The organism is Motiliproteus coralliicola, assembly GCF_003345655.1.
GTDB lineage: Bacteria > Pseudomonadota > Gammaproteobacteria > Pseudomonadales > Balneatricaceae > Motiliproteus > Motiliproteus coralliicola.
The window spans coordinates 1-230,686 of sequence record NZ_QQOH01000002.1 but is presented as its reverse complement, the minus strand read 5'-3'; the positions used below and the strand labels follow the sequence as shown (position 1 = coordinate 230,686).

Annotated in this window: 188 protein-coding genes, 4 tRNA genes and 1 rRNA gene (1 of these 193 cut by a window edge); 59 read left to right on the top strand and 134 right to left on the bottom strand. The window is 56.9% G+C overall.

All coding sequences use genetic code 11. The annotated features are described in order from the left end of the window. The 5 genes from DV711_RS07875 to DV711_RS07855 form a co-directional block, all read right to left on the bottom strand. Positions 1-1,693 carry the 5' portion of a protein kinase domain-containing protein gene (locus DV711_RS07875; RefSeq protein ID WP_114695135.1) on the bottom strand. It extends 185 nt beyond the left edge of the window, so the window shows 1,693 of its 1,878 coding nt (coding positions 1-1,693); its start codon is at positions 1,691-1,693; its stop codon lies beyond the left edge, outside the window. 156 nt (positions 1,694-1,849) lie between these two features. Next, positions 1,850-3,487, bottom strand: coding sequence for a dihydrolipoyllysine-residue acetyltransferase (locus DV711_RS07870; protein ID WP_114695134.1), 1,638 nt, complete (start codon positions 3,485-3,487; stop codon positions 1,850-1,852). 13 nt (positions 3,488-3,500) lie between these two features. After that, positions 3,501-4,478, bottom strand: coding sequence for an alpha-ketoacid dehydrogenase subunit beta (locus DV711_RS07865; RefSeq protein WP_114695133.1), 978 nt, complete (start codon positions 4,476-4,478; stop codon positions 3,501-3,503). A 1-nt stretch (position 4,479) separates the two neighbouring features. Beyond that, positions 4,480-5,670: a thiamine pyrophosphate-dependent dehydrogenase E1 component subunit alpha gene (locus DV711_RS07860; RefSeq protein WP_114695132.1), complete on the bottom strand. Its 1,191-nt coding sequence runs from the start codon at positions 5,668-5,670 to the stop codon at positions 4,480-4,482. Between the two features lie 346 nt (positions 5,671-6,016). Then, positions 6,017-6,610 carry a LysE family translocator gene (locus DV711_RS07855; RefSeq protein ID WP_114695131.1) on the bottom strand — a complete coding sequence of 198 codons (594 nt, stop codon included), beginning with the start codon at positions 6,608-6,610 and terminating at the stop codon, positions 6,017-6,019. A 109-nt stretch (positions 6,611-6,719) separates the two neighbouring features. Here DV711_RS07855 and DV711_RS07850 point away from each other — a divergent pair, with 109 nt between their 5' ends. Further along, complete coding sequence (locus DV711_RS07850) at positions 6,720-7,160, top strand: Lrp/AsnC family transcriptional regulator (RefSeq protein ID WP_114695130.1); 441 nt, start codon at positions 6,720-6,722, stop codon at positions 7,158-7,160. Between the two features lie 20 nt (positions 7,161-7,180). Here the strand turns inward: DV711_RS07850 and DV711_RS07845 are convergent, their stop codons facing one another. Together DV711_RS07845 and DV711_RS07840 are read right to left on the bottom strand one after the other, a co-directional pair. Next, positions 7,181-9,013: a GGDEF domain-containing protein gene (locus DV711_RS07845; RefSeq protein ID WP_114695129.1), complete on the bottom strand. Its 1,833-nt coding sequence runs from the start codon at positions 9,011-9,013 to the stop codon at positions 7,181-7,183. Positions 9,014-9,016: 3 nt separating this feature from the next. After that, a complete protein-coding gene (locus DV711_RS07840) occupies positions 9,017-10,177 on the bottom strand; it encodes a substrate-binding protein (protein WP_207802576.1) in 1,161 nt (386 codons plus the stop codon). 267 nt (positions 10,178-10,444) lie between these two features. Between DV711_RS07840 and olsF the strand changes: the two genes are divergently transcribed. Then, a complete protein-coding gene (gene olsF / locus DV711_RS07835) occupies positions 10,445-12,196 on the top strand; it encodes a bifunctional ornithine lipid synthase OlsF (protein ID WP_243633765.1) in 1,752 nt (583 codons plus the stop codon). A 62-nt stretch (positions 12,197-12,258) separates the two neighbouring features. On the opposite strand, the gene DV711_RS07830 is transcribed toward olsF, so the two are convergent. Then, positions 12,259-12,540: a hypothetical protein gene (locus DV711_RS07830; protein ID WP_114695127.1), complete on the bottom strand. Its 282-nt coding sequence runs from the start codon at positions 12,538-12,540 to the stop codon at positions 12,259-12,261. 102 nt (positions 12,541-12,642) lie between these two features. Here DV711_RS07830 and DV711_RS07825 point away from each other — a divergent pair, with 102 nt between their 5' ends. From DV711_RS07825 to DV711_RS07805, 5 genes are all read left to right on the top strand, one after another. Further along, on the top strand, positions 12,643-13,503 hold the full coding sequence (locus tag DV711_RS07825) for a hypothetical protein (protein WP_133297417.1): 861 nt from the start codon (positions 12,643-12,645) through the stop codon (positions 13,501-13,503). A gap of 81 nt (positions 13,504-13,584) precedes the next feature. Then, the gene (locus tag DV711_RS07820) at positions 13,585-13,917 is read left to right on the top strand and encodes an immunity protein Imm33 domain-containing protein (protein ID WP_114695663.1); all 333 of its coding nucleotides are present in this window, start codon (positions 13,585-13,587) and stop codon (positions 13,915-13,917) included. 99 nt (positions 13,918-14,016) lie between these two features. Beyond that, positions 14,017-14,511, top strand: a complete 495-nt coding sequence (locus tag DV711_RS07815; RefSeq protein WP_114695125.1) for a DUF4240 domain-containing protein — start codon at positions 14,017-14,019, stop codon at positions 14,509-14,511. 73 nt (positions 14,512-14,584) lie between these two features. Then, positions 14,585-15,466, top strand: a complete 882-nt coding sequence (locus DV711_RS07810; protein ID WP_114695124.1) for a YwqG family protein — start codon at positions 14,585-14,587, stop codon at positions 15,464-15,466. A 60-nt stretch (positions 15,467-15,526) separates the two neighbouring features. Beyond that, positions 15,527-16,201 carry a penicillin-insensitive murein endopeptidase gene (locus DV711_RS07805; protein ID WP_114695123.1) on the top strand — a complete coding sequence of 225 codons (675 nt, stop codon included), beginning with the start codon at positions 15,527-15,529 and terminating at the stop codon, positions 16,199-16,201. Positions 16,202-16,437: 236 nt separating this feature from the next. Here the strand turns inward: DV711_RS07805 and DV711_RS07800 are convergent, their stop codons facing one another. Then, complete coding sequence (locus tag DV711_RS07800; protein WP_114695122.1) at positions 16,438-16,824, bottom strand: hypothetical protein; 387 nt, start codon at positions 16,822-16,824, stop codon at positions 16,438-16,440. Between the two features lie 226 nt (positions 16,825-17,050). Here DV711_RS07800 and DV711_RS19790 point away from each other — a divergent pair, with 226 nt between their 5' ends. From DV711_RS19790 to DV711_RS07790, 3 genes are all read left to right on the top strand, one after another. Continuing rightward, positions 17,051-17,302 (top strand): DUF5329 family protein, encoded by a 252-nt coding sequence (locus tag DV711_RS19790; protein ID WP_165840081.1) that lies wholly within the window; start codon positions 17,051-17,053, stop codon positions 17,300-17,302. Positions 17,303-17,477: 175 nt separating this feature from the next. Then, entirely contained in the window at positions 17,478-18,092 is a 615-nt protein-coding gene (locus DV711_RS07795) for a LysE family translocator (RefSeq protein WP_114695121.1), read from the top strand. Positions 18,093-18,138: 46 nt separating this feature from the next. Beyond that, positions 18,139-18,783, top strand: a complete 645-nt coding sequence (locus tag DV711_RS07790) for an arylesterase (RefSeq protein WP_243633764.1) — start codon at positions 18,139-18,141, stop codon at positions 18,781-18,783. On the opposite strand, the gene DV711_RS07785 is transcribed toward DV711_RS07790, so the two are convergent. Continuing rightward, a complete protein-coding gene (locus tag DV711_RS07785; RefSeq protein ID WP_114695662.1) occupies positions 18,780-19,817 on the bottom strand; it encodes a glycosyltransferase family 4 protein in 1,038 nt (345 codons plus the stop codon). The two genes, DV711_RS07790 and DV711_RS07785, sit on opposite strands and share 4 nt — an antisense overlap. Continuing rightward, complete coding sequence (locus DV711_RS07780; protein WP_114695119.1) at positions 19,814-20,668, bottom strand: UDP-2,3-diacylglucosamine diphosphatase; 855 nt, start codon at positions 20,666-20,668, stop codon at positions 19,814-19,816. Before DV711_RS07780 ends, DV711_RS07785 begins: the two co-directional genes overlap by 4 nt. Positions 20,669-20,851: 183 nt before the next feature. Here DV711_RS07780 and ppx point away from each other — a divergent pair, with 183 nt between their 5' ends. The 3 genes from ppx (at position 20,852) to mnmL (ending at position 24,164) form a co-directional block, all read left to right on the top strand. Then, on the top strand, positions 20,852-22,396 hold the full coding sequence (gene ppx / locus DV711_RS07775; RefSeq protein ID WP_114695118.1) for an exopolyphosphatase: 1,545 nt from the start codon (positions 20,852-20,854) through the stop codon (positions 22,394-22,396). 43 nt (positions 22,397-22,439) lie between these two features. Next, positions 22,440-23,078, top strand: a complete 639-nt coding sequence (locus DV711_RS07770; RefSeq protein WP_114695117.1) for an SGNH/GDSL hydrolase family protein — start codon at positions 22,440-22,442, stop codon at positions 23,076-23,078. Positions 23,079-23,237: 159 nt separating this feature from the next. Beyond that, complete coding sequence (gene mnmL / locus DV711_RS07765) at positions 23,238-24,164, top strand: tRNA modification radical SAM protein MnmL/YtqA (protein ID WP_114695116.1); 927 nt, start codon at positions 23,238-23,240, stop codon at positions 24,162-24,164. Between the two features lie 33 nt (positions 24,165-24,197). Here mnmL and DV711_RS07760 read toward each other — a convergent pair whose 3' ends face one another. Next, positions 24,198-25,397, bottom strand: a complete 1,200-nt coding sequence (locus DV711_RS07760) for an adenylate/guanylate cyclase domain-containing protein (RefSeq protein ID WP_114695115.1) — start codon at positions 25,395-25,397, stop codon at positions 24,198-24,200. 386 nt (positions 25,398-25,783) lie between these two features. Here DV711_RS07760 and DV711_RS07755 point away from each other — a divergent pair, with 386 nt between their 5' ends. Continuing rightward, positions 25,784-25,990, top strand: coding sequence for a hypothetical protein (locus DV711_RS07755; RefSeq protein WP_114695114.1), 207 nt, complete (start codon positions 25,784-25,786; stop codon positions 25,988-25,990). A gap of 81 nt (positions 25,991-26,071) precedes the next feature. Here the strand turns inward: DV711_RS07755 and DV711_RS07750 are convergent, their stop codons facing one another. Next, positions 26,072-27,226, bottom strand: a complete 1,155-nt coding sequence (locus DV711_RS07750) for a benzoate/H(+) symporter BenE family transporter (protein ID WP_114695113.1) — start codon at positions 27,224-27,226, stop codon at positions 26,072-26,074. Positions 27,227-27,381: 155 nt separating this feature from the next. Between DV711_RS07750 and DV711_RS07745 the strand changes: the two genes are divergently transcribed. Together DV711_RS07745 and phnX are read left to right on the top strand one after the other, a co-directional pair. After that, on the top strand, positions 27,382-27,954 hold the full coding sequence (locus tag DV711_RS07745) for a helix-turn-helix domain-containing protein (protein ID WP_114695112.1): 573 nt from the start codon (positions 27,382-27,384) through the stop codon (positions 27,952-27,954). Between the two features lie 74 nt (positions 27,955-28,028). Further along, positions 28,029-28,862, top strand: coding sequence for a phosphonoacetaldehyde hydrolase (gene phnX / locus DV711_RS07740; protein WP_114695111.1), 834 nt, complete (start codon positions 28,029-28,031; stop codon positions 28,860-28,862). Positions 28,863-28,900: 38 nt separating this feature from the next. Here the strand turns inward: phnX and DV711_RS07735 are convergent, their stop codons facing one another. The 6 genes from DV711_RS07735 to DV711_RS07710 all read right to left on the bottom strand — a co-directional run bounded on the left by DV711_RS07735 (position 28,901) and on the right by DV711_RS07710 (position 34,592). Next, positions 28,901-29,200: a cytochrome C oxidase subunit IV family protein gene (locus DV711_RS07735; protein WP_114695110.1), complete on the bottom strand. Its 300-nt coding sequence runs from the start codon at positions 29,198-29,200 to the stop codon at positions 28,901-28,903. A gap of 14 nt (positions 29,201-29,214) precedes the next feature. Then, positions 29,215-29,823, bottom strand: coding sequence for a cytochrome c oxidase subunit 3 family protein (locus DV711_RS07730; protein ID WP_207802575.1), 609 nt, complete (start codon positions 29,821-29,823; stop codon positions 29,215-29,217). 13 nt (positions 29,824-29,836) lie between these two features. Next, positions 29,837-30,616 carry a CbbQ/NirQ/NorQ/GpvN family protein gene (locus DV711_RS07725; RefSeq protein WP_114695109.1) on the bottom strand — a complete coding sequence of 260 codons (780 nt, stop codon included), beginning with the start codon at positions 30,614-30,616 and terminating at the stop codon, positions 29,837-29,839. A gap of 20 nt (positions 30,617-30,636) precedes the next feature. Then, positions 30,637-32,475: a nitric oxide reductase activation protein NorD gene (locus DV711_RS07720; RefSeq protein WP_114695108.1), complete on the bottom strand. Its 1,839-nt coding sequence runs from the start codon at positions 32,473-32,475 to the stop codon at positions 30,637-30,639. Positions 32,476-32,711: 236 nt separating this feature from the next. Further along, entirely contained in the window at positions 32,712-34,133 is a 1,422-nt protein-coding gene (locus DV711_RS07715; protein WP_114695107.1) for a cbb3-type cytochrome c oxidase subunit I, read from the bottom strand. 12 nt (positions 34,134-34,145) lie between these two features. Continuing rightward, a complete protein-coding gene (locus tag DV711_RS07710; protein ID WP_114695106.1) occupies positions 34,146-34,592 on the bottom strand; it encodes a c-type cytochrome in 447 nt (148 codons plus the stop codon). Positions 34,593-34,809: 217 nt separating this feature from the next. Between DV711_RS07710 and norR the strand changes: the two genes are divergently transcribed. Beyond that, entirely contained in the window at positions 34,810-36,390 is a 1,581-nt protein-coding gene (gene norR, locus DV711_RS07705; protein ID WP_114695660.1) for a nitric oxide reductase transcriptional regulator NorR, read from the top strand. A 294-nt stretch (positions 36,391-36,684) separates the two neighbouring features. On the opposite strand, the gene ppk1 is transcribed toward norR, so the two are convergent. Next, complete coding sequence (gene ppk1, locus DV711_RS07700; protein ID WP_424398987.1) at positions 36,685-38,880, bottom strand: polyphosphate kinase 1; 2,196 nt, start codon at positions 38,878-38,880, stop codon at positions 36,685-36,687. 335 nt (positions 38,881-39,215) lie between these two features. On the opposite strand from ppk1, the gene DV711_RS07695 reads away from it, so the two are divergent. Continuing rightward, positions 39,216-39,725: a SixA phosphatase family protein gene (locus DV711_RS07695; RefSeq protein ID WP_114695105.1), complete on the top strand. Its 510-nt coding sequence runs from the start codon at positions 39,216-39,218 to the stop codon at positions 39,723-39,725. A gap of 24 nt (positions 39,726-39,749) precedes the next feature. Here DV711_RS07695 and DV711_RS07690 read toward each other — a convergent pair whose 3' ends face one another. Together DV711_RS07690 and DV711_RS07685 are read right to left on the bottom strand one after the other, a co-directional pair. Beyond that, on the bottom strand, positions 39,750-40,004 hold the full coding sequence (locus DV711_RS07690) for a hypothetical protein (RefSeq protein WP_114695104.1): 255 nt from the start codon (positions 40,002-40,004) through the stop codon (positions 39,750-39,752). Then, a complete protein-coding gene (locus DV711_RS07685) occupies positions 40,001-41,818 on the bottom strand; it encodes a Na/Pi cotransporter family protein (protein ID WP_114695103.1) in 1,818 nt (605 codons plus the stop codon). The genes DV711_RS07690 and DV711_RS07685 overlap by 4 nt, the downstream gene beginning before the upstream one ends. A 449-nt stretch (positions 41,819-42,267) precedes the next feature. On the opposite strand from DV711_RS07685, the gene yidD (DV711_RS07680) reads away from it, so the two are divergent. The 8 genes from yidD (DV711_RS07680) to DV711_RS07645 all read left to right on the top strand — a co-directional run bounded on the left by yidD (DV711_RS07680) (position 42,268) and on the right by DV711_RS07645 (position 51,275). Then, positions 42,268-42,522 carry a membrane protein insertion efficiency factor YidD gene (gene yidD / locus DV711_RS07680; RefSeq protein ID WP_114695102.1) on the top strand — a complete coding sequence of 85 codons (255 nt, stop codon included), beginning with the start codon at positions 42,268-42,270 and terminating at the stop codon, positions 42,520-42,522. Positions 42,523-42,626: 104 nt separating this feature from the next. Further along, the gene (locus DV711_RS07675) at positions 42,627-44,813 is read left to right on the top strand and encodes a sodium:solute symporter family protein (protein WP_114695101.1); all 2,187 of its coding nucleotides are present in this window, start codon (positions 42,627-42,629) and stop codon (positions 44,811-44,813) included. Positions 44,814-44,938: 125 nt separating this feature from the next. Beyond that, complete coding sequence (gene cysK, locus DV711_RS07670) at positions 44,939-45,907, top strand: cysteine synthase A (protein ID WP_114695100.1); 969 nt, start codon at positions 44,939-44,941, stop codon at positions 45,905-45,907. 178 nt (positions 45,908-46,085) lie between these two features. Next, positions 46,086-47,984, top strand: coding sequence for a putative bifunctional diguanylate cyclase/phosphodiesterase (locus tag DV711_RS07665; protein WP_114695099.1), 1,899 nt, complete (start codon positions 46,086-46,088; stop codon positions 47,982-47,984). A gap of 93 nt (positions 47,985-48,077) precedes the next feature. Beyond that, positions 48,078-48,722, top strand: a complete 645-nt coding sequence (locus tag DV711_RS07660; RefSeq protein WP_114695098.1) for a DUF2796 domain-containing protein — start codon at positions 48,078-48,080, stop codon at positions 48,720-48,722. A 7-nt stretch (positions 48,723-48,729) separates the two neighbouring features. Beyond that, a complete protein-coding gene (locus DV711_RS07655; RefSeq protein WP_207802573.1) occupies positions 48,730-49,467 on the top strand; it encodes an ABC transporter ATP-binding protein in 738 nt (245 codons plus the stop codon). Next, complete coding sequence (locus DV711_RS07650; RefSeq protein ID WP_114695096.1) at positions 49,461-50,717, top strand: ABC transporter permease; 1,257 nt, start codon at positions 49,461-49,463, stop codon at positions 50,715-50,717. Before DV711_RS07655 ends, DV711_RS07650 begins: the two co-directional genes overlap by 7 nt. Positions 50,718-50,729: 12 nt before the next feature. After that, positions 50,730-51,275: a DUF3299 domain-containing protein gene (locus DV711_RS07645; protein WP_114695095.1), complete on the top strand. Its 546-nt coding sequence runs from the start codon at positions 50,730-50,732 to the stop codon at positions 51,273-51,275. 21 nt (positions 51,276-51,296) lie between these two features. Here DV711_RS07645 and cuyB read toward each other — a convergent pair whose 3' ends face one another. Further along, a complete protein-coding gene (gene cuyB, locus DV711_RS07640) occupies positions 51,297-52,007 on the bottom strand; it encodes a cysteate racemase (RefSeq protein WP_114695094.1) in 711 nt (236 codons plus the stop codon). 265 nt (positions 52,008-52,272) lie between these two features. Between cuyB and DV711_RS07635 the strand changes: the two genes are divergently transcribed. The 7 genes from DV711_RS07635 to DV711_RS07605 all read left to right on the top strand — a co-directional run bounded on the left by DV711_RS07635 (position 52,273) and on the right by DV711_RS07605 (position 60,993). After that, positions 52,273-53,190: a LysR substrate-binding domain-containing protein gene (locus DV711_RS07635; RefSeq protein WP_114695093.1), complete on the top strand. Its 918-nt coding sequence runs from the start codon at positions 52,273-52,275 to the stop codon at positions 53,188-53,190. A 1-nt stretch (position 53,191) separates the two neighbouring features. Further along, complete coding sequence (locus DV711_RS07630; RefSeq protein WP_114695092.1) at positions 53,192-54,874, top strand: transporter substrate-binding domain-containing protein; 1,683 nt, start codon at positions 53,192-53,194, stop codon at positions 54,872-54,874. Further along, a complete protein-coding gene (locus tag DV711_RS07625; protein WP_114695091.1) occupies positions 54,871-56,295 on the top strand; it encodes a sigma-54-dependent transcriptional regulator in 1,425 nt (474 codons plus the stop codon). The genes DV711_RS07630 and DV711_RS07625 overlap by 4 nt, the downstream gene beginning before the upstream one ends. Next, the gene (locus DV711_RS07620; protein ID WP_114695090.1) at positions 56,288-57,079 is read left to right on the top strand and encodes a substrate-binding periplasmic protein; all 792 of its coding nucleotides are present in this window, start codon (positions 56,288-56,290) and stop codon (positions 57,077-57,079) included. The genes DV711_RS07625 and DV711_RS07620 overlap by 8 nt, the downstream gene beginning before the upstream one ends. Positions 57,080-57,374: 295 nt before the next feature. Beyond that, positions 57,375-58,808 (top strand): aspartate ammonia-lyase, encoded by a 1,434-nt coding sequence (locus tag DV711_RS07615; RefSeq protein ID WP_114695089.1) that lies wholly within the window; start codon positions 57,375-57,377, stop codon positions 58,806-58,808. 66 nt (positions 58,809-58,874) lie between these two features. Beyond that, positions 58,875-60,146: a dicarboxylate/amino acid:cation symporter gene (locus DV711_RS07610; RefSeq protein WP_114695088.1), complete on the top strand. Its 1,272-nt coding sequence runs from the start codon at positions 58,875-58,877 to the stop codon at positions 60,144-60,146. A gap of 250 nt (positions 60,147-60,396) precedes the next feature. Further along, entirely contained in the window at positions 60,397-60,993 is a 597-nt protein-coding gene (locus DV711_RS07605) for a MarC family protein (RefSeq protein ID WP_114695087.1), read from the top strand. Between the two features lie 18 nt (positions 60,994-61,011). On the opposite strand, the gene DV711_RS07600 is transcribed toward DV711_RS07605, so the two are convergent. Beyond that, positions 61,012-64,020: an EAL domain-containing protein gene (locus DV711_RS07600; RefSeq protein ID WP_114695086.1), complete on the bottom strand. Its 3,009-nt coding sequence runs from the start codon at positions 64,018-64,020 to the stop codon at positions 61,012-61,014. Positions 64,021-64,181: 161 nt separating this feature from the next. Continuing rightward, positions 64,182-65,678: a DUF2235 domain-containing protein gene (locus DV711_RS07595; protein ID WP_165840037.1), complete on the bottom strand. Its 1,497-nt coding sequence runs from the start codon at positions 65,676-65,678 to the stop codon at positions 64,182-64,184. Between the two features lie 338 nt (positions 65,679-66,016). Here DV711_RS07595 and DV711_RS07590 point away from each other — a divergent pair, with 338 nt between their 5' ends. Next, positions 66,017-68,524 carry an EAL domain-containing protein gene (locus tag DV711_RS07590; protein ID WP_114695084.1) on the top strand — a complete coding sequence of 836 codons (2,508 nt, stop codon included), beginning with the start codon at positions 66,017-66,019 and terminating at the stop codon, positions 68,522-68,524. A gap of 13 nt (positions 68,525-68,537) precedes the next feature. On the opposite strand, the gene DV711_RS07585 is transcribed toward DV711_RS07590, so the two are convergent. Continuing rightward, entirely contained in the window at positions 68,538-69,449 is a 912-nt protein-coding gene (locus DV711_RS07585) for a LysR family transcriptional regulator (protein WP_114695083.1), read from the bottom strand. Positions 69,450-69,616: 167 nt separating this feature from the next. On the opposite strand from DV711_RS07585, the gene DV711_RS07580 reads away from it, so the two are divergent. The 5 genes from DV711_RS07580 to DV711_RS07560 all read left to right on the top strand — a co-directional run bounded on the left by DV711_RS07580 (position 69,617) and on the right by DV711_RS07560 (position 73,469). Beyond that, a complete protein-coding gene (locus DV711_RS07580; protein ID WP_114695082.1) occupies positions 69,617-70,339 on the top strand; it encodes an SDR family oxidoreductase in 723 nt (240 codons plus the stop codon). Between the two features lie 437 nt (positions 70,340-70,776). Then, on the top strand, positions 70,777-71,169 hold the full coding sequence (locus DV711_RS07575; protein WP_114695081.1) for an EAL domain-containing protein: 393 nt from the start codon (positions 70,777-70,779) through the stop codon (positions 71,167-71,169). Positions 71,170-71,177: 8 nt separating this feature from the next. Continuing rightward, positions 71,178-72,107, top strand: coding sequence for a LysR family transcriptional regulator (locus DV711_RS07570; RefSeq protein WP_114695080.1), 930 nt, complete (start codon positions 71,178-71,180; stop codon positions 72,105-72,107). 78 nt (positions 72,108-72,185) lie between these two features. After that, positions 72,186-72,794 carry a LysE family translocator gene (locus DV711_RS07565; protein ID WP_114695079.1) on the top strand — a complete coding sequence of 203 codons (609 nt, stop codon included), beginning with the start codon at positions 72,186-72,188 and terminating at the stop codon, positions 72,792-72,794. A gap of 465 nt (positions 72,795-73,259) precedes the next feature. Beyond that, positions 73,260-73,469: a cold-shock protein gene (locus tag DV711_RS07560; RefSeq protein WP_114695078.1), complete on the top strand. Its 210-nt coding sequence runs from the start codon at positions 73,260-73,262 to the stop codon at positions 73,467-73,469. A 682-nt stretch (positions 73,470-74,151) separates the two neighbouring features. Here the strand turns inward: DV711_RS07560 and gcvA are convergent. After that, on the bottom strand, positions 74,152-75,045 hold the full coding sequence (gene gcvA / locus DV711_RS07555) for a transcriptional regulator GcvA (RefSeq protein ID WP_114695077.1): 894 nt from the start codon (positions 75,043-75,045) through the stop codon (positions 74,152-74,154). 191 nt (positions 75,046-75,236) lie between these two features. On the opposite strand from gcvA, the gene DV711_RS07550 reads away from it, so the two are divergent. The 3 genes from DV711_RS07550 to DV711_RS07540 are packed head-to-tail and all read left to right on the top strand — an operon-like array spanning position 75,237 to position 79,261. Continuing rightward, entirely contained in the window at positions 75,237-76,484 is a 1,248-nt protein-coding gene (locus DV711_RS07550; protein ID WP_114695076.1) for a GGDEF domain-containing protein, read from the top strand. Next, positions 76,477-78,525: a bifunctional tRNA (5-methylaminomethyl-2-thiouridine)(34)-methyltransferase MnmC2/FAD-dependent 5-carboxymethylaminomethyl-2-thiouridine(34) oxidoreductase MnmC1 gene (mnmC, locus tag DV711_RS07545; RefSeq protein WP_114695075.1), complete on the top strand. Its 2,049-nt coding sequence runs from the start codon at positions 76,477-76,479 to the stop codon at positions 78,523-78,525. Before DV711_RS07550 ends, mnmC begins: the two co-directional genes overlap by 8 nt. A gap of 46 nt (positions 78,526-78,571) precedes the next feature. Continuing rightward, entirely contained in the window at positions 78,572-79,261 is a 690-nt protein-coding gene (locus DV711_RS07540; RefSeq protein ID WP_114695074.1) for a CBS domain-containing protein, read from the top strand. A gap of 79 nt (positions 79,262-79,340) precedes the next feature. On the opposite strand, the gene DV711_RS07535 is transcribed toward DV711_RS07540, so the two are convergent. The 9 genes from DV711_RS07535 to ccmA all read right to left on the bottom strand — a co-directional run bounded on the left by DV711_RS07535 (position 79,341) and on the right by ccmA (position 87,239). Further along, positions 79,341-80,066 (bottom strand): DUF4126 domain-containing protein, encoded by a 726-nt coding sequence (locus tag DV711_RS07535; RefSeq protein WP_114695073.1) that lies wholly within the window; start codon positions 80,064-80,066, stop codon positions 79,341-79,343. A gap of 122 nt (positions 80,067-80,188) precedes the next feature. Continuing rightward, positions 80,189-80,443, bottom strand: a complete 255-nt coding sequence (locus tag DV711_RS07530; protein WP_114695072.1) for a YheU family protein — start codon at positions 80,441-80,443, stop codon at positions 80,189-80,191. Further along, positions 80,443-82,488: an NAD-dependent DNA ligase LigA gene (gene ligA / locus DV711_RS07525; RefSeq protein ID WP_114695071.1), complete on the bottom strand. Its 2,046-nt coding sequence runs from the start codon at positions 82,486-82,488 to the stop codon at positions 80,443-80,445. The genes DV711_RS07530 and ligA overlap by 1 nt, the downstream gene beginning before the upstream one ends. A 39-nt stretch (positions 82,489-82,527) precedes the next feature. After that, positions 82,528-84,327: a cell division protein ZipA gene (zipA, locus tag DV711_RS07520; RefSeq protein ID WP_114695070.1), complete on the bottom strand. Its 1,800-nt coding sequence runs from the start codon at positions 84,325-84,327 to the stop codon at positions 82,528-82,530. Positions 84,328-84,366: 39 nt separating this feature from the next. Then, a complete protein-coding gene (locus tag DV711_RS07515) occupies positions 84,367-84,849 on the bottom strand; it encodes a cytochrome c-type biogenesis protein (protein WP_243633762.1) in 483 nt (160 codons plus the stop codon). Continuing rightward, on the bottom strand, positions 84,846-85,061 hold the full coding sequence (gene ccmD, locus DV711_RS07510) for a heme exporter protein CcmD (RefSeq protein WP_114695069.1): 216 nt from the start codon (positions 85,059-85,061) through the stop codon (positions 84,846-84,848). Before ccmD ends, DV711_RS07515 begins: the two co-directional genes overlap by 4 nt. Next, complete coding sequence (locus DV711_RS07505) at positions 85,061-85,816, bottom strand: heme ABC transporter permease (RefSeq protein WP_114695068.1); 756 nt, start codon at positions 85,814-85,816, stop codon at positions 85,061-85,063. Before DV711_RS07505 ends, ccmD begins: the two co-directional genes overlap by 1 nt. Positions 85,817-85,881: 65 nt before the next feature. After that, positions 85,882-86,583 (bottom strand): heme exporter protein CcmB, encoded by a 702-nt coding sequence (gene ccmB / locus DV711_RS07500; RefSeq protein WP_114695067.1) that lies wholly within the window; start codon positions 86,581-86,583, stop codon positions 85,882-85,884. After that, entirely contained in the window at positions 86,583-87,239 is a 657-nt protein-coding gene (ccmA, locus tag DV711_RS07495) for a cytochrome c biogenesis heme-transporting ATPase CcmA (protein WP_114695066.1), read from the bottom strand. Before ccmA ends, ccmB begins: the two co-directional genes overlap by 1 nt. 145 nt (positions 87,240-87,384) lie before the next feature. Here ccmA and DV711_RS07490 point away from each other — a divergent pair, with 145 nt between their 5' ends. Then, on the top strand, positions 87,385-89,403 hold the full coding sequence (locus tag DV711_RS07490; RefSeq protein WP_133297416.1) for a flagellar hook-length control protein FliK: 2,019 nt from the start codon (positions 87,385-87,387) through the stop codon (positions 89,401-89,403). Continuing rightward, a complete protein-coding gene (locus DV711_RS07485) occupies positions 89,400-89,732 on the top strand; it encodes an EscU/YscU/HrcU family type III secretion system export apparatus switch protein (protein WP_114695064.1) in 333 nt (110 codons plus the stop codon). The genes DV711_RS07490 and DV711_RS07485 overlap by 4 nt, the downstream gene beginning before the upstream one ends. 20 nt (positions 89,733-89,752) lie before the next feature. Here the strand turns inward: DV711_RS07485 and DV711_RS07480 are convergent, their stop codons facing one another. The 33 genes from DV711_RS07480 to DV711_RS07320 all read right to left on the bottom strand — a co-directional run bounded on the left by DV711_RS07480 (position 89,753) and on the right by DV711_RS07320 (position 122,467). After that, the gene (locus DV711_RS07480) at positions 89,753-90,166 is read right to left on the bottom strand and encodes a DUF2802 domain-containing protein (RefSeq protein ID WP_114695063.1); all 414 of its coding nucleotides are present in this window, start codon (positions 90,164-90,166) and stop codon (positions 89,753-89,755) included. A gap of 41 nt (positions 90,167-90,207) precedes the next feature. After that, entirely contained in the window at positions 90,208-90,687 is a 480-nt protein-coding gene (locus DV711_RS07475; protein ID WP_114695062.1) for a chemotaxis protein CheW, read from the bottom strand. Positions 90,688-90,717: 30 nt separating this feature from the next. After that, positions 90,718-91,533: a chemotaxis protein CheW gene (locus DV711_RS07470; RefSeq protein WP_114695061.1), complete on the bottom strand. Its 816-nt coding sequence runs from the start codon at positions 91,531-91,533 to the stop codon at positions 90,718-90,720. Next, positions 91,530-92,330 carry a ParA family protein gene (locus DV711_RS07465; RefSeq protein WP_114695060.1) on the bottom strand — a complete coding sequence of 267 codons (801 nt, stop codon included), beginning with the start codon at positions 92,328-92,330 and terminating at the stop codon, positions 91,530-91,532. The genes DV711_RS07470 and DV711_RS07465 overlap by 4 nt, the downstream gene beginning before the upstream one ends. A gap of 37 nt (positions 92,331-92,367) precedes the next feature. Then, positions 92,368-93,312, bottom strand: a complete 945-nt coding sequence (gene motD / locus DV711_RS07460) for a flagellar motor protein MotD (RefSeq protein WP_114695059.1) — start codon at positions 93,310-93,312, stop codon at positions 92,368-92,370. A gap of 10 nt (positions 93,313-93,322) precedes the next feature. Then, complete coding sequence (locus DV711_RS07455) at positions 93,323-94,063, bottom strand: flagellar motor protein (RefSeq protein WP_114695058.1); 741 nt, start codon at positions 94,061-94,063, stop codon at positions 93,323-93,325. Beyond that, entirely contained in the window at positions 94,063-95,211 is a 1,149-nt protein-coding gene (locus tag DV711_RS07450) for a protein-glutamate methylesterase/protein-glutamine glutaminase (protein ID WP_114695057.1), read from the bottom strand. Before DV711_RS07450 ends, DV711_RS07455 begins: the two co-directional genes overlap by 1 nt. Positions 95,212-95,260: 49 nt before the next feature. After that, the gene (locus tag DV711_RS07445; protein ID WP_114695056.1) at positions 95,261-97,384 is read right to left on the bottom strand and encodes a chemotaxis protein CheA; all 2,124 of its coding nucleotides are present in this window, start codon (positions 97,382-97,384) and stop codon (positions 95,261-95,263) included. Positions 97,385-97,396: 12 nt separating this feature from the next. Beyond that, positions 97,397-98,242 (bottom strand): protein phosphatase CheZ, encoded by an 846-nt coding sequence (locus DV711_RS07440; RefSeq protein WP_114695055.1) that lies wholly within the window; start codon positions 98,240-98,242, stop codon positions 97,397-97,399. A gap of 12 nt (positions 98,243-98,254) precedes the next feature. After that, on the bottom strand, positions 98,255-98,623 hold the full coding sequence (gene cheY / locus DV711_RS07435; RefSeq protein ID WP_481318818.1) for a chemotaxis response regulator CheY: 369 nt from the start codon (positions 98,621-98,623) through the stop codon (positions 98,255-98,257). Between the two features lie 129 nt (positions 98,624-98,752). Beyond that, a complete protein-coding gene (locus tag DV711_RS07430; RefSeq protein ID WP_114695053.1) occupies positions 98,753-99,463 on the bottom strand; it encodes an RNA polymerase sigma factor FliA in 711 nt (236 codons plus the stop codon). A gap of 16 nt (positions 99,464-99,479) precedes the next feature. Further along, positions 99,480-100,304: a MinD/ParA family protein gene (locus tag DV711_RS07425; RefSeq protein WP_114695052.1), complete on the bottom strand. Its 825-nt coding sequence runs from the start codon at positions 100,302-100,304 to the stop codon at positions 99,480-99,482. An 11-nt stretch (positions 100,305-100,315) separates the two neighbouring features. After that, a complete protein-coding gene (gene flhF / locus DV711_RS07420) occupies positions 100,316-101,737 on the bottom strand; it encodes a flagellar biosynthesis GTPase FlhF (RefSeq protein WP_114695051.1) in 1,422 nt (473 codons plus the stop codon). Between the two features lie 48 nt (positions 101,738-101,785). Beyond that, positions 101,786-103,879, bottom strand: a complete 2,094-nt coding sequence (flhA, locus tag DV711_RS07415) for a flagellar biosynthesis protein FlhA (protein ID WP_114695050.1) — start codon at positions 103,877-103,879, stop codon at positions 101,786-101,788. Positions 103,880-104,079: 200 nt separating this feature from the next. Then, entirely contained in the window at positions 104,080-105,216 is a 1,137-nt protein-coding gene (flhB, locus tag DV711_RS07410) for a flagellar biosynthesis protein FlhB (protein ID WP_114695049.1), read from the bottom strand. A gap of 268 nt (positions 105,217-105,484) precedes the next feature. Beyond that, the gene (gene fliR / locus DV711_RS07405; protein WP_114695048.1) at positions 105,485-106,261 is read right to left on the bottom strand and encodes a flagellar biosynthetic protein FliR; all 777 of its coding nucleotides are present in this window, start codon (positions 106,259-106,261) and stop codon (positions 105,485-105,487) included. A 14-nt stretch (positions 106,262-106,275) separates the two neighbouring features. Beyond that, complete coding sequence (gene fliQ / locus DV711_RS07400) at positions 106,276-106,545, bottom strand: flagellar biosynthesis protein FliQ (RefSeq protein WP_114695047.1); 270 nt, start codon at positions 106,543-106,545, stop codon at positions 106,276-106,278. A gap of 14 nt (positions 106,546-106,559) precedes the next feature. Beyond that, complete coding sequence (gene fliP, locus DV711_RS07395) at positions 106,560-107,348, bottom strand: flagellar type III secretion system pore protein FliP (protein WP_114695046.1); 789 nt, start codon at positions 107,346-107,348, stop codon at positions 106,560-106,562. After that, positions 107,314-107,832, bottom strand: a complete 519-nt coding sequence (gene fliO, locus DV711_RS07390; protein WP_243633761.1) for a flagellar biosynthetic protein FliO — start codon at positions 107,830-107,832, stop codon at positions 107,314-107,316. The genes fliP and fliO overlap by 35 nt, the downstream gene beginning before the upstream one ends. After that, complete coding sequence (gene fliN, locus DV711_RS07385) at positions 107,829-108,299, bottom strand: flagellar motor switch protein FliN (RefSeq protein WP_114695045.1); 471 nt, start codon at positions 108,297-108,299, stop codon at positions 107,829-107,831. The genes fliO and fliN overlap by 4 nt, the downstream gene beginning before the upstream one ends. 61 nt (positions 108,300-108,360) lie before the next feature. Next, positions 108,361-109,332, bottom strand: coding sequence for a flagellar motor switch protein FliM (fliM, locus tag DV711_RS07380; protein ID WP_114695044.1), 972 nt, complete (start codon positions 109,330-109,332; stop codon positions 108,361-108,363). An 11-nt stretch (positions 109,333-109,343) separates the two neighbouring features. Beyond that, a complete protein-coding gene (locus tag DV711_RS07375) occupies positions 109,344-109,859 on the bottom strand; it encodes a flagellar basal body-associated FliL family protein (protein WP_114695043.1) in 516 nt (171 codons plus the stop codon). A gap of 108 nt (positions 109,860-109,967) precedes the next feature. Further along, complete coding sequence (locus DV711_RS07370; protein WP_114695042.1) at positions 109,968-111,629, bottom strand: flagellar hook-length control protein FliK; 1,662 nt, start codon at positions 111,627-111,629, stop codon at positions 109,968-109,970. A 132-nt stretch (positions 111,630-111,761) separates the two neighbouring features. Beyond that, the gene (fliJ, locus tag DV711_RS07365) at positions 111,762-112,211 is read right to left on the bottom strand and encodes a flagellar export protein FliJ (protein ID WP_114695041.1); all 450 of its coding nucleotides are present in this window, start codon (positions 112,209-112,211) and stop codon (positions 111,762-111,764) included. A gap of 10 nt (positions 112,212-112,221) precedes the next feature. Next, positions 112,222-113,619: a flagellar protein export ATPase FliI gene (gene fliI, locus DV711_RS07360; protein WP_424398986.1), complete on the bottom strand. Its 1,398-nt coding sequence runs from the start codon at positions 113,617-113,619 to the stop codon at positions 112,222-112,224. Further along, a complete protein-coding gene (locus DV711_RS07355; protein WP_165840036.1) occupies positions 113,594-114,361 on the bottom strand; it encodes a flagellar assembly protein FliH in 768 nt (255 codons plus the stop codon). Before DV711_RS07355 ends, fliI begins: the two co-directional genes overlap by 26 nt. A gap of 100 nt (positions 114,362-114,461) precedes the next feature. After that, positions 114,462-115,466, bottom strand: a complete 1,005-nt coding sequence (fliG, locus tag DV711_RS07350; protein WP_114695038.1) for a flagellar motor switch protein FliG — start codon at positions 115,464-115,466, stop codon at positions 114,462-114,464. After that, positions 115,459-117,114 (bottom strand): flagellar basal-body MS-ring/collar protein FliF, encoded by a 1,656-nt coding sequence (fliF, locus tag DV711_RS07345; protein WP_114695037.1) that lies wholly within the window; start codon positions 117,112-117,114, stop codon positions 115,459-115,461. The genes fliG and fliF overlap by 8 nt, the downstream gene beginning before the upstream one ends. A gap of 16 nt (positions 117,115-117,130) precedes the next feature. Beyond that, a complete protein-coding gene (gene fliE / locus DV711_RS07340) occupies positions 117,131-117,448 on the bottom strand; it encodes a flagellar hook-basal body complex protein FliE (protein WP_481318820.1) in 318 nt (105 codons plus the stop codon). 289 nt (positions 117,449-117,737) lie between these two features. Continuing rightward, positions 117,738-118,355 (bottom strand): 3'-5' exonuclease, encoded by a 618-nt coding sequence (locus DV711_RS07335; protein ID WP_114695035.1) that lies wholly within the window; start codon positions 118,353-118,355, stop codon positions 117,738-117,740. A gap of 15 nt (positions 118,356-118,370) precedes the next feature. Further along, positions 118,371-120,188 carry a putative nucleotidyltransferase substrate binding domain-containing protein gene (locus DV711_RS07330; RefSeq protein WP_114695034.1) on the bottom strand — a complete coding sequence of 606 codons (1,818 nt, stop codon included), beginning with the start codon at positions 120,186-120,188 and terminating at the stop codon, positions 118,371-118,373. A 169-nt stretch (positions 120,189-120,357) separates the two neighbouring features. After that, positions 120,358-122,166: a sodium:solute symporter family protein gene (locus DV711_RS07325; RefSeq protein WP_114695033.1), complete on the bottom strand. Its 1,809-nt coding sequence runs from the start codon at positions 122,164-122,166 to the stop codon at positions 120,358-120,360. Between the two features lie 40 nt (positions 122,167-122,206). Further along, positions 122,207-122,467: a DUF4212 domain-containing protein gene (locus DV711_RS07320; RefSeq protein WP_207802571.1), complete on the bottom strand. Its 261-nt coding sequence runs from the start codon at positions 122,465-122,467 to the stop codon at positions 122,207-122,209. A 275-nt stretch (positions 122,468-122,742) separates the two neighbouring features. Between DV711_RS07320 and DV711_RS07315 the strand changes: the two genes are divergently transcribed. Beyond that, positions 122,743-126,687, top strand: coding sequence for a hybrid sensor histidine kinase/response regulator (locus tag DV711_RS07315; protein WP_114695032.1), 3,945 nt, complete (start codon positions 122,743-122,745; stop codon positions 126,685-126,687). Between the two features lie 63 nt (positions 126,688-126,750). Here DV711_RS07315 and DV711_RS07310 read toward each other — a convergent pair whose 3' ends face one another. Beyond that, the gene (locus DV711_RS07310; RefSeq protein WP_114695031.1) at positions 126,751-127,416 is read right to left on the bottom strand and encodes a response regulator transcription factor; all 666 of its coding nucleotides are present in this window, start codon (positions 127,414-127,416) and stop codon (positions 126,751-126,753) included. A 127-nt stretch (positions 127,417-127,543) separates the two neighbouring features. Further along, positions 127,544-129,496, bottom strand: coding sequence for an acetate--CoA ligase (gene acs, locus DV711_RS07305; protein ID WP_114695030.1), 1,953 nt, complete (start codon positions 129,494-129,496; stop codon positions 127,544-127,546). A gap of 273 nt (positions 129,497-129,769) precedes the next feature. Here acs and DV711_RS07300 point away from each other — a divergent pair, with 273 nt between their 5' ends. Further along, positions 129,770-130,210, top strand: coding sequence for a hypothetical protein (locus tag DV711_RS07300; RefSeq protein ID WP_114695029.1), 441 nt, complete (start codon positions 129,770-129,772; stop codon positions 130,208-130,210). 4 nt (positions 130,211-130,214) lie between these two features. On the opposite strand, the gene DV711_RS07295 is transcribed toward DV711_RS07300, so the two are convergent. The 3 genes from DV711_RS07295 to DV711_RS07285 are packed head-to-tail and all read right to left on the bottom strand — an operon-like array spanning position 130,215 to position 134,329. Continuing rightward, entirely contained in the window at positions 130,215-131,597 is a 1,383-nt protein-coding gene (locus tag DV711_RS07295; RefSeq protein ID WP_114695028.1) for a sigma-54-dependent transcriptional regulator, read from the bottom strand. Continuing rightward, positions 131,590-132,837, bottom strand: a complete 1,248-nt coding sequence (locus tag DV711_RS07290) for a sensor histidine kinase (protein WP_114695027.1) — start codon at positions 132,835-132,837, stop codon at positions 131,590-131,592. The genes DV711_RS07295 and DV711_RS07290 overlap by 8 nt, the downstream gene beginning before the upstream one ends. Before the next feature lie 40 nt (positions 132,838-132,877). Next, on the bottom strand, positions 132,878-134,329 hold the full coding sequence (locus DV711_RS07285; protein ID WP_114695026.1) for a sigma-54 dependent transcriptional regulator: 1,452 nt from the start codon (positions 134,327-134,329) through the stop codon (positions 132,878-132,880). A gap of 439 nt (positions 134,330-134,768) precedes the next feature. On the opposite strand from DV711_RS07285, the gene DV711_RS07280 reads away from it, so the two are divergent. The 5 genes from DV711_RS07280 to DV711_RS07260 all read left to right on the top strand — a co-directional run bounded on the left by DV711_RS07280 (position 134,769) and on the right by DV711_RS07260 (position 138,965). After that, positions 134,769-136,241 carry a flagellin gene (locus DV711_RS07280; protein ID WP_114695025.1) on the top strand — a complete coding sequence of 491 codons (1,473 nt, stop codon included), beginning with the start codon at positions 134,769-134,771 and terminating at the stop codon, positions 136,239-136,241. A gap of 67 nt (positions 136,242-136,308) precedes the next feature. After that, entirely contained in the window at positions 136,309-136,698 is a 390-nt protein-coding gene (locus DV711_RS07275) for a flagellar protein FlaG (protein ID WP_114695024.1), read from the top strand. Positions 136,699-136,736: 38 nt separating this feature from the next. Then, a complete protein-coding gene (gene fliD / locus DV711_RS07270) occupies positions 136,737-138,179 on the top strand; it encodes a flagellar filament capping protein FliD (RefSeq protein WP_114695023.1) in 1,443 nt (480 codons plus the stop codon). Between the two features lie 13 nt (positions 138,180-138,192). Beyond that, the gene (fliS, locus tag DV711_RS07265) at positions 138,193-138,612 is read left to right on the top strand and encodes a flagellar export chaperone FliS (RefSeq protein WP_114695022.1); all 420 of its coding nucleotides are present in this window, start codon (positions 138,193-138,195) and stop codon (positions 138,610-138,612) included. Between the two features lie 2 nt (positions 138,613-138,614). Next, positions 138,615-138,965: a hypothetical protein gene (locus tag DV711_RS07260; RefSeq protein WP_114695021.1), complete on the top strand. Its 351-nt coding sequence runs from the start codon at positions 138,615-138,617 to the stop codon at positions 138,963-138,965. Positions 138,966-139,067: 102 nt separating this feature from the next. Here the strand turns inward: DV711_RS07260 and flgL are convergent, their stop codons facing one another. The 13 genes from flgL to DV711_RS07195 all read right to left on the bottom strand — a co-directional run bounded on the left by flgL (position 139,068) and on the right by DV711_RS07195 (position 153,064). Further along, on the bottom strand, positions 139,068-140,321 hold the full coding sequence (flgL, locus tag DV711_RS07255; RefSeq protein ID WP_114695020.1) for a flagellar hook-associated protein FlgL: 1,254 nt from the start codon (positions 140,319-140,321) through the stop codon (positions 139,068-139,070). 2 nt (positions 140,322-140,323) lie between these two features. Beyond that, a complete protein-coding gene (gene flgK, locus DV711_RS07250; RefSeq protein WP_165840035.1) occupies positions 140,324-142,351 on the bottom strand; it encodes a flagellar hook-associated protein FlgK in 2,028 nt (675 codons plus the stop codon). 107 nt (positions 142,352-142,458) lie between these two features. Next, complete coding sequence (flgJ, locus tag DV711_RS07245) at positions 142,459-143,454, bottom strand: flagellar assembly peptidoglycan hydrolase FlgJ (RefSeq protein WP_114695018.1); 996 nt, start codon at positions 143,452-143,454, stop codon at positions 142,459-142,461. A gap of 164 nt (positions 143,455-143,618) precedes the next feature. Then, the gene (locus DV711_RS07240) at positions 143,619-144,719 is read right to left on the bottom strand and encodes a flagellar basal body P-ring protein FlgI (RefSeq protein ID WP_114695655.1); all 1,101 of its coding nucleotides are present in this window, start codon (positions 144,717-144,719) and stop codon (positions 143,619-143,621) included. Between the two features lie 44 nt (positions 144,720-144,763). Continuing rightward, positions 144,764-145,447, bottom strand: a complete 684-nt coding sequence (gene flgH, locus DV711_RS07235; protein WP_114695017.1) for a flagellar basal body L-ring protein FlgH — start codon at positions 145,445-145,447, stop codon at positions 144,764-144,766. 29 nt (positions 145,448-145,476) lie between these two features. Further along, positions 145,477-146,262, bottom strand: coding sequence for a flagellar basal-body rod protein FlgG (gene flgG / locus DV711_RS07230; protein ID WP_114695016.1), 786 nt, complete (start codon positions 146,260-146,262; stop codon positions 145,477-145,479). An 84-nt stretch (positions 146,263-146,346) separates the two neighbouring features. Next, on the bottom strand, positions 146,347-147,090 hold the full coding sequence (locus tag DV711_RS07225; protein ID WP_114695015.1) for a flagellar basal body rod protein FlgF: 744 nt from the start codon (positions 147,088-147,090) through the stop codon (positions 146,347-146,349). Between the two features lie 204 nt (positions 147,091-147,294). Then, positions 147,295-149,262, bottom strand: a complete 1,968-nt coding sequence (locus DV711_RS07220; protein WP_243633760.1) for a flagellar hook protein FlgE — start codon at positions 149,260-149,262, stop codon at positions 147,295-147,297. A gap of 2 nt (positions 149,263-149,264) precedes the next feature. Continuing rightward, positions 149,265-149,936, bottom strand: a complete 672-nt coding sequence (locus tag DV711_RS07215; protein WP_114695013.1) for a flagellar hook capping FlgD N-terminal domain-containing protein — start codon at positions 149,934-149,936, stop codon at positions 149,265-149,267. 115 nt (positions 149,937-150,051) lie between these two features. Continuing rightward, entirely contained in the window at positions 150,052-150,492 is a 441-nt protein-coding gene (gene flgC, locus DV711_RS07210; RefSeq protein ID WP_114695012.1) for a flagellar basal body rod protein FlgC, read from the bottom strand. Between the two features lie 31 nt (positions 150,493-150,523). After that, a complete protein-coding gene (gene flgB, locus DV711_RS07205) occupies positions 150,524-150,937 on the bottom strand; it encodes a flagellar basal body rod protein FlgB (protein WP_114695011.1) in 414 nt (137 codons plus the stop codon). Positions 150,938-151,208: 271 nt separating this feature from the next. Further along, entirely contained in the window at positions 151,209-152,051 is an 843-nt protein-coding gene (locus tag DV711_RS07200; RefSeq protein WP_114695010.1) for a CheR family methyltransferase, read from the bottom strand. Positions 152,052-152,125: 74 nt separating this feature from the next. Beyond that, entirely contained in the window at positions 152,126-153,064 is a 939-nt protein-coding gene (locus tag DV711_RS07195) for a chemotaxis protein CheV (protein WP_114695009.1), read from the bottom strand. 106 nt (positions 153,065-153,170) lie between these two features. Between DV711_RS07195 and flgA the strand changes: the two genes are divergently transcribed. The 5 genes from flgA to DV711_RS07170 all read left to right on the top strand — a co-directional run bounded on the left by flgA (position 153,171) and on the right by DV711_RS07170 (position 156,554). Beyond that, positions 153,171-153,869 carry a flagellar basal body P-ring formation chaperone FlgA gene (gene flgA, locus DV711_RS07190; RefSeq protein WP_114695008.1) on the top strand — a complete coding sequence of 233 codons (699 nt, stop codon included), beginning with the start codon at positions 153,171-153,173 and terminating at the stop codon, positions 153,867-153,869. A 163-nt stretch (positions 153,870-154,032) separates the two neighbouring features. Continuing rightward, positions 154,033-154,353, top strand: coding sequence for a flagellar biosynthesis anti-sigma factor FlgM (flgM, locus tag DV711_RS07185; protein WP_114695007.1), 321 nt, complete (start codon positions 154,033-154,035; stop codon positions 154,351-154,353). Position 154,354: 1 nt separating this feature from the next. Then, positions 154,355-154,846 (top strand): flagella synthesis protein FlgN, encoded by a 492-nt coding sequence (locus tag DV711_RS07180; RefSeq protein WP_114695006.1) that lies wholly within the window; start codon positions 154,355-154,357, stop codon positions 154,844-154,846. A gap of 58 nt (positions 154,847-154,904) precedes the next feature. Continuing rightward, a tRNA-Arg gene (locus DV711_RS07175) sits at positions 154,905-154,980 on the top strand. 29 nt (positions 154,981-155,009) lie between these two features. Continuing rightward, positions 155,010-156,554 carry an HDOD domain-containing protein gene (locus tag DV711_RS07170; RefSeq protein WP_114695005.1) on the top strand — a complete coding sequence of 515 codons (1,545 nt, stop codon included), beginning with the start codon at positions 155,010-155,012 and terminating at the stop codon, positions 156,552-156,554. Positions 156,555-156,563: 9 nt separating this feature from the next. Here the strand turns inward: DV711_RS07170 and DV711_RS07165 are convergent, their stop codons facing one another. Further along, positions 156,564-156,905 carry a PilZ domain-containing protein gene (locus tag DV711_RS07165; protein ID WP_114695004.1) on the bottom strand — a complete coding sequence of 114 codons (342 nt, stop codon included), beginning with the start codon at positions 156,903-156,905 and terminating at the stop codon, positions 156,564-156,566. 150 nt (positions 156,906-157,055) lie between these two features. Beyond that, the gene (locus tag DV711_RS07160) at positions 157,056-158,666 is read right to left on the bottom strand and encodes a tetratricopeptide repeat protein (protein WP_165840034.1); all 1,611 of its coding nucleotides are present in this window, start codon (positions 158,664-158,666) and stop codon (positions 157,056-157,058) included. A gap of 290 nt (positions 158,667-158,956) precedes the next feature. Between DV711_RS07160 and DV711_RS07155 the strand changes: the two genes are divergently transcribed. Further along, a complete protein-coding gene (locus DV711_RS07155; RefSeq protein WP_114695002.1) occupies positions 158,957-159,880 on the top strand; it encodes a histone deacetylase family protein in 924 nt (307 codons plus the stop codon). 39 nt (positions 159,881-159,919) lie between these two features. On the opposite strand, the gene thiI is transcribed toward DV711_RS07155, so the two are convergent. From thiI to DV711_RS07115, 8 genes are all read right to left on the bottom strand, one after another. Further along, on the bottom strand, positions 159,920-161,374 hold the full coding sequence (gene thiI, locus DV711_RS07150) for a tRNA uracil 4-sulfurtransferase ThiI (RefSeq protein ID WP_114695001.1): 1,455 nt from the start codon (positions 161,372-161,374) through the stop codon (positions 159,920-159,922). Positions 161,375-161,537: 163 nt separating this feature from the next. Continuing rightward, a tRNA-Arg gene (locus DV711_RS07145) sits at positions 161,538-161,614 on the bottom strand. Between the two features lie 88 nt (positions 161,615-161,702). After that, a tRNA-Arg gene (locus DV711_RS07140) sits at positions 161,703-161,779 on the bottom strand. Between the two features lie 14 nt (positions 161,780-161,793). Continuing rightward, a tRNA-Ser gene (locus tag DV711_RS07135) sits at positions 161,794-161,883 on the bottom strand. 55 nt (positions 161,884-161,938) lie between these two features. After that, entirely contained in the window at positions 161,939-162,121 is a 183-nt protein-coding gene (csrA, locus tag DV711_RS07130) for a carbon storage regulator CsrA (RefSeq protein WP_114695000.1), read from the bottom strand. 158 nt (positions 162,122-162,279) lie between these two features. Continuing rightward, a complete protein-coding gene (locus DV711_RS07125; RefSeq protein ID WP_114694999.1) occupies positions 162,280-163,518 on the bottom strand; it encodes an aspartate kinase in 1,239 nt (412 codons plus the stop codon). Positions 163,519-163,544: 26 nt separating this feature from the next. Continuing rightward, complete coding sequence (gene alaS / locus DV711_RS07120; protein ID WP_114695654.1) at positions 163,545-166,175, bottom strand: alanine--tRNA ligase; 2,631 nt, start codon at positions 166,173-166,175, stop codon at positions 163,545-163,547. Between the two features lie 216 nt (positions 166,176-166,391). Then, entirely contained in the window at positions 166,392-166,865 is a 474-nt protein-coding gene (locus DV711_RS07115) for a regulatory protein RecX (protein ID WP_243633759.1), read from the bottom strand. Between the two features lie 110 nt (positions 166,866-166,975). Between DV711_RS07115 and DV711_RS07110 the strand changes: the two genes are divergently transcribed. Beyond that, a complete protein-coding gene (locus tag DV711_RS07110) occupies positions 166,976-168,232 on the top strand; it encodes a valine--pyruvate transaminase (protein ID WP_114694998.1) in 1,257 nt (418 codons plus the stop codon). Positions 168,233-168,322: 90 nt separating this feature from the next. Here DV711_RS07110 and pssA read toward each other — a convergent pair whose 3' ends face one another. From pssA to DV711_RS06980, 24 genes are all read right to left on the bottom strand, one after another. Further along, complete coding sequence (gene pssA, locus DV711_RS07105; protein WP_114694997.1) at positions 168,323-169,105, bottom strand: CDP-diacylglycerol--serine O-phosphatidyltransferase; 783 nt, start codon at positions 169,103-169,105, stop codon at positions 168,323-168,325. A 162-nt stretch (positions 169,106-169,267) separates the two neighbouring features. Further along, positions 169,268-169,738, bottom strand: a complete 471-nt coding sequence (gene gspM, locus DV711_RS07100; protein WP_114694996.1) for a type II secretion system protein GspM — start codon at positions 169,736-169,738, stop codon at positions 169,268-169,270. Continuing rightward, positions 169,735-170,952: a type II secretion system protein GspL gene (gene gspL / locus DV711_RS07095; protein WP_114694995.1), complete on the bottom strand. Its 1,218-nt coding sequence runs from the start codon at positions 170,950-170,952 to the stop codon at positions 169,735-169,737. The genes gspM and gspL overlap by 4 nt, the downstream gene beginning before the upstream one ends. Next, positions 170,942-171,898 carry a type II secretion system minor pseudopilin GspK gene (gspK, locus tag DV711_RS07090; protein ID WP_114694994.1) on the bottom strand — a complete coding sequence of 319 codons (957 nt, stop codon included), beginning with the start codon at positions 171,896-171,898 and terminating at the stop codon, positions 170,942-170,944. The genes gspL and gspK overlap by 11 nt, the downstream gene beginning before the upstream one ends. A 16-nt stretch (positions 171,899-171,914) precedes the next feature. Next, entirely contained in the window at positions 171,915-172,559 is a 645-nt protein-coding gene (gene gspJ / locus DV711_RS07085; protein WP_114694993.1) for a type II secretion system minor pseudopilin GspJ, read from the bottom strand. Next, the gene (gene gspI / locus DV711_RS07080) at positions 172,559-172,954 is read right to left on the bottom strand and encodes a type II secretion system minor pseudopilin GspI (protein ID WP_165840032.1); all 396 of its coding nucleotides are present in this window, start codon (positions 172,952-172,954) and stop codon (positions 172,559-172,561) included. The genes gspJ and gspI overlap by 1 nt, the downstream gene beginning before the upstream one ends. Positions 172,955-172,961: 7 nt before the next feature. Then, on the bottom strand, positions 172,962-173,495 hold the full coding sequence (locus DV711_RS07075; protein ID WP_114694991.1) for a prepilin-type N-terminal cleavage/methylation domain-containing protein: 534 nt from the start codon (positions 173,493-173,495) through the stop codon (positions 172,962-172,964). 6 nt (positions 173,496-173,501) lie between these two features. Continuing rightward, positions 173,502-173,948 carry a type II secretion system major pseudopilin GspG gene (gene gspG / locus DV711_RS07070; protein WP_114694990.1) on the bottom strand — a complete coding sequence of 149 codons (447 nt, stop codon included), beginning with the start codon at positions 173,946-173,948 and terminating at the stop codon, positions 173,502-173,504. 33 nt (positions 173,949-173,981) lie between these two features. Then, the gene (gene gspF / locus DV711_RS07065) at positions 173,982-175,196 is read right to left on the bottom strand and encodes a type II secretion system inner membrane protein GspF (RefSeq protein ID WP_114694989.1); all 1,215 of its coding nucleotides are present in this window, start codon (positions 175,194-175,196) and stop codon (positions 173,982-173,984) included. A 1-nt stretch (position 175,197) separates the two neighbouring features. After that, the gene (gene gspE / locus DV711_RS07060; protein WP_114694988.1) at positions 175,198-176,685 is read right to left on the bottom strand and encodes a type II secretion system ATPase GspE; all 1,488 of its coding nucleotides are present in this window, start codon (positions 176,683-176,685) and stop codon (positions 175,198-175,200) included. Between the two features lie 3 nt (positions 176,686-176,688). Continuing rightward, the gene (gene gspD, locus DV711_RS07055) at positions 176,689-178,749 is read right to left on the bottom strand and encodes a type II secretion system secretin GspD (protein WP_114694987.1); all 2,061 of its coding nucleotides are present in this window, start codon (positions 178,747-178,749) and stop codon (positions 176,689-176,691) included. Positions 178,750-178,795: 46 nt separating this feature from the next. Next, the gene (locus DV711_RS07050; RefSeq protein ID WP_165840031.1) at positions 178,796-179,740 is read right to left on the bottom strand and encodes a type II secretion system protein N; all 945 of its coding nucleotides are present in this window, start codon (positions 179,738-179,740) and stop codon (positions 178,796-178,798) included. Positions 179,741-179,934: 194 nt separating this feature from the next. Beyond that, the gene (locus tag DV711_RS07045) at positions 179,935-180,750 is read right to left on the bottom strand and encodes a hypothetical protein (RefSeq protein WP_133297415.1); all 816 of its coding nucleotides are present in this window, start codon (positions 180,748-180,750) and stop codon (positions 179,935-179,937) included. A gap of 60 nt (positions 180,751-180,810) precedes the next feature. Then, positions 180,811-181,146, bottom strand: coding sequence for a membrane protein insertion efficiency factor YidD (gene yidD / locus DV711_RS07040; RefSeq protein WP_114694984.1), 336 nt, complete (start codon positions 181,144-181,146; stop codon positions 180,811-180,813). A gap of 44 nt (positions 181,147-181,190) precedes the next feature. Then, positions 181,191-185,360, bottom strand: coding sequence for an RHS repeat-associated core domain-containing protein (locus tag DV711_RS07035; protein WP_114694983.1), 4,170 nt, complete (start codon positions 185,358-185,360; stop codon positions 181,191-181,193). Positions 185,361-185,441: 81 nt separating this feature from the next. Continuing rightward, a complete protein-coding gene (locus DV711_RS07030) occupies positions 185,442-192,755 on the bottom strand; it encodes a putative Ig domain-containing protein (RefSeq protein ID WP_114694982.1) in 7,314 nt (2,437 codons plus the stop codon). Between the two features lie 100 nt (positions 192,756-192,855). After that, a complete protein-coding gene (locus DV711_RS07025; protein ID WP_114694981.1) occupies positions 192,856-193,554 on the bottom strand; it encodes a transposase in 699 nt (232 codons plus the stop codon). A gap of 113 nt (positions 193,555-193,667) precedes the next feature. Continuing rightward, on the bottom strand, positions 193,668-194,174 hold the full coding sequence (locus DV711_RS07020) for a hypothetical protein (RefSeq protein WP_133297413.1): 507 nt from the start codon (positions 194,172-194,174) through the stop codon (positions 193,668-193,670). Beyond that, positions 194,128-198,315 (bottom strand): RHS repeat-associated core domain-containing protein, encoded by a 4,188-nt coding sequence (locus tag DV711_RS07015; RefSeq protein ID WP_114694979.1) that lies wholly within the window; start codon positions 198,313-198,315, stop codon positions 194,128-194,130. Before DV711_RS07015 ends, DV711_RS07020 begins: the two co-directional genes overlap by 47 nt. Before the next feature lie 99 nt (positions 198,316-198,414). Further along, positions 198,415-205,674, bottom strand: a complete 7,260-nt coding sequence (locus DV711_RS07010) for an Ig-like domain-containing protein (RefSeq protein ID WP_114694978.1) — start codon at positions 205,672-205,674, stop codon at positions 198,415-198,417. A 2,991-nt stretch (positions 205,675-208,665) separates the two neighbouring features. Next, positions 208,666-209,508 (bottom strand): transglutaminase-like domain-containing protein, encoded by an 843-nt coding sequence (locus DV711_RS06995; RefSeq protein ID WP_165840030.1) that lies wholly within the window; start codon positions 209,506-209,508, stop codon positions 208,666-208,668. A gap of 55 nt (positions 209,509-209,563) precedes the next feature. Next, entirely contained in the window at positions 209,564-210,439 is an 876-nt protein-coding gene (locus DV711_RS06990) for a hypothetical protein (protein ID WP_114694974.1), read from the bottom strand. A gap of 262 nt (positions 210,440-210,701) precedes the next feature. Then, on the bottom strand, positions 210,702-211,742 hold the full coding sequence (gene recA / locus DV711_RS06985) for a recombinase RecA (RefSeq protein ID WP_114694973.1): 1,041 nt from the start codon (positions 211,740-211,742) through the stop codon (positions 210,702-210,704). A gap of 131 nt (positions 211,743-211,873) precedes the next feature. Further along, the gene (locus tag DV711_RS06980) at positions 211,874-212,353 is read right to left on the bottom strand and encodes a CinA family protein (RefSeq protein ID WP_114694972.1); all 480 of its coding nucleotides are present in this window, start codon (positions 212,351-212,353) and stop codon (positions 211,874-211,876) included. 174 nt (positions 212,354-212,527) lie between these two features. Between DV711_RS06980 and mutS the strand changes: the two genes are divergently transcribed. After that, complete coding sequence (gene mutS / locus DV711_RS06975) at positions 212,528-215,140, top strand: DNA mismatch repair protein MutS (protein WP_114694971.1); 2,613 nt, start codon at positions 212,528-212,530, stop codon at positions 215,138-215,140. A 65-nt stretch (positions 215,141-215,205) separates the two neighbouring features. Here mutS and rpoS read toward each other — a convergent pair whose 3' ends face one another. The 13 genes from rpoS to rrf form a co-directional block, all read right to left on the bottom strand. Next, positions 215,206-216,117, bottom strand: coding sequence for an RNA polymerase sigma factor RpoS (gene rpoS, locus DV711_RS06970; protein ID WP_114694970.1), 912 nt, complete (start codon positions 216,115-216,117; stop codon positions 215,206-215,208). Positions 216,118-216,223: 106 nt separating this feature from the next. Beyond that, the gene (locus tag DV711_RS06965) at positions 216,224-217,045 is read right to left on the bottom strand and encodes a peptidoglycan DD-metalloendopeptidase family protein (protein WP_243633758.1); all 822 of its coding nucleotides are present in this window, start codon (positions 217,043-217,045) and stop codon (positions 216,224-216,226) included. A gap of 72 nt (positions 217,046-217,117) precedes the next feature. After that, complete coding sequence (locus DV711_RS06960) at positions 217,118-218,050, bottom strand: polyprenyl-phosphate transporter (protein ID WP_207802570.1); 933 nt, start codon at positions 218,048-218,050, stop codon at positions 217,118-217,120. Between the two features lie 47 nt (positions 218,051-218,097). Further along, complete coding sequence (locus DV711_RS06955) at positions 218,098-218,733, bottom strand: protein-L-isoaspartate(D-aspartate) O-methyltransferase (RefSeq protein ID WP_207802603.1); 636 nt, start codon at positions 218,731-218,733, stop codon at positions 218,098-218,100. Between the two features lie 35 nt (positions 218,734-218,768). Further along, positions 218,769-219,509: a 5'/3'-nucleotidase SurE gene (gene surE, locus DV711_RS06950; protein WP_114694967.1), complete on the bottom strand. Its 741-nt coding sequence runs from the start codon at positions 219,507-219,509 to the stop codon at positions 218,769-218,771. Positions 219,510-219,514: 5 nt separating this feature from the next. Beyond that, on the bottom strand, positions 219,515-220,567 hold the full coding sequence (gene truD / locus DV711_RS06945) for a tRNA pseudouridine(13) synthase TruD (protein ID WP_207802569.1): 1,053 nt from the start codon (positions 220,565-220,567) through the stop codon (positions 219,515-219,517). A 54-nt stretch (positions 220,568-220,621) separates the two neighbouring features. Beyond that, on the bottom strand, positions 220,622-220,909 hold the full coding sequence (gene ftsB, locus DV711_RS06940) for a cell division protein FtsB (protein ID WP_114694965.1): 288 nt from the start codon (positions 220,907-220,909) through the stop codon (positions 220,622-220,624). Positions 220,910-221,048: 139 nt separating this feature from the next. Further along, on the bottom strand, positions 221,049-222,344 hold the full coding sequence (eno, locus tag DV711_RS06935) for a phosphopyruvate hydratase (protein WP_114694964.1): 1,296 nt from the start codon (positions 222,342-222,344) through the stop codon (positions 221,049-221,051). Positions 222,345-222,411: 67 nt separating this feature from the next. Further along, a complete protein-coding gene (locus DV711_RS06930) occupies positions 222,412-224,037 on the bottom strand; it encodes a CTP synthase (protein ID WP_114694963.1) in 1,626 nt (541 codons plus the stop codon). A 110-nt stretch (positions 224,038-224,147) separates the two neighbouring features. Further along, positions 224,148-225,506, bottom strand: a complete 1,359-nt coding sequence (gene tilS / locus DV711_RS06925; protein ID WP_114694962.1) for a tRNA lysidine(34) synthetase TilS — start codon at positions 225,504-225,506, stop codon at positions 224,148-224,150. 60 nt (positions 225,507-225,566) lie between these two features. Then, entirely contained in the window at positions 225,567-226,517 is a 951-nt protein-coding gene (accA, locus tag DV711_RS06920) for an acetyl-CoA carboxylase carboxyl transferase subunit alpha (protein WP_114694961.1), read from the bottom strand. Positions 226,518-226,614: 97 nt separating this feature from the next. Then, a complete protein-coding gene (gene dnaE, locus DV711_RS06915; protein WP_114694960.1) occupies positions 226,615-230,115 on the bottom strand; it encodes a DNA polymerase III subunit alpha in 3,501 nt (1,166 codons plus the stop codon). 452 nt (positions 230,116-230,567) lie between these two features. Then, a 5S ribosomal RNA gene (gene rrf / locus DV711_RS06910) occupies positions 230,568-230,683 on the bottom strand. Positions 230,684-230,686: the final 3 nt, after the last annotated feature.

Genomic DNA, 230,686 nt, shown 5'->3' with positions numbered 1-230,686 from the left:
CCGCCACCATCAATTGCTCCAGGCAGTCGACGAACTCCGACTCCTGATCCGGATTCAGCAGCTTGAAGTAGCTGTGAATCTTCAGGTGGGTTTCCAGACTTTCGAAGATGATCAGCCCGGTATGGTGTAGCTGGTTCAGGCGCTTGATCACCTCGATGATCGATCCCGGCAGCTCCAGGTTTTCCTCCGGGTCGCGGCCATCCTCGAAGTAGGAGTGCAAGCGGCTCTGATCCTCCAGATCCGGCACCGCGGCCACCTCATAAGGAATCTGTTGATCCGGCTCAGGCACAAACGGCAACTCGGCATGCTCGCGCTCCACATGCAGGGTGCAGCGGGCATCGAACAGACAGCTCTTGAAGATCCCCTGACGGTAGATTGAACGGGCCAGCGTCACCAGGTTGTTGACGGTGCTGACGAAGGCCTCGCGCAGGCTAGGGTCGTGCAGGTTCAGGCAGGAGTCGATATAGACCCCGTCGCTCTCCCACCGCACCGCCAGACCACCCACCACCGGGAACTTACCCAACCGGCTGACCGCGGCCAGGAACGCCTTCTCGGTCTCGCCCATGCCCTGCAGGAAGTTCTTGTAGTAGCGATCGAACTGAACGTCGTCGATATCCAGATAGTTGTCGTGAACCCCCTCCTCCTTCAGGAAGGCTTTGCGGGAACTGTAGACTACAGAGTCGATCGGGCGGCTCTGTTGGTGAATCCAAACCGGTACCTGCTGGGCGATCGGCTCGACCGGCAGATCCACCATCATCAGCCGCGCCATCGACGCCATATTGCGCAGCCAGTAGTCCCCAGCTTTCTGCCGCACCTCGGGCTCGGTCGACAACAATCCCTCCAACACCCGGGCGAATTCCTGCGGCAAGCCCAGCGAAGTAGGCGGAATCGCTAGATGGCCGAAGCGGCATGACTGCCCGGAAGCCAGCGCATACAGGGTTCCGGCCGCACCCTGCTCGTCAAAGCGCGGCGTCGACAGGCCGCCGTTGAGCTGCTCTTCACCGATAAAGTAGACGTCACCCAGCCGGGCGTTGCTGTTTTGCAGATCGTCCGACATCAGCTCCATCACGTTGGCACCGACATGCTGATACTGCTCGTCAAGCTGGGCAAACACCGCCGAGCCCCAATCGATCAAACCGATCGACTCGTCGCGAGGATCGAACATCACATTGGACGGTTTGATATCGCCATGAACCAGCGGTCGATTACTGCTAATCGCGGCACCGCGGAGCGACAACAGAATATCCGCCAACTGCGCGGCGATATGGATCACCAGACGGGGCGACAGCGGCCCTTCGCGCAACGACAGTTGTTCCAGGTCCATCCCCGGCGAGCGTTCCATCACCATGATCGCCTGGCGTTTGACCCGCTGGAACTCGATCAGCTTCGGTACCCGCCGATGCTCCACCTGCGACAGCATGTAGGCTTCCTCTTCGAGCCGATCCTGCACATGCTGCGGTAGGGTGATACGAGAGAACTTGAACACCAGCTGGCGCCCGAGCCGGTCGATACCGCCGAACACAAAGCCGAACGCGCCCTTGCCGATCATCTCGATATCGCTGTAGCCCAAGCGTTCGAGTTGGGTACGACACAGATTGACCCAGTTCTTCAGCTTGCGCGCATCATCCTGACTGAGCAGGTAGAACGACTGCTCCTCCGGAATATAGAACTGCTGTAGGTCGGATCTATCCATCAACGAGAATCCAAGCGCTTGAACCAAGTCAGCGTGTAACGAAGGGCATTGGCATAAGAAAAAGAGGCCCAAAAGCGCAGTTTACTGGAGTAAATGAGCATTTTGAGCCTCTTTTTAACGACGCTTTGTTAGCGACAAGACAGGGCTATCAGGCCGCTAGGAGAGATCCAACAGCATCGCCGACGGATCCTCCAGCAACGACTGCCACAGCAGACTGAAGCGGGCGATGGTGCCACCGTCGATAATCCGATGATCGCCGGACCAACTGATGTTCATGATCGAACGGGCTTCCACCTCGCCGGCGTCGTTGAAGCGCGGCAACGACTGGGTCTTGCCCAGTGCCACGATCGCCACCTCCGGCGGATTCACCACCGGTACCGCGTAGGTTCCACCCAGCGCACCGATATTGGAGATACTGATGGTACCGTCGGCCAGATCGGCCGGATCGACTCGGCCGGAACGGGCCGACTCGGTCAATCGGGCCACTTCCTGGGCGATCTCAAGAATGCTCAGGGTCTCAACCTTCTTGATGTTCGGTACGATCAGACCCATCTTCGAATCCACCGCCATACCGATATTGCAGTGCGGCTGGTAGTGAATCTCGGTGCAGTCGTCGTTGACCCGGCTATTAAGGATCGGATACTCGGCGATCGCCATCGCCAGCGCCTTCATAATGAACGGCATCAGGGTCAAGCGAATGCCCCGCTCTTCCGCCTTGGGCTTGAGCTTGGCACGCATCGCCAGCAAGCCACTGACGTCCACTTCATCACCGTAGGTGAAGTGCGGAATGGTCGACATCGACAGGCTCATCTGCCGTGCCATGGCGGCCTTGATCCCCTTGATCGGCTCAACCCGAACCTCGCCTTGAGGCGCGGCTACCGGCTGCACAACCGATTTTGCTGCGCTTTCGACATTAGCAGGCTGACTGGCACCACCACCCTGCTGGAAGCGAACGATATCTTCCTTCAACACCCGGCCGTTCTTGCCCGAACCCGGTACCTGGGCGATATCGATCTGGTATTCACGGGCGATTCGACGCACCGCCGGACTGGCCAGCGCTTTGCCGGAACGTACCGGCGCGGCAGTGGTCGTCGTTGCAACCGATACCGGAGCCGCCACAGGCGCGTTCACCGCCGCAGCAACCGGAGCCACCGTTTCAGCAGCCGCAGGCGCCGCCTCGGTCGCCACCGCACCCTCAGAAATCAACGCGAACAGCGGCGCATGGACCTTGGCGATCTCGCCCTGGGCATAATAGAGTTTGCCGATCACGCCGTTCTTGTGGGCCGGGATCTGCACCAGTGCCTTGTCGGTCATCACGTCGACGATCGGCTGATCTTCAACGATATGGTCGCCTTCGGCCACCAGCCACTCGACCACCTCGCACTCGACAATCCCCTCGCCGATATCTGGCAGAATAAAGTCTTCCACCGCACCGATCGGCCCGCTGGCCACCGGTGCAGCCGCAGCAGCAGCCTCGTTTTGTGCACTTTGGAACTGACTCGCTTCCGGTGCTGTGGGTTCGGCGGCAGCGGCTGATTCACCGCCTGATTCACCTCCCTCCAAGTTGATCTCAAACAGCGGCGAATGAACCTTGGCGATGTCGCCCTGCTGGTAATACAGCTTGGTCACCCGGCCGGCATAGGGCGCCGGAATCTGTACCAGCGCCTTATCGGTCATCACATCGGCAACCGGCTGATCCTCTTCGATCAGGTCGCCCTCGGCCACCAGCCATTCGACCAGCTCACATTCGACGATACCTTCGCCGATATCCGGCAAAATAAAATCTTTAATCATCACCCATACCCCCTTAGAAATTCACGCTGGCCTTAATCGCTTCGTAGATCTTCCACTGGTCCGGGATATATTCCTTTTCCAGTGCCAGCGGGTAAGGCACGTCGAGCCCGGCAACACGGGCAATGGGGGATTCCAGGTACAGGAAGCACTGATCCTGAATGGTGGTCGCGATCTCGCCGGCAAAGCCGCCGGTCAACGGGGCTTCATGGCTGATCAGCAGACGGCCGGTCTTCTTGACCGACTCGGCCACGGTATCCACATCCCAGGGCAGGATGGTGCGCAGATCGATCAGCTCGCAGGAGATGCCATCCTTGTCGGCCAGCTCGGCTGCCTTCTCGATGTACTCCATCTGCGCGCCCCAGGCCAGCAGGGTGATATCGCTGCCTTCGCGAACCACTTCGGCCTTGCCCAGCGGCAGTTGGTAATCCTCCTCCGGTACTTCACCGACCGAGGCGCGGTAAATCCGCTTCGGCTCGAAGAACACCACCGGGTTGGGATCACGGATCGAGGCCAACAGCAGGCCTTTAGCCTGGTGCGGATTACGCGGCACCACGATTTTCAGACCCGGCGTGTGGGCAAAGTAGGCTTCGGGAGACTGCGAGTGGTAGTGACCACCGGCGATACCGCCGCCGTAAGGGGTCCGGATCGTCAAGCCGCCCACATCGAACAGGTTACCGGAGCGGTAACGGAACTTGGCCGACTCGTTCACGATCTGATCGAACGCCGGGAAGATATAATCGGCGAACTGAATTTCGGCCACCGGCACCGAGCCTTGCGAGGCCAAGCCGTTGGCAAAGCCGATAATGCCCTGCTCCACCAGCGGGGTGTTGAAGCAGCGATCACGGCCGTATTTTTCCTGCAGGTGGCTGGTGGCACGGAACACGCCACCGAAGACGCCGACGTCCTCACCGAAGCAGATCACCCGCTCGTTGTCCTGCATCGCGATATCGAGGGCGTTGTTGACCGCCTGCAATAGGTTCATCTTGGCCATCTTATTCACCCTCCTTATAACCAAGTGCCGCCGCGGCCTTCGGATAGACCTCGGGGTAACGCTGGATATGCCCCTTGAGTTCAGCCAGCTGCTGCTCCAGGTGCGGGGTCGGGGTGTCATAGACGTCGGTGATCATCTCGTCGGGATGGGGCGCCGGCACTTTCTCGGCCTTCTTCATCGCTGCCATCACTAGCTGGCGTTCGGCTTCGAACAGCTCTTTATCCTGCTCTTCGCTCCACCAGTCCTGCTGGATCATCCAGTTTTTCATCCGCTCAAGCGGATCTTTATCGCGCCACTTGGCTTCCTCTTTCTTGCTGCGGTAACCGGACGGATCATCCGACGACGAGTGGGCCGCCAGTCGGTAGCTCATCGCCTCGATCAGTACCGGCTCGTTCTGCTCCACGGCGATCTTGCGCGCTTCGCGGGTCGCCTCGAGCACCGCCAGGATATCGTTACCATCGATGCGGATGGTGTGCATGCCGTAGCCTAACGCCCGCGGTGCGATACCATCACCGGCAAACTGCTCCGACGACGGGGTCGAGATCGCGTAGCCATTGTTCCGGCACAGGAAGATCACCGGCACCTTCAGCACCGACGCCATATTCAGCGCCGCATGGAAGTCACCTTCCGAGGCAGCCCCTTCGCCGAAGACCGCCACGGTGCAGTGGCCATCACCGGCCATTTTCTGGCCGTAGGCGTAACCGGTAGCTTGGGGAATCTGGGTCGCCAAGGGCGACGAGATGGTCATGTAGTGCAGCTCGGAGGAGCCATAATGGATCGGCATCTGCCGGCCCTTACCATGGTCCTTGGCGTTGCTGAACAACTGGTTCATGAACTCATCGAGAGTGAAGCCACGATAGACCAGTGCGCCCTGCTCGCGGTACTGGGCCATGATCATGTCCTGATCATCCAGTGCCGCAGCAAAACCGACGGTCACGGCTTCTTCACCGGTGCTCTGCATATAGAAGCTGAGTCGGCCCTGGCGCTGTGAAGCCAGTCCGCGCTCATCGAGCATACGGGTGCGGGCCATCGCCCGATAGATGCGTTGCGCCAATGCCTCATCGATGTCGGGCATCTGCGCGTTTTTGTATAGGTTTCCGTCCTGCTTCAACACCTTGTAGGTGGGAATTTGCAGGGCGTCACCACGGATAAACTGGGGCTTATGGATAGCCCGGTTAGCCTGGGTGCTCATAACGTCCTCATTGTTTTTGTTAGTTGAGGCATGTGGGGACAACCGCTGGGTAAGCCGCTGTCTATAACTATAGCCTCCGGCTGGGTAAGCGAGAGGGTCTGCCTTTGTATATCAAAAAAAACGCCTTGTAAAATATTTCAAACACTTCTTTAGTCCGATCTTTCCTCCCCTCGACCCCTGTCAGAGTTAGCTATCGCTGCGGCCAACGCGATCCGAATCCGGCCCATGGCTGCCGCCCAGATCGCAATCGGCTGTCGGCAATCTGAAGCTAATCGGTTGTTTTGATGAATGTTAGCCCACACGAGACGCGAGGCATCGAAACTAAGAATCCGTGCCTGGATGGCAGCTATAGTTCGACCATCGGCAGGGTAGATGCCAGCAGCAATCCGGCCATCAAATAATTAAACGCGGTCATCCTGGACGAGTTGTTCAACAAACTCTTCGATTGCTGCCCCGCCCAAGTCCACAGCGTGACCGAGGGGATATTCACCAACGCGAACACCCCGGCGATGATCAGCACCCCACTCCAGGACGCCGACACGTTGTAAACACTGATCGCCGCCAGCGCCATCGACCAGGCCTTGGGATTGATCCATTGGAAACCGGCCGCGGCCAGGAAGCTCATGGGCTTATAGTCCGAGCCCAGGCTACCGCCGGGGCGACTGCGGGCGATCTTGATCGCCAGGTAGATCAGATAGATCAGGCAGCCGATCTGGAGCGACTGCAGCACCAGGGGATAGACCGAGAAAACGCCCATGATGCCGGCGCCCACCAAGAACACCATCAGGCTGAATCCCAGCGTAATCCCCAGCATATGGGGAATCGTCCGAACAAAGCCGACATTGGCGCCGGATGTCATCAACATGATGTTATTCGGACCCGGCGTCGCGGTGGATGCGAAGGCGAAAGTCGCTAACGCAATAAGCTGCTGGTACTCCATGGAAAGACCTCTTCCGTCGTAATTTATTCTTTACATTTTATTGATTCGACGGGTAAATTTTTCACCTATATCGTCCCCAATCAGCCACCAACAACAACATCATTGCGTTATGGATAAATACAGCGAACGAATATTGCGCGAGCTAAAACTCGACGGCAGACAGTCAAATGTGGAGTTGGCTGACAAGATCGGTTTGTCCCCTTCGGCCACCTTGCGGCGGGTCCAAGAGCTGGAACGCAGCGGTGTTATCAAGGGCTACCGGGCGGTATTGGATATGAATCAGTTGGGAGTCGGTTTTGTCGCCTACGTCACCATCGGTCTCTCCAACCACAGCAAGCAGTCGCAACAGCAGTTCGAAGCCCATATTCAACGGGCTGCCGAGGTGACCGAGTGCCACAATGTCACTGGCTCCTGCGAGTTTCTATTACGGGTGGAAACAACCGACCTGGTCGCTTACAAGCGCTTTCATACCGACGTATTGGGAGAGATTCCCCAGGTGGATTCGATCATGACCCTGGTGGTGATGGACACCCCCAAGGATGCACGCTGAGGCAACGTCCGCCGCCGCCGTTAGAACGAGATGCGGTTACGCCCCATCGCCTTGGCCTGATACAGCTTTCCGTCTCCACGTCGCAGCGCCTGGTCGAAACTGTCGTCGGTTTTCCATTCGTAGGCGCCGATACTGACGGTGACCGTGATCGGCTGCTGATTCTCGTCGGCCAGATCCATCGCGGCAACCGAGCGTCGGATCCGCTCCGCGATAGCCAGACATTCCAACAGCCCCGAACCGGGGAACATGACGATAAACTCCTCACCGCCGAGGCGCCCGAACTTATCGTCGCTGCGCAGATTGGCCCGCACCTGATCGCAAAACGCCACCAGCACCTTATCCCCGACCGAATGGCCAAACTGATCGTTGATCCGCTTGAAGTGGTCCAGATCCATCAGGATCAAACTGAGGCGATCATCGGTCGCAATCGTTTTCTGGTGCAGGTGCTGCGCCACCTCGGTCAGCGCCCGCCGGGTCAGACAACCGGTCAGCGAGTCGGTACTGGCCTGGGTCAGTAACTGCTCACTCTTGTGGTGCAGCGCTTCGGCCATACAGTCAAACTCGCGGATCAACTGGCCGATCTCATCGCGCCGATAACTGTCCGACGAAGTTAATTTCTCCCCCCGGGCCAGGCGTTTGATGCTGCCGGTCAGATCGACCACCGGCTGGGCAATCTGTTTCGACAGCAGCGCGATCAGTACCAGCAACAAGCCGATCGAGAGTCCGCCCCAGGCCAGTGCCTGCGACAGCAGTCCCCGGTCACGCTGCTCGAACTCAGCGCGATGGATAAACACCATCAGCCGGAAGTTAGACTCCGCCTCCGCCAGCAACCGTCGCCCCGAGCCTTGGATCCCGACCATCGGCATCGCCTTGCGATAGCGATGCATCAACTGGCGCGGATCCGACACCGCGGCACTGCCGATAAAACCGAGCCGATCCAGCTGGCTGTCTTCGGCTTCCAGCATCACATCCAGCCCTCGCGGCTTGCCGGCGTCGGCCAGCGCACCGGCCTTGGTGATCCAGCGCGACATCGCAATATCGGCCAGCACCACATCGACATTATTGAAGCCCTGGGCCAACAGCGCCTGCTTGGTTCGGTAGAGGCTGTCCTCCACCCTAGTCCAATCCAGATAGGCGGTGATAAAGCCCGCCACCTGATCGTCGCAGTTCAGATAGGGCCGGATAAACAGGTAGGTATCGTCACGAAACGGCAACCCCAGTTGCTCCACCTCGCTGGCACCGGAGAACAGTACCGTCACCGGCAGCTGATAGATGGCCCCCTGCAGCATCGCGACCTGGGCCTGGACCTGTCGATAACGCTGGGAGTTGCGCTCACCGCGCTGGTTCATCAGCGCCTGCTCGTCCAGCAGCGCCTCGATCTGGCCGCGATAACTTTGACGCTGCTCTTGCCATTGCAGCAGCTGCTGCCGCAGCGACTTGAAGGTATCCCGGGTCAGGGTCGATGTTCCTTGAACCGAGCGGGGCAGGATATGGCGGTTACTGGCGACCGGCGACATCAGCAGCTGCTGCAGCTCGCCATCCAGATCCGACACCGCCAGCGCCGAGAACCCGTCGACCTGCCCCAACGCCAGGCCGAAGCGCTGCTCGCGATCCATCCCGGCACGCGGATTGGAACACTCATCGATCAGACGCCCGAGATACTTAAACTCCTGACTCCGCTGCTCCAGCAGCACATTCAGCTCGCGGCTACCGCTAACCAGCGCACTCTGCATCGTCTGCTGCAGCTGGTTCTCCAGCAGTTGCCGATTGGCCAGGTAATAACTGCCGATAAACCCCAGCACCGCCACAGCGAACGGCAACAACCACAGCGAAATGCGCCAGCGTAACCCCATCGATCAGAGCCTCTGATCCGCGGGGCTGATGGTTCCCAGCTCTTCGATCACCCGCAACTGCCCCTGATCGAAGCGTCCCAGGTACATCGGCAGATCAAAATGGTGATCGGCGCGCAGCCTGATCCCCTCCTCTCCCTGATATAGCTGCAACCCCGGCAGCGCATCCAGCATCGCTTCCCGGTCCACCTGTCCGGCCTGCTCCAGGGCCCGCTTGAGCAGGTAGATCTGGCTGTAATGGGCACGACTGGAATAGGTCGGCAGAGTCTGGTCGCCGAAACGCCGCTGATAGTCGTTGACGTAGTCGCGCACCAACGGCGAATCTTTATCGCTGATAAAGTGCAGCGCGCTCAACAGGCCCTGGCTTTGGTCCGGTTTAAGCGCTTCCAGGTAGGTCTCATCGGCGGCGAACGCCACCGTATTCAGGGTTCTGCCGAAGTCGAAGCGGTGCATCTGGCGGATAAAGTTGAAGCCGTCCTCACCGGGCAGGATCAGCATCAAATTCTGCGCTCCGGAGGCCTTGATCCGCGCCAGTACCGCAGAGAAATCGGTCACCCCGAACGGGGTAAATTCCACCCCGGCAACGCGGCCCTGGTAGCGTTCGACTTCGGTGCTGATGCGCTGACTCATCTGATGGGGCCAGACATAGTCATAACCGAAGATATAAAAGCTGTTATCGCTTTGGCTTTTTAGATAGGGGATCAGCGGATCGACGTAGTGTGCCGGTATCGTGCTGTAGCAGATCAGATAGCGGCTGAACTGACCGCCTTCGTAGTCGATACCGTAGAATTGCGGCACCTGATACTGCGCCGCCACTTCCTGCATGGCGCGACGGGCCGCGCTGCTGACCGGCCCGATCAGCGCAAATACATCATCGATCTGGATCAGCTCTCGGGTCAGGCGTACGGCTTCGGCGGGAAGGGTACGGTTATCACGGACCACCAGTTGCAGCGGACGCCCCAGCACACCGCCGGCCGCGTTGATCTGTTCGACCGCCAGGGTGGCACCGTTCAGTCCCTGCTGCCCGTAAGTTTGAAAGGCCCCGGTTAGCGGCAACACGACTCCCAGTCGGATGGGGTCTGAGGATTGCGATGGGGAACATCCCGCCAACAAGACCACCGGCAGCATCAGTGCCAACCAGCGCCCTACAACCGTTAAAGCAGCCATCATCCTTGCGTCCGCTTGAATCAACCGATGACAGGGGTAATGCCGTTTGGCAGCGAATATCGCCTCGGCATTTGCCCCTCTTGAGAAACCTTGCAGCTGCCGTGGGCAGCAAAACCGCGAATTCTGCGTCAAAACTGTTGATGGATCAATTATTAATCCATATTTTTTTCATGGTTAATAAAAACAAGCGGTCATCAGAGTGCCATCAAGTTGCGACCGAACTGTCATCTCGCCCCTTTAGGCTGACCCCGTCAATGATGTCGATGGATGCTCAATGTGATACAGGTCGAACAGCTGATCGCCGAAAAATCGCCCCAGTTTTTACAGCAGAACCCAATGATTCGTCGCCCGACGATCGGCCTGTTGCGATGGTTGTTCCATGAGTCCGAGGTCAACCGCTTCCTTGAGCAGCAGCAACAGCTTCGCGGCTTCGACTTTGTCGACCGGGTGCTGGATTACTTCGACTTCCGCTACCAGGTCAGCCAGTCCGATCGCAGCAACATCCCCGCCAGCGGCCGGACGCTGGTGGTCGCCAATCACCCTCTCGGTGCACTGGACGGCCTGGCGCTACTGCGCTTGATCGGTGAGATCCGCCAGGATGTCAAAATCATCGCCAACGACATGCTGATGAAGTTCGACCCGCTGCAGCGGCTACTGCTACCGGTGGACAACCTAGCCGGTGGATCGCCGCGACAACAGCTCAAACGGATCAAACAGAGCCTGCTGCGCGACGAAGCGGTGATCATCTTCCCGGCCGGAGAAGTATCGCGGATGTCACCCGGCGGGATTCGTGATGGCGCCTGGAGCTCCAGCTACCTGAAGCTGGCCAAGAAAACCAACTCGCCGCTGCTGCCGGTCCATGTCGGGGGCCGCAACTCCTGGCTGTTCTACCTCAGCTCGATGCTGTATCGCCCGCTGTCGTCGCTGCTACTGGCCCACGAGATGTTCCGCCAGCGTCGCCGTCAGATTCCAATCCGGGTCGGTCAGCCGATTCCGATTCAGGAGCTGGACCAGTTGCCGCTGGGCAACAGCGAAAAGAACAAGCTGGTCAAACGCCACCTGTACCGATTGGCCAAGGGCCGCAAGCCGCTGCTGAAAACCGAAAAGACCGTGGCCCACCCGCAGGACCGCAAAGCCCTGAAGCAGGAGCTGAAGCAGGCGGTCCACCTGGGCGCCACCGCCGACAATAAGCAAATCCTGCTATTCGACTACCGCGAAGACTCGGCAGTGATGCGCGAATTGGGACGACTGCGTGAGATCGCCTTCCGTCAGGTCGGTGAAGGCACCGGCCAGAAGCGCGATCTGGATCAGCACGATAGCAACTACCGCCACCTGATCCTGTGGGATGAAGAGGAGCTGGAACTGGTCGGCGCCTACCGGATCGGCGAAACCAACCGCTGGATCAACCGCTCCGACCGCGACAAGATCTACAGCACCGAGCTGTTCGACTACAGCGAAGAGATGGCGCCCTACTTCGCCCGCGGTATCGAGCTGGGCCGCAGCTTTGTGCAACCAAAATACTGGGGCAAACGCAGTCTGGACTACCTCTGGTACGGCATCGGCGCCTACCTGCGTCAGCATCCGGAGATCCGCTATATGTTCGGCCCGGTCAGCCTGTCCAACAGTTACCCGTCACTGGCCAAAGATATGCTGGTCTACTTCTACCGCCTCTACTTTGCCGACCCCCAGCAGCTGGCGATGGCCTACAGCCCCCACAGCATCGAAGAGGAGCACCTGGATCTGATCATCCCGCTGTTCAGCGGCGACAACTACGAGCAGGACTTCAAAGAGCTGAAACAGCAACTCAAGCACCTGGGCTGCACCGTCCCGACCCTGTACAAACAGTACAGCGAAGTCTGCGAAGAGGGCGGCGTGCGCTTCCTCGACTTCGGCGTCGACGCCGACTTCGGCTACTGTATCGACGGCCTGGTGCTGGTCGATCTGGAAAAACTCAAACCGACCAAGCGTAATCGCTATCTGGCTGAACAGGAATCAACGCAAACAACCGAGAACCTCTAAGCAAACTTCTCCAGCCACGCCGATGACTAATTGTCGAATTGGCGCAGCCTGGGAAGCGCCTTTCACAACCCCTCCAAGATACGACTCCAACCGATACGCTGCTGCCATGGCTGCCCATCGATTTTGACGTTGTAGCAATCAATTCGATCGCTGCGGTATAGTTCAATTCTGTGGGTTACGGGTGTACCGGTATCGAAATCGGTAATCTCAATAACTCTTCTTAGATCAGGGAGATCACAACGATCAGCAGGGACAGCTTCTTCCAGTCGTTTCCTTTCTTTGGTGGCCCTTGCATTCGCCAGCCGGGCAACCTGCGCCTGATATTTTTTGCTGCGTCGATACATGATATTTCCCTCCTTCCTTGGAAGGTAGACCAAGCTTGCAAGGTAGAGATACCTTGCAAGGGCCGATTATTAAAATGTTATGCAACAACATATTGAGCGTCATTGGATGAAATTGGCATGCCTACGGTTTATGTAGAGTTTTTGGATAAAGTGGCAAGCTCTGCATGGAGTGATGCAGCTATATGGTTCGCGGGGCTTTGGGCGATTTTGATGTTTATCCGAAAAGTATCAAAGGATGCAGATTCTGAGCTTGATCCTACAAAGAAAGAGCTTATTGCGAAGCGGCTGATGGGTGTTAATGAAAATAATATTAGTTCGTGGGTGCCTAATTTTGAATTTGTATTTGACCGTTTTTTTGGAAAGAAACATTTAGCTTGGAAATGTTTCTATAGATCATCCTTGATATCTATGGTATTAACGTCATTTCTCTTGGTTTATTCTAGTGTTTTCGACAACCGAGATGACCCAGTCTATTTATTATTTGTATTTGCTATTTTCATCTCTTTCTTTTTCAATGCTCTTATAGACTATGTTTCACTGCTTGAAACAAGAATAATTTTATCTCTCCATATTTCAACTTTTTTGAAAATAATAATAGATTCAATGCTAACGCTGATTTTATCAGTTGCATGGGTGTCTCTTTTGTGTTGGCTATTTGATTTTGGACCTGGTGAAAATTTTTCAGAAAAGATTGAGATGATTTTTAACAGTTTAATAGGAGATTCTAAATTTCAAGATGATATTGTAGGGATACGCATAATTATACTTACAAGTTATTCTACTTCGGTTTGGCTTTGGCTACATGGAGTCGCTCACATGTGTGTTCGTGGGCTTAGCTCAATATCAGTTATCATAAAGTGGCTAAATGTTTCGGAATCACCACTTCGGGCTATAGGCACAACTATCAACCTGATCTTATTCATATTCGGAGTTTTACTATTTCCGGTTTTTACAATTATATAAATTTGCATAACAAACGCGTCAATCAGGACGCTCGTAAACTTGCGCCTATTACGCGGGCGTTATATGCCCTAGGGAATCATGGTGCAAAAACAGAAAGAAACATGTACCAGATTTGGTACCGAGTTTGTTGAAAGCCTTCCTTTAGAGAAGCTAGGCATCGCCATCGACACCATCGGCCAAAAACCTATAAACGGGCTCCGACATAAAGCAGAGAACGGCACTTGCGGATGGTACATCTGGTGCGGAGAAGACCTGAAGCAAGAGGATGATTTCTTCAAGCCGCTTCATGTATCTCACATCCAAGAGTATTTGCCCGAAATTCATAAATACCTCGGCTTGCCGCCTGGGTATCGTTTCTTGGTAGCAGAGGGCTACGAGGATGTTTGGTATGACCCCGAGTTACTGGTCATATAACAAGGCCGTCAACTTGCCCAACTGTGTTGGGCTTGGAACTCCGCCGCTTTGCGGCTCCGTCCCGTTACGGCGGCATTAAAAGTAAAAGGAGATATGCACATGGAAAATCGTTTTTGGGAAGTAATCGAAAGTGTCAAAGAAAAGTCTGGAGAGGACTGGGAGTCACGTCCAGAGCTCCTGAAGGAAGCATTGTTGAAGATGACTCCTGATGAGGTCATAGCCTTCAACAATACTTATTTCAGTAAGCTGACAGAGTCTTATCGTTGGGATCTGTGGGGAGCGGCATACGTATTAAATGGTGGTTGCTCTGATGATATGTTTGATTATTGGAGGGCATTCTTGATCTCGGAAGGCAAGGCGATCTTCGAGAAGGCGTTATCTACACCTGACTCTTTGTCAGAACTGGACGATATTGAAGAAGCGGAGCTGGAGGAGTTTTCATATGCGATTGATGACGCTTATGAAACGTTGACGGGTAATGAGATTCCGAGTCCTGAGTCAAAGTATCCAGAATCACCGGTAGGTGATCGCTGGGAAGAAGATGATCTTCCTAATTTGCTCCCAAGACTCTGTGAAAAGTACGAATACGTATAACAAGCAAGGGCAACTGGCGCCTGTAGCGCAATTTCCTTAGGCGTCATACGTCATCTCAAAGTAAGGCAACCAATTGAACAGTTTTATTCTATTCGTTCTAGTTGCTATCACAATATTTGTGTTAGCTCGCATATTGAAGCCAAAACCGAAAACTGAAGAAGAACGTGCATTGATAGAAGAAGGTGTCCTATCGATTAAAGAAAAGCTGAGTGAGCATGTATTGGAAAGTATAAAAATATCCCCTTGCTCCAGCCCTCCAGCAAATCAATTCTCAAGTAAATTTGGTGGCTATCCAGCTTGGCCTTCTGGTCGTGATTATCCAAGAGACAAACGAGATATACCGTTAAAGCTTTTGGCACAAATAAATTTACAGGAGTTACCTGAAAACAACATCTTACCAAGCATCGGAATTCTTCAATTCTTTATAGCTGATAACTCTTCCTGGGGATTGGAATTTGAAAGTAAAAAACGGACTATCGACCAAATCATTGCTGACTCACTAGGCTATAGAGTAGTTTTTCATGCTGATATATTTGAAGAAGTGCTGGACATTGAGAACGAACTTGGAGCAATTGATTATTCCGGGTTTCCGTTTGAAGGTGAATGCTCTCTCGAGTTTGAATTAGAACATGTGCTTTGCAGTCCATGCGACTATCGGTTTGAAAAAATTATTGGAAACCTAGATAACTTTGATGACGACGTAATCGATGCTGCTTTCGAATTAGTTGATTCAGGTGATTGTCGAGTTGGTGGATACGCTACGTTTACGCAAGATGATCCACGTACTCTAAAGCCTGATGAAAAATGGCTACTATTATTTCAAATGGATTCAGTATCTAAAAACGGATTTGATATTATGTGGGGCGACGCTGGCGTAGCTAATTTTTTCATTCAGCCAGAGGATTTAGCCAAACTGGACTTCAGCAAGATTTGGTTTAACTGGGATTGCTGTTAAGTGAATCAGAGAAGAACGTCTGATGAGCCTGTGAGATACGCAAACATTAGCACTACCCAAATGAAGCTTATTATCCTCCTGATGTCATTAGTTACCCCGTTGGCCTACGCCAAAACAAGCACCTGTTTTGGTACTACTTCAAACGGCCGGTTAGAGCACGGAGTAGAGCTTCCTGCTGAGGGGAAAAATTATGTTGGGTACAGCTCAGTCGCTCGACTCATGGGGCGAACCTATGTTCATTCCGAGGTTCGGGAGATAATTCTCTCTGCCTACAAAGCTCTGGAGACAGAGCAACCTGACAAAGTCTACAAATACGCCGAAACCGGCTTCAAGACTGGTGGTAGATTCAAGCCTCACAAAACCCATCAAAACGGGCTGTCGGTCGACTTCATGACCCCCGTTATGGCCTCAAACGGAAAATCTGTACATCTGCCAACCCACCCTCTCAACAAGCTTGGCTACAACATAGAATTCGACCAGTCAGGCCAATATGAATACCTATCCATCGACTATGTAGCCTTGGCGGCCCACATCGTAGCACTACACAAGTCGGCTAAAGGCCGGGGTTACGACCTATGGCGGGTCATATTTGACCCCAAATTACAGCCGAACCTTCTTGAAACAAAGTACGGCAGCTATCTGAAACAAAACATACAGTTTTCAAGAAAGCGCTCTTGGGTGAGGCATGACGAACACTATCATGTTGATTTCGAAATCCCGTGTAGTCAGAAGTGATAAAAAGTCATTCACTACAGCCTAGTGGGACCAGATCTTAGCAATCTGCCTTCTCCGTCCCATTCTTGTTGCATAACGAGAACAACATGAAGAACACCATAGCCCTACTACTCTCAGCTATTTCATTGAATGCGTTAGCAATTAGTGATGAGACAAGGAACGAAATCCATTACTGACTTGACTATCGCCAAAGTACGGGCGTTTATTGATTTGCTGGCACAGCAGCTTCGGGCAGATCAATCGCTGAGGTAATACACCTTAACGGAGACGCCGGAAGGATGAAGATCTTGCGGTAGGTGTACCGTAAAGTAAGAGGCACGTTTTTTCTTAGGGTGAACATGCTGTGGTTTGTAACGTGTTTCCGCTGAATGGATCTGCTTGCCCCGCTCATCAAACAGCAGCGCCTTTACCTGCCCTTTAGGCACTTTAACGTCTCTATCCGAGCGGGTCAGGCGGCCACGTAACGCCCAATGTCCTTCAATCTGGCGCTGAAATCGTACGTTATACACCTTAGCCTGACCGTTATTGATTACCTCGATACGAGGCGCATACTCCCCCGCCCGCGCCAAAGCGACAGAGAAAACCAACAACATTAAGCCGACAATCCACTTAACCACAGACATCGCGATCACCCAATATTTTGAGAATCATTGCCCTGCTTTTGGTTAGGCTTTTTGGACAGAGAAAAGTTTCTAAGGAAGGAGGGAAATCAGGCCACCTGGGGAACATTCGGTGGCCTGATTTTGGGGCCGTCGACTTGGCCCCCACCGTCGATTCTGTTGTATTCGTTTTTGCTAAGGCTTGAAGGTTATTTCAGCGTGTTACCGTTAATGAACTGGCGATAGCGGAATAGCGACAACGGAATGCTCCTACGAAAGAAACGGGAAACGCTATTCAGGAATTGAGGCCGTTGAGCATATCAGTAAGAAATACGACTATTTCAAAGATGAAATAGCAACGGCGGAAGAGTTTATTGAGTACTCTGCTACTAAAAGCACCCTATCGGGCAGAAGCTACCTGATTCATTGTGAAGGCAAGCCCGCTGTTAAGAGTGGGGACTGGCTTCAGGAAGCGTTAGAAAAATATCGCGTCAATCAATAAAGCTACCAAGACCAACCGTGGGGCAGCACCTTGCTTCTGCTCGCTCACTATTGGTAGCGTTAAGCGGAACAGCTATTAGGAGTCGCCATGAAAATTCACTATTTAGAGATAGTTTCTCAGGATGTGGATGCCGTGTTTAAACCCTTGGTTTTCTCCCTGACAGATGGATATCAGCATGGTTAGTTTTGAGTTCTTAGTGACTTCTCTGGTTGTGGTTTTACTGCCGGGTACGGGGGTTCTCTTTACCGTGTCGACAGGGCTGACGATGGGAAAACGGGCCAGCATTTTTGCTGCCCTGGGTTGTACCGCTGGAATTATTCCGCATCTGGTGGCCAGTATTTTTGGACTTGCCGCAATCCTTCATGCCAGCAGCGTTGCCTTTGAAGTCCTCAGGTATATCGGTGTGGCGTACCTAGCCTACCTTGCCTGGGCCATGTGGAAGGAATCCGGTGTGATTGCCCTAGACAATGCCCCGAAAGCCACCGGGGCGAGCAAGATCTTTGTCAGGGCCTTCCTTATCAACATATTGAATCCGAAGCTATCCATCTTCTTTCTGGCGTTCATCCCTCAGTTTGTCCCGCCCGAGGCCAGCTCCGCTGTATTGACCATGTTGTTGCTCAGCGCCATCTTCATGGGCATGACCTTGGCGGTTTTCATCGTCTACGGTTTGTTCTCTGATTTTGTCCGCAGCTACTTGTCGGCATCGCCAACGCTGGTTCAGTGGATTCAACGAAGCTTCTCCGGGGTGTTTGTGGCAATGGGTGCGAAACTGGCCATGGTGGAGCGCTAATGCCCTCAATGAACGACCAATCCCGTGTAATCGCGGCTAACTTCCCATGATGCGGTCCCGCGTGCGTCCTCAGTTCCTGACCCTGCGCCTGCAGCCCCTAAGAATGCTGAGCCTGTTGCTAACCCTGCTGCTTAGCGGCTGCGGTGAATCCAAGCTGGAGCCACTGCCCGGTGACGCCACTATTCTGGCCTTTGGTGACAGCCTGACGGTGGGGGTCGGCACTCATTCGGCCAACAGCTACCCCAAGGTGCTGGAGCAGCTGAGCGGTGTCAGCGTGATCAATGCCGGTGTCTCTGGCGAGACCACCGACCGGGGGTTGGCGAGGTTGCCGCAGCTGCTGGATCAAAATCACCCGGAGCTATTAATCCTGATCGAGGGTGGCAACGATATTCTGCGTAATCACCCCCAGGCGCAGATCAAGGCCAACCTGAAAGCGATGATCGAGCTGGCCGATAATCGGGGAATCCCGACGGTGCTGATCGGGGTGCCGCAGAAATCACTGTTCTCCGATTCCGCCCCGCTCTACCGCGAGCTGGCCGAGGAGTATCAACTGGTGTTCGACGGCGAGATGATTGCGGACTTGCTGCGCAGCCCGTCGCTGAAATCGGATCCAATCCACCTCAACCGCGACGGTTATCGGCAGCTGGCTCAATCCATCTATGCCCTGTTGCAGGACGAGGGGGCGTTCTAGTCCGGCAGCACCGCCGTTGCCATCGACCGGCTGGCATCGACCGGTACCAGGGTCTCGAGGAAGATCTCGGCGCAACGCTGCCAGCTGTGGTTCTCGGCGTACTCCCGGCACTGCCCACGCGGCACCTTCAGGGCCCGTTTGACCGCCAACTCCAGATCATCGTCCAGCGCCCCGTTGACGCCCTCCTCGACCACATCGATCGGGCCACAGACCGGATAGGCTGCCACCGGCGTGCCGCAGGCCATCGCTTCGAGCATCACCAGCCCGAAGGTATCGGTCAGCGACGGAAACACGAACACATCGGCGCGACCGTACTCTTCCGCCAGCTCCTTGCCGTAACGGAAGCCGGTAAAGACCACGTCGGGGTACTCGCGCTGCAACGCCTTCATCGACGGGCCATCGCCAACCACGACCTTCTTGCCGAACAGCTGCAGGTCCAGAAAGGCGCGCAGATTCTTCTCCACCGCCACCCGGCCGACGTAAAGCAGCAACGGGTCATGGTAGGGATGTTCGCGATCCTGCAACGGCGCAAAGGCCTCAACATCGACGCCACGACCCCAGACCCGCATATTGCTGAATCCCTTGTCGGCCAGATCCTCCATACAGCTCTGGGTCGTGACCAGGGTGGTGCGGGCCGGTCGGTGGAACCAGCGCAGGAAACGGTAGCCCCAGCTCACCGGCATGATCGGCAGGCGCTCGTTGACGTACTCGGGGAAGCGGGTATGCAGCGAGGTGGTGAACGGAATCTTGCGCTTCAGCAGCCAGCGACGACCCCAGCAGCCGATGGTCCCTTCGGTGGCGATATGGACAAAGTCCGGGTTGATCTCACGATACAACCGACCAAACTTCCACGGGTTCCAGGCCATCCGAATCTCGGCGTAACCCGGCGTCGGCAAGGTCTTGAACAGACCGGGATGGATCACTTCGGTGCGGATACCCTGGGGCTCCAGCAGTTCGACGATACGGTTTAGTGTCGTCACCACCCCGTTGGTTTGGGGATACCAGGCGTCGGTAATGATCAGTAGCGTTTTCATCCCGCCTTGCGCCATGCTTTTGAACTCCGTTCTATGGATTGCCAGTCGATCAGTTGAATCTGTCCGTCTTCCAACTCGACCAGGGCCGAACAGGATTCCACCCAGTCGCCGCAGTTGAGGTATTCGATCTCGTCGATGGTGCGCATCTCCGGGTGGTGGATATGGCCGCAGACGACCCCGTGCAGCCCACGCCGACGGCATTCGTGGGCCAGAATCTCTTCGAAGTCGGTGATGTAGCTGACCGCCCGCTTGACCTTGTGCTTCAAAAACGCCGACAACGACCAGTACTCGTAACCCAGCAGCCGTCGCAGCTGGTTGTACCAGCGGTTCACCACCAGCAGGGTCTCGTAGGCCACATCGCCCAAGTGGGCCACCCACTTGTGACAGCGCACCACGGTGTCGAACTGATCGCCGTGGATCACCAGCAGCTCGCGGCCATCGGCGGTCTTATGGATCGCCTCGTTGGTCAGAGCGATATTGCCGAAGCTCTCCTCGTCGTAACGGCGCAGAAACTCGTCGTGGTTGCCGATCACGTAGGTGACCCGGGTACCACGCTTGGCCAGGGTCAGAATGCGTCGGATCACGTTGGTATGGGATTGAGGCCAGTAGCCGCCCTTACGCATCCGCCAGCCGTCGATGATGTCGCCGACCAGGTAGAGCTGATCGCAGCTATTCTTCTTCAGGAAACGGGCCAGTTTCTCCGCCTGGCACCCCTTGGTCCCCAGATGGGTATCGGAGATCCAGATGGTGCGGTAATGGGTGGCGGCGCGATGGTGGGAATGCTCGCTCTTCTCGGCCTCTGCTGCCAAGGAAGCGGGGGCCACCAACGATGATAGGATCGGATTCTGCATGGCTGCTCAGCCTAAGGCGCGCTTATGTCGCCGGGATGACTCCGCCATGACAACTTGATGACAGCCGCCAACGCCTCAACCACCGAGCGCTTTGCCGGCCAACAGGCCGACAGCTTTTGATACACTGGCCCGAAATTGGCCTGGAAAGCGCCCACAAATCAATCGCAGTGACAGCCCGAACCTATGACCGATCCGTCCCTTTCACGCAGTAACGGCGACACCGACAGCCATCATCCCGAACTCGATCATGATCAGCTCTCGACCCAATACGCGGCCATCGACCTGGGCTCCAACAGTTTCCACCTGATCGTGGCGCGACTGGTGCAGGACGAGCTGCAACCGATCGACCGGATGGGCGAGAAGGTTCAGTTGGCCGCCGGACTGGATAGCGACCGCCAGCTCAGCGAAGAGGCGCAACAGCGCGGTATCGCCTGCCTGGAGCTTTTTGCCCAGCGAGTCGCCGGTATCCCCCGCGAGCAGATCCGCATCGTCGGCACCAACACCCTGCGGGCGGCCCGCAACCGAATGGACTTTATCGAGCTGGCCGAGCAACTGTTCGACTGCCCGGTGGAGATCATCTCCGGTCGCGAAGAGGCCCGTCTGGTCTATCTGGGCGTGGCCCATTCGCTGGCCGATGACGACGAGCGCCGTCTGGTGATCGACATAGGCGGCGGCAGCACCGAGTTGATTATCGGCCAGCGCTTCTCACCGGTGGAGCTGGAGAGCCTGCACATGGGCTGCGTCTCCTACACCCGTCGCTTTTTTGCCAACGGCAAGCTCAGCAATAAGAACTTCAAGCGCGCCATCCACGCCGCCCACTTGGAGCTGCTGACCCTACGCAAGCGTTACCGCAAGCTTGGCTGGCAGGATGCGGTGGCCTCTTCCGGCACCGCCAAGGCGCTGCTGCGACTGTGCCAGTTCGACCCCACCGGCCCGCAGCACCTGACCCTGCTGAACCTGAAGAAGCTGCAGCAGATGTTGCAGGAGTTCGACAGCGTCGATGCGATCGAATTCGAGCAGTTGAAGCCGCAGCGGGCCCGGGTGCTACCCGGCGGCCTGGCGATCCTGATTGCGATCTTCGAAGCGTTGAAGATCAGCGAACTGCGCTACTCCGACGGCGCCCTGCGCGAAGGCCTGCTGTACGATCTGGTCGGCCGCCGCCGCCACGAAGATGTCCGCGAACGCACCATCAGCGCGATGATGCAGCGCTACCATATCGACGCCGACCATGCCGCCGCGGTGGAACAGACCGCCCTGGAGTGCCTGGCCCAGACCCCGTTCGATACCGATCGCTACCGCAGCCTGATCAGTTGGGCCGCGCGCCTTCACGAAGCGGGGCTGGCGATCTCCCACAGCCAGTTCCAGAAACATGGCGCCTACCTGGTCGAACACTCCGACCTGATGGGGTTCAGCCAGCGTGAACAGCTGCAACTGGCGCTGCTGGTTCGCGGCCACCGGCGCAAGCTGCCGCTACTGGAACTGGAGCGCTTCCGACCGATGCGACGCCAGGTGCTGCTGGCGTTGTGCACCATCCTGCGTCTGGCGGTGCTGCTGAATCAGACCCGGCTGCCGGAACAGGTACCCTCCGTTAAACTCAAGTTCCGGGAAGACCGGATGAAGCTGAAATTCCCGGAAGGCTGGCTCGATGAGCACCCGCTGACCCGGACCAATCTGGAGCAGGAAGCCGACTACCTGCAACAGATCGACTACCCGCTGCTGTTCAAATAATCGTTGACCGCCGCTGGGGACCGATTAACAAGGAGACGACTCGATGGAACAGATTCTGGTTTATTCCGACAGCCTGTCATGGGGCATCATCCCCGGCACCCGTGGCCGTCTCGCGTTTGAACATCGCTGGCCCGGCGTACTGGAGCGGAGCCTGATCAGTCAGGATCGCTCGGTTCGGGTTATCGAGAACTGCCTCAACGGTCGCCGCACCGCCTGGGATGATCCGTTCAAGCCCGGCCGTGACGGCTCCGAGGGCCTGGCCCAGGTGATCGAGATGCACTCGCCGTTGAGCCTGGTGATCCTGATGCTGGGCAATAACGATTTCCAGAGCACCCACAGCCTCGATGCGCTGATGTCGGTCCAGGGCAACGCCAAGCTGATCAACACGATCCGCCAGGCTCCGATCGAACCGGGGATGCCGGTGCCGCGAATCCTGCTGGTGGCACCGCCGGTGATCAGACAGCCGAAGGGCGCGATAGCGGATAAATTCGTCGGCGCTGCCGAGCGAAGTCGTGGCTTCAATCAGCAGCTGCAACAGCTGGCGCAGGAACAGGATTGCCTGTTCTTCGACAGCAACCCGCTGATTCATGCCAGCCCGATCGACGGCATTCATCTCGACCAATCCGAACACCAGAAGCTCGGCCTCGTCCTGGCGGATTTTGTCGCCAAGGCACTGGGCTGAGCGCCCCCGGCTCCGCCCGGGGCTGGGAGTCACGGCTGGATTTGACCTGCAACAATTGCGCTCGATTTAACCCTCGAGCGTCCCCCTAAACGGCTTCGTCCGTTGCTAGAATCGCCGCTCACAAAATAACCACGCGATAGGTTCGACAGGGAGCGGGCGATGCAGCCGGACAATCTGATCAATTCTCTCGGCCGGGACCTGAAACAGCGTTTCGGCCACAAGGTCCATAAGCTGACCATCGATGCCGACTTCACCTGCCCCAACCGCGACGGCAGCCTGGGCCTTGGCGGCTGCACCTTCTGCAACAACGCCTCGTTCAGCTCCAAAACCAACACCCAGCTGAGCATCCGCGATCAGCTCGAAACCAGCAAACCGGGAATGCGGGCCAAGAAGTACCTGGCCTACTTCCAGGCCTACACCAACACCTACGCCGAAGTGGCGGTGCTGAAGCAGATGTACGAGGAGGCGTTAGAGGTCACCGATATCGTCGGTCTGTGCGTCGGTACCCGGCCGGACTGTGTCCCGGACTCGGCGCTGCAACTACTGGCCGAATACCAGCAGCAAGGGGCCGAGGTGTGGCTGGAACTGGGGCTGCAGAGCGCCTTCGATTCGACCCTGGAACGGATCAACCGCGGCCACGGTTTTGCCGCCTACCAGGACGCGGTCCGTCGAGCCCATCAGTATGGGCTCAAGGTCTGCACCCACCTGATCATCGGTTTACCGGGGGAACTGCCGGAACAAAGCCTGATCACCCTGGAGCGGGTGCTGGAGGAAGGCTGCGAAGGACTGAAACTGCATCCGCTGCATATCGTGCGCGGCAGCCAGATGGCGCGACAATGGAAACAGGGTGAGATCCAGGCGCTGGAGATGGACGACTATATCCGCACCGCCGGCGAGATGATCCGCCGCACCCCCTGGGAGGTGGTGTTGCATCGGGTCACCGCCACCGCCCGTCGTCCTACCCTGCTGGCGCCGGACTGGTGCGATAACCGCTGGCCGTCGTACATGGGAATTCAGGACTATCTCCAGCAGCACGGCGGTCAGGCCAGTGCGTTGGGGCGCCCCAGCCTGATCCAGACTGCTTAAACCGGCTACTTATACCGGCTGACTTACTCCGGCTTAATAGTTCATCCCGAACGCCTTCACCGGCTCGGCGATCCCCTTCAGTTCGATCCGTCCGCAGGATTCGAACCGGCACGGAGCGCGCTCATCAAATTGCGCCGCGAAGGCTTCGGAGGTGATCAGCGGAAAGCCGTTGGTCTTGGTCAGTTCCTGCAAACGGGCCGCCCGGTTGACCGCGTTGCCCATTACGGTGAAATCGAGTCGATCGACCGCGCCGACATTACCGTAGATGACCCGGCCAAGGTCGAGCCCCAGGCCGTAGCGGATCTCAGGCATCCCCTCGGAGCCAAGCTCTTCGTTGGCTTCACGAACCAGCCGTTGGGCCATTTTGGCGGCCGCCAATGCATCCCAACAAGCCTGTTGCGGAGAGCGGCTCTCGTCGGCGGGAAAGATAATCAGCATCGCATCGCCGATAAAGCGCATGATCTCGCCGCCGTGCTCGTTGACCGCGGTTTTGATCTTTTCGAAATAGCAGTTCAGCAGTTTCAGCAGCTGCGGCGGGGGCAACTGCTCGCTGATGGCGGTGAAGTTACGCAGATCGCTGTACCAAAGCACAGATTCGATCACCTCGCCGTCACCACGCTGTACCTGGCCATCCAGTACCCGCTGGCCGGACCGCTCCCCCAGGTAGGTGTTCAGTAACGCCTTGGCGGAACTGTCCAGCGACAACACTTCCATCACCGGGGCCAGATACCGGCTGAGTTTTTCCAGCTGCACCAACGCCTGGTCACTGAAACCGGCTTGGTCGTCGGTCGCCAGAATAAAGACGGTGTAGCTGTCGCTGTGAACCTGGTACATCGGATAAGCGACATAGTCGCGGATGCCGTCATCGTAGAGGCCGCGAAGCAGACTGTGGCCCTGCTTGGTCTTTTCCAGGCTGTCGAGCCGATAACGGATCGGCCGACCCGTGTTCTGCACGTACTCCACCGGGCTGCCAAGATAGTCGTCCGACTGCTGGATACTGTGGGGCGGACGATACTCCTCAACCAGATTCTGATCCCGCCACCAGGTAAAACTGCTGCCGCTGACCAACGGATGCAGGGTTCGCAGGCTCAGCCGGATACGGGCGACGGGGCAACCGTTGGCCAACAGCTGCTGACCCAGTTGTTCGGTCAGCTCACCAGGGCATCGAAGTCGACGCCCATCTCCCATCAGCCACTCAAGAATCGGTTCAACCGACCAGTCGGCATGGTGCATGGATTACCTCAAAGAAAGACAACAAATTGGATAGCTGGAACACCAGCCCAGTCCCGATCAGGATAACAACCCCGATATGGACAACAGTCCGAAGGCTCTGTTCCTGTATGACGAACGCTTATAGATAAGGACGACCGCCAGTAATTCAAACTATAGGACAACCAGCGATACAGAATAATTTTTTGAGGAAGATCAAAATCCCTACCGGACTAAACCTGATTTTTTCAAATCCACAGAAATAACTGACATAGATCAACGAAACTCTAGGTCAAAAGGCGTCAAATTCCCCCTGCGACTCACCCAAAGCTGACCACCCTTCGGCTTGAGTCTGGTCTCCGATGAGCCGCACGGATGTTATAGAGCCTCAAAATCGGAATGTTGTAACAATGGCTAATTTCTTGATCATTTTATTGGGCTACAGCCTATTTCTGTTGTTGGTCGGCGCTGTGCTGATCCTATCCTGGTACGCCGAAAAACTTGACCCGGATAACGAACTCCCGGATTCAATCCTGGATGAGTTCTTTCCTGAACGGCAGCGCCACGAGCAGGATCACGCCGAAACCGAGCCGTCCATGCTGCCCCACGCAGCCTGATAGTCTCTCCGCCGAGCCTCGATCCCTTCACCAACAGGGAACCCGGCTCGGCACCCATCACCCTCGCTATCCCTCGATCAGCTAATCAGACCGCCCCAGGTGGTGAGCCAGTAAGCCGATCAGTAACCCCCAGAAGGCACTGCCGATACCCATCAGGCTGATACCCGATGCGGTAATCAGAAAACAGAGCAAGGCGGCCTCTCGGCCCGGCTCCTTGGCCAGCGCCCCCGCCAGGCTGTTGCCGATGGTTCCCAACAACGCCAACCCGGCGATCGCCATCACCAGTTCGGACGGAAACGCATCGAACAGCACCACCACCGCGGTACTGAACAACCCAGTCAGTAGATAAAAGATTCCGGCCCAGACCGACGCCATATAACGCTGCTGCGGGTTCTCCCCCGCCTCACGTCCCATGCAGATTGCCGCAGTGATCGCCGCCAGATTGAAGGCAAAGCCACCGAACGGTGCCAGCACCAAACCGGTCATGCCGGTCCAACCCACCGGTCCCGAGGCCGATAACGGATAACCGTTGGCCCGCAGCACTGCGACACCCGGCACATTTTGCGACGCCATCGTCACGATAAACAGCGGAATCCCGACCCCGATCAATGCCTGCAGATCAAACTCCGGGGTCACCCAGATCGGGGTGGCCGGTGCCCAGGGCAACGACTGCCATTGCAACAACTGCTGCTGCATCGCCACCAGCACGCCAACGAGCAGCGTCAACGGAATGCCGTAGCGCGGCAACCAGCGTCGCAGCAGTAGATAACTGAGCAGCATCGATCCCACCAGCAGGGTCTGCTGCTGTAACCCATCGAACAGGGCCAGACCGAACGGCAGCAGCACACCCGCCAACATCGCCGCCGCCAGCGACTGCGGAACCAGCCGCATCAAACGCTCAAACCAGCCGCTCAGCCCGCAGACGGTGATCAGCAGCGAGCTGAACAGAAACACTCCGATCGCCTGGGGCAGCGAAAAATCCCCCAGTCCGGTCACCAGCAAGGCCGCACCCGGGGTCGACCAGGCCGTCAGCACCGGGGTGCGGTAATACAATGACAGCCCGATGCTGGTCACCCCCATGCCGATCCCCAGGGCCCAGAGCCAGGAGCCAATCTGGGCCTGGCTGGCACCTGCCGCCTCGGCTGCCTGAAAGATGATCACCACCGAGCTGGTATAACCGACCAGCACCGCCACCAGGCCGGCCGACAGATGCGACAGACTAAAAAACCGAGCCATAGGCTTGCCTCCCTTAACCCAAGTAACCGCGTACCCGAACTTTGTTGGTAATCGAAATACTTGTGCGCTATAACGCACAACATAGACAAGCCTAGCACCGTGCGCTATAACGCACAACAATAGACAACCTCTTAACCGGAGCACCCCGAGCACTAATGAGTCACGCCGAACAACCACCGGAACAGAATTTGGGCCATAACCTACGCCAGCTGCGCAAAGAGCGCGGCTGGAGCCTCGACCGCGCCGCCAGCGAGACCGGCGTCAGCAAGGCGATGCTGGGACAGATCGAACGGGGCGAGTCGAGCCCGACCCTGGCCACGCTTTGGAAGCTGGCCGGTGGCTTTCACCGCTCGATGTCGAGCCTGATCGAGCCGGCCGCCGGCCAAACAGGAAAAATCCGCTCGGCCGATCGGCTCCGCCAGCAACCGACCCAGGATCAGATGCTGGTGGCGCCGCTGTTTCCGTTCGATCCACAGTTTGGCTTCGAACTGTTCGAACTGACCCTGCTGCCCGGTTACCAGCGCGAGTCCGAGCCCCACGAGCCCGGTGTCATCGAACACGTAATGGTGATCGAAGGCACGATGGAGCTGCTACTGGAGGGGCAATGGCGGCCGCTGCAACAGGGCGAAGCGATCCGTTTTGCCGCCGACCAACCCCACGGCTACCGCAACCTGGGCGACAAACCGGCGGTGTTCCATAACCTGATTCATTACCCGGCACAGCCATAGCGATCTTTACGTCGAAACGGGAAACGGAAGGAAAACGAACGGGAAAACAGAAAGGGGCAGCCAAGGAGAACGACATGAAACCTAAGCGAGAGGTAACAAACCCCAGCCTGATTCAAGCGGTCGTATTTGACTGGGCGGGTACCGTGGTCGACTTCGGCTCCTTGGCCCCCATCGATGGCTTCTGCCAACTGTTTGAGCGCAACCAGGTGCCGATTACTCAGGCAGAAGCCAGGATACCGATGGGCACCGAAAAAAGAGCCCACATTGCCCAGCTATTGGCGATGCCCAGAATCCGAGACGCCTGGCTATCAGCCTACCAAACCCCTCCCAGCGAAGCCGATATCGATCGCCTGTATGAGGCCTTCATTCCGATCCAGATAGAAGCTATCGAACGCCACGCCCAGTTGATTCCCGGTACTCGAGAAACCTTCGATTACCTGAGCCATCGAAAAATCCCGGTTGGCGGCAACACCGGCTATAGCAGAGAGATGATTACGGGGTTGGTTACTAGCGCAGCCGAGGCAGGCTATCGCCCCCAAAGCATCGTCGCCGCCAGCGACGTACCCCGTGGCCGCCCTCACCCCGACATGCTACATAAGAACCTATCGGACCTGGCGGCAGAATCCCCCTATCGCTGCATCAAGGTCGATGACACCCTGCCCGGAATCAAAGAAGGGCTGAACGCCGGATGCTGGACCGTCGCCGTTGCGCTAACAGGCAATGAGATCGGGCTGGATCTAGCTGATTGGAATAGGTTGCCGGACAACGAGAAGGAACTACGACGTGAGCAGGCGTATCGCCGCTTGCACGACGGCGGTGCCCATTACGTGATCGATTCGGTCGCAGAATTACCCGGAATTGTTGAAGCCATTGAACGGCGGCTGAAGGTAGGAGAACGGCCCCAGTGACCGAACGCCAACAGGGGCAGAAGCTACAGAGTCAAAAGCTACAGGGTAGTTAACCGCTGAACGGTATCGGGGAAGATCAGCGCCAGCGCGATCAATAGCGGTACCACGTAGAAATAGGCCAGCATCAACTGCCTAAAGACCATCGGTGCCGACTTCATGCCCATCAGCCAGTCGACCACCAAGCGTCCTTTGATCGCAATCACCACCGAGATCGCCAATACCACGCTGGCGGTGGGATCGATCGATTCGGCCACCAGGGCTGAAATCAAAGTCATCGCCACCAGCGCCCACCAGACCCAGGTCAGCAGTTTTACATAGGGTTTGCTTGCCAGATTCATCCGTTATCCCCCGATCAGCGCATCACGTAAAGCAGTGGGAAGATGATGATCCAAACCAGATCGATCATATGCCAGTAGCAGGCGGCGCCTTCGTAGCCTTCATGACTCTCGGCGGTGAAGTGCCCCCAGTGAGCCCGCAGACAGGCCCAGCCGATCGCGACCATTCCCACCAATACGTGCAGCAGGTGGTTGAAGGTCAGATAGTAGTAGATGGTATAGAACAGGTCGGTACGTGAATCGAGCCCCTGCTCGTGGTTCCAGTGATACTCCCAGGCCTTGACCGCACAGTACCCCAGGCCACAGCCGATGGTGCCGTACATCCAGCGGATGCTGGTCTTGACCTTGTTGACCCGGATCGCCGCCATCGCTCGTGCGACAAAATAGCTGCTGGTCAGCAGCAGGATGGTATTGAGTACCCCGGCGGTGGTGTTGAGCAGTGTTGGTCCGTTAGAAAACAGTTCCTGCTCGTGGCTGCGCACGATAACGAAGACGATAAAAAACAGCGCGAATTCGGTAAGTTCGGCCCAGATCAGGACCCACACCGCCATGTTGGCCGGCGCCTCCTGGGTCTGATCCGGAGCCGCGTCGACCGGACCGGGATCAACGTTTACCGCATTGCTCATGCCAACCGGCTCCTTAGAAGTGACCGGAGATCAATTTTTCCAACGCCGCCAGTGTTTCGGTATCGTCACTGAGCGGTTGCGCCAGACAGACGCGGCAAGCCTCGGCAGCCGGCAGACCGGAGCGGATCATCATCGCAGTGTAGATCAGCAGACGGGTAGACGCCGCCTCTTCCAGATCATGATCTTTCAAGCGACGCAGGTCGTTGCCCAGCTTCACCAGCTGCTGCACGGTCTGCTTGTCCAGACCGGACTCCTGGCAGACGATCACCACCTCCTGCTCCGGGCTCGGGTACTCGAAGCTCAACGCCACGAAGCGCTGGCGGGTACTGGGCTTGAGCCCCTTCATCAGGTTCTGATAGCCGGGGTTGTAGGAGATCACCAGCATGAAGTCCGGGTGCGCCTCGATCAGCTCACCGGTCCGTTCGATCGGCAGAATCCGACGGTGATCCGACAGCGGGTGCAGTACCACGGTGGTGTCCTTACGCGCTTCGACCACTTCATCCAGGTAGCAGATGCCCCCTTCACGTACCGCTCGGGTCAGCGGGCCATCCTGCCAGTAGGTGCCGTCGGCGCCGATCAGGTGACGGCCGACCAGGTCGGACGCGGTCAGGTCGTCGTGACAGGAGACCGTGTAAACCCGGCGATCCAGCTGCTGCGCCATATGCTCGACAAAGCGGGTCTTACCACAACCGGTTGGGCCCTTGATCAGCACCGGCAGCTTGTTGTTCGCCGCATGGGTGAAGATCTCGACCTCTCGGCCCTGGGGCAGATAATTCAATACGCTTGAGTTCATCATTAACCTCGTAAAGTCGCCTAACCAGCCAGACCGGTCAGGTTGAGATAAAGTTTGGGCAGCATCTGCGGCAGGCGGTTGACGTCATTTATCACCGCGTAGCCTTGGTCACCGAACAGGTACGGCAAATAATCATTCCCCTGCTCGTCGATGGTGACACAGAAAGGTTGCAGTCCCGCCATTTTGGCTTCCTGAATCGCGCGGCGGGTATCCTCGATACCGTAACGACCTTCGTAACGATCGATATCATTGGGCTTGCCATCGGACAGGATCAGCATTAGCCGCTGCTGCGCCTTTTGCATTTTAAGGATTTCGGTCGACTGACGAATCGCCGCGCCGATCCGGGTATAAAAACCAGGTTTAACCGCCAGAATTCGCCCACGGGCTTCATCACCGTAGGGCTCGTTGAAGTTCTTCAACATCTGGTAACGGACCTGTTTGTTCTTGATCGACGAGAAGCCGTAGATCGCAAACGGGTCACCACTGCCGGACAGCGCCTCAGCAAACAGCACCATGGTCTCGCGAATCATGTCGATCACTTTCTTGTCGTCGTTGAGATTCGCCTCGGTCGACAACGACAGGTCGGACAGCAACAGACAGGCCAGCTCACGCTGGGGGTCGTTGCGATGCTTGTAGAAGTTCTGGTGCCGCGGTGACTGACGGGTGTTCTGGATCTGGGTCAGGTGCTCCAGCCAGGCATCCATGTCGATCTCATCACCGTAAGGCTGCTTGCGCTGCCAGGTCTTGTTCGGCCGCAATTGGCTGAAACGGTGACGCAAAATCTTGGCCTGGGCCCGCAATTCCTCTGGAATCGGTTCCGGCAACGCCTCATCGTTCAGCATTGGCTGCAGCAGGCAGTAATCGTCCAGCATGATCTGCTTGCGGTAATCCCACTCCGGCAGCTTCATGCCATCGCCCAGCGGCAGGTCATCGTTCTGCGGTGCCGGCAGGTCCAGATCAAACTTGATATTGGAAGAACCTGCCCGGCGTTTCTTCGACAGCGTGATGATGTCCAGGTCCTCGGCGGCCCCTTCCAGGTCTTCGTCGAGGTTCTCCTCCTGGGGACGGTCCAGATCGACCGACTCGGCCCAGGTGAACAGGGCTTCGAGCTTGAACACCATCAGACCGTCGGTCTGCTTGGAGTCGTCGAAACGTTTGGCCTGCTTACGCGAGCCTTCAACAGTCGGTTGCTCCTGTGGGCCGCCCTCACCCTGATCATCCAGATCATCCTCGGTTTCGACCATCAGGTCCTGCCAAGGCGGTGGATAGATCCACAACGGAATCGGGTTCGGCGCGCCCTTGGCGCCCGGTAGCTCATCGACGGTACCCGGCTGCAGAATGGCTTGTTGCAGCAAGCGCTCCCGCTCACCCAGCGAATCTTTCAGGGTGCTCGGATCCGGGCGCAGCGCAATGCAGGCCTCGGCCAGACGCTGATAGGCCTGCTGCAGCTTGGGGCGGTGCTCGAACAGCTCCAGCGTGGCCCGCTGGTTGTCCTTGAGCCAGTGACGCATACGCGGCAACCGAGCCGCCATCGCCGTCAGCCAGTAATAGAGCTCCAGGTTGAGTTCGGGGTCTTCAAAGAAGGCCAGTTTGACCGGTAGACGCAGACTGCGGTCATCCTGCCAGGCAACGGCAAAACGCAGGTGACTGCCGGCCAGTTTCTGGGCAAAACGTCGATGGGTGCGGATCACGCGCTCGTCGGCGCCATCGATGCTAACCCCCGGCGCGCCGCCCAGGGCACGGTAGTAGGTGGCCAATTGCGATTGCAGCGGATCGAGCTGCACGGTGGCGTTAGCGAAGTCGGTATTGGCCTGGCGCGAAATCAGCTTGTGCCAGATTTCACCTACGAATTCTTCCATATTTCACCTAGTACCTCGGTAAATGGAGAAAGGGGGTGGGCTTTTTCCGACCGCCTCTGGAACCAAAAGTTCGGGAACCGGCGGGAAAAAGAGGGGGCTGGAGAGCCCCCTAAGCATCAGACAGGACGTTCATCTGCCTGATAAAGTCGGGCTTGTGGCCGATCTGTCCTAGCGGGGGGTTGCTAAACTCCTTGCGGAGGGACAGATCGGTGAGTTACATGCCCAGAGACGAACTCTTAGCTGCAGCTACCGCAGCAGCTTTCCGGCTTCTCAGAAGCAGCAACCTCTTCCTTGCTGCCTACGAAGAAGCTGTACAGGTAGGTCACCAGGCCGGCCAGGAAGACCAGACCGAAGACCAGACGAGTCCAGTAGAACGGCATCAGCTTGTCCTGAGTCGCCATGAAGGCCAGGGCGTTGGCATCATCCGGAAGACGCTGCAGGGCAACCTGGTAGGCGCCAGCGGCAGTCAGAGTCAGAGTGATACCCAGCATGCTGATTACCATCATCCAGAAGGCCATACGCTCAACTTTCTGGGCAGACTCAGGGTTACCCTGAGGACGGCCACGCATGATCGGCATGGAGTAGGAGATGATGGTCATAACGATCATCGCGTAAGCGCCGAAGAACGCCAGGTGACCGTGGGCCGCAGTGATCTGAGAACCGTGGGTGAAGTAGTTCACCGGAGCCAGAGTATGGATGAAGCCCCATACACCTGCACCCAGGAAGGCCATTACCGCAGTACCAACTGCCCAGGTAGTGGCGATCTTGTTGCCGTGCTCGATACGACGCTGACGCACCATACGGAAGGCAAACACAGTCATCATGAAGAACGGAACCGGCTCGATCGCGGAGAAGATGGAGCCCAGCCACAGCCAGTACTCGCCCGGGCCGATCCAGTAGTAGTGGTGACCAGTACCGATGATACCGGAGATCAGCGCCATGGCGATGATGATGTACAGCCACTTCTCGATAACTTCACGGTCAACACCGGTAACCTTGATCAGGGTGAACGCCAGGATCGCGCCCATGATCAGTTCCCAAACACCTTCTACCCACAGGTGAACAACCCACCACCAGAAGTACTTGTCCAGTACCAGGTTGTGCGGATTGTAGAAGGAGAACAGGAAGAATACCGCCAGGCCGATCAGACCAGTGATCAGAACCATGTTAACAACGGTCTTACGACCCTTGAGGATGGTCATACCGACGTTATAGATGAAGCCCAGGGCAACGATCACGATACCAATCTTGGTAATGGTCGGCTGCTCAAGGAACTCACGTCCCATGGTCGGCAGCAGATCGTTAAAGGTTACTTCAGCCAGAGTCGCATACGGAACCAGCAGGTAGCCCAGTACAGTTGCAGTACCGGCAGCAGCAAAGATCCAGAACAGCGCCTTAGCTAGCCAAGGGCTGTGCAGCTCGGTGTCGGCCTCTTCCGGTACCAGGTAGTAGGTGGCACCCATAAAGCCGAATAGCAACCATACGATCAGCAGGTTGGTGTGAACCATCCGCGCCACGTTGAACGGGATGTACGGGAACAGGAAGTCCCCAATGATGTATTGAAGGCCGATGATCAGGCCGAACAGGATCTGTCCAGCGAACAGCGCCAGCGCGAAGATAAAGTACGGCTTCGCTACCGCTTGTGATTCAAATTTCATCGTTAGCTCCCCTTAGCCCTGCTTGTTCGGCGGCCAGTCGTTATCGTTGATACGGCTGGTCCAGATCAAGAAGTCAGACAGCGCGTCAACTTCTTCAGTGCTGAGGTTAAACTGAGGCATCTTACGACGACCTTCAGCGGGTAGCGGCTGCATCGCCATCCAAGACTGCATAAACTGCTTGAATGCCTGCTCGTTGCCGGCGCCGTAGCGGTCATAAACGTTAGCCAGCTCAGGTGCAAAGTAAGCACCCTCACCCATCAGGCTGTGACACCCGATGCAGTTGTTGTCTTCCCACAGTTTTTTACCGTGAACAACAGTGTCGGTGATCTGGTCGCGGTTATCGCGCTTAGGCAGTTCGAGCATAGTGTCGAACGTTAAACCTACGAAGAAAAGAAAGAAGAACAGACCGCCACCGTAGTAGATGTTACGGGCCATTCCCTTAGTAAAGTTATCAGCCATGGCTTTCCCCTCCTGCCGTGACGGTCAATGCCCGGGAGGGCATTTGGGTTAGGTAATGCATTTGAAGGCTCCTCGGTCCAGAAGAAATCATCTTGCAGGAGCGACAATACAAGCATCATGCCAGGTTGTACTTGACTGATATCAAAGGCGCCCAAAAGCAGGGTTGTTATTTTGACAACATCGCGTAGGATGTCATTTGGATAACAAAGGTATCAAAATGACTTCAAACTTCTTCCGAACCCTCACTACCATCGTCGCCGATCTGTCCCGCGACATCCCGGCAGAGCAGCGATACCGCCAGCTTCTGGACGCCATCGTCGGGCTGTTTCCCTGCGATGCCGCCGCCCTGCTCAAGCTCGAAGGTACCCAGCTACGCCCGCTGGCCTTCGAAGGCCTAACCACCGACACCCTCGGCCGCCGTTTTGAAGTCGCCGAGCACCCCCGCCTCCAGCGCTTGCTGCACTCACGCCAGCCGGTCCGGTTCGAAGCCGACTCCCGTCTGCCCGACCCGTACGACGGTTTGGTGGAGGATCAGGATATGGAACTGCACGTCCACGACTGCATGGGGGCCTCGCTCTATATCGACGACAAGCCTTGGGGCGTGTTGACTCTGGATGCGATGGACACCGGCACCTTCGACAATATCGACGATACCGAGCTGCGTACCGTTATCAGCCTGACCGAGGCCACCGTTAAAGCGGCAGCAAGGATGGACGCCCTGGCCGCCAAGGCCGAGCATCAGCTGATGGTGACCAAGGCGCTGCTGGATGAGAAAGGCGCCGGCGCCGAGTCTGAGATGATCGGTAGCTCCGACCCGATGACCGAGCTGAAGCAGGAGATCTCGGTGGTGGCGCAGTCGCACCTGTCGGTATTGGTGGAGGGTGAAACCGGTGTCGGTAAGGAAGTTGTGGCGCGTCGGATCCACTTTCAATCGCAACGCAGCCAGGGCCCGCTGGTACAGATCAACTGCGCCGCGCTGCCGGAAAACATCGCTGAGAGCGAGCTGTTCGGCCATATCCGCGGAGCCTTTTCCGGCGCCAGTGCCGACCGGGCCGGCAAGTTTGAGATCGCCGACGGCGGCACCCTGTTTCTCGATGAGATCGGTGAATTGTCGCTGAGCATCCAGGCCAAACTGCTTCGAGCGCTGCAGAGCGGTGAGATCCAGCGGGTCGGACGTGATAAACCGCTGCGTGTCGATGTACGGATCGTCGCCGCCACCAACCGCGATCTGCAGCAGGAGGTCAATGCCGGACGCTTCCGGGCTGACCTATACCACCGACTCAGTGTCTACCCGCTGAGCGTGCCGCCGCTACGGGAGCGCGGCAAGGATATCCTGCTGCTGGCCGGGTACGCCCTGGAAGCGGACCAGCGCCGACTCAGGGTGCAGGGATTACGGTTGTCGGAAGAGGCCAAACAGAATCTGTTGAACTACCCCTGGCCCGGTAATGTGCGCGAACTGAATCACCTGCTCAGCCGGGCCGCACTCCGGGCAATCAGCAGCCAGGGTCGGGATCGAAACATCATTATTATCCGCCCCAACCACCTGGGACTGGATGCCAGCGACCTGGGTACGGCACAGGCCGAAGCCGCCCCATCCGCCGAGTCGCAGGAGTTTATCCCGGCGGTCAGCCTGGAGGAGGCAACCAATCTGAAAGATGCCACCGACCTGTTCCAGCGTCGCCTGATCGAACAGGTGCTGATCCACCACCGCGGCAACCAGGCCGCCGCCGCGCGTCAGCTAGGCCTGCACCGCAGTAACTTTTACCGCCTGTTGCAGCGACTGGGGCTGAAAGAGTAGCGTCGCCCTACCCCTACCTTGGGGCTGAAGGAACCTACAAACAAGTCCCTGCAGCTTCTGCAAGCGCCTGAAGTGAGCAAGTTCAAGGCGCAAGCTGCAGCTAATGGCCGTCGCCCTTAGCAAAGGTTACAACGACGAAACTGTGTACTTCAGGCTTTGCCCTGCGGGGCCTTCAGCATGATCCGCACTCTGCGTTGCAGCTTTTCGCAAGGTCTAGACATTGCTTCAAAACTGCGCCTGGATTGCGAACCATGCTGAAAGCCAGAGGCTAGCAAGGACTTATTCGTAGGTCCCTTAACTGAATTTACTCAGCAGTCCCAACTGGGCATTGAGCGGCTCGTCGCCATCGGCTCGCCCTACCCGGCTGTAGGAGCCGTCACTGTTGAGCTCCCAGGCCAGGGTGTTGTCGTGGAGGTAAAGCTCCATATCCTTCAACACTCGGCTGGCCAGCTTGCCGGTCAGCAGCGGGTAGGCGGTCTCGACCCGGTTGAGCATATTGCGCTCCATAAAGTCGGCACTGGAGCAGTACACCTTCGACTCACCGTCGTTGTGGAACCAGTAGACCCGACTGTGCTCCAGGAAGCGCCCAACGATAGAGCGCACCCGGATATTTTCGGAGACCCCCTCCACACCCGGCCGCAGCGAACACATCCCGCGTACGATCAGGTCAATCTTGACCCCGGCCCGCGAGGCTTTATAGAGCGCCTTGATCAATCGCGGCTCGGTCAGGCCGTTGGCCTTGACGATAACCCGTGCGTCCTTACCCGCTTTGGCGTTACGTGCTTCATTGCCGATCATTTCGATCAGCGTCTTATGCAACGTAAAGGGGGCGTTGAGTAATCGCTTGAGCCGCAAAATCTTGCCCATCCCGGTGAGCTGCTGGAACATCTTCTGCACGTCCTCACCAATCTCTGGATCGCAGGTCAGCAGACTGTAATCGGTATAAATCCGGGCGTTACCGGAGTGGTAGTTGCCGGTCCCCAGGTGGGCGTAATGGCGGAAGCGGCCCTCTTCACGGCGCACGATCAATGCCATCTTGGCGTGGGTCTTGTAACCCACCACCCCGTACACTACCAGCGCGCCGGCTTCCTGCAGGCGGCTTGCCAGCGCCAGGTTGTTGGCCTCGTCAAATCGCGCCCGCAGCTCGATTACCGCCGTCACCTCTTTCCCTTTCCGAGCCGCTTCCACCAGCGCAGTGACGATCTCAGAATCGGCCCCGGTGCGGTACAGGGTCTGCCGAATCGACAGCACATGGGGATCAGCCGCGGCCTGGCGCAACAGGTCCAGCACCGGGGTAAAGCTCTCGAACGGGTGATGCAGCAACACGTCGCCGTTCTGCAGGGTATCGAACAGATTGACGCCACCGCGAAGCCGACGCGGCAACCCCGGGCTGTAGGGGGCAAACTTCAGCTCGGGACGATCGACCTGCCCCATCATGCTCATCATCCGAGTCAGGTTTACCGGCCCGTCGACCAGATAGAGCTCATCTTCGCTCAGCTTGAACTGCTGCAGCAGGAACCGCACCAACGGCTCGGGGCATTTCTGCGCCACCTCCAACCGCACCGCATCGCCATAACGACGACTATGCAACTCGCCGCGTAGGGTCAAGGCCAGATCCTCAACCTCATTCTGGTCGAAGCTGAGGTCGGCATTGCGGGTCAGGCGGAACTGGTAACACCCGAGCATCTCCATCCCGGGAAACAGCTGATCGGCGAATTCATGGATGATCGATGACAGGAAGATAAAGTGATCTCCATCACCGGGGCAGACTTCGGCCGGTAGCCGGATCACCCGCGGCAGCGAGCGCGGCGCCGGGATAATCGCCAAGCCACTGTCACGACCAAAGGCATCTTTGCCTTCGAGCTGGACGATAAAGTTCAGACTCTTGTTAACCAGTCGCGGGAACGGGTGCGACGGGTCCAGCCCCAACGGGCTGATAACCGGCAGGATATGATCTTCAAAATAGCCACGAATCCATTCACGCTGATGTTCATCCCACTCGTTGCGGCGTAGGAAGTAGATGTTGTTCTCGATCAGCGCCGGAAAGATCACATCGTTGAGGATCTTATACTGCCGCGCCACCAGCTCGTGGCAGAGCCCGCGAATCTCGCGCAGTACCTCCTGCGGGTGCATGTTGTCGGCACCGGAACGCTCGCGATCGAATTTGACCTGATGCCGCAGCTCCGCCACCCGAATCTCGAAGAACTCATCCAGATTGCTGGAGAAGATCAGCAGAAACATCAGCCGTTCCATCAACGGATGGCTCTCATCCAGTGATTGCTCCAACACCCGACGGTTGAACTCCAGATTGCTGAGATGGCGGTTGATGTAATACTGGCGGTCGTTCAGGTCCGGCTGTTCCGCCACGGCCGGTTCCACCGAGGGCACCAGCTCCAGCTCAATCTCCGGCAGTGGCTCAGCCAACGGCGCCTCTTCAATCACGGCTTGCTCGGCCACCACAGTTTCGATCCGATCTTCCCTTTGCTCCACGGTGCTACCTCTTCATGAGAATTAAGGAACCTGCGAACAAGCGCCTGAAGCGCGCAAGCTCTAGGCGCAAGCTGAAAGTCAGAAGCTAGCAAGGACTTATTCACAGGTTCCTGAAGCGCAATAAACGCAGCCCTTCATGATACTCGGCTTATATAACAATCTTATGACAACGCCGGACTGTTTGCCGGAGACCGGCTCAATATCTAGCGCCCGGCGTCAGCGGGAGGGTCAAAAGCGCTTTGGGCGGGGTAACCGGTGGCTTTGCCAGCTCGGAAATTCCAGCATTGCGGACTAGAGTCAGGGTAACGGGGTAAAGGCCCTGCACGGGAGCCGCGATGAAACAACTACTGTTGATCCGCCATGCCAAATCCAGCTGGAGCAACCCGGGGGTGAGCGATCATGAGCGCCCCCTGAATAAGCGGGGCAAGCGCAACCTGCCGTTGATGGCCGAACATATTCAACAGCAGGGCTACGTGGTCGAGCGGCTGATCAGCAGTAACGCGGTGCGGGCAGCCACTACTGCCCGGGCGTTGGCACCGGCCCTTCTACAGCGACCGGTTAAAGCAGCGGAGCAAGCGCTGGAACTGGAGCACCGCCTGTATCAGTTCGATTGGCAACCCCTCTGGCACTTTCTACAGCAGCAGCCGGATACGGTACGGAAGATGGCTCTGGTCGGCCATAACCCGGCATTGGAGGAGTTACTGCAGCGGCTCTGTGACGAATCGCATTCACTCCCCACCTGCGCACTGGCGGTACTGCAACTGAATCTGAACCACTGGCAGGCGCTGCACCCCGGCTGTGCCGAGCTGCTATACCGGACCAGTCCCAAGGCGCTGGCGCCCTAGCCAAACTACCGCCAGTCAAGGCGACTATTTTGCCGACTGTTGGGCTTGCTTGAGTTTCTCGATCCCTTTCTTGCGCTGTGAGCGAACCAGCTTGATCTTCATCTCCAGCTTCTCTCTGCGCTCGGGTGAAGGTTCCTGCTGCAACTCCGCCTCAAACTTTTTCTCCTTACTGCGCAGCTGTTTCAGCACCTCCTCCAAGGCTTCACGATTCTTCTGGCTGCTGCGTAGATCATCATCGAACAGCGCTCGAATCCGGTCGATCAGTTTGCGAGTCTTCACAGCTGCCTCCGGGCTTGTTCAGCCAGCGTTAGAATTTCGTTCAGCTCGGCATCATCCAGTGCCAGATCACGCTCGACCGCATGCTTGGTTCTGCCACCCTGAATAAACAGTGTTGTCGCCGCCGCCAGCAACGACTGCTTGATGGTGGCCACATAGCCGGCGTCATTGATCAGCGAGCTTCCCATCTCCGGACTGATCTCGGCATCCCGAATCAGGCGGTAGTAGCGCAGGTGCTGCTCACGATGCCACTCCAGCAGCGTCAACCGGGTCTCATCAAGACTGAGGACAGAGTTCTCGTCCGGTTGTTGGCGCAATTGATCCAGCTGCCGTAATAGCTCAACCACCTGCAGCCGCAACTGGTTGTATTCCCGCCGGATCGCCGGCTCCTCACTGAACAGATAGAGCTGCATGTTCTTCTGCAGATGCTTACAGGCCTTGACCGCTTCAACAATATTGCTGTTGGCATCGCGCAGCCAGTGCAGGCTACCCGACTGCTGCTCCTTCCAGGTGAAGGACGCTTCGCTGATAAAGGCGATTATCGCGCTGAACAACGACTTGATCCGGCGCTGGTAAAGATCGTCGATATCCACCGGGGTGTAGTGTCGTTGCGCAGTCAGTTCAGCATCGAGATCCTGATCCCCCAACACCCGCTCGGGTTCCATCGATAATCCCCTGATGATCAACTCCTGGGCATTATCAAACACCCGCTGGGTCTCCTGCCGCACCGCCTCCACCGCCGTGTCGGGAAACTGTACCGCCGACGGCACCATATAGCGGGGCCGCTCGATATCGATCTGCGGCTCCGGAATCAAGCGAACCAGCAGGCGCGTCATCGGCTGGATCAGCGGCAACATCATCACCACACCAAGCAGATTGAACAGGGTGTGGAACAGCGCCAGCTTGAGGGTGAAGTCCAGATCGGCGATCCCGAACCATTGCCCCAGGCCATCAACGGCCTGGACCAGCTGGGTAATAAACAGTATCGCGACCAGACCGGTGGAAACATTAAAGATCAGGTGAGCCCCCGCCAGCCGACGCCCCTGCGCGTTAGAGCCCATCGCACCGATGATCGCGGTAATCGTGGTGCCGACATTGGCGCCGATCGCCAGTGCCAGCGCATTTTCGTAGCTGATCTGATTGGATGACAGCGCGGTGATGATCAGGATCAGGGTCGCGTGACTGGACTGCATCACCACGGTCGCCAGGGTGCCGATGGCGGCGTACAGGAACAGACCCGGATAACCACTGACGGCATAGGCGGCCAGATCGAAGTTGCCCTTGAAGGTCTCGAAGCCCTCTTTCATGTAATGGATCCCAAGAAACAGGAATCCGAGCCCGGCCAAGATATAGCCGAACCCTTTCAGCTGACTGCTGCGTTGAAACAGCAGGATCACACCGAACACCAACATCGGCATCGCATAGGTCGACAGCTTCAGCTTGAGGCCAAAGGCCGCCACCAACCAGGCCCCGGTCGTGGTTCCGAGATTGGCGCCGAAGATGATTCCGATCCCGGCACTCAGATCGAGCAGGCCGGCACTCATAAACGAGATCGTGATCACCGACACCAGCGAACTCGACTGCATCAACGTGGTGGTCAGAACCCCAAACCCGAGGCTTTTCCAGAGCCGATCGGTGGAACGCTGCAGTACTTTCTCCAACACTCCGCCGGAAAACGCCCGGAAGCCCTCCTCCAACGACAGCATTCCAAACAGAAACAGCGCCACGCCGGCACTGATCACCTTGAAGTCGGGACTGAGCCAGAAACCGTAGGCCAATAGAATAAATATCGAGGGTAGTAGCGCTTTTCGAAGCATGGGGCGATCCAGCAAAGACCCTGTATTCCTTTATCTTTCTTAAATTTAGCAGCAGCCCCGGGAAAAATAAGCGAATGACTCGAGAATCTGTGACTCTCAGCGACCAAGCACGGTTGATGTTGCTTGGTCCTTTGGGAATCTGCGAATAAATCCTTGCTAGCTTCTGGCTTTCAGCTTGAGTCGCAATCCAGGCGTAGTTTTGAAGCAATGTTTAGACCTTGCAAAAAACTGCAACGCAGAGTGCGGATCAAGCTGAAAGCCCCTCAGGGCAAGTGCCTGAAGCACACAATTTCGTCGTTGCAACCGTTGCTAAGGGCGACGGCCATTAGCTGCAGCTTGCGCCTAGAACTTACGCACTTCAGGCGCTTGCAGAAGCCGCATGGACTTGTTCGTAGGTTCCTTAGTCACAGATACCCTGAATCGCGGTCTGTTTCAGTTAGAATAGAGCGATGAAATGGCTTTTGGTAAAGATCATCCGGGGATACCAGTTACTGATCAGTCCGATACTGGGGAGTAACTGCCGCTTTTATCCGACCTGCTCCAGCTACTGCATCGAAGCGATTGAGCGGCATGGAATCCTCTGTGGCCTGTGGCTGGGTTGCCGCCGCATCCTGCGCTGCCACCCGTTTTCCGACGGCGGAATCGATCCGGTACCCGAGCAGGGCTGCCGCTGCTGCCGAACAACCGCAGACAAAGTTGATTGATTCTGACGCCAGGTCTGACTATATCTTTGATATCCAACGGGCCTTAGGTAACCGATACCAAGTGGTCCGACCTCAGGATTGACCTCCGAATTGAAAGGAGCACCATGTATTCTGCCACGACGCTGATCATTGTCATCCTGATCTACATGACACTGTTGTTCCTGATCGCGCTGCTGGTAGAACGCAACAACGCCAATCGGGTCAAGCCGCACACTCCGGCGCTGGTTTACGCGCTGTCGATCACCGTCTACGCCACCTCCTGGACCTACTACGGTAGCGTCGAATTCGCCACCGAATCGGGGCTGCTATTTTTTGCCATCTATATCGGCGCAATTCTGGCGATTTTCTCCTGGTGGACCGTGTTGCGGCGGATGGTGCGAATCAAGGAGGCCTACCACATCACCAGCATCGCCGACTTTATTTCGGCCCGATACAACCGCTCGGAGCTGGTAGCTGCGCTGGTAACGATGATCGCGTTGATCGGTATCGTTCCCTATATCGCGCTGCAGCTGAAAGCGGTCACCCAGTCCTTTGCCGTGGTCGCCGGTATTGAAGCACAGAGCCAGATGGGCCAACTGGGAGGAGCGCTGGTGCCACTGGGGATGATCGCGTTCACGATCCTGTTCGGCGCCCGCAAACTGGACCCGACCGAGCGCCACCTTGGCGTCATGACGGTATTGGCGGTACAGGGTGTGGTGAAACTGCTGGCGTTCCTGGCTATCGGCCTGTTCGTCACCTACGGCATCTACGATGGCTTCAGCGATATCTTTCAGCGAATTCACTACGCCGGCTTTCCCCGCCTGGTCAGCATACAGATCCCCGAAGGATCCAGCATGCTGCACTGGTTCACCCTGGTGATCCTCGGCGCCGCCTCGATCCAGTGTCTGCCGCGACAGTTTCACGCGACCGTGGTCGAGAACGCCACCGAACGCCATATCGTGCCGGCCATGTGGATCTTGCCCAGCTACCTGATTCTTATCGGCCTGTTCGTGATTCCGATCGCCGCCGCCGGTCTGATCAAAGGCCTCCCGCGGGAACAGGCCGACTCCTTCGTACTGCTGCTGCCCCAATACGCCGGGGTAGACTGGCTATCGCTGGTCGGCTTTATCGGTGGTTTCTCGGCCGCTACCGGGATGGTGATCCTCAGCGCCATGACCCTGTCAACCATGGCCACCAACCACCTGCTGTTACCCCTGCTGGAACGCCTGGGCCCGTTAAGCTTTTTGCGCGGCTACCTGCTCCACTGTCGCTGGGTGATGATCGGCCTGCTGATCGGCAGCGGTTACTGGTTTTCGGTCGAATTCAGTGACAGCTATATGTTGGTGGCGATGGGGATCATCTCTTTTGTGGCGATCTTTCAGTTTGTGCCGGCCATGTTTGGCGGCCTGTTCTGGCACAAAGGCAATCGGGTCGGCGCCATTGCCGGACTTTGTGCCGGCTTTCTGATCTGGTTCTATACCCTGCTGCTGCCGACCTTTGTCGGTCATGGTCTGCCCCCCGAGATCCTCACCGAAGGCCCTTGGGGGATTCACTGGCTCAGGCCCCATCACCTGTTTGGACTCGAGGGGCTGTCATCGGTCAGCCACAGCACCTTCTGGTCGTTGCTGTTCAACCTCGGCGCCTATATCGCCGGTTCGCTGCTCTACAACCCGCCCAAGCATGAGCGTAATCAGCGCAGCGAATTTATGAACGCCCTGGTGGCCGGTAGCGCCCGCTACCACGGACGCGCCACTGGACTGGATGCCTATATTCCGTTCCACGGCAAACTCGATGAGGCCACCCGTCTGCTGCTCGATTACCTGCCGCAGGAGAAAGCGGAGTCCACCATTCAGCAGATCATCGAAGAACTGCATATCGACAGTAAGGAATATCTGACCATCATCGAGCTGCTGGAGTTTCACCGGATGCTCGAGCACGCCCTATCCGGCTCTATCGGCAGCGCCAGCGCCCATCAGGTGATGGAAAAGACCATTCGCTACAGCGAACGTGAAACCCGCGACCTGCATGCCATCTACAGCCATATCCAGACCGAGCTGCAGGCCCAGCCGGAGCACGATCAGGCCCCGAGCAATCAACGCAGAGACCCCGATCAAGGGCTCTCTTTCGTCGAACAACTGCAACAACGTATCGACGAACTGGAACAACAGCTGGAACAGCAACAACAACAGCTGGGGCATCTGCAGAAACGCCTGGATCACAGCGATCAGAAGCTGTTTGATCAACGGGTCGTAAATCAGAAACAGCTGCAGGAGCTGGAAAATTTACGCCAGCAGACGAATAGTAAAAACTAGACGGCTATTCTTAAGCCTTGCGGTTTATTCCCTACCGATATAACCCTATCGCCTAAAACAATTATTGAATACCGATAAAGTAGTTATAATCAAAAACTTACAAAAAACCATCATGGAGCAACAAAATGAGCGCTGTTTTCTCCGACAACTCCCTTTCCATCGGCGGCACCCCGCTGGTCAAGATCAATCACTTCGGCAACGCCAACATCTGGGCCAAGATTGAGAGCCGTAACCCCGCCAATTCGGTCAAGTGTCGGATCGGCGCCAATATGATCTGGGAAGCGGAAAAAAGCGGTGCTCTGAAGCCAGGTATGACCATCGTCGAGCCAACCAGCGGCAACACCGGTATCGCCCTGTGCTTCGTCGCCGCCGCCCGCGGCTACAACATGGTGTTGACCATGCCCGCCACCATGAGCCTGGAGCGCCGCAAGGTCATGAAGGCGCTGGGCGCCGATATCGTCTTGACCGAAGGTCCGAAAGGGATGAAGGGGGCGATCGATAAAGCCCAGGAGATCGTCGACAGCGATCCGACCCAGTACTTTATGCCACAACAGTTTGAGAACCCGGCCAACCCGCAGATCCACGAACAGACCACCGGCCCGGAGATCTGGAACGATACCGACGGTGCGATCGATATTCTGGTATCCGGCGTCGGTACCGGCGGTACCATCTCCGGCATCTCTCGCTACATCAAGCAGCAGCAAGGCAAAGCTATCCTGTCTGTCGCGGTTGAGCCGGAGGCTTCGCCGGTAATCAGCCAGCAACTGGCGGGTGAGCCGCTGCAGCCCTCACCCCATAAAATCCAGGGAATCGGCGCCGGCTTCGTACCGAAAAACCTGGACCTGTCGGTGGTCGATCAGGTCGAGCAGGTCAGCAATGAAGACGCCATCGACTTCGCCCGTCAATTGATGCGCAAAGAGGGAATTCTTGCCGGCATCTCCAGTGGTGCGGCACTGGCTGCCGCAGTACGGGTTTCCCAACAGCCTGAGAACGAGGGAAAGAACATCGTCGTGATTCTGCCCGACTCCGGTGAACGCTACCTCTCCACCGCACTGTTTGAAGGGTTGTTCTCAGACAACGAAAGCGTGCAGTAAACGGCTGCGTCCAAGAGGCTGTCCATCAGCCTCCTGCTCTCCCCCAGGCGCCGCCACAAGCCGGATTTGGCCAAACCCTGATCTGGGTCAACCTATAAAATATACCGCTCGGATAGACTCAACTATTCTCTAAATCGGACCAGCAAACCGGAAAACAACGATCCAGGGACTGTCTACCATGAGCTTTCCGCTCCGCGTTGCGGCCATATACGCCACCTTCTCCGTCCTCTGGATCACCCTATCTGACCAGTTGGTCGAAACCGTTTTTCCGAACAGCATCACCACGATCCAGACCTATAAAGGCTGGGGCTTTGTGTTCTTCTCAAGCCTGCTGATCCTGGTCCTGCTCAGCCGCGAACTACAGCGACGCAACCGGGCCGAAGCTCGCCTGCAGGCCAGCAGCAGACAACTGACCAAGCTTTCTCAGGCCGTCTCCCAAAGTCCCGTGGCGATCTTTATTACCGACCTCGCCGGTACCATCGAATACGTCAACGATGCCTTCATTCGTACCACGGGGCTGGTTCGTGAAGAGGCGATCGGCGCCAAACCGGAACTGTTTCGCTCCGCCAAAAATGCCGGCAATCTGATCAGCGATATCGAAAACACCCTGATGCAGGGCGGCTCATGGGAAGGCGAGCTGATCAACCAGCGCAAGGATAAAACCGCCTACTGGGTGCAGTCGGGTATCTCTCCGGTACGTAGCGACGAGGGGAAGATCACTCATTTTCTCCATATCGAAGAGGATATTTCGCTGCGTAAGGCCCAGGCCAACCGCATCAAGCACCAGGCCAACTACGACAGTCTGACCGAACTGCCGAATCGATTCCTGGCCATGGATCGCATGAGCCAGGCCATCAACGTGGCTATCCGACACCAGCAGAGCGTCGTGGTGATGTTTGTCGATCTGGATAATTTTAAGCAGATCAACGATTCACTGGGGCACGAGGTCGGCGACCAGTTGATTACACTGGCGGCGTCGCGTATCCGTGAAACGGTACGCCAGACCGACACCGTCGCTCGTTATAGCGGTGATGAATTCCTGATCGTACTGACAGACCTGGCCAATTCCGACGATGCTAGCCGGGTGGCAGAGAAAGTCCTCTCCATGCTGGCTGCGCCCTATCGTATCGACGGTCGAGAGCTGTCGCTGACCGCCAGTATCGGCATTGCGTTATTCCCCGAGGATGGCCAAGATCCCTATGAGCTACTGCGCCATGCCGATGCGGCGATGTTCGGAGCCAAAGACGAAGGGGGCAACCGCTACGAGTACTACTCTGCCGAGGTGAACCAGGCAGCCACCGAGCGGATGGAGATCGAACAAAGACTCCGTCGGGCGTTGGAAAACGATGAGCTCTATCTTGAATATCAACCGCTGATTGATCTGAACAGCGGCAAAGTCTGTACCGTAGAAGCCCTGCTGCGCTGGAACAATCCAACCCTGGGCCAGATTCCTCCAAGCCGGTTTATCCCTCTGGCCGAAGCGACCGGGCTGATTCTTCCGATCGGCGACTGGGTTATTCGTGAAGCACTGACCCAGCTCAGTCAGTGGGAGCAACAGGGATTGAACGACTTCAAACTCTCGGTCAATATTTCGCCCCGCCAATTCTCCAATCCAACCCTGAGTCGCACCATTGCCGAGCAGCTCCAAAGCCACGAAATAAGCGGTGACCGACTGGAACTTGAGGTCACGGAAAACCTGCTGATGCGAAATCAGCAGGAAACCAAGAAAACCCTTAATCAACTCCGAGAACTGGGCATCAGCTTGGCCCTCGACGACTTTGGTACCGGTTACTCGTCGCTGAGTTATCTGAAGAGCTTTCCGTTCGACACCCTTAAGATCGACCGCTGCTTTATCAAAGACCTGCTCGAACACCCGCAGGACCAGGCTCTCGTCAATGCCACCCTGACCCTCGCCGATGGGCTGGGATTAAATACCGTGGGTGAAGGCGTCGAGACCGCCGAACAACGCGACTACCTGTTGCAACACGGTCTCAAAGTCGCCCAAGGTTACCTTTACAGTCGCCCGCTCAGCCCGGAGCAGTTGGAAAACTTCCTCAGACAAACAACCAGCGGGTAGTCATCTAGACTCGATCAGGTCCGGCAACAATTAACAGCCTCGAATCGTTATGTTATAACATCTTTTCTCTTTAATCTGAGTTGAGTCACCATCATGCGCCGCACTCCCCTTCTTCTCGGTCTAGCCTTGCTCGGTCCGATCTCTCAGCCATTGCTCGCCAATGAACATGAACACCAGCAGTTGGACGCCCATCAGCACGGTGCAGCCGAACTGAATATGGTGGTCGAGGGTGAAGAGGTTCTGATTGAACTGATCACTCCAGCCGACAACATTCTGGGGTTCGAGCACCAAGCCAAAACTGAAGCGGATAAGCACAAGCTCGAGCAGGCCGTGGCAAGCCTGCGACAAGGGGCAATCATTCAGCTCAGTGGAGATGCGGACTGCAAACTGGAATCCATCGCCATTGAGTCGGCGTTGCTCGAAGATCACCAGGAGCACGATCACGACGCAGAACATGCCGAGCATGACGGGCACGACGACCATGAAAAACATGAAGAACATGCCCACGATGATCATAACGATCACAAAGACCATGATGATCATGAACACGAAGGCGAGCACAGCGAATTCCACATCAGCTACAGCTACCACTGCCACCAGCCCGACGCCCTGAACGGTGCACAGGTTCAGCTCTGGCAGCAGTTCGACGGCTTTGAAAAGATTCAGGTGCAACTGATCTCGCCCAAAGGCCAACAGCGACAGGAGCTGACGCGCAGTAACCCCCATATCCGCTTTTAGGGGTATCATGGCATCCATGGATGCAGCGCTCAGTCACACTGTCGAACTAAGCGGGTTGCGCTACGGCTGGCAACCCGACAATCCCTTGCTGGAGATCGAGCAGCTGCAGGTTGCCCGTGGTGAGCGGCTGTTCATCTACGGTCCCAGCGGTAGCGGCAAGAGCACTCTGCTCAGCCTGCTCGGTGGGCTGATCTCGCCACAGCAGGGCCGCATCCAGATTCTGGGACAAGCGATGACCGAACTGGGGGCCTCGGCCCGTGATCGGTTTCGCGCCGATCATCTGGGCTTTGTGTTTCAGCAGTTCAATCTGATCCCCTATCTCGACCCGCTCGACAACATCACTCTGGCACTCTCGTTTTCCCGCCTGCGACGCCAGCAGTTGGGGGATGAGTCACCCCGTCAGGCGGCACAGCGCTTGCTGAGTGCATTGGAGTTGGATCCCGATCAGGTCGCCGGCCAACCGGCACGGCAACTGAGTATCGGTCAGCAACAGCGGGTCGCCGTTGCCCGGGCACTGATCGGCAAGCCCGAACTGATCATCGCCGACGAGCCCACCTCGAGCTTGGATGCGGATAGCCAGGCTCGGTTTCTGAGCCTGCTGTTTGAGCAGTGCCAAAGCCAGAACAGCACTCTGGTGTTTGTCAGCCACGACCTGCGTTTGGCCGATCGGTTCGATCGAACCCTATCGCTGACCGATATCAACCGCGCTGCCGATAGCCAATCCAGCAAGGCGATCGCATGCTGATTCGCCTCGCTATCGCCAGCCTGCTCAACCGCCGGGCCACAGTCATCCTGACCCTGTTCACCATCGCCCTGAGTGTGGCGCTGCTGCTGGGCGTCGAAAAACTACGCCAGGACGCCAAGGCCAGTTTTGCCAACACCATCTCCCAGACCGATCTGGTGGTCGGGGCCCGTAGCGGATCGATTCAGCTACTGCTCTACTCGGTGTTTCGGATCGGCAACGCCACCAGCAATATCAGCTGGGATTCGTACCAGCACTTTGCCAATCACCCTCGGGTCAAATGGACCGTGCCGTTGTCGCTGGGCGATTCTCACCGGGGCTTCCGGGTACTGGGCACCAGTCGCGACTATTTCCAATACTATCGCTACGGCCGAGGCCAGCCCCTGACCTTCGAGCAAGGGCAGCGCTTCGAAGATCTTTACGACGCCGTTATCGGTGCCGACGTGGCCCGCGAGCTGGGTTATACCCTCGGCCAATCGATGATCGTCGCCCACGGTTTGGTGGATATCGGCAACAGCGGTCACAAGGACAAACCGTTCCGGGTCGTGGGGATCCTGGCTAGAACCGGCACCCCGGTGGACCGAACCGTCCATGTCAGCCTGGCCGGCATCGAAGCGATGCATATCGACTGGCAGGCCGGAGTACCGATTCCGGGGCGCTCCATCAGCGCCGAGCAGGCCCGCCAGATGGATCTGGAGCCCAGAGCGATCACCGCCTTTATGGTGGGCTTAACCTCAAAGATCAGTGCCTTCCAGGTACAGCGGCAGATCAACGAATACCGCCGCGAACCGATGCAGGCGATCCTTCCCGGCGTCGCGCTGCAGGAGCTTTGGGACCTGATGAGCGTCGCCGAACAAGCCTTACGGGCCGTCTCAATACTGGTGGTCGTGGCTGGATTGGCCGGCATGCTAAGTACGATCCTGAATACCCTGGCCGAACGGCGCCGAGAGATGGCCATCCTTCGCTCGGTCGGCGCCCGGCCGCTGCAGATCTTTACGTTATTCACGCTGGAAGCGGGTCTTTACGGTCTGTTTGGAACTCTGCTGGGTTATCTTGTCTATAGCCTTAGCCTGTTGGCCGCTGCCGACTGGCTACTGGAGAGCTACGGACTCAACCTTCAGTTAGGACCACCCGGATCGCTGGAATGGATTATTCTGGGGGCCGTCACCTTCGCCGCAACCCTGGTCGGGATGATTCCCGCCTACGTGGCTTACCGAAATACCCTGGCCGACGGACTCTCGGTTCGGATTTAGGAGTGAAATAAAATGAAAGTCAGCTCGGGTTTGGCCAAATGCCTGATCACGGCCGGCGTGCTGTTGAGCACCCTGCTGCCCTCACTGAGCTACGCTGTCGACGAGGTTCGGGCGCTGGACTGGAACGATCTGATGCCGGCCGGATTCTCCGACGAAGCGCTGTTTGCCGACTATGACGTCAGCTCCTTCGACGATGGTGACCCTGAAGGTCAGCGTCGCTATGAAGAGTTCCAGGAGATCCTGCAATCGGCCCCGGTGATCGAATCACTGGACGGCCAATTGATCAGCTTGCCTGGCTTTGCCCTGCCGTTGGAAGGCGACTACGAAGCCACCAGTCTGTTCCTGCTGGTTCCCTACTTTGGCGCCTGTATCCACGTGCCGCCACCTCCGAGCAACCAGATCGTACTGGTCCGGGCCGATCCCGGGGTAAAAATCGAGACCCTGTTCGCCCCGGTGAAAGTCTCCGGCCGGATTCGAATTGAAAGCACCGATACCGGCATTGCCCATGCCGGCTACACGATGGATCTGACCAATATCGAGACCATCGAAGATTTCTAGCCCTCTAGTGCTCGCGATTCATCAAGCAACCAACAGGCTCGTCTGCTGTTGATGCCAGCGAACGCAAGCTGAGGCCAAGGCTCGGGTGGCGTCGACGCTCTGTTCCCGCCACGGTGAATTGATTCTGTCCAATGCCAGAGGTATTTCGGTACAGGCCAGAATCACCCGCTCGACCCCTTGTTCCAGCAGCTGCTCTACACAGGACTCGAGTATCCGCCCACCGGTTTCAATCTGCCCGGCTTTGACCCGATAGATCCCCTCCATCACCTGCTGTTGCAACTCAGCCTCTGGCAGGGTCACAGAAACTCCGTGCCCACTGAGCTTACGTGGGTAGAAACCGGCTTTCAGTGTGCCGTCTGTCGCCATCAGCCCCACCGATGCTACGCCGTCGTGGGTCAGTGATTGGGCACAGGCATCAGCAATATGCAGAATCGGAACAGGGCTGTCATTCGACAGTGGTTCATACCAATGATGGGCGGTATTGCAGGGGATGACGATCGCTCCTACCCCCGACTTCGCCAGCGTATCGATACCTCGAGCCATGGCCGCCAGCGGTGAGCTCTGCTGGTCGACCAGACAGGCCGTCCGATCAGGAATCTGAGGCACCGAGTGGATGATCAGCGGCAGGTGCTCCTGATCACAACGGGCCGGAGTCAGCCCGATAACCTTCTCGACAAAATCCACGGTGGCCAGCGGCCCCATCCCCCCAAGAATGCCAATCACAGTGCTCATCAACGTTGCTCCCAGGCTTTTTCACCAGACTATCCAAGCCCCGTGACAACTGGCTAATGCCGACTCTGCCTGGCTCATACCAAAACGACATATCAAGAGATAATTTCTATTTATTTCAACGTCTTGTACATTGCATACACGTATCGCATCGGCCATAGCGGCACGGTATAAGGCGCGTCACCGGCAGAAAAGTCGCCAAGTCGGTAGTACACTTCGATAAAAACAACGACAACACTCCGATGCCGATTAGCCTGAGCAGCGCTTGATGAACATAGAAACCAAGTGGTTAGAGGACTTCCTGTCCCTGGCTAGGACGCAGAGTTTTTCCCGCTCAGCCGAAGAGCGGCATATGACCCAACCCGCTTTCAGTAGACGCATCAAAGCCCTGGAACAGGCGCTCGGGTGCGAGCTGGTGGACCGTGCCCAGGTGCCGGTTCGGCTCACCGCCGAAGGGCAACTGTTCCAGATCACCTCGCGCAATCTGGTCTCACAGTTGCAGGATTGCCGTGCCCACCTGCTCTCACTGCGACAGAAAGACGCCAAAGTACTGGACTTTGCGGTTTCCCACACTTTGTCACTGTCGTTCTTTCCCCGCTTTATCGAGTCTCTGGAAGACAAGATCAGCGATATCCGCTGCCGACAACTGGTCGCCAACGTCGATGACAATGTGCAGGCGCTCAAGAACGGTATCTGCGACTTCCTGCTCGCTTTTGAGGACCCTTCGCTGGACCCCACCACCTTCGAGCGTTTGGAGCTGGCTACCGAGGAATTGATTCCAGTCTGTCGAGCCGATGAGGAGGGTAACCCCCGCTTCAATCTGGACGCCGGCTCCGAACCCCAACCGTACTTGGGCTACCCGAGACAGATCTATCTGGGTCGCTGTGTCGATAAGATCCTGCGCAACAGCTCCAGATCGGCAAACCTGAAGCTGACCTTTGAGTCTCCCCTGGCCGACAGTTTAAAGGTGATGGCCGTTCAGGGGGCTGGAATTGCCTGGGTGCCTTCCTTTGCTGTCGAAGAGGAGATTAAAGCCGGTTTCCTGACCGTTTGCGGCTCGGCGGTCTGGCGCCTGCCGCTGAAAATTTGCCTTTATCGTTGCAACCGTGAGACCTCCTCACAGGCGCAGGCTCTGTGGGCTGGATTGACGGCGCAATTACCCACCCCCCGAATAGGCGGACACTAGTATGCAGCCAAACCGCCGCTGGATTCAGCTGTTATTGATCGTCTTATCGATTCCCCTGGGGAGCCATGCAGCCCAGGCCGAGCAGCTGATCCGGGTCGGCGGCGACCATAACTATCCGCCCTACGAATTCCTCAACGAGCAGGGCCAGCCGGACGGCTACAACACCGAGCTGACCCGGGCAATCGCCGAAGTCATGGGCTTCGAGGTCGAGATATCGCTGGGCACCTGGGATGTGATGCGCAGAAGGCTGGAGCTGGGTGAGATCGATGTTTTACAAGGCATGGTTCATTCGGAAGACCGCAACCGGGTGTACGAGTTTTCTCCCCCCCACGCGATCATCAACCAGTCGATCTTTGCCCGCAAAGGCGATGCAAGAATCAATACCCTGGCCGAAATGGAAGGCAAGTCCGTCATCGTGCAGGAGGGGGGGATCATGCACGACTATCTGCTGCAGCAGAAAGTCGGTGCCCGGCTGGTATTGGTAGAAACCCACGCCAGCGCTCTGCGGCTGCTGGCATCGGGTCAGCATGACTACGCTCTGGTCGCCAACCTGCCCGGCCTCTATCTGGGACGAGAGCTGGAACTGTCTAATATCGTTCCGGTCGGGAAACCCTTCGGAGCGTTGAATTACGGCTATTCGGTCACCAAAGACAACCCGGAACTTCTGGCCCAGTTCAGCGAAGGGCTGGCGATTCTGAAGAACACCGGCCGCCAGCAGGCGATCTACGACAAGTGGCTGGGGCCGCTGGAAAAATCCGGGCTTCCCTGGAAAAAGATCGGCCAGGGCGCCGCCATCGCGTCGGCGCTGCTGATGCTGGTGCTCGGAGCCATCATGACCTGGAACCGTACCCTGTCGCGCCAGGTGGCACGCCGTACCGAAGAGCTGAAATTGCAGCAACAGCAGCTGATCCAGGCCGACAAGATGACCTCACTGGGGATTCTGGTGTCGGGAGTTGCCCACGAGATCAACAACCCCAGCAGCCTGCTGCTACTGAACCTTCCGGTCATGAAGGAGGTTCATCAGGATCTGGAAGAGATTCTGGAGGCCCATTATCAGGCCAACGGCGACTTCGACTTGGGAGGACTGCGCTACAGCCGGATGCGCGATGAAATTCCGGCGATGCTGGACGACATGCTGACCGGCACCCAGCGGATCCGCCGGATCGTGGACGATCTGCGCGACTTTGCCCGCCAGGGCACTCCCGACCTGAATGAAAGCGTCGATCTGAACGAGGTTGTGGCCACGGCCATCCGCCTGGTCGATAACACCATCCGCAACTCCACCAACCACTTCAGCGTCAGTTACGGTCAGAAACTGCCCCGCTTCCGCGGTAACGCCCAGCGCATCGAACAGGTCGTAATCAACCTGATCGTCAACGCCTGTCAGGCACTGGAGTCGCCGGAGAAAGGAATCACCCTGAAAACCCGCTATCGCCCAGAGAAACAGCAACTTCGACTGGAGGTGATCGACCAGGGCTGTGGTATCGAACCGGATCAACTCTCTCGGCTCAGTGATCCGTTCTACACCACCAAGCGGGAACAGGGCGGTACCGGACTGGGATTATCGGTTTCGTCCAGTATCATCAACGACCATGGCGGTACGCTGGTGTTCGATTCCGAACCGGATCAAGGCACCAGCGCCATTCTCTATCTGCCGGCCACCTACCGAGCGCTGATCAAATGACAATCACCCATCAACCCAGCTTCGGCATCCTGATGATCGATGACGAGGCCTCTTTCCTTCGCAGCCTGAGCATCGCACTGGAACGCCGTGGCGGCTATAACCACCTGTATCGCTGCCAGGACAGCCGCGAGGCGATGGATATCATCGCCCGCGAACCGATCGGATTGGTGCTGCTGGACCTGACCATGCCGCACCTGTCGGGTGAAACGCTGCTGAAGCAGATTGTCGAAGACCACCCCCATATCGGCGTGATTATCATCAGCGGTCTGAATCAGCTGGAAACGGCGGTCAACTGCATCCGCCTCGGGGCCTATGACTACTTCGTCAAAACCACCGAAGAGGATCGCCTGATCGAGGGGGTCCGTCGGGCCGTCCAGATGCAGGAGATGCGGCTGGAAAACCAGGCGATGCGGCGCAAATTCCTGACCGATACGCTGGAGCACCCTGACGTCTTCGCCGACATCATCACCCAGGACAAGGGGATGCGCTCGGTGTTCCAGTATCTGGAGTCGGTATCCGGCAGCAGCCAACCGGTGCTGATCAGCGGCGAAAGCGGCGTCGGCAAGGAACTGATCGCCCGCTCGCTCCATACCCTGAGCCGCCGTCCCGGACCGCTGGTCAGCGTCAACGTGGCGGGACTGGATGACAATGTCTTCGCCGACACCCTGTTCGGCCATCACCGCGGCGCTTTTACCGGTGCCGACAAGGCCCGCGCCGGGATGATCGAGCAGGCCGCCGAAGGCACCCTGTTCCTGGACGAGATCGGTGATCTGAGTCTGAACTCGCAGGTCAAACTACTACGATTGCTGCAGGAGGGTGAGTACTACCCGTTGGGCAGTGATCGACCCAAACGGATTCGCGCACGGGTCATCGTCGCCACCCATCAGAACCTGGAGCAGAAGCAACAGTCCGGCGAGTTCCGCAAGGATCTGTTCTACCGCTTGCGCACCCACCAGCTTGAGATCCCGCCGCTGCGCAAGCGGCAGGGCGATATTCCGCTGCTGCTGCATCATTTCCTCGATGAAGCCGCCAGGGAGATGAACAAGAGCTGCCCGACCATCCCCAAAGAGCTGCCGGTGCTGCTGGCCAATTACAGCTTCCCGGGCAACATCCGCGAGCTTCGCGCGCTGGCATTCGACGCGGTCGGACAACACCGCGGCAAGGTGCTGTCGATGGAGAGTTTCCGCCGCGCCCTGAACCTGAGCGCTAGTGCCGTCGACAGCCCCGATAACCCAGCGGCGTCGTTGTTCGATCCCGAACAACCGCTGCCGACCCTGCAGCAGGCGGCGGATCTGCTGGTCGACGAAGCGATGCGCCGGGCCCAGGGCAACCAGTCGATCGCGTCACGACTGTTGGGGATCTCCCAACCGGCGCTAAGCAAACGGTTGAAGAAGAAAGAATCGGGGCCTGAGGATGGTTAGCCCACGCGGTCGCGCCAGAGCGTTGCTGATCGTGCTGTTCTTGTCACTGCTATCGGTCCGGACTGCGGCAGAACCCCTGACCCTCTACACCGAGGAGTTTCCCCCGTTTAACTTTACCCAGCAGGGAAAGATGCAGGGGGTTTCCACCCAGATTGTCGAAGCGCTGATGCAGCAGGCCGGACTCAACTACCGGATCGTCAGCCATCCCTGGTCCCGCAGCTTCAAGCAGGCCCAGACCGAGCCCAACGCGTTGATCTACTCCATCAGCCGCAATCCTGAACGGGAAACGCTACTTCAGTGGATCGGGGTTCTGGTTCCCGCCTCGCACTCGATCTTTGCGTTGCGATCGCGCACCGATATTCGGATCGAACAGCTGAGCGATCTGCACCAATACCGCATCGCGACCCAACAGAACGGCGCCCGAGAGAGCTATCTGCTGCAAAACGGCCTGGCGGAGCAGCAACTGCTGCGCTTGAGCGGTGACCAGGTGCCACTACAGCAATACCAACTGTTGAGCCGGGGACGGATCGACCTCTGGCCTGCCGCCGATGCGGTTGCCCACCATCTGCTGAAGTCACAGGGTCAGGACCCGGAGCGCCTGCTGCGTCGAGTCTACTCGCTGAAATCGCTATCGGCCCAAGGCTATTACTTGGCGGCCAGTCCGAACAGCTCGCCCGAATTGATCGCACAGCTCAGGGATGCCCTGATCCGTCTGAAGCAACCCCCGCGTTACCAACGGATCTTGCGCAACTGGGGGATGAACCCCGCGACAAGCACCAACTGACCGAGTCGATAAAACCCCTATAACCCCAACTTAGGTTATAACCTTCCAAAACCAGCAGTAACCTACTGTTTTTAATCGACTATTCACCCAAACCACCAGCACATGACCTGCCCTCCATTCGTTTGGTTATAGCCCTTTGCGGAAGCCAGACAACCACAAACAAAGAAATTTATTTAATACTTTCAACAAGTTAACCAACAAAATAACAACTGGCACCCCGGTTGCAATAACTCTGACTTAAACGGGCCCTTGATCCTGTCGGCCCCGATAACAATAACGTCACGAGGAAACATTCATGGGGATAAGTGCCGCTTCAACTTTGAAACGGGAGGGACGCCAGGAAAAGGATTTGTTGGGCGAAGCCACCGTACCGGACTCGGCCTACTACGGTATCCAGACCCAACGCGCCTGTAAGAACTTCGATCTCAGCGGTGTCACGCTGCAGCACTTCCCCCAGCTGGTCAACGCCATCGCCATGGTCAAACTGGCCTGTGCCAAAGCCAATCAACAGCTCGGGCTGCTGGATGATATCCACGCCGACGCCATCGAAGCTGCGGTCGGCAAAATCCTCGACGGCGACCACCACGACCAGTTTGTCGTCGACATGATCCAAGGCGGCGCCGGCACCTCCACCAACATGAACGCCAACGAGGTGATCGCCAACGTCGGCTTGGAGCTGCTGGGACACGCCAAGGGGGAGTACCAACACCTGCACCCCAATAACCACGTCAACATGTCGCAGTCCACTAACGATGCCTATCCGACCGCAGTACGGCTGGCCGTTCTGCTCAAGCACGGCGACCTGGTCAAGGCACTGGCCTCGCTACGCGATGCCTTTGCCGCCAAGGCTGAAGAGTTTTCCGATGTGCTGAAGATGGGTCGCACCCAGCTGCAGGATGCGGTACCAATGACCCTGGGGCAGGAGTTTCAATCCTTCGCCAGCACCCTAACCGAAGATATCGACCGGATCGCCGGCCTGTCCGAGCTGCTCAAAGAGATCAACCTGGGCGGCACGGCGATCGGCACCGGCATCAACACCGATCCCGAGTACGCCCGCTTGGCCGTGGGTCATCTGTCCGAGCTTAGCGGCTTCGAGTTCAAGCGCGCTTCCGACCTGGTCGAGGCCAGCTCCGATATGGGCGCCTTCGTCCTCTTTTCAGGCATGCTCAAGCGCCTGGCAGTGAAGCTGTCGAAGATCTCCAACGATCTGCGCATGCTCAGCATGGGGCCCCGCTGCGGCCTTAACGAGATCAACCTGCCCGCCCAACAGCCCGGCAGCTCGATCATGCCCGGCAAGATCAACCCGGTGATTCCCGAAGCGATGAACCAGGTGGCCTATCAGGTCATCGGTAACGATCTGGCCGTCACCATGGCCGCCGAAGCCGGACAGCTGCAGCTCAACGCGATGGAGCCGTTGATCGCCTACAACGTGCTCGAATCGATCCGGATGCTGACCCAGGCGATGGACATGCTCAAAAACCGCTGCGTTCGCGGCATCACCGCCAATCGAGAGCGCTGCCAGGAGCTGGTCGACCAGAGCATCGGCATCGTCACCGCCGTCAATCCTTACATCGGCTACGAGAACGCCACCCGAATCGCCAAAACCGCGCTGCAGAGCGGTCGCGGGGTGCTGGAGCTGATCCGGGAGGAAGGGCTGATGAGTGAAGAGGCGCTGGCCGACGTGCTCAGCCCCGCCAACATGATCCGACCACAGCGACGTCGTCAGTAAGACGCCATTTAACCCGGTCCGGCTACCCGAGACGGTCCGACTACAAACATAAGAAAGGAAACCTCTATGGAACAAGCAATTGCAACCCAAAACGGCTTCTGGAGCGGCATGCCGCTATGGAAGAAGATCCTGATCGGGATGGTGCTCGGCACCTTGGTCGGCGCGGTTATGGGACCCGATGCCGAAATCCTGAAACCGATCGGAACCCTGTTCATCAACGCCATCAAGATGCTGATTGTACCGTTGGTATTTTGTTCGCTGGTGGTTGGTGTCACCTCTATGCAGGATACCCGCAAGATGGGCCGTATCGGCCTGAAATCGGTGCTCCTCTACCTGGGTACCACGACGGTGGCGATCAGTATCGGCCTCGGACTGGGCACCCTGCTGACCCCCGGCGCCGGCATCAGCATGAGCGTCGAAGCCGCACCGGTGGCCAAAGAAGCCCCGACCCTGATTCAGACGCTACTGAACATGATTCCGAAGAACCCGATCAGTGCCCTGGCTGCCGGTAATATCCTGCAGATCATCGTGTTCGCCCTGGGCCTGGGTATCGCGCTGTCACTTTGCGGTGAGAAGGCGCAGCCGGCCATCAAGGTGTTCGAAAGCCTGGCCGAAGGGATGTACAAGCTGACCGAACTGGTCATGAAGCTTGCGCCTTACGGCATCTTTGGCCTGATGGCCTGGGTCGCCGGTAAATACGGAATGGATATCCTGCTGCCATTGATCAAGGTGATCGGCGCGGTCTACATCGGTTGTCTGGTGCACGTACTGGTGGTCTATACCGGTCTGATCAGCAGCCTGGGCCGCTTGAACCCGAGACGTTACCTGAAGGGGCTGCTTAACCCTGCCTCGGTGGCCTTCACCACCACCAGCAGCTCCGGCACCCTGCCGGCCACCATCAAGGCAGCACGCGAAGAGATGGGCGTTTCCAAGGGTATTTCGAGCTTTGTCCTGCCGCTGGGCGCCACCATCAACATGGACGGTACCGCGCTCTATCAGGGGGTCTGCGCGCTGTTTATCGCCCAGGCGTTCGGTGTTGACCTGGCCTTCTCCGATTACCTGCTGATCATCATGACCTCGACCCTGGCCTCCATCGGTACCGCCGGTGTGCCGGGAGCCGGTTTGATCATGTTGTCACTGGTACTCACCACCGTGGGGCTGCCGATGGAAGGTCTGGCCATTGTCGCCGGTATCGACCGCATCCTCGACATGGCCCGCACCAGCGTCAATGTCTGCGGCGACCTGATGGTCTCGATTCTGGTCGGCAAGAGCGAGAACGAGCTGGACGAATCGGTCTACAACCAGGTAAGCAGCGAAAGCCGCACCGCCACAGCCTAAGCGCTATCTCCAAAGACCCGCCTTGCGGGGCTTTTTTTTCCAGATCTCGGGGCTTCGGCCCCTCAACTCTGTTGAGCAAATCCAATCGCAGTCGCCCCGACTATCTCCCTGTGCTTTACTGCCACAGCGGTTGCTGTTTACCCAGGCTTGAGTAAACTTCACCCCCCTTAATTAAACCCCTTCCGACCACTGTTGGCTGCGTTATCTTTGCCAGCCAGGTCGAGCAAGCTCAACTGAACGACGCTGCCCTATGGATCTCGCCACCTACCTGAACGCGGTCACCGCGCTCTTCGTCATTATCGACCCGATTGGAGCCGCACTGATCTTCCATTCACTGGTCCCGGTCGGTGATAACCGCCATCGCTTCGTGATGGCGGCCAAGGCAGCGTTAATCTCGACCCTGCTGTTGATCATTTTCGGCAACTACGGCGAGCCGCTACTGAGTCGGTTGGGGATCAGTATCGAAGCACTGCGGATATCAGGTGGTCTGTTGCTGTTCTTCACCGCATTCAACATGATCACCAAGGATATCGAGTACAACCAGACCACCGAGCGTAAAGATGTCTCGGTGTTTCCGATGTCGATTCCGATGTTGGCCGGCCCGGGCTCGCTCACGCTGGCGATTCTGCTGTTTTCCAAGGCCGAATCCACCGCCGCTCAACTGTCGGTGCTGGCCGCCATCCTGACGATCACCGCCAGCACCCTGGTACTGATGCTGCTGTCCAAGTATGTGAAACTGATTATCGGGCGCACCGGGGATGAGATTCTGCGCCGCTTTCTCGGCGTGATTCTGGCCGCCTTGGCGATTCAGTTCGTCGCCGATGGCGTTACCGGTATGATCGGTTAGGCCAACGAGCAACCTGAGCTAAACCTTAGAGTCTGGCTCCAGCCAGGTGGCGGCGAACTGGTCGGCCGGAAGTGGGCGACTGTAGAAATAGCCTTGGGCGAAATCGCAGTCGATCTGGCGGAGCAACTGCTGCTGCTGCTCGGTTTCGACCCCTTCGGCGATCACCTTGATCCCCAGGGTATGGGCCATCGCGATGATCGCCTGACAGAGAACCCGGTCATGACTGGTGGGACTCAGGTTGCTGACAAAGCTCTTATCGATCTTCAGGTAATCAATATCAAATTGCTTCAAGTACGCCAACGATGAGTAACCGGTGCCGAAGTCATCCAGCGACACCTCCACCCCGTTATCGCGGAACATCAGCAGCTTTTGCAGAATAGTTTGATCCGGCTCCATCAACAGCCCTTCGGTGATCTCAACGCAGAGCCGGGCCGGATCCAGGCCTTGGGCCAGAATATCCTCGAACCACTCCGGTTTGCAGCAGTGGTCATCCAGATATTGTGCCGGGCTGGTGTTGACCGACACCTGCAGCTCCACCTGATATGTCCGCGCCCAGGCTTCGGACTGCCGGGCCACTTCGGTAAACACCCAGTTGCCGATTTCGACGATCAAACCGGTCTCCTCGGCCAGCGGGATAAACTGTAACGGGGAAATCTGGCCGTCCGGATGGTTCCAGCGCAACAGCGCTTCGGCTTTACGTATGCCTCCGCAGCTCAAATCGATAATCGGCTGGTAGTAAACCTCCAACTGTTGGCGCTGAATCGCCTCACGCAACTGTTCCAGGGTTCGACGGCGAGTCTGTGCCAGCACTTCCATCTCCGGAGTAAAGTAATGAAACCGATTCCGCCCCTTTCCCTTGGCGGCGTACATCGCCTGATCGGCGTTCTTCAGCAATACCTCCTCAGAGTTGGCATCATCGGGATAGAAGGTGATACCGATGCTTGCCGTCACATAGGAGCGATGATCCAACAGGGAGTATGGCTCGCTCATCTGACGAAGAATGTTTTTGGCAATGCGCTCAATCGCAGCGATATCGGCAACGTTGTCCAGCAACAGCAGGAACTCGTCACCACCTAGACGAGCCACGGTATCGGTCTCGCGGACACAGCCGGCCAGCCGCTTAGCCGCATCCTGCAGCAACAAGTCGCCGTAGGCGTGCCCCAGGGTGTCGTTGACCTCCTTGAAATGGTCCAGATCGATCATCATCACCGCAATTCGACCGCCATCGCGTCCAGATCGTTTCATCATCTGGTCGAGCCGGTCACTGAAAGTTCGCCGGTTTGGCAGTTGCGTCAGCGGGTCAAAATGGGCCAGATGCTTTAACTCAGCGTGGGCTTTCTTCTGCTCAATCAGGCTGATATCGATACAGTACATCTCCTTACCGGTGGCCTCGGATCCCAGCAGCACGTGGCTGGAATAGACAGGCACCAGGCTGCCGTCCTTGTGCTGCAGCTCCAGTTCCGCCGCGGGGATCGCCTGGCCATTATCCACCCAGGCTCGATGCGCCCTGATAACGTCCTCGCGCATCGTGGTTGGAATAATCAGCTCGCTGAGTTTCTTGCCGAACACTTCGTCCTGTGAAAAGCCGTAGAGCCGTTCACTGGCATCGTTCCAATAGGTGACCTGCAGCTGTTCGTCATAGCCCTGAACCGCGATGGCCGGCAGGCTGTCGATCAGTTCTCGAAAACGATGCTCGCTCTCCAGGATCAGCATCTCCGCCTTTTTCTTCTCGGTGATGTCCAGCATCAATCCACGCATTACCACCGGGCGACCATCCTCGACCACCAGGTTGACCATATCCCTGATCCAGAGCATCTGACCGTCGGCGTGGACAAAGCGGTACTCAAATTCATGATCGAGCAGCTTCGAGGTTTGAGTCCGGCAATATCCTACGGCCCGATCACGATCCTCTGGGTGGATATTTCGGTGCCAGAAATTCGGCTGCAGCCACTCTTCGACCGAATACCCCAGAATACGAACGGCATTTTCACTGATGTAGGTGAAGTTTTCGGTCTCGACATCGGCTTCCCAGACCATCGCATCGGTGGTTTCCACCAGATTCTTGAAACGCTGCTGGCTCAAGCGCTGAGCAGCCTCCGATTTTCGCAGCCGGTAGTTCCAGTAGGCAAAAACTGCTAACAGGGCCAGACCTAGTACGACCCCGATAACGATCTTCTCCAGCGGCACGCCATCCGGTAGTTCCAGTCCCTGCCAACGCTGATAGATCGCGTTACGCTCCGCCTCACTGATACTGGCCATCGCCGTGGCGATAATCCCGGCTAGCTCGGTATATTCTTTGTAGACACCGATGCGGAAGTCGCTCTGGTAGTCGGTATGGCCGGAGAAGGCAAGATTCAGGATACCGGCCTTTTTCATCACTAAACTGGCGGCGTTCGCATCACCGACAAAGGCGTCTGCTCGCCCGTTGGAGACAAGCTCCAGCGCTTGCTGAAGGCTGGGGGTGTTGACGATATCGATGCTCGGGTAATCGCGCTTGACCAGTTCGCTGGTGAAGTGGCCCTTGTGGATCGCGACAGTCCGGCCTTTGAGTATATCCAGAGTGCCCAGGTATCCCTGCGATTGCTTACTGATGATCACCGCCGCACTAGAGAGATAAGGATCACTGAACAACAGAAAATCTTCCCGTTCCGGCGTCTTGACCAAACAGGACATCAGGTGGAAGGCACCGCCTTTGGCGGCCTTGAGCACTTCGGACCAGGACTGACCGGTATCGACCAGCGGTACGATCTCGACCCCGAGGCGCTGTTCAAGCAACCGGATATAGTCGGCCGCCATGCCGGTATAGTGGCCGCTTTCATCGATCCACTCGTAGGGGGAGAAACTTCGATCGACACCGAGTTTTAACACTGGGTGCTGCTCAAGCCAGGCGATCTGCTGCGCCGTTAAATTCTGATCGCGCCAGACCGAAAGCTCCTGCGAAGCCCGGGCGCTATCAATAAGAAAGGGGAACAAAACAGAGGAACCAAGCAGGGCCAGGAACAACACCAAGCTGCGACTTGCGAACATCCTTTTCTCCAATAATCCTACGCCGGTCCAACTCAAGGATTGGCTCGTCAGTGCCTATAAATCAGCATAGTCCGAAATCCAACGCTGGACAGCGCAGAGCTGGGAAAAAATCGGATCCTTCCGTGACAACATTCCCTGCCCCTAAACGGTTTGTTCTACCCTTACGAAAGCGGCTCAACCTTTAGGGTGACGTACCCCCGATTATTGCCGTAAAACCCCCAGGCATCATTGGCAAAACAGTACAGATAGCCGGAGCGGGCGACCTGAATCTGAGCCTGCTCTCCGATCTGGAACAGGTGCAGCGGGTCATGGGTACCATCAACCCCAGGATTGCCCCCATCGGCGATGGCTCCCATCAGGCAAAACCAGTCGGCATCCTCTACCCGCTTGGTGCCGAAAAAATTGGCCTGCCGATTGCCAAACAGCTTCTTAAAGCCGCTCTCAAACAACCCGGTTATCTTCCCGGCCACATGGAAGATCTCCCCCTTATGAAACTCGCCATCCGAGGTGCCCTTGGGTGATGCGGGGACAGACGCATCCATCCACTCGCCGGTGGCGGTTAAGCGATAGCGATGCCCCGCCTCTAAAAAGATTCCGGTCCAGTTCCACGGGTGTTTGGCATAGATATCGACCTCGATCGGCTGGCCGTTAAACGCACGTGTCTGTAGATAACGGCCCTGATCGATCGGTGCACTGTTGCGCCGTTCAAGCACGGAGGGGTGGATATCCGCCTGTTCATGATCAAGGTCGGGTATGCTGCGTGGGGCACTAAGCAAGGCTTTCATGGCGCCGACATGGGAGTCATGCTCCAGTCCCTGCGGATCGGGTTTAACCTGCGCCAGCATCGAGCCATTCAGCTTCAGCCCCTGCGCCATTGCCTCCTCCGCCATCCATTGCAGCGCACCATCCGACAGCCCGGTTTCCTTATAGCCGCCACCGACATCCGAATGCACCCCGGGGAACCACAGCTGCTTCAAGCTTCCATCGGTTCGATGGCTCTGCCACAGGGTCGGAGTAAAACTGCCGCGCTTCTCATTCAACGCCACGGCATGGCGGGCCTGGCCGATGTGTTCACCCAGGGTCACATCATGAAACTGGTATTTGTTCGGATCATCGAAAATATTCAGCAACGACTTATCGTTGGGTATCCCCAGAGCCCCGACGGTGTCCCAAACCCCGACAAACGCCACGGACTGGGAATCGGGGTGAAACTCAATCGGGTGATCGAGCGGCTCACCTTTACGGTAGCCCTGGTAGTAGACCCGTTTGACCAACGCATCACGAGCCTCGTTCGGATGCTGGTGGAAGTCGATCAATCCGAATTTACCGATCATCCCGGCCAGGCTTCGGGCGGTGAAGGCACCGCGACTGAAACCGAAAATATAGAGCTGGTCTCCGTGCTGATACTTATCCGAGAGCCATTGATAACAGTCACGAATATCTTCTCCCAATCCATAACCGACCATCCCGCCTATCACCTTGTCGACCAACCCTCCGGTGCCGACGCCGGATTGGTAGCGACTCAACTGTCTGGGGTTGTCGCTATCAAGATTGATCGCTTCAAACAGCTTGCGGACATTGGTCGGTGCAGGAACGTCGTCATCCTCATTGTTCGGATCGTTCCAAGTTCCGTCACAGCATACGATTAGACTCCTCATAGGGGCCTCTCTCGTCTTACTCTGTACTCCCCCGTTGCAGGCACAACGATTACAGCTGAAGGGAATGGTGATTCCATTAGACCCACTGCATATCTGATAGTAGATCATGCCTCTGAAGATTGCGGCCCAGCCCGTCATCAACAGGGAATGACTCCCTGGCAATCGATAGAGATAAATAACTTAGTGATAATTGCTCAATTCCGACAAAAAAATTAAGTTATTGATGATTTCTTGACCTCAGTAATGTACGTTGCCGCACCAATGGCGATAGCCTTCACCGATCTATCATCCCCCACTGTGGCCATGGGGAACGCCTCAGGAAGAGTACGCGGAAGTTCATGAACCTAAGACCATCCAAACCGATCGCCTCAATCGTGCAGCAACAGATCGTCAGCTGCGATCCGGACACCAGCCTGTTGGCGGTTTCCCGACTGATGCGCGAATGTCGCTGCAGCTCGGTCCTGATCAGTGCCGATGGACAACCACTGGGAATCTGGACCGAAAGCGATGCGATGAAGCTCGACTTCCAGAACCCTTCGGTGGTTGACAGCCCGATCAGTCGTTGGATGAGCGCCCCGGTACAGACGATCAAGGCTTCGGTGAGCATGGATGAAGCCGCCCACTACTTTAAAGGGCACGGCATCCGCCACTTGCTGGTTACCGATGATCAGAACGAGCCGGTCGGTATCCTGTCGCAAAGCGACCTGGTCCGGCATCAGGACACCGAGTACTTCCTGCACATGAACGAGGTGCAGTCGATCCTACCCGCATCCGCGCCGCTGCAGATCAGCCAGAGCGAACAACTGGCGACCGCGGTCACCACGATGCGCGACCATCAGTCCGACTGCATCGTCATCACCGAACAGCAGCAGCCGGTGGGGCTGTTGACCGAGCGCGACCTGGTCAGGCTGATTGCCGAAGACAAGATGGGCAACGCGCTGAGCGAGGAGATCAGCAAACCGCTGATCTGCATCCCGGCCAACATGACCTTGCTTTCAGCCCGTTCGCTGATGGACCGGCGCAATATCCGACACCTCGGTGTCACCGATCTGGATGGAAGCCTGATTGGCTTGATCTCATTCGCCGATATCCTCTCCAACATCGAGCAAGCCTACGCCAACCGGCTCCGAGAGGCACTGACCAGCCAGGCGGCCGATCTGGCCCGGAGCGAACACGATCTCAATATGGCCCATGCGCTGATCGATGCCTCCATGGATGGAATCATGGTCACCGACGAGCAGGGCATCATCCAGTCGGTCAATCCCGCCTTCACCATCCTGACCGGCTACTCCGAAAACGAAGCGCTGGGGCAAAACGCCAGTCTGATCAGTTCCGGTAAGCAGTCACCGGAGTTTTACCGGGAGATGTGGAAACAGATCCACCGCACCGGCACCTGGCAGGGAGAGATCTGGAACCGACGCAAGAGCGGCGAGCTGTTCCCCGAATGGCTGACCATCACCGCGATCCATGACGCCCAGCACAACCGGACCCTGTACGCTGGGATCTTCAGCGATATCACCGAGCGCAAGAAGTCCGAAGAGATCATCGAGAACCTGGCCTACTACGACCCGCTAACCCGACTTCCCAATCGTCAGCTGCTGTTCGACCGTGTTGATGTAGCCCTAGCCACCGCCAAGCGGGATGGCAACCGCTTGGCGCTGATCTGTATCGATCTGGACCACTTCAAGCGGATCAATGATTCCCTGGGGCACTCAGCCGGCGATCAGGTTTTGAGCGAGGTCTCCAAGCGCCTACAGGGCTGCATCCGTGCCGGCGATACCATCTCCCGGGTCGGCGGTGACGAACTGATTCTGCTGCTCACCGAGCTGGACAGCGACGATGCCGCTCGCCGGATCGCTCAAAGCGCCATCGAAGCCCTGAAGCAGCCAGTTCGGGTGGAAGGCCACGAGCTCTACATCAGTGCCAGCATGGGTTGTAGCATCTACCCCCAGGACGGTCGTGACCGAGATACCCTGCTGAAAAACGCCGACATCGCGATGTATCGGACCAAACAGGCCGGCCGTAACGGCTTTCAGCTCTACTGCGCCGACATGAACGAGCGCTCGATGCGGCAACTGAAGCTGGAGAACCGGCTCCGTATCGCCCTCTCCGAGCAGGCGTTTACGCTCCATTACCAGCCCAAGATCGATATCCAACGTGGAGAAATGATCGGGGTTGAAGCCCTGTTACGCTGGCAAGATCCGGAACTGGGCTCGATTCCGCCGGATGAATTCATCCCGCTGGCCGAAGAGCTCGGCCTGATCGGTGATATCGGCGTCTGGGTTATCAATCAGGCTTGCCGCCAGTGCCGCCACTGGCTGGACGAAGGCAACCGCGAGCTGAAGATCAGCATCAACGTCTCGCCCCAGCAACTACTGCGGCGGGATCTGACGGCGGATATCAGCCAAGCACTACAACAGGCTTCGATTCCGGCCCGGCTGCTGGATCTGGAGATCACCGAAAGCTGCCTGATCGAAGACGCTGATGCCGTCGCCGACACACTGCATCAATTACGCGACCAGGGTGCCAGTATCTCGATGGATGACTTCGGCACCGGTTACTCCAGTCTCAGCCTGCTCAAGCGGATTCCGCTCGATAACCTGAAGATCGACCGCAGTTTTGTCGATGGAATCGGTCAGGACAAGAACGATGCCGAGCTGGTCTCCACCATCATCCTGATGGCCCATAATCTCGGGCTGAAAGTGATCGCCGAAGGCGTTGAAACCCCACAGCAGCTGGATTATCTGGCTTCGCTGAACTGCGACCAGGTACAGGGGTACTATTTCAGCAAACCGCAGCCGGCCACAGAAATCCCGGCGTTGCAGCATCGAGATCAGTGGCGCTGATCACTCGCCGCTCTCAGCCAGAATTGGGCTGCAGCAACGCCTGATAGCGGGACTCGAAATTCGCCACCAGCCAGTCCATCAGTGCCTTGACCCGCTGCAGCTGGTAGCGAGCCGGTGGACAAACCAGCGACAGCTCGGTGGCATGGTTCCAATCCGGCAGCACCTCCATCAGCGATCCGTCATCCAGAGCCCGCTGGACATAGAGATCGGCCAACCGCGCCACCCCCAGCCCGGCCTTGGCCGCCTGCAGCATTGCCCGGCCATTGGCGACCTTGAAGCTCTGTTTGATCGGCAGCATCACCCGCTCCTGCTGCTTCACAAACAACCACTCGGTGACGCTGCCGCAGATCAACGGCAGCTCCCGTAACTGTTCCGGATGGTCGATCTCACCCCGAGCCTCAATAAAGTCGGGACTGGCAACATAGCGGGTTCGAATCCGATACAGGCGACGCGCCACCAGGCTGGAGTCGGGCAGGTCCCCCATCCGCATCACCAAATCCACAGGATCGTTAAGCAGATCGACCCGGTGGCTGGAGAAATCCAACTCCACATTGACCTCTGGGTGACGCTGCAGAAATTCGATCACCAGAGGAGCAATCAGCTCTTCACCGATCAAGCCGCCTACCGCATTCATCCGGATCGGCCCCTGCAGCGCCTGATTGGCCTGAACCGCCCAGGCCTGGGCACTCTCCAACTGATCCACTCCCTGCTGGCATAGCGCCTGAAAACCACGGCCTACATCGGTCAGCCGCAGGCTGCGGGTGGTCCGATGCAGCAGCTGTACACCCAGGCTCTTCTCCAGCGCGGAAATATGCTGGCTGAGACTGGCCTTGGACACCCCACTGGCTTCCGAGGCGGCGGTAAAGCTGCCATGACTGGCCACTGCCAGGAAAGCGCGGACACCGTTCCAATAGCTACTGTTCATCAGCCTTAATACCCATTAATCAGATCCAGACTCCAGTACATGTTTAGATAATCTTAACAATGTTTTCATATTCAACATATTTATCAAACCATCGATCATTCCGACAATAGCCTCATCGACTGCCACAACGCAGTCAATCAAAAACTATTGATTCAGGAGTCATCCCCATGTCGAAGCCACTTATCGTGATCACCGGTGCCAGTTCCGGTATCGGCGCCGCCATCGCCCGTCATTTTAGTGCTGCCGGCCACCCGTTGTTACTGCTGGCCCGTCGGCTTGAGCAGATCGAGGCGCTGCAACTGCCTAACAGCCTCTGCCGTCAGGTCGATGTCTGCGATCCGACCGCCTTCAGCCAGGCTATTGAAGAGGCCGAGCAGGCCTATGGTCCGGTGGATGGGCTGATCAACAACGCCGGTTGTATGCTGCTGGGCCAGCTCGATGAGCAGTCGCCGGCCGAATGGCAGCAGATGTTCGATGTGAATGTGATGGGCGTTCTGAACGGAATTCGCGCGGTACTGCCGGCCATGAAAGCGCGCCGAGGCGGTACCATCATCAACGTCAGCTCAATCGCCGGACGTAAGACCTTCCCCAACCACGCGGCCTACTGCGGCACCAAATTCGCTGTCCATGCCATGGGGGAAAATCTGCGCGAAGAGGTGGCCGATTCCGACGTGCGAGTGGTGACCATCGCCCCCGGTGCGGTGGAGACTGAACTGCTGTCCCACACCAGCTCCGAGCAGATCATCAATGACTATCAGGCCTGGAAGCAGAGCATGGGGGGCGCCATTGCCGCCGACGATGTCGCCGCCGCCACCCTGTTTGCCTACAGCCAGCCGCAGAATGTTTGCATCCGTGAGCTGGTGATCGCACCGACCCGACAACAGCCGTAAGCTCGACTCGAATGTGAGCCGTTTCATGTTGAGACCATTCAACTAGAGTCGACGTTGATCGCCGCGTTGTCCATACGCGGCGTATCAATTCAATCCACCACCAACTCCTGCACCGCTCCACAACAGACTCCGATCTCAAACCGCATACGGCAACATCAAACCCAGCCACTGAACAACAAAGATTGCAGCAACCTAGCTGAAGAAACATTAGAACTAGTGCCTGCCCCTGTCGGTAAATGAACAACTAGACAGACTGATAAGCTCTCTTGCGCCTCAAACTAAGTCTTTCCTTATAACCTTTTGTTGTACGTGGTATATCAATATGGACTCATGTCGCCGATAATCGGCTCGATAGCCCCCACAGAGGGACTCGGCTAGACAGGTGCGCCCGGCAACGCAAGCTGACCTATCATCGCACCGCGAGTGAGTGGCATTCGATGTACAAGAACCTGACTCTCAATGACATTATGACCGCACCGGTCATTACCATTGAACAGACCCACTTCGTCGACGACGGCATCGCGATCATGCGCGAAAAGCGGATCAGCTCGCTGGTTGTCATCGATCAACAGGTTCCTATCGACAAACTGAAAATCGATCAGTCGTTTGTCCGAGACCTGCCCTATGACAACCACAGCAATGCCATCGCCCAGGCCATCGTGGCGTTGGGAAAAAGTCTGGAGTTGACGGTTATCGCCGAAGGGGTTGAAACCCCCGCCCAGGCGGAGTTCCTGTCCAGTATCGGTTGTGAACAGGCCCAGGGCTTCCTCTACGCCAGGCCCTGCCCCGCCGAAGATCTCGTTCCAGCTTTCAGTAAGGCATTGAACTAGGAATCACGTTGGAGCGTCTGAACCTCAATCTTCTCCGGGCTCTGGCCACCCTGCTGGAGGAGAAAAACGTCACCCAGGCATCCGTGCGCCTGCACCTGACCCAATCGGCCATGAGTCGGCAACTGGGGCAGCTGAGGGACTATTTCGACGACCCGCTGTTGATTCGCGAAGGCAACAGCTATCACCTCAGCGCCCGTGCGATCGAGCTTCTTCCCCGGGTGCAAAGCATCCTCAGCCAAGCCGATGCGCTACGCCAACAGAGCCACTTCGATCCGGCCAGCTGCGACCGTCAGTTCAGCTTCGCCTGTACCGATTATGTGGCCCAGTTCATCTTTCCCAACATCCTCAACCGGCTGCAGCAGCAAGCGCCCGGAATTAGCTTCAGCTACGAACTCTGGAAGCCCCAGAGCCTGGGACGGCTCGGGCAGCTGCCGTTGGATTTCGTCTCCACCACCATCTCGACCCTGCCGGCCAATCTACAAAGCATCTTTTTGGGTAAAGACCAGCCGGTCTGCCTGATGGCAGCAACCCACCCCCTGGCGTCTGAAGCCAAGCCCTCCCTCGACGCGCTCTTGGCGTACCCGTTTGTACGGGTTAACAGCGGTGGAGATAAAGACTCCTTCTTCGACCGGACACTGGAAAGCCAGGGGCTGAGCCGGCAGATTCTGTTCGAGGTACCGTTCTTTTCGGCCGCGTTTCAGGTGGTGGCACAGGGCCAATCACTGATGGTCCTTCCGGCCCACATTGCCAGAAACGCCGCTAACAGCCTACCCCTGAGCTATTGCGAACTGCCTATGCCCCTGCCGGAGCATCACTACCATCTCTGTTGGCACCTGAAACACGATCAGGATCCGGCCCACCGCTGGGTACGCGACTGCATCGCCGACGAGATTCGAGCCTCGATGTACTCCCCACAGGACTATGATTTGAAATCATAAGCACTAGATAAAAGCATCATTTTAAGAATAACGATATCTTCTCTACACTTGCGTCATCACTGAAATCTGGATCACGCTATGACTCTCACCGTATGGCTTTCACTCGTCGCAATCTGCTGCCTGGGCGCCATGTCGCCCGGCCCAAGCCTGGTGGTGGTACTGCGTCATAGCCTCGGCAACGGTCGCAGCCACGGGATCCTGACCTCCATTTGCCACGGTACCGGTGTGGCGATCTGGGCGGTGCTGACCATCTGGGGACTGGGTCTACTGGTGACCGAAACGCCACTGCTCTATACCGCCCTGACCTATGCCGGTGCCGGTTATCTGGCCTGGATGGGAGTCAAAGCATTACGCGCCAAACAAAACAGCGCCTTGCAGGTTGAAGGGAAAAAATCGGCCCTGGCCGAAGCGGCAAGGGATGGAATCATGATCTCGCTGTTGAACCCGAAACTGGCGATCTTCTTTCTCGCCCTGTTCTCCCAGTTCGTCACCGCCGATCAGAGCACGACCGATCAGTTGATCATGATCGCGACGGTCTTTTCCATCGATACGCTCTGGTACATCATCGTGGCGCTGATCATCTCTCATCCACGCGTGCTGCGCAGCCTGGAGAAACGTGCCACCACCATCAATCGAGCTACTGGACTGGTGTTGATCGGCTTGGCGCTGAGAGTGGTAACGCTCTAAGACAAAGCAACGGCAAGCCTGAACCAGATCGACTGCATTGAATGAGGGGAAACCGGAAAGCTCAACGACACTGGTGCCTGATCAGAATAATTCTGGGCACAGCTTGCTAATAAGGAACCAACAAAGAGAACCCACCCTGGCCAGCACCAACGATAATCACAGGGGTCGTCCGCCATGAAAATCATAGATTTAGCCTGTAAAGCCGCGGCTGAACTATCCAGAAAAACCTCGGACTAAGCAGCCACTATTGACGGCTGCCGATCCGCTATTAAAAATAAAAGATCGACAAGCAACCTTGTTGCCTGTATGGTTTCCGGCAGCTAGAAAAAAGCCTTTCGATTTACATTCTACAGCCGCTGTCTTATTCGTAATTCTTCGTCCTGCAGTTTCTAAGTTCCAGTCTATATTTCCAAGCTATTCGAGCCTTATCAAGGCACAACTCTATATAAAATTCAGGATATTATTATGTCTAATACAACGACCGGAACCGTTAAGTGGTTCAACGAAGAAAAAGGCTTTGGCTTTATCGAGCAGGAGTCTGGCCCGGACGTTTTTGCTCATTTCAGCGCTATTGCCGGTGATGGCTTCAAGACTCTGACCGAAGGACAGCGTGTCCAGTTTGCTGTGACTCAAGGCCAGAAAGGTCTGCAAGCAGAGAACATCGTGGCACTGTAAGTCTGAATCGATGTATTCGATTCGACGCTGGAGAGCATGGATCAGCCATGCTCTCTACTGAAAACACTGCCTTTCCATCCCTAACCCTATTTTTCTGTCTATTTCCTTCCCGCTTTTATTTCGTAAGTCCTCCGTAAATTTATAAATAACAGTGATATAGCCTGTATCGTCAGGAACTATGGATAGATATCAATAAAAGGAGTTTCCATTTATGTTGAAAAATCTAAATGAAAACCTATGCGTATCTCGCTTTTCAAACAAAGAAGCTGATAAGTGGATCTGCTATGAACCCTCTACGACTTGCTCTCATTCTAAACGCCGGACATGGAAGCGTTTGACGGGACTATTGTCCCAACAAGAAATGTGTCGCTATCTAGAGAAAAACCACCCTTGCAGCGAAATTACCGACAACTACCAATCAATCTCTTCACGCCCCTAATAGCGCTGTCGCTGAGCCGCTAATCTCGCCATTTATTCAAGAGGCTCATAAATAGCGAGTTAGTCGATATCGAAAAGTAGTTCTTCGCTAAGCCAGGTTGTTGTCATCCTTCTTGCCCTCATTCCGCCTACAGTAGCCCCTTAGAAGCTGTTGCGCTTTCAGGGTTATCTGATGAAGCCGTCGGGAGCAAACCGGAGACGGATTTTGTCCGCCACCCGCTGGATTGAGGGTACAGCCAGGGTATTAGCCCCCGTTTGGCTGCAGCTGTTCCAGAATCCAATCCCGAAAAGCCTTGCCGGCATAACTGAGCGGACGGTCTTGTGGATAGACCAGATAGAAGGCGCTATGGGTGTCCAGGCCGATATCGAACGGCACCACCAGATCGCCCCGCGCCAGCTCCTTATCGACAAGCTGCCGATCCGCCAGCGCGATACCCAGGCCCTCCATCGCCGCCCCGGTGGCCAGCGAGGTGCTGGAGAAACGCAGATCCTTGCCAAAGTCATTGAAATCGATGCCGACCGCCTTGAGCCACATCCGCCACTCCTCCATCCGGGTGGCCACATGAATCAGGGTATGCTCGCGCATATCTTCGGGGCTCTGCAGCGGCTTGCTACGCTTGAGCAGTTCGGGGCTACAGACCGGCACCACCGACATCCCCATCAGCAGATGAGCCTCGACATCCTTCCACTCGCCGCGCCCATAGCGTACCGACATGTCGATATCGGTCTGGTGGAAGTCCAGATTGGCGTTGGAGGCGCTCATCCGCAGCTCCACATCCGGGTATTGGTCCTGGAAATCCGACAGCCGCGGCATCAACCAGCGGGTCAGGAACGCCGGCGCCACACTCAATGTCACGGCTCCGGAGTTGGGGTTGCTCATCAGTCGGCGGGTGGCACTGTCGATCTGATCCAACGCCTGTTGAATCGTCGGCAGGTACTTCTCCCCGGCAGCGGTCAGCTCCACCTTGCGTCGATTACGATGGAATAGCGGCAGTTCCAGGTATTGTTCCAACGACTTGATCTGGTGACTGATCGCCGAAGGAGTCACATAGAGTTCATCCGCAGCGGAGTTAAAACTCAGGTGACGCGCGGCGGCCTCAAAGGCGCGCAGGGCATTCAATGGCGGTAAGCGTCGGATAGTGGCTCTCCAGGATCAAATCGGCAAAGCCCTATGATCCGGTATTCGCTCCAACTTGACCAGCCTCAAGCACAACGTCGGTCCAGGGCAAATAGAATAATCCCCAGCTTTGGTGCACAATGATCAGCCAATACAGCCGATCTGGCTGCTCCTACAATTTGAACGAATACTGAGCGCAAGGTTGCTCGCCCATGGATAATCAAAGTAGTAATCCACAGGCCCAGGTTGACCAGCCCGACGCCGTCGAACGCCGTGCATCGACCAGTAGCTATTCTGAGCTGCAGGCCACTAACGACCCTGCCTACCCGACTAAGAAACAGGCCTTTATTCAGCGTCTTAAGCAGGCCTATCTGTTTGATCTGCTGCGTGCGCGGCCGCATTCGAAACACTTTCGCCATACCCGCGCCCAATATATCAACGGCCGGGTTCGACCGATCGCGCTGCTGCTGGCGCTGCTGATTCCGGCCTGGATCGCCGTCGACGCGCTGTTTCTATCCGGCAGCGAACTGAAGACCATCTCCGTGCTGCGGATCACCTGTGGCGCTCTGTTCCTGCTGTTATGCCTTTGGAGCAGCGCCAATCACAGCCTGTTGGTGGCTCGTATCAAACTGACCCTGCTGGTGGTGATCCCCTCCGGCTTCCACACAGCGGCCCAGTTTGTATTGCTGGGCAACGGTCACGACAGCCTGCCGGCGGGATACCACTTCTTCCCATTTATGATTATCGGGCTGGGCGGTATTTTCCCACTGACGATCTTTGAAGGGGCCTTGCTGGCCGGTTTTGTGGTGGGACTCTATATTCTCAACCACCTGATTCTGGGTGATCTGTTCAGCTACTCCAGCCTCAACGACATCTGGCTGCTGACCCTGTTGGCCGGCATCGCCGGCTGGGCCGCGCTGACCCAGTTGAGCATGATGATGCGGCTCTACCGCCAGGCCCACCGGGATTCGCTGACCGGGTTGGCGAACCGTGGCTCGATCGTCGGCTTCCTCAACCGTGAGGCCCAAAGCGCCCGCGAACAGGGCAGCCCGCTCAGCGTGATCTTGATGGACCTGGATAAGTTCAAGCGGATCAACGATACCTATGGCCACGCGGTCGGAGACGAGGTGTTGATCAACGTCTCCCAACTGCTGATCAAGACCTCCCGGGCGGAGGACTTTGTCGGTCGCTACGGGGGCGAGGAGTTCCTGATGGTGCTCAGCGGCACCGACGCCGAAACCGCCCTTAAGATCGCCCATCGGCTGCGAAGCGCCTGTGACCAACAACACATCAAGCTATTGGACGAGCAGCTGCTCAGCTACAGCACCAGTGCCGGTGTCGCCGAATTAAAAGCCGACGAAACCGTCGAGCAGATGATGAAGCGGGTCGATGACGCGCTCTATCAGGCCAAGGGTGCCGGTCGAAACTGTATCGTGGTTGCCGACGACAGCGATGGCTAAGCGGGACACCAACAACCACGCCACAGGACAGGCGGAAACCGCCCGGTTGCTTTGGGACGAGCAGGGCCAACCCTTGGCGCAAGCGTTCGAAGACTTCTACTTCTCCCGTGCCAGCGGCTTGGAAGAGAGCCGCTATGTGTTTGTCCAGCATAACGATCTACCTCAGCGCTTCGAACAGTTGCCCGCTGACGCCGCCTTTACCGTCGCCGAAACCGGTTTCGGTACCGGCCTGACTTTTCTCAGTTGCTGGCACTGCTGGCGACAGCAAGCACCGGCAACCGCCCGGCTGCACTTTATTTCGGTCGAACGCCATCCACTGAATCCGGATGATCTGACCAGGGCGCTGGCGCTGTGGCCACAACTGGACAGCCTGGCCCAGGCGCTGATCAAACAGTACCCACCGGCCTGTAACGGCTACCACCGCCTCAGTTTCGATCAGGGCCGGGTACAATTGACACTGCTTTACGGTGAGGCCAGCGATGCCTTCAGTCGCCTGGATGCCGAGGTCGACGCCTGGTTTCTGGATGGCTTCTCACCGGCCAAGAACCCCGAGATGTGGAGCGACGCGCTGTTCGCCCAACTGGCTCGCCTGAGCCGTACGGGCACCAGTTTCAGTACCTTTACTGCAGCGAGTGATGTCCGACGAGGGCTGGAACAGGTAGGTTTCAGGATAGAAAAGGCCAAAGGTTTCGGCCTCAAACGGGAGATGATCCGCGGGCGCTATGAAGTCCCGGTCAACAACAGCAGCGAGCCAGACCAAGCCCCGGTACCAGGCCCCAACACCGCCCGGTCACGGCCCTGGTTTGATCGCCCGCAACCCTGTGCCGACAACCCGCAGCGGGTACTGGTGATCGGCGCCGGTATTGCTGGTGCATCCACTGCCTTCGCGCTGGCCGAGCGCGGTTGCCGGGTCAGCCTCTATGAGCGCGGCGCGGCTCCAGGCTGCGGTGCTTCGGGCAACCCCCAAGGGGTACTTTATGCCAAGCTGCCGGCGCAACCGACCTACCACAGCCGCATCCATCTAAGCGGCTACCTGCACAGCCTGCGTCTGCTGCATCGGCTGGCGCAGCCCGGTGAGGATTGGGCTCCGTGCGGGGTGATTCAGCTGGCACTCAACGACAAGGAACAGACTAAGCAACAGGCTTTACTGCAGGGCGCTAACTACCCCAAAACGCTGGTAACCGGTCTGAATCAAGCCCAAGCCAGCGAACAGGCCGGCCTCCCACTAGCGGCGGGCGGATTGCTGTTCCCTGAAGCCGGCTGGGTCAGCCCGGCTCGCCTCTGTGCCCGGTTGCTGCAGCATCCCAATATCGATTGCCACTTTAACCAACCGATCGAACAGATCCGTTTTGAACAGCAAAGCCGGTCTTGGCAGCTGTTCCAGAATGGGCAGCTGCTGGATCAAAGCCAACAGCTGGTGGTCTGTACCGCCCACGAAGCCAACCAGTTGGAGCCGTTAACCGAGTTGCCGCTGAAGCCGATCCGCGGCCAAACCACATCACTCCCTCAAATCGAAGCGAGCGCCTCACTGAAAAGCGTTGTCTGCGCCAACGGTTATATCTCGCCCCCGAAAAACGGCCGCTACTGCTTCGGTGCCAGTTTTGACCTGCACGACCAGAGTCCCGAGCTGAGATCCCAGGATCACCGGCTCAATCTGGCCCATGTAGAAGAGATCAGCCCACTGCTGGGACAACAGTTGGGACATCAGCTGGAGCAGGCCCTGGGGCGGGTCGGTTTCCGCTGCGCAGCCCCCGACTACCTGCCGATCGTCGGAGCTGTTCCCGACCGAGCAGCCTATCTGCACAACTATCGCCAGCTCAGCCGCGATGCCAAGGCCGAAATCGACACGCCACCGGTCCACCTGCCCGGCCTGTTCGTCAACCTGGCACACGGCTCCAAAGGCATGATCACCGCGCCGTTGGCCGGTTCTCTGCTGGCAGACTTGATCCTGAATCAGCCCCTGGGACTGGAGCGAGAATTGCTCGAAACGTTGAATCCCGCCCGCTTCCTGATAAAGAAAGTAATAAAAGGGGCGATATAAGGTCTAAGAGCTTAACTACACTTCGAAAAGCAGAGGTGAATACACGATGGCGTTGGTGGTCTACGATCAAGGAGTCCGGATACAAACTCCGGTATCGTCTTTGCTCCCCCCCAAGGGAGTCGAGGCCACCACCGAGCCGGCCCGTTCCCGCGAGCTACCCTCTTCCGGTGATCAAGCGTTGCCGCCGAAAACCCAACACCCGCCTCAGATGCCGACCGGTCAACCCAATATCAGCCTGGAGCAGCGACTGAACTCCAGCCGTGCCCAGCAAGCCTACCAGCAGACTCAGCGACTCAACCGCCGCGCCAGCGACCACAAGAAACCAACCCAGGTTTCCCAGATCATGACCTCGCCGGTGTTCACCATCCCGGTGGGAGCCACCGTGCAGCAGGCCTATCAGCAGTTCCAGTCCCACAATATCCACCACCTGGCGGTGGTCGATGCCCGGGGTGCCTGCCACGGCGTTGTGTCTGAGTACGTCCTGCTACGCCGCACCAGCCTGCTGAATCCGATTGGCCCGATCAGCGATGGCCTCACCATCGACGGCACCTACCCGGCCCAACTGATCGCCGCCACCCCGGACACCCCGATAACCCAGGTCGCCATCACCTTCCTGAAGAGCCGGCTCAGCTCGATGCCGGTGATCAATGAAACCGGAGCCTTGCTCGGCATCGTCACCCATACCGATCTGGTCCATATGGTGGCCAACGAGGCAGCCCGCGAACGCTGGATCTGACTCACTCGGTTTACCACTAAAAAGGCCCCTTCTCGGGGCCTTTGTGATTGTCTTTAGCGAACGATTCTCGTGCTAAGCACTAGTCTTTGGAACGATCACCGCCCAGACTGGGCCCCGGATTGGCATCCACCCCAGCGCGACCGGCAGCCGCCGCTGCGGTTGCCTCGATCGAATCCCCTCGGGAACTGGCTGGCTCCTTGTCGGCGCCGAACAATCGCAACAGGAAGCGGAACACCCGGCGAATACCGCGCCAGATCTTCGGTAACAGCCACACCAGCAGCACGATAAAGAGTACCAGCAGCCCCAAAAACCAGTAGGGGTGGTTCAACGCGGCCCAAACCCCACCGATCACGGCTACGTCCTCACCTACCGAGGCGCCCCAGTTACTAAACGGCTCCGGCGAGGTATTGATCATCACCCGCCCCCCGGCCTTCAGCGCATGACTACTGGCCGCCAAACCACCGCCGACCAACGCCGCAGCAACTTCCACCGGAATGGCAACCTCGCCCACGGCCGCCGCCGCCAGCGCGGCACCGGCCGGAATCCGTACAAAGGTATGAATGGTGTCCCAACCGGTATCGACCCCGGGCACCTTATCGGCGAAAAACTCCACCGCGTACATCAACCCGGCCGCCATCAGCACCAACGGATCACCCACGACCTGAAGCTCAGGCGGCAGGTCGATATGCCCCATGTTGGACAATACCCCCAGCGTCAGCAGCGTGGCGTATAGATTGATACCACTGGCCCAGCCGACCCCCATGGTCAGCGCCAGCGTTGCGATAATCTGGTCAAGATGTTCCATAAAAACCTCGAATCAGAACCTTACTAAGAGCCTAATCGCAACTGACTGAACCCGCCATGAATCATCCGGCAGGGTACGGACCAGTGCGACTACACCCTGGTCTAAACCCTTGAAATAAAAGGTTAGGCTTCGTTGTCGGGATCGAACTGCTGCTCACTCCAGCGACGGTACTGCTGGCGGGTCATCAGGGTGCAACTCTGCATATAGCTGTCGAAGCAGATCACCACATCGCCAGCCTGCAATTGCTGCCGAACCTGATCCACCTTGTCCGCCAACGAGTAATTGACGTCGCCGTAGTCGGTACCCTCGCGGGTGACGAACTCTTCCAGTAAGCCCTGCAGCGCGTCGGCACTGAGTTGATCGTGGGGGATCTGCATCAGGACTCCAGTGCCAGCAGTTCGAGCAGGGCCGACTCATCCAGCACATCGATCCCTAGCGCCTGAGCCTTGGCCAGTTTGGAACCGGCTTTCTCACCGGCGATCAAGGCATCGGTCTTGCCGGTGGGAGCACCGGTGGTGACCTTGGCACCCAGCGCCTCGAGCCGGGCCTTGGCTTCCGGACGCGCCATGGCCGAGAACTTACCGGTAATCGCATAGCTCTTACCGGCCAGCGGCTGTTCGGAAGGCTGCGGCGCTTCGATGGCCGGCCAGTTAAGCCCGGCCTCGACCAAGGCATCGATCGTTTCGATATTATGGGGCTGTCGCAGGAACAGGGCCAGGTGCTGAGCGACCACGGGGCCGACATCGTCGACCTGCTGCAGCGCCTCTTCATCGGCGTCGCGGATCGCCTCCAGGGTTTGGAAATGGCGCGCCAGGGACGCCGCGGTCGCCTCCCCGACTTCGCGGATCCCCAGACTGTAGAGAAAGCGCGGCAGCGTGGTCTGCTTGCTGGCCTCAATGGCACGCAGCAGCTTTTCGGCCGACTTATCGCCCATGCGTTCCAGTCCGGCGACGCGGGGATGTTCGAGTCGATAGAGATCGGCCAACTGTTCGACCTGGCCGTTGTCCACCAACGCTTCGACCAGCTTATCCCCCAGGCCGTCGATATCCATCGCCTTACGCGAGGCGTAGTGTTTTATCGCCTCTTTGCGCTGGGCCGAGCAGCTGACGCCACCGCTGCAACGGGCGGCAGCTTCATCCTCGCCGCGCTCCACTTCGGAACCGCAGACCGGGCAATGGCTCGGCAGCTGCACAGTTTTAGTATTCGGCGGGCGGCGTTCCAGCACCGCGCGAGCCACCTGTGGAATCACATCACCGGCACGGCGAACCACCACCCAGTCACCGACCCGCACATCAAGTCGCTCGATCTCGTCCATGTTGTGCAGGGTTGCATTGCTGACGGTCACGCCACCGACAAACACCGGCTCTAGGCGTGCCACCGGGGTTACCGCCCCGGTTCGTCCAACCTGGAAGTCGACCCCAACCAGCCGGGTGATCTCCTCCTGGGCCGGGAATTTTCGTGCGATCGCCCAGCGCGGCGCCCGGGCCACAAAACCGAGCTGCTGTTGCAGGCTGCGATCGTTGACCTTGTAGACGATACCGTCGATCTCGTATCCCAGTTGGTCGCGCTTCTGCGACAGCTGCTGGTAATAGTCGATGCAGGCCTCAATCCCCGCCAAGCTGGCCATCTCCGGGTTGATCGGCAAGCCCCATTCGCGCAACTGCTTCAGCAGTTCGGTATGGTGGGAATTCAGCTCGACCGGATTGCCATCCCCATCTTCGACCAAGCCGTAGCCGTAGGCACAGAAGGTTAATGGCCGGGTGGCGGTGATCGACGAATCGAGTTGACGCAGACTGCCGGCAGCGGCATTGCGGGGGTTTACAAAGGTTTTCTGATCACTGTCACGCATCCGCTGGTTGAGTTGATCAAATCCCGCTTTTGGCATGTAGATTTCACCGCGCACTTCCAGTCGCTGCGGCCAGCCTTGGCCGCGTAGTTTCAGCGGAATCGCGCCGATGGTGCGGACATTGAGGCTGATATCTTCGCCGGTGGAGCCGTCGCCGCGGGTCGCGCCACGTACCAGCTTGCCCTGCTGGTACAGCAAGCTGACGGCAATCCCATCGAGCTTGGGCTCGGCGCCGTATTCAATCACGGCATCATCATCCAGCTTCAAGCGATCGCGAACCCGGCGATCAAAATCGATCAGCGCCTGGTCATCAAAGGCGTTATCGAGCGACAGCATCGGTACTTCATGCTGCACCTGAGAAAATGCCGACAACGGGGTGGCTCCGACCCGCTGGGTCGGCGAGTCAGCACTCACCAACTCCGGGTGGGACTGCTCCAATGCCTGCAGCTGCTGGAACAGCCGGTCATACTCGGCATCGGGGACCGACGGGTTGTCTTCGACGTAGTAACGGTAGTTGTGGGCTTCAAGCTCGGCGCGCAACGACGCCAGTTGCTGCTCGACAGTCTGATCGGTCATCTGGAGCCTGTTAAGAGGGTGAATGCCAAAGCCGGGTGATCAAACCCGGCGGGTTAGCTGCTTGCGCTCGAACTCGCGGACTTTCTGGCGGTAATGCTCGATGGTCTGAGTCCGCAGGCTGCTGCGATTCTCATCCTTCAGCTCACCGCCGAGGTTATCGGCAACACACTGGGCCGTGGCCAGCATGCACTCGAACGCATTCATTCGATCGGCCGGTTCCGACATCCGCATAAAGAAGGTCACCGCCGGGGTGCTGAACTGCTCGGAGTTGGCCGGGTCGAAGGTGCCCGGCGCCACCGCGTTGGCGGTACTGAACTGGATCGCGCCACGACCCTTGTCCTGTTCATGGCGGTGGAAGATCGCCATCTCGCCGTGCTCCATGCCGCAGGCATTTAGCAGCTTAAACAGGATCGGGCCGGCGAACGGCTGCTCGCGGGCATCAACATTGATAACCAACACCTCGTCCTCCGCCGCGGAGGATTCTTCGGTTGCTGCCGGGGCTTCCACCACCGGCTCGGCGGTTTTGGCCTTGCGGCGACGGCGGCTCTTGGGCTTCGGCTTGGCCGGTTCGGGTTCGGGTTCCGGTGCCAAATCCGGCAGCAGATCGAAGAAACTGGTCTGCTCCTCCGGCCGCGGCTTGCGCTTACGCTTACGGGTCCGAGTGGCCGCCGGCTTGCGCGGCGCGGGCTCGACCACTTCAGGCTCCGGCATCGAGGGTTCGGCCACCAGCGAGTCCAGATCGCCCAGCTGCGGTTCCTGTTTTAGGCTGGCCTGCTGCTCCTGCAGCAGCTCATGGACCGGGCGCTCCAGATCCAGAGCCGGCTCAACCGTACTCAGACTGGGCTGGCTGCTGCTCTGCTCGGCCACCAACGGCTCGCTCTTCGCCGGCTCTTGCCCAGTCTTCTCTTGCCCAGTCTTCTCTTGCTCAATAGCCTCTTGAGGCTGCTGCGACTCAGCGTCGCTGGCGGTTTCTTCAACCAGAGGCTCAGGCACGGGGTCAGCCGCAGTTTGCTCCAACGCTTGCTTGGTTTTCGTTTCGGACTGCGGTTCGGGCTCTACGCTCGGCTCTGTCGGATCAAGCATCTCTTCGACGAGATTCACGACCGCTGTCTCATCCTCCACCAAAGCCTCAGCCGGCCGCGGTTCGGCAACCGGCGGTTCCTCGAGCATGGCTTCTACGGCTGACGCTTCTTCGACAATCTGCTCTTCAAGCTGCTGCGGTTCAGTAACGGAGACCGACTCAGCAATCGGAACCACTTCCGGCTCAGCGTCAGGCTGGAAATGAGGTTCAACAACCGGCTCGGCCTCAGCGCGCTCTGATTGGCTCGACGAGGTCTCGGCTTGATCAAGCCAACGATGGGCACCTTCACCCACACCTCGGAACTCTTTCTCCATCAGCAGATCGACTTCCGGCTCAGCTGTCGGGCGCTCACCGGTTAGGATCGGGTCGATCTTCCACTCGGATTCGGCTCGCGCCGGCTCGGCCACCAATCCAGGCTCTTGATCCAGCGCAGGTTCCGAATCCACCTGATCGAAACACGGCTCTACCCGATCGGATTCAGGCGCATTGAAGGTTGGTTCGACCTGATGTAGCGAAGCCGAGTCGATCGGGTCGCTGGAAGGAGCAGTCCAATCCTCCGGGAGGTCTGGATCCGTCACCACCCGGGCACCACCATTGGGTAGTTCGGAGCAGGTCGGATCTAGATCCGGCAGATCTTGAAACTGTTTATCGATTTTCAGACGCAGCTTGTCGCGTTGCAGATAACGTCGGATCAAATCGGCAATAACCGCCAACAAAATGACCCCGCCCGCAATATATAGCCAGTCTTGCATCCCCATGCTTTAACCCGTCTCGCTCGTTGATCTTATTGTTATGGCTTAGTCGTCTTCTTTGTCCAACAGACGCTGAAGCTTGTCGCGATCCACCTTGCTGCTGGTATCGGTACGATCCTCGCTCTTGCCACTGCGCTTACGCTTGGCCAACATCAACACCACCACCGCGCCCAGCACCAGCATACCGATCGGCCCGTACCAAAGCACCAGCGTGCTGGAGTCACGACGGGGACGGTAATTAACGAAGTCGCCATAGCGAGCCACCATAAAATCCACCACATCCTGGTTGGTCTGGCCTTCGGTTACCATCCGGTGGATTTCACGCCGCATATCAGAAGCGATCGGCGCATTGGAATCGGCCAGGTTCTGATTCTGGCACTTGGGACAACGCAGCTCCTCGATCAATACCTTGTACTGATCCTGTTGCTGATCGTTGGCGAATTCATAGGTATCGATCACCGCCCAGGCGCTGAACGGCATCAACAACAGCGCCAATAGCAGCCCTCGCAGTTGGGTCAGCATGCTCATGATTGTTCTCCACTCTCGACAGCCGCCTGACGCTCGGCCAATCGCTGCTCACGCTTGAGGCGGCGCTTGTGTTGCTCGATAAACTGTTTCTTGCGCAGCAGCGGGCTAACCACGTTATAGATGATGATGGCGACGGCGATAGCGTAGGCCAACCAGACATAAAAGCCGTGGCCACCCATCGCAAGGAAGTCACTGAAAGAATCAAAAAACATCAGCTAGCCTCCACTAACTCTCGGACCCAACCGGAGCGTTTTTCACGTTCCAGAATTTCGGCCCGGGTCCGCAACATCAACACCACCGCAAAGAAACAGTAGAACCCGATCACCATCAGCAGCAACGGCAAGTACATCTCCGGCGGCATCGCCGGACGCTCGGTCATGGTGAAGGTCGAGGTCTGATGCAGAGTGTTCCACCACTCCACCGAGTACTTGATGATCGGGATATTAACCACCCCAACCAGCGACAGCACCGCACCGGCTTTGCCTGCCGTGATCTCATTTTCGATCGCCGAGTGCAGGGTGTAAACACCGATATAGAGGAACAGCAGGATCAACATCGAGGTCAGCCGGGCATCCCAAACCCACCAAGTACCCCAGGTCGGCTTACCCCAGATGGCGCCGGTGGCCAGCGCCAGCAGTGCCAGGGTCGCCCCGATCGGAGCGCAGCTCTTGGCCACCATATCGGCAACCTTCATCTTCCAGATCAAGCTGATGGCACCGGCCACCGCCATCAGTAGGTAGCAGGACTGGGCCAGAATCGCCGCCGGTACGTGGATATAGATAATCCGGAAACTGTTGCCCTGTTGATAATCCGCCGGGGCAAAGGCCAACCCCCAAATAGCACCCCAAACCATCAACACGACCGCTCCTATAGCAAACCAGGGCAACAACTTGCCCATGATTTCGAAACTCCAGCGCGGTGAACCCAACCGGTAGAACCAGGTCGGCATCTTCCAACTTTTCGCCATCGTTACCTCTCAAATAACCGCTATCACGAAGCGGTTAGCAAACAATTCTTCGTCAGCAGGGCCTATTAATCGCTGACGCTGATCCGCAAGCCCGCGGCCACCGCCAGCGGCGCCAAGACCATGCCCAGCGCTAATATCGCCCCCAGGATAGCCAGATAGCCACCCACGGGTAACCCTGTAGACGCTGCCTGTACTGCCCCGGTTCCAAAAATAAGCACCGGAATATACAGCGGCAATACCAGCAGCGAGATCAGTACCCCGCCTTTACGCAGTCCAACCGTCAAACCGGCGCCGATCGCACCGATCAGACTCAGGGTCGGCGTGCCCAGCAGCAGGCTCAGCACCAGCGTGCTCATCCCCTCCTGAGGCAGGAACAGCATCAATCCAAGTAGTGGCGCCATCAGCGTCAGTGGCAAGCCACTGATCATCCAGTGGGCGCAAATCTTGGCAAACACCAGCAGCGATAACGGCTGCGGGCTGAGCAGCATCTGCTCCAGCGAGCCGTCGTCAAAATCAGATCGAAACAGGCTGTCCATCGACAGCAGTGTTGCCAGCAGCGCCGCGACCCAAACCACCCCAGCGGCGACTTCGGATAAGAACTGCGGGTCCGGGCTAACACCCAGCGGGAACAGCGTCGCCACCATCAAGAAAAACATCAACGGGCTGACCAGGTCGTTGCGCCGACGGTAAGCCAGCATCAGGTCACGCCTTAGGGTGATCCAGAACACCCGGCTCAACGACATCTCACGTTCGTTTCCATTTGCCATCAGACCACCTCCATCCGTTCGCCCGGACTGGCCTGACCGCCCAGCGTCACCTTGCGCAGGTTGTCGCGGATCGCCAGTTCATGATGGGTGGTCAAGATCACACTGCCGCCATTGGCAGCATGCTCGGCAATCAACGCCTCTTTACGAGCCACGCCGCGTTTGTCGATGGCGGTAAAAGGCTCATCCAGCACCCACAACGGCGCATCGCTCAGGTACAACCGAGCCAGACTGACCCGCCGGTTCTGACCCGCCGACAGCGAGTGACAGGGTACGTCCTCATAGCCATACAGCCCCACATTGGCCAGCGCTTCGGTGATCCCTTCGGTGCGGGTATGGGGATGTAGGGCACAGTACCAACGAAGGTTCTCCTCGGGGGTCAGGATCGCCTTGACGCCCGGCAGATGGCCAAAGTAGAGCAGGTCGGACAGGAAATCGTCACGCACCTCATCGATCGGCTCACCTTGCCAAAGAATATCGCCCTCGAAGGCCTGGGACAGGCCACTGAGGATCCGCAGCAGCGTGGTCTTACCGCTACCATTGGGACCTTCAACCTGGATGATCTCTCCCGCTTCAAGGGAGAAATTCAGCCCTTCAAACAGCACCCGCTCATCACGCTCACAGAAAAGGTCCTGGACCTCTAGCAGGGGGGTAGACAAAATGACAAAGCCTTCTGTTGAAGTACAGCTACCGCCAACGCGGCCGCTATGCTTTAAGAGTCAGTAAAATTCGTCGCATTATATACGAATATTCTATCCAGTCGGAGCCGATGTCGCCCTTGATCGCGATCATCGGGAGGTGTTCTTGGTCGACCAACTCAACAACGCAAATCGTCAGGCCCAACCGAGTGAGGCCGCCGCCGGACTTCGTCGTCTGGAGGCCCTGCTGTCGATCGGCCAGAGCCGCACCGGTCAGGTGGTCCAGGTGACCCCACAGCCGCTGCCGGCCGCAACTACTCCTCAGGGCGGCGCCCAACAGCCAGCTGGTGCAGCAACCTCTCAGCCCGCGGCGCCGACGCAGTCACAACCCGGTGCGCAAACGCCAGCTGCATCCAACCCCGCCTCCCCGGCCGCACCCGCCGGCAGCGCCACCACCGGACAGGCCCCAACCACTGGCACCACCGGTACCACGACGACAGCCCAGCAAAGCAGCTACCTGATCCAGGTTCGGATCGAAGGTCGGCTGTACGAATTGCTGACCCAACGTCCGATCGATCCAGGCACTCGGGTTCAGGTCAGCCGCGACGCCGGCGGCCAGATCAGCCTTCAGCTCGGTTCAGCCCCCGCTACGTCCACCCCCAACCCGGCAAGCAGCGGCCATAGCGCCAATCCGGCACCAGCGAATCCGAGCCAGGGGCCAGCCTCAGCTCAAGCACAGCCACAAGCCTCAACCCGCTCAGCGGGACAGCCCGCCACCCCGAACGCAGCACCTCAAGCCGGAACCACGAACGCTCCTGCCACAACAGCAGGACGGGCCGCCGTAGCCACGGCAACGGCACCGAGCGCTACAACACAACTTGCCACGCCGACGGCCCGCGACGCAGTAACCGCCTCCACCCTTCCCAGCAACACTGCTCAACAGCCGACATCCAGTCCTACAACGGCCAGATCCGACAGCGGCTCGGCAACGCTGGAACGGGTAAACCTGCAGCTTCAACGCGGCCAGGTACCGACCGGACAGCGCCTGCAAGCCGAGGTGATCAGCGCCAGAGCCCTGCCCCAGGCGACGCCACCCGCACAGCCTTCCGCCTCGGCCCAGGCTCCGCTGGTGAACGGATCCCCTCGAGCAGCAGCGCCCGCCGCCGGCAGCCCCCCGGCGACGCCGGCCGGGCCGGCATCGCAACCAGCTCAGCCACCCCAGAACCACCTGTTACGGGTACGTGTCGAAGGCCGAACGCTGGAGCTCGTCAGCCCCCGCACCATCGAGCCAGGCACCCGGATTCAGATTCAGCAGCGAGCTGATGGCCGACTCAGTACCGAGCTGCCGAATCTACGCACCCGCTCTATCGAGCAGGCCCTGCGAGAGAATCTGCCGCAACAGCAGGTCCCGGCCCCGTTGCTGAACCTACTCTCGGGCGCCCAGGCCAGCGGCCAGTTGCAACAGGCCAAGCCGGTGCTGTTAGATCTGGTCCAGATTCTACTGGGGCGCAGTCTGCCCAACCCCCAGCAGGCTGATGCCGAAACGGTACGGCAACAGGTGCAGAACAGCGGCACCCTGCTGGAGAACAAACTGGCCCGGGGCGATACCCAGAATCTGAACCAGGATCACAAAGCCCTGCTGCTGAAGTTATCAGACCAGCTCAATCAGGGCGGCTCGCAGCGGGAGTTGCCGGCCAGCCTCAGCGATCGCATCAGCCAGCTCACCCAACAGGCGCTGAGCCGGGTGCTGGTCAACCAGCTCACCAGCGCGGCGCCTCAACTGCAGGAGGGGGGAAGCGAAGCCAACCGAACCCTGGCGCTGGACATTCCTGTGATGTGGCAGGGCAAGACCGAGAACCTGCAGCTCCAGATCCGCCGTGACGACGGTAGCGCCGTTGAAACCCCGCAGGGGATGAGCTATCGCTGGCAGGTGCGGCTCAACTTCGAGATCAATCAAACCGAGCGTTTGCAGGCCGAGCTGACGCTGGAGGCTGAGCGGATCAGCGTAATCTGGAGCGGCGATCAACAGATCCGCCGTCTGGTCGAACAACAACTGGATAAACTGGGTGAGCGCTTCGAGCGCATCGGTTTGGATGTAAAAACCCTCGGCGTACGCGACGAAACGGCCCAACCGGAGCCAACGGTGAAACCACCGCGTAGCCGACTGATCGACATTAAGACATGAACGAAGAGAAGCCCCAGAACCGCAGCGCGGTCGCCCTCACCTACAACCAGCAGCAGGCGCCCTACCTGTCGGCCAAAGGCCAGGGGCTGGTGGCCGAAGAGATTATCCGGGTCGCCGCCGAACACGGCATACTGATACACGAGGACCCGGCGCTGGTGGATACCCTGTCGATGCTGCAACTGGGTCAGGAGATCCCGGAATCACTCTACAAAGCGATCGCCGAGGTGATCGCGTTTGCCTACAGCTTGCGTGAGGATAAACCGGATCTGGGGTCGTTGAGCGATACCCTGGCCAACTCCGGGCAGGACAGTAACGACAGCAATCGTTAGGTTAAGGCCAGACCTGCGCCTCAATGATCGGACTTCAGTGCCGGCGAGCCCTTGATCTCACGATGCAACAGCGCCATCAGCTCGGCCTCGGGACGGGCGATACCGCAACTGCCGACCAGATCATCGACATCGGCGCCCATCTCCATCAATTTGGCGGCCTGGTTGTAGGCCAGCGCACCCGGATCCCGGTTTTCCAGCTCCAGCTGTTTCTCGGCGGTGATATTCAGACGCTGCTCGACCTGTTTGAGTCGCCGCCCCATGCCCATCGCCCCGCTGTTGGTCAGCCGAATCTCATTGCGCAGCACATTCAGCAGGGCTTCGTAGTTACGCTGCTGGTCGCGCAGGCGGCGCTGCAGTCGTATCAGCCAGAACAGGCTCGCCAGCAATCCCACCGATAACAGTGTAATCGCCAGCCATAACCAGGGTTGCGTCATAGAACTATGGGTACTGAACGAGAAAAATGGTGCACCATGCCTTAGAGCATGGAGATTTCCGACCACTCATCGTCGGTCATCATCTTGTCGAGTTCGACCAGGATCAGCAATTGCTCATCCTTGTGACAAACGCCCTGGATGAACTTGGCGCTCTCTTCGGTCCCCACATTGGGGGCCTTTTCGATCTCGGACTGGTTCAGGTAAACCACCTCGGACACGGCATCCACCAGAATACCGATCACCTGCTTCTCGACCTCGATAATGACGATCCGGGTATTGTCGGTCACATCCGCCGGCATCAGACCGAAGCGCTGACGGGTATCGATCACGGTGACGACATTGCCGCGCAGATTGATGATCCCCAGGACGTAGGTCGGTGCGCCCGGAACCGGGGCGATTTCACTGTAGCGAAGGACTTCCTGAACCTGCATTACGTTGATGCCGTAGGTTTCCTCCTCCAAGCGGAAGGTAACGTACTGCAGTACCGGGTCTTCGCTACCGCTGGCGGCATTAATGCTCATGCTGATTTCCTCTTCTCCGGTCGAGCCGGGTTATTGTTCTGAATGGGTCTGTTGCTGCTCGGCCTGACTCTGCTGGAGCAAGTTTAGCAGCGCGGAGACATCCATGATGGCGCACATATGATCAATCACGGTCCCGGCAAGCCAAGGGCGTCGTCCGCGATCACTACGCCAGCTGACCTGATCGGGTTCCAGCGTGACGGCATCGGCCACCTCGTGGCAGGCCATGCCCCAGTCACTGCCTTCCATCAGGATCACGTACTTGAATTCACCGGCATCTTCCGGATAACGCTCCGGCATCACCCAGCGTGCGGTATCAATCGCCTTGACTGTACCTTCGGTTTTTGACGGCAGCAAGCCTAAGAACCAATCGGGCTGGCCGAACAACGGCCGCAGTTCATCCTCGATCACCAGCACACCACCCAGCTCCACCAGCGGTACCGCCAGCATCAACCCCGCCACCTTAAACAGCAGACAGTCGAAGCGCTGTTGAGCCCAGGGTGGACGGCCCTCAACCCAGAGATCGGCCTCCGGCTCATCGACACCGGCCGCTGTTAGCTCATCCAGATCTTGCTCTTGCTGTTGCTCGACCGCCGGCTTCACCTCGGCGACGGTCTCCACCAACTCTGGCTCGATAACCACCGGAGCGACAGGTGCCAGCTCGGGCACCATCAGCACCTCAAGCTGCTGATCTTCAACAATCGCCTGGCTGGTTGCATCCTGTAGCAGCGCGTCCAGGTACTCCTGCACCGCCACCTGCGGCCCCTTGGTTTGGGTCCGTGTTTGAGCGGCCGTGGCGATATCGGACTCGGCCGCCGGCTGTGGGCTGAGAGGTTGTCTGGTCTTCATGAGCGCTGCTGACCGTCTGAACCGGATTGTTTATCAAGCGTCTGCAACCAGCGCAGCAGCATCCCATAGGCACGCACCCCATGGGTGCTGGAGTCCAGCGCCGAGGGAACGACACCGGCGGTACTGGCGTTGCGGAACTTGGTATCCACGGGAATCACCGCATGGGCGATCTCATCCGGATAATTGCGTTTGATACTTCGCAGGCTCTGCATCGAGGCCTGGGTACGGCGATCGAAGAAGGTCGGCAGGATGTGATAACGCAGCTTCTGGCTGCGGGCACGGTTAATCATGGTCAGGGTACGCACCATCCGCTCCAGGCCCTTGATCGCCAGAAACTCGGTCTGAACCGGTACGATCAGGCGCTCGCAGGCAGCCAGGGCATTGACCATCAACACCCCCAACACCGGCGGACTGTCGATCAGTACATAATCGAAACGGTCCCACAACTGCGCCAGGGCCTTGGCGATCATCAATCCCATCCCTTCGGCACCGACTGACTTGCGCTCCAGCGTCGCCATCGCAGTGGAGGCCGGAATCAAACTGATCCGATCATGGCTGCTGCTTTGCAACAGCGGCAGCACCTGGTCAAGGGTACGGGTTTCCTGCTCAAACAGGTCGTAGGCACTGTGTTCCAGCGCATCGGGATCGTAGCCGAAATAGCTGGTCAGGGAGCCGTGGGGGTCCAGGTCCAGCAGCAGCACATCATGCCCCTGGTCTGCCAGTAAACCGGCCAAGGTCACTACAGTGGTGGTCTTGCCTACCCCACCTTTCTGATTGGCTACTGCCCAGATATGCACGCGATTACTCCTAATCTACCGTCGCTGAACTCTGTTGCTACTGTTGCGTCTGTTCGGGCGTCTCACCCTGGGTGAACAACACCCCACCCTGTTCGGTTTCGACCCGCTGAATGCCTCCCTCAGCTGGTGCTTCAGCGCTCTGAGGCCGCGGTTGTTGAAGAAGATTATCGACCGCATCCTCACTTATATAACCGCTGCCATAACCCGAAAGTGCGCGTTGAACCCGCTCATCTCGGGAAACGATAATAACCACCCGGCGATTCTTACGTCGGCCATTAGCGCTCAGGTTGCTGACCTTGGGCTGATATTGGCCGTAACCAACCGCTGCCATCCGCTCCGGGGCGATGCCGAAATGGGCCAACATCCGCACCACCCCGGCGGCGCGGGCGGCCGACAGTTCCCAGTTCGACGGAAACTGATCGCTGCTGATCGGCTGATTGTCGGTGTAACCCTCAACGTGGAGCGGGTTTTCGTAGGGCGACAGTAACGACGCCAAGGCTTCCAAAATTGCATCGGCACTGAGCGCTGGTGTCGCGCTGCCACTGGCAAACAGCACTCCCGAGCCGATCTCGATCTCGACCCAGAGCTTGTTGGCGGAGATCGAGATCTCGCCGTCGTTGATCAACTCCTGAAACTTAGCTGTCGCCGCCGACTGGATCTGCTGCAACTGCTCCGTCTCCGGGTTGCCCCCTCCCTCAATACCAGCACTTTGCTGGGCTGAGGCCTGGTCCATCAAGCCGATATCCCGGCTGGTGTCGCGCAGCTGCAGATCACCCACCTGGACCGGATCAAAGGACATGTCGGGGCCGCGGAAAATTCCTGCCAAAGACTCCGACAGTACCCGGTACTTGCCTTCATTTACCGATGAGATCGAGTACATCACCACAAAAAAGGCCAGCAGCAGCGTGATGAAGTCCGCATAGGAAACCACCCAACGCTCGGTGTTTCCGGCAGCCTCCTGATGCTTATGTCGTCTGGCCATAGGCGTCGCCTCAGCGCAGGTAGCTTTCCAAGCGCATCCGTATCGCCAGAGGGTTATGCCCCTGGGCGATCGACAGGAACCCTTCCAGCATCATCTCGTGATATTGATAGCGCTGCTGAACCAGCGATTTCAGTTTACCGGCGATCGGCAACAGCACCAGGTTGGCAATACCGACCCCGTAGACCGTGGCCACAAAAGCCGTCGCAATGCCGCTGCCCAGGGTCTCCGGGGAATCCAGATTGGTCATCACGTGGATCAGCCCCATGACCGCACCGATAATACCGATCGTCGGGGCATAGCCCCCCATGCTTTCGTAAACCCGGGCCGCCTGGAGGTCGCGAAGCTCACGGACATTCAGCTCTATCTCCATCAATTCCCGGATCGACTCGTGCTCGTTACCATCGGCGATCAACTGCAGGCCTTTGCGCAGAAAGTCGTCATCCTCCAGCTCCGACTGCTTCTCCAGCCCGATCAAACCAAAGCGACGGGCATGAATGCTCCAGCCGACGATCTTTTCGACACCCTGGGGAAAATCCAGTCGCGGTGGTGATAACACCCAGCTGAACATCCCCAGTGCCCGGCGAGTTTCGGGAAATGAGAACTGCAACATGCCAGCCCCCAGGGTGCCACCGAAGACGATGATGGCTGCAGCACCGTTGATCAGGGTATCAACACTGCCGCCCTCGGCTATCTGACCGCCAAAGATGGCGATCAGTACCAGCAGAATCCCTAGCAGACTGAGCCGATCCATCAGTACCCCAAGGCCGACTTGATATGGTTGCTGACGTCATCCAGATCGACAATGTGATCCGCCAGCTTGGCCTGGGCGATCGCCTGGGGCATGCCGTAGATTACGCAGCTCTGTTCGTTCTGTGCCCAAATGGTCGAGCCGCTGTTCTTCAGCATGCGGGCCCCGTCACGGCCATCGGCCCCCATTCCGGTCAACACGATACCCAGCACGTTCGATCCGTACGCCTTAGCGGCCGAACCGAAGGTCACGTCGACACTGGGTTTGTAATTTAATCGCTCATCGCCCGCCATGATCCGAACCCGGCCCTGGCGCGGATCCACCATCATCTGCTCGCCACCGGGCGCCAATAACGCAACTCCCGGCTTCAGTTGATCGCCATCAACGGCTTCACGAACCTGAATCTGACATTGTTGATTCAACCGCTCGGCAAAAGCGCCGGTAAAGGTTTTGGGCATATGCTGGACGATTAGAATCGGCAACGGGAAACTGGCCGGCAGGCGGGTCAGAATTTTCTGAATCGCCACCGGACCACCGGTTGAAGTGCCGAAAATCACCAGTTTGGTTTTTCCCTTCAGACTACCGGAGCGCGGCGCTGGCGAATCGGCAACCGCCGGTGATTTCGGGGCCCTCGGAATCTCTCGTGACATGGGCTGGCGCAGTGAGGCCGAACGGGGACGTGCGGCAGAGCCAGGACTCGGTTCAGGCCGGGATGCCGCAGTGGTCGAACCAAGGCTACGACCTGCACCGACCCGACTCTTGGATACCGTCAGAACCCGTTCGATCAGCACCTGCTCCAGGCTGCCACGCCCCTTGCCCATGCGCTCGTAGCTCTTGGGCAAGTAGTCCACGGCACCGGCTTCCAAGGCCTCCAGGGTAATTCGCGCCCCTTCGTAAGTCAGCGATGAAAACATCAACACCGGCGTCGGACAGCTGCGCATGATCTCGGTGAGCGCGGCGATGCCGTTCAGCACCGGCATCTCGTAATCCATGGTGATGACATCAGGCTTAAGCTGTTTCGCCTTCTCGATCGCCACCTGGCCGTTTTCCGCGGTGCCGACCACTTTTACCCGAGGGTCTGAATTCAAGATGGTTGTGACTCGCTGGCGGAAAAAAGCCGAGTCATCAACAACAAGAACGTTTACGGGCATCCAGTTCTCCTAAACATCAAGGCCCTGAGGCCGGACCACCGTCCTGTGATCATGATGCGTAATGTTTCAACATACTCGGGATATCGAGGATCAGCGCGATCCGGCCATCACCGGTAATCGTCGCCCCCGCCATCCCCGGCGTGCCGAGCAGCATCTTGCCCAACGGTTTGATCACCACCTCTTCTTGACCAACCAACTGATCGACAATAAAGCCGACTCGCTGGGTCCCGACAGTAACGATCACCACATGGCCGGTTTCGGGCAAGGTTTCACCCGCACAGTGCTCCACCAACCAACGCTTGAGGTGGAACAACGGCAGCGCCTTCTCACGCACCACCACCACTTCCTGACCATCAACGACATTGGTCTGAGTCAGATCCAGGTGGAAGATCTCATTCACATTGACCAGCGGCAACGCGAAGGCTTGATCGCCCAGCATGACCATCAGGGTCGGCATGATCGCCAAGGTCAGCGGCACCTTGATCTCGATTCGGGAACCTTCACCCTGAATCGAGTCGATATTGAGGGTACCGTTCAGCTGGGTGATCTTGGTTTTGACCACATCCATGCCGACGCCACGACCGGAGACATCGGAGATCTCCTTCTTGGTCGAGAATCCGGCGGCGAAGATCAGGTTAAAGGCTTCGTTATCGGTCAACCGATCCGCGGCATCCTGATCCATCATCCCCTTGCTGACCGCCAAGCCACGTAGCTTGTCGGGGTCCATGCCGGCGCCGTCGTCCTGGATCGCCAACAGGATATGGTCTCCCTCCTGCTCGGCAGACAAAATCACATTACCCAGCCGCGGCTTGCCGGCGGCCTCACGCACTTCGGGATTTTCGATACCGTGGTCAACCGCATTTCGGACCAGGTGGACCAACGGATCGGCCAGCGCCTCAACCAGGTTTTTATCCAGGTCGGTCTCTTCACCGCGAAGTTCGAGGTTAACCTCTTTTTTCAGTGTGCGGGCCAGATCTCGTACCACCCGCGGGAAGCGGCCGAACACCTTCTTGATCGGCTGCATTCGGGTCTTCATCACCGACATCTGCAGGTCGGCGGTGACCATATCGAGACTGGAAACCGCTTTACCGACCTCTTCGTCGGCGACGGTATTCCCCAACCGCACCAGTCGATTCCGCACCAACACCAGCTCGCCGACCATATTCATGATCTCGTCAAGGCGCTGGGTATCGACTCGTACAGTGGTTTCGGCAGCCGCCGGTTTGTCGGCTTTCTTGGCTGCAGCCCTAGGCTTGGCCGGGGCTTTCGGCTTCTCTGCCGGTGCCGGTTTAGGCGCTGCGGCCGGTTTTGGTTCTTCTACCGCAGGTTTGGGCGCACTATCGGCGGCCGGTGCCGCTGCGGCAGTGTCGGCGCCGGGAGCAGCAAACGCCCCTTTACCCTGGGCTTGAAGTTCATCGAGCAGGGCTTCGAACTCGTCGTCGGTGATCAGCTCATCACCACCGGCTGCTGCAGGCGCTTCCGGAGCGGCAGGGGTCTCGGGCTGAGCCGGGGCTTCGACGACCCCGCCGTGTTTGCCCTTACCGTGCAACTCATCAAGCAGTGCCTCAAATTCGTCGTCGGTAATTTCATCATCGGCCCCCGCTGCAGCGGCTGGCGCATCACCGGGTTGGGGCGTACTTTCTTCGGCTGCCGATGCTTCGGCAACGCCTCCGAGCGCATCCAACAGCTGGTCAAACTCGGCATCGGCGGTGTCAGCCCCCGACGCGGTCGCCGGTGCAGGCTCAGCCGCCACCGGTTCAGCTGCCGGCGCATCGGCGGGGACTTCGCCACGAACGTAGGCATCGAGTGCCGCGATCAACTGCGGATCTGCCTCAGCCGGCTCTTCACCGGAGCGCACACTGTCAAACTGTTCATTGACCGTATCCAGCGCCTGCAGTACCACGTCCATCAACGCGGTGCTGACCTGCAGCTCGTTGTTACGCAATTTATCGAACACATTCTCAGCCGAGTGGCAGCACTCTACCAACGGCGTCAGTTGCAGAAAGCCGGCTCCGCCCTTAACGGTATGGAAGCCACGGAAAATGGCATTGAGCAGTTCGGTATCATCGGGGCTATGCTCGAGATCGACCAACTGCTCCGATAACTGCTCAAGAATTTCTCCCGCCTCGACGAGAAAGTCTTGCAAGATTTCTTCATCTACTTCCAGGCTCATACACTCAGCTCCTTAGAATCCAAGGCTCGACAGCAGGTCGTCTACATCGTCCTGCCCGGACACAACGTCCACGGCCTCTTCATCCAACACCAGGGGACCATGCCCTTTGACATTGGCCTCTTTTTCCTTCGCTGCCACCGTCTCGGTTGCAAGCTTGGTCTCGTCGGTATCCTGTTCGCGATTGACACCGGTAATGATGTCTACCTTACCGGCCACCATCACCAGTTGAATCAGGCTCTTCTCGACATCATTAACCAGGCCGTTAACCCGTTTGATCAATTGCCCGGTGATATCTTGAAAGCCCTGCGCCAGCAGGATCTCGGTATAGTTGCTCTGGAGCTGTGCCGCTCCCTTTTCGATCTCTTGCAGGAAGGTCTCGGTGGTACGCCCAAGGTCCTTGAGTTCGGACATGCTACTTTGCTGGTCAGCCATGTTCTGCCAGTCTTTGCGCAGCAGCTTTGCCTGCTCGCCAAGCTCTTCAGCGATCGGCATGCTGGCATCAACCATATCCATGGTCTTATTGGCCGCACTTTCGGTCAGCTCCAACACATGGTTGAGGCGTTCGTGGGCGTTGGAGACTTCGCTGTGGGTATCGCCATCATGGGCCTCTTGGGCCACCTGCAGCGCAGCGCTCTTCTCGACATCGATATTGAACTGCTTGATCGCTTCATGCAGTCCGCGGGTCAGTCTTCCGACCTCCTGGTACAGCATGTTGTTGCGCGCTTCACTGAGGGCCGCCAGTAACTGCATGGCACCGGCGAAGTCACCCTTGTCCAGCAACTTCATCAGTTCGGCCGCCTGCTCCTGCAGCGTCTTTTCGAACCCCTGCAGGTCGACGATTTCATCTAGGCCGGTCATCGGCAGCCTCCCTTAAATACGTTCAAAGATCTTTTCGATCTTTTCTTTAAGGACCGCTGCGGTAAAGGGCTTCACCACATAGCCATTAACACCAGCCTGAGCCGCCAGAATGATCTGCTCCCGCTTCGCTTCAGCGGTCACCATCAGCACCGGTAATTTGGCCAGATTGGGATCGGAGCGCACATGCTGCAGCAACTCCAAACCGGACATCCCGGGCATATTCCAGTCGGTCACCAGAAAGTCGATGCCTCCAGCCTGCAGAATCGGTAACGCAGTACTGCCGTCATCCGCCTCCACGGTATTGTTGAAACCGAGGTCTCGAAGCAGGTTCTTGATAATCCGTCTCATGGTTGAGAAATCATCAACTATGAGAATCTTCATGTTCTTATCCAAGGCGACCTCCAATCTACCTATCGATTCGATGATGTTGATACCGGCACACTCTACTAGGTATCGAACAAAATCATGGAAACCTTAAAAAAAGCAATATATTTAATGTGAGCGCCGGGCTCAACGCCAGGACTCCAGCCGTGCTCTCAAGCGTAATGCCGCCTGGGAATGTATCTGACTGACCCGCGATTCGCTGACCCCTAACACCTGGCCGATCTCTTTGAGATTCAACTCTTCATCGTAATAGAGCGCAAAGACCAGTTGCTCACGCTCCGGCAATCCCGCAATGGCATCGGCCAACGCCCGCTGAAATGCCTCGTCTTCCTGCAGCGCATCAGGTGGTGCGTCGTCGCTGGCCACCTCCTCTCCGGCTGAGGTATCGGTACTTTCGCGCATCTCGTCAAAGCTGAACAGCCGACTACTGGAGCTGTCCTTCAACAACGAATGGTAATCTTGCAGGCTGACACCCATCTCGTCGGCCACCTCGGCATCCTGAGCATCACGACCGGTACGCGCTTCTACCGTCTGAATGCACTCGGCGACACGACGACTGTTACGGTGCACCGAACGCGGCGTCCAGTCCCCTTTTCGCACTTCATCGATGATGGCACCGCGAATCCGAATCCCGGCATAGGTTTCGAAACTGGCCCCCTTAGACGGGTCGTATTTACGTGCGGCCTCCAGCAGCCCGATCATGCCGGACTGAATCAGGTCATCAAGCACCACGCTTGACGGTAGACGCGCCATCAGATGATGGGCAATCCGCTTGACCAGCGGGGCATGCCTTTCAACCAGATCGGCCTGGGCTTCACCCCCACGAGAATCGTACATGCATCCCCTAAGGTCATCAGCGCTGAAGCGCAGTGCGCACCAGTCGCTCGACAAAAAATTCCAAGTGCCCTCGCGGCGTCGAAGGTAACGGCCAGCTCACCACCTTGGAAGCCAGCTTACCGATCGCCACTGAGGACTTGCTCCGCGGAAAGGCATTAAACACAGGTTGCTGTTTTTGCACCGCTTTACGTACCGACTCATCATAAGGGATGGACCCTACATATTGAAGCGTCACATCCAGAAAGCGGTCGGTCACTGTGGTTAGCTTAGCGAACATATTGCGACCTTCCTGTTCCGATCGCACCATATTCGCCAAAACCCGGAAACGACTCATACCGTAATCCCGGTTCAGCAACTTGATCAGCGCATAAGCATCGGTGATCGAGGTCGGTTCATCGCAGACCACCACCATCACTTCCTGGGCAGCCCGAACAAAGCTGATCACCGATTCGGAGATGCCGGCAGCCGTATCGACTATCAGCACATCCACTTCGTCGGCGATTTCCGCGAAGGCGTGGATCAGCTCGGCATGCTCGTGCGCACTCAAGTCCACCAGCGACTGAGTTCCCGATGAAGCTGGAACTATATTAAAGCGCTCACCGGCAGAAACCATGATGTCACTCAATAGACAGTCTCCGGCCAGCAGGTCGGCGATGGTTTTTTCCGGCCGAAGCCCGAGCAGCACATCGACATTGGCCAAACCGAGGTCTGCATCCATCAACACAACCCGACGTCCGGCTTGGGCTAATGCCGCCCCCAGATTGACCGACACATTGGTTTTACCGACCCCTCCTTTACCCCCGGTGACGGCAATGACTTGAGCAGGATGGGTCGCATTCATCACTATGCTCCCTAAACCGCATCACTGTGCTGCGGCTGCAGCATCAGGGAGTCATCACGCTGCACGGTCGCGCGACCACTGGCCAATACCACCGCGCGGCTAATCAGCGTCTTGGCCTTGGCCACTTCGATATGATCCGGAATCCGCTGACCATCGGCCAAATAGGCCAACGGCAAACGCTGCTCGATGATCGTGCTGATCACCTCACCCAGACTGACCGACTCATCCAGCTTGCTCAACACCGCGCCATTGAGCCCGATCGACTTGAAGTGATCATAGGAGCGCTGCAACACCTGCTGCTGCGCGGTACAGGGAAGCACCAGCAGTTTTTTGATCCGACTGCCGGACTGGGCCAGCATCTCCAGCTGCGCTTCGCGCTGCTGGTCCGATCCACCGATACCGGCAGTATCGATCAGCACAACCCGACGATCCCGCAACGACCGCAGCGCGTCATCGAGGGAGTGCTCCTCATCCACGACCCGAACCGGGATATCCAGAATCCGGCCAAAGGTCCGCAGCTGCTCATGGGCCGCGATCCGATAACTGTCGGTCGTAATCAGCGCCACACCGGAACTGCCGTGCTTGAGCACATAGCGCGCCGCCAACTTGCCGATTGTGGTGGTTTTTCCAACCCCTGTCGCCCCAACAAACGCCAGAATTCCGCCGCGATCGACCAGATCCTCACCCACCACCGGCAATGACTCCACCATCCGCGACAGGGATACCTTCCAGGCCCGCTCCAGATCAACACCAGGCTCCAGCGCCTGAGCCAGACGATCGATCAGAGTCTCGCTGACCCCAACACGCTGCAGCCGGCTACGCAGGCGCGCCAACACGGGGTCCTCAGCTGCCTCGACCGAAGCCGGCGCCGGTGCTGCCATCTGCTCGCGCAGCATCTGCTTCAGGTCTTCGATCTCGCTACGCATCGCCCGCAGCACTTCGCTCTCGCGGGGTGCGACCGCCTCGCTCACCACCGGCCGCTCAGGTGCCGCAGGCTTCTGTACCGGCACCGGATCAACATCCGCCTGGTCCGCCCGCAACGAGGCCAACACATCATCCCAGGCCTTGTCGTCCAGACTATCAAGCTGTCGATTCTGAATCGGCCGCACCGAGGAAACCCCCGACACCTGCGCCGCCTTGCGACGCGCCAGTTCAGTTCGAGTTCGATCCAGCTCCTGACTCAATCGACGTCCGGCTTCGTTGCCGCTACGCCCACCGGTCAACGCACTCAACTGCCGCTCCCGGCGCGCCTCTGACAGCGACTTCGGCGCCACCGGCTCGGTCGCCGCCGGCTCATACTCCAACGCCACCACCACCTCCACACCACCGGCAACCCGGTTGTTCGACAGGATCACCGCATCCGGTCCGACCTCATCACGCACCAGTCGCATCGCTTGGCCCATATCCGGGGCAAAAAAGCGCCTAACCTTCACTGTGCTTCCTCAATCGATCTATCCCTTGCGTTGCGGCTGCCATTTTCATCAGCCCCCCACTGTCGCCACGATGGTGACCTGTTTGTTTTCCGGTACTTCTTGGTACGACAGCACATGCACCTGCTGGCTACCGTAACGAACGAACTTAGCCATTAGCGGCCGGATCGGAGCTGCCACCAGCAACACCGCCGAGCGCCCCTCCGCCTCTAGCCGGGCAGCCGACTCCTCCAGAGTGCGCTGCAGACGCTCCGCCATCCCCGGCTCCAACGCCAAGCCATCGCTACCCCCACCCTGCTGACTCTGCTGGAATGACTGCAGCAGCAGCTGCTCAAGCTGCGGATCCAGGGTCATCACCGGCAACTCCTGCTCGTTGCCGTAGATCTCCTGCACGATCAATCGCGACAGCGCTACCCGCACCGACGACAATAATGTGACGATATCTTGACTTAGCGCTGCCGCCTCCGTCAAATTTTCGGCGATCGTCCGAATATCACGGATCGGCACCTGCTCCTTCAGTAATCCCTGCAACACTTTCAGCAGACTGCTGATCGGCAGCTTGGTCGGCAGCTCTTCGGCCAGCTTCGGCGAACTCTTACCCAAAAGCTCCAGCAGCCGCTGAACCTCTTCATGACCGAGCAACTCGTAGGCATGGGTAGTCATCACCTGGTTCAGATGGGTCGCCACCACAGTACTGGCGTCCACCACGGTATAACCCAATGTCTGCGCATGCTCTTTCTGCCCCGGCTCAATCCAGACCGCAGCCAAGCCGAAGGCGGGATCCTTACCCTCGATCCCCTTGACGGTTCCAAACACCTGCCCCGGATTGATCGCCAACTCGCGATCCGGATAGATCTCCGCCTCGCCGGCAGTGACCCCCATCAGCGTAATCCGGTAGGCTCCAGGCAGCAGATCGAGGTTGTCCCGGATATGAACCGCCGGCACCAGAAAGCCAAGGTCTTGCGACAGTTTCTTACGCACCCCACGGATCCGCCCCAACAACTGACCACCTTGGGCCCGGTCAACCATCGGAATCAACCGATAGCCCACTTCCAACCCGATCATGTCGACCGGATTAACATCGTCCCAGTCCAGTTCTTTAGGCTCGCTTGTCTCCTCAGGCTGTTCCTGCTCAGGTGGCGGAGCCGCCAACGCCTCGGCTTCACGACGTTTGTTGCGCATCCAGACCCAGTAGGCACCACCGGCCGCCAGACCACCCAGCCCCAGGAAAGCCACGTGAGGCATCCCCGGCACCAACCCCATCACGATCAGAATCCCCGCCGCCACCGCCAACGCCCGCGGCGTGGCGAACATCTGATCGAAGACCTGGGCCCCCATATCCACCGCGGTATTGACCCGGGTTACCATAATCGCAGCCGCCGTGGAGAGCAGCAGCGACGGAATCTGCGCCACCAGACCATCACCGATGGTCAGCAGCGAATAGAAGCGAACCGCGGTCTCGAAATCGAGATCATGCTGAGCCATACCGATCGACAGCCCGCCGACGATATTGATCACCAGGATCAGGATACCGGCCACGGCGTCACCGCGAACAAACTTACTGGCACCATCCATCGAGCCGTAGAAGTCGGCTTCCTGGGTCACTTCTCGACGCCGCTCTTTGGCCTCTTCCTGCCCGACCAGACCGGCATTCAGATCGGCATCGATCGCCATCTGCTTACCCGGCATCGCATCCAGGGTAAAGCGAGCGCTGACTTCGGAGATCCGCCCGGCACCCTTGGTCACCACAACGAAGTTGATGATCACCAGAATCGCGAACACCACCAGACCGACCACATAGTTACCGCCGATCACCACCTCACCGAAGGCTTCGATCACCTTACCGGCCGCGTCGCCACCCTGATGACCCTCCAGCAACACGACCCGGGTCGAGGCGACGTTCAGCGCCAACCGTAATAGCGTCGCCACCAACAGAATGGTGGGAAACACCGCAAAATCGAGCGGCCGCAGGCTATATACCGCCACCAGCAACACCACCAGCGACAGCGCGATATTGAAGGTAAAGAGCACATCCAACAGGAACGGCGGCATCGGCAGCGTGACCATCGCCAACACCACCAGCAGCAGCAGCGGAATCCCCAAATTCCCCTGACTCAGACTGCGAAAATTATTTGCCAACGCCATTCGTGCCAACTTTGCTACTCAACTTCAGATGCAACCGGACAATTCGTCAGTTTTTTGACGAAATAAAACCCTTAATCTGAAATAAATGCAAAAATCCTGCCAGCGTCACTTTTCTGACTGCAAAGGGAAACATCACTTCAAACGAAGCGCTAAATAAACAAAAGGAGAGAGCGAATACTTTCTAGGAATAGAGCGTCAGATTAATCGCGCTTCAACTCATCGGGAATGGCAAATTCTGTGGGGACAACCGGCTTGTCGGCACGGCGAGCACGATACTCGCGCAACTGGTAGACGTAGGCCAGCACCTGGGCCACCGCCACATACAGACCTTCGGGAATTTCATCTTCGAGCTGGGTACTGTAGTAGATCGCCCGCGCCAGCGGCGGTGCTGTCAGGATGGGCACTTCGTTATCGACCGCGACCTCTCGGATCTTCAACGCCAACTCATCGACCCCTTTTGCCACCAGCATCGGCGCCGACGAGCTACCACCCTCTTGGTACTTGAGCGCCACCGCATAGTGTTCCGGGTTGGTGATGACCACATCCGCCTCCGGAACCTCGCTCATCATCCGACGCTGCGCCATCTCATACTGCAACTGACGTATACGACTTTTCACCTCGGGCTTACCCTCGGTGTTCTTCATCTCGTCCTTGACCTCCTGCAGCGTCATCTTCAGCTTCTTGCGATAGTCGTATAGCTGAAACGGCACATCAACAGCAGCGATCAGGATCATCGTCGAGCACATCAATACAAAGGCCCAGCCCAACACCTCCAGACCATGACGCATCGCCGGGATAAGAGGCTCATCCCCCATCCCCAGCAGGTCCGGCTGCTGCAGCAACAGAATAACCACACAGAGCGCACCCACCACCAGGAATTTGGCCAGCGCTTTTAGCAGCTCGATCAACGCTTTCATCGAGAACATCCGCTTCAGCCCCGATAACGGATTAACTCGACTGAATTTGGGCGCTATCGCCTTTCTACTGAAATTCCAACCACCCAGGGCGATCGGGCCGACGATGGCCGCCAGTACGATGACAGCGTACAGCGCCATCATCGCCCAGGTCATCTCGATCACGGCCGAATTAAGGTTGGCAAACATAAGCTCGGTATCAAACAGGTCGCTGCGATCCAACGTCAGATTACGCCGCAGAATCCGCTCCAGACTCAGCGCAATGCCCGGACCGAACACCATCAACCCCAACGCCGCCGCCAGCAGCACCACCGTAGTAGTCAGCTCTTTGGAGCGAGCTACATCGCCCTTTTCACGGGCATCCTTGATCCGTTTGGGCGTGGGTTCTTCGGTTTTTTCCTGACCGGTTTCCTGTTCTGCCATCTAAGGGCCTGCTAAGGGTTCTTGAAACGTCTCTGTTGCTGCTGAAAAACACCAATCTAGGCGCGTTGAGCGCGGTTTAGTCGCTCTAAATAAGCGACACGCAACAACGAGTGGTGTTTTTCAGGAGCAACCCGACGGGCTGGAGCTATTCTTCCACTCCACTGCGTTATCAGTCTTTCTTGTATATTGAATACACTACAATCCTTCTGCCTTGCGGACTGAAAGAATAGCCCCCAACAGAGACCATTCAAGAACCCTTAACAGGCCCTCATCCCCCACCCAACATACGGCTAATTTCACCCAGCGCCTGGGATGCAATACGCTGGTACTGACCCAGAAAGCCCGCCAGACTGACCCAGACGATAAACAACCCGAACAGCATCGTGAACGGGAAACCAATCGCGAACACGTTCAGCTGTGGCGCCGCCTTGGTCATGATGCCGAAGGCAAAGTTGACGATCAGCAACGCGATCACCGCCGGCAACGCCATCAGCACCGCCCCGGCGAACATCCAGCTCCCGGCGGAAGCCACCTCCCAGAATACATCACGCGATACGCTCGCCCCGACCGGCATGATATGGAAGCTGGTGACGATCACTTCGATCAGCACCTGATGACCATTAAAGGCCAGAAACAGCATCATTACGATCATCAGGTACAGCTGCGACAACGCCACCACACTGACCCCGTTGACCGGGTCAGAGATCGACGCAAACCCCAGACCCATCTGGTTGGAGATCACCTGACCGACCACGATAAACAGCTGGAACAGCACCTGCACCATAAAACCCAGCACAAAACCGATGATCATCTGCTGCACAATGATTATCAGCATTTCAGGCGACAATCCTTCGATAACCGGCATCGGCGGCAGCAATGGCACCACCACCAGGGTTACGGCCAGCGCCAGCGACAGACGGACACGCACCGGCACCAACTGGGTTCCGATCAACGGCACCGCCATAAAGAAGCTGGAAATTCGGAACAACGGCCACAGAAAGCCGTTCATCATCTCGACCAGTTCCGGAATACTGATTTCGATCATGGGTCCGTGATCTGCTAGCCGATCATAATCGGGATGTTATGGAACAGGAAATTAAAGAAGCTGGTGATCTCGCTGACGATCCAGGGACCGGTCCACATAATGGTGGCCAGCGTCACGATCAGACGGGGCAGAAAGCTCAGGGTCTGTTCGTTGATCTGGGTAGCGGCCTGGAAGGTTGCGATCACCAATCCCACCACCAGGCTGGGCACCACCAGCACCGCAACGATCAGAATGATCAGAAAGAAAGCCTGTCGGTAAAGATCCAGTACCACTTCGGGAGTCATCGGCGCACCCTCAGTCAGGTTCCAAAGCTGGCGGCCAGGGTTCCGATCACCATCGCCCAACCATCCACCAACACAAACAGCATCAACTTGAACGGCAGCGAGATAATGATCGGCGACAGCATCATCATACCCATCGCCATCAATACACTGGCTACCACCATATCAATGATCAGGAATGGGATATAGATCATAAAGCCGATCTGGAACGCGGTTTTCAGCTCGCTGGTGACAAACGCGGGGACCAGAATACTCAACGGCAAGGCCTCGGGAGACTCGACCTGCTCCAGCCCGGAGATCCGCACAAACAGCTCGATATCGCTCTCTCGGGTCTGCGACAGCATAAACTCACGGAACGGTTGCGCCGCCCGCTCGATCGTCTCAAGCGCCCCAAGCTCTTCGTTCAGATAGGGCTGCACCGCCTGCGCGTTTACCTTATCGAGCACCGGCGTCATGATAAAAAAGGTCAGAAACAGCGCCAGCCCCACCAACACCTGATTCGACGGCGACTGCTGCAGACCCAGCGCCTGCCGCAGGATGGCAAACACGATCACGATCCGGGTAAACGAGGTCATCATCATGACGATGGCTGGCAGGAACGTCAGCATCGTCATCAGGATCAGAATCTGCAGCGTTACCGAGTAACTCTGGCTACCATCCTCTCCGGTCGTCACGGTCACCGCATCGATACCGCCGACCTCGGCCAACGCCAGCGTTGGCAGTAAACAAAACCCCAAACCGATCAGTAATTTTGACAACACACTCAACAACCTAACCACGCTCTCCCCCTGAAGGGCTGGCGACATCCGTTTCAGCCTGATCGGTTTGTTTACGACTTGAAGATTGCTGCTCAGCCACCGCTCGATTAAGCCACTTAGAGAAAGCAGGGGCCGGCTGAGTCTCTTCGATGACTGGCTTATCAAAGCTTTGCAGCAGACTTACCCGTCCCGGCGCCACCCCCAGCAGCAGCTGACGATCGCCCACCTGCACCAGCACCGCCCGCTCGCGGGCACCCAGCGGCAGCGTGGAGATCACTTTCATACGGGAATGAGCAAAACCACCGGCCACCCCGCTGCGTTTAACCAGCCAGGCCAGCACCACAAACAGCAGCAACACCAGCACCAGGCCAACCACCAGCTGGGCTAAAGCGGCATAATCGAAATCCTGGGTGCGAACCCCGACAATAGACGGCGCCGCCGAACTGGCAGCAATTTCAGCCAGGGAAATCGCAGGCAGCAGCGCCAGAAGCGAAGTAACGATGAAAAACAACAGAGATTGCGGACGCTTCAACGTAGCTTCCTGATCCGCTCGGTCGGACTGACCACGTCGGTCAGACGGATACCGAAGCGATCGTTAACCACCACCACCTCGCCATGAGCGATCAGCGTACCGTTCACCTTAACATCCAGCGGCTCACCGGCCATCCGATCCAGTTCAATGACCGATCCCTGGCTGAGCTGCAGCAGGTTGCGGATCGCAATCTCGGTCTCACCGACCTCCATCGACAGACTGACCGGGATATCGAGAATCACCTCCAAGTCGGGATTGTCGGACACCGCTTGTGGCACCGACTCGTCATGCAGCTCGTCCAGATTCACCGGATCGGCATCGGGATCGACCCCCTGTTCGGCCATCGCTTCGGCCCAGACATCATCGACATCACTACCGCCGCTGGCTTCCTGCTCATCCAGCGCCGCAGCCCACTCGTCAGCCATCGCTTGTTCGTCTGGATTTGACGTTTCGTTTTCGTCACTCATGCCCTGCTTCTCTCAACCAGCATCTTCTCTCAACCACCATCAGAGCGCCCGGAGGGGCGCATCAGGTATCCCGTTTGACCTGATCGACGATCTTCACCGCCAGATTATGCCGAGACCGCCCCAATCGGCAGTTAAACGTCGGCACCCCATTGGCGGTCATCACCAACTGATCGGGAATATCCACCGGGATCACATCACCGGCTTCCATCTCCAGGATATCCCGTAGCGAAATCTTTCTGGCCGCAACAGTCAGCTCCAACCCCACCTTTGCATCCATAATATCCGAGCGCAGCGCATTGACCCAGCGCTCATCTTTCTCGTCGGTATCGCTCTGCACCCCGGCATCGAGGATCTCACGGATCGGTTCCAGCATCGAATAGGGCATGGTGACATGGAAATCGCCACCACCGCCATCCAGCTCGATATGGAAGGTGCTAACCACCACCACTTCACTGGGACTGACGATATTGGCCATCGCCGGATTCACTTCGGAATTGACGTAATCAAATTCAATCTTAAGTACCGGTGCCCAGGCTTCACGCAGATCGACAAAGATCTGACTCAGCAGCATCTGCACGATACGGGTTTCGGTCGGAGTGAATTCACGACCTTCGATCTTGGCGTGCCGGCCATCACCGCCAAAGAAGTTATCCACCAGCTTAAATACCAGCTTGGCATCCATAATAAACAAGCTGGTGCCGCGTAGCGGCCGGATCTTGACCAGATTCAGACTGGTTGGTACGTAGAGGGTGTGGACATATTCGCCGAACTTGAGAATCTGCACCCCGCCGACGGACACATCGGCGCTTCGGCGCAGGATATTGAACAGCGAGATACGGGTGTAGCGGGCAAAACGCTCGTTGATCATCTCCAGGGTCGGCATCCGACCCCGGACGATACGCTCCTGGCTGGTCAGGTCGTAGGATTGGGCACTGCCCTCCTCGACCTCGTCATCGGTATCGATGTCACCGTCGTCTACGCCGTGTAACAGCGCATCGATTTCATCCTGTGACAGTAGATCCTGAACGCTCATCGATTCTGGTCCTATTGCATCACAAAATTGGTGAAGAACACCTCTTCAACACCAGGGCGGCCGATCTCTTTCTGCATCAGTTCCTGCAGCGCCCGAGTCGATTCCTTGCGCAACTGCTGCTTACCTTCGGTAGTCTGCAACACTTTGAATTCCTGCGAAGCAAACAGCGTCGATAATTGATGCACCACCAACGGCATATGCTTGTTCAGCGCATCGGCCACTTCCTGATCACGAGTCATCGCCTCGGCAAAGATCTGCAGGAAACGCTGCCGCCCGGTCTTCTCTTGGAAGGTGTTGATAAACGACGGCTTGCCGCCAAGGGTACGCAGCTTGACGTAGATCGCCTCTTTGCGGACCTCCTCGACCTGCGCTTCTGCCGGAGCCTCGTCACCGCCGAGCAGGAAAAACGCCGCCGCACCGCCACCGGCCAGCAGTACCACCGCCGCAATGATGATAATCAGCAGCTTCTTCTTACCGCCTTTGGGTGCCTCTTCGGCGCCCTCTTCCGGCGCTTTCTCGTCAGCCATAACGTCCTCTTTGCTCAGATCACCGCTGCAGACGCTGCCAGCCCTGCCGCAAAGCGACGACTATATCATAATTGACGCCCGGGTAGGCCTACCTCAAGACCTTGAAAATCAGGCGTAATAGTCAACCAGCGACAAACTCATTCGAGCCCCAGAGAGCTGCTCGTCGGCGATCGACGCCAGCTCCAGGTCGGCCGCATCGGGAGCGTCACCATCACCCCGATACTCCTGCTCGCCGGAAGCCCCCGCCTGGGGTTGATCCGACACATTCGAATCGGTCAGTTCGATACCGCTTTCCGCCAGCATCTCCCGCAGTCGGGGCATCTGCTGCTCCAACGCATCGCGCACATGGGCGTGAGGGCTGGTAAAACTCAGACTGGCCTGTTCACCCTGCAGATTCAGACGCACATTAAGACTACCCAGCTCGGGCGGATCCAGCCGCAGCTCGGCATGACCGACATTCTGACCGGCCATCCAGACAATTCGCTGCGACGCTGCGGCATTCCAGCGCTCGCCGCCGAAACGCTCACCCAACCCCAGTACGATTCCGGACTGTGAATTACCCTGATAAGCCTGTTGCAACTGAGTCAAACTGGCATTGCTGCTGGCCTGGGCCAGACTGACACTGTCACCCTGGCGCACCACTGTCGACTGCGAAGCCATCATATTTTTGAAGGCATTCTCGGCCTGAACCAGCTTCTGCCCCTGGGCCACCACCGAATCACGCAGGTCAGACCAGCGCGCCAATCCCTGATCACGCGCGCCTTCACGCTGCCCCTCACCGGAGGAGTCGCCACGCCCGGAGCGGCCATCCGGCGAGCCCTGCTCTGCCCTGACGGTAGCCGCCTGATTGGCTGCCTCTGCCGCTCTGGTCGATTCAACTGGACCACCTCTGACCGGCTCCACCCCAGCCCCCTGGGATACCGCCCGGGTCGCTGTCTCGGATGCAGCCGCGGCAACCGGAACCGCCTCCTTTACCACCTGGGACGACCCTGCCGCTACCGCCACAGGAGCTTCGTCAGCTGCCGTCGGCGCTGTCGACTTGTCGCTTGCGATGGCGCTAACGGCCTCGCCCAACGTAGCCCCTGCCTTGTCTCCCGCAGATGAGGACTCCGCCAACACCGGCTCCGATGTCTCCACCTTCTCAGCCGGCTGTTCCGACACTATCTGCGCTGGCTTCTCTACCGGATCGCCCGCCGCCGTCTCTCGCTTGGCATCAGCGCCGGAGTCGCCCTGATTGCGAAGCCGATGGGCGAGCTGCAACAGCTCATCGATCGAGCGCGCCACGTCAGCCTGCCCATTACGGTCAGCGCCCTGGCGGTCTGGATCAACAGGATCGAGCTGCCGCATTTGCTGTAGCAGCTCGGGCAAAGGCTCAACCTCTTCGCCGGACTGTCTGCGTGCATCCTGCAGCAGCATCGCCGCCTGCAGTAGCTGACGCGACTGATCGACCGGAACCGCATCAGTCTGAAGTTGCTCCAGTGCTTGCTGCAGCTGAGCGGGATCGACCGGCTCAGACAACTGAGCGGCAAAGGCTTCCAACTCCGCCAACAGCTCGGGCGGCAAGGCTTCGCCGTCCTGCGGCAAAGCAGCGCCTTCAACCCCGGGCTCCACCGGCCCCTGTTCCAGCGCTGCCTGAATCTGCTGCATCAACTGAATAAAGAGTTGCTCAAACGCATCCTGAGCCCCAGCCTGCTGGGGATCAGCGCTATTGACGCTACCCGAAGCCCCGGCCGAAATGGGTCCGGGTGCAATCATCGGCATCGAAGACATGGCTTTCTCCTGACTATCGCTGAGTAGGACACTGCAAAGAAAAGGCCAATCTGGAAATCTTATCTACACATGAGGGGAGCGAGCCTATTCAGGCTCAAGTTGAAAGGGTGGCAGATCAGCAGCTAACCCGTGCTAGCCATCGACCCGAGGGCGAGAGCGCCGACTCTGAGCCAGCTCATCGATCTGTTTCTGCAGCAGCTTCTCTTCATCACGCGCCTCCTGCTGCGCCGCCCGATCGATCAACGACTCCATCGCCCGCTCGCGACCGCTGGCCTGATGCCAAGTCTGCTTGGCACGGTCGAGCAATTGACGACAGAACTCGATCTGGCGACGCTGCTGAGCCAATGCATCCAACAAACGGTGCTTGAACGACTGCAGCCGCTGCAATTGATCGATAGCGACACCATCGCGACCGGTCTGCAACAGACTCTGCTGATAGTCGGCCAGGTATTGCTCCAACTGAACCAACTTCTGCTGCTCGGCGAGCAGCTGCTGCTGGGCCGCTCCCAGCTGCTGCTCAGCCTCCTTACGACGACGTTCCGCCAGATGCTGGACCGGTCGCAGGCGCTTCGATCGTTTCATGGCTCAACCCCTAGCCAGGCTGTGGCGGCGTCATCGCCGCGACCGGCTGCAGCTGCTGAGTTTCCGGTGCCGGAGGTGGCGTCAACACCTGTACCAACTGCTGCATGCTGTCGAGGAAACTCACGCTCTCATCCAGCCCCTGGCGTAGGAATTGACGGAAATGAGGAACCCGCTCGATGGCCCGATCGATCTCCGGATCCGAGCCCGCCACATAGGCGCCGACACTGATCAGATCACGGTTCTGCTGAAAACGGGAGTAGATCTGCTTGAGCTGCTGCGCCATCTGAAGATGCTGCGGCGCCACCACCTGGGGCATCGCCCGGCTGATCGAAGCCTCGATATCGATGGCCGGATAGTGTCCCTCTTCGGCCAACTGCCGCGACAGCACGATATGGCCGTCCAGAATCGCCCGGGCGGCGTCGGCGATCGGATCCTGCTGATCATCGCCCTCGGTCAGCACGGTATAGAAAGCGGTAATGGAGCCACTTCCCTCGGCGCCGTTACCGGCCCGCTCCACCAGCTTCGGCAATCGCGCAAACACCGACGGCGGATAACCCTTGGTCGCCGGCGGCTCCCCCACCGCCAACGCGATCTCGCGCTGGGCTTGGGCGTAGCGGGTCAACGAATCCATCAGCAGCAACACGTTCTTACCCTGATCACGGAAGTGCTCGGCGATCCGTGACGCCAACTCCGAGGCGCGCAAACGCATCAATGGCGAGTCATCGGCCGGCGACGCCACCACTACCGAGCGGGCCAACCCCTGCGGACCGAGACTGTGATCGATAAACTCTTTAACTTCTCGACCCCGCTCGCCGATCAGCCCGACCACGATGATCTCGGCCTCGGTAAAACGGGTCATCATCCCCAGCAACACCGACTTACCGACCCCGGAACCGGCGAACAATCCCAGTCGCTGCCCCCGACCGACGCTAAGCATCGCGTTGATCGCCTTGATACCGACATCGAGCGGCTGATGAATCGGCTGACGAGAGAGCGGATTGATGGTCGGACCGCTAAGTCCGACCTCGGCCTCGGCATTAAGCGGCCCACGATCATCCAACGGCTGTCCGACACCGTTCAGGATCCGCCCCAGTAGCTGCGGACCGACCGGCACCTTGCTACCGCCACTGAGCGGCCTGACCTTGGCGCCAGGGTAGAGTCCTTCGATCGGCTCCAGCGGCATCAGGAAGATACTGTCATCGCCAAAGCCCACCACCTCGGCCTCCACCGACAGCGACGGGTTGACCTCGATCCGACAATAACTGCCGATCGCACTGCGAAGCCCTTTGGCCTCCAGGGTCAGACCGACCAGCCGGGTGATCTGCCCCTGCACAGCCGGTTCCGATGGGCGCAACGGTCGCTGACTGCGTTGCTGCAGCCGCTCAACCAGCCGGATCGGCATCGTCATCACCCGCCTCGGCGGCTCCCAGCACCTGTTCGACCACCTGGCTGAAGCGGGCTTCGACACTGTAATCCAGATAGCTGCATTCGCCTCGAACCCTCAAACCGCCGGGACTCAACGCCGGATCGACCGCGACTTCCCAGTTGGCCCGCTCCTGCTCACGCACCTCAATCAGCAAGGCCTCGTCGTCGGGATGAACAAAGAAACACAGCTGCTGGGCCTGCTGCGGCAACGCATCGAGCGATTCGGCAATCGCCTGACGCAGCAATTCCGGTCGAGTCTTGAGCTCGCGCCGCACCACCGCCTCGGCGGTATCGACCACCAACCGCATCAATGCCTGATCCAGCCCTTCGAGCTGAGCCTCCATCGGCTTCTGCAGCTCAGCAATGGCCGACGCCAGCCGGCCCTTGAGGGCGCTTATCTCCGCTTCGGCCTGTTGATAGGCGGCCTGATAGCCTTCGCTGCGACCGCTCTCCAACCCTTCGGCATGGCCTTGCTGGCGCCCTTGCGCCAACCCTTCGGCCAGCCCATCCTGACGCGCCTGCTCGCGCAGCTTTTCCATCTCCGCAACGGTCAGCGGCGCCGAACTGATCGGACGATCGGGCGGAGGTGCGGCCGGATCGGCCTGCTTATCGGTAAACGGCGAACGCACCACATGCTGGCCACCAACCCGGGGGAAATCCCAGGTTTTCAAGGCTCTCAACTCGGCGGCGGGGATCCGCCCGGTGCTGGTCTTCTTGTTAGTCACGCCCACCTCAGGCAGGAAGGTTTTATCAAAGACGCCCATCCAGACGGACGGGGTACTGCTGTCATACTGACTATAGCGCCATTGGCGACTGACAACCGCGTTAGATCATCTCTTCGCCGCCGCCGCCCAGCATGATCTCGCCCTCGTCCGCCAGACGACGGGCCACGGTAAGAATCTCTTTCTGGGCATTCTCGACGTCACTGAGCTTGACCGGCGGCGAAGCCTCGAGATCGTCACGCAGCAGCTCGGCGGCACGCTTGGACATATTCTTGAAGATCTTCTCCTGCAACGCGGTATCGGCGCCCTTCAACGCCACCACCAGAATATCGGTGGAGATCTCACGCATGATGGTCTGGATCGCACGATCATCGACATCGGCCAGGTTGGCGAACACGAACATCAGGTCCTGAATCTCATCACTCAGGTCTTCGTCGACCTCGCGAATCGCTTCCATCACCGTAGCCTCGGTGGAGGTATCGAGGAAGTTCATAATATCGGCCACCACTTTGACGCCACCCATATCGGTGGTCTTGGTGGATCCGGCGCCGGTAAACTGGCGCTCGAGAATATCGTTCAACTCCTTCAGCGCCGCCGGCTGAACCGATTCCAGCGCCGAGATTCGCATCAGGATATCGATCCGCACCTTGTCTTCGAAATAGGTCATCACCTGGGCGGCCTGATCCGGGTCCAGATAGGACACCACGATCGCCTGGATCTGCGGATGCTCATAGCGGATCACATCGGCCACCTGGCGCGCTTCCATCCACTTCAAGGTGTCCAGACCGCGGGTGTTGCCACCCTCCAGAATACGGTCGATCAGACTGCCGGCCTTATCCGCCCCCAACGCCTGGGTCAGCACGGTACGGATATAGTCATCCGAGCCCACCCCTAAACCGGTCTGGTTGCCGACCGTATTGAGGAAGTCGCTCATCACCACCTCAACCTGGTCCTGCTGCACATTGGCCAGCTCCGCCATCGCGGTACCGATGCGCTGCACTTCCTTAGGGCCCATATGCTTGAGCACTTCGGCAGCATCGGCCTCACCAAGGCTCATCATCAGGATTGCGGCCCGCTCGACCGGATTCAGGGTTTTGTTATCACTCATCGGTGGCCAACCACTGCTTGACGACGTTAGCTACACGACCGGGATCTTCCGCCACCAGGGTACGAACCGCATCGATCTGACGCTCATAACTATCATTAGGCCCCGGCAGCAGCGCCTCACCGCTGACCTCATCCGCCTCGCCGATATCGCCTTCGATCCCCTCCAGCTCGCCACCGATCGCTTCACCGGCAACCGGTGCCGCCGCTGCCGTCGACAGGTTCTTCAGGATCGGACGCAATACGCCGAACACGATCAACAGTACAAACAGTGCGCCACCAACCTTCTTGGCAATATCCCAGAACCAGGGCTGCTCCCACATCGGCACTTCAGGTAGCGCCTCGACCGGATCCGGAGACGCGAACGGAGTATTGATCACATTGACACTGTCGCCACGAGCGGCGGAGTAGCCAACCGCATCACGCACCAGCAACGTCAAGCGCTTCAGGTCATTCTCATTCCAGGGCTTACGCTCGGTCACCGCCCCGTCCGCATTACGCTCGACCAGATCATCGACCGCCACCGCTACGGTCAGGCGCCGGACCCGACCCTGCTGGTGACGGGTATAGCTGATGGTACGATCCAGCTCATAGTTCCGGGTCGACTGGCTGCGAGAACTGTCTCCGCCGGCGCCCACGCCACCAAAGCCACCCTCAACTGCGCCAGTCTCCGGCACCGCCGCCGCTCCCGGCGGCTGGTTGGACAATGCGCCAGGCACCCCGGTTGCACCCAAAGCACCACCACGGCTCTCATTCAGCAGCTGCTCGGATCGCAACGAGGGCAGATCTGGGTTGTAGAGTTCGTCGGTCTGCTCCACCGCGGTAAAGTCCACATCGGCGGACACCTCGGCCCGGAACCGTCCCAGCCCCACCACCGGTTCAAGAATTCCGCGCACCCGCGTTGCCAGGCGTTCTTCCACCTTGCGCACATATTCCAGCTGCTTGGCGGCCATACCGACCTCTTCGTCGGCATCCTGGCTATTGAGCAAGCGCCCCTTCTGGTCCACCACGGTTACATCACGGGTATCGAGCGACGGAATACTGGAGGCGACCAGATTGGCAATCGAAGCCACCTGGATCTTGCCCAGTTCGCGACCGGAGAACAGCTCGACAAACACCGACGCGGTGGGCTTACGACTATCACGGACAAACACTGACTGTTTCGGCAGCGCCAGGTGAACCCGGGCACTCTTGACCGCCAGCAGACTGGAAATGGTCCGAGCTAACTCCCCTTCCAGACCGCGACGGAAGCGGGTCGTCTCCATAAACTGGCTGGTTCCCAGCGCCTGCTCCTGGTCGAGCAGTTCAAAGCCGACGTTGCTACGCCCACTGAGCCCCTGGGCCGCCAGTTTTAAGCGGGCCTGATGTATTTTGTCTGCCGCCACCAGCAGCGCGCCGCTGCCGCCGTCGATCTTGTAGGGGATCTGACTCTGGACCAGCGTATCGATAATTTCGTTGGCATCGAGGGTATTCAAGTCGTTGAGCAACGGACGGTACTCCGGCTCCTGCGACCAGAGCACCACCGCAAAGCCGATCGCCACACTGGCAGCCAAGCCCACCATCAGACCGATCTGGCGGAAGATACCCAGGCGGTTAAAGCCCTCTACCGCACCAAATCCACCCGCTGTTGCTGGAACACCCTCTGTAGCCACTTACCCGAACCCTCAATCAGATTGGCATCTTGGAGATATCTTCGTAGGCCGAAACCAGACGGTTACGGACCTGGGTCATCGCCTGAAACGAGACACTGGCTTTCTGCAGCCCGATCATCACCTGCGGCAGATCAACGCTGGGATCACCCTTCTCGTAGGCAGTCACCAGCTTAGAGGAGGCGCTCTGGGTCTCATTAACGCTGTCGATGGCGCGCTTGAGCAGATTACCAAAGCTACCCGGCTCGATCTTCGACGCCGGATCAACACCCGCGGCAGCGCCCGGCGCCTCAACAGGCTGCACACCCTGTTGCGCCTGCGTTTTTAACGCCCGCATCTGAGCCAGAACATTTTGAATATCTGCGCGTTCCGCTTTCACCACTCTTCCCCTGGTCAGGCGCCCTGCCCGAGCGACAAAAAACCATCATCGACAATTATTTGACGACTAATAATTGGCGACCTTACCACAAACGTCATAAATACCGCAGCCAAACTGACAAATAAATGACACTAATTATGAAAACCCACTGCCGACATACCTAAAAATGCAAATAACGCGCCAAATAGTCAGCCAGCACAAAAAAAGGGCCACAACAGGGCCCTTATTTGCACCGAAAGGAAATCGCTTAAAGCTTGGGCGCCTCCCCGAACTTCAACCGCACATACATCAACGCCACGGTAATGGCATCGCCCAGCGCCGTGTGTCGCTCCAGCATCGGCAGGTTGAGCTTATTGGCAATGGTGTCGAAGCGCAGATCCACATCACCGCCGATCGACTTCCATTTAACGATGTCGTGATAGACATGGGACAGCTCGATAGCCTTGTTCGGCAAACCGAAGCCGTAACGAGGACGCAAAAACTTATCCAGCATGTTGATATCGAAATTGACGTAATAGCCGAGAATCGGGCGATTACCAACAAAGTCGAGCACCTGCTCCAGCGCCTCTTCGATCTCAACCCCTTCGCTCAGATCCATCGCTCGGATCTTGTGAATCACGATGGAGTCACCGGTCAGGCTCTTGGGCGGCTTGAGCTTGATATCGAGCCGCTCGCTGGTCTTGACTCGGCGCCCCTTGATCCGCACCGCCCCGATAGAGAGGATCTCGGCCTCCTTGACATCCAGACTGGTGGTTTCGCAGTCAAGGGAAACCACCTCGTCGCCTTCATAGGGCTCAAATAGATGGCCGTAGGGACCATCCCGGTGCTGTTTTCGCTCTTTGTAGACTTTGAACTTCCGCAACACGCTAGTGCACCTCCTTTAGCGATCCAGATGGAATCGCATCGACAGATGTTTCTTAAATTCTTTTACCACCTTCAAGGCCTCACGCAACAGGTCCTTGTCAAGCCTGTCCAGGCGGTCAGGGATGATCAGGTTAGGCGATTCGTTGAAGTCCTCATTATCCATCCGCAGCAACTGTTGCTGCAGACGGATCTGGACGAAGATCGACAGCGCCTCAACCAGATCATTACCCTGCTGCTTTTTCAATGCCCCCGCTTCGATCAGTGCATCGATCCGTTTAAAGGTATTGGTTTCCAAGATCCGATGCTGAAGCGCCAACGTTCTGACACCATGCACGATCGGGAACACCCCGCCCTTCTTGATATCGATACCACTGTCTTTGCTCTTGATGCCGCCAAAGAAGGTCAGCGGGGTATCAAACTCCAATGAAGCCTTGACGAAGTGGGAGAAGAACACCTCGTTATTATGCATCTGGCGCAGGAACCAGTTACGCGCCGCTTTGAACAGCGCCGGGTTACCGGCCACCGGCTTGGCATCGACGGCGATCGCCAGATTCATCAACGCATCGCCCTCGGCCTTATTGGCCCAGTGATTGAGCCGCTGACTCCAATCCCCCAGATGCTGCACCCAATAGGGGTTGGAGACCATGATATTACCGGGACACTCGGGATAGCCGAATTCGATCAGGGTATCGGTAAAGGTCTGCAGCACCTTTTCCCGGTCCGGCCAATCCAGCCCATCGCGCATGATCACACCGTTATCCTGGTCGGTCTTCATGATCTGCTCGCCACGGCCCTCGCTACCCATTACCACCAGACAGACATGGGGCAGGATATCCTCGGGAACTAGCAGCGTGAACAACTTGGCCATGACCCGCTCATTCATCGCCGCCACCAGATCCATCGCAAAGCGCGCTTTGACGCCATGGGAGACCAGCGACCGAATCAGGTCGTTCAGGCCATGGGCCGCCCGGGATAGATCCTCAATGGTAGCCGCGCGCTGAATCCGCAATCCGATCACATGGGAGTGGCTGGAGAAATAACTGAGCACATCGGTCAGTTCGATCACCCCCATCAACTTGGTGTCGTCCATCACCACAACCCGTTCGATATGCTGCAGCGTCATCAACGTCAATGCGTTAAACAGGTAATCCCCCGCCTCGACGGTGATCAATCGGTAGCTGGCGATATCCGCCACCGGAGTCGACAGCGGTACCTCCTTCAGCACCGCGGCATTGAGCAGATCGGTTCCGGTCACGATACCGTAGCGCCCACCACGCTTTACCAACACCGAGTCGGCGTGCTTTTCGCGCATCAACGCAGTGGTCTCCTTGATCGTGGTCTCTTCCAGCACGATCAACGGATCACGCATCACCTCGCCATCGACCTGGGCGAGCATGAATTCCGCCATCCCCTGCTCTTCGCCCTGCTGCTCGTGGATCTCGGTTTTGGCAGCCAGCGTACGACTGAAGTAATCACCGAAGCGCGGATTGCTGTAAACCAGCTCCAGCAACAGCTTGGTGGGCAGGATGTGAGCGATGGTCTCCTCTTCGGCCACGAAGTTGTGGATCGCCTTGCCTTTCAAGGCCGACCAGGCACCAAAATAATCCTCATCACCGTAATGAACGAAGACGTGCTCATCCTCGCCTTCCTTAGACTCACTCTCACGCACCTTGCCCTTGAGAATGATGAACAACCCTTCCGGCGCTTCACCGGCGGTAATCAGGTTCTCTCCCTGCTGGTAGTAACCGATGTCCAGATTGTTTTGTAGCAATGCCAGCTCGTTCGGCTCCAACAGGCTGAACGGCAAATTCTCTGCATTAAATTCCTGTGCCATCTATTTCATCCCTCTACAAGCTCGGTCAAGAGCACTTGGCAAGAATACCATCGACCCAGCCCTCTACTGTTTCATACTGGGCGTAGAACCCCAAATGTAAAAAAGGCGCACCAGTAACCGTACCGGTGCGCCTTGCTTTCACTCAGTGACTAAGTCACCGGCAACTCGATCAGTGCGCGTGGGCCTCACCAGCACCGCGGGGGATACGGATATCCTCAACGATGTGCTGAATCTCTTCAGGCGGAGGCGGAGTCATCGAGGAAACGATGAACGCAGTGATGAAGTTCAGGATCATACCGACGGTACCGAAGCCTTCAGGGGAGATACCCATGAACAGCTCGTCTTTGGTACCACCCATGAACTTGAAGTAGATGATGTAAGCCATGGTAGTACTGATACCAACGATCATACCGGCTACCGCACCTTCTTTGTTCATGCGCTTGGAGAAGATACCCATGATGATGACAGGGAAGAACGAGGAGGCGGCCAGGCCGAAGGCCAGCGCGACCACGATCGCTACGAACCCTGGAGGGTTGATACCGAAGTAACCGGCAACACAGATCGCAACGATGGCAGCCAGACGGGCGTACATCAGCTCCTGCTTGTCAGAGATATTCGGGTTAATGGTCTTCTTCATCAAGTCATGCGAGATCGCTGTAGAGATTACCAGCAGCAGACCGGCCGCAGTCGACAGTGCCGCAGCAACAGCACCGGCAGCAACCAGCGCGATTACCCAGCCCGGCAGCTGTGCGATTTCCGGGTTGGCCAGTACCATGATGTCACGGTCTACGTAGACTTCGTTGGCGTACTGAGCATCACCCACGGCTTTCGGCTCGCTAACCAGGTTGGTAACAACCCGTGAACCGTCAGCGTTACGGTTTTCGCCGTCAAACGCCGGCTTACCTTTACCGGTGAACGCCTTACCTGCAGCGTACTGAACCTTGCCGTCACCGTTGTAGTCGTTCCAACCGATCAGACCAGCAGTCTCCCAGTTTTTGAACCACTCAGGCATCTCGGTGTAGGCAGTACCGTTACCGTCAGCACCGTTTACGGTCTTGATCAGGTTGTACTTACCGAAGGCAGCAACACCCGGAACCGCGGTGTACAGGATCGCGATGAACATCAGCGCCCAACCTGCGGAAGAACGAGCATCCTTAACACGCGGTACGGTGAAGAAACGTACGATTACGTGCGGCAGACCCGCAGTACCACACATCAGTGCAGCGGTCAGGAAGAACATATCCAGGGTGGACTTGTTACCCGAGGTATATTCCTTGAAGCCCAGATCGGTCGACAGTTGGTCAACGGTCGCCAGGATCGATTGGCCGCTATCCAGGGTAGCACCCAGGCCGGTTTGCGGCAGGATGTGACCAGTGATCTGGAAGGAAAGGAACAGAGCCGGGATGGTGAAGGCCAGGATCAGTACACAGTACTGAGCAACCTGGGTGTAGGTGATACCCTTCATACCGCCGAGAACGGCGTAGAAGAATACGATCGCCATACCAAGAACAACACCAGTATTGATGTCAACGTGCAGGAAGCGCGAGAACACGATACCAACACCACGCATCTGACCTGCAACGTAGGTGAAGGAGATGATGATGGTACAGATTACCGCGATAACACGGGCGAAGTTGGAGTAGTAACGATCACCAACGAAGTCCGGCACAGTGAACTTACCAAACTTACGCAGGTAAGGAGCCAGAAGCATCGCCAGCATTACGTAACCGCCGGTCCAGCCCATCAGGTAGGCTGCGCCGTCACGGCCGATGAACGAGATAATACCCGCCAGTGAGATGAATGATGCAGCGGACATCCAGTCAGCCGCGGTCGCCATACCGTTAGCAATCGGCGGTACACCACCACCGGCAACGTAGAACTCTTTGGTGGATCCGGCTTTCGCCCAGATCGCAATGCCGATATAGAGTGCGAAAGACGCCCCTATAAAGACAAAGTTGAGGATATCTTGAGTACCCATAAAATAGCCGTCCTATTTAATTTTTTATTATTTTGAGCTGTTACTCGTGAACGTCGTACTTCTCGTCGAGCTTGTTCATGCTCACTGCGTAAGCAACGATCAAGCCACAGAACACGAAAATGGAGCCCTGCTGAGCGAACCAGAAGCCAAGCTGGAATCCGAAGAACGGAATCGCGTTAAGCTGTTCGATAAACAGGATGCCGCAGCCATAAGAGACTACGAACCAGACCGCAAGGTAAGAGAAAATGATCTTCAGATTCTCTTTCCAATAAGCCTCGGCATTTTCTTTGCTAATGCTCATGGCACATTCCTTCTACTTGTTGTTATTGAGACAGAGGTTGGAAAAAGTACACTCAGAAATCTAACAAAGCCGTTTTTCAAACAAACCCCCGACTTTAGTCTGAACGCCCTTTTTGACCTTTCCGCCCCTCCTTAAAAAAACTGAAAAAGCCTTTTTATTCAAGGCAGTGAAAGCTTAGCATTGAGCGACGACAAGGCAGCTAGACCATGGTCTTAACCGGCACAATTTCAGACTTTGGTATGATCAAAAAACGTTAAAAAACGAGCGACATCGCTATGGAAGACACCCTGCTGGACGGCTGGTTTATCATCTTTATTTCGCTGACCTACGTCGGCATCCTGTTCGCCATCGCCTCTTTCGGCGAGCGCCATGCCGAGCAGATCTTCAGCTCCCGCTCAAGACCAGTGATCTACAGTTTGTCGCTGGCGGTCTACGCCACCTCCTGGACCTTTTACGGTGCGGTCGGCCGGGCCAGCACCAACGGCTGGGAATTTCTGGCCACCTACCTGGGGCCGATTCTGACCTTTATCCTGCTATGGAAGGTGTTCACCAAGATCGTGATGGTGAGCAAGCAGCAGAACATCACCACCATCTCCGACTTTATCGCCTCGCGCTACGGCAAGAGCCAGAATCTGGCGGTACTGGTGACCTGTATCGCGGTGCTCGGCATCGTGCCCTATATCGCCCTGCAGCTCAAAGCGGTGGCGATGAGCTACGATGCCCTGACCGCCGCAGCTAGCGCCGAGAGCGCCGGAGGGAGCGATACCGCACTGTTTGTCGCCCTGCTGATGGCGCTATTCTCGATCCTGTTCGGCACCCGCCATATTGACGCCACCGAACACCATGAAGGGATCGTGCTGGCGATCGCATTCGAATCACTGGTCAAGCTGGCCGCCTTTATTGCCGTCGGCCTGTATGTGACCTTCGGCATTTTTGACGGCTTCGACAACCTGTTCAGCCGCGCCACCGAGGAGCTGTCCCAAAACGAGAATTTCCGCACCGATTTCATCGAGCACAGCTTTATCACCGAAACACTGCTGGCGGTGTTCGCCATCATCTGCCTGCCGCGCCAGTTCCATGTCGCCGTGGTTGAGAACGCCGACCCCAAAGATCTGCGCACCGCCCGCTGGATGTTCCCGGGCTACCTGATTTTGGCCAGCCTGTTTGTGCTGCCGATCGCCACCGCCGGGATGCTGACATTTCCCGACGGCAGCGTCGATGCCGACACTTTCGTACTGACGCTACCGCTGGCGGCCGAACAGAACGCGCTGGCAATGGTGGCCTTTATCGGCGGTCTGTCGGCGGCCACGTCGATGGTCATCGTCGCCACCATCGCCCTTAGCACCATGGTCTGTAACGACATCATCATGCCGACCCTGCTGCGGATGCCCTGGCTGAAGCTGTCCCAGAACAAAGACCTGGGGGCGCTACTGCTGCGGGTACGGCGACTGACGATCTTCGTGCTGATGCTGCTGGCCTACTTCTACTACCGCATCTACGGCGATTCCGGCAGCCTGGCTTCCTTCGGCCTACTGGCCTTTGTCGCCGTAGCCCAGTTTGCCCCGGCGATGTTCGGTGCCGTGCTCTGGAAACAGGGCAATCGCCAAGGCGCTCTGGCCGGTATCGGTGCCGGATTCGCGCTCTGGCTCTACACCCTGGTGCTGCCGATCATGTCCAAGGCGGGCCTGCTGCCGACCGAAATCGAAGCCCTGATCTGGCAGTTCCACTGGCTCGATCCCCACGCCCTGTTCGGCATCGAATTCGGCAACAGCCTGACCCACGGTACGTTCTGGAGCCTGTCGGTTAACTGCCTGCTGTTTGTGGGTGTCTCAAAGCTGACCGGACAACGCCTGATCGATCGCATCCAGGCCAGCACTTACGTGGACACCCGCAGCAGCGTCGGCGGCGACCCGCTGCATGCCCAGAGTGGCTCCAGCAGCGTCGGCGACCTGCAACTACTGACCGAACGCTTCCTCGGCATTGAACGCGCCCGTAGCGCCTTTAATGCCTTCGCCGCCCAACGCGGTGAAGACCCGCCCATCAGCGGCGACGACGCCACCCCGGAACTGATCGATTATATTGAGCGACTGCTGGCCGGCGTCATCGGCGCTTCCTCGGCCCGGATCCTGATGGCCTCGACCCTCCGCGGCCGCGATATGCAGCTGGGCGACGTGGTCACCATCGTCGACGAAGCCAGCAAAGTGCTGAAATTCAACCGTTCACTGCTGCAGTCGACGATTGAAAATATCAACCAGGGCATCAGCGTGGTCGACGCCCAGATGCGCCTGGTGGCCTGGAACCGTCGCTACCTGGAGATGTTCCACTACCCCGACGGCCTGATCTGCATCGGCCGCCCGATCGCCGAGATCTTCCACTACAACGCCAAGATGGGCGAATACGGCCCCGGCGATCCCAGCAATCATGTCAGCCTGCGGATGGAAACCCTCGCCTCGGGCGAACCACACTCCTATATTCGCTACCGCCAGGACGGTACCGTGTTGGAGATCCAGGGCAACCCGATGCCCGGCGGCGGTTACGTCAATACCTACCTGGACATCACCGATCACAAACGCACCGAAGAGGCGCTGCGCGAGAGCGAACAGAGCATTCGACTGTACACCGACAACGTCCCGGTGCTGATCGCCTATCTCGATAACGAACAGCGCTACCTGTTCGTCAACAAGGCCTACGCCAAGACCTTCGACATCGCCGACCGTCACGCCATTACCGGCACCCCCTGCTACAAGATTCTGGAGCGGATGCAGTACGACAGCCGCACCCCCTTCATCAACAAAGCCCTGCAGGGTGAGCGGCAGGACTTCGAGATCAAGCTGCCGCCGCGTCAGGACGGCCAGGTGCGCTATGCCGACGTGACCTACATTCCCCATATTGGTGATTACGGCGACGTACTGGGCTACTTCACCCTGTACCAGGACATCACCGAACGCCGGATGGCCGAACAAGCGCTGCAGGAAACCAACGAAAACCTGGAGCACCGGGTTCACGAGCGCACCCAGGCGATCACCGCTATCAACCGAGAGCTGCGCAAAGAGAACACCATTCGCGCCCTGATCGAGGATGAGCTACGCCAGGCCAAGTCCGATGCCGAAGCGGCCAACATCGGCAAGACCCGCTTCCTGGCGGCTGCCAGCCACGACCTACTGCAGCCGCTGAATGCCGCCCGTCTGTTCGCCTCGGCCCTGGCCCAACAATCCCATGACGACAGCACCAACGCCCTGGTTCAGAATCTGGACGGCTCGCTGAAAGCGGCCGAAGAGCTGCTGGTGACCCTGCTGGATATCTCCAAGATCGACGCCGGGGCGCTGGAGCCGAAACCGAGCCACTTCTGCCTCGACAAGCTGTTCAACACCCTGCAGGCCGAATTCACCGTACTGGCCAATGAGAAAAATCTTGGATTCCGCTGCGTCCACACCCGCCAAGTGATCCACAGCGATCAGCAACTGCTGCGACGGGTGCTGCAGAACTTCCTCTCCAATGCGATCCGCTACACCCAAGAAGGACGGATACTGCTCGGCTGTCGCCGGATTCGTGGCCACCTCCGGATCGAAGTCTGGGATACCGGGGTCGGCATCCCGGAAAGCAAGATCGGCGAAGTATTCGAAGAGTTCCGTCGCATCGACAACCCCAAACACTCCCAAGTCAAAGGTCTGGGACTGGGGCTGGCGATTACCGAACGGATCGCTCGGATGATGAACCACCCGCTTAAGGTCCGCTCCTGGCCCAGCAAGGGCACCGTGTTCAGCGTCGACGTCCCGCTGGGTGACCCCAACCAGGTGCGCCAGGCCCGCAGCGGCACCAGTGCCGGCAAACGCGCCAGCAACCTGGCCGGCATCCGGGTGCTCTGTATCGACAACGAACCCAACATCCTCAACGGCATGGAAGCACTGTTGAACGGCTGGTCCTGCGACGTGCGAACCGCCACCCACGAACAGAGCTTTATCGACAGCCTCACCGAGAGTCCGTTCGAGCCCGATATCATCCTGGCCGACTACCACCTGAGCGAAACCCATACCGGGGTATTGGCGCTGAAGAACCTGCACTCGCACTGGGAGCACAACGTACCTGCGATCGTGATTACGGCCGACCGCACCGATGAGGTGAAGCAGGATATCGCCGACTACGGCGCCCAGGTGCTGCACAAGCCGATGAAACCCGCTCAGCTACGGGCGATGATGAACACGGTGCTGGCCCATCGATAGCCGGCACTTTTCACGGGCACAAAAAAACCGGGCGTTGCCCGGTTTTTTATTATCTAGCGCTTATCAGCTCATTTCGGTCTTGGGTGGCTCAACCCCCATCCGACTGGCTTCGATTACCGCCTGGGTTCGGCTATGGACGCCCAGCTTACGAAGGATCGCGGTAACGTGAGCCTTGATGGTCGCCTCAGAAACGTTCAGCTCGTAGGCGATCTGCTTGTTCAGCAGCCCTTCGGTCAGCATCATCAGTACGCGGAACTGCTGCGGTGTCAGCGAACCCAGCTTCTCGGCAAACTCGGCATCTTCCGAGGTAACACTGGCATCACCGTCGGCGACTTCCTGCGGCAGCCAGACTTCACCTTCCAGCACGGCCTGAATCGCTTCCGAGATCGTTTCCAGCGGTGCCGACTTAGGGATGAAACCGGATGCGCCGTATTCGATCGCCCGCAGCATCACCTGCGGCTCTTCGCTACCGGACACCACCACCACCGGCATACTGGGGTTTTGACCACGCAGGTAGGCCAAGCCAGTAAAGCCGCTGGTGCCGGGCATGTGCAGATCGAGCAAGACCAGATCAGCATCATCGTGAGCTTCAACAGTTTCCTGCAGTGAAGCCAGGGAATCGGTTTCGATCATCTCGACCCCGGATACCGCCTGACTGACGGCTTGTTTCAACGCCGCACGAAACAAAGGATGGTCATCCGCGATGATAATTTTCTGGGCTAGCTGCATCCTATCTCGTCCTCCATAGGCCTTACTTCAGAAGGCTCTAGACACAAAAAAACTCCCCTAGTGTAAAACACCTAGGGGAGTTTTCAACTACTGCTAATATGCGGCCGGCTAAAGCCGCATACCCCGCTTAGTCTTTCCGGTTCTGACGGTTGTTGATCAGATCATCAACAACGGTCGGATCGGCCAGGGTCGAAGTATCGCCCAGGCTACCGAAATCGTCCTCGGCCACCTTACGCAGAATTCGACGCATGATCTTACCGGAACGCGTCTTCGGCAGACCCGGAGCAAACTGAACCAGGTCCGGCGTCGCGATCGGGCCGATCTCGGAACGAACCCAGGTGCGCAGCTCTTTGAGCAGCTCGTCGGACTCTTCGATACCAGCCTGCAGAGTCACGTAGACGTAGATACCCTGACCCTTGATGTCGTGCGGGTAACCCACCACGGCGGCCTCGGCCACTTTCGGGTGCGCAACCAGCGCCGATTCAACTTCGGCGGTACCCATACGGTGGCCGGAGACGTTGATGACGTCATCGACACGACCGGTGATCCAGTAGTAACCGTCTTCGTCACGACGGGCACCGTCACCGGTGGTGTAGTAGCCCTTGAAGGTGGAGAAGTAGGTCTGAACGAAGCGATCGTGATCACCCCAGATAGAGCGACCCTGGCCCGGCCAGCTATCGGTGATAACCAGGTTACCATCGGTGGCACCCTCGAGAATGTTGCCTTCGTTATCGACCAGCGCCGGCTGTACACCGAAGAACGGACGGGTCGCAGAACCCGGCTTGGCAGCGGTCGCACCCGGCAGCGGCATAATCATCATGCCGCCGGTTTCAGTCTGCCACCAGGTGTCAACGATCGGGCAACGGCCCTGACCAATGATACGGTGGTACCACTCCCAGGCCTCCGGGTTGATCGGCTCACCCACGGAGCCCAGCACCTTCAGGGTCGACAGATCGGAATCACCCAGCACGTCCTCGCCCTGCTGCATCAGTGCACGAATTGCGGTCGGTGCGGTGTAGAACTGGTTAACCTTATGCTTCTCGATCACACGACCGAAGCGGGAGTTGTCCGGATAGCTCGGTACACCTTCAAACATCAGGCTGGTGGCACCGTTGGCCAGCGGACCATAAACGATGTAGCTGTGACCGGTTACCCAACCCACGTCCGCTGTACACCAGTAGATGTCACCGTCCTTGTAGTCGAAGGCATACTGGTGGGTCATGGAGGCGTAGACCATGTAACCGCCGGTGGTGTGCTTCAGACCTTTCGGCTGACCGGTAGAACCGGAGGTGTAGAGGATGAACAACGGATCTTCGGCACCCATCTCTTCCGGGGCACACTCGGTGCTGGCATCAGCAACGATCTCTTCGTACCAAACGTCACGGCTGTCGTCCCAAGCGATATCACCGCCGGTGCGCTTGACCACGACCACCTTCTTGCAGCACTCGGTGCCAGCATTCTTCAGCGCCAGGTCGACATTGTCTTTCAGCGGAACCGCTTTACCGCCACGCAGACTCTGGTCGGCGGTGATGACGATGTTGGACTGACCGCCTTCAACACGGGCCGCCAGCGCGTCCGGGGAGAAACCGCCGAATACGATCGAGTGAACCGCACCGATACGGGCACAGGCCAGCATCGCAACGGCCGCTTCCGGAATCATCGGCATATACAGGGTGATAACATCGCCCTTCTTGGCGCCCTGGGCTTTCAGTGCGTTGGCAAACTTACACACGCGCTCGTACAGATCGCGGTAGGTGATATTCTCGTCTTCGCTGGGGTCGTCGCCTTCCCAGATGATGGCGACCTGGTCACCGCGGCTCTCCAGGTGACGATCGAGACAGCTGACAGAGGCATTCAGCGTGCCGTCTTCGTACCAGCGGATATCCACGTTGTGCGGATCGAAAGAAGTGTTCTTAACCCGGGTGTAAGGCTTCATCCACTCAATACGACGACCATGCTCGCCCCAGAACCCTTCCGGATCCGTAATCGACTTCTCGTACATGGACAGGTAGGTGTCATTATCGACCCACGACTGGCTGGCGAATTCGGTGTCGACCGGATAGACCTTAGTTTCACTCATGCTGATGCCTCTACTATTTTTAGGAATCTGTTATCGGAATACGGCAACTTTGCTTATTATTGGCAGCCAGGAGGTAGTGCTTTGGCCGCCGGTACGCAACCGAGCCCTATCGCTCGATTTCTGTATCAAACTTTTATACCCAACCACCCTTTGCCCTCTAATTAGACATTGGTCTACGCGACCCCTTTATTGGCCATTTCTACGACCAATTGGCAAAGAGATACCGACACTTTTGGACCACCCATGAACCTACCTATCATCATAGCTTGCGAAATGAGCAGTTCTGACTGGAACGCATTTCCGGTCGCCATCGCCTGGAGTCTGACCGACGGGCGGATCAAATCGACCCTGATTCAGCCCGAGCAGGAGTGGCTCGAACAGGAGCAGCTGCTGAGCCTCGATCCGGATCAGCTATTCATGGAAGGCCACAGCGCCAAGTCTGTGCTGCACGAACTGGTCCAGGACCTTGAGAGCGAACCGCTCTACAGCGCCGATATCGACCAGGTCGGCCAGGCACTGGATCAACTCTATCAGAGTCTTGAAGGCCACAACGACCTGCCGCTACTGCCTCTGCGGCAACTGCTGGAAGATGTCGAGGATGAGATAGAGCCCTGTCGGGAGGAGTGTCAGAGCCTGCTGCAGCTGGACCCCAGCCGAGCCGACGAACAGGTCCGACTCTGGCTGGAGGTCTACGTCCGGCTGATGCAAAACTGACCGGTTAGCTTTTCAGCAACGTATCCACATCGATACCGCTATCACGCATCTGCGCCAACTTATAACGCAGCGTTCGCGGGCTGATGCCCAGCTGGGCCGAGGCGTCCTTACGACTACCTCGATGGGCCCGTAGCGCATCGATGATCAGTTGGTATTCGTGCTGACGCAGATCGTCACCCAGCTGCGGTGATGAAGTCTCCGTCGCTGTCGGCACTGCAGGCGCCGCCGGGGGCAATGAAGCACCGGCCTGCATCGAAGTTGGGTTCAGGCACAGATCGGGCGCCAGAATGGTCGTCCCGGTCTGCAAGATCAGCGCCCGCTGCATTACATTTTCCAGCTCACGCACATTGCCCGGCCAGTCATGGCCCAGCAGCACCGGATGGGCGCTCGGATCCAGTTTGACCCCGACCCGGTTCATCTTGGCGGCGTGCTTGGCCAGCAGGCGCTCGGCCAACGGCACCAGGTCTTCGGGCCGTTCGCGCAGCGAGGCCCAGCGCAGCGGGAAGATATTGAGTCGGTAATACAGGTCTTCACGGAATTTGCCTTCGGCCACGTACTGACCCAGATCGCGATTGGTGGTGGCCAGCACCCGCACATCCAGTTTGATCACCTTGCGACCGCCGATCCGCTCGACCTCCTGCTCCTGCAGCACCCGCAGCAGCTTGGCCTGCAGTCCCAGATCCATCTCCGAGACCTCGTCCAGCAACAAAGTACCGCCATCGGCCTGCTCGAACTTGCCCGGCATACTGGCCACGGCCCCGGTGAAGGCGCCCTTCTCATGGCCGAACAGGGTCGCCTCCAGCATATTCTCCGGAATCGCGGCACAGTTGATCGCCACGAACGGCTGTTCCGCTCGGGGCGAATGGCGGTGAATGTACTGCGCCAGCACCTCTTTACCGGTACCGCTCTCGCCCATGATCAGCACGGTCGAATCGGTTTCCGCCACCCGCTGCGCCAGCTGCAACAGCTGCTTGGCCGATTCGGATTCGGCGATCGGTGCGTCGGCAACACCGGTTCCCAGGCGGGCGCCGGCATGGCGCTCGACGATATCAAGCAGCTGGTCGGGCTCGAACGGTTTGAGCAGGTAATCCACCGCGCCGTTGCGGATCGCATCCACCGCCCGATCCACCGCGCCGTAGGCGGTGATCAGCAATACCGGTAGCGCCGGTTTCATCTGGTTGATGCGGGCCAGCAGATCATGACCATCCATGCCGCCCATATTGACGTCACTGACCACCATATCGACGCTCTCGCGCTGCAGCAGCGCCAGGGCCGCCTCACCCGAGTCGGCTTCGCGGTAACGGTAACCGGCCAGCTCGAGGGTGTCGCAAAGCGCTTCGCGCAGCTCGGCGTCATCCTCAACCACCAGCACACAGGCTTTACTCATTGTTTGACTCCCGATCGGTTACATTCGGCGTTGACGCCGCGTTGGCAGCATTGGTCTGCAGCGCGGCCGGATTTTTGTAGGGCAGTTTAAAGCCGGCAATCGTTCCCTGCCCCGCCACGGAATCGATCACAAAATCACCGTGATGGGCTCGGGCCACCACCTGGGCGACCGCCAACCCAAGGCCGGTACCCTGGGATTTGGTACTGTAGAACGGCTCCAGCGACTGGGCCAGCTGCTGGGCATCCATCCCCGGCCCATCGTCCTGCACCTGCAGCCATAGATACTGCTGATCGATCGGCTGGCTGCGTACCACCAGCTCCCGCGCACCGGCCTGGAGCGCATTGTTGACCAGATTCATCAACGCCCCGACCAACGCCTCACGGTTACACTGCAGCAGCAGAGTCGGTGCCTCATTAATACAGTCGGCGTCGGCATCAGCATGGGTCAGCGGCACATCCAGCGCATCTTCGATCGCGCTGAACAGCTGCTCGGTACTGATCAGGTCGGTCAGCTTGGTTTCGCCCCGGGCGAACACCAGCATGTCACGCACCTGCTGCTCCAGTGAGCTGAGCCGACCCCGAACCTTATTGGCAAACTTGATCCGCTGCTCGTCACGAAGCTCGGGCTTGGTCAGGTGGGCACTGTAGAGCATCGCCGCCGACAACGGCGTACGGATCTGGTGCGCCAGCGACGCCATCATCTTGCCCATAAAGGAAAGCCGCTGAAAATGACCCAACCGCGCCTGCAGCTCGCGGGTTTCGGTCTGATCGGTCAGCAGAATAATCTGCCCCGGCTCGCCCTCCAGCGAACGGGTCGCCAGACTGACCCGGCGGCCGCTCTTGAGCGACACCTCATGACCGTCGTCAACCCGGGGAGCAAAACTACGCTGGATAATTTCGCTCCAGACCTCACCGAGCAGCGGTTCTCCCAGCAGTTCGACGGCGGCGGCATTGCATTCGCTGACCCGGCCCTGGTTATCCAGCACAATCACCCCACCGGGCAGCAGCTGCAGCAGGTTCTCCAGCCGCATCGCGATCCGCTCTTTCTCGGCCAGCTCCTGCTCGCGCTCCTCGGCCTGCTGCTGCAGTTGCTGATTTAGTACCTCGACCTGTTGTTCAAGCTCGACATAGGAGGCATTGAGCTGATCCGACAGCTCATTGAACTGGGCAAAGGCCTCGGCCAGCTCGCGCTCGCGCTTGAGCAGCTGTTCAGGGGTCAGGCTAGGCTTGGAGTCGGTCACGGGCGGCTACCGGAAGCTACCGAATAATCAGAGACGCGCATTATTTGCGTACGATGCCGAACTTACGCATCTTCTCCACCAGCGTGGTGCGGCGGATACTGAGCAGATCGGCGGCACGGGCCACCACGTTGTCGGCTTCGGTCAACGCCTGCTCGATCAGTGACTGCTCCAACTCACCCAAGTACTGCTTCAGATCCAGCCCTTCGGGGGGCAGGTAACTGCTGGCGGTGGACAGCTCGATCATACCGGCATCGTTGATCAGCGGTGCATGCAACGGCTGCTGCAGATGGGCGGGCAGCTCTTCATCTTCCAGATAACGGAATTTCTGCGGCAATTCATTGACGCTGATCACCGCCCCGGGATGCAGAATCGATAACCGTTCGACCAGGTTAGCCAGCTCGCGAACATTGCCCGGCCATTGATGACGTGACAGTGACAGCAGCGCGCTGTCGTGGAATTGAACCTTGCCCAGTCCGCTGCTCTCGGCACGGCTGACCAGCTCGTTCAGCAATGCCGGCAGATCTTCCATCCGCTCCCGCAGCGCCGGCATCTCGATCGGGAATACATTAAGGCGGTAGTAGAGATCTTCGCGGAAGCTGCCATCGGTGATCATGCTGTCCAGATCTTTATGGGTGGCGGCGATGATGCGTACATCCACTTCGATAGTACGGTTACCGCCAACCCGCTCGAAACAGCGCTCCTGCAGCACCCGAAGCAGCTTGACCTGCATCGGCAGCGGCATATCGCCGATCTCATCGAGGAACAGAGTGCCGCCGTCGGCCAGCTCGAAACGCCCCTGGCGGGATGACACCGCCCCGGTAAAAGCGCCCTTTTCATGGCCAAACAGCTCGCTCTCGAGTAGCTCCGGCGGAATCGCACCACAGTTAACAGGCACGAACGGCCCATCAGCCCTAGATGAGCTGTTATGAAGATTGCGGGCCACCACCTCTTTACCGGTGCCGGACTCGCCGGTGATCAGCACGCTAACATCGCGATCGGCAACCTGGGCCATCATCGCCCGCACCCGCCGCATCGGCAGCGAGCCACCAACCAGGTGACTATATAGCTTGGAGTGATCCTCCCACAGCCGCAGCTGGCCATTGGCTGCCTCACGCTGCTGGCGATAGAACTGAGCCTGATGCAATGCGGTCAACAGCTGGCCCTGCTGAAGCGGCAGATCGATCTGCCCCACCAGCATACCCCGCAGCGGCGCACTCAAGCCCTGGGAGCCGATCCAATCGGCAATCGACAGCACCGGCACATGGGGGTCGCGCCCCTGTATTTGGGTCAACAGCGCTTCCAGGGCAACATCTTGGCGACAGTCTCCTAGCACCACCGCCGTCATACCGGGTTCCAACACCCCCGGCTGTTGACTCCAGCCGGCAAAATCTACCGAACGGCAATCGATATCCGAATATTCCAACAACGCCTGGAGCATCCGTGAACGCTCGAGGTTGTCATCGATCAGCAACAGGGAGAGAGAATGACTCATGGCACCGGACTAATTCGTTTTTGGACAACTGCAGTATTGAAAAGCGTCAAAGATTTGTCAATTCGATTTACACTTACAGAGTCAGTTTTTTGGCGTGCTTTTGTTCAGCCTTATCTGAACTCACATCCGGCTAAGGCGTGACTTTTTTTTGACGAAAGCAAAGCCGTATTGCTGCCAAATTTCCATCAGTTTATTTTTTGGCCACCAGAGCAGCGTTAAAACCTAATATAAAACAGCTGTTTGACGAACAATTAGTCTTTTGAATTCAAACAGTTAAAAAAAGCGTCAAAAAATCCAAAAAAAAATCTAAAGGTCCGTTATAGCTCGCCGTTAAGAACTACAACGGATGCTTGGGCACACAGCCCCATCGAGTTGACAGAATGATTAAAGAGCGCCGCGGGATCCCTCCCACCTAATAGAAGCGGCAAAGGAGCTTAAAATGGCAGTTATCAATACAAACGTTGCTTCTCTGAACGCTCAGCGCAACCTGGGCAAATCACAGGGAGCCCTGCAAACCTCTCTGCAACGTCTATCTTCCGGCCTGCGCATCAACAGCGCCAAAGACGACGCTGCGGGCCTTGCAATCTCTAACCGCTTCACCACCCAGATCCGCGGCCTGAACCAAGCGGTTCGTAACGCCAACGACGGTATCTCCGTTGCTCAGGTGGCTGAAGGTGCGATGCAGGAAACCACCAACAACCTGCAGCGGATTCGTGAGCTGGCCGTACAGGCAGCCAACGCCTCCAACTCCTCTTCTGACCGTCAGGCACTGAACGCTGAAGTTACCCAGTTGGTAGCTGAAATCGACCGAGCTGCGACCACCACCACCTTTAACGGTGTTAACGTGATCGACGGCTCCTTCACCAGCCAAGCGTTCCAGATCGGCGGAAACAAGGGTGAAACCATCGCCTTCTCCATTGCCAGCATCAAAGCCGATGCGCTGGGTGTGGGCTCTGGCTCCAGCTATAGTTCAACAACAGCCGGTACCGAAGTACAGGCTACCGCGCTAGTAGCCGGTGCAGTCACCATCAATGGCTTCCAAGTGGGTGCCGCTACCGCTGATGGTGTTTCGAATACAACTTCCGATGCCAGCGGCATCGCTGTTGCCAACGCGATCAATGCAATCTCCGGTGATACCAATGTAACCGCGACTGTTGGCGCGACCACCGTTGCTGGTACCGCTGCAACAGGATTCGCAGACGCTATCGGTGATGGTGATGTGTTGATTAACGGAATCAGCATTGGCGCGATCACTGCTGGTGCATCTGCAGTGGATCGCGGTAATGATGTTGCAGCAGCAATTAATGCGATTAGTGATCAGACCGGTGTAACTGCTACCGCTGCGGCGGATGGTGCAGTATCACTAACCGCTGCAGATGGCCGCAACATTACCATTACAGCAGCAGCAAACACTGGCGGTGATGACGTGACCACCGGTCTAGGTGCAGGCGCAGCTGGTCAGGCTGGTAACACTGACACTACCCGTTCCAGCGTCACTCTGACCAGCAGCAGCCAACAAGGTATCGTAATCGGTGGTTCCGCCGAAGCGAATGCTGGTTTGACTGCAGGTGCCGCAACTGTGACCACTACCGCTAACGCAGGTGTATCGTCCATCGATATCAGCACCGTATCCGGTGCCGAGAACGCCCTGGCGATTGTCGATGCCGCACTGGCACGTGTTGATGGCGAGCGAGCCAACCTGGGTGCGATCCAGAACCGTCTGGACAGCACCATCGCCAACCTGTCCAATATCTCCGAAAACGTATCCGCTGCCCGTTCACGGATCCAGGATGCCGATTACGCTGCAGAAACTGCCGAGCTGACTCGGAACCAGATCCTGCAGCAGGCCGGTACCGCGATGTTGGCCCAGGCTAACCAGCTGCCGCAGTCCGTACTGTCGCTGCTACAATAAGCGTAACCGCAATACACCAAAGGCCGGCACTGCCGGCCTTTGGCTCTCCCACTAACGGAGGTTCATCATGAGTTCTGAGATTTCCATTTCCAGTACCAGTCTGAGTCCTTCGTCCCGTTCTACCTCGGTAAGTTCTCCAGAAGCCCAAGCTCAAACCGCAGCTGTCGACAAAGCTACCAATGTCGAGGCCCAGCAGCGCCGTGTCGAGCAGGCTCAGGAAAGCCAAAAGGCCCGCACAGAGAACATGGAACGCTTGGTCGAAGAGATTAATGCGTTTGCATCTCAGATCAGCCGCAATCTCAACTTCAGTGTTGACGACCCGACCGGTCATACCGTGATCACTGTTACCGAGAAAGAGAGCGGCGAGCTGGTACGCAAAATACCCTCTGAGGAATTTCTTGCCCTCAGTCAACACATACAGGATATGAACAACCTGTTATTTAAGGATAAGGCTTAGGCCGTTAAAATAACGACTTGAAGCTTTAGGAGGTCGTTATGGCAGGCACTATCTCGTCACCGGGGTTTGGTTCGACTCTGGATGTCGGCGCTATCGTTACCGCTCTGGTCGATGCGGAAATTGTTCCGAAGAGCAGCAATATCGATCGCCGAGAAGCGACCTATCAGTCCGAACTTTCAGCGATCGGCCTACTCAAGGCTTCACTGTCCGATTTTCAGTCCTCACTATCCGGCCTCAAAGACGCCGATAGTTTTAATGCGCGGACCGTTTCCAGTTCCGACCTGACCATAGCAACCGCCAGTGTGATGTCGGGCCAACAGCCCAGTACCGGCAGTTACAAGCTTGAAGTCAGCCAGCTGGCCAACTCTCACAAGCTGATCTCCGACGCAGTTGCCGATGCCGACGACATCGGTACCGGCACCTTTACCCTGACCACCTTCGGCGCCGACAAGCTGGCTCCCAGCGATGGTGGTGATGGCGGCGACGGTGAAAGCTTCAGTATCGATTTCGCTACCGCCGATGCCGATACTGATGGCACCGTCACTTTGGCTGAACTGCGTGATGCGATCAACGATGCTGAAGACAACCCTGGCGTCACGGCAGCGATTATCAATACCGATGCCGGTGCTCAGTTGGTACTTACTTCCGATGACACCGGTCTTGAAAATGCCTTTGAGGTTTCAAGCAGTTTCAGCGGCGTCAGTGTTACCAATCTTGTCGACACCAACGACGTCAACTACGCCAAGGACGCAATCATTGAGATCGACGGCCAGACCGTCACCGGCAGCAGCAACACCTTCGAAAATGCCATCGAAGGACTCAGCATCACGGCACTGAAAACCAATATCGGTGAGACTATCGACCTCAACGTCAGCGCCAGTACCGCCAGTATCCGTCAGCAAATCGAGAGCTTCGTCACCGCCTACAACACCTTGCAGCAACAGTTTTCAGACCAATCACAATTTGATCAGGAAACCACCCAGTCGACGCCTCTTTTTGCCGACTCGTTATTGCGAACGCTGAGTAACCAGGTTCGCACCGGCATGACCGGCAAGGTCTCCACCAGCGAGGGTAACATCGAAGCATTGGCGTCCATGGGTATCGTCAGCGACAACAAGGGCCAGCTGTCGATTGACACGGAAGCCCTGAACGATGCGATCGAAAACGACTATGACGGTATCGTGGCGCTGTTCAGTAGTTCGGACGGTATCGCCAATCGACTGGATACGACCCTCGATAACTACCTCAACTCCGGCGGCACCTTCGATCAACGAACCGATTCGATCAACAGCCAGATCAGCGATCTGGCCGATGAGCGCGAAGCATTAGCGTTACGCGCGGGAAAACTGGAAACTCGACTTCTGGCGCAGTTTAATGCCATGAGTCAGCTGGTTTCACAACTGAACGCAACCGGCGAGTGGCTGACCAGTTCACTTCAATCCCTACCCGGGGTCGTGCGTCAATCCAACGATTCCAACTAATTAAGGCCTATTCATGAGCATTAAAGCGATCAACGAATACAACAAAGTCGGCGTCAAAAGCGGTGTTGATCAAGCAACACCGCACCGCATGGTGCAGATGCTGCTTGAAGGTGCGCTGACCCGTATCGCCATCGCCAAAGGTCATATGGAGCGTAACGAACTGGCTCAGCAGGGAGAAGAGATCGGTAAAGCGATCACTATCGTCGGCGGCCTGCAGGCAACCCTGGATCCGGAAAAAGGCGGCGACGTCGCCGGCAACCTGGATTACCTTTACGATCATATTGCCCAGGGCCTGATGCAGGCCAATAGCGAGTCTTCCACCGACAAGCTCGACCAAATCACCAACCTTCTGATTGAGATCAAAAGCGGTTGGGATGCGATCCCGGTTGAACATCACCAGACCACCGCACTGACCGACGAAGCCGGCGGCTAATCATGACCTCTACTCAAATCGACCTTAACGGATTAATTTCCGAGGTCGATCAGGCCTTGCGCCTTGGTCAGGAACTGATCGAGGCGCTGGAAACCGTCAAGACGGAAGATGAATTGTTACCCGTGCTAGAACGCCGACAACAGCAGCTCATGTCGCTGCCTCTGGAACGGCTTCAAGGCGTGGTGCTACCGTCAGCACTTACCGACAAATTGTCCAAACTCTGGCAGCAAGACGGTCAAATCACTGACCTGGCAATCCAACAACGTAGAGCCGTTTCTCAGGCAATCAAAACCTTCCGCAAAGGCCAGAGCGGCGTCAAAACCTACCAGAATATTTCCCAGCAAAGCCGCTGACAGCTTCCGAACTAACTGCTCCTAAGTTACCTAACTGAATAAACAACGACGCCGCTGGCATCGCTGCACAGCGGCGTCGGTAATTTGTCGCAACTAGCTGTATTACAGGAAGTTGAACAACGACATATTGTTGACCCGGGCAAAAGTCTGCTGGGCGGCTTGCAGGGCAACCTCTTGAAAGCTGAAGGCACTGATCGCCTCGGCATAATCCAGGTCCTCCAGATTCGACAGCGCCGACTTGGTAAAGATCTCGAAATCTTCATTGATGGTACGCTGATTCTCCAACGCACTCAGTCGACCTCCCATCTGGGTCTGAGCACTGATGATCCCACCCTGAGCCTGCTCGAGTTCATCCAACGCGGTGGTCACCGCCTGGTTAACTTCATCGGCGGTTCCTCCAGCCTCCAGAGAGACAATCAGGTTCTCGATTGACGTCAGAATATTGCGTCGGGGAACATCCGGAGTGAACACCAGATCATCCGTTGTTCCTGACCCACCGGCCGGCGGCGTCACTGAAAAACTCAAACCAATTTCCAACTCGAGATCCAGCGTCACAGGCGCCGAACCACTTGGAATCGTACCAGTGATATCAGTACCAGATGTTCCTTTAACTGGATTTCCATCGCTATCCAGCAACGTATAGGTGGCAGGATCGCCAGGGTTTGTGCCGGCAACAACCTCTAGGGTGAGATCACTACGTCCGTTTGAATTGATATAGTTTCTGAATACCTCCGGCTCGGACACAGAAACGCTGTATCCGGCAGGCACCGGGGCTTGAGCGTTGGCAGCAGCTACCTGGATGGTTTGGAAAATTTCCTGGCCCGAATCGGTACTCTGGGTAAATACCTCAGGACCGACCTGAATCAACCGGGTTTCGTTGTCGCCGTTGTAGCTATAGACCCCGGTGCCATCGTTAGAGAACGGCTGGGTCTTACCCCTGGCACCGGCAAACAGGTACTCCCCCTGGGCATCACGGGTGTTCATCAGCCCCTGGATAAAGGTCTGCATCTCCCGGATTTCACCGGCAATTCCCTTACGATCGGCATCGGTCAAAGTCCCGTTGTTAGCCTGAATCGCCAACTCACGGACCCGGTTGGACGCATCCTGAATCTGCTGTAGGGTTTGTTCCTCAAGACTCAGGCGGCGCTCGGAGACAGTAATGTTCTCATTGTAGGTCTGAGTGGCCGTCAGCTCACGCTGCAGCTTCAGAATCTGCGCCGCTGCGACCGGATCATCTGCCGGGCTGATCAACTTCTTACCGGTCGAAATCTGATTCTGCAGGTTGGCAATATTGCTCTGGCCCGTTTGGATATTACGGACACCGTTTTGAAAAACTTGCAGGCTGGATATACGCATGATTAGCCTCCAGTCGATGCCAGCAGGGTTTCGAACAGGTTGCGCGCGGTATTGATCACCTGCGACGCCGCCTGGTACTGCTGTTGGAATTTAATGATATCGGCCGCTTCTTCATCCAGGTTAACGCCGGAGATTCCGTTTCGAACCGATTCGGCGTTTAGCATGATGGCTTCATTGGCCTGAAGGTTAATATTGGCCACACTGGCGCTAGTACCCACCCGCTCGATCAGCCGGCCATAGTTGTCCTGATAGCTTGCCCCCTCAATCACTTCAGCTTGCTGAAGGTTGGATAGCTGCAATGCATTACGGTTGTCACTGACTGCCCCGGTATTGGCGGAAAAATCGATCTTGTCGTTAACCGACGGCTTTCCGCTGATCGTGGCCGTAAAACCGTTAAACTGGATCGGCTGTCCTTCGGTATAGGTACGGTTGGTCGCTGCGCTGCCATCATCGAACACATAGGCGATCGGATTATTCGGGTCGCTGACGTCAAAGGCGTCGTAGGTTCCATCGGCGTTAAACACAATCTGAACCGGCGGATTATTGACCACCGCCTGCTCCATTGAAACGACACTTCCTGGTTGGCCGAAGTTGCTCGGCTCCTGGATGATAATTCCGTCAACGCTCAGGGTTCCGAGATTATCTTCGGCCGTCTCAGCCCGGACTGGCGAAGCGAACGCCAACTCACGCCCCGACTTCAATCCAACCTCCAGCGACTCGGCACCGGTACGGACCGGCATCACCAGCACCTGGTCATTTTCACCGAAGGGTTCGCCCTTGGCGGTCGCCAATGAGATATCGACGCCATCGATATTTATCCGTAGTGTGCCGTTGGCCACATCCTGCTCTAGGGTCATATCCTGGTAGACATCAGTGCCCGAACGGGCACTAAAATCGTCCTGGGTGAAGATCTGCCCGTCGGACTTACGGGTAACGGTAAAAGTATCGCCCTCACCGAATTTGACCACGTAATCGCTGGCGTTAAGCAGCGAGGTATCCCGAATCACCACATCCGACAAGGGACTCATTGGGCTTTGGTTGGTACTGAACGCACGCACCTCGCCGTTGTTCTTTAGGTCGCTGAATAGATCGTTGGCCATCCGCCCATCGATATCCACCCCTTTGCTGTGCTGGGCGTTCATGGTGTCGGAGAACACGATGGCCAGCCGCCCCAACTCATTCCAAGTAGGGATTAACAGCTCATCTTTGATCCGCAACAGGCCACCGATCTCACCATCGGTGATCTGATCATCGATTTTGATTCGCTTGTCGTTGATCGACAGATGGATATCCACGTCATTGATATCCGGATCGCCCTGGCTGTAGGTAATCGTGCTGGCATTGCCGCCGATCACCAGCGGCTGGCCATTGCCGACATAGAGGTTGATATCGGTACTGCCGGTGCCGGTTTGAACCGTTACCCCCAGCTTCTCACTCAACCCCATGATCATCTGATCGCGCTGATCCTTGAGTTCATTGGCCGGTTCACCCCGGGAATCCGCCAACCGGATCAGCTCGTTCAGGTCAGCAACGATCTTGGTCATCTGATTGACTTCGCCGGTCGCGCTGCTGAGTTTAGTGTTGATCGCCTCGTTCTGGGAGCGAAGCTGACGGTCAACTTCGACAAAACGCTCGGCGGTCGCTTCGGCCTGGGCCAGGATCAGCTCCCGGTTGGGAATCGAGGATGGGTCATCAACACCGGTCTGCAGCGCGCTGAAAAACTGGTCCAACGAGGCGGAGAGACTGGTAGTAGAGTTGGCCAACAGGTTATCCAATTGACCGGCATAAAAGGCAAAGGCGTCGGTCGACTGGAATGCCGCCGAGCTGCTCCAATGCTGTTGTTGCGAGAACAGGTCCACCACCCGGTTGATGCTGACAATCTGCACCCCCTGTTCGGGCGCCGAACGGGAGGTCAGCTCTACCTGCTGGCGCGAGTACCCCGGGGTGTTGACGTTGGCGATATTGTTGCTCGCCACCTCGAACCCACGCTGGGCAACGCTCAAACCCTGCAGTGCAATATTGATGGTCATGTTAAACCTCCTGCGAGATAACTGCATGAATCGCGCGGTCTGGATCAGGCTGTTGAATGTCTTGTGTCGCTATCTCAACCTGATGACTGCTACGTTCACACCTCGACTTATCCTTCGTGACTGACTGATACGGCATTTCGGAACAGATCGCTGTTCAGAATGCCTTGAACTTTGCTGCTATAGGCCGGGTCGGTTGCATAGCCTGCCAGCTGTAGCTGCTCGATATAGTTGTGGCTATCACCGGCCCGGCCCAATGCCTGTTGATAACGCGGGCTCTCGCTGATGAAAGCCAGGTAATCCTGCATGCTGTGCCGGTAGGAATCGTAAGCACGGAACGAAGCCCGCTCCTGCTGCGCTATACCGTCACGGAACTCCAGTGTATTGCTGGCGACCCGATCACCCTGCCAGCGCTGATCGGCCTTGATGCCGAACAGGTTGTAGCTGTTGCCGCCATCGGCTCGACGCGGCAAATGTTTGCCCCAACCGGTTTCCAATGCCGCTTGGGCCACCAATACCTCTGCCTCAACGGCACTGTCGGCGCTGACCTGTTTGGCGATCGGCATCATCGCCTGCACAAACTCTTGTGGTGATTCAAACCGATCGGGCAACTCTGCCGCGACAGTGGAAGCCGCTCCAACCCGTTGGCTTGAATCAACCGGCTTATCGGTGCTCAAATCCTGTTGTTGAGAGCGCACCCGCGCTTGCTGTAGCAAAGCACCCAGATCACCAGTCACGTGGCTAACCGGCTGATTTAACTGAGCAACCTTCTGTTGATCCACCTGAACTGGTTCTCGATTGGGTGATAACTGGCGAACCAACACCTCGCTCAAACCGATACCCTTACCGGATGACAGCGACATACTCAGCTGCTGATCCATCATCTCTTGATAGAACTTGCTCTCACTGCTATCGAACAGGCCGCCTTCCGAGAAGGCTTCATTGGCCTGACGCATGTTTTTGAGCAGCATATTGAGGAACAACGATTCGAACTGTTCCGCTACCGCTTGAAGGGCACGCGGATCGTCATTCCGATTCGCCTGCTTGAGCTTGTTCAGCTCAGTCAGATCGGTGTATGACTTAATGGAAAGATCGTTGCTGGTCATGCTTGGCTCCGGTAAAGCGGCAATTACGCGCCGCCATACCTGTTTAATGCATAACCAATGCCAACTTTATCTATAGACAGGAACAGCCCGACCAGCAAAGCCGGACAGGCGTTCAGTGCTGGGTCGATAGACCACCGACCCAGAATCAGATACCGGATACCCGGTTAGATCACCACCAACTCGGCCTTCAACGCACCCGACTGCTTCAGCGCTTCGAGGATCGCCATCAGATCACCGGGCGCCGCACCAACCTGGTTGACCGCTTCGACAATCTCGTTAAGCGAAGCCCCCGGCTGGAACGAGAACATATGGCCACTGTTTTCATCCACTTCGATGCCGCTTCGCGGCACCACCACGGTATCCCCACCGGCAAAAGCACCGGGCTGATTGGCTTCTGGATTTTCCAGAATCGAAACCGTCAGGCCACCGTGGGTGATTGCGACCGGAGACACCCGTACATTCTCACCGATAATGATGGTGCCGGTGCGCGAGTTGATGATCACCTTGGCAACCTCCGCCGCCGGTTCAACCTCCAGGTTTTCCAACACCGACAGGTAGGTCACCCGCTGACTGGCATCACGGGGAGCACGGACCCGAATCGAGGTGGCATCCACCGAAGTCGCGACATCCGGCCCCAGCAAGCCATTGATACGCTCTGCGACCCGGCGGGACGTGGTGAAGTCCGGAGTGTGTAGATTCAATACCAAGTGGTCACCGCGAGCGAAGGGGCTAGGCACTGAACGCTCCACCGTGGCACCGCTGGGCACCCGACCGACACTGGGCACATTGATGGTGATACGCGAACCGTCCAATCCTTCGGCTCCCAACCCGCCGACCACCAGGTTCCCCTGGGCCATCGCATACACCTGCCCATCGGCCCCTTTCAGCGGCGCCATCAACAGGCTGCCTCCGCGTAGGCTGGAGGCATCGCCGATCGACGAAACCGTCACATCCAACAGTTGACCCGGCTTGGCGAACGGCGGCAGCTCAGCATGGATCGATACCGCTGCGATATTCTTGGACTGGGGATTGGTTCCCGGCGGCAGCGTCAAACCAAACTGAGCCAGCATGTTCTTGAAGGTCTGCGAGGTAAAGCTAACTTTGTCGCCGGTGCCACTCAGGCCCACCACCAGCCCGTAACCCACCAACTGGTTAGGTCGAACCCCGGCCACATCGGTAATATCCTTTAGCCGTTCCGCTTGCACCCCGGCGCTAAGCAGGGTGCCCAGCAGTAAGATCATTAGGTTGCGGGTCGTTGTTTTCATCATCAGCTACCTGTTCGGACTTGCCGAAACCTTATCCAATTGGGTTAAAACGGCCATAGCGGGCTGTAGAAGAAGCGGGTAAACCAGCCCATTTTGTTGGTATCGTGAACTTCGCCAGTGCCGCTGTAGGTTATCCGCGCATCCGCCAGCTTAACGGAGTCGAGGGTGTTGTCCGGCTTGATATCCTGGGGCCGAACCAGGCCGCTGATACGGATATATTCGTCGCCGCTGGTCAACGTCATCCATTTCTCGCCGCGAACCCGCAACACGCCGTTGGGCAGTACATCGGATACGGTGACGGTGATATCACCGCTCAGGCTGTTGCTCTGATCGGCATCGCCGGTGCTCTCAAATGTGCGAGTTCCACCGGGCAAGCTGAAGCTAGCCTCGTTGCCATTGATCGTTAACGGCGATCCGAGAATGGTCGGCGCGGTAATCGACACATCGCTGTTTTTTTCCAACTCGGTTTCGCTCGACTTGCTGGCCTGGGTACGCTCGGTCAATACGATTGTCAGAATATCCCCCACCCGGCGGGCATTACCATCTTCGTACAGCGACACGCTATGACCGGCATGGAAGATCGCACCATCCACAGGTTTTGGCGCCGACATGGCCGCCGGCGGTACCGGGGCAAAATAGGGATTGTCAGGCTTTGGCGGTGTTTGCGCACAACCACCCAGCAATGATGCGGCCAGGGTGAATATCAGAATCTTGTGCTTGGTTTTCATAGCAATCTACCTGTTAATCCCGAGGGCGATTAAAGCTGCTGGGTCACGAACGAGAGCATCTGATCGGCCGTTGAGATCACTTTGGAGTTCATCTCGAAAGCACGCTGGGTCTGAATCATATTCACCAGCTCCTCGACCGAGTTGACGTTGGAGTTCTCCAACGCCCCTTGAATCGTCGCCCCGAAGGAAGTAGATCCCGGGTTGCCGGTAGTCGGCGCACCGCTGGAGACTGTTTCCTGGAACAGGTTACCGCCGATCGCCTGCAAACCCGCCGGATTGGTAAAGTCCGCCAACGTGATTTGGCCAACCTGGGTAGCCACCGAACTGCCTGCCTGGGTTACCGATACAACACCGTCATTACCGATAGTCACGGAGGTGGCGTCGGCGGGGATAGTGATAGTCGGATCCACTAGGTACCCTTGAGCATTGACCATCTGGCCGCTGGAGTTGAGCTGGAAACGGCCACTGCGGGTATAACCGGTTTCCCCGTTGGGCAGCGCGATCTGAAAGAAACCATCACCTTCGATGGCCAAATCCAGATTCTGGTTGGTTACATTGATGGTGCCCTGGGTAAAAGTTTTTTCAGTGCCGACCACCCGCACTCCAGTACCGAGCTGAAAGCCGGAAGGCAGCTCGGTTCCATCGGCTGACTGGGCGCCGGGCTGACGCTGAACCTGATAGATCAGGTCCTCAAAAACCGCGCGATCGCGCTTGAAGCCGTCAGTACTGATATTGGCCAGGTTATTGGATACAACCCGAAGCGCAGTATCCTGGGCGCTCAGACCCGTCTTGGCGACAAACAGGGCTCCGTTCATAATTTTCCCCTTGCTCGGCGGTCTGTTCTCGACCACCCTAATTATTCTATTTGGTGCTTTCTCTTAAGCCTCGAAGGCCGGTCGCTAACCCAGATTCTGCAGGATCCGCGCCGCCGCTTCGGCGTTCTCTTCAGCATCCCGCATCATTTTCACATTCATCTCGAACCGTCGGGACAGGTCAATAATCGATGTCAACTCATGCACGGCGTTGACGTTACTGGTTTCCAGAAAGCCCGATGCCACTCTAACCTCCGGGTCCAGGCCCGCCTGCCCGCCCGCCTTCAGCCGCATCAGGCCGTCTTCGCCTTTGGTCAGTGCCTGCGGATCCGGATTGACCAATTTGATTCGATCCACCACCGCAAGGGCGTTGGGTTGATCACCGGTGGCTCTAACCGTGATGGTGCCGTCCTCACCGACTTCCACTTTGGAGCTGGGAGGCAATACAATTTCGCCCCCCTCGCCCAGCACCGGCAATCCTCTGCCATCCAGTAGCCGCCCTGCGGCATCAACATGCAGGGCACCGGCACGGGTGTAGGCTTCGCTTCCATCTCGCCCCCGTACCGCGATCCAGCCCGGCGTCTGAACGGCCACATCCAATTCTCGTCCGGTATGCTCATTCACCCCTTCGGAAAGGTTGGTGGCCGGTCGTTCGGTCATGGCATACACCCGCGACCGATACCCCTCGCCAATAACCGGCATAGCACGGGCTTGGGCCAGGTCGGCCTTAAAACCCGTCGTGTTGACGTTAGCTAGATTGTTGGCATGGGCTGTCTGGGCCAGCATCGTCTGATTGGCCCCGGTCATCGAAAGAAACAGCAACTTGTCCAAAGAGTTGTCCTCATTCTCGCAATCGACGGCGGTTGTCGATTGCCGCTTTTAGGCGTACTACTGAGAACAATGCAACGAAGATGCCAGTTTTTTAGAGACGCAAAAAAGCACGGTCCGAAAGTCTTCGGGCCGTGCCTTGAAGTGTTGCTATAGCGATCCGCTCAATGACGGTTCGCAGCTTCAGCTCTGTCGAGCTGGGCCGATTTAGTTGATCTGCAGGATCGTCTGGGTCACCTGGTTTTCGGTTTGCAGTGTCTTCGAGTTGGCCTGGAAATTACGCTGCGCCTCGATCAACGCCACCAGCTCTTCCGACAGGTTGACGTTGGATTGCTCCAGCGCCGCCGAACGAAGCTGACCATTCAGACCGGTTCCCGGCGGGTTCAGAATCGCCTGGCCGGAAGCCAGGGTAGCTGTCCAGGCCGTATCACCCACCGGTTGTAGCCCCCCTTGGTTCTCAAAGGTCGCCAGCGCCACAATGCCGAGGTTGGAGTTCTGGCCATTACTGAAACTGGCCACCATGATCCCGTCGGCAGAGAAGGTCACCCCGATCAAATCCCCCTTGGCAAAACCATCTTGCGTCGAGGCTTTGACAATCGAGTCTGAGGCGAACTGCGTGGTGCCGGTTAGATCCAGCTCAATCGTGTTGGTCGGATCTGCCGGATCCGCCCCCTGGATTGTCAATTTGGGTGCATCGCCGGTTGCACTGACCGGAGTCCCATTGACCGAAGCCAGCAAGCCATTGGTGGTATCGAAGGTCAACAGAATGGGGCCAGCCTCGGTCCCCTGAGGGTTCGAGGTAAAGCCGGCTGTACCTGGCTGGTTAACCCGCCCAATGTTCAACGGGGTTTCATTGTTGAAGAGGGCGTGCATCTGATACACACCTTGGTAGCTCGCATCGCCTGCTTCATTTTTGCCGTTGGGATCGTCCGTCAGCGTTAGCGTACCCGCCGTGGTACTCGCCAAAGCCACATTCACAGAGGGCGTATCACCCAGTTCGGCCTTGTACGTTATGATCAGCTCGCCAGTCGCACTATTAATATCAATCGTATCGATCTCAGGATTGGCCGCTAGAATCGCGTTTTGATCGTTCCTGATCTGGGTTAACACATCGGATGCCGTTGCCCCGGAGGTGATCGAAACGGTGTGCTCACCAATATCAACGCTACCGGTAAAGGAAGCCCCGACCGTAAACTCCGTAACTTCAACCTTGTTCGCCGGAAAGAAGGGGTCTTCATCATGTTCAGCGACGATATCGACGGCACCGGTACCGGGATCATGCTGTATCAGAATCGGACGCACATCGGCAGCACTGGCCTTATAGGTTACGATCAGCTCGGGAGGCGTCCCCGTGCCCACTTTCATGCCGCTGACATTGCTATCAAACGTAGGCTGCCCTTGAAGCGTGCTCAATTGGCCCTCAATAAATGCAGCGACGTTAGTTTGGTCTAACCCGCCTGCCGGTACGGTCAATGACCCGCCAGCAACAAATAGCGTTTCCCCAGCCGCCGCACTAAAGGTACTGAAATCAACAGTTTGACGCTCTCGCCACTCCCCCTGCTTGATAAAGTCGTACTTGATCGTATTCTCATTACCCAGGCTATCGAAGGAGCGATTGGTGGTGCTGAAGGTAAAGGTGGCAGAATCCGTCGGATCGTAGGCCAGATTCGATGCCTCCGCTCTCGAATCAATATTGAAAGAGAGATCCATAAATTCCGTCGACTTGGGTGGGCTCTCTTTTTGAGACACCGCCAAGTTGCCTATCGGCTGCATATTCCCGGCGGCATCCAGCCCAAAGCCCTGCAGGAAGTTGCCGTTCTTGGAAACGACAAAGCCATCTTTGTCCAGTTCAAAACCACCGGCACGGGTGTAGGTGATACCACCCTGACCATCATTGAGCTGGAAGAAACCGGAACCGTCGATCGCCAGGTCCAGGTTGTTGTTGGTGAACTGGATCGTACCGGCGGTAAAGTCCTGTGCGATATCGGAGACGATAACCCCCGACCCCGGGCTATTGGCCGAGCCCGATCCCACCACCACGGTGGCAAAGATATCGGAAAACTCGGTCCGGGCCGACTTGAAGCCGACGGTACTGGAGTTGGCGATATTGTTGCCGGTGACATCGAGCTCAGTCGTCGACGCCTTCAGGCCTGTTATTGCTGTACTAAACGCCATGATCAGGCTCCAATCTGTTTAACTTGATCAAAGGAGACCGAGCCACCTTCGATATTTATTTTCATGCCTACACCGTTCTGGCCCAGGCTGACACTATCGACATTGCGGCCCAGGTAGGCCTGTACCGGCACATAGTCGTCACCCCACTTGGCTTCGACTTCGATCTTGTAATCACCGGCCCCATAGCCTTCCGGCAATTGAAACTTGAACTGGCCGTCACCGGCGGCCTGAGCCCCCAACGACAGATTGCTGATCTGGGCACCAGTGCTGTCATAGACCTTGACCCGCACATCTTCGTGACTGGTCTGCAGCGCCATCACCCCCTGAATCATCCCGTCGTCACCGACCTTGGCCTGGGTAGTGGGAACATAGACGGTCTTCCCGACCATCGATGAGGCCTGCAGCGCGGTCTGGCTCGACAGCATGCTGTTGGACATGCCCTGCATCGTCAGATTCATGTTGTTGATGCTTTCAACCATGCTCATCTGCGAAATCTGATTCATATAGTCCGAGGTGTCAGCCGGACTGGTCGGATCCTGATTCTGCATCTGAGCAATCATCAGCTGCATGAACATGTCACTCTGTTCCTGCGCAGCCGTCTTGCTCGCATCGTCTTGCTTGTTCAAGTCCAGGAATACATTCCCGGAGCTGTTTACATTGTTGATATTACTCATGACCTACCTCCACCGGCGGCGTCCCGCTGGCTAGATACTCAGGTTCGGGGTGATCTTCACACCTCGAACCCTATTCATTGCGACCTCGGCCCAGACCGATGCCGCGGATTAGTTGTTACTGCCCCAACTGCAGTACTCGCTGCATCATGTCTTTGGCGGTTCCCATCAGATCGGCATTGGTCTGGAACGAACGCGATGCCGAGATCATGTTGGCCATCTCTTCGACCACATTGACGTTGGGGTAAAAGACAAAGCCCTCTTCATCAGCCATCGGATGGTTGGGCTCATACTGCTTGCGAAGCGGTGCGTCACTCTCGATGATGCCATTTACCTTGACCCCACCACCGGCGCTCACCTGCATCTCGGATTGAGCGCTCATGCCGGCCATCACTTGCTGCTGAACCTGCTCAAATACCGGATGGCGGGCTCGGTAAGTGCTATCGACACTGCTGCTGACGCTCTCGGCATTGGCGATATTGGAGGCAACGGTATTCAAACGAATGCTCTGGGCACTCATCCCGCTACCGGCAATATTGAAGATGTTTGAAAGTGACATGGGGTTACTCCAAAGTCTGTCGCGTCAGGCCTTACTCGCCCTTGATGGCATTCATCAAGCCATTGAACTTACGATTCAGGAACGTAAAGCTGGCCTGAAACGCCAATGCATTCTCGGCGTATTCCGCCTGCTCGTGCTGCACATCCACTGTGTTGCCATCCACCGACGGCTGCAGCGGCTGTCGGTACATCAATTCAGCCGCCAGGGATGGATCGATCACCCCGTCAATATGTCCAGATTGGGTCGCAGCCAAGCGCATCTGTTCGGCCGGTGCGGCGACAGAATCGGTCTGAGCACCGAGGATGGCGCGAAAATCGATATCCCGCGCTTTATAGTTCGGGGTATCAGCATTAACGATATTGTTGGCCAGGATCTCCGCCCGCTGGGTACGAACCAACAACGCCTGTTGATGAATACCCAATGCTGAATCAAATGAAATTGCCATCTCTTGCCGGTCCTGTACCTATTCCTAATAGCAATAAGGCAATTTCAGTGCCACATAACCAAGCCGCTGTTTTAAAAAGGATTTTGTTTAGAGAAACTCAAGAAAGGAGGCAAAAGCGGCAACGGGTTACCGCCTAGCGGCAACAAACTATCCGGTGCCGAGCAACAGTAAACGGCAGCGGATCAGCTTCGGAGAGAGGATGAAAGTCAGGAGGAAGAAGAGAAAGAGGAAAATTGAACGCTGCAGGGCAGCGTTCAGATCGAGACCCGCCCTATTTGGCGCGATAGATAATGCCCGGACTGCAATGGACCATTTCATAGATATCGCTCAGATGCCCCAAGGACTCAGATGCGCCTAAGAAAAGGTATCCTCCCGGCTTCAACTGGGTATGGATCTTTCTCAGGATCTGCTGCTTCAGATCGGAAGAGAAGTAGATCAGCACATTACGGCAGAAAACGATATCAAACTTACCCAAAATACCGTAGTTACCCAATAAATTCAGCGACTTGAACTCAACTCGAGATTGAATATCGCGATTGATCTGCCACCCCCCTTCGGCATTTTGGCGGAAGTGGCGTGACAGATGATCCTTCTGCAGACCGCGGCCCACCGCCAGCATGTCATAGGTGCCCCGGCGGGCATGTTCGAGCATGGTCGGAGAGATATCCGTTGCCACGATCCGCTCGCCGGCCTTGAGCTGACCGGGTCGACTGCGCTTGAATTCATCCAGGGTCATGCTGATCGAATAGGGCTCCTGCCCCGAGGAGCAAGCCGCCGACCAGATCCGCAACGGCTGCATTCCCGAGCTGAGCTCCGGTAGCAGTCGGTCACGCAGGATATTGAATGGGTGAATATCCCGAAACCAGAGGGTCTCATTGGTGGTCATCGCATCAACCACCTGCTCTTTCAGGCGGCTGGAACGACGCATCGCCGATACCAGCTCGTCCAGCGAAGAGTAACTCTGCTCGTTCATTATCGAGCTCAGGCGACTGCTGACCAGATACTCCTTGTTATCACCCAACAGTATCCCGCACGCCTCCTGCAGAAAATCTCGAAACAGCGCGAATCCCTGCGGGGTAATCTGTACACGGGCACCGGTTAAAGGTCTGGTCAAAATAGCTACTCTCTAGCGTTAGGTTGAAATGTTATTGTCACCGCCTCCGGGCGGTTTGTGGTTAATTATGTGAATCAGGATTCGCCCAGCTGTTCCAGGCGCTGCTTAACCCGCGATGCCAGCTCGTCGGGCTGGAACTTGGCCAGGAAGTCATTAGCACCGACCTTATCCACCATCGCCTGATTGAACATGCCGCTCAACGAGGTATGCAGCATCACATAGGCTCCCTTCATCCGCTCATCGGCGCGGATCGAAGCCGTCAGCGTATAGCCGTCCATCTCCGGCATCTCGATATCGGAGATAATCATCAGGAAGGCGTCGGCAATACTCTGCCCCGATTCGGCCAGCCCGGTTAGATAATCCAGCGCTTCCTTACCATTATTCTTCAGCGTTACATCAACACCGAGTCCGTTCAAGCATCTCTCCAGCTGCTTGCGCGCCACGACCGAATCATCCACCACCAACACATGCTGGCTTTGCTGCTGGGATTCACGCACCTGTTCGACCAGATTCGGGTCCACCTCTTCGGAACGGGGAGCGACCTCGGCCAAGATCTTTTCAACATCGAGAATTTCCACCAGATTGCCGTCCAACTCGGTAACGGCGGTCAAGTAGTTATCCTTACCGGCACCACGGGGCGGCGGGTGAATCTCTTCCCAGTTGGTATTGATAATCCGCTCTACCTTGTTCACCAGAAAGCCGAGGACCTGCTGGTTGTATTCGGTGACGATCACGAAGCTCTCTTTCATCGCCTCATCATCGATGGCCCCCCGTCCCATCGCGGAGCTCAGGTCAAGTACGGGGATGGCACTGCCGCGAATATGGGCAACGCCTTTGACGCCGGCTTTGAGTTTCGGCATCGCGGTTAACTTAGGGCACTGGATCACTTCACGGACTTTGAATACATTCAATCCGTAGATCTGCTCTCCTTCGAGCCGAAACAGCAACAACTCCAGACGATTCTTGCCAACCAGCTGGGTTCGCTGGTTAACACTATCAAGAACACTGGCCATAGCTCGCTCCTGGGCTTGCTTATCGAGGGTAGAAATCTATAAATTAGCACCCATTCGATTGCTTTCGACAATTAGAGCGGGAGCAGAAAAATCATAGGGCAATTCTGTGTTCAAAGGTAGCCTATTCGGCGGTTTCTGTCTGTTTTTAGGGCTTCTCAGCGTTGCAGTCCAAGCCCAGACAGAAGCACTACAACAGCAGCTATATCGGCATATCGAGCAACAGCTCCAGCCACAACTGGACGATACAGTGCAGCTGCGCATCGACCTCAAACCCGGTAGCCGAAATCTGAAGCTGCAACGCTGTGGCAATCCAATCCGGTTCAGTTCAAAACGCCCCCTAGGCAGCGGCGCCTTCACCATCAAGGCAGAGTGCGACTATCCACGCCGGTGGTCGCGCTACCTGCACGGCCAGATCGCACTGACTCGTCCGGTACTGGTCAGCACCCGTCCGCTGGCAAAAGGCAGCCAACTGTCCACTGACGATCTGCGACTGGCCTGGCGCGACCAAGGCCAGCTTCATGGTGGCTACTTCGACCAGCTGCAGGCGGTTATCGGCTTCGAACTGAAGCGCTCGATCAACGCCGACCGACCGATCACCCCAAGCCTGCTTCGCCCCCCGGTACTGATCAAGCGGGGCGACAGCGTCAACATCCAGGCCGGCCGCGGCGGTGTTAGCGTCCAGATGACCGGCACCGCCATCGAAGACGGCCGCAAGGGCCAGCAGATCCGAGTCAGAAACAATCGCTCCGGCCGCGAGATCCGCGCTCGGGTGATCGACAGCGGCCTGGTCAGCGTTGGTCCCTGAGCCCCGACATAGACAGGTTTAGCCATGAAATCCGGGTAGCTTTGGGTTAAACTTGGCCGTAGCCGGAGCGTCAAAAAAACTTCAACTTTTTACTAAAGATATCCGACCGGCTGTCGATAACCTTGCTTAAGAACCATTTTTTTGACTTTTTGAGGTAATAGGGATGGCCATCGATCTGACAGGCCTGTCAAACGTCAACGCAGGCTCGCGCAACAATAAAGTTGGCACCAACGCGACCAACAGCCGTAGTGAATCTACCGGCAACCAACCTGCGGTAAGCCCACAGCCTCAGCCGGAAACCGTTAAACTGAGCAACGAAGCTCAGAATCTGAGCAAGTTGGAAGAGTCTGTGGCGCAACTGCCCGATGTCGACGAGACAAAGGTTGCCCAGATTAAACAAGCCATCGAAGATGGCTCTTACTCGATCGATGCTGAGCGTATCGCCGCCAAACTAACGTCGCTGGAAGGCAGCCTGTTCGGCTGATATGAAAGAAAAAATCCTACTCACCAGACAGTTCTGCGAATTAATCGATAAGGGTAGCCAGATATTGGCTGCCCTTTGTCGTTTAAGCGAGCAGGAAAAAACCGCCATCGAGCAGATCGATGCAACCGCGCTGCAGAGCTGTGTCACCGAGAAGCAGAAACAGCTGGAGCTGCTGGCGGAAAACACCCTGCAGCGCAACGAAGCACTGGTCGGGTTAGGCTTCAGCGCCGACGACAAGGGCCTGGAACAACTTCAGGCCAGCCTGCCGCCCGCCATTGCCAATCAGGTCGACAGCCGTTGGCAGCGACTGCGCCAGAGTCTTGAAAAGGCAGCCGAGCTGAACCAGCGTAACGAACAGATTGTCCAGCGCAGCCAACATAACTTGGGCCATTTGATCAGCATCCTGCAGGGCCATAGCGGCCGCTCAACGATTTATAATGACGCCGGTTACAAGGGAAACTACAGCGCCCAGAACCGCTTGGGGAAGGCCTGATACAGCCGATAGAGGTTCGACTTCTGAGACCCGAGTCGCTAGAATGCCGCTTCGCTGCCTCCCCGTAGTTCAACCGGATAGAATAGGGCCCTCCTAAGGCTTAGATACAGGTTCGAGTCCTGTCGGGGAGGCCAGCTCAAGCAGGTTCTCGAAGGACACATTCGTGAAGTACCTGAAAACACTCAACGCCATCCACGCAAAACTGGGCCGCCTCGGCGACCTGCCGGTTTTCAGCGCCACCGTTAACCGTATCCAACAGATCAGCAGCTCCAAAGAGAGCGATGCCATGGCATTGGCAATGGCGGTCATGAAGGACGCCAATCTGTCTGCCCGACTCCTTCGACTGGCCAACTCGACCTATTACAATCGCAGCGGCTCTCGGATAAACGTCATATCGCGCGCGGTGATCATGATCGGTTTCGACGAGATCAAGAACCTGTCGGTGACGCTTAAGCTGATCGAAAGCTTCCACAAAGCCAATCCGGACACCGATGTCGCCTCCTTGTTGATGCGTTCATTTCTAACCGCTGCGATCAGTCGCGAGATGGCAATGCAGGCAGGCCTTGATGATATCGAAGAGACTTACACCTGCGGCCTGCTGCATGGCCTAGGTGAGATTGTCTATGCCTGCACCCTAAGCGAAGACTATCGCCAACTGCAGCAGTTGCAGAAAAGCACCGACCAACCCTGGAAACGGATTCAGCTGGAGCATATCGGTGCCCATTTCAGCGACATCGGCCAGGAGCTGGCCCAAAGCTGGGGCTTCCCACCATCGGTCGTCGCGTCGATGGATGCGATGACTGCGGAGGAGCCCAAGGGAGCCGTACGTCGCAATTTCGAGATCACTTCCAGCGTCGACAGACTGCTGCAACTACTCTATGGCCAGGGGCAGCCGCAACCCAATAGCTTCTCCTCCGTGATCGAGAAGATGGCCCAGATCACCGGTGCCAATGAAGACACCCTGAAGCAATCACTCAGCCGAGGCTTCAAAATGGTCAGCGATATGGCCAGTGAATACGGCCTGTCACAGCAGAGTCTGAATCCGCCGTTGCGGCAAAGCGGCGACGACGAACTGGATGAGTTCGCCCGCAAGGCATCCTATTACATCCACACCCAACAGCAGATCAATCAAGCCGAAGATATCAACCCGCCACCGCAGCCCGTAGAGGAAACCCCGAACGCAGGAGCCCTGGCTCAGACGCAACTGGATTATCTGCAAGAGATCGGCGAGCTGGTAAATCAGCAGACTCCGATCCCGACCCTGCTGAACAAAGTCATTGCGGGAATTGTGGCTAGTACCTCGTTAGATCGGGCTGGCTTCGTGATGCTAAGCCCAGACCGTCAACAGCTGCGATTGCGGCTCAGTGACGGCGACTGTATCGACGACCTACAGCGCTACTTCGCCCTCAAAGCCGGCCAGGGCGATGATTTCTTCTTTAAGGTGCTGAAAAAACAGATGACGCTGCTGGTGACTGACACCCAGGAGAGCGGCTGGCCAGAACGCTTACCCGAAGCGTTTCGCGCCAAAGCCAACCCTCGAGGCTTTATCATGGCGCCGCTCTGCGCAGGGAAACGGGTACTGGGATTTCTGTATGCCGACCAACTCAGCGATAAGCCCCCTCTGGAACAAGAGACCTTTCGCGGCTTCAACCAGTTTTATATGCAGGCTAAGATGGCGCTGGCCTACTCAAGCCAGCAAAGCGGATAGCGTCCCTGCTTAAGCGACACCAACGGAGGTGTCCAGCTGCAACAGGCATTGCTGATAGCACTGGCCCGGCTGCAACAGCCGTACCCCAACGGCATGGCCCAGATTATGATCCAGCTGGCGACTGTAGACGATCACCGCGTCCAGCTTGAAGTAGCGCGTTCCGTGACATCTTGGCGTCACCAGCTCGATTCTTACCGGCTCACCCAATACCAACTCTTTCGACAGAATCACATTGAGCCCATCCGGGGCCACATTATCGGTACTGCCCGGCAGTTTTTCGCCGTTCAGACGGATGATCGTCGCCTTCCAAGTGACACTGAGCCGGCTATGCCGACGGCGCTCTTTAAACACGGCACACCTCTAACAGGTAGGGTCCATTAACAGGTAGCTTCCATTACTCAATTATACTTATCCCCGGGAGCGCTTTCTTTGACCCAGGTCGTTACCGAATCAGCTCACCCCCGAACTCTTGTCCGGCCGTCATCTTGACAGCCAAACTCCTCACTTCAGCAATGCCGCCAACGGGCCTTCCGGCAGCTGCTCCAGCGGCAGCTCCGCCAGTTTTCGCAACTGCTGATCCTTATGCAGCTCATCACCGGCCAGCGGCAACCGCTGGGCCAGCCGACTGTAGCGCTGGAACATCTTCATCCGCTCATCCCGCTTACTCGGTGTATCCCGGGCCGCTTCCAAAAACAGCTGCGACAGGTTCAACAGCGCACGGGCATTACTCGGATCGTAATCAAAGGCCAGACCAAAATAACGGATCGCCTGTCCTGGTTTATCGGCCAGATAGTTGCGAACTCCAATCCGATTAACCTTAGCGCTCATGGCCGGGTCGTGTTTGGTTTTCGTCGGCTCCGGCTCAGACTCTTGCAGCACCGGCCCCGGCATTGCCGGCGTACTCTCATCCAGCAGCTGTGCCCGCATCTGCTCAAGATCCACACTCAGCCCATAGGACTCAGCATGGGCCAGGGCCCGCTCGTAGCAATGCTGGGCGGAATCCGCGTCCCCCAGGGTCTCATTGACCTTGGCCCGAATCAGCTGGCTCTGTACCCGCACCTGCGGATCCCGATGAAAACGGGTATCGGCGCGCTCCAGCAGTTTCTCAATGTCATCGAGCCGATCCTGCCTTTCATGCCCCTGACTGGCCTCCACCTGCAGGCGCTGTACATTGACCAACTTGAAATAGGGCGTTGCGCTATCCAGGCAGCTACTCTCCCCCAGATGAATACAGCGGCGGTAAGCTTTTTCCGCCTGACTCAAATCGTTTGCCCGCACCGACAAGCGCCCCAACTCCATCTGCCGCTGAATAGAAAGAGGCGACTGGGAAGCTCCTTTGCGCAGCTGCTGCTGGGCCTGCTGCAGATCGCCCCGTGCTTCACTGACCTTGGCCAACAGGTCGTAAGCGGGGATCAACAACCGGTGTTTATCGATCAATGTAGTTAACAGCTTTTCGGCGATGTCGAAATCGCCCAGGTGGTAGTGGCACTCCGCCAGTTGATAGCCCGAGTAGAGGCCACCGGAGTCGCTGTAACATCGCTCAAACACATCTCGGGCCTCGCTGTAACGCTGCTGATCTTTCAGCAAACGGCCTTTGATCAATTGAGCCTGTTGATAGTTGGGGTCCGACGCCCGCAATACCGTGTCGCACAAGCGGATGGCCCGATTAAACGCCTTCCGCTCCACCGCCCTTTCGATCGGCTCCAACAGCGCCCGCCGCTGACACAGCGACTGAATTCGCCTGCTCAGCGCATCCAGGGTGAAAGGCTTGGTTAACAGCTCGTCGGGTTCGATCTCAATCGCGAACAGTACCGACTGTTGCGATGCATCACTGCTCATCAGCACCCAGGAGCAGGTCGGCTTGATCAAGCCCTTATAGCGCGCCTCTTCGAACAGCTGCAGCCCGGAATACTTATCGTTGACGTTATGCCCAAGCAACACGATGTCATAGTCATTGTCGGCGATATCATCGAGTACTCGCGGGGCGATCGACAGGGTGGTAACCGAACCAAAGCCCATCGACTGCAGCATGGTTTTCACGGTCGAGCGCAGGTTGCCGCTGCTATCGATCAACAGCACCGATTTGTCGCTTAAATCAACCTTAGTCGCCAACCCCTGATTCTCCCCCACTTAAATCCGGATATACCCTGCAAGCTGACGACAGTATGGACCGGAATCCTCCGCCGGTCAGCCTCAGGTTATTGTTACTACTGAGTTTACCCTGACCTACTGCAGCGCAGAACAAGCACCGCTTATATAAGACAAATAGTTACAAGACAGCCTGTCGGACAGATGATAAGTTGGATTCAAAATCCGCCCTGCGGCCTTGGCCGAAGCGGGCAAATAATAAGCCCCCGGTGAGACCTCAAACGACCTCACCACCAAACGCATGGATTTCAGCGATGGTAACCAGTTATATCAGCCACCAGGATTGCGGCCTTCACAACATGGGCCCGGAACATCCCGAGAGCCCGATTCGTTTGCTCGCGATTGCCCGTCAATTGGAGCGGACCGGGCTTCAAGACCACCTGCAGCAGATTACTGCCGTACATGTACAGGAAGAGCAGATCAAGCTCGCCCACGCCCCGCTGCACAGTGCCCGGCTACATATGAAACTGCCGGAGAAGGGGGTTGTATATACCGATGACGACACGGCCCTGTGCCCGGACTCTCTGCACGCAGCCAGCCTGGCGGCCGGTGCGACCATCATGGGCGTCAATCGAGTCGTCAATGGCATGGCTGATAATGCCTTCTGCGCGGTTCGCCCGCCCGGCCACCACGCCGAGCACAACCTGGCGATGGGTTTCTGTTTCTACAACAACGCCGCCATCGGCGCGATGCACGCCCTCCAACAGCCGGGCATCGAGCGAGTAGCCATCCTGGACTTTGACGTGCACCACTGCAACGGCACCGTGGATATCTTCAAGGACAAGCCCGAAGTGCTGGTCTGCTCGACCTTCCAGCATCCGTTCTACCCGGAGCGCTACAGCGAGATCCTGCGCCCCAATATCATCAACTGCCCTTTAGCAGCCCATAGCGATGGCAACTGCTTCCGCCAGACCGTCGAAACCCACTGGCTGCCGGCGCTACAGGCCCACAAGCCGGACCTGATCATCATCTCGGCCGGCTTTGACGCCCACTGGGAAGATCCGATGGCGGATCTGAAGCTCAATGAGGAGGACTATCGCTGGGTGACCCGAATGATCATGGATACCGCCCGTATCTACTCCAACAACCGGGTCGTCTCGGTACTCGAGGGCGGCTACAACCCCAGTTCGCTGGCTTACAGCGTCCAAGCCCATATCGAGGTGATGCTGGGCTTCTAGGGCCCGAAGAACCCATCACCACACAGCCTAGCGGTCCGATTATTCGGGCCGGTAGACCTTCACATTGTCATGCCCCTGCTCCTTCAAATAGAGCGCATGGAGCTGACTCATCACTCCGCGATCACAGTAGAGCAGATACTCTTTCTCGGCATTCAATCCACCAAACTCGGTGGCCAGGCTGTAGAACGGAATTTTAATTACCTCGATACCATCGACCTGCAGCGGCGAGCGCTCCTCCTCGTCCGGATGGCGCACATCAATAATGACCTCATTGCTACTGACCTGCTGCTGAGTCTCCACCTCGACCTGGCTCTGGGCTTCCTGCTCGATCTGATCGATCCGCATCACCCGCGAGTTTTCCACCGCCTGCTCCAGCACGGCCATATCGAATGCGGCTTCCTCCTGCTCAATCCGATCCATCTTGGCATGAGTCGTCGGACGATCCGAGATTACCCCGCAATACTCCGGCATGCTCTTGGCAAAGTCATAAGTACCGATCGTCCGAGCCGTATCGATAATGTCCTGCTTGTCGGACACGATCAGCGGCCGCAACACCAGGGTATCGGTCACCTTGTCGATAATCGACAGATTGGGCAGAGTCTGGCTGGATACCTGGGCCACGCTCTCACCGGTAACCAACGCCTCAATCTTGAGCCGCTGCGCCACCTGCGATGCCGCCCGCAGCATCATCCGCTTCAACACCACCCCCATCTGCGAGTGATGGACCTTGGCCAGGATTTCACTGACCACATCTTCGAAGGGCACCGTGACAAATTTGACCCGGTGGGATGAGCCGAACTTCTGCCACAGATAATGGGAAACCTGCTTAACCCCGGTTTCGTGGGCCGCGCCCCCCAGATTAAAGAAGCAGTAATGGGTCCGACAACCGCGCTTGATGGTCAGGTAACTGGAGACGGTGGAATCAAACCCGCCAGAGATCAGCGACAACACCTCGTCCTGGCTGCCCAGCGGGAAGCCACCCAGTCCCGGATAGCGCTGCTGCACAACAAACAGTGACTGATCACGGACCTCAAAGTTGACCGTGACCTCCGGCTGATGCAGATCCACCTTCAGCGCCTCGGTATGACGCAACAGGCCTCCACCGACATAGCGCTCCAGATCGTTGGAGGTGAATTCGTGCTTACCGGCCCGTTTGACTCGCACCACGAATCGTTTACCCGCCAGCTTGTCGGCATAAACCTCTTTTACTTTCTGGAAGACATCCTCAAAGTCACCCAGCGGGTGTTCTTTGACCTGCAGGAAATACGCGATCCCCGGGGTCTGCTGCAATGCCTCCACAATCCGCAGAAGCTGCTCAGGCTGGTCCTGAGCGATTTCAACAACGACCTTGTCCCACTGACCACTAACATGGGCCTTCTCGTCTATGCGCCGCAAGATGATCTGCAGGTTCGACTGTAGCCGCTGAATAAAGCGACGTCGGACCGGCTTACTCTTGATCGTGATCTCCGGGAACAACTTAACGATAAATTTCATAGCAGGACTTCATGGAAAATGGGTAACTGAGAACTGGAGGATTCGGTAGCGACACCGAAGGCTGCAAATTATACCTAACCGGCGTGGGGGCGGGCAAAAGCAGCGATACGAGGATTAGCCACATAAAAAAAAGGGCCTAGCGTTAGCTAGGCCCTTTCTTGTATGGCGCACCCGAGAGGATTCGAACCTCTGACCGCCTGGTTCGTAGCCAGGTACTCTATCCAGCTGAGCTACGGGTGCAAAACTGTTGGCTACTCGATGACTCGCATCTCACAACCGGCTTCTTAAAGAAGCAGCGGACCGACAATTATCGATCCGCTTAAATAAGTGGCGCACCCGAGAGGATTCGAACCTCTGACCGCCTGGTTCGTAGCCAGGTACTCTATCCAGCTGAGCTACGGGTGCGCAAAAATCGTTGCTGGCGGTGAGGGAGGGATTCGAACCCTCGATACCCGTTAAGATATACGCCCTTAGCAGGGGCGCGCCTTCAGCCACTCGGCCACCTCACCGCAACGGAGGCGTATAGTATCAGAATGGCTGGGGAAGAAAAGCGCTATATCGAAATTATTCCGGGTTTTTCTCTTTTTCTTTCTGGATCCGCTGATAGATCTCTTCTCGGTGGACGGAAACGTCTTTCGGCGCATTAACGCCGATACGTACTTGGTTGCCTTTGACACCCAAAACGGTCACGGTGACTTCGTCACCGACCATCAGCGTTTCTCCGACACGGCGGGTCAGAATAAGCATAGAATCTCCTTAAACCCTGCTTCCAGGTGATCCCGGAACTGGCATTCCTGCTGCAGACTATCCAATTATAGACTGCAGATCGGAAGCAGCGGCTACTTCATTTAATTAGATTATTATCGTTCTAGTCGGGGGCCCTAACGCTCCCCCGACGCACTACCTCAGGATTCTTGAACGACTTCAGCCTCATCCAGCTCGAAGGCCGAGTGCAGACTACGAACTGCCAGCTCCAGATACTTCTCTGCAATCACAACCGAGATCTTGATCTCGGAGGTAGAGATCAGCTGAATATTGATCCCTTCGCCTGCCAGAGCGCCGAACATCTTGGTCGCTACCCCTGCATGGGATCGCATACCGACACCGACGATAGAAACCTTGGCGATCTTGTTGTCACCCTGGACTTCGCGAGCTTTCAATTCACTGGATACCCGCTCCAGAATCGACAGCGCACGATCGTAATCGTTCCGGTGAACGGTGAAGGTGAAGTCGGTGGTGTTGTCTTCCGCAATGTTCTGCAGAATCATGTCCACTTCGATGTTGGCATCGCTGACCGGACCAAGAATCTTGGATGCCACCCCGGGAATGTCGGGCACACCCAACACCGTCAGCTTAGCTTCATCACGGTTAAAAGCGATGCCAGAAATTACCGGTCTTTCCACAGTGTTCTCATCCTCTATCGTAATCAGCGTTCCAGGACCTTCCTGGAAGCTATGCAGTACCCGCAGGGGCACATCGTACTTACCCGCAAATTCGACTGCGCGAATCTGCAATACCTTTGAACCCAGGCTGGCCATCTCCAGCATCTCTTCAAAGGTGATCTCATCGAGACGACGCGCGCCTTCGACCACACGCGGATCGGTGGTGTAAACGCCGTCCACATCGGTGTAAATCTGACACTCGTCGGCCTTCAGCGCAGCAGCCAGCGCCACGGCGGTGGTATCCGAACCACCACGCCCCAGCGTGGTGATGTTGCCGTTGTCATCCACACCCTGGAAACCTGCGACAACCACGACTCGACCGGCCTTCAGGTCCGCTCGAATATTTTCATCGTCGATATCCTGAATCCGCGCCTTGGTGTGAGCATCATCGGTCAGGATCCGCACCTGAGTGCCGGTGTAGGAGCGTGCCGGACAGCTACGCTCATTCAATGCCATACAGAGTAGCGCAATCGTCACCTGCTCGCCGGTCGAGACCAATACATCCATCTCGCGGGGAGCCGGCTGATCCTGCATCTCTTTAGCCAGACCGATCAGGCGATTGGTTTCACCACTCATGGCCGAAACCACCACCACGACGTCATCGCCCTGCTCACGGAAGCGCTTGACCTTGTCGGCCACCGCCTGGATACGCTCTACCGTACCTACCGAAGTACCACCATATTTCTGAACAATCAGTGCCATTTAGCTAACAATCCTTACTTCAGGCCTCAGGCCTGCTGTTCTATCCAACCCTTGACCGATTCCAGCGCCGCCGGCAGCGCCGCCACATCGGAACCACCGCCCTGAGCCATATCAGGACGACCGCCACCCTTACCGCCCAGCTGCGGCGCCACGTGCTTGATCAGATCACCGGCCTTGAAGCGACCGGTCAGATCTTTGGTGACACCAGCGACCAGACTGATCTTGTCGCCCTCGGCAGCAGCCAATAACAGCACCGCTGAGCCAAGCTTGTTCTTCAGCTGGTCCAGGGTGTCGCGCAGTGATTTGGGATCTACCCCCTCCAGCTGCGCCGCCAGCACCTTAACTCCGGCGATTTCAACCGCCTGAGAGACCAGATCGTTACCGGCCGAGCTGGCCAGTTTCGCCTTCAGCTGCTCAAGCTCTTTTTCCAGCTGGCGGTTGCGCTCAACCAGTGAGCCTACCTTCTCGGTCACTGCATCACGGCTGCCTTTCAACAGACCCGCCACCTGACCTAGGGTCGCTTCGGTACCAGCCATCCAATCGATCGCCGCCTGACCGGTCACCGCTTCAATCCGACGAATACCGGCAGCGATGCCCCCTTCAGAGGTAATCTTGAACAGACCGATATCACCGGTGCGTGTTACATGGGTACCACCACAGAGTTCCAGCGACACCAACTCATCACCTTGCCCCATGCTGACGACCCGAACATCGTCGTCATACTTCTCACCGAACAACGCCATGGCGCCTTTGTCCTTGGCCTCGTCGATCGCCATCACCTCGGTAACCACGGCCAAATTAGCGCGAACCTGTTCGTTGACCCGCTGCTCCAGTGCCAGCAGCTCGTCACCGCCCAGCCCTTCGAAGTGGGAGAAGTCGAAACGCAGCCGATCCGCATCCACCAGCGAGCCTTTCTGGGTCACATGCTCGCCGACGATATCCCGCAACGCAGCGTGCAGCAGATGGGTGGCCGAGTGGTTCAGCGCCGTGGCTTGACGTTTCTCGGCATCCACCGCCAGGCTCAGCTCGACATCCGCATTGAGCTCACCTTCCAGCACTTTACCGTGATGCACGAAAGCACTACCCAGCTTGGTAGTATCGACGACCTGGAAGCGAACGCCATTGGCTTCGACGACACCCTGGTCACCAACCTGACCACCAGATTCGGCGTAGAAGGGTGTATTGGCAAACACCAGCGCACCTTCATCACCCGCACTCAGCGAGGCAACTTCGGCGCCATCACGCAACAAGGTGACCGGTTGGGCCTGGCCCTGCAGCGACTCATAGCCTTCGAAACAGCTCTCCACATCCAGCGACAGCGCTTCGTTGTAATCAACCGAGAACTGACCGGCGGCACGGGCACGCTCACGCTGCTCGTTCATGGCCGCTTCGAAACCTTCCATATCCAGGCTCAGCTCACGCTCACGGGCGATATCCGCGGTCAGATCGACCGGGAAGCCGTAGGTGTCATAGAGCTTAAAGACCGTGGAGCCGGGGATCTCAGTACCGGAAAGTTCGGCGATATCCTGCTCCAGGATCCGCATACCCTGCTCCAGCGTTTTGGCAAACTGCTGCTCCTCTTTGAGCAGTACCTGCTCCACCTGCGCCTGCTTCTGCTTCAGCTCCGGATAGGCTTCGCCCATCTCTTTCACCAACGCATCGACCAGGGTATGGAAGAACGGGCCTGTCGCACCAAGCTTGTTACCGTGACGGATAGCGCGACGCATAATCCGGCGCAGCACGTAGCCGCGTCCTTCGTTGGAAGGCAGCACACCGTCAACCACCAGGAAGGCACAGGAGCGAATGTGATCGGCCACAACCTGCAGCGACTTGCTCTCCAGATCCTGGGTTTGGGTGGCTTTCACCACGGCCTTGATCAGATTCTGGAACAGGTCGATCTCGTAGTTGCTGTGAACACCCTGCAGTACTGCAGCTATCCGCTCCAGCCCCATGCCGGTATCTACCGACGGCTTCGGTAGCGGCGCCATGCTGCCGTCGGCGGAGCGAACGAACTGCATGAATACGATGTTCCAGATCTCAATAAAGCGATCACCATCCTCTTCCGGTGTTCCGGGAGGGCCACCCCAGATTTCGGGACCGTGATCGTAGAAAATTTCGGTACAGGGGCCGCACGGGCCGGTATCGCCCATGGCCCAGAAGTTATCGGAGTTGTAACGGCCGCCCTTATCACCGATCCGGATGATTCGTTCGGTCGGCACACCGATCTCGTTGGCCCAGATATCGTAGGCTTCGTCGTCTTCCTGATAGACGGTGACCGACAGTTTCTCGACCGGCAGTCCCATCCACGCATCCGAGGTCAGGAATTCCCAGGCAAACTGGATCGCTTCGCGCTTGAAGTAGTCACCAAAACTGAAATTACCCAGCATCTCGAAGAATGTGTGGTGACGGGCGGTATAGCCGACGTTTTCCAGGTCGTTGTGCTTACCACCGGCGCGCACACAGCGCTGGGAGGTGGTGGCACGGGAGTAGTTACGCTTATCGGTGCCCAGGAACACATCCTTGAACTGCACCATTCCGGCATTGGTAAACAGCAGCGTTGGGTCATTACCCGGCACCAGTGGGCTACTGGCGATGACGCTGTGTTGTTGCTGCTCAAAGTAATCCAGAAACGCCTGGCGGATCTGGGCACTGTTCATTTGCTTCATAGACACTCAACCAACGTGAGCGGCGCGACCAACGATCACAACCTTAATCGGCAACCGAATAGAAAGCCGTAAAGACTGCGATTTAGCACGCCAACTCTGCAGACATAAAATGGGGGCATAGTATACATGGGGGCCTGCGGGCCGAAAACAACCGGGGCGGCGAATTGGTCGCTTTTTCGCCGATCTTTCGCCGATCTTTGGTCGAATTCACCAGCTTTCGTCGGTTGATTCCATCGCGAAGCGCGCCTGCTCCTGGCTAAAGCCGCGATAGAGAAGAAATCGCAGCTGCTTGGCCCGCTGTTTTTGATCCTGCGGCAGTGCAACACCAAACCGTCGCTGGCGTACCGATCGAGCCAGTTCGAACCAATCCTGCTCGCACGCCTCCAGCTGATCTCTACTCAGTTCTTCTTCGATGCCACGCTGACGCAACTCCTGAATAATCCGAATCTCACCCTGACCCCGGCCGATACGCGAGCGGATAAAACTCTCACAGAAACGCTGGTCACTTTGCAGCCCCTGCTGCTGGAATTGATCCAACAGCTGCTCAAGCAGCGCCGCTTCGACATCATCACCGGCCAGCTTCCGACGCAACTCCAAACGACTATACTCTCTGCGGGACAGAAGCCCGTAGGCTCTTTGCCGAAGCTGCTGTATCAGCTGCTGTTTTTCGTCATCGGTCACAGTCCTGCAGGCCTCTTCTGGTTAGGTCCGGATTTTGATCTCATAGGTCGGCATCGCTAGAATAGCCGCCTTCATTTTTCAGGGACAGCCCCGGCCACAGGATTAGCAACATGAAACTCTCCGCTTTCGGCACCAAGTTCACCACCGAATCAGGCATTCTCAGCTTGATGGACGATCTGGGCAACGCCCTGGCCGGTGATCAGGAGATGATCATGATGGGTGGCGGCAATCCCAGCCATATTCCGGAAGTTCAGCAGCTGATGCGCGAGCGGACCCTGTGCATTCTGGACAACCCGAAAGAGTTTCAGCACCTGATCGGAGTCTACGATCCGCCCCAGGGCGAAGTGGAGTTCCTCGACAACCTGGCGCGATTACTCAAGCGCGAACTGGGATGGAACGTCACGGCTCGTAATATCGCTCTGAGCAACGGCAGTCAGTCCGGCTTCTTTATGCTGTTCAATATGTTTGCCGGTGAATACGATGACGGTTCGGTAAAACAGATCCAGCTGCCATTGGCCCCTGAATATATCGGCTACGCCGACGCCGGCCTGAGCCGCGATTTCTTTAAGGCGGGGCACCCTAAAATAGATCTGCTGGGCGATCACCTGTTCAAATACCGGGTCGACTTCAGCGAGATCGAGATCGATCAGAACACCGGTGCGATCTGCGTTTCACGACCAACCAATCCGACCGGTAATGTGTTGACCGACGACGAGATGCAGCAGCTCGACGCCCTGGCCAAGCAGCACCAGATCCCACTGATGATCGACGGCGCCTACGGCACCCCGTTCCCGAACCTGATCTTCACCGAGGCCAAACCGTTGTGGAACGACAACGTGATCGCCTGCATGAGCCTCTCCAAGCTGGGCCTGCCGTCCGCACGAACCGGTATTATCGTGGCCAACGAGGAAGTGATCCGCGCGGTCAGCGGTGTCAATGCGATCATGAACCTGTCAACCGGCAGCTTCGGTCCGGTGATGACCCAGGAGATGGTCCGCACCGGCGAGATCATCAAAATCAGCAACGAGCTGGTCAAACCCTACTATCAGGAACGCTCCCAACTGGCGGTCAAAGAGTTCCAGCGCGCCCTTGGCGACCTGCCCTATTACATCCACAAACCGGAAGGAGCGATGTTCCTGTGGCTCTGGTTCAAGGACCTGCCGATCTCCAGCCTGGAGCTGTATCAGCGTCTGAAGGAGCGCGGCGTTCTGGTGGTATCGGGCCACTATTTCTTCCCCGGCATTCCGGACGAGTGGCAGCACAAACACGAGTGTATCCGTGTCACCTACAGCCAGGAGGCGGATAAGGTCAAACGCGGTATCGAAATTATTGGTGAAGAGGTCGCCAAGGCCTACGCTCAGGGCTGAGCAATAGCCAACGCGAGCGGCAATCAAGCGTCAGACAGGCAACGCCGGATCAACTCGATCCGGCGTTGTTTTTTGAGTACCCAGAAAGAATTAGCGGGCGCTTTTCTTGCGATAGCGCAGCACCGCCTGGACCGGTCCAGAGCAACCGTACACTACAAAGATCAGCCATAGCAGCGTTGCCGGATCAATAGAGATGACGGCGATCAGCATCACCACCCCCAGCAGCACCACAAAGGGCACCTTGCCCTTCAGGTCTACCTCTTTAAAAGAGTGGTAGTGGAAGTTGCTGACCATCAAAATACCGGACAATGCCACGATCAGCGAAATAACCAGCGCATAGCTATCTGCATTGATCTCGAACTGGGTACCGACCCAAACCATCCCCGCGACGACCGCAGCCGCTGCCGGACTGGGTAGCCCGATGAAGAAGCGCTTATCGACACTGCCGATCTGAGTGTTAAAGCGAGCCAGTCGCAATGCTGCGCCGGCAACATAGATAAATGCAGCGAACCAGCCGATCTTGCCGACCGAGTGCAGCGCCCAGGAAAACGCCACCAACGCCGGCGCCACCCCGAAAGAGACCATATCCGCCAGGCTGTCATACTGGGCACCGAATTCGCTCTGGGTATTGGTCATCCGAGCGACCCGGCCATCTAGACCATCCAGCACCATCGCGACAAAGATTGCGATCGCAGCCTTCTCGAAACTGCCGTTCATCGCCGCGATCACGGCAAAGAAGCCGGAAAACAGCGCGGCCGAGGTAAACAGATTGGGCAGCAGGTAGATCCCGCGACTCCTTGCCTTCGGCTTTGACGGTTTGACCGTGTCCGCCGGGTCAGGCTTATCGACGGGGGGCTGTTGCTGCTCAGACATGGGCGCTTAGACCTTCGTTCACCACTAGAAAAGTGGCGCTATGATAAAACGATTGCCCCAAGGTCGCCAGCTTAGCCCCAAAAACCCGCTCTTCAAAAAACAATGGCTGGAAACCACTCAGCGGCTTTCAGTACGAATTTCTAGATATTTCCCAAATAACTGTTATAGATACACCTTGACCGAAACCTTGACTAATCCACTATCGGAGCCTGGAACGATTGACAGCTCTCTAACTGAAACCTGATGCGCATGTTCCAGCACGCTCAACCAATGAATAAAATGATCAAAACGAGCATCATCAAATCGAATCTGTATATCACCGTTAGCACTAGGCTGAAAACGGTTCATACTTAATTGGTTATCATTAGTAGTCTTATCGATTATTTTGGCCAGATTGTCATGCTTCAGATCTGCTTTCTTAACGTTGTCCTTAAGAAGAATATACTGATTCGCAAGTTCACGAACATCGACTAATTGAATCTGAGCGCTTTGATTCTGTTGTTTCAGAAACAGATTAACTTCCATCAAAGGCAACCAAGCGACTCGATAAACAGCAAGAAATGCTAGCAACGAAAACAAAGAAACAAGTGTAACTTGCTCTCTCCGGCCAAGTTGGTCAAACCAATCTTTCATAGCTCCCTCTTGACTCTTAACCTTGCTAGGGTACGACCATTTTCAGAGCTAGTGCCAATTAGTTCCGCTTGAAAACCTTCTTTCTCCAGCTCCTCACGCAATGTTTCAACTTCTGAGAACGCACCGGCAAGAACGTTGAGCTGGAACTCATCATCACGTCCGTGATAATTAACGCTTTTTAATAAAATCTCTTTGTGTCCGTTCAATACCGTACCAATCTGGTAGAAAAAACCGACGGTATCATCTCCTGTTCCAACCCGTATTTTCTGGATCATCCGCCGTAGTTGCAATTCAGGCTCAGTCATCACACCTTGTGGCACAGCCGAACGGAAAGCACTTTCTATATCGAATCTCAATTGATCTTGCTGCTTCTTCAATAACTGATTTTCAGTCATTACCAAGCCAAACTGGAATCCAACAATCAATATCAGCAACAGCATTGGCCACCGCCATACTTTGCAGACCTTCGCCCAATCCACCTTCTTTCCAAAATCGCCCTGCAAGAGGTCAAGCGCAGAATTATCAGGCTTAAACTCATAGCAAGAGAAACCACCCTGCCTATTAGTCAAGGGCTGCAACAAACTAGGCAAGACCTCTATGAACTCGACCTCAGAAGAAGCTTCACAATAAATATCAACCGATTGAGGCAACTGATCAGCTTCTTCATGCAATAGCTGTAGAGCCAACGGCAACGTATCTAGCTCTATTGCAAAACCTTCGGCTTCCGCATATCGCACAACACAACGCTCATTATCCAGCCAAAGCGTCCAATGGTCTGTTTCCCATGGCAGCAACAATTGCTCGGGCCATACATGAGCTATCTCTATGCCCGAGCTGGAAAACTCAGCGATAACTTGATCAAGCTCAGTTCGATCGGAAACAGCCACCGGCACGCAACCACTATCTGCTGGAGCCAAGGCGAAATGTAATTCATCTACCTCACTAGCTAGCGACTCCTCTAAAGAATAAGGAACCGATTTATTAAGGTGTTTCCTCTCACTTCTCGAAAAATAAACTTGGTGAAGATTGGTACGCTCTGATGGCCAAACCAATGCAAGTTGATCCCTTCCTACATCCGCAGAAAGTCGTTTAACCCCCCCCTCCTTAGGCAGCACCTCATCAGCAGTTTCATATGCCCACCACCTATACCCCCCCTTCTTAGTGGGGCAAACGAGCCACTTGACGTTCATATTCCAGTCACCCTCACCATCCACCTTGGCTCCGAGCAACTATTCGTAAAGAGTTATCTTTTCGCTGGATAACACTACTCAAGCCAAACTCCTTTCCATTGAGCCCCACTTGCGCATTTAACAGAAAATATTGGCTAGAAACCCCAATACCCTCTATGTCAATTCCTCTTCCTGCCATTAAACCATGCTCAAAGATAGAAAGATCAGTCCAAGCCTCCTCTTCTCGCTGCTCAATAAACAGCTCTCCATCAGCCTTACTCAAAGGTTGAAGGTTCCCATTCTGGTTCAAGCTCCTTAATGTCTCCACCGATGCCGTATTGATATTCAACAGCCCGTTTTCTACAGGTAAAACCGTGATATGGGGCTCTAGAGCTTGAAACAGGCCTTGGGTTACCCCTTTCACCCAAAGCAATTCTGACGGTGCAGTCATTAAACGATTTCCAGCACGCCTTGGAGATTGCTGAGCCGTGTAAAATAACGTTTCCGCACCGCCATGCCCTGTTACCAAGTTATCAGGGTCCAGCCAGTCAACAACAGCCTCAGTAATAGCAATAGCCTCCGACTCATCCAATGATGGTCCTTCCAGACATTGAAGTAATCGAATAAAGCGCTGCTGATGCACGTTAAAACGATTATCTTTTGGGACCGGTAGAGCTAGCTGATTAATATTCAAGCGCCCCTGCAAGTCAAAAAGCTGTCCTTCTATTTGCACGACCTCGTCATTATTTCTTGCAGGGTAACTGAACGGAACAGACCATTCTTCTTCGAGATGATCCACTCTTGCCTGCTCTTCTTGATCGTTAGCCAGTAATTTCATGGCAACTTCTTCAGCAAAACTCAGATAAGCCCAAGCCTGCTGGGAACGCTGTTGCAATTCAACCGCCCGAAAGCTCAATAAAAAATGGCTGCTTACTGTAGTTGCTAATAGAGTCACTATCACCACAACCAGCAAGGCAATAATTAACGCCATTCCTCCCTGATATGGTTTAGCCCGGCAGCCAATAAACACGACGAATCAACCCCCAGTCTTTTAGCTCAATCATCCATTCAACGGCGGAAGGAATCGTGCTCATTTTTTTTTCCTGATCCGGTTGTGCCGCTGGCCAGCGATCCCTCCACTGCTGATCTACCGACTGACCAGAAATCAGGTTTTCCGCATCCAAGAATCTCAACTGAACATTCTGAACACCCCCAAATAGACGAACACGCTGCTTATGGCTGTTGCTCTGCCGATCGAGCACTGACCAGCTTTCCCTCCACAACATCCCTTCCTCGAGAATATATCGAACTCGCTGAATACTACCTCTCGGAAGATTCAAGGGGTTTCGCCAACCACCTTTGGTGAATTCCACCACAGAATCACCGAGAGGATCACAAAGCACAGCTGGTCTATCTGACTCAGATTCATCAACAATTGGTCGTGAAACCAATTGCCTCAAGTCTCGATCAACGACCGACATGGCAAGTTGCAGATCAGATAATGCTTGAGCTTGCTCTGTGTGACGCTCCGCAACTGTCGCAGCAACAGAAAGGCCCTGATAAGCCATGATCGCCACAGCAGCACCAATCGCAATTGCAACTAGCACTTCGAGCAAAGTAAATCCTCGGGCGTCTTGGACCGTTATATCCATTAGCGTTCAAAATTCCCCAACGCTCCCTGCAAATAGGCCATAGGGGCCTTGTCTGTTGAGGAGTTCCCATAGACCGTGACTTCCACTCGAAAAAACGCCCGATCTGGTGTTTGAGTTGTACGTAATTGCCAAAACCATTCCTGCCCTGCCATGATCTCAGTGCCTGTTTCGACCCCAAGAGGGAGCTGGCCGAAATAACGATTGTTAATCTGGGCCAATTCCAATTGATTCATCGCCACCCAATTAGCAATGGTTTTATTACGTAAATGCTCGCTTCCTCCAATGTTACCCATAACATTTATCAGCAACGCCGAAAGCGCGAAGCCTACGATAGCGACAGCAACCAGTAGCTCAATAAGTGTAAAGCCCTGTTGATTTTCAGAATCAATTTCCACTATACGCTCATTCCGAACGAGTAATTCGACCTAGCAAATCACCTATAATCTCAACCTTTTGGCTGCTGTGGTTATCAAGAAATCGTAGAACAAACGGCGTTGCCTCCCCCGACCCAAGTAAAGCAATATCCGGCAAAAAATCTTGAACTAATTCACCCGAAGCGTCATATCCAAACCATTCGATATCACGATGACTCCCTTCTATCTCCAACTCCAATACAACATCGGTCGGCAGCAAATAAAATGCCTCTAGCCCTTCAGGTTTTCTTTGGACCCAAACATTATTTTCCAGCTTCAGCCAGCGGTATCCATAACTGTCGGTCTGTTCATCCCGATATAGATCGACCCCCCAAACTTGCCCTGTGATGATAACTTCCTGCAGTAACCCATGACTCCTGTTGGTGAATTCGATCGCCACAAGCCGTAGACCCGGAAGCTTTGCTGTCCCCCCTATGTTCAAAGCAGCTAGGCTTGCTCCCAAGGCAATAATCATTACCACCACAAGCAGCTCGATCAGCGTGTATCCACGTTCGATGCTCACGCCGGATCAGGACTCAGCGCCATCCTGCCAATTGCCGATATCAGCTTTCTGTCCATCTCCCCCTCGTACCCCATCAGCCCCCAGGCTATACAGATCAAATTCTCCATCTCCAAATTCCGCAGGACTTAAATACAAGTAGGGCCGCCCCCAAGGATCAGCTGGCATCTCATCCAAATACCCACCCTCTTTCCAGTTTTTAGGGACTGGTGCCAAGCTTGGCTTAACCCGCAAAGCGTCCAATCCCTGCTCAGTGGTCGGCATCTCAAAATTGTCCAATCGATACAGTTTTAGCGCCGTACTAATACTTTTAATATCAGCCTGAACCTTTTTGATACGAGCATCATCGGCCCTATTAAGCACGCTGGGGGCCACAATGCTGATCAACAATCCGATAATTACCAACACCACCAAGATTTCAACCAAACTGAATCCTTGTTGTTTCACTCCTTTCATTTCGCTCTATACCTCAATTGAATAGCCTGTATATCAGGCAACTAAGTCATTCATCTGTATGATAGGAAGCAGTACCGCCATGACGATGGCCCCCACAATGACCGCCATCACCAAAACCATTAACGGTTCAAATAGACTGGTTAACGTACCTAGTTTCATCTCCAACTCACGTTCTTGATTCTGAGATGAGCGACTAAGCATCACCTCCAACTGCCCACTCTGTTCACCACTGGCCACCATATGAACCATGATGGGGGGGAAACGGTTGGATTGCGCTAGAGCTCGATGGAGACTGGCACCTTCCTGGACAGCTTTCGCAACCTCGGCACTTGCATCTCTCAGTGTTCTATTACCCAGTACCTGACCGGCTATCCTTAAGCCGTCGAGCAGGGGAACCCCGCTCGTGACCAAGATACTCAACGTAGAGGCGAACCGAGCGCTTTCCACCGCTGTGACAAAGTCCGCCACTAAAGGCAAACGCAGCAGCACAGAATGCCAACGGCTCAACACACTTGGTCGTTTGAAAAGCAATTTGAGTCCAACAATGACACCTACTGATAAAACCAAACAATAGATCCAATACGTGCTTAAGAAATCGCTACATTGAATCAACAATTTGGTAAGTACCGGCAATTCAGTATCAGTATGCCTAAATAGTCCGACCAGCTCGGGAACCACAAATATCATCAATAAGCTGATAACAACGACCGCTACAAATACAAGAATTATGGGATAGACCATCGCCATCTTGAGCTTTTGCTGGGTATACTGCCGCTCCTCTCCATAGTCAGCCAATTGTTCCAATACGGCACCCAAAAAGCCTGCCTGCTCACCAGCACTAACCATTGCGCGGTACATGTCGTTGAACACCTTCGGATAGTCTGCCAAAGCGCTCGCTAATGGAAACCCCTCTCTGACTCTTGTCCGTAACTGCAAAACCAACCCTTTAGCTCGCGCTTTACTACTTTGCTGAGCAACAGCAATCAAAGCATCATCCAGCGGCATTCCTGCCTGAATTAGGGTCGATAGCTGACGGCTGAACAGTGTTAATTCGGTCGGGGTAAGATAACTCTTGAATATTTGCCAGCGCAGCCCATCCTCACGCTTCACTACCGCCGGCTTCACTTCGACAGGCTTTAGCCCCTGTGCTCGTAACTGATTGCGTACGTTACGAGCAGACTCCCCTTCAATAACCCCCTTACGAAGCCTTCCAGAATTTTCAAGTGCCTTGAAACTGAACGCTGCCATGCTAGGCCACCGTCACCCTCATCACCTCTTCCAGCGTAGTTTCCCCAGCCAGAACCCGACGGCGGCCATCATCTGAAAGAGCAGGACTTCGTGTTCGAGCATATTGTTCCATTTCGGCTTCTCCCGCCTTACGATGAATCATCTCCCTCACCACAGAATCCACCTCTACCAGCTCGTAAATACCCGTACGACCTTTATAGCCGGTATAGTTACACTCGGAACAACCCGCTGCGTAATAAACCTCTTTGGTAGTATTTTTCTCCAGCCCCAAGGCTTTTCTCTCTGTTTCATCAGGGCTCCCCGACCGCCTGCACTCCAGACATAGCTGTCGGACCAAACGCTGGGCCATCACACCTATAAGGCTCGAAGAAATCAAAAACGGCTCCACTCCCATATCCTGAAGACGTGTAATCGCCCCTAAAGCCGTGTTGGTATGCAGAGTGGATAACACCAAGTGTCCTGTAAGACTGGCCTGTACAGCTATCTCTGCGGTTTCCCGATCTCGGATTTCCCCCACCATAACTACATCGGGGTCCTGACGGAGTATCGCTCTTAACCCTCGGGAAAATGTCATATCAACTTTGCTGTTAACCTGGGTTTGACCAATTCCGGGAAGGACATACTCAATAGGGTCTTCTATCGTGAGGATATTTCGGCTTTTATTGTTGATATGCGACAAACCTGCATACAGAGACGTCGTCTTACCCGATCCCGTAGGGCCAGTAACCAGGATAATACCGTGGGCACAGGACAATGCTTTCTTAAAGCAGGATTCCACTTGAACAGGCATTTGCAGCATATCCAACTGGAGCAACCCTGCCTGTTTATCCAGCAACCGCAACACCACCCGCTCACCGTGTGCAGAAGGTATAGTCGAAACACGTACGTCTACGGCATGCCCCGCTAGTTTGATCGATATTCGACCATCTTGAGGAATACGTTTCTCTGCAATATCAAGCTTCGCCATCACCTTCAACCGGGAGACCAACAGCGGTGACAACATCCGTTTAGGGTTCAGCACCTCCACCAGAACCCCATCAATGCGATAGCGAACTGTCAGCTTATCTTCAAACGTCTCGACATGAATATCGGAAGCTTGTTTCTGGATCGCCTGTGACAAGATGGCATTGATCAACCTGATAACTGGAGCATCATTCTCAACGTCCATAAGGTCACTTGCTTCAGGAATCTGATCGACCAAACTCGATAGATCAATATCGGCCCCCAAGTCTTCGGCAGCCTGCTGCGCTTCACTATTATCCCGCCGATAAGCCACGACCAAGCGGCGCTGAAACTCATCCTCGGATACGGCACTCATCCGTAAAGGGCACTTCAACACACGGCGCAACTCCAACAGCACTTGAGTCGTCAGGCCGGGGCGATAGAAAACCTCTGCCTGTTCATCCACGCTTCCCACCAACACGCCATGGTTTTTTGCAAATGTAAAAGGCACCTGCACGAGCTGAGAACTGGTTGTTGAGAGACTCAAGGCTTACTCCTGCACCCGCTCCTGACGAACATCATGAAGCCCCTCATTAGCTTCTGGCTCTAACTGACTTTGCTGCTGAAGCTGCTGTAATCGTTCAAGCTGTTCTTTCCAGGCTGGAAGCAGCGGCATGGATTCTGGATCCAGAGTTTCTCCTGCAATATCACGTTTGCTAAGCTGCTGATCACGGATATAACTATATTTTTCAGCGGTAGCACCAGCCAGAGTGCGACTGTCCCTAACGATGGTGGATCTTAAAAAGACCATCAAATGTGTTTTCGAAAGACTGGTCGAGCTGTTACGAAACAACCTGCCCACTAGTGGAATATCACCAAGTAGAGGCACCTTCTGTTCGCTTTCCTGCACATCATCTTGGATCAACCCACCCAAAATAATGGTCTGTCCATTATCGGCCAGCACCTGAGTTTCGATCTTACGCTCGTTGGTAATCACATCGGTTGCATTAACAACACTTCCGGTGCCGGTCAAACTGGACACTTCCTGCACGATCTCTAAGACCAGAGAATCTCCTTCGTTGATATGGGGAGTGACCTGGAGCGTAATACCAACATTCTGTCGTTCTATTGTCTGGAATGGATTATCGGGATTACTACTGCTATCACCGGTAGACGTAAACGACCCCGTAATAAAGGGCACATTCTGACCCACCACAATGGAGGCCTGCTGATTATCCATGGTCAGCAGCGTTGGGGTTGAAAGGATATTGGCATCAGAATTCTGATGCAGGGCGTTAATCACGACATTAAAGCTAAAGTCATCATCCAACTTCCCGATCCCGAACACCTGTCCTGGGGTATTAGCCAGCGCCTGAAGAAGATCAACCCTCGGATCATCGTCACCACTGGGCTCCCCCTCGGCCAACAGCACTTCCGGTGTCAACGATCCGGCCAGCCCCCGATTACCGACAGAACTACCGTAGAGATTGCTATTCCGGTCATAGAACAGCCACTGAATTCCCAAGTCTCGCCCTGTAATATCGGCCATCTCGACGATAATGGCTTCGACTAGGACCTGAGCCCGCCTGATATCCAAGCGATCAATCACCGGCGTGAGGGACTGCATTACGTCAGCGTCTGCCGTAATGATCAAAGAGTTGGTTCCTTTATCCGCCTCAATGGTGGTCTTGGTTGCAGAGGGACGGGACTTATCTTCAGCTGCCGTTTTCTGGTCAATGCTCTGCACAACTTTACTAAGCACAGAAGCAACCTGCTCAGCATCGGCGTATTTCAGATAGATCACTCGCACATTGCTATTCTGCTGAAGCGGAAGATCCAAATGTTTCAACAAAGACCTAATCCGCAAACGCTCCATCTCATCGCCGGTAACAAAGACACTGTTAGTGCGTTTATCCGCGACAACCACCAATGGATTTGAGGAGGGTTTTCCATCCGTCCCAACACTCCGTTTTTGCAGTTGCTCAAGCAGCCTGACAACTTCTTCAGCAGATGCATGCTCGAGTTTGATCACATCGGTTTTTTCCACCGCCGTGTGATCGATGCGTCTTATGATCTCGCGAATACGGGAAATATTAGCCGTGGTATCCGAAATAATTACCGCATTGCTCGGTCCATAGGCAGCCAGGTGAGCCTGCTGGGGAACCAACGGACGTAAAACCGGTATCAGTTGCGTTGCAGAGATGTTCTCAAGCTGGATAACTTGGGTCACGACATCGTTAACGGGATCAAGGGCCTGATCCGGAACGATAGGAATAGGGGACGTATTAGCACTTTTCATTGGGATGATGCGGACTACATCTCCCACTTCAATCGCAGTAAACCCATGAACTTCAAGCATCGCCAGGAAAAGCTGATACAGCTCTTCACGATTGACCGGCTTAGCCGAGATAACCTGAACCTTCGCCTTTACCTTTGGGTCCACGATCATCGTTTTTTCCGTAGCCTGAGCAACGAACCGAATCAATTCCTGAATATCAGTATCTTTGAAGTTGACAGTCCAGCTCTGCGCTTCGGCCAAGAGCGAACTCGAAAAACCCATCGACATCAGTAATACAGAGATGACAGCTAGCTTGTTGATATACTTCTTCATAAGGCCGATCTTTCAGACACTCCCTTGCTCGTCATGAGCCTACACGCTAGCCCGTTGCTTCAAGCGAAACATCCAAGTTCAATGCTCCGTTTTCTCTCAAGACTTGGAAAGATGCCTTTGAGCTGGAGCGGATAATTTTGAACAATTCAAGAGCTTTTCTAGGTGAATCCAGAACGATATTATTCACACTCGTCACAATGTCCCCCGGCATTAGCCCTAATGCCTTCAGTTTTTCCTCCCCCTGCTTGGCATCCACTTTAAATCCCTTCAAAACCCCGTTTTCACGGGACATGGAAAAACTGATAACGTCTGCCAGGTAGCGACGATCACTGTTATGCGGCTTCTGGTTCGTTTGAGGAGCTGGCCTTGGCTTAGCGGCAGAGGGGAGCCCTGTGGCCAGTTTTTGAGTTTCGGCCCGGCTCGAGTCTTGACCCTTACTGTAAAGAAGCAAGGCCTCAAGCTGGCCATCGTTATCTAAAATAATCCGGTCTACGAAAACACTATGAACACTGACATTGCCAGAAACCGGCAGTGGCTCTCCAATCCCGTACTGATCCCGCTTACCTTGACTATGAATTATCGCTTTTGAATCACCAGGCTGGGAGGCAAACACGATCCCCTCCAGCTGCAGGCTAAGTTTTGTGGGCTCAGCAATTTCTACCCGCTCTTGCTTAATGGGCGGCGCAACAGGCACTACCGGCTTATCATTAAACTGACCAAAAAGAGACCAAGACGCTATTTCATCGGGGTCGACCGGTTCAGCGTCTACGACAGGCGATTGAGCAGAAGTAGGAGCAAGTGCTGGAGAAAAAGAAGCTTGTTCGATGATGCCAGGATCCATCGGCATCAACAGTTTTGTAAACTGATTGGCCTGATAGCCTGCTATAACCAGCAATAGCAGTGCGACCGGCCATCTCAACAGAGAGGCAGGTGCGCATCGCTTGGCAATAGCAATCCATTGATCTGCAATTGGTGGAGTGAGACTGAACACAACTACCACACATCCCTTTGCGGCTAAATTCCTGACCACAGGATATAGCGAGGCAGGGGTTACATACAAGCGTCGAATGCTGCTATGGCAACCCCCGCAGAAGAATCATCACCCAACATCTAACAGCAGACAAAAGGACAAACTCTGAAGATAAGAGATCGCCGCTGATTACCGTGGAAACAACTGAATGAAGCTTATCGACAGTGCCGTTGATCAAGATCCCCTAAGGCACGCATCTCCCGCCACCTAGGCTGCTGCGCCTCGATGCTCTTAGCAAGCCTGTTGTAATATTCAGAAACACGATGATTGGCCGAATCCCAGGTTTGCGGTGACCGAACCTTCATGTCAGAACCAAAAATTGATGTTAAATCAGGAGCTTCGGCATTCTCAGCCTCAACACGATGTACGGTATCCGCCCACAAGTTCAAATCACAACCAGCATATCCATTGAGATAGGGCCCAACCAGGCGATGAAATTCGCCATACGCCTTCTTTAAAGCCGATCCTCGCTCAGAACTATCTTTGGTGATATCCAGCAACCTGACAAACAGGCGACTGCGGTAGTAAGCACGGTAGAACCACAACAGGGCAGTCTCTTTCTCACCGACTTCGTAGAGCCTTATCGAGGCGACATACATCGCTTCGGGACGGAGCAGATGTTGGCGTGACTCCATTTGACGAATAGTTTGCATAAGAGCCGACTTGGACTGAGTGCTTAAAGCCTGACTTAATTCACCCACATTGATAACCGGCCCCATCGCTAGGTAAAAAGGAGGCACATAAGCCGCGATATAATCGGCAGATTCTTTCTTGGTCGCCGTTGATGTACAGCCGGCAAGCAATAACAAGGTGAGCATTGCCCACATGAGGCCCCCGCCATTAACACCTACATTCTTCTCCATATTGATTTTCATACCAAACAGTGGCGTAACGTCTGTAGCAGGAACAAATCCAAGCGACTTTTTAATGGGACCTACCCTATCGGAGGCTGGTGTGGATAACTCGGTCATACCAACCAATTTAATTACGTTATCGAACTATGGCTCAGTTTTATGTGTCTAATCCATTTTTCAATGGGGTCTGACTCCTTTGGTTAGCAATTTTTTAATTGAAAAATTAAAACACCATCCAGCAGCTTCAGAAGAAGCACAGCACTTATTTGGCTTTTTTTCATCATCATCTTTTAACCTTTCAATCAAAACCTCATTTGCTTTTTTACAAGCAGCCATCCTTTCTGAAATTTTGGATAAGAAAGCAATCCACCCATCTTTTTTTATTTTATCAACCCCCCAATTGGAGCAAGAGCCATCTTTATAGAGCCTATTATAAGCACAACAAAAACCTTTATGATGAGATAGTTTTTTTTGATACAACTTGATAATTAAAATAAAAAACTGATCAAACATTTAATAAACCTCTACAAGCCATCAAAAAATATTCCAAATAAAGCTTAATTCTCATCCTTACAGACAGCATCATTTTTTTTGTCCTTCTTGCAGCTTTTAGCACAGTCATAGGTAGCTTTTGCTTTGGCCGCAGCTTTACAACTGGCAACTGCTGCGGGGTGCCCTAAGTATTTACAAATACTACCCCTAGCCGAATTGGCAGCAATCACACACCGACTAAAGCAATCTGAAGGAGGGACGATATCTGGAAGATCAGCAGCACAATTAGCTGTTGCACACTTACCTTCTTTTGGGTACCCACTACCTTCCCCATCACCATCATTTATCCAACAGGGTGTACCATTAGGTACCATTCCAGGGGGGCATGGCTTTAGTCCATACGGATCAGCCCAACTAATCGGACCTCCTCCTACATACACGTAAGTATTAATCCCACCTTCAAGCCCAATCGGATCTGCTTGGATATACCGTCCCGTTGCAGGATCATAGTCCCTAAAGTAGTTCTGATGCAGCCCCGTCTCACCATCATAGTACTGCCCCGGGAACCGTAGATTGTTGCTGATGGTTTCCTTAATGATGGTCGCTTTGCCGAACGCCTCGTAGCGCGCTTCCCACACCACCACCCCGCTGGCCGCGATCAGCCGTTGTGGCGTGCCCAGGTGGTCGTTCTGGTAGTAATAGATGGTGTTGTCGGCCGTGCGCTGGAACTGGGGGTTGGTGCCCCAGGTGCCTCCCGGCATAAAGTGGTATTCCTTGATCAGGCTGCCGGTTGCATCGTATTCCGCGCTCAGGCCCTGGTCGGTGTAGAAGTAGTAGGTGGTGTTGCCATCGGCGGTTTTCTTTATCCGTCGGCCGTAGGGGTCGTAGGCGTACTCGGCCACGGTGACACTGTCGTGGCGTACCGCGATCAGCCGCTCTTCGCGGTTGTAGACGTAGTCGATGGTTTGCGGGCCATTGATCGGCTCGCTGCCGCTGTAGCTTTTCTGGGTGGTGTGGCCGTTCGGGTTGTAGCTGTAGTTCCAGCCACTGTCCTGCTCGGTCAGTTGGTTCTGGTCGTTGTAGCTGGCGCTGGTGGTTTGGTGTTGAGTTCGGTTACCTACGCCATCGTAGCCGAACGCTTCCTGGTCAGGGAGTTCGCTGCTCACCGGGTAGTCGGCCCCGGTCAGGCGGTATTGGTTGTCGTAGTTGAAGCGGTAGTCACCGTGCTCGCGTTGGATCGCGGTGATGTTGCTTTCGTTGTCGTAGGCGGTGATGGCGTTGGCCAGTGTGGTGTCGGCGGCATCGTACAGGGTGCGGCTTTGTTGGCGCTGCAGCGGGTCGTACTGGTAACGGATGGTGTTGCCGCCCGGCAGCGTCAGGGTTTGCGGTTGTTGCCAGTCGAAGTCGCTGTAGGCCAGCTGCCCGACGCCGGGGATCAGCACCGCTTCGAGCTGGTTGTTGGCGTTGTAGTGGTACTGGTAGGTGACCCCTTCGGGGTTGGTGTAGCTCTGTTTCAGGCCGTTGGGGTGATAGGTGTAGCTATAGCTTTTCTGGAACAACCCGAAGTCGACGGTGACGTCGGTCAGCTGGTTTAGGGCGTTGTAGCGGTAGGTTTCGCTGTGAGCGCGGATGTCGGCGGTCTGGCCGCTGCCGGCGCTGCCCGCCGCCTGGCTGTAGCCGGTGTATTGGTCCTGATCGTTGTAGTGGTAGGTCACGACCTTGATCGGGTTGGCCTCGCCGGCCTGGGCGTAGAGGCGGGTCTCGGTCAGCCGGTTGGCGTCATCATAGCGATATTGGACCTGTTCGTTATCCGGGTTGGTTTCCTGGATCAGGTTGCCGCGGCTGTCGTACTGGTAATCGCGGCTAGTGGGGTTGGCCCCGGCTTTGATCTCTTCGGCCAGTTGGCCGCGCAGGGTATAGGTATATTGGGTGATCCGCCCTTCCGGGTCGGTCACTTCGGTGAGGTTGTCACGGGCATCGTAGCTAAAGCGGGTGAGGCCGCCGTCGGCGTCGGTCAGACTGATCAGCCGGTTCAGCGCATCGTAGGCCCGTTGGGTCGGGTTGCCGTTGGCGTCGATAGCCTGGGTTTCGTTACCGTCAGGGTCGTAGCCGAAGCGGCGCAGCAGGTTGAGGTTGTCGGCCTGCTGGGTGGTGCTGTTGATCCGGTCACGGCTGTCGTAGTCCAGCTGCTGTTCGAAGGTGGGGTAGTGGATCGAGTCGAGCCGTTCGTCGCGGTAGCTGAAGCGAGTCTGGTTACCCAGCCCATCGGTCTGGCTGGCCAGACGGCCGGCATCGTCGTAGCTGCGGTAGCGGCGGTGGCCGTTGGCGTCGATCAGCGCGGTGAGGCGGTTGGCGCCGTCGTACTCCAGAGTGGTCTGTTGGTCGCTGGCATCGGTGACGGTCAGCGGCAGGCCATCGGCATTGCTGGTCAGTTGGGTCACCGCGGTATTGGTGTCGGTGTGGGTCTGCAGGTTGCCGGCTTTATCGTAGCTGTAGGCTTCGTTTTGGCCGTAAGGGTTGGCACTGCTGAGCAGGTTGCCCACCGCGTCGTAGGTTTGGGTCCAGCTCTTGTTGGCCGCGTCGATCGTCAGTTGGGCGTTACCCAGGGCATCGTATTGTTGGTATTGGGTGCTGTGGTTCAGCGGGTCGGTGGTTTGGATCACGTTGCCGTAGGCGTCGTACTGCCACTGGGTCACAGCCAGTTCGGTGTTGCCGGCGCTGGATTCGCCGGTGGTCTGTTTGATCCGCTGGCCGTAGGGATCGTACTCGTAGCGGGTGATGCGCTGCTCGCTGCTGCCCATCGCTTCGGTCAGGGTCAGCAGGTTGCCGTTGGCGTCGTACTCGTAGGTGGTGGTGAAGCCCCGCGGACCGGTCTCGCTCAGAAGCAAGCTCAGCTGGGTATCGTAGCTGCGGGTGCGGGTGCTGCCGTCCGGGTAGGTGACCTTGATCGGATTCTTGAACTGGTCGTACTCGGTGACGGTCTTGCGCCCGAGCTGGTCGGTGCGGGTGCGCTGCTTTACGTAGATCAGGTCGTTACCGCCCAGTTGTGAGCGTACCGTGGAGCTATCGGTGGTCCAGCAGTGCTTGCCCGCCACCCCGTCACGCTCGATATCAACGACGGTGATGCCGTAGCTGGGTTGGTACTGGGCCACCAGGCTGTCGACCCCCAGGGAGTTGTCGGACAGCACGATCTGGGTGCTGTACTGGCGGTTACCGCCCAGGCTGTAGCTGACCAGTTGGCCGTGTTCGTCATAGCGCCACTCGCGCACCACGCCGGTGGCGTCGGTACCGGTGGTGGTGAACTGGCGGGTCTCTTTGTTGTAGCTGACAGCGTAGCTATCCCCCACCCCGTCGGCGTTGATCCGCGAGGTCAGTTCGCTGCCGCGGATCTGGGTGTACTCGCAGACGGTGTCGCCCACTTCGACCCGGGCGATGACCGATTCGCTGGCGGGTTTGAACTGGTACTGGATCGCCTGGTCTTTGGGGTCGATAAAGCGAGCCAGTTGGCCGTCGGTGGCGTAGTCATAACGGTAGGTCTCACCGCGCGGATCGATCACCCCGGTCAGGCGGTCCTCGCTATCGTACTGGTACTGCACCTCGCGGCCACTGTAGTCGCTGACCTTGGCCAGCCGTTGCCCACCACCCGTGGTTGCCGGCTCCCAGTGGTAGGTCAGCACCGGGGTGCCGTGGTGGTCACGCACGGTGGTGATATTGCCGTCGCTGTCTCGCTCGACGCTGACGGTGACGCCGTTGCGGTCGCGGTAGCGCAGCATCGGGACCCGCAGGATGCGACCGTTGTCGTCACGCTCAATCGCGTAGTCGATCTGGTTGCCGCGCCGGTCCTGCCAACGGTACTCGTCCTCGGCGTCACGGTAATCGATGGTGTAGGTCAGCTGGTTCTCGTAGCGGATCGCCTCGCCACCCACCACCTGCGGGTAGTGCTGGTCGATACGGCGGAACGAGCTGGGATGCAAGTCCTCGGTCGTGCCCCAGGCCGGTTCCAGGTCGCTCCAGCGCCGGTTCCAGACCCAACGACCGTCTTCCCAATAGCGGGTCACCCGTACATAGCCGCCCAGTACCTTGACCCGCAGGTCGGTAAAGGTCTCGTTGAGCTTGCCGGTGGCGAAGTACGGTCGGGCGTTGTCGGTGGTCACGCCACCCACCGCCCAGACCTGAACACTGAACAGCAGGCTCAGTAGCAGTACCGCCGTGCGGTTAAACACGCATCCATTCATCACGTCCAGCCTATCCTTTTGCTTGCCTTACCCCGCTCAAGGGCTAATTGGTAACGTTTACCGAGTCAGGCTAATCCTCAATTAGAACCAGCTATTTGAGCGAGCAGCAGTTACTTCTGTTAATTGCTCGGTCGAAAGAGAGATTTCACCACCAACCGGTACGCCAATTCCTCCCATTACTGCTACCAGCGCCGCGACGTTGGTATGATGAAGCGCTAAACCGCTATCAACCTCAATAGACTCGATTACATTCGCTTCGTTAACAAACCAATCGTCAATCAGTATCCAATCATTGCTTCCTAGCAGATAGATTTTCAGATCCGAACCAGATTGAACCAACCATAGGTCGTCTGGGGTAACGCCCCCGGTGAAAACAAGCACATCGCTGTCGGTTACGCTACCGCCGTCTCGGATCGTATCGTTACCATCGCCGGGCACAAAATGGTAACGATCGCTACCACCGCCGCCATACAGGTAATCATTACCGGAACCACCACGGATTACATTTGCCTGGGCACTCCCGTAGATTGTATCGTGGCCAGCATCACCGTCGATCAGGGTGATACCGACCAACTCCGTATTCCGGAAGTCCAGCGTGTTACTCCCGCTCGAACCAACGATGCTGTCATTGCCACCGGCGCCATCGATCTGTTCGACCGCACTGGTACCATTAAAGGTACCGATGCGGAACTGGTCATCTCCGCTAGTACCCACCAGCCGGTCATATCCATCGCCACCGTTATAGCGGTCATAACCGCTGTCACCGGCAGTGAACTCGAACCGATCGTCGCCGCCTTCACCGTAAAGGGAATCACTGCCCTCACCTCCGCGAATCACATCCGCTTGGGCACTGCCGTAGATAACATCGTTACCAGCATCGCCGTCGATCAGGGAGATACCGATCAGCTCCGTGTTCCGGAAGTCCAGCGTATTACTGCCGCTCGAACCAACGATGCTATCATTGCCGCCAGCGCCATCGATCTGTTCGACCATACTGACACCATTAAAGGTACCGATTAGGAACTGGTCATCACCCGTGGTACCCACCAGCCGGTCATATCCATCTCCGCCACTGTAGCGGTCATAGCCGCTGTCACCGGCGGTGAACTCGAACCGATCGTCGCCGCCTTCTCCGTAGAGGAAATCACTACCCTCGCCACCACGAATCACATCATCCAGGGCACTGCCGTAGATGTGATCGTTGCCGGCATCACCATCGATCAAAGCAATACCGATCAGCTCTGTATTACGGAAATCTAGGGTATTGTTACCGCTTGATCCGACGATACTATCGTTGCCACCGCCACCATCAACTTTTTCAACCGTCGCCTCTTCTTCAAAAATGCCGATACGGATCGCATCGTCAAACGCGGTGCCGATGAGCTGGTCGTAGCCGTCACCACCGTTGTATCGATCAAAACCCGTATCACCGGCGGTAAATTCAAACCGATCATCCCCACCTTCACCATACAGGTTATCACTACCCTCACCACCTCTGATTATATCCGCCTGAGCACTACCGTAGATTTTATCGTTACCGGCTTCGCCATCAATCAAATTGATGCCGATCAGTGTGGTATCTCGGAAATCTAATGTGTTGCCGCCCGTCGATCCAACGATAATATCGTTACCGCCTGCGCCATCAATCTCCTCAACCGTGAAATAGCTGGTAAAGTGCCAAAGTCGAATTACATCGTCACCGTTAGTACCTTCTATTCGATCCACCCCTTCGTTTCCGATATAAGTGTCATACCCAGTATCTTCGGCACTAAGGAGAAAACGATCATTGCCTCCTCGTCCATAGAGCCGATCGGTACCCTGACCACCAATAATCACATCCGCTTCTGCACTTCCGTAGAGCCGATCATCACCTTCCAACCCATTGATTTCACTGATAGCCGTAAGTTTCGTTCCTGCAAAGTCGAGAGCATCATCACCCGCGGAACCTATGATTCGGTTAATCCCTGTACCGCCATCAATTTCCTCAATGACAGACGCATCTCTATAAAGCTGCATAGGAATATCGTCATCTCCATCTGTGCCTTCTAAGCGATCATAGCCTTCCCCACCGTAATAGCGGTCATAGCCAGTATCTCCAGCACTAAATAGAAAACGATCATCACCACCTTCGCCATACAACTGATCACTCCCTGAGCCTCCAATGATTACATCTGCCGCTTGGCTGCCATAGATCAAGTCATCACCAGTCAAACCGTCGATCAAGGTAATACCAACAAGCTCCGTACTGCTAAAGTCCATATGATCATCGTTTGTTGAGCCAACTATTTGATTCAACCCGCCACCGCCATCGATCCGCTCAACACGGCCAGTGCTTCTATAAATGGGTAGCTGTATTACATCATCAAAAACTGTACCTACCAGCTCATCGAACCCGTCGCCGCCATAGTAGCGATCCAAGCCACTATCACTTGTCGTTATCAAAAAACGATCATCGCCACCGTTACCAAAGAGGTAATCAGTGCCGTCACCGCCCACGATTACGTCATCGCCTTGAGAGCCCCGCAGCGTGTCGTCACCGGCTAGGCCATCGATACGCTCGATATTCAGTAGCTCCGTATTGCTGAATTCCAACCTGTTATTGCCGCTGGTGCCCTCGATAATATTAACGCCAAGCCCACCATCGATAACCTCAACCCGACTGCTATTGGTGTAGCTTCTCAAACGTATTGTATCGTTCGAGCTGCCGCCCAAGATCTGATCGATTCCGTCACCGCCGTTGACTAAATCAGCACCACTATCAACACCATGAACGACGAAAGTATCGTCGCCACCACCACCGTATAAGGTGTCAGAACCGCCATTACCAATAATGGTGTCGTTACCGGCACTGCCGTGGAGAGTGTCGTCGCCCGCAAGCATGTCAATGGCATTGATGCCCACCAACTCTACGTTGGTGAAGCTCAGATTATCGTTGTTATTGGTGCCGTAGATGATGTCCGTCCCGCCTTGGCCATCGATCTTTTCTACGTCTCTGATTGCCGATAGTCGGATCGCGTCGTTGCCGCTCCCGCCTTCGATCACATCGTAACCGCCGCCACCGTAGACCGCGTCAGCATAAGGGTCGTCACCGCTGATCAGGAACCGGTCGTCACCGCTTTCGCCATGGAGCGCATCGGCACCACTGCCGCCTACCAGGGTATCGTTACCCTGTCCACCATAGAGGGTGTCGTTGCCGGCATGACCTTGCATCACGTCGTTGCCATCGCCGCCCCTTAGGTGGTCAATTTCATCACCGCCTTCGAGCACCACCAGATTATTACCCGGGGTAATGGCCCAGCTCAGTCGGCCGGCGTCCAGCACTGTATTACTGGGATGACGCAGTATAAAGGTCTCAATACTGCCTTCGGTAATACCTGTTATTAACGATCCAAAGCTAAGAGCCCCCGTTCCGATCAGCTGCGTATCAGCACCGGGTATGCTCGAATCCAGCACGGTCAGCAGCGCTGTCGCGCCATCCAGCGCCCCTCCACGATTGACCAGTCGAGCCCGATAGCCGTAATCGGTTAAATTCGTTCCCGCCACCGGCGTCTGATCAACCAGCTGATAATCGCAGATAAACAGAGTCTGGCCTGCCTGCTCATTGTCCTGATTGGTCAGACTCAGGCCCGTGGGCAGGTAGCCGTCGTAAGCCCCGTCATCGCTAACCACCGGTTGGAACATCAGACTGAACGGCTGGTTACCATCGATTTCACAGTCATCGACGCCCTGGATTCTCAGGATCTGAGGCTGGTTCCAGGTGTCAGCGCTGAAGAAAAGCTGCGACGGCCCCACCAATTTGGCCTCACTCTCATCGCTGAGGGCATAACTCAGAGTCAGACTGGTGCCGGGAGCCAGCGGTTGATCAAGACCAACCTGCACTTCAAGCCAGTGGGTACCGGTCTCATCGGTAATCAGACTCGCCGGTGGAGTAATCGTCAGCGCCTTATTCTGGACCGGCACCTGAATCTCGCAGCAACCGTCCACGGTAACGACCGTATCGCCATCGCTGATATCGGCGCTGATGCGGTAATAACCCGGAGGCAATGCGGCCGCATTCCAGCGATACTGATCATCTCCACCGTCACCATCTTCACTAAGTCCAGCGACGATCAAGGTCCGATTCAGTCCGTCGGGACTGTAATACAGATCAATAACGGCAGCGCTGTCGGGGTCGCTGTCGATCCACTGAATCAACACCTCCGGCTCATCCACGACTTGGGCTTGGCTGGGCAGCACAAAATTCAATGTCGGCGGGCTGTTATGGCCACTCTCATTGACAGCGAAACGCTGCAAAGCGCTCCAGCTACTGACCGCCCCCTGCTCGTCGGCAACCTGGAAACGCCAGTAATATTCGCGCTTGTCGGCTAACTCAAAGCCCGGCGACCATATCCGGGTTGGCTCGCTGCCGGTTGCGACCAACGTATTCAGGCTGTTGTCCTGATAAACCTCAAAGCGGTACTCCAGCGAGCTGGAGTCCGGATCCTGGGCCGGGGATACCTCAAACACCGGTCGCAAGCTTTCCACCATCGCATCGACACCGGGATTGACCGCGATGGGCATGCTGGGAGCTTCGTTACTGGTATTGACAAAAAAGCTGCCCGAAACCCAGGCGCTGTCCACCTCACCGTCGTTGGCCTTGACCCGCCAGTAATAGTAAGCATTCTCTTCAAGCCCGCTTACCGCCCAAGCGGTCTGATCAACAGCTTCAGCCTGGGGAGCGGACTGCATCAGGGCAGGGCTGTCAAAGGTATTAACCCGATCCAGCTCAAACCGATAATTCAGCGACTGATATTCCGGATCACTGCCGTTATTCACCGTCAGACTCAGCCCGTTGTCGGCATTGAGCATGTTTACCTGTTGCCCGTCGGTCGGGCTGGCCAGGGTCGGCGCACTGGGGGCATAGTTCAGGGTACTGATCAGAAACGCAGCCTGCTCACCGGTTGTACGTAGGCCATGCTCATCCTCGGCCCAGGCATGCCACAGATAGGCACCGTCCTCAGCCAGCGCAACGGGAACCTGCCAGTGGGTGACCCCATTGTCGCCCTCTGGCAGACCAGCAACGCGATAGAGCGGATTAGCCGTATCATCGGCGGCAAATAGCTCAAAGCCATAACTGAGGCTATCGCGATCACTATCCGTCGCGTTAGTCACCTCCAACTGCGGTTGCAGGGTCGGCACCAGAGCATCGAGCGCCGGCTGACTGACTTTCGGCGCGCTGGGGGCCTCATTGGCGGTATTAACAAAGAAGCGACTGCTGACCCACTCGCTGGCCAGCGTAACGCCGGAGGTATCTTCGGTACGGGCACGCCAATAATAGAGTTGGTTATCGCCAAAGCCCTGGCCGTCGGCCAGATCATCCTGGCTCACCGCCCACGCGGTACTGACGCCGCCTTCATCGACCAATGCGCTGGCTACCAGCGTCGTCAACGAGGCATCGCTATAGACCTCAAACTGATAACGGGCAACCTGGCTGGGCGCGTGAGCACCGTTGCTAACACTCAGGGTCGGCAATAGCGGAGCGACGGCATCGGCCAGGACTTCCGCGTCATAGATCGGGCTCAGAATCTGGGGTGCCCCTAGCGAGAGTTCGGCTACCAGCGGGTCGGATCCGTTATCGTGCTCGGCCTGATCACTACGGCCGTCCTCATCGTAGTCACCGGCCCCATCACGATCGAGGTTACCGAAATGCTCCAGCTCCCAACTATCGCTCAGACCATCCCCATCCTTGTCATCGGCAGGATTAACCGTGATCGCCACCTCCATCTGGCTCTGCAGGGTGCCGTCGCTGGCGCTGAAGCGCACCGTATAGTCACCGGCCTGTCCCGGTTGGGGATACCAACTGAACACCCCGGAACCATTGCCTTGATCGGTGAAGCTGGCGCCGGCTGGTAAGCGGTCCAGGGTCAGCGACGGCACCGTGCCATTGGGGTCGAACGATTGAACCAGGAAGTTCAACTGCCCTCCCTCATAGGCACTGCGATCGGAAATCGTCTGCATCACCGGCGCCTGAGGGACCTCCACGCTATCGGTAAACTGCAGGTTGTAACTGCCACTGCTGTTGCTGTCGAACAGATTGATATAGTGATCAAAGGCGATGCCGTCGGCGGCGCGAGTCTTTGACAGCCAGGCATTGGCCTCGGGTAGCACCTTGCCGTCACTACGCACCGCCCGGGCCAGTACCTTGCTGCCCTGATAGGGGTCGGCCACCTGGATATAATTGAAGCCGGCAACAGCGCTAAAACTCAGAGGGCGGCTACTGCCGCTCTCGGCTCCCAAAGTCGCTGCCAGCTGGCTTACCGCAACACAGTCGTCACAGAACGGGCCGGTCAGGTTGGTGCGTTCGGATTCAAACACGTAAAGATCACCGGCGGCGTCCTCTGCCAGAAAGTCGTTGACGGCGTCACGCCCCGCCAGATCGACCCGCACATCCTTAACCAACAAGTATTCGTTAGGATCGCTCAACAGCGAGGTTAACGCCCCGCCCAATTCATCGGCATGGGTGAAGTTGACATCGATCGACTGAAATTCTCCGGACTCGGTCGATTCCATAATCCAGCGCCCGGCACGAACCTGTTGCGGCTCTAAGGTACCAAAGTCGATTAACAGACTGGGGCTGGCGGGCTGGTCACCCAGGTAGCTGCCGAGAATTCGAAAATCCACCGCAAGCTGAGCATCATTTTTGATGATCTCAGGCTGGGCCGAATCAATCTTGACGTGGTTGGCGGGGCCGTAGCCGTTATTGGAGATACGCAGGCCCAGCGTGTACGGCTGAGGCGGTTCTGTTTCCGGCGTAAAGGCATCGTTTGCGATTACCTCCTTGGTCAGAAAATAATCCAGCGCCAAGGCTGGCTGAGGTTTGACCACGATGGAATCGGGTGCCACCTGCACGGTTTCGACAGTACCACCGTAGCTGTAGCTGAGGGTTGCCCCCACCAGATAGAGGCTGCCTTCCTGAAGCTGGCCGGCGGCCTCACTGGTCGGAATAATCAACCAACGGATCACCCCAGCGTCTTTCGGGGCGATGCTGCCGTAGGTGACTTCGCCGTCGGCGCTGGTCGCCAACTGGCTGACGCCCTGGGAGTCGTCTACGTCTATAAAGAAGTGAACCCCGTTGGCGTTGGTGTCGGAGCTGGCCACCACCGAGTTGCCGGCGGCATCGGCGAAGTTAACCGTGACGCTGATATCGTCAATTGAAAAACTATCCAGGCTGTTGGTGATCCGCATCGAGGCCTCAAAGCCCTGACGTTCCAGCGCCAGCTCTTGGCGAATCTCGATCTTGACGTTGGCGCACAGTTGCTGGCCCTGCTCCGCCGCCTGCACACCACCGGCCATGCCCACGTTCAGCACCAGTAGACAGATGGCCACGCATCCCTGCCAGAGTCGTTGATATCCCATTCTGCTTACGTCCCTTCAAGCCCCTTTCGGGGTCAGACTCCATTAGTCCTATTTATTCCTTTCAATGGGGGTCAGACCCCATTGAAACCTTGAAACTTGTTTACTGCTTGGCGGCCCCTCGCCGCCGACCGCCCCTCGGTCGGGGAGATGCCGCACGTGCGGTAGCCTGTTCAATCTGTTCCTTAAACCGCGTATCGCCGATGGCCCAGGATTTAGCGGTATTCCAACGGATCTCCGCCTCGTCCTTGGGATCTATCGCTCTATCAAACAACGCCTTATACGCAACTTGTCTTTCCTTATCACCCTGCCCCAGCGCCTGAAATAACGGGTGCGGTATTACTACCGGATCGTCCTCTCCCAAACCGTTGCTGCGATAGCTCGACCAGGGATACTGAGCCGGGTGTTCCACCATCGCGGCCCGCACCGGATTGAGCTCGATATAGCGGTAGCAGGTCAGCAGATAACGCTCACTATCCACCGGAGCCGACTTGAAGCGGCCCTCCCACAACGCACCCGTACGCCGGTAGCAATGGTTGAAATAGCGTACGTAATAGCGCCCCATGCCCTGCATCAACCTACCCAGGCCATCTTTGGTATCCGGTGTAACCAACAGGTGCACGTGATTGGTCATCAACACATAGGCATGGATCGCACACCGGTACCGCTCACACAGCTCAACCAACTTTTCCAGATAGAACCGGTAATCCTCGTCGGTCACAAACACTGCCTGACGGTTATTGCCCCTTACGATTACATGGTGAGGCTGCCCCGGCAGTACCAACCGCTTAAGTCTCGCCATCTCCCTATGGCTCCCTTTTTATTGTTTTAATCCTTTTCAATGGGGTCTGACCCCTTTGGTTCGTATGATGAGGCTGACCCGGTAATACCAACCGCTTTAATCGTGCCATTTCCCTATGGCTCCTTTTTATTGTTCAATCCTTTTTCAATGGGGTCTGACCCCTTTGATTCTTGGTTCGCCTTGGTTCCTTTAGTTTTTAACTTGTAAAAAAACTTATACGCAGCATCATCATAAAAGCTCCCAATCCAAAATGAATTAAAACCAGTCCAGTTAACAACTTCCACACTTACTTCTTTTTCTCTCTCATGTGTTAATAATAGAACCGTCTGATTAGACCCAGAATAAACAACTTGGTATAAGTATTCTTCAATTCCACCTTTAATATCAGCAGTATTAGAACTGTGTGTGCACTCATGTGTATCTACAACAAAAGCAGCTTTGCTCTCTTTAAAATAAAGCTTCATATTTTCAAACATACATTTCATCAGCGCACTTCGCAGAGATGATTTCTGTATATTTTCTTGCCCAAAAAATCTTGTTTTATCTTGATCTAAAATCCACTCTCCTTCTAATTCATGTGCAAATAACATATGACTCAACAGTATTAAAAGCACCGCCATTATTGCTCTCATTACATAGCCCCGCTTTCCATTTTTCAAACGTACAGTCAGGAGTTAATGGATCTGGCTCAGGATCCATATTCAACGGCTCTTCTTTTTTTGTGGGCTCATCCTTGCAGCTAGATAGCGCCCCATACGATTCTTCGCACTTGATCCAACAAGGAGATGTTTGTCCTAGTCTTCTTGCACACTGAACTCGACACTTCTTTAGCTTCAAAGTGCACGAAAGTAATCCATAGGGGTCCATATTAGATAATGGATTTTGTATTGAATAATCATACAAATGATTTATTTTCCTCTCAGAAAACAAAAAAAACTTCCCAATATTTTGATGAAACACTAACTCTGGATCAACAGTTCTACCCAAAACACCAATCGGATCTGCCTGAATGTATCTTCCCGTACTGGGATCGTAGTCCCTAAAGTAATTCTGATGCAGCCCCGTCTCACCATCATAGTACTGCCCCGGGAACCGTAGATTGTTGCTGATGGTTTCCTTAATGATGGTCGCTTTGCCGAACGCCTCGTAGCGCGCTTCCCACACCACCACCCCGCTGGCCGCGATCAGCCGTTGTGGCGTGCCCAGGTGGTCGTTCTGGTAGTAATAGATGGTGTTGTCGGCCGTGCGCTGGAACTGGGGGTTGGTGCCCCAGGTGCCTCCCGGCATAAAGTGGTATTCCTTGATCAGGCTGCCGGTTGCATCGTATTCCGCGCTCAGGCCCTGGTCGGTGTAGAAGTAGTAGGTGGTGTTGCCATCGGCGGTTTTCTTTATCCGTCGGCCGTAGGGGTCGTAGGCGTACTCGGCCACGGTGACACTGTCGTGGCGTACCGCGATCAGCCGCTCTTCGCGGTTGTAGACGTAGTCGATGGTTTGCGGGCCATTGATCGGCTCGCTGCCGCTGTAGCTTTTCTGGGTGGTGTGGCCGTTCGGGTTGTAGCTGTAGTTCCAGCCACTGTCCTGCTCGGTCAGTTGGTTCTGGTCGTTGTAGCTGGCGCTGGTGGTTTGGTGTTGAGTTCGGTTACCTACGCCATCGTAGCCGAACGCTTCCTGGTCAGGGAGTTCGCTGCTCACCGGGTAGTCGGCCCCGGTCAGGCGGTATTGGTTGTCGTAGTTGAAGCGGTAGTCACCGTGCTCGCGTTGGATCGCGGTGATGTTGCTTTCGTTGTCGTAGGCGGTGATGGCGTTGGCCAGTGTGGTGTCGGCGGCATCGTACAGGGTGCGGCTTTGTTGGCGCTGCAGCGGGTCGTACTGGTAACGGATGGTGTTGCCGCCCGGCAGCGTCAGGGTTTGCGGTTGTTGCCAGTCGAAGTCGCTGTAGGCCAGCTGCCCGACGCCGGGGATCAGCACCGCTTCGAGCTGGTTGTTGGCGTTGTAGTGGTACTGGTAGGTGACCCCTTCGGGGTTGGTGTAGCTCTGTTTCAGGCCGTTGGGGTGATAGGTGTAGCTATAGCTTTTCTGGAACAACCCGAAGTCGACGGTGACGTCGGTCAGCTGGTTTAGGGCGTTGTAGCGGTAGGTTTCGCTGTGAGCGCGGATGTCGGCGGTCTGGCCGCTGCCGGCGCTGCCCGCCGCCTGGCTGTAGCCGGTGTATTGGTCCTGATCGTTGTAGTGGTAGGTCACGACCTTGATCGGGTTGGCCTCGCCGGCCTGGGCGTAGAGGCGGGTCTCGGTCAGCCGGTTGGCGTCATCATAGCGATATTGGACCTGTTCGTTATCCGGGTTGGTTTCCTGGATCAGGTTGCCGCGGCTGTCGTACTGGTAATCGCGGCTAGTGGGGTTGGCCCCGGCTTTGATCTCTTCGGCCAGTTGGCCGCGCAGGGTATAGGTATATTGGGTGATCCGCCCTTCCGGGTCGGTCACTTCGGTGAGGTTGTCACGGGCATCGTAGCTAAAGCGGGTGAGGCCGCCGTCGGCGTCGGTCAGACTGATCAGCCGGTTCAGCGCATCGTAGGCCCGTTGGGTCGGGTTGCCGTTGGCGTCGATAGCCTGGGTTTCGTTACCGTCAGGGTCGTAGCCGAAGCGGCGCAGCAGGTTGAGGTTGTCGGCCTGCTGGGTGGTGCTGTTGATCCGGTCACGGCTGTCGTAGTCCAGCTGCTGTTCGAAGGTGGGGTAGTGGATCGAGTCGAGCCGTTCGTCGCGGTAGCTGAAGCGAGTCTGGTTACCCAGCCCATCGGTCTGGCTGGCCAGACGGCCGGCATCGTCGTAGCTGCGGTAGCGGCGGTGGCCGTTGGCGTCGATCAGCGCGGTGAGGCGGTTGGCGCCGTCGTACTCCAGAGTGGTCTGTTGGTCGCTGGCATCGGTGACGGTCAGCGGCAGGCCATCGGCATTGCTGGTCAGTTGGGTCACCGCGGTATTGGTGTCGGTGTGGGTCTGCAGGTTGCCGGCTTTATCGTAGCTGTAGGCTTCGTTTTGGCCGTAAGGGTTGGCACTGCTGAGCAGGTTGCCCACCGCGTCGTAGGTTTGGGTCCAGCTCTTGTTGGCCGCGTCGATCGTCAGTTGGGCGTTACCCAGGGCATCGTATTGTTGGTATTGGGTGCTGTGGTTCAGCGGGTCGGTGGTTTGGATCACGTTGCCGTAGGCGTCGTACTGCCACTGGGTCACAGCCAGTTCGGTGTTGCCGGCGCTGGATTCGCCGGTGGTCTGTTTGATCCGCTGGCCGTAGGGATCGTACTCGTAGCGGGTGATGCGCTGCTCGCTGCTGCCCATCGCTTCGGTCAGGGTCAGCAGGTTGCCGTTGGCGTCGTACTCGTAGGTGGTGGTGAAGCCCCGCGGACCGGTCTCGCTCAGAAGCAAGCTCAGCTGGGTATCGTAGCTGCGGGTGCGGGTGCTGCCGTCCGGGTAGGTGACCTTGATCGGATTCTTGAACTGGTCGTACTCGGTGACGGTCTTGCGCCCGAGCTGGTCGGTGCGGGTGCGCTGCTTTACGTAGATCAGGTCGTTACCGCCCAGTTGTGAGCGTACCGTGGAGCTATCGGTGGTCCAGCAGTGCTTGCCCGCCACCCCGTCACGCTCGATATCAACGACGGTGATGCCGTAGCTGGGTTGGTACTGGGCCACCAGGCTGTCGACCCCCAGGGAGTTGTCGGACAGCACGATCTGGGTGCTGTACTGGCGGTTACCGCCCAGGCTGTAGCTGACCAGTTGGCCGTGTTCGTCATAGCGCCACTCGCGCACCACGCCGGTGGCGTCGGTACCGGTGGTGGTGAACTGGCGGGTCTCTTTGTTGTAGCTGACAGCGTAGCTATCCCCCACCCCGTCGGCGTTGATCCGCGAGGTCAGTTCGCTGCCGCGGATCTGGGTGTACTCGCAGACGGTGTCGCCCACTTCGACCCGGGCGATGACCGATTCGCTGGCGGGTTTGAACTGGTACTGGATCGCCTGGTCTTTGGGGTCGATAAAGCGAGCCAGTTGGCCGTCGGTGGCGTAGTCATAACGGTAGGTCTCACCGCGCGGATCGATCACCCCGGTCAGGCGGTCCTCGCTATCGTACTGGTACTGCACCTCGCGGCCACTGTAGTCGCTGACCTTGGCCAGCCGTTGCCCACCACCCGTGGTTGCCGGCTCCCAGTGGTAGGTCAGCACCGGGGTGCCGTGGTGGTCACGCACGGTGGTGATATTGCCGTCGCTGTCTCGCTCGACGCTGACGGTGACGCCGTTGCGGTCGCGGTAGCGCAGCATCGGGACCCGCAGGATGCGACCGTTGTCGTCACGCTCAATCGCGTAGTCGATCTGGTTGCCGCGCCGGTCCTGCCAACGGTACTCGTCCTCGGCGTCACGGTAATCGATGGTGTAGGTCAGCTGGTTCTCGTAGCGGATCGCCTCGCCACCCACCACCTGCGGGTAGTGCTGGTCGATACGGCGGAACGAGCTGGGATGCAAGTCCTCGGTCGTGCCCCAGGCCGGTTCCAGGTCGCTCCAGCGCCGGTTCCAGACCCAACGACCGTCTTCCCAATAGCGGGTCACCCGTACATAGCCGCCCAGTACCTTGACCCGCAGGTCGGTAAAGGTCTCGTTGAGCTTGCCGGTGGCGAAGTACGGTCGGGCGTTGTCGGTGGTCACGCCACCCACCGCCCAGACCTGAACACTGAACAGCAGGCTCAGTAGCAGTACCGCCGTGCGGTTAAACACGCATCCATTCATCACGTCCAGCCTATCCTTTTGCTTGCCTTACCCCGCACCGGGGCGTGCCTTAGCGGGGCTATGCCCCCGTTGTTCCTATCGATTCGGGTTCACCCGGGCTTAGCCGCCCGGGCTGGTGCCGCCGCTCACCCAGGGGCAGTTACCGGTGGTGCAGACCGGCAGCGGAGCACAGAACAGCCCTTTATCTTCGTTCTCGAAGGTGCCGTAATTGCGGCTCACTATGCTGCCGCCACCGCCACCTCCATAGCTGTAGCTGACACTGCCGCCACCGCCGCTGCTGCCACCGCTGCCACCGCAGCTGCTGCTCTGCCAGCTGCTGCTCCAGGTGGTACCAGTACTGCTGTTGACCACCGCTCCATTGCTGCAGACGCTGCTGTACTTAACCTGTCCATTGAGCTGGAAGCTACCGCAACCGCCGCCGCCGGCATCACCATCGAGTGCCGGGTCGAAATCGTTCAACGCCTGTACCCGGTAGGGCAGCACGAACACCTCTCCCGAACCCAGGGTCTCGGGGACTTCGGCCAGATACTCCATGCTGACGTACTGGTTACCCGTCGGCAGGTTGGCGCTCATGCTCTGGGCCGGGATCAGGCCGTGGTTAGTCAGGGTCAGTTCGCCGTAGAATACCTCGCCAGCCTTCATCACCGGCAGGTTGACGCTGAGCGGGTCCGCCACCACCAACGCCACCGGCACGTTGGTCTCGAACTCGGCCTGTACGATGATCTCGTATTTGTCTTCGATGGTGATCTCCTTGACCTCCCACTCCACCGAGATCAGCGCATTCATCAGGAACACCTCTTCGAAGCCGGTCACGCCGGACTTAACCCGAATACGGCCACTGACGCTGTCGTGATCGAAGGCACTGATCCGATAGCGGTAGTCACCGGCCGCCAGGTCGGGGAAGAGGACATCACCGTAGCTGTCGCTGTAACGGGTGTGCTTCTCACTCAGCACTTTCTCGTGCTGCAGCTCGATCTTGGCTCCGGCCAGTCCCGGGATCAGCAGGCCGTCATCGCCCGGAGTGGCGGTGTAGATATCGCTGATATGGAAAGACATTTTGCCCCTTTCAGCCGAGACCACCGCCAGGAAGGCCTGCACCGGGAACGGATCCAGGTTGTCCCCGTCCACCATCAGACGGAACTCGAGATCACCCTCGCTAGTCTCGGCCGGCGGGTTGAAGGTCAACTGCACCGGCAGGCTTTCACCGACAGCCAGATCACCCGGCGTGGCGTTGCCGCTGATGTAGGCCCAGCTCGGGGCCGGGTTGCCCTGATCATCAAGCAGGGTCAGGATCGGGTTCTTGAGGGTCTCAAGGCCGGTATTAGTGAGGGTGACCGTCTCGGTCACGGCCTTGCCCAGCCCCACCCCGCTGTCGATGTAGCTAGGGCTCGCCCGCAGTGCCGGCACTGCCTCGGCCAAGCGATAACTCAGTGCCACCCGCCCCAGCTCCAATTCGCTGCCGGAAGCGGCACCGTCGGTGCTGTCATCGGCCACCACCGCAAAGTACAGCGTACCGGTATCGGCAGCGTTGTTGTTACCGCTGAACTGCAGTTTGAGATAGCCGCTGCGCTTGGCAGCCAGGTTAAGCGGTGTACCCGGATCGAGGCTGATGCCGGTGGGCAGACTGGGGCTTAGGGCATCATCACCGGGGGCTACCAATTGCTTGAGACGGATATTGTTCAAGGCCGAGGCATAGCCCGTGTTCACCCGCACCGAGACCGACTGGGTGTAGTTGCGCGGCACCTGAATTTCGATATTGGCCGGACTCACGCCGGCGTTCTGGACCTGGAAGCTGCCCTGCCCCGGACGGGTGATACTGTCGGGGTGGATCGCCGAGACGGTATAGTCACCGGCATTCCCCTGGGGATCAAAGGTGTAGCGATAAGCCCCCTCACCATCAGCGAACAGATTGGCCTGCTGCTCGAACCCGCGTACCTGGGTCACCAGGGTGACCGGGGCGCCGGCCACCGGCGCATCGGTGACGCTGTCGATAACCTGGCCGCTGATAGTCACCTCTCCGTCGCCGTACAGCTGGGCCGGGGTAATGCTGTCGACCGTGGCCTCGTAGGGCAGATCGGCCAGCGAGAGCTGACGGCGGTTGCCGGTGCCCTCGATCGCCACATGGGTGCTACGACCGACCTGATAGTGGAACTGGTCGATCTCCAGGCGCAGGTTGACCTGATCGGGCGAGGCCGCCGGGACCGGCACCTCGAACAGGGCGCTGGTAAAGCGCTCGCCCGGTGCCAAGCGGGCCACCATGGCGCCATTGCTGACGTTGATGACACCGCCGCTGAACTGGCGCACCGGCTGGGTGCTAAGCACGTTGCCGTCCAGATCCTCCAGGATCAACCGTACCTCGTTAGAGGCACTGTTACCGTCGTTGCGGGCAAGGATGATCTCGGTCTCCACGTCGCTGCTGTTCTCCAGCGTGAAGCTGGCCTGCCCGGTACTGCCACGGGTGAAGGTCTCCAGATTAAGGGTGGCGAACAGCGCCTTGTCACCCACTATTACTTCTTTGTGCTGGCCAATACTGACGTTCTCACCGGCCTGCGGCTGTTGGCTGATACTCAACTGTAGCTGGCTGCTGATATCGAGCTGCTCGTAACCACCGATCACCACCGGCACCAAGGTGACGCCACCCGCCTCGACACTGAAGCGCTCGGAGTGGTGCTGACGCAAGGTGCCGTTGTCATCAACACTGACGGTCAAGGTCAGCCCGTTGGCGGCCTGATCGCCCTGATTGTCGACCCGGAACTGCAGTCGGTTCATCACCCCGCGATAGAGCAGCGGTTCCCCGCTGTCATCGGCTTCCAGATGGACGCTGAGCGCCGGCAGCACCAGGCTGTGCCCCAGACTCTCGGCGCCCTGCGGGTCCACCGCTACCACGGTGTATCGACGCTGAATGGCCGCCCCGTCGCTGGGTTGGCCGCCGTTGTACTGCGTGTCGGTAAAATAGGTGGGACTACCCTGATGGGGGATTAGGCTGTCATTAAGCTTGGTCAGTTGGTCATCTTCGCCGTAGTAGACGTCGTAGCCTTCGATCGCCGTGCCACTGTGGGACCAGCGCAGTTGCGGCTGGCCATCGGCATCCAGGCTGATCCTCAGGTCCGCCACCGGCAGCAGGCCAAAGTTGAAGTAGCGCGTCTCTCCCGGCGCCGATTCATTACCCGCCGCATCCACCGCGGTCAGCACATAGCTGTGCTCGACTTCACTCGGGGTGCTGTCCAGGGCGATCGGCTTCGGGATACCGGTCTGGATCGGGCTGGACTGGGCCAGGGTCTGGGCATCGGCTGACTCACCTTCGGCCAGCGGGAGTCGGTAGAGGTTGTAGGTCAAGCCCTCGAGATCCTGGGGCTGTCCATCGGCATCCAGAGTCGGTGGGTCCCAGGTCACCAGGATACCGGCACCGTTAGGTGCCAGGATCGTACCGGTGGGCGCCGCCGGGGCGATCCGATCGGCCGAGACCAGCACCAGTGGGCTTGGAGCGCTGAGGGTCTGCTGATCGTTCTCGCTACGCAGGCTGGCCACCGCGTAGGCGTAATCCCCGTCGCTACCGGTTGTGTCGGTGAAGGCGGTGTCGGTCAACGACTGCAGTTCGGACAGCTCGGTAGTACCCGGCGCTCGCCGGTACAGCACATAACCGGCGGCCTGATCTACCGCCTTCCAACTCAGCGCCACGCTGCCGCCCGGTTGCGCGATGGCACTCAGACCCTGAGGACTGGGCAGCGCCGGCAGCTCGCCCTGATAGAGCTGGAACTGGTTGGGGGCGTTGATCCGATCGGTCTGGTTGCCCAAGTCATCCTCGGCGGCAAACTGGAAGCTGAGTCGGGCCGCAATCGGGCTGCCCTGTGCATCCTGCCCCGCCGTTGAGGGCAGCTGGAAGCCGCCCACCCACAGCGGGGTACCGGGACTGGACTGGCCATCACGGCTGAGGCTGATGCCGGCGCTGTAGGTCGCCAGCACCTGGTCATCGATCAGCGGGATCAGGGTCGGGCTATGTCCCTCCTTCACCTCGTCCGCCAAGGTGACCAACACTTCAACCCAGAGGCCGTTGGCCGCATCCACCTTCAGCGGTGTCACCGGGTTCAGATCCAGTTCGGTCACCGCCGGTCCCTGAGTATCGATCAGCAGGCTCTCCCCTTGATCCACCTCGGTGCCACGGTTGTTAGCGTCATCAAAGGCCGACAGGACCGCGTAGGCGGTACCCGACAGGGTCTGTGCGTCGATATTGAAGCTGCCGGTGTAACGGCGATCGTCGCTGTAGTCCTTGGTCAGATCGACGGTGATCGGCACCCCACCGGCCGGTACTACCGCCAGGTAGGGGTCGTTGCGTAGCGGCTCGTTAAAGGTAACGCTTACCTCCACACCGCCCACACCGTAGCGCTCGGTGACCGGGTCGTAGTGACCCAGAGGGGTGTAGCTGATCTCGGCCCGGGGACCGGCGCTGTCGGCCCGACCGATCGCCTGCGTCGAGGGCACACTGGGCGTGTCAAGCTGATTCAACGCCACCACCCGGTAGTAATAGGTCCCGTCGGGGATCGGCAGGTCCACAAACTCGGTACTGTCGAGCAAGCCACTGTTGACCGGCTCCACTCCGGCCTCATCGGTGGTGCTGAACGCCTGGGTCGACCGGTACAGCTGATAGCCCTGGGTTTGGTTATCCGGATCGGTACTGGTGACCGGCGGCCAGCTCAGGAATACCTGCCCCAGCTTCCCGGAACTGGCCTGTAGAGCACCAGGCGCATCAGGGATCTTGGTATTGAGGGTCACCAACACCTCATCACTGCTGTCCCCGAAGCCACCGCGGCCGGCGTACTCGGCCCGGGCATGGTAGCGGTTCTCGCCCTCCTGCAAGGTGGTGGTCAAGCTGAACTCGCCCTGGCTGTTGACCACCAGCGGGTCATCCAATGTCAGATTGTTGCGGTACAGCTGCACCTGGGTGCCCGGGGTGGCGGTTCCTTCGATCCGCAGGCTGGGCTGGTTGGTCAGCAGATTATTACCCGGAGCACTGAGAATGGGCGCCGAAGGGGCGGCGATCGCCACCGTGATGACCGTGGTCTGTTCGCTGCGGTTATCCCAGGTATCGAACAGTTCTACCTTGAGGCTGTGGGCGCCGTCGCTGAGAGTGACCAGATCCAACGCTTGACTGTAGACGCCATGCTCGGCGGCGAAATCGGTCCCCAGCAGCACGCCATCCAGATAGAACGCCACCCGGCTGATGGCCGAGCGGTCGCTGGCGGCAACCTGCACCTGACCGCTCAGAGTCAGGATGGGCGCGCTGCTCAGATCCAGGGTCCGGGTGGCATCTTGGTAACTCAAGGTCTCAACCTGTGGCCCTTCGGTATCGGCTGTCGGGGTAGCCGCTTGGGAAGCAATCACCACCGACTCACCATCGGAGATGTTCACGGCCGTCACCGCCACATGGTAGGTGGTATCGTTCTCCAGCCCGGCCACGGCCTGGCTCAGGGTCATGGTGCTACTGGCGCCCTTATCAACCACTAGCCTTGGGCTCAGCCCCTCGATGCTATTGAACGACTCGGTCTCGACATACACCGCGTAGGCCTTGAGCAGCGGCCAGGGCGTAACGGCATCCCACTGCAACGCCAACTGGTTACTGTGTCCAACCATATCGAGGTTGGTCGGGTTGGCCAGCAGAGTTGCCGCCGCCACCGTTACCGGCGCCGAGACATTATCGTCATGGTCAAAGGCGCTAACACTGAGGGTATAGCCGCTGGCGGCACTAAGACTATCGAGCACCTGGGTCACCGGGTCCAGCGGGTCGACGAGACTGTCGACCAACATCTCGATCTGCGTGGCCTGGTTACCGTCATCCACGGCGATCCGGTAACCGGCCAGGTCATCCACCTGACTGACCGGTGCCTGCCAATCGAGGGTCAGAGCGGTGGCGGCTGCCTGCACCCGCAGCTGCTGTACGACATCGGGGGCCACCTGATCCAGCGGGGTTTTAACCACCGGTGAAACCTCGGACTGCAGCAGCCCCTGGCTATCCACCGCCACTACCGCCAGGTGCTGCGCCATATTCCGGTTCAACCCTTGCAGGGTCACTTGCTGCTGTCCTCCAGGCACTACCATGACAGGGTTTAGCGCACTCACGTCGGCGAAGGTCGTGCTCTGGGCATAGACACGGTACTCGGCAATATCATTGCCGTTGGCCAACTCGTCATAGGTCTGCCAATCCAGCACCAGCGTGGTCCCGTCACCGTTGGGGTCAACATTTAGCGTCACCGGCCCCGGCGCGGTGTTGTCGTAGCGGATCGCCACCGCCACATCCGACTCATTAACGTTACCCGCCGCATCGCGGGCCTGCAGGGTAAAGTGGTTATCACCCTCGACCAACGTCACCTCATGACTCCAGCTAGTCTCACCGGAGATCGGTACCACTAGCTTGTCATCCAGCCACAGGCCACTGTCGGCCTCCTTGGTACCACTGAAGGTATGGACATTGTTCGCGGTGATCGGCGGGTACACATCCAACAATGGTGTACTGGGCTTGGTGTAATCGAGAGTGAAGTGATAGGTGCGTAGTAATGACCGATTGCCGGCCTTATCCGCCACACTAACCACCAGGGTGTAGCTGCCTTGAAGCAGTATCGTTGCTGGAGTGAAGATCAACTGATCCCCTACCAGGCTGAGGCTACCGGAAAGCTCGATACCATCCCGGCTGACAGTTACCGACGAGTTGTACAAATCAATACCACTGCTGCCAACACCATGCTCATCATCCTGCACGGTAAAGGCAAACTGGGTCGGCACCTGATTACTGAGACCGATAGGGCTTGCGGCATTGATCTCCGGTTGCTCCGAATCCACCGCCAGTAGCAACGACTGCTCCAGAGAACGGTTGCCGACAGCATCAATAGCAAAGATAGATAAGCTATTAAGCCCCTCCTCCAGAGAGAGCGTGACACTCCAGTCTTCGCTACCCAATGGCACTTCCACCGTGCCGTTGATCTCAATCGCTGTATTGGCTTCCCGCGTACCGGTCAGCGTCACCGAACGTTGGTTCAGGTCGGTCTCAGCTGGCGACACCGGGAAGTTTAGCGAAGGCGGGGCAGGGTCGGTTACATCCACCACGAATTGGCCCTGAAACGCATCATCAGCCTCCAGCTCAGGCAGAACACCGTTCTGATTCATGCCCTTACCGTTGGTACTATAGATATGCGGCCCGATGGTCAGGTCATACACATCCTCGTCCAGCATCAGGAAGCTTATCTTCAGGCGCCAGTCATCCACTAGCTCCACGCTGATCGGCACCTGTCCGGACAGGGCCCCGGATAGGACGATACTCTCGGGATAAAGCCGAGTGGGATCGAGGGAAACATTAAACTCGGCAAACAAGTGATCAATCTGGCCTTGCTCAATGGCTAGGTTATTAACACGCGGAGCCGATACCTTCGGCTCAGTATAACTAGTTCCAGATGTACTAGTTGAGTTTCCATAGCTAGAACTACCTCCGCTAACATCAATGCGGCCTTGCAGATCAAAGCCCTCATTCATGTCATAGTAAACTGCTACTCGCCCGCCCCCTCCGCCGCCAGCATAATTAAAGCCATTAGCTCCACGCGCCGAAATAAAACCAGTGCCAGAAAGCCCTCCTGTATTAACCCATACGCTACCGCCACTACCTCCACCGCTTTGATTGGAGCCTATGCCATTTGCTTCAATAACCCCATCCAAACGCAACTCACCTGAAACGCTCAATTTGATTGCGCCGCCTCCACGACTTCCTCCCATCTCAGTCTCACTGTGGTAACGACCTCCTGTACCAAAGCGAAACGGCTGTTTTGCCTCGCCATAAGTGTCGTTGGGCGGAGCTCCTTCTCCTATATAAAAAATTCCACCAGAACCTCCATAGCTTCCACCAGATAACGCCCCCGCATTTAAATCTTCTCTCATCCCTCGTCCAGTTAAATTAATCCTCCCCCCTTCTTCTACAACCATACTCGAGGTGTTTAACTGCAACGGTGAATCATAGGCGCCTAGACTGTAAACAGGTGTCGTTAATTGGCCATCGCTTTTTATCACTATATTTGTGAAGTTATGAATACCTCGAAGACTATAAACCCCCCCAGAAATTACCAGTTGATCATTAGGCACTATTACATTGCCTTCAAACTCCAGGGTTACACTCCCATCAAGCTCCATTGAGTTATTAAGCTTGGCTCCATCTGCAAAATGGAGTTTTGCAGTATTACTGGCGACTATAGGTATATCTATATTGAGATTATTAGCTTGAAAGTATACTTGACCACTATTTTTAACATCAAAGGAGCTGTTCAGATATTTAGCTTTAGCCAAGACCAGGCTACCGCCATCAACGGTAATGAACCCATCTATCGTAATTGCTTCCTCAAGAAGTACATTAGCATCAGTGATATATATCTGTTCATCAAATGCCGTCTCATAAAGAACAGCATTGGCATGCTCCTCCCCCGAGCCAAGACCTTTGAAATATATTTCCCCAGCGATCTTAGAATTATCTTTATAGTAAAATGTACCAGATGCCCCGAACTGACCTCCTGGTTGGCCACTCCCCCCACGTACGTCTACTTGCGTGTCAGGATCAAAACCCTCCGCGAAGTCATAGTAGATAGCGACCCTTCCACCTCCACCGCCACCACCGTATCTATAGGTAGCACTTGCTCCCTTCGCAGATATGCTACCGCCACCTGCCAAAGTTTTTGCTTCAATCCAGACGGACCCTCCACTCCCTCCCCCATGAAAACTACTACTACTTCCATCAGCAGCAATGCTTCCATCAAGCTGTAGGGAGTCTGTAACCTTCAATTTGATTACTCCCCCTCCTCGACTAGGATCTCGACTGATACCGTCTGTACCGACCCAACCGCCAGTACCAAAATCAAATGGCTTTTTATAGTTACCGTATGCTGGAATTGACTGACTGCCTCCAAAAGAGCCGCCTAATCCACCATAACTACCCCCAGCAGCCCCTCCTACTAATGGATCAGGAAATTTACCTAACCCTGACACGGTGATCTGACCACCATTTTCTATGGTTAGAAAATCAGCATTAACTATTAAGGGTTTCGTATGCACATCTGTTTCATAGATTTGTGTGGTTAAGATGCCATCGGCCTTAACTAGAACTTCGCTGAATGTTTGGCTGCCGCTTAAACTATAGGTTCCACCCTCTATAACTAATTTGTTATCAGGAGTCGACAGACTCCCAAGAAACTCTACGAAAGCGCTACCATCACCTTTTACAGGAACATTTAGAATTACATCTTCAGAAAAAGAAACTTGACCACCATTTCTAACATTCAAAGCGCTATTTACTTCAGCCGCTTTTTCTACTGTAAAGCTTCCACCATCTATCTCTACTCGACTATTAATCGCGGTTGCCGTATTAAGATGTAGATTTGCATTATTAATATGGATAGTCTCATTAACTGCCACCTCATCAAGAATAGCAATCGCGTTTGAGCTATCAGCCCCAAGACCCATGAAGAAAAGTTCACCCAACAACTTCACATTGTCTTTGAAATAAAAAGTTCCTGAAGCACCATGCTGACCAGCCTGTCCATAAATACCATAACTACCGCCTCGGACATCTACCTGCGTGTTAGGATCAAATTCATCGACTGAATCGTAGTAGATAGCGATCCTGCCACCACCTCCACCACCACCTTCTCCCCAGTAAGGCACACTCCCTCCCTGTGCCGTAATACGCCCAGAACCTGTTAATACGCCTACCTTGATCCAAACAGAACCACCGCTCCCAGCACCAAAGCTACCACCCACAATACCATCAGCTTCCACACTTCCATCTAGCTGTAGGCGCCCCTTAACATCCAGTTTAATAACACCACCACCTCGAATGATTTCTCTATTAAATATCGCGCCAGAGCCATATTCAAAAGGCTGTTTGTAGTGCCCATAGGTTGGGTTTTGAAGACCACCATCATACCCCCCACCCGTACCACCATAACTACCTCCAACTCCAAAACTTGCTGTGGGTACTGCCATCTTCCCTTTCCCGGTAACCCAAATACGAGAGGAACCATCAATAATCAGATCGTTCTCAATGGTTAACACCGGCTTATCAGCCACTTCAACTTCATGGGTAAGCGTGGCACCGTTAACCAACTGCAAGCTGTTAAAACTATGAGCACCGGCAATAGAAACTTCCACCCCGTCGATGGTCAGGTCCGAGCCGTCATAGTAGAGATCATCCGCCGAAATGGATTGTGGCTCAGTGAGCCTAAACGACTCAGAGGCGATAACGATTGAGGTATAGAGTCCACTTAGTAGCAGCAGAGCAGTGGCTAAGACGCAGTTCCTTTGCATGGTCTTTTCAATCCTTGCTGATTAGTTCATGGCGATTCGAAGGCGGGGGTCATGGGCCAGAAAACGCTCGGCGTTACCCATCGGATCGTCTTCGAGTTCTCCGATCTGCCTGAAGGCGATGTAATTTGCGTAGTGTTCGTCAAAGTGTCGGCGCTGCGGGTCAGCGAGCACCCAGCGTTGTCCGTCATGAAACTCGGCCCAGTTATGGTAGTTACCGGCCTTGAGCAGATTGGTTTTCTGTTCCAGCCAAAAGCCCGCCAGACTACGGCTGGGAATTTCGTGCGCACGGGTTAGCGCGACGAAGCCATACATGTATTCGGTACAATCTCCCTTCCGATGCTCAAGCGCATAGGCCGCGCCTCGGTCCCTGGCGATGTACCCGATATCTTCAACGTTTTGTACCAGCCAGTCGTATATTGTCCGGGGTTTATCTGATGTGTCGTCAAATCGTTCCGCCACTCGGGCCACAATGGGGGAATCGAGCTCTACATATTTTTCGGGCGCCGTATAGCGGGCAACGGCAGAGGGAGTTATCCGCTGTTTATTGGGTTCCTTTGCCAACGCAAGTTCTGCGGTTACAACAAGGGTTTTAGTGGCATAGGGAGGCAGCACCGGAAGTTGGAAGGATAATTTACGATTTCCCAGCGCATCATCCACCGTATCGAATGGATAATCGGCGGTTAATGACAATAACTTCTGATTGGCGGTTTGGGGCAAGGGGGAGAAGGTGACGAAGCGGGCATTATGAATTGTTTCTGCAGTCGTATTGGTAATCGTAAAGCCATAGCGGATCTGCTTTTTCACCGTGTAGGCCTGCTCAGCCTCAGGATCAAACGATCCGTTCGGTAACTTCAATACACTCATTATCACAGCGGTTGCAACCAGGACAACAGCCCCCCATAGAAACAATGACCTGCGCTTATACATTGCACATCATCCTTCTATTGGAGGACCTGTTACGTTGGCTGGTTATTACTCGCTGTCGCTCAACAAACGTCTTTAATCCGGCAACCCCATCCTCCAGATAGAACAAATTCAGCTGCTGGAAGCTATCGGCCAGGCGCTTTGCGTCAGCTATATCATCACTAATCAATACGATCGGCGTAAATTCCCCAGTCTGGTTCTCTTCAAGCAGGGTCGTCAACTCAACAACACCCTGCAGTTCATCCTCAGAAAACCGAAGGTCGAGTACTACGCCCAATTGCTCCAACTTGTCCTGAGCCTCCGATCCCAACCCTACGACACGGACTCGTCCGTTATTCCATTCAGACCAAAAAGCGGAGGAGGAAACGGCATTGTCCGATGCAACCGCTATGGACCGGGTTTGAAGCTGGGTGCGATAAGCCCGCACACCACCTTGTAGATAACCAACCGATTTAAAACCGGCTTGTTTGAGACGATGGCACCATTGAATTGATGAAACCGAACCGAAACTACTGTCAATTAACAGCAGGTCATCATCCTTCAGAAATTGTTTATGGATAAGCTGCCGGTTAGGGATCGCAAGGACGCCGGATAATTTGCTTTGATCGGGGGAGAGATCCCGCACATCGACAATACGGTATCGTTCGAGCCGAGTATTAACCTGTGAAACGGGCAATATACAGTTAGCGGCATCCTTCGGAGTGAAGGAAAGATCGAAACTGGAGTCACACGAGAGGGGGAGTGGACGCTCTTCGGCTACCGAAACACTGTCTAAGCCAACGCTAAGCCAACCAAGAAGCAGCAGTCGCTGAAAATACCAACTGCGTTTGCCAGACCAAGCACAAGTGCTCGACTTCATTTTCCACTCCATTGGAAACATCAATCCTTGATATCACAGCCGCTACAATATCACGGCTTAGCCGCAATCTATCCTGTTACCCCTGGTCATGCAAGTGCTCGCTATTCGAAGATGTATTCTTCAGCAACGATATAGAAGAAATGGAAATTAGATATGTAGGTTAAAGAAGCTAAAAAATAACCTTTAGTTCAAACCTTATAGTTCCTTCATCCCCCCGAAACGAAAAGGATTCTCAAATGAGAATCCTTTGGCAGTTGAATGCAAGAAAAGTTGATCAGAACTCCAGCTCACCGGCGGTTTCCTGTTCGTTCTTCTTCTGCGGTTCCGGAATATTCAGCAGCTGAGCGCGGATCTGATCTTCGATCTCCTTGGCCACTTCCGGATTTTCCTCCAGATACTTGGAGGCATTGGCCTTACCCTGACCGATCTTGCTGCCCTTGTAGGCATACCAGGCACCGGACTTGTCGACCAGCCCCTGCTTAACCCCCAGATCGATCACCTCACCCATATGGTAGATCCCCTTACCATACATGATCTGGAACTCGGCCTGTTTGAACGGTGGAGATACTTTGTTCTTAACCACCTTGACCCGGGTTTCGTTACCGATCACCTCATCCTTGTCCTTCACCGCACCGGTGCGACGAATGTCCAGACGGACCGACGAGTAGAACTTCAGCGCGTTACCACCGGTGGTGGTTTCCGGTGAACCGAACATCACCCCGATCTTCATCCGGATCTGGTTGATGAAGATCACCAGGCAGTTGGCGTTTTTGACATTACCGGTGATCTTACGCAGCGCCTGACTCATCAGACGTGCCTGCAGGCCAACGTGGGAATCACCCATCTCGCCTTCGATCTCCGCCCGCGGCACCAGCGCCGCTACCGAGTCGACAACCAGCACATCAACGGAGTTGGAGCGCACCAGCATATCGGTGATCTCCAGCGCCTGCTCGCCGGTATCGGGCTGGGAAACCAGCAGGTCTTCGATATCAACTCCCAGCTTCTCGGCGTAGATCGGATCCAGCGCATGCTCGGCATCGACGAAGGCACAGGTCTTACCCTGCTTCTGCGCTTCGGCAATCACCTGCAGTGTCAGGGTGGTTTTGCCCGAGGATTCCGGGCCGTAGATCTCAACGATCCGACCGAAAGGCAGACCACCTATACCCAGAGCGATATCCAGGCCGAGTGAGCCGGTAGACACCGACGGAATGACTTCGCGGGGCTGATCCCCCATGCGCATGACCGCGCCCTTACCGAATTGACGCTCGATCTGAGCCAGCGCCGCCGACAGCGCCTTCTTTTTGTTGTCATCCATCAGGGTACCCTTTGATTTTGTAACCAGGCCGAATAGGACTCGAAATAACTGAGTTTTTATACAGCAAAACAACTGTATATCTGAACAGTATTATTTCACAAGATTTTTTAAACGCAAGCGCTCAATGCAGATTAGTTTTGCACCATCCGCAACATGCCCGAAATTGCCGCAACAACCGCTTGATCTCTAACGGTTTGACGATCGCCATTAAAGCGATGACAGAGGCTTTTAAGATCGCCTCCCGTACTGGCCCAGGCAAACCAGACCGTTCCCACCGGCTTATCCGGCGTCCCTCCACCGGGGCCGGCAATTCCACTGATTGCGACGCTGATCTGCGCATCACTGTGTTGCAGCGCCCCCCTGGCCATCGCTTCGACGCACTCCTGACTCACCGCGCCTGGACCGGTAAACACCGTCTCGGGCACCCCCAGCAAGCGTTGTTTCATCGCGTTCGAATAGGTGACAAACCCACCTTCAAGCCAATCGGAGCTGCCCGCCAGCGCCGTCAACTGGTGCGCCACGCCTCCACCGGTGCAGGACTCCGCCGTAACCGCACGCCAGCCTTTGGCCAGCAGCGCCTGAGCCAGCGCCTCAACCTGAAGATCGATCATTGTCGTCACTCCTTCCGCCTTCCCTTCACCACTTGTTACGCCGCTATTACGCCACTAAGTCAGACCTAATTTGCGCTTCGAAATATCGCACAACATACCGTAGAATGACCAGCTTTCGCCGGCCCGGCTCCAACTCCGCCAACCAGTCCCAACAAGCCATAGAACAGCACAAACATGAGCAAAAAAGCAGCCAATAAAAGCACCCACACGCCGATGATGCAGCAGTATTTCCGCATCAAAGCCGAACACCCCGACGAGCTGGTGTTCTACCGCATGGGTGACTTTTACGAGCTGTTCTACGACGATGCCAAACGCGCATCGCGGTTGCTGGATATCTCCCTGACCAGCCGTGGTCATTCCGGCGGCGAGCCGATTCCAATGGCGGGAATCCCCTATCATTCGGCCGACAACTATATCGCCAAGATCGTCAAATCCGGTGAGTCGGTGGCGATCGCCGAACAGATCGGCGACCCGGCCACCAGTAAGGGACCGGTCGAGCGCAAGGTGGTGCGGGTTGTCACCCCAGGGACCCTGACCGATGAAGCCCTGCTGGACGAACATCGAGACAATCTGCTGCTCGCCCTGACCCGCGATGCGGATCGTTTCGGTCTGGCCAGCCTGGATATCAGTGCCGGTCGGTTCTGGGTGACCGAGCTGGACGGTGAGTCCGCGCTGTTGGGCGAGCTGGCTCGACTGCGCCCGGCGGAACTACTGCATAATGAAGAGGACGGGCTCGAGCCGCTACTGGACGGTTTTGTCGGCCTACGCCGCCAGCCCCCGTGGAATTTCGAACTCGATACCGCCCACCGACTGCTGACCGGTCAATTTCAGACCAAGGACCTGTCCGGCTTCGGCTGCGAAGAACTACATACGGCACTGCGTGCCGCCGGCTGCCTGCTGCAGTACGCCCGCGAAACCCAACGTACCGCACTACCCCATATCCGCTCGATCAGCACCGAGCAGCAGGACAACAGCGTTATTCTGGATGCCGCCACCCGCCGCAACCTGGAGCTGGATACCAATCTGATGGGTGGCAGCGAAAACACCCTTTGTTCGGTGCTGGACCGCACCGCCACCCCGATGGGCAGTCGCCTGCTTCGTCGCTGGCTGCACCGCCCGTTGCGTAACTTGGAAGCGATCCGCAAACGCCAACAATGTATCGGCAGCCTGTTGGACGACTTCCGCTTCGAGTTGCTGCAGCCGCTATTGAAACAGATCGGCGATATCGAACGGATTCTGTCACGGGTCGCACTCCGCTCGGCAAGACCTCGGGACCTGGAGCGGCTCAAACTCGCCCTGGGCTGCCTGCCGGAGCTGCAACAGCTGCTGTCACCACTGGATTCACCCCGCGCCAGCGAGCTGGCGACTCTGATCAGCGAATTCCCCGAGCAACATGCACTGCTGGAGAAGGCGATCAAGGAAAATCCACCGGTGGTCATCCGCGACGGTGGCGTGATCGCCGAAGGTTACGATGCAGAGCTGGACGAGCTGCGCGCCCTGAGCGAAAACGCCGGTGGCTATCTGGTGGAGCTGGAGCAGCGCGAGAAAGAGCGAACCGGTATCGCCACCCTGAAGGTCGGCTACAACCGGGTCCACGGTTACTACATCGAGATCAGCCGGGCCCAATCGGAGCTGGCCCCGGCCGAGTATATCCGTCGTCAGACCCTGAAAAACGCCGAGCGCTTTATCACCCCGGAACTGAAAGAGTTCGAAGACAAGGCACTGAGCAGCAAGAGCCGCGCTCTGGCCCGGGAGAAGATGCTCTATGAGGCGTTGCTGGAAACCCTGGCCGCCGAGCTCGCGCCATTGCAGGACAGCGCCGCCGGACTGGCCGAGCTGGACGTGCTGAACAACCTGGCAGCCCGGGCCGAGCGGCTCGATTACTGCGCCCCGCAACTGGAGTCGGAGCCGGGAATCCAGATCAGCGGCGGCCGCCATCCGGTGGTCGAGCGGGTCTCTGAGGATCCGTTTGTTGCCAACGATCTACAACTGCAGTCGGATCGACGGATGCTGATCATCACCGGTCCCAACATGGGCGGTAAGTCCACCTATATGCGCCAGGCGGCACTGATCGTGCTGCTGGCCCATATCGGCAGCTATGTGCCGGCGGCCCAGGCCCAAATTGGTCTGGTCGATCGGATCTTTACCCGAATGGGTTCCTCCGATGATCTGGCCGGTGGTCGCTCAACCTTTATGGTGGAGATGACCGAAACCGCCAACATCCTTCACAATGCCAGCCCCCGCAGTCTGGTGTTGATGGATGAAGTCGGTCGCGGCACCAGTACTTTCGATGGACTGTCGCTGGCCTGGTCCAGTGCCCGCCACCTGGCTGCCCAGACCCGTGCCTTCACCCTGTTCGCGACCCACTACTTTGAGCTGACTGCCCTGCCGGAGCAGGAATCCGGAGTCGCCAATATCCACCTGACTGCCACCGAGCACAACGACCACATCATCTTCCTGCACAGCGTTCATGAAGGGCCGGCCAGCCAGAGCTACGGCCTGCAGGTCGCCAAGTTGGCCGGGGTACCGCTGGCGGTAATCGACGAAGCCAAGCTAAAACTGCAGCAGCTCGAATCCGCACCGGTATCAGCCCAACCAGCAGGTGCGCCGCTACAGAACGATCTGTTCAGCCAGCCCGAACCGCAGCCGCAAGTTCCACTGTCGGCGCCGACCGAGCCCCACCCGCTGGAACAGCAACTGGGGCGGATCGATCCGGATAGCCTTACCCCGCGGCAAGCGCTGGAAAAGCTCTACCAATTGAAGGAAGCATTGGATAACGAAAAGTAAGCCCAACGACGAGGCACAAAAAAGCCACCCATGGGGTGGCTTTCCTAGTCGGGTTTAGCGATCCCTCACTCGAGCAGATCGGCACCGCTCAAGCCGTTGTTCTCGACAATTTCACGCAGTCGCCGCAACGCTTCGACCTGAATCTGGCGTACCCGCTCGCGGGTCAGGCCGATCTCACGCCCGACCTCTTCCAGGGTGCTGATCTCGTAGCCATGCAAACCGAATCGGCGTGCCAGCACTTCACTGTGTTTCTCCGGCAGTGTATCGAGCCAATCATCCAGGCGGCCGATCAGGTTGGTGTTCTGCAACCAGGTTTCCGGGTCGGCGGTTTCGGTATCGGGAATGGTATCGAGCAGCGATTTATCGGAGTTCTGCCCCACCGGGGTATCGATCGAGCCGACCCGCTCGTTCAGCCCCATCATCCGCTTGACGTTCTCGACCGGCTTGTCGAGCATCTCGGCGATCTCTTCGCAGGTCGGCTCGTGGTCAAGTTTCTGGGCCAGTTCCCGCGCGGCGCGCAGGTAGACATTGAGCTCTTTAACAACGTGGATGGGAAGGCGGATCGTGCGGGTCTGATTCATGATCGCCCGTTCGATGGTCTGGCGGATCCACCAGGTGGCGTAGGTTGAAAAGCGGAAGCCCCGTTCCGGATCGAATTTCTCCACCGCGCGGATCAGACCGAGGTTGCCCTCTTCGATCAGGTCCAGCAGGGTCAGGCCACGGTTGATATAGCGGCGGGCAATTTTGACCACCAGGCGCAGGTTGCTCTCGATCATGCGCTTGCGGGAGGCCTCGCAGCCCCTCAACGCCTTGCGGGAGAAATACACCTCCTCTTCGGCACTTAGCAACGGCGAAAAGCCGATCTCGTTAAGATAGAGCTGGGTCGCATCGAGGTGTTTGGCGTTAACCAAATCATCGTGGACTTCACTCCGCGCCTTATCCATTACGACATTCGCATCGGTGTCGTCTGCTACCATGTAACCGTCCCTAAGATTTTTGCTGCCACCTCTTTGGGGGCATTTATTCTAGTTTCCTGAGCGGATACTGCATCAGCAGGCCGATGTTATCGGCTAGTCCCTGCTGCTACCGCCGGGGCAAATAACGCACCGGATCAACCGGCTTGCCCTCTTTGCGAATCTCAAAATGTAGCATGGTCCGATCAGCACCGCTATTTCCGATTTCCGCTATTTTCTGTCCTACATCAACCTTCTGCCGCTCTTGTACCAATAATTTGTCGTTATGGGCATAAGCGCTGAGGAAGGTTTCGTTGTGGTTGATGATGATCAGATTGCCGTAACCCAGCAGTCCGCTGCCGGCATAAACCACCACACCACCACCGGCGGCATAGACCGGATCACCACGTTTGCCGGACAGGTTGATCCCTTTATTGATACTGCCTCGCGAACTAAAGCCCTTGATCACCCGCCCCGATGCCGGCCAGCGCCATTTCACCGGTCCGGTGGGAACCGCGGTGGCACGCACCGCGGTCGAGGGCTTGATCGCCGGTTTGGTTTCAGCCTTGGGTTGGGTCGCCGTGGTAGCTGGCTTGGCTGTTTTGGTGCCGGCCACCACCACAGGGGCGCTGGCTTTGGCAGCAGTGTCCAGCCGCAGTCGCTGTCCCGGATAGATCCGGTAGTCACTACCGATGTTGTTGGCCTCGGCCAGATTGCGGAAATCGATACGGTAACGCCAGGCGATCGAATAGAGGGTATCGCCTCGCTGGACTCGGTAATAGCCGCTGGAAGGAAGTTTGGTGGCCACCGGTTGAGAGCGGGATTGCTGACGAGGTGGCGGGGAGTATTGTTTATTAAGCGAGCGCTCACTGACCGGGGCCATATGACCACTGCAGGCCGTCAGCGCCAGTAACAACAACGGCACTAACAACGCTCGCAGAGTCTGTGTCACACGGATCCGCACAATCTGTGCAAAGCTCCTGATCCCGGTTAACCTCTGAAGCCGGCGCCGCGATATCAGCGACTAGTTGGATCGGCTTCCGTATCGCTCCAGCATATAGACCGCGCCACCTCCCAGCAACATCAACGCCAGCGCCGCCCATAGATAAGGCTCCTGCCCGGTCAATGCCAGATAGTCCGACGGCAGCACATTGTCCTGCATCAACGGTACCAGATCACCGTGGCTGTTGATCCGGTAATCGGTGGTGTATTTCCACGGCCAGATCTTATTCAACGATCCCAGCATGATGCCGATCAGCAGCGCCAGCGTCAGGTCATGGTGATGTTTGAACATCCAGCCAAGCAGATGGGAGAAGCTCAGCAGACCGGTGGCGCAGCCGGCCAGAAACAGCAGCAAAATCTGCAGATCGAGGGCTTTTATTGCGCCCATAATCGGGGCGTAGAGCCCCAACAGCAGCAAGATAAAGCTGCCGGAAATACCCGGCAGAATCATCGCACAGATCGCTACCGAGCCCGCCAGAAATACTACCCAGTTGCTGATCTGTATCTCCACCGGCGACACCACGGTGACCAGATAAGAGAACAGGCTGCCGAACCATAGGCAGAGCATCAACCTCAGATTCCAGAGGTTTACCTTGCCGGCCATCCAGAGCGCCGAGCTGACGATCAAACCGAAGAAGAATGCCCATAGCAGGGTGGGATACTGCTCCAGCAGATAGATTGCCAAGCGCGCCGCCGACGCCAAGCTAATCAGCACACCGCTGAGCAGCACGACCAGGAAGGTACCGTTGATATGCTGCCAGAACGCTTTAGGTCCCTGTTGAAACAGCAACAGCAACGCCGCCGGCGTGATCCGACGAATCGAGCCGACCAGCTCTTCGTAGATACCGCTGATAAAGGCGATGGTGCCACCGGAGACGCCGGGAATGGCATCGGCGATCCCCATTGCAGCACCCTTGAGAAATAACGCGACCCAGTCCTGGACTGCGCGGCTCATACAACTCTCCCTGTTCTGGGGTCTAGTGAATCATGTTGGATTACTGGCTAACGAACCGAACCGCTCAGCATCGGAACGAACTTGACGCCTTCGAGCACCTGCTGATCGAAGCTCTGCTCATCGGTACGCACCACCAGACGCAGCTCCTGCACGCGACCTCCAACCGGAATGATCATCCGGCCACCGATAGCCAGCTGTTCGAACAGCTCGGGGGGAATCTGCTCCGGAGCCGCCGCACAGGTGATGGCATCGAACGGCCCTTTCTCCGGCCAACCGAAGCCACCGTCGGCATGCTGAAACTGGACATTGCGAAGCCCCAGCTGGCGCAATCGCTGCCGGGCTTTCTCCTGCAGTGGCTGGATCCGTTCGACGCTGAACACCCGTCCAACCAAACAAGCCAGCACCGCGGTCTGGTAGCCCGAGCCGGTGCCGATCTCCAACACCCTTTCCGGAGTACCGCCGTTGAGCAGGGTCTCGGTCATCTTGGCGACGATATAGGGCTGCGAAATGGTCTGGTTGTAGCCGATCGGCAGGGCCGTATCTTCGTAGGCTCGATGGGCCAGCGCTTCATCGATAAACAGGTGACGCGGCAGCTCCTGCATCACCTCCAATACCCGAGGGTCATCGATCCCCTGCTCTATTAAGCGGCCGATCAGCCGTTCGCGAGTCCGCCGCGAGGTCATCCCTATGCCTTGAAGGTCAATCTTGTTCACTCGCTTTACTGCTCCTCAAGCCAGCTGGCCAGATTGTCGAAGCCCGAATACTGCGTCATATCAAAATGCAGTGGGGTGATCGACACATAGCCTTCACTAAGCGCATAAAAATCCGTGCCCGGACCGTCATCTTCGGACTCACCGGCTCCGGCAACCCAGAAGCGACGCTTGCCGCGCGGATCGATCGATTCGACCGGTTCACCACACAGGTAGCGGTGTCCCAACCGGGTCACATGGATACCCTTGATCTGATCCAGCGGCAGATCGGGGACATTAATATTGAGAACGGTTCGGGGGGCCACATTGAGTTGCTTGATCCGCGCCAGCAGATCATTAACGATGGTGGCGGCGCTGTCGAAGTGACGCTTGCCCGCCAACGAAATCGCGATCGACGGCCGGCTCAGATGCCGCCCCTCCATCGCCGCGGCCACGGTGCCGGAATAGAGCACATCGTCACCCAGATTGGCGCCGCAGTTGATCCCGGAGACGACGATCTCCGGTCGTGATTCGAACAGCCCGAACAACCCCAGATGGACACAATCGGTCGGTGTCCCGTTGATACTGACAAAGCCGTTATCGAGGGTGCTGGGTTCCAGCGGGCGATCTAGCGTCAGCGAGTGGCTGGCGCCGCTACGATCACGATCCGGTGCCACCACCTGAATCTGATACTGCTGCCCAAGCACCTCGGCCAATACCGCGATTCCCGGCGCATGGACACCATCATCATTGGAAATCAGCACCCGCATCGGTGTTACCCCTGAGTTTCTGAATCGGGATTTGCCGCTACCCGATAGCGGCAGATCTCACGCAGCACACTGGTGGCATAGGTTCCCGGCGGCAACTCAAAACTAAGCTGAAGCTGATCCGATTGCAGCCACCGCCAGGAAAACTCTCGGGGCAGAAACCGAACCGAACGACGCTCGCGTGTCTGGCCCAGTTTTTCCAGCCCCGCACCCCAGTGCTCGAAGCGTTGCAGTATATCAGTTTCCAACGCCAGCGACTCCGATTCCACCAGTGCTCGCCCCCGCCCCATCATCGGTGCGGTCGGGTGGGTTTCGATCGCTTCGATTTGGCGGCTCAACTCGGCAGGGTCAGTCTCCGGGGTCAGGTTGCTGGAGCCCCGGATCACCGGTCGATCACCCTCCAGATAGGCATCCCAGACGCCGCGCCGAATCCGCTCGGCAACGATCAGATTGAACAGGTAGGAGCGCGCCGCCGAGATCGCCATGCTGCGTTTATGCCGGTCGCGGATCCGGATCTCACCGGCCAGTAGTTTGTCGGCCAACTCCAGATTTCCACCGTCATGGCCGAAGCGCTGCTCACCGAAATAGTTCGGCACCCCGCGATCACGAATCGTTTCCAGCAGAGACTCGGGGATCAGGGTTTGGTCCAGCTCCCGGATCCGCAGCACAAAGCGGTTGGCCCGGTGGCCGCCGCGCTTGAGCTTGCGGTTATGTCGGGCACGTTGCAAGATCTCGACCGAATCGGGCAAACCACTCAGATCCGGATCCGCGCGCCCCGGCAACCACAGGCTGAACCACTGGGTGGTGACCGCGTGGCGATCCTTGAGTCCGGCATAGCTGACATCTTTGAGCTCGATACCGGCCAGCTTAGCCAGCTGACGAGCGATCCACTGGGTGTTTTCACCGCGCTTACGCAGCAAAATAAACAGGTGCTCACCCTCTCCGCAGGGCTCAAAGCCCAGCTGCTCATCGACCTGAAAATCTTCCGGCAGGCTACGAATCACGCCGGCATCGACAGGGGCGCCATGAACGCGAGGAAAGTCGAGATCATACTGACTCAAATGGGGAATCTCCGGTCGCTTCGACCTAATGGGTGTTGCCTGGCTAAGGCACGATTATTGTTGAGAGGTTTCGGACTCTGGTAACAGGAAGAAGGTTTCGCCGCGCTTGATCATGCCCAGTTCGCTACGGGCACGCTCCTCCATCGCCGAGGTACCTTCGCGCAGATCGTCGACCTCGGCACGTAACGCCTCGTTGCGCTCGATCAAGGCCTGGTTGGAGTCCTGCTGCTGTTCGATGGAATCCTGCAATGCCCAAACCGACGGCAGGTTACCGTCACCGAACCAGAGCCGGTACTGCAATCCCGCCAGCAACAGTATCAACAGGGCCAGCAACCACTTCATTCGCGCTTCAACCTACCCAAAACAAAATAAGCCCGCGTTAGTTATCCCTGAAAAGACTCCAATCCAGGCATGAAACGACCGGTGGGATCTTTTCAGGGGCAACCAGAAAAAAGGGGAGCCGAAGCTCCCCTTATTCGACTTAGGCCTGTCCTTTGATCTCGGAGCGGCCGTTGTAAGGCGCCTTGCCTTCCAGCTCGCCTTCGATCCGCAGCAGACGGTTGTACTTGGCAACCCGGTCTGAGCGGCACAGGGAACCGGTCTTGATCTGACCGGCGCGGGTAGCAACGGCCAGGTCGGCAATGGTGGTGTCTTCGGTTTCACCGGAACGGTGCGAGATAACGGCGGTGAAGCCGGCATCCTGCGCCATCTTGATCGCGTCCAGAGTTTCGGACAGAGAACCGATCTGGTTGAACTTGATCAGGATGGAGTTACCGATGCTCTGCTCGATACCACGGGATAGGATCTTGGTGTTGGTCACGAACAGGTCGTCGCCAACCAGCTGAACCTTGTCGCCGATCTTGCGGGTCAGGGTCGCCCAGCCGTCCCAGTCGCTCTCGTCCATACCGTCTTCGATGGAGACGATCGGGTACTTGGCACTCAGCTCAGCCAGGTAGTCGGCAAAACCTTCGGCGTCGAACTTCTTACCTTCACCAGACAGGTCGTACATGCCTTCTTTGTAGAACTCGGAAGAGGCACAGTCCAGCGCCAGAGTCACGTCCTCACCCAGCTTGTAGCCGGCGTTGGCGATCGCTTCGTTGATCACAACCAGCGCTTCCTCGTTGGAGGCCAGATTCGGGGCGAAACCGCCCTCATCACCCACAGCGGTGTTCAGACCGCGGGCCGACAGCACTTTCTTCAGGCTGTGGAAGATTTCGGCACCCACACGCAGGGCTTCGGCAAAGGTCGGAGCGGAGACCGGCTGAACCATGAACTCCTGGATATCGACGTTGTTGTCGGCGTGCTCACCACCGTTGAGGATGTTCATCATCGGAACCGGCATGGAGAACTCACCGGCGTTGCCGTTGATCTCAGCGATGTGAGCGTACAGCGGCATGCCCTTATCGGCAGCAGCTGCTTTGGCCGCAGCCAGAGACACCGCCAGGATGGCGTTGGCGCCGAAGTTGGCTTTGTTCTCGGTACCATCCAGATCGATCATGATCTGGTCCAGCGCGCGCTGGTCGGAGGCATCCTTACCCAGCAGCGCTTCACGGATCGGGCCGTTGACCGCCGCAACCGCTTTCAACACACCTTTGCCCAGATAACGGGATTTGTCGCCGTCGCGCAGCTCCAGTGCTTCACGGGAGCCGGTGGAAGCGCCGGAAGGGGCGCAAGCGGTGCCGAAGGCACCGGAAGCCAGGGTAACGTCGGCTTCGACGGTCGGGTTGCCCCGGGAATCGAGCACTTCGCGTGCCTTAATATCGGTAATTGCGGTCATGGGCTGATAACTCCAAGTCTTTGCTTAAATTTGAGTCGTTTAACCGGCGGTTTGCAGGATCCGGTGATCACTTACCGCTCTTTTCCAACGCTGCCTTGACGAAACCGGAGAACAGGCCATGGCCGTCACGGGGCGTTGAGGTAAATTCGGGGTGGAACTGGCAGGCAACGAACCAGGGGTGGTCTTCCACTTCAACCACCTCAACCAGGGTGCCGTCGATGGAGCGGCCGGAGATCTTCAGGCCAGCCTGTTCCAGTTGCGGCAGCAGGTTGTTGTTGACTTCGTAGCGGTGGCGATGACGCTCAAGCACCACCTCTTTGCCGTAGCATTCGGCTGCCAGCGAGTCTGGTTCCAGACGACATTCCTGCGCACCCAGGCGCATGGTGCCACCCAGGTCGGCATCTTCATCGCGAGTTTCCACATCGCCTTCGGCGGTAGTCCACTCGGTGATCAAGCCAACGACCGGATGCTCGCTGTTGGGGTTGAATTCGGTGCTGTTGGCATCGGCCATGCCGGCAACGTTACGGGCGAATTCGATGACCGACACCTGCATGCCGAGACAGATACCCAGGTACGGGATCTTGTTCTCACGGGCGTACTGTACGGTCAGAATCTTGCCTTCGACACCACGTTCGCCGAAGCCACCGGGTACCAGAATCGCATCGACATCTTCCAGTACGCCAGTGCCCTTGCGCTCGATATCTTCGGAATCGATATAGCGCAGGTTGACCTTGGCGCGGTTCTTGATGCCGGCATGGGTCATCGCTTCGATCAACGACTTGTAGGCATCCAGCAGTTCCATGTACTTGCCGACCATCGCGATGGTTACTTCACGGTGCGGATTCAGCTTGGCATCAACAACATCGTCCCACTCGGACAGGTCAGCCGGCTGACAGTCAATCCGGAACTTGTCGACGATGATCTCGTCCAGACCCTGCTCGTGTAGCATCCGCGGAATACGGTAGATGGTGTTGGCGTCTTCCAGTGCGATAACGGCACGCTCTTCAACGTTGGTGAACAGCGACAGCTTACGACGTGAATCGGCCGGGATCTCGTGATCGGAGCGGCAGACCAGGATATCCGGCTGGATACCGATCGAGCGCAGCTCTTTAACCGAGTGCTGTGACGGCTTGGTCTTGGTTTCACCGGCGGTGGCGATATAGGGCACCAGTACCAGATGCATAAACAGTGCCCGCTGTGACCCCAGCTCAACCTTCAGCTGACGGACCGCTTCCATAAACGGCAGCGATTCGATATCGCCGACAGTACCGCCGATCTCGACCAGCGCAATGTCAGCATCGCCGGCACCTTCGATCACGCGACGCTTGATCTCGTCGGTGATGTGCGGAATCACTTGTACGGTACCGCCCAGATAATCACCACGACGCTCCTTGCGCAGCACCTCTTCGTACACCCGACCGGTGGTGAAGTTGTTGCGTTGGCTCATGGTGGTACGGATAAAGCGCTCGTAGTGGCCCAAGTCCAGGTCGGTCTCGGCACCATCTTCGGTAACAAAAACCTCACCGTGCTGGAACGGGCTCATCGTCCCCGGATCAACGTTGATATAGGGGTCAAGCTTGAGCATGGTCACTTTGAGGCCGCGAGCCTCTAGAATAGCGGCCAATGAAGCGGAAGCGATGCCCTTACCCAAAGAAGACACAACGCCGCCCGTGACGAAGATATAGTGCGTCATTCGGAACCTGTCTGCAGATATAGAAAACGGTAAAATGCGGGAGGCGCAGGGCACCTCAAGATGGGGCTACAGTTTAGCTGAAGCCGTTTCGATCGACAATCAGAATTCACTCAGATTGGCCCCTTTTCCAGCCCGGTTGTCGAATCCCATTTCAAGCGCCAACCTGGCTGGCTCGCTCCGGCTTCAAAATCGGCTGAAATCCACAGATCCGCCACCGCCGCCAGCTCCTCATCCACATAGACCAACGGCATTTTTTCACGTAGCCAAGGCGGCACAGCGGCCTGTTGTAACAACTTCTTCAACGACCGACTGCCATCGCGTCCGGCCAGCCGAATCCGCTCGCCCCCTTGGCGCGGCCGTATCGTCACATGCGCCTGATCAGGAATCCGCAACCCCAGCCCGACCACCGGCTCCAGCTTTAACTGCCCGAACGGCAATAGCAGCTCGGTCACATGGCCAGAATTTAGCGTCACAGGTTGTGACCAATCGGTAGCCTCCTGCCCGAGATCTCTTTGAGTCTCGATTAGGTAAAGCCCCTTGCGATAGCGCCGGATGCTGACCCTGGCAAACTCAAAACGCGGCTGTGCATCTTCCCGGGCGCAGACCAGGTCTCGCCACAACTGGTGTAATTGTTGCTCGTTTGGATTGAGTTCCTGCTGGTGTAACCAGTGGCGCAATAGATTCCAGCGACGATGCTCAGCCAAACCCTTGAGCTGATCGATGGCCAAACCGCCTCCACTCAGACGACAAGCTTCAAGATCGATGCGAGCCAGGTCCTGGCTTAGTAACAGAGCGTCGCGGCAGTGGGAAGCACTTTTTCCGAAGGCGTTGGCCAGATCAGGCCAGCGCTGCTGTAGCGCGGGCAGCACCCGAGCGCGGAGATAATTACGGTTATGAACCAAGTCTTGATTGCTGGGATCTTCAATCCAACTCAAACCAAGGTCGAGCGCATACTGACGTAACTGTTCTCGGGTCAGTCCCAGCAAAGGTCGGAGCAACATGCCCTGCCCCAACGCTCGACTAGCCGGAATACCCGCCAACCCGCGCACCCCACCCGCCCGCAGCAACCGGAATAACAGGGTCTCGGCCTGATCATCGGCGTGGTGGGCTTGCAGCAATAGTCCGCCGTCTGCCATCAGCTCGGTAAAGATACGATAGCGCGCTTCCCGAGCCCGGTTTTCTAACCCCGCCCCCGCAGCAAGACCCGCATCATAACGTCGAAAATCAACCCCCAGCGACGCACAGACGGACTCGCAATGCTCAGCCCAACCATCCGCCTCCGGCTGCAATCCATGATGCACATGGACCGCCCCCAGACGCACCGACCTGCTCAAGCCGGCCTCGACAGCCAGCTGCAACAACACATGGGAATCCATCCCACCGCTATAGGCGATCCAGACCGGAAGCTCGGAGTGAAGCTCAGTCTCGGCCTGAAGCGATTGCAGTAAAGTTTCGGGAGAAAGTCGCATTGGAAAACGGACAGGGCGGAAAAAGAAAGGGCACCGAATGGTGCCCCTGGTATCCGTTGATCAGTTGATGCCGTAGGACATCAGGCGCTGGTAGCGTCGAGCCAACAGCTCGTCGGTATCCATGCCATCGAGTTCATCCAGGGTGCTGAGCAGCTGGCTCTTCAGCGATGCAGCCAGCAGGCCGGGGTCACGGTGGGCACCGCCCAGCGGCTCCTGAATTACTTCGTCAACCAATCCCAGCTCATGGAGACGCTCGGAGGTGATACCCATCGCCTTAGCCGCATCGGAAGCCCGGTCGGCGCTCTTCCACAGGATAGAGGCACAACCTTCGGGTGAAATAACCGAGTAGGTGGAGTACTGCAGCATCATCAGCTTGTCACAAACACCGATCGCTAGGGCGCCGCCAGAACCCCCTTCACCAACCACAGTCGAGATGATCGGGGTCTTCAGGCGAGACATGACCGCCAGGTTATAGGCGATCGCCTCGGATTGACCGCGCTCCTCGGCACCGATACCCGGGTAAGCACCCGGCGTGTCGATAAAGGTCATGATCGGCATCTTGAAACGCTCGGCCATCTCCATCAGACGCAGTGCTTTGCGGTAGCCTTCCGGACGCGGCATGCCGAAGTTACGCTTAACCTTCTCTTTCACTTCGCGACCTTTCTGGTGACCGATCACCATCACCGGACGCTCGTCGATACGGGCGATGCCGCCGACGATAGCCGCGTCATCGGCGTAATGACGATCACCATGCAGCTCGTCAAAGTCATCAAAAATCAGCTCAGCGAAGTCCAGCGTGTAAGGACGCTTCGGGTGACGCGCGATCTGAGCGACCTCCCAGGCGGACAGGTCGGAGAAAATTTTCTCGGTCAGCTCAACACTCTTCTGTTCCAGCTTGTCGATTTCATCGCTGATGTTGAGGTCGGAATCTTTACCGACGGTACGTAGCTCTTCGATCTTGGCCTGCAACTCGGCGATCGGCTGTTCAAAATCCAGATAGTTCGGGTTCATAGCTATAGGCTTCTGTATCTGAGACTCCGCCACCCAGCTGTTTGGCAGGGGTTGGCGGGATAAAAAATATCGGCAAGTTTACCTTGAGCGCCGGGCTTTAGCCACCGTAGAGCAGTTGTACCCGCTCTTTTCCGTACTGCTGTTTCAACTCCCACAGAAGCTCATCGGTAACACAGATCCTCCACTCTTCACCCAACAGCAGATCGGCCGCGGCATCCTCGCGTTGATAGCGGATTTTTACCGCAACCCCTTGCTCCAGACGATGCTGCGGTAACCAGCTCTCCAGGCTGCGCTTGAGATCACCATAGTCGGCAAAAAGTTCCAGTTGCAACGCCGATGCGAAGCGTCCGCGGGCCTGTGGAATATCGAGCACCCGCGACGCCTTGACCTTCAATTGGCCGGAGTAATCATCATGGGCGACCTCTCCCTCAACCACCAGAATCTTGTCTTTAGCGATCAATTCGCGATGCTGCTCGTAGGTGTCACCAAATAGAGTGACCTCCATCCGTGAACTGCGGTCATCCAGGGTCACGAAGGCCAGGGTGTCGCCTCGTTTGGTCTTGCGCAGCCGGACATCGATCACGAGCCCGACCATCTTTTGCTGATTGCCTCGGGCCGGCTTCAAGTCGACCAGTCGATTGGGGACAAACTGGCGCAGCTCGGCTTCGTACTCGTCGATCGGGTGACCGGTCACATAGAGTCCGAGGGTATCCTTCTCCCCCGCCAAGCGCTGTTTGTCGGGCCACTCTTCGATCTTGCCGTAAGGCTCGTAGGCATCACCGGCGTCCGCATGGGCCACCGACACTTCGCCGAACAGATCAAACATTCCGCTATCTTGGTTGCGGGCTTTCTGATCCGCCGCCTTCACTGCATCGGGAATAGCCGCCATCAGTACAGCCCGGTTGGGACCAATATCATCGAGCGCACCGCAGTGGACCAAGGCCTCTAGCACCCGCTTGTTGATGTTGTTACCGCCCACCCGTTCGCAGAAATCGAAGATATCGCTGAACGGGCCGCCTTCAGCCCGAGCACTGACGATTGCCTCGATCGGACCTTCACCAACCCCCTTGACCGCACCTAGGCCATAGATAATTTCGTTGTCGTCATTGACGGTGAACATATATTCACCGCTGTTTACATCAGGCAGCTTCAGCGTCAGCCCCATGTGGCGACACTCTTCGATAAAGATCACCACCTTGTCGGTGTTCTGCATATCCGACGACATGACCGCCGCCATAAACGGCGCCGGGTAGTGGTGCTTGAGCCAGGCGGTCTGGTAGGAGACCAACGCGTAAGCCGCCGAGTGAGACTTGTTAAAGCCGTAACCGGCAAATTTTTCTACCAGATCAAAGATGTTACCGGCCAGATCGCGGTCGATCCCATTGCCTTCACAGCCCTCGAGAAATCCGACCCTCTGCTTGGCCATCTCTTCAGGCTTTTTCTTACCCATCGCCCGGCGCAGCATGTCGGCGCCACCCAGCGAGTAGCCAGCCATCACCTGGGCGATCTGCATGACCTGTTCCTGGTAAAGCACCACCCCGTAGGTGGGCTCCAGCACCGGCTGCAGCGGCATATATTCAAAGTCGGGATGGGGGAACGACAGCTTGGCGCGACCATGCTTTCGGTTGATAAAGTCATCCACCATCCCGGAGCCCAGCGGCCCCGGACGGAACAGGGCCACCAGTGCCACGATATCTTCGAAGCGGCTCGGCAGCAGTCGCTTCATCAGATCCTTCATACCGCTGGATTCGAGCTGGAAAACCGCCGTAGTTTCACCGGCCTGCAGCATCTGGTAGATCGGCGCATCTTCAAGCTCGATCGTGGTGATATCCAGCGGCGCTTCGCCACGCTTGCTCTGCTGGCGATGGATCGTTTTCAAGGCCCAGTCGATGATGGTCAGGGTCCGCAGACCCAAGAAGTCGAATTTAACCAGGCCGGCCGCTTCGACGTCGTTCTTATCGAACTGGGTTACCAGGCCACCGCCGAACTCGTCACAGTAGAGCGGCGCAAAGTCGGTCAGCCGGGTCGGCGCGATAACCACCCCACCGGCGTGTTTACCGACCCCTCGGGTAACGCCCTCCAACTGGACCGCCATGTCCCAGATCTCTTGGGCTTCGTCGCTGGTGTCGAGGAACTCAACCAGTGCCGGCTCCTGCTCCTTCGCCTTGGCCAGCGTCATACCGACCTCGAACGGAATCAGCTTCGACAGTTTATCGGCCAGACCGAAGGACTTACCCTGCACCCGCGCTACATCGCGTACGACTGCCTTTGCGGCCATGGTACCGAAGGTGATGATCTGCGATACCGCATCACGACCGTAGGTTTCTGCCACGTAGTCGATCACCTTGTCACGATTATCCATGCAGAAATCGATATCGAAGTCGGGCATCGATACCCGCTCCGGGTTCAGGAAGCGCTCGAACAGCAGATCGTATTCGATCGGATCCAGATCGGTGATCTTCTGGGCATAGGCCACCAACGAACCGGCACCGGAACCTCGCCCAGGCCCAACCGGAACCCCGTTATCCTTACCCCATTGGATAAAGTCCATCACGATCAGGAAGTAGCCCGGAAAACCCATCTCGATAATGATCTTGAGCTCAAAATCGAGCCGATCATCATAGACCTTGCGCTTTTCGGCATAGTCCGGTTCATTCTTGTCGAGAATTTTCTCGAGCCGTTCTTCCAAGCCTTTCTGGGAAACGTCGATGAAGAACTCATCCATCGTCATCCCAGGCGGAATCGGATAGTTAGGCAGGTAATATTTACCCAGCTCTATCTCGATATTGCAGCGCTGGGCGATAACCCAGGTATTACTGATAGCCGATGGGATATCGGCAAACAGCTCACACATCTCATCGCTACTACGAAAATACTGTTGATCGCTGTAATGTCGTGGCCGATGTGGATCATCAAGAATACGGCCCTGGTTGATGCAGACCCGAGCCTCGTGAGCCTCAAACTCCGACGGCTGCATAAACATGACATCGTTGGTCGCCACTACCGGGCAGTTAAACTGGTCGGCCAACCCAAGACTGGCGTGCAGACACTCCTCATCGTTGGGTCGGTTGGTACGCTGTAGCTCGAGGAAGAAATCGCCAGGGAAAACCGCCATCCACTCCTGCAGCAATGCCTGAGCATCGTTTAAGCGTTCCCCCAGTAATGCCTGCCCGATCTCACCGTCTTTGGCCCCAGACAGAGCGATCAAACCCTGAGCCTTCTCCTTGATCCATTCCGCCTTAACCAACGCCCGCTCGGGTAACACACCCTGGCCATGCTGGTAGGCCATTGCGATCAATTCGGTCAGGTTCCGATAGCCGATACGATCTTTGACCAACAGCGTCATCCGCGTCGGCTCTTCGGCAGGATCAACCCGGTTCTCGACCCAAAGATCGGTACCACAGATCGGTTTTACACCGGAGCCCATGGCCGCTTGATAAAACTTGATCAGGGCGTAGAAGTTAACCTGATCGGTGAGCGCGACTGCAGGCATCTGCTGCTTGGCCGCTGCGGCTGCCAGCGCCTTTACCCGAACCAAACCATCAACGACGGAAAACTCAGAATGAACGCGCAGATGAACAAAGGGATTGGCAGTCATGAAGCACCGATCAAAGCATGAATGGAAACGCTCGATTATAGCGACAGGCCGGATTTGGCGTAAGCAATATTGAAACGGATTGAGCTTTTGGGCTGATGCTCGTCAAAGATAACAAAAGCCTTTACAGCCTATGAATCGGAACGACTAGGCAGACAGGAAGAGAGCTTGGCGATGGAACCCCCGGGGCCCGTAGCTTATTCGCATGAGCCCATGTGAACACTCACATGGGGGCGTTTTGCCTCTCGAGCGAAGCAAAGCTTCGCTACCAAAACGCGCTGAGCCAAGGATGGCGAAGCGGCAAAACCTACATGGATGTAGCGCACTCGGTATAGGCTTGGATTGAGATAGTAAGGCAGGCCCCGATACGTGTTGGCTTCCCGGCGCGTAGCGTCGGAAGCCGCTAAAACGAAAAAACCCCTAGCACAGCGTGCTAGGGGTTTCTCGTATTAGGCGCTTGGCGATGACCTACTCTCACATGGGGAAGCCCCACACTACCATCGGCGCTGATTCGTTTCACTGCTGAGTTCGGGATGGGGTCAGGTGGTTCCAAATCGCTATGGTCGCCAAGCAA

What these genes read in the sequence shown, in the direction of transcription:
- DV711_RS07870 (WP_114695134.1), bottom strand. Translation starts at nt 3,487, where the DNA reads ATGATTAAAGATTTTATTTTGCCGGATATCGGCGAAGGTATCGTCGAA.
- DV711_RS07865 (WP_114695133.1), bottom strand. Translation starts at nt 4,478, where the DNA reads ATGGCCAAGATGAACCTATTGCAGGCGGTCAACAACGCCCTCGATATC.
- DV711_RS07860 (WP_114695132.1), bottom strand. Translation starts at nt 5,670, where the DNA reads ATGAGCACCCAGGCTAACCGGGCTATCCATAAGCCCCAGTTTATCCGT.
- DV711_RS07855 (WP_114695131.1), bottom strand. Translation starts at nt 6,610, where the DNA reads ATGGAGTACCAGCAGCTTATTGCGTTAGCGACTTTCGCCTTCGCATCC.
- DV711_RS07850 (WP_114695130.1), top strand. Translation starts at nt 6,720, where the DNA reads ATGGATAAATACAGCGAACGAATATTGCGCGAGCTAAAACTCGACGGC.
- DV711_RS07845 (WP_114695129.1), bottom strand. Translation starts at nt 9,013, where the DNA reads ATGGGGTTACGCTGGCGCATTTCGCTGTGGTTGTTGCCGTTCGCTGTG.
- DV711_RS07840 (WP_207802576.1), bottom strand. Translation starts at nt 10,177, where the DNA reads ATGGCTGCTTTAACGGTTGTAGGGCGCTGGTTGGCACTGATGCTGCCG.
- olsF (WP_243633765.1), top strand. Translation starts at nt 10,445, where the DNA reads ATGCTCAATGTGATACAGGTCGAACAGCTGATCGCCGAAAAATCGCCC.
- DV711_RS07830 (WP_114695127.1), bottom strand. Translation starts at nt 12,540, where the DNA reads ATGTATCGACGCAGCAAAAAATATCAGGCGCAGGTTGCCCGGCTGGCG.
- DV711_RS07815 (WP_114695125.1), top strand. Translation starts at nt 14,017, where the DNA reads ATGGAAAATCGTTTTTGGGAAGTAATCGAAAGTGTCAAAGAAAAGTCT.
- DV711_RS07805 (WP_114695123.1), top strand. Translation starts at nt 15,527, where the DNA reads ATGAAGCTTATTATCCTCCTGATGTCATTAGTTACCCCGTTGGCCTAC.
- DV711_RS07800 (WP_114695122.1), bottom strand. Translation starts at nt 16,824, where the DNA reads ATGTCTGTGGTTAAGTGGATTGTCGGCTTAATGTTGTTGGTTTTCTCT.
- DV711_RS07795 (WP_114695121.1), top strand. Translation starts at nt 17,478, where the DNA reads ATGGTTAGTTTTGAGTTCTTAGTGACTTCTCTGGTTGTGGTTTTACTG.
- DV711_RS07790 (WP_243633764.1), top strand. Translation starts at nt 18,139, where the DNA reads ATGATGCGGTCCCGCGTGCGTCCTCAGTTCCTGACCCTGCGCCTGCAG.
- DV711_RS07785 (WP_114695662.1), bottom strand. Translation starts at nt 19,817, where the DNA reads ATGAAAACGCTACTGATCATTACCGACGCCTGGTATCCCCAAACCAAC.
- DV711_RS07780 (WP_114695119.1), bottom strand. Translation starts at nt 20,668, where the DNA reads ATGCAGAATCCGATCCTATCATCGTTGGTGGCCCCCGCTTCCTTGGCA.
- ppx (WP_114695118.1), top strand. Translation starts at nt 20,852, where the DNA reads ATGACCGATCCGTCCCTTTCACGCAGTAACGGCGACACCGACAGCCAT.
- DV711_RS07770 (WP_114695117.1), top strand. Translation starts at nt 22,440, where the DNA reads ATGGAACAGATTCTGGTTTATTCCGACAGCCTGTCATGGGGCATCATC.
- mnmL (WP_114695116.1), top strand. Translation starts at nt 23,238, where the DNA reads ATGCAGCCGGACAATCTGATCAATTCTCTCGGCCGGGACCTGAAACAG.
- DV711_RS07760 (WP_114695115.1), bottom strand. Translation starts at nt 25,397, where the DNA reads ATGCACCATGCCGACTGGTCGGTTGAACCGATTCTTGAGTGGCTGATG.
- DV711_RS07755 (WP_114695114.1), top strand. Translation starts at nt 25,784, where the DNA reads ATGGCTAATTTCTTGATCATTTTATTGGGCTACAGCCTATTTCTGTTG.
- DV711_RS07750 (WP_114695113.1), bottom strand. Translation starts at nt 27,226, where the DNA reads ATGGCTCGGTTTTTTAGTCTGTCGCATCTGTCGGCCGGCCTGGTGGCG.
- DV711_RS07745 (WP_114695112.1), top strand. Translation starts at nt 27,382, where the DNA reads ATGAGTCACGCCGAACAACCACCGGAACAGAATTTGGGCCATAACCTA.
- phnX (WP_114695111.1), top strand. Translation starts at nt 28,029, where the DNA reads ATGAAACCTAAGCGAGAGGTAACAAACCCCAGCCTGATTCAAGCGGTC.
- DV711_RS07735 (WP_114695110.1), bottom strand. Translation starts at nt 29,200, where the DNA reads ATGAATCTGGCAAGCAAACCCTATGTAAAACTGCTGACCTGGGTCTGG.
- DV711_RS07730 (WP_207802575.1), bottom strand. Translation starts at nt 29,823, where the DNA reads ATGAGCAATGCGGTAAACGTTGATCCCGGTCCGGTCGACGCGGCTCCG.
- DV711_RS07725 (WP_114695109.1), bottom strand. Translation starts at nt 30,616, where the DNA reads ATGAACTCAAGCGTATTGAATTATCTGCCCCAGGGCCGAGAGGTCGAG.
- DV711_RS07720 (WP_114695108.1), bottom strand. Translation starts at nt 32,475, where the DNA reads ATGGAAGAATTCGTAGGTGAAATCTGGCACAAGCTGATTTCGCGCCAG.
- DV711_RS07715 (WP_114695107.1), bottom strand. Translation starts at nt 34,133, where the DNA reads ATGAAATTTGAATCACAAGCGGTAGCGAAGCCGTACTTTATCTTCGCG.
- DV711_RS07710 (WP_114695106.1), bottom strand. Translation starts at nt 34,592, where the DNA reads ATGGCTGATAACTTTACTAAGGGAATGGCCCGTAACATCTACTACGGT.
- norR (WP_114695660.1), top strand. Translation starts at nt 34,810, where the DNA reads ATGACTTCAAACTTCTTCCGAACCCTCACTACCATCGTCGCCGATCTG.
- DV711_RS07695 (WP_114695105.1), top strand. Translation starts at nt 39,216, where the DNA reads ATGAAACAACTACTGTTGATCCGCCATGCCAAATCCAGCTGGAGCAAC.
- DV711_RS07685 (WP_114695103.1), bottom strand. Translation starts at nt 41,818, where the DNA reads ATGCTTCGAAAAGCGCTACTACCCTCGATATTTATTCTATTGGCCTAC.
- yidD (WP_114695102.1), top strand. Translation starts at nt 42,268, where the DNA reads ATGAAATGGCTTTTGGTAAAGATCATCCGGGGATACCAGTTACTGATC.
- DV711_RS07675 (WP_114695101.1), top strand. Translation starts at nt 42,627, where the DNA reads ATGTATTCTGCCACGACGCTGATCATTGTCATCCTGATCTACATGACA.
- cysK (WP_114695100.1), top strand. Translation starts at nt 44,939, where the DNA reads ATGAGCGCTGTTTTCTCCGACAACTCCCTTTCCATCGGCGGCACCCCG.
- DV711_RS07665 (WP_114695099.1), top strand. Translation starts at nt 46,086, where the DNA reads ATGAGCTTTCCGCTCCGCGTTGCGGCCATATACGCCACCTTCTCCGTC.
- DV711_RS07660 (WP_114695098.1), top strand. Translation starts at nt 48,078, where the DNA reads ATGCGCCGCACTCCCCTTCTTCTCGGTCTAGCCTTGCTCGGTCCGATC.
- DV711_RS07655 (WP_207802573.1), top strand. Translation starts at nt 48,730, where the DNA reads ATGGCATCCATGGATGCAGCGCTCAGTCACACTGTCGAACTAAGCGGG.
- DV711_RS07650 (WP_114695096.1), top strand. Translation starts at nt 49,461, where the DNA reads ATGCTGATTCGCCTCGCTATCGCCAGCCTGCTCAACCGCCGGGCCACA.
- DV711_RS07645 (WP_114695095.1), top strand. Translation starts at nt 50,730, where the DNA reads ATGAAAGTCAGCTCGGGTTTGGCCAAATGCCTGATCACGGCCGGCGTG.
- cuyB (WP_114695094.1), bottom strand. Translation starts at nt 52,007, where the DNA reads ATGAGCACTGTGATTGGCATTCTTGGGGGGATGGGGCCGCTGGCCACC.
- DV711_RS07635 (WP_114695093.1), top strand. Translation starts at nt 52,273, where the DNA reads ATGAACATAGAAACCAAGTGGTTAGAGGACTTCCTGTCCCTGGCTAGG.
- DV711_RS07630 (WP_114695092.1), top strand. Translation starts at nt 53,192, where the DNA reads ATGCAGCCAAACCGCCGCTGGATTCAGCTGTTATTGATCGTCTTATCG.
- DV711_RS07625 (WP_114695091.1), top strand. Translation starts at nt 54,871, where the DNA reads ATGACAATCACCCATCAACCCAGCTTCGGCATCCTGATGATCGATGAC.
- DV711_RS07620 (WP_114695090.1), top strand. Translation starts at nt 56,288, where the DNA reads ATGGTTAGCCCACGCGGTCGCGCCAGAGCGTTGCTGATCGTGCTGTTC.
- DV711_RS07615 (WP_114695089.1), top strand. Translation starts at nt 57,375, where the DNA reads ATGGGGATAAGTGCCGCTTCAACTTTGAAACGGGAGGGACGCCAGGAA.
- DV711_RS07610 (WP_114695088.1), top strand. Translation starts at nt 58,875, where the DNA reads ATGGAACAAGCAATTGCAACCCAAAACGGCTTCTGGAGCGGCATGCCG.
- DV711_RS07605 (WP_114695087.1), top strand. Translation starts at nt 60,397, where the DNA reads ATGGATCTCGCCACCTACCTGAACGCGGTCACCGCGCTCTTCGTCATT.
- DV711_RS07600 (WP_114695086.1), bottom strand. Translation starts at nt 64,020, where the DNA reads ATGTTCGCAAGTCGCAGCTTGGTGTTGTTCCTGGCCCTGCTTGGTTCC.
- DV711_RS07595 (WP_165840037.1), bottom strand. Translation starts at nt 65,678, where the DNA reads ATGAGGAGTCTAATCGTATGCTGTGACGGAACTTGGAACGATCCGAAC.
- DV711_RS07590 (WP_114695084.1), top strand. Translation starts at nt 66,017, where the DNA reads ATGAACCTAAGACCATCCAAACCGATCGCCTCAATCGTGCAGCAACAG.
- DV711_RS07585 (WP_114695083.1), bottom strand. Translation starts at nt 69,449, where the DNA reads ATGAACAGTAGCTATTGGAACGGTGTCCGCGCTTTCCTGGCAGTGGCC.
- DV711_RS07580 (WP_114695082.1), top strand. Translation starts at nt 69,617, where the DNA reads ATGTCGAAGCCACTTATCGTGATCACCGGTGCCAGTTCCGGTATCGGC.
- DV711_RS07575 (WP_114695081.1), top strand. Translation starts at nt 70,777, where the DNA reads ATGTACAAGAACCTGACTCTCAATGACATTATGACCGCACCGGTCATT.
- DV711_RS07565 (WP_114695079.1), top strand. Translation starts at nt 72,186, where the DNA reads ATGACTCTCACCGTATGGCTTTCACTCGTCGCAATCTGCTGCCTGGGC.
- DV711_RS07560 (WP_114695078.1), top strand. Translation starts at nt 73,260, where the DNA reads ATGTCTAATACAACGACCGGAACCGTTAAGTGGTTCAACGAAGAAAAA.
- DV711_RS07550 (WP_114695076.1), top strand. Translation starts at nt 75,237, where the DNA reads ATGGATAATCAAAGTAGTAATCCACAGGCCCAGGTTGACCAGCCCGAC.
- mnmC (WP_114695075.1), top strand. Translation starts at nt 76,477, where the DNA reads ATGGCTAAGCGGGACACCAACAACCACGCCACAGGACAGGCGGAAACC.
- DV711_RS07540 (WP_114695074.1), top strand. Translation starts at nt 78,572, where the DNA reads ATGGCGTTGGTGGTCTACGATCAAGGAGTCCGGATACAAACTCCGGTA.
- DV711_RS07535 (WP_114695073.1), bottom strand. Translation starts at nt 80,066, where the DNA reads ATGGAACATCTTGACCAGATTATCGCAACGCTGGCGCTGACCATGGGG.
- DV711_RS07530 (WP_114695072.1), bottom strand. Translation starts at nt 80,443, where the DNA reads ATGCAGATCCCCCACGATCAACTCAGTGCCGACGCGCTGCAGGGCTTA.
- ligA (WP_114695071.1), bottom strand. Translation starts at nt 82,488, where the DNA reads ATGACCGATCAGACTGTCGAGCAGCAACTGGCGTCGTTGCGCGCCGAG.
- zipA (WP_114695070.1), bottom strand. Translation starts at nt 84,327, where the DNA reads ATGGGGATGCAAGACTGGCTATATATTGCGGGCGGGGTCATTTTGTTG.
- DV711_RS07515 (WP_243633762.1), bottom strand. Translation starts at nt 84,849, where the DNA reads ATGAGCATGCTGACCCAACTGCGAGGGCTGCTATTGGCGCTGTTGTTG.
- ccmD (WP_114695069.1), bottom strand. Translation starts at nt 85,061, where the DNA reads ATGTTTTTTGATTCTTTCAGTGACTTCCTTGCGATGGGTGGCCACGGC.
- DV711_RS07505 (WP_114695068.1), bottom strand. Translation starts at nt 85,816, where the DNA reads ATGGCGAAAAGTTGGAAGATGCCGACCTGGTTCTACCGGTTGGGTTCA.
- ccmB (WP_114695067.1), bottom strand. Translation starts at nt 86,583, where the DNA reads ATGGCAAATGGAAACGAACGTGAGATGTCGTTGAGCCGGGTGTTCTGG.
- DV711_RS07485 (WP_114695064.1), top strand. Translation starts at nt 89,400, where the DNA reads ATGAACGAAGAGAAGCCCCAGAACCGCAGCGCGGTCGCCCTCACCTAC.
- DV711_RS07480 (WP_114695063.1), bottom strand. Translation starts at nt 90,166, where the DNA reads ATGACGCAACCCTGGTTATGGCTGGCGATTACACTGTTATCGGTGGGA.
- DV711_RS07475 (WP_114695062.1), bottom strand. Translation starts at nt 90,687, where the DNA reads ATGAGCATTAATGCCGCCAGCGGTAGCGAAGACCCGGTACTGCAGTAC.
- DV711_RS07470 (WP_114695061.1), bottom strand. Translation starts at nt 91,533, where the DNA reads ATGAAGACCAGACAACCTCTCAGCCCACAGCCGGCGGCCGAGTCCGAT.
- motD (WP_114695059.1), bottom strand. Translation starts at nt 93,312, where the DNA reads ATGGCCAGACGACATAAGCATCAGGAGGCTGCCGGAAACACCGAGCGT.
- DV711_RS07455 (WP_114695058.1), bottom strand. Translation starts at nt 94,063, where the DNA reads ATGGATCGGCTCAGTCTGCTAGGGATTCTGCTGGTACTGATCGCCATC.
- DV711_RS07450 (WP_114695057.1), bottom strand. Translation starts at nt 95,211, where the DNA reads ATGCCCGTAAACGTTCTTGTTGTTGATGACTCGGCTTTTTTCCGCCAG.
- DV711_RS07445 (WP_114695056.1), bottom strand. Translation starts at nt 97,384, where the DNA reads ATGAGCCTGGAAGTAGATGAAGAAATCTTGCAAGACTTTCTCGTCGAG.
- DV711_RS07440 (WP_114695055.1), bottom strand. Translation starts at nt 98,242, where the DNA reads ATGACCGGCCTAGATGAAATCGTCGACCTGCAGGGGTTCGAAAAGACG.
- cheY (WP_481318818.1), bottom strand. Translation starts at nt 98,623, where the DNA reads ATGAAGATTCTCATAGTTGATGATTTCTCAACCATGAGACGGATTATC.
- DV711_RS07430 (WP_114695053.1), bottom strand. Translation starts at nt 99,463, where the DNA reads ATGTACGATTCTCGTGGGGGTGAAGCCCAGGCCGATCTGGTTGAAAGG.
- DV711_RS07425 (WP_114695052.1), bottom strand. Translation starts at nt 100,304, where the DNA reads ATGAATGCGACCCATCCTGCTCAAGTCATTGCCGTCACCGGGGGTAAA.
- flhA (WP_114695050.1), bottom strand. Translation starts at nt 103,879, where the DNA reads ATGGCGTTGGCAAATAATTTTCGCAGTCTGAGTCAGGGGAATTTGGGG.
- flhB (WP_114695049.1), bottom strand. Translation starts at nt 105,216, where the DNA reads ATGGCAGAACAGGAAACCGGTCAGGAAAAAACCGAAGAACCCACGCCC.
- fliR (WP_114695048.1), bottom strand. Translation starts at nt 106,261, where the DNA reads ATGATCGAAATCAGTATTCCGGAACTGGTCGAGATGATGAACGGCTTT.
- fliQ (WP_114695047.1), bottom strand. Translation starts at nt 106,545, where the DNA reads ATGACTCCCGAAGTGGTACTGGATCTTTACCGACAGGCTTTCTTTCTG.
- fliP (WP_114695046.1), bottom strand. Translation starts at nt 107,348, where the DNA reads ATGTCGCCAGCCCTTCAGGGGGAGAGCGTGGTTAGGTTGTTGAGTGTG.
- fliN (WP_114695045.1), bottom strand. Translation starts at nt 108,299, where the DNA reads ATGAGTGACGAAAACGAAACGTCAAATCCAGACGAACAAGCGATGGCT.
- fliM (WP_114695044.1), bottom strand. Translation starts at nt 109,332, where the DNA reads ATGAGCGTTCAGGATCTACTGTCACAGGATGAAATCGATGCGCTGTTA.
- DV711_RS07375 (WP_114695043.1), bottom strand. Translation starts at nt 109,859, where the DNA reads ATGGCTGACGAGAAAGCGCCGGAAGAGGGCGCCGAAGAGGCACCCAAA.
- DV711_RS07370 (WP_114695042.1), bottom strand. Translation starts at nt 111,629, where the DNA reads ATGTCTTCGATGCCGATGATTGCACCCGGACCCATTTCGGCCGGGGCT.
- fliJ (WP_114695041.1), bottom strand. Translation starts at nt 112,211, where the DNA reads ATGAAACGATCGAAGCGCCTGCGACCGGTCCAGCATCTGGCGGAACGT.
- fliI (WP_424398986.1), bottom strand. Translation starts at nt 113,619, where the DNA reads ATGACGATGCCGATCCGGCTGGTTGAGCGGCTGCAGCAACGCAGTCAG.
- fliG (WP_114695038.1), bottom strand. Translation starts at nt 115,466, where the DNA reads ATGAGTGATAACAAAACCCTGAATCCGGTCGAGCGGGCCGCAATCCTG.
- fliE (WP_481318820.1), bottom strand. Translation starts at nt 117,448, where the DNA reads ATGCGGGCGTTAAAAACGCAGGCGCAACAGGGTGTGCAGCCTGTTGAG.
- DV711_RS07330 (WP_114695034.1), bottom strand. Translation starts at nt 120,188, where the DNA reads ATGGCACAGGAATTTAATGCAGAGAATTTGCCGTTCAGCCTGTTGGAG.
- DV711_RS07325 (WP_114695033.1), bottom strand. Translation starts at nt 122,166, where the DNA reads ATGGGTACTCAAGATATCCTCAACTTTGTCTTTATAGGGGCGTCTTTC.
- DV711_RS07320 (WP_207802571.1), bottom strand. Translation starts at nt 122,467, where the DNA reads ATGAGCATTAGCAAAGAAAATGCCGAGGCTTATTGGAAAGAGAATCTG.
- DV711_RS07315 (WP_114695032.1), top strand. Translation starts at nt 122,743, where the DNA reads ATGGAAGACACCCTGCTGGACGGCTGGTTTATCATCTTTATTTCGCTG.
- DV711_RS07310 (WP_114695031.1), bottom strand. Translation starts at nt 127,416, where the DNA reads ATGCAGCTAGCCCAGAAAATTATCATCGCGGATGACCATCCTTTGTTT.
- acs (WP_114695030.1), bottom strand. Translation starts at nt 129,496, where the DNA reads ATGAGTGAAACTAAGGTCTATCCGGTCGACACCGAATTCGCCAGCCAG.
- DV711_RS07300 (WP_114695029.1), top strand. Translation starts at nt 129,770, where the DNA reads ATGAGCAGTTCTGACTGGAACGCATTTCCGGTCGCCATCGCCTGGAGT.
- DV711_RS07295 (WP_114695028.1), bottom strand. Translation starts at nt 131,597, where the DNA reads ATGAGTAAAGCCTGTGTGCTGGTGGTTGAGGATGACGCCGAGCTGCGC.
- DV711_RS07285 (WP_114695026.1), bottom strand. Translation starts at nt 134,329, where the DNA reads ATGAGTCATTCTCTCTCCCTGTTGCTGATCGATGACAACCTCGAGCGT.
- DV711_RS07280 (WP_114695025.1), top strand. Translation starts at nt 134,769, where the DNA reads ATGGCAGTTATCAATACAAACGTTGCTTCTCTGAACGCTCAGCGCAAC.
- DV711_RS07275 (WP_114695024.1), top strand. Translation starts at nt 136,309, where the DNA reads ATGAGTTCTGAGATTTCCATTTCCAGTACCAGTCTGAGTCCTTCGTCC.
- fliD (WP_114695023.1), top strand. Translation starts at nt 136,737, where the DNA reads ATGGCAGGCACTATCTCGTCACCGGGGTTTGGTTCGACTCTGGATGTC.
- fliS (WP_114695022.1), top strand. Translation starts at nt 138,193, where the DNA reads ATGAGCATTAAAGCGATCAACGAATACAACAAAGTCGGCGTCAAAAGC.
- DV711_RS07260 (WP_114695021.1), top strand. Translation starts at nt 138,615, where the DNA reads ATGACCTCTACTCAAATCGACCTTAACGGATTAATTTCCGAGGTCGAT.
- flgL (WP_114695020.1), bottom strand. Translation starts at nt 140,321, where the DNA reads ATGCGTATATCCAGCCTGCAAGTTTTTCAAAACGGTGTCCGTAATATC.
- flgK (WP_165840035.1), bottom strand. Translation starts at nt 142,351, where the DNA reads ATGACCATCAATATTGCACTGCAGGGTTTGAGCGTTGCCCAGCGTGGG.
- flgJ (WP_114695018.1), bottom strand. Translation starts at nt 143,454, where the DNA reads ATGACCAGCAACGATCTTTCCATTAAGTCATACACCGATCTGACTGAG.
- DV711_RS07240 (WP_114695655.1), bottom strand. Translation starts at nt 144,719, where the DNA reads ATGAAAACAACGACCCGCAACCTAATGATCTTACTGCTGGGCACCCTG.
- flgH (WP_114695017.1), bottom strand. Translation starts at nt 145,447, where the DNA reads ATGAAAACCAAGCACAAGATTCTGATATTCACCCTGGCCGCATCATTG.
- flgG (WP_114695016.1), bottom strand. Translation starts at nt 146,262, where the DNA reads ATGAACGGAGCCCTGTTTGTCGCCAAGACGGGTCTGAGCGCCCAGGAT.
- DV711_RS07220 (WP_243633760.1), bottom strand. Translation starts at nt 149,262, where the DNA reads ATGGCGTTTAGTACAGCAATAACAGGCCTGAAGGCGTCGACGACTGAG.
- DV711_RS07215 (WP_114695013.1), bottom strand. Translation starts at nt 149,936, where the DNA reads ATGAGTAATATCAACAATGTAAACAGCTCCGGGAATGTATTCCTGGAC.
- flgC (WP_114695012.1), bottom strand. Translation starts at nt 150,492, where the DNA reads ATGTCACTTTCAAACATCTTCAATATTGCCGGTAGCGGGATGAGTGCC.
- flgB (WP_114695011.1), bottom strand. Translation starts at nt 150,937, where the DNA reads ATGGCAATTTCATTTGATTCAGCATTGGGTATTCATCAACAGGCGTTG.
- DV711_RS07195 (WP_114695009.1), bottom strand. Translation starts at nt 153,064, where the DNA reads ATGGCCAGTGTTCTTGATAGTGTTAACCAGCGAACCCAGCTGGTTGGC.
- flgM (WP_114695007.1), top strand. Translation starts at nt 154,033, where the DNA reads ATGGCCATCGATCTGACAGGCCTGTCAAACGTCAACGCAGGCTCGCGC.
- DV711_RS07180 (WP_114695006.1), top strand. Translation starts at nt 154,355, where the DNA reads ATGAAAGAAAAAATCCTACTCACCAGACAGTTCTGCGAATTAATCGAT.
- DV711_RS07155 (WP_114695002.1), top strand. Translation starts at nt 158,957, where the DNA reads ATGGTAACCAGTTATATCAGCCACCAGGATTGCGGCCTTCACAACATG.
- thiI (WP_114695001.1), bottom strand. Translation starts at nt 161,374, where the DNA reads ATGAAATTTATCGTTAAGTTGTTCCCGGAGATCACGATCAAGAGTAAG.
- csrA (WP_114695000.1), bottom strand. Translation starts at nt 162,121, where the DNA reads ATGCTTATTCTGACCCGCCGTGTCGGAGAAACGCTGATGGTCGGTGAC.
- DV711_RS07125 (WP_114694999.1), bottom strand. Translation starts at nt 163,518, where the DNA reads ATGGCACTGATTGTTCAGAAATATGGTGGTACTTCGGTAGGTACGGTA.
- alaS (WP_114695654.1), bottom strand. Translation starts at nt 166,175, where the DNA reads ATGAACAGTGCCCAGATCCGCCAGGCGTTTCTGGATTACTTTGAGCAG.
- DV711_RS07110 (WP_114694998.1), top strand. Translation starts at nt 166,976, where the DNA reads ATGAAACTCTCCGCTTTCGGCACCAAGTTCACCACCGAATCAGGCATT.
- pssA (WP_114694997.1), bottom strand. Translation starts at nt 169,105, where the DNA reads ATGTCTGAGCAGCAACAGCCCCCCGTCGATAAGCCTGACCCGGCGGAC.
- gspM (WP_114694996.1), bottom strand. Translation starts at nt 169,738, where the DNA reads ATGAAAGATTGGTTTGACCAACTTGGCCGGAGAGAGCAAGTTACACTT.
- gspK (WP_114694994.1), bottom strand. Translation starts at nt 171,898, where the DNA reads ATGGCGTTAATTATTGCCTTGCTGGTTGTGGTGATAGTGACTCTATTA.
- gspJ (WP_114694993.1), bottom strand. Translation starts at nt 172,559, where the DNA reads ATGGATATAACGGTCCAAGACGCCCGAGGATTTACTTTGCTCGAAGTG.
- gspG (WP_114694990.1), bottom strand. Translation starts at nt 173,948, where the DNA reads ATGAAAGGAGTGAAACAACAAGGATTCAGTTTGGTTGAAATCTTGGTG.
- gspF (WP_114694989.1), bottom strand. Translation starts at nt 175,196, where the DNA reads ATGGCAGCGTTCAGTTTCAAGGCACTTGAAAATTCTGGAAGGCTTCGT.
- gspD (WP_114694987.1), bottom strand. Translation starts at nt 178,749, where the DNA reads ATGAAGAAGTATATCAACAAGCTAGCTGTCATCTCTGTATTACTGATG.
- DV711_RS07045 (WP_133297415.1), bottom strand. Translation starts at nt 180,750, where the DNA reads ATGACCGAGTTATCCACACCAGCCTCCGATAGGGTAGGTCCCATTAAA.
- yidD (WP_114694984.1), bottom strand. Translation starts at nt 181,146, where the DNA reads ATGTTTGATCAGTTTTTTATTTTAATTATCAAGTTGTATCAAAAAAAA.
- DV711_RS07035 (WP_114694983.1), bottom strand. Translation starts at nt 185,360, where the DNA reads ATGAATGGATGCGTGTTTAACCGCACGGCGGTACTGCTACTGAGCCTG.
- DV711_RS07030 (WP_114694982.1), bottom strand. Translation starts at nt 192,755, where the DNA reads ATGGGATATCAACGACTCTGGCAGGGATGCGTGGCCATCTGTCTACTG.
- DV711_RS07025 (WP_114694981.1), bottom strand. Translation starts at nt 193,554, where the DNA reads ATGGCGAGACTTAAGCGGTTGGTACTGCCGGGGCAGCCTCACCATGTA.
- DV711_RS07020 (WP_133297413.1), bottom strand. Translation starts at nt 194,174, where the DNA reads ATGGCGGTGCTTTTAATACTGTTGAGTCATATGTTATTTGCACATGAA.
- DV711_RS07015 (WP_114694979.1), bottom strand. Translation starts at nt 198,315, where the DNA reads ATGAATGGATGCGTGTTTAACCGCACGGCGGTACTGCTACTGAGCCTG.
- DV711_RS06995 (WP_165840030.1), bottom strand. Translation starts at nt 209,508, where the DNA reads ATGAGTGTATTGAAGTTACCGAACGGATCGTTTGATCCTGAGGCTGAG.
- DV711_RS06990 (WP_114694974.1), bottom strand. Translation starts at nt 210,439, where the DNA reads ATGGAGTGGAAAATGAAGTCGAGCACTTGTGCTTGGTCTGGCAAACGC.
- recA (WP_114694973.1), bottom strand. Translation starts at nt 211,742, where the DNA reads ATGGATGACAACAAAAAGAAGGCGCTGTCGGCGGCGCTGGCTCAGATC.
- DV711_RS06980 (WP_114694972.1), bottom strand. Translation starts at nt 212,353, where the DNA reads ATGATCGATCTTCAGGTTGAGGCGCTGGCTCAGGCGCTGCTGGCCAAA.
- mutS (WP_114694971.1), top strand. Translation starts at nt 212,528, where the DNA reads ATGAGCAAAAAAGCAGCCAATAAAAGCACCCACACGCCGATGATGCAG.
- rpoS (WP_114694970.1), bottom strand. Translation starts at nt 216,117, where the DNA reads ATGGTAGCAGACGACACCGATGCGAATGTCGTAATGGATAAGGCGCGG.
- DV711_RS06960 (WP_207802570.1), bottom strand. Translation starts at nt 218,050, where the DNA reads ATGAGCCGCGCAGTCCAGGACTGGGTCGCGTTATTTCTCAAGGGTGCT.
- DV711_RS06955 (WP_207802603.1), bottom strand. Translation starts at nt 218,733, where the DNA reads ATGACCTCGCGGCGGACTCGCGAACGGCTGATCGGCCGCTTAATAGAG.
- surE (WP_114694967.1), bottom strand. Translation starts at nt 219,509, where the DNA reads ATGCGGGTGCTGATTTCCAATGATGATGGTGTCCATGCGCCGGGAATC.
- ftsB (WP_114694965.1), bottom strand. Translation starts at nt 220,909, where the DNA reads ATGAAGTGGTTGCTGGCCCTGTTGATACTGTTGCTGGCGGGATTGCAG.
- eno (WP_114694964.1), bottom strand. Translation starts at nt 222,344, where the DNA reads ATGACCGCAATTACCGATATTAAGGCACGCGAAGTGCTCGATTCCCGG.
- DV711_RS06930 (WP_114694963.1), bottom strand. Translation starts at nt 224,037, where the DNA reads ATGACGCACTATATCTTCGTCACGGGCGGCGTTGTGTCTTCTTTGGGT.
- tilS (WP_114694962.1), bottom strand. Translation starts at nt 225,506, where the DNA reads ATGCGACTTTCTCCCGAAACTTTACTGCAATCGCTTCAGGCCGAGACT.
- accA (WP_114694961.1), bottom strand. Translation starts at nt 226,517, where the DNA reads ATGAACCCGAACTATCTGGATTTTGAACAGCCGATCGCCGAGTTGCAG.
- dnaE (WP_114694960.1), bottom strand. Translation starts at nt 230,115, where the DNA reads ATGACTGCCAATCCCTTTGTTCATCTGCGCGTTCATTCTGAGTTTTCC.